Annotated in this window: 213 protein-coding genes and 1 riboswitch (2 of these 214 cut by a window edge); of the genes, 43 read left to right on the top strand and 170 right to left on the bottom strand. The window is 42.9% G+C overall.

Annotation, left to right across the window (positions count from 1 at the left end; genetic code table 11):
- From gndA to LC036_RS08880, 9 genes are all read right to left on the bottom strand, one after another.
- Nucleotides 1-283, bottom strand: the beginning of a protein-coding gene (gene gndA / locus LC036_RS08840) for an NADP-dependent phosphogluconate dehydrogenase (protein WP_226581179.1). Its footprint begins 1,130 nt before the window's first position; the window shows 283 of its 1,413 coding nt (coding positions 1-283); its start codon is at nucleotides 281-283; its stop codon lies off the left edge, out of view.
- A 35-nt stretch (nucleotides 284-318) separates the two neighbouring features.
- Nucleotides 319-1,767: a glucose-6-phosphate dehydrogenase gene (zwf, locus tag LC036_RS08845; protein WP_226582484.1), complete on the bottom strand. Its 1,449-nt coding sequence runs from the start codon at nucleotides 1,765-1,767 to the stop codon at nucleotides 319-321.
- 407 nt (nucleotides 1,768-2,174) lie between these two features.
- Complete coding sequence (locus LC036_RS08850) at nucleotides 2,175-3,263, bottom strand: glycosyltransferase (protein WP_226581182.1); 1,089 nt, start codon at nucleotides 3,261-3,263, stop codon at nucleotides 2,175-2,177.
- Nucleotides 3,264-3,278: 15 nt separating this feature from the next.
- The gene (locus tag LC036_RS08855) at nucleotides 3,279-4,721 is read right to left on the bottom strand and encodes an O-antigen ligase family protein (protein WP_226581185.1); all 1,443 of its coding nucleotides are present in this window, start codon (nucleotides 4,719-4,721) and stop codon (nucleotides 3,279-3,281) included.
- Between the two features lie 16 nt (nucleotides 4,722-4,737).
- Nucleotides 4,738-5,643 (bottom strand): PIG-L deacetylase family protein, encoded by a 906-nt coding sequence (locus LC036_RS08860; protein WP_226581188.1) that lies wholly within the window; start codon nucleotides 5,641-5,643, stop codon nucleotides 4,738-4,740.
- Complete coding sequence (gene murJ, locus LC036_RS08865; protein ID WP_226581190.1) at nucleotides 5,640-7,166, bottom strand: murein biosynthesis integral membrane protein MurJ; 1,527 nt, start codon at nucleotides 7,164-7,166, stop codon at nucleotides 5,640-5,642. Before murJ ends, LC036_RS08860 begins: the two co-directional genes overlap by 4 nt.
- A 769-nt stretch (nucleotides 7,167-7,935) precedes the next feature.
- Nucleotides 7,936-10,326 carry a cell wall-binding repeat-containing protein gene (locus LC036_RS08870; RefSeq protein WP_226581193.1) on the bottom strand — a complete coding sequence of 797 codons (2,391 nt, stop codon included), beginning with the start codon at nucleotides 10,324-10,326 and terminating at the stop codon, nucleotides 7,936-7,938.
- Nucleotides 10,327-10,345: 19 nt separating this feature from the next.
- Nucleotides 10,346-11,185, bottom strand: a complete 840-nt coding sequence (locus LC036_RS08875) for a hypothetical protein (RefSeq protein WP_226581195.1) — start codon at nucleotides 11,183-11,185, stop codon at nucleotides 10,346-10,348.
- A 36-nt stretch (nucleotides 11,186-11,221) separates the two neighbouring features.
- Entirely contained in the window at nucleotides 11,222-13,441 is a 2,220-nt protein-coding gene (locus LC036_RS08880) for a cell wall-binding repeat-containing protein (RefSeq protein ID WP_226581198.1), read from the bottom strand.
- A gap of 965 nt (nucleotides 13,442-14,406) precedes the next feature.
- Here LC036_RS08880 and LC036_RS08885 point away from each other — a divergent pair.
- A complete protein-coding gene (locus LC036_RS08885; protein ID WP_226581201.1) occupies nucleotides 14,407-14,592 on the top strand; it encodes a hypothetical protein in 186 nt (61 codons plus the stop codon).
- 164 nt (nucleotides 14,593-14,756) lie between these two features.
- Here LC036_RS08885 and LC036_RS08890 read toward each other — a convergent pair whose 3' ends face one another.
- Complete coding sequence (locus LC036_RS08890) at nucleotides 14,757-15,467, bottom strand: WecB/TagA/CpsF family glycosyltransferase (RefSeq protein ID WP_226581204.1); 711 nt, start codon at nucleotides 15,465-15,467, stop codon at nucleotides 14,757-14,759.
- Between the two features lie 15 nt (nucleotides 15,468-15,482).
- Entirely contained in the window at nucleotides 15,483-16,760 is a 1,278-nt protein-coding gene (locus LC036_RS08895; RefSeq protein WP_226581207.1) for a nucleotide sugar dehydrogenase, read from the bottom strand.
- 423 nt (nucleotides 16,761-17,183) lie between these two features.
- On the opposite strand from LC036_RS08895, the gene LC036_RS08900 reads away from it, so the two are divergent.
- A complete protein-coding gene (locus tag LC036_RS08900) occupies nucleotides 17,184-18,200 on the top strand; it encodes a GNAT family N-acetyltransferase (protein WP_226581209.1) in 1,017 nt (338 codons plus the stop codon).
- 350 nt (nucleotides 18,201-18,550) lie between these two features.
- On the opposite strand, the gene LC036_RS08905 is transcribed toward LC036_RS08900, so the two are convergent.
- The 8 genes from LC036_RS08905 to LC036_RS08940 all read right to left on the bottom strand — a co-directional run bounded on the left by LC036_RS08905 (nucleotide 18,551) and on the right by LC036_RS08940 (nucleotide 26,241).
- Nucleotides 18,551-19,636, bottom strand: coding sequence for a glycosyltransferase family 4 protein (locus LC036_RS08905; protein ID WP_226581211.1), 1,086 nt, complete (start codon nucleotides 19,634-19,636; stop codon nucleotides 18,551-18,553).
- Between the two features lie 841 nt (nucleotides 19,637-20,477).
- Nucleotides 20,478-20,618: an anti-repressor SinI family protein gene (locus LC036_RS08910; RefSeq protein WP_226581214.1), complete on the bottom strand. Its 141-nt coding sequence runs from the start codon at nucleotides 20,616-20,618 to the stop codon at nucleotides 20,478-20,480.
- Between the two features lie 27 nt (nucleotides 20,619-20,645).
- Nucleotides 20,646-20,885, bottom strand: coding sequence for a helix-turn-helix domain-containing protein (locus tag LC036_RS08915; RefSeq protein ID WP_226581217.1), 240 nt, complete (start codon nucleotides 20,883-20,885; stop codon nucleotides 20,646-20,648).
- A gap of 472 nt (nucleotides 20,886-21,357) precedes the next feature.
- Complete coding sequence (locus tag LC036_RS08920) at nucleotides 21,358-22,551, bottom strand: AraC family transcriptional regulator (RefSeq protein ID WP_226581220.1); 1,194 nt, start codon at nucleotides 22,549-22,551, stop codon at nucleotides 21,358-21,360.
- Between the two features lie 87 nt (nucleotides 22,552-22,638).
- A complete protein-coding gene (locus tag LC036_RS08925; protein ID WP_226581222.1) occupies nucleotides 22,639-22,779 on the bottom strand; it encodes an anti-repressor SinI family protein in 141 nt (46 codons plus the stop codon).
- A gap of 315 nt (nucleotides 22,780-23,094) precedes the next feature.
- Nucleotides 23,095-23,550: an IDEAL domain-containing protein gene (locus LC036_RS08930; RefSeq protein WP_226581227.1), complete on the bottom strand. Its 456-nt coding sequence runs from the start codon at nucleotides 23,548-23,550 to the stop codon at nucleotides 23,095-23,097.
- 183 nt (nucleotides 23,551-23,733) lie between these two features.
- A complete protein-coding gene (locus LC036_RS08935) occupies nucleotides 23,734-25,440 on the bottom strand; it encodes a phospho-sugar mutase (protein ID WP_226581230.1) in 1,707 nt (568 codons plus the stop codon).
- A 573-nt stretch (nucleotides 25,441-26,013) separates the two neighbouring features.
- Entirely contained in the window at nucleotides 26,014-26,241 is a 228-nt protein-coding gene (locus tag LC036_RS08940; protein WP_226581234.1) for a hypothetical protein, read from the bottom strand.
- 504 nt (nucleotides 26,242-26,745) lie between these two features.
- Here LC036_RS08940 and LC036_RS08945 point away from each other — a divergent pair.
- Genes LC036_RS08945 through thrB form a run of 3 tightly spaced genes read left to right on the top strand, consistent with a single transcriptional unit; the run spans nucleotide 26,746 to nucleotide 30,012 of the window.
- The gene (locus tag LC036_RS08945) at nucleotides 26,746-28,038 is read left to right on the top strand and encodes a homoserine dehydrogenase (protein ID WP_226581236.1); all 1,293 of its coding nucleotides are present in this window, start codon (nucleotides 26,746-26,748) and stop codon (nucleotides 28,036-28,038) included.
- A gap of 1 nt (nucleotide 28,039) precedes the next feature.
- Nucleotides 28,040-29,095 carry a threonine synthase gene (thrC, locus tag LC036_RS08950; protein ID WP_226581238.1) on the top strand — a complete coding sequence of 352 codons (1,056 nt, stop codon included), beginning with the start codon at nucleotides 28,040-28,042 and terminating at the stop codon, nucleotides 29,093-29,095.
- Nucleotides 29,092-30,012 (top strand): homoserine kinase, encoded by a 921-nt coding sequence (thrB, locus tag LC036_RS08955; RefSeq protein ID WP_226581240.1) that lies wholly within the window; start codon nucleotides 29,092-29,094, stop codon nucleotides 30,010-30,012. The genes thrC and thrB overlap by 4 nt, the downstream gene beginning before the upstream one ends.
- A 75-nt stretch (nucleotides 30,013-30,087) precedes the next feature.
- Here the strand turns inward: thrB and LC036_RS08960 are convergent, their stop codons facing one another.
- Nucleotides 30,088-30,570: a VanZ family protein gene (locus LC036_RS08960; RefSeq protein WP_226581242.1), complete on the bottom strand. Its 483-nt coding sequence runs from the start codon at nucleotides 30,568-30,570 to the stop codon at nucleotides 30,088-30,090.
- A gap of 159 nt (nucleotides 30,571-30,729) precedes the next feature.
- Between LC036_RS08960 and LC036_RS08965 the strand changes: the two genes are divergently transcribed.
- Nucleotides 30,730-31,104 (top strand): hypothetical protein, encoded by a 375-nt coding sequence (locus LC036_RS08965; protein WP_226581244.1) that lies wholly within the window; start codon nucleotides 30,730-30,732, stop codon nucleotides 31,102-31,104.
- A 45-nt stretch (nucleotides 31,105-31,149) separates the two neighbouring features.
- Here LC036_RS08965 and LC036_RS08970 read toward each other — a convergent pair whose 3' ends face one another.
- Complete coding sequence (locus LC036_RS08970) at nucleotides 31,150-31,644, bottom strand: sigma-70 family RNA polymerase sigma factor (protein ID WP_226581247.1); 495 nt, start codon at nucleotides 31,642-31,644, stop codon at nucleotides 31,150-31,152.
- A 168-nt stretch (nucleotides 31,645-31,812) separates the two neighbouring features.
- Between LC036_RS08970 and LC036_RS08975 the strand changes: the two genes are divergently transcribed.
- Both LC036_RS08975 and LC036_RS08980 read left to right on the top strand, forming a co-directional pair.
- On the top strand, nucleotides 31,813-32,283 hold the full coding sequence (locus tag LC036_RS08975; protein WP_226581249.1) for a LuxR family transcriptional regulator: 471 nt from the start codon (nucleotides 31,813-31,815) through the stop codon (nucleotides 32,281-32,283).
- 40 nt (nucleotides 32,284-32,323) lie between these two features.
- The gene (locus LC036_RS08980) at nucleotides 32,324-32,608 is read left to right on the top strand and encodes a hypothetical protein (protein WP_226581251.1); all 285 of its coding nucleotides are present in this window, start codon (nucleotides 32,324-32,326) and stop codon (nucleotides 32,606-32,608) included.
- Between the two features lie 255 nt (nucleotides 32,609-32,863).
- On the opposite strand, the gene LC036_RS08985 is transcribed toward LC036_RS08980, so the two are convergent.
- The 6 genes from LC036_RS08985 to LC036_RS09010 form a co-directional block, all read right to left on the bottom strand.
- Nucleotides 32,864-33,760: an AEC family transporter gene (locus tag LC036_RS08985; RefSeq protein ID WP_226581253.1), complete on the bottom strand. Its 897-nt coding sequence runs from the start codon at nucleotides 33,758-33,760 to the stop codon at nucleotides 32,864-32,866.
- 332 nt (nucleotides 33,761-34,092) lie between these two features.
- Nucleotides 34,093-35,751: a sodium:solute symporter family protein gene (locus LC036_RS08990; protein WP_226581255.1), complete on the bottom strand. Its 1,659-nt coding sequence runs from the start codon at nucleotides 35,749-35,751 to the stop codon at nucleotides 34,093-34,095.
- A gap of 15 nt (nucleotides 35,752-35,766) precedes the next feature.
- Entirely contained in the window at nucleotides 35,767-36,057 is a 291-nt protein-coding gene (locus tag LC036_RS08995) for a sodium/substrate symporter small subunit (protein ID WP_264188263.1), read from the bottom strand.
- A gap of 29 nt (nucleotides 36,058-36,086) precedes the next feature.
- The gene (locus LC036_RS09000) at nucleotides 36,087-36,272 is read right to left on the bottom strand and encodes a hypothetical protein (RefSeq protein ID WP_226581260.1); all 186 of its coding nucleotides are present in this window, start codon (nucleotides 36,270-36,272) and stop codon (nucleotides 36,087-36,089) included.
- Nucleotides 36,273-36,460: 188 nt separating this feature from the next.
- On the bottom strand, nucleotides 36,461-37,297 hold the full coding sequence (locus tag LC036_RS09005; protein ID WP_226581263.1) for a peptidoglycan-binding protein: 837 nt from the start codon (nucleotides 37,295-37,297) through the stop codon (nucleotides 36,461-36,463).
- A 57-nt stretch (nucleotides 37,298-37,354) separates the two neighbouring features.
- The gene (locus LC036_RS09010) at nucleotides 37,355-37,726 is read right to left on the bottom strand and encodes a cbb3-type cytochrome c oxidase subunit I (protein ID WP_226581265.1); all 372 of its coding nucleotides are present in this window, start codon (nucleotides 37,724-37,726) and stop codon (nucleotides 37,355-37,357) included.
- A gap of 118 nt (nucleotides 37,727-37,844) precedes the next feature.
- Here LC036_RS09010 and LC036_RS09015 point away from each other — a divergent pair, with 118 nt between their 5' ends.
- Complete coding sequence (locus LC036_RS09015) at nucleotides 37,845-38,564, top strand: DsbA family protein (protein WP_226581269.1); 720 nt, start codon at nucleotides 37,845-37,847, stop codon at nucleotides 38,562-38,564.
- A gap of 91 nt (nucleotides 38,565-38,655) precedes the next feature.
- Here the strand turns inward: LC036_RS09015 and LC036_RS09020 are convergent, their stop codons facing one another.
- A complete protein-coding gene (locus LC036_RS09020; protein ID WP_226581271.1) occupies nucleotides 38,656-39,108 on the bottom strand; it encodes a lysine exporter LysO family protein in 453 nt (150 codons plus the stop codon).
- Between the two features lie 3 nt (nucleotides 39,109-39,111).
- Nucleotides 39,112-39,927 carry a DUF3100 domain-containing protein gene (locus LC036_RS09025; RefSeq protein ID WP_226581272.1) on the bottom strand — a complete coding sequence of 272 codons (816 nt, stop codon included), beginning with the start codon at nucleotides 39,925-39,927 and terminating at the stop codon, nucleotides 39,112-39,114.
- A 469-nt stretch (nucleotides 39,928-40,396) separates the two neighbouring features.
- On the opposite strand from LC036_RS09025, the gene LC036_RS09030 reads away from it, so the two are divergent.
- Complete coding sequence (locus tag LC036_RS09030) at nucleotides 40,397-42,136, top strand: M4 family metallopeptidase (RefSeq protein WP_226581273.1); 1,740 nt, start codon at nucleotides 40,397-40,399, stop codon at nucleotides 42,134-42,136.
- Between the two features lie 80 nt (nucleotides 42,137-42,216).
- Here the strand turns inward: LC036_RS09030 and LC036_RS09035 are convergent, their stop codons facing one another.
- From LC036_RS09035 to LC036_RS09055, 5 genes are all read right to left on the bottom strand, one after another.
- Nucleotides 42,217-44,169: a beta-galactosidase gene (locus tag LC036_RS09035; RefSeq protein WP_226581274.1), complete on the bottom strand. Its 1,953-nt coding sequence runs from the start codon at nucleotides 44,167-44,169 to the stop codon at nucleotides 42,217-42,219.
- A gap of 96 nt (nucleotides 44,170-44,265) precedes the next feature.
- Nucleotides 44,266-45,777: a UDP-glucose--hexose-1-phosphate uridylyltransferase gene (galT, locus tag LC036_RS09040; protein WP_226581275.1), complete on the bottom strand. Its 1,512-nt coding sequence runs from the start codon at nucleotides 45,775-45,777 to the stop codon at nucleotides 44,266-44,268.
- A gap of 21 nt (nucleotides 45,778-45,798) precedes the next feature.
- Nucleotides 45,799-46,788 (bottom strand): UDP-glucose 4-epimerase GalE, encoded by a 990-nt coding sequence (gene galE / locus LC036_RS09045; protein WP_226581276.1) that lies wholly within the window; start codon nucleotides 46,786-46,788, stop codon nucleotides 45,799-45,801.
- A 3-nt stretch (nucleotides 46,789-46,791) separates the two neighbouring features.
- Nucleotides 46,792-47,958: a galactokinase gene (locus LC036_RS09050; protein ID WP_226581279.1), complete on the bottom strand. Its 1,167-nt coding sequence runs from the start codon at nucleotides 47,956-47,958 to the stop codon at nucleotides 46,792-46,794.
- Between the two features lie 22 nt (nucleotides 47,959-47,980).
- Entirely contained in the window at nucleotides 47,981-50,218 is a 2,238-nt protein-coding gene (locus LC036_RS09055; RefSeq protein ID WP_226581282.1) for an alpha-galactosidase, read from the bottom strand.
- Between the two features lie 226 nt (nucleotides 50,219-50,444).
- Here LC036_RS09055 and LC036_RS09060 point away from each other — a divergent pair, with 226 nt between their 5' ends.
- A complete protein-coding gene (locus LC036_RS09060; RefSeq protein WP_226581285.1) occupies nucleotides 50,445-51,314 on the top strand; it encodes a helix-turn-helix domain-containing protein in 870 nt (289 codons plus the stop codon).
- Nucleotides 51,315-51,346: 32 nt separating this feature from the next.
- Here the strand turns inward: LC036_RS09060 and LC036_RS09065 are convergent, their stop codons facing one another.
- The 5 genes from LC036_RS09065 to LC036_RS09085 form a co-directional block, all read right to left on the bottom strand.
- Nucleotides 51,347-51,601 (bottom strand): hypothetical protein, encoded by a 255-nt coding sequence (locus tag LC036_RS09065; RefSeq protein WP_226581287.1) that lies wholly within the window; start codon nucleotides 51,599-51,601, stop codon nucleotides 51,347-51,349.
- Between the two features lie 71 nt (nucleotides 51,602-51,672).
- The gene (locus LC036_RS09070) at nucleotides 51,673-53,259 is read right to left on the bottom strand and encodes a solute:sodium symporter family transporter (protein ID WP_226581289.1); all 1,587 of its coding nucleotides are present in this window, start codon (nucleotides 53,257-53,259) and stop codon (nucleotides 51,673-51,675) included.
- 442 nt (nucleotides 53,260-53,701) lie between these two features.
- Nucleotides 53,702-54,739 carry a DUF5107 domain-containing protein gene (locus tag LC036_RS09075; protein ID WP_226581291.1) on the bottom strand — a complete coding sequence of 346 codons (1,038 nt, stop codon included), beginning with the start codon at nucleotides 54,737-54,739 and terminating at the stop codon, nucleotides 53,702-53,704.
- Nucleotides 54,740-55,643: 904 nt separating this feature from the next.
- Nucleotides 55,644-56,528: an aminoglycoside 6-adenylyltransferase gene (locus LC036_RS09080; RefSeq protein ID WP_226581294.1), complete on the bottom strand. Its 885-nt coding sequence runs from the start codon at nucleotides 56,526-56,528 to the stop codon at nucleotides 55,644-55,646.
- A gap of 254 nt (nucleotides 56,529-56,782) precedes the next feature.
- The gene (locus tag LC036_RS09085) at nucleotides 56,783-57,151 is read right to left on the bottom strand and encodes a hypothetical protein (RefSeq protein ID WP_226581296.1); all 369 of its coding nucleotides are present in this window, start codon (nucleotides 57,149-57,151) and stop codon (nucleotides 56,783-56,785) included.
- Between the two features lie 221 nt (nucleotides 57,152-57,372).
- Here LC036_RS09085 and LC036_RS09090 point away from each other — a divergent pair, with 221 nt between their 5' ends.
- Nucleotides 57,373-58,311, top strand: coding sequence for an LCP family protein (locus LC036_RS09090; RefSeq protein WP_226581297.1), 939 nt, complete (start codon nucleotides 57,373-57,375; stop codon nucleotides 58,309-58,311).
- A 91-nt stretch (nucleotides 58,312-58,402) separates the two neighbouring features.
- On the opposite strand, the gene LC036_RS09095 is transcribed toward LC036_RS09090, so the two are convergent.
- Nucleotides 58,403-58,813, bottom strand: coding sequence for a hypothetical protein (locus LC036_RS09095; protein ID WP_226581298.1), 411 nt, complete (start codon nucleotides 58,811-58,813; stop codon nucleotides 58,403-58,405).
- Nucleotides 58,814-59,002: 189 nt separating this feature from the next.
- Between LC036_RS09095 and LC036_RS09100 the strand changes: the two genes are divergently transcribed.
- Nucleotides 59,003-60,370, top strand: a complete 1,368-nt coding sequence (locus LC036_RS09100) for a TrkH family potassium uptake protein (RefSeq protein WP_226581300.1) — start codon at nucleotides 59,003-59,005, stop codon at nucleotides 60,368-60,370.
- Nucleotides 60,371-60,415: 45 nt separating this feature from the next.
- Here LC036_RS09100 and LC036_RS09105 read toward each other — a convergent pair whose 3' ends face one another.
- The 6 genes from LC036_RS09105 to hutP form a co-directional block, all read right to left on the bottom strand.
- On the bottom strand, nucleotides 60,416-61,084 hold the full coding sequence (locus LC036_RS09105; protein WP_226581302.1) for a hypothetical protein: 669 nt from the start codon (nucleotides 61,082-61,084) through the stop codon (nucleotides 60,416-60,418).
- 202 nt (nucleotides 61,085-61,286) lie between these two features.
- Nucleotides 61,287-62,225: a formimidoylglutamase gene (gene hutG, locus LC036_RS09110; RefSeq protein WP_226581305.1), complete on the bottom strand. Its 939-nt coding sequence runs from the start codon at nucleotides 62,223-62,225 to the stop codon at nucleotides 61,287-61,289.
- On the bottom strand, nucleotides 62,215-63,462 hold the full coding sequence (hutI, locus tag LC036_RS09115; protein WP_226582486.1) for an imidazolonepropionase: 1,248 nt from the start codon (nucleotides 63,460-63,462) through the stop codon (nucleotides 62,215-62,217). Before hutI ends, hutG begins: the two co-directional genes overlap by 11 nt.
- Nucleotides 63,462-65,147: a urocanate hydratase gene (hutU, locus tag LC036_RS09120; protein WP_413229880.1), complete on the bottom strand. Its 1,686-nt coding sequence runs from the start codon at nucleotides 65,145-65,147 to the stop codon at nucleotides 63,462-63,464. Before hutU ends, hutI begins: the two co-directional genes overlap by 1 nt.
- On the bottom strand, nucleotides 65,113-66,654 hold the full coding sequence (gene hutH / locus LC036_RS09125) for a histidine ammonia-lyase (RefSeq protein ID WP_226581311.1): 1,542 nt from the start codon (nucleotides 66,652-66,654) through the stop codon (nucleotides 65,113-65,115). The genes hutU and hutH overlap by 35 nt, the downstream gene beginning before the upstream one ends.
- 160 nt (nucleotides 66,655-66,814) lie before the next feature.
- A complete protein-coding gene (gene hutP / locus LC036_RS09130; RefSeq protein ID WP_226581314.1) occupies nucleotides 66,815-67,252 on the bottom strand; it encodes a hut operon transcriptional regulator HutP in 438 nt (145 codons plus the stop codon).
- Between the two features lie 150 nt (nucleotides 67,253-67,402).
- Between hutP and LC036_RS09135 the strand changes: the two genes are divergently transcribed.
- Nucleotides 67,403-68,869, top strand: a complete 1,467-nt coding sequence (locus tag LC036_RS09135) for a flavin monoamine oxidase family protein (RefSeq protein ID WP_226581318.1) — start codon at nucleotides 67,403-67,405, stop codon at nucleotides 68,867-68,869.
- A 64-nt stretch (nucleotides 68,870-68,933) separates the two neighbouring features.
- Here LC036_RS09135 and LC036_RS09140 read toward each other — a convergent pair whose 3' ends face one another.
- From LC036_RS09140 to LC036_RS09180, 9 genes are all read right to left on the bottom strand, one after another.
- A complete protein-coding gene (locus LC036_RS09140; protein WP_226581321.1) occupies nucleotides 68,934-69,626 on the bottom strand; it encodes a YesL family protein in 693 nt (230 codons plus the stop codon).
- Nucleotides 69,627-69,683: 57 nt separating this feature from the next.
- Nucleotides 69,684-70,652, bottom strand: coding sequence for a sugar phosphate isomerase/epimerase family protein (locus LC036_RS09145; RefSeq protein ID WP_226581324.1), 969 nt, complete (start codon nucleotides 70,650-70,652; stop codon nucleotides 69,684-69,686).
- A gap of 20 nt (nucleotides 70,653-70,672) precedes the next feature.
- Entirely contained in the window at nucleotides 70,673-71,713 is a 1,041-nt protein-coding gene (locus LC036_RS09150; protein ID WP_226581327.1) for a Gfo/Idh/MocA family protein, read from the bottom strand.
- The gene (locus LC036_RS09155) at nucleotides 71,710-72,750 is read right to left on the bottom strand and encodes a Gfo/Idh/MocA family protein (RefSeq protein WP_226581330.1); all 1,041 of its coding nucleotides are present in this window, start codon (nucleotides 72,748-72,750) and stop codon (nucleotides 71,710-71,712) included. The genes LC036_RS09150 and LC036_RS09155 overlap by 4 nt, the downstream gene beginning before the upstream one ends.
- A 13-nt stretch (nucleotides 72,751-72,763) precedes the next feature.
- Nucleotides 72,764-73,486, bottom strand: coding sequence for a ThuA domain-containing protein (locus LC036_RS09160; protein WP_226581332.1), 723 nt, complete (start codon nucleotides 73,484-73,486; stop codon nucleotides 72,764-72,766).
- Nucleotides 73,487-73,539: 53 nt separating this feature from the next.
- Nucleotides 73,540-74,580 (bottom strand): LacI family DNA-binding transcriptional regulator, encoded by a 1,041-nt coding sequence (locus tag LC036_RS09165; protein ID WP_226581334.1) that lies wholly within the window; start codon nucleotides 74,578-74,580, stop codon nucleotides 73,540-73,542.
- 21 nt (nucleotides 74,581-74,601) lie between these two features.
- Nucleotides 74,602-75,420 (bottom strand): carbohydrate ABC transporter permease, encoded by an 819-nt coding sequence (locus tag LC036_RS09170; RefSeq protein WP_226581336.1) that lies wholly within the window; start codon nucleotides 75,418-75,420, stop codon nucleotides 74,602-74,604.
- Nucleotides 75,420-76,280 carry a carbohydrate ABC transporter permease gene (locus LC036_RS09175; RefSeq protein WP_226581340.1) on the bottom strand — a complete coding sequence of 287 codons (861 nt, stop codon included), beginning with the start codon at nucleotides 76,278-76,280 and terminating at the stop codon, nucleotides 75,420-75,422. Before LC036_RS09175 ends, LC036_RS09170 begins: the two co-directional genes overlap by 1 nt.
- A 185-nt stretch (nucleotides 76,281-76,465) precedes the next feature.
- Nucleotides 76,466-77,773: an ABC transporter substrate-binding protein gene (locus LC036_RS09180; protein ID WP_226581343.1), complete on the bottom strand. Its 1,308-nt coding sequence runs from the start codon at nucleotides 77,771-77,773 to the stop codon at nucleotides 76,466-76,468.
- Between the two features lie 364 nt (nucleotides 77,774-78,137).
- Between LC036_RS09180 and LC036_RS09185 the strand changes: the two genes are divergently transcribed.
- The gene (locus LC036_RS09185) at nucleotides 78,138-78,572 is read left to right on the top strand and encodes an Hsp20/alpha crystallin family protein (protein WP_226581346.1); all 435 of its coding nucleotides are present in this window, start codon (nucleotides 78,138-78,140) and stop codon (nucleotides 78,570-78,572) included.
- Between the two features lie 358 nt (nucleotides 78,573-78,930).
- Here LC036_RS09185 and LC036_RS09190 read toward each other — a convergent pair whose 3' ends face one another.
- The gene (locus LC036_RS09190; protein ID WP_226581349.1) at nucleotides 78,931-79,089 is read right to left on the bottom strand and encodes a hypothetical protein; all 159 of its coding nucleotides are present in this window, start codon (nucleotides 79,087-79,089) and stop codon (nucleotides 78,931-78,933) included.
- Nucleotides 79,090-79,597: 508 nt separating this feature from the next.
- On the opposite strand from LC036_RS09190, the gene LC036_RS09195 reads away from it, so the two are divergent.
- Both LC036_RS09195 and LC036_RS09200 read left to right on the top strand, forming a co-directional pair.
- Nucleotides 79,598-80,359 (top strand): sugar phosphate isomerase/epimerase family protein, encoded by a 762-nt coding sequence (locus tag LC036_RS09195; RefSeq protein ID WP_226581352.1) that lies wholly within the window; start codon nucleotides 79,598-79,600, stop codon nucleotides 80,357-80,359.
- A gap of 54 nt (nucleotides 80,360-80,413) precedes the next feature.
- On the top strand, nucleotides 80,414-80,944 hold the full coding sequence (locus LC036_RS09200; RefSeq protein WP_226581355.1) for a phosphatase PAP2 family protein: 531 nt from the start codon (nucleotides 80,414-80,416) through the stop codon (nucleotides 80,942-80,944).
- A 203-nt stretch (nucleotides 80,945-81,147) separates the two neighbouring features.
- Here the strand turns inward: LC036_RS09200 and LC036_RS09205 are convergent, their stop codons facing one another.
- Nucleotides 81,148-81,477 (bottom strand): helix-turn-helix domain-containing protein, encoded by a 330-nt coding sequence (locus tag LC036_RS09205; protein WP_226581358.1) that lies wholly within the window; start codon nucleotides 81,475-81,477, stop codon nucleotides 81,148-81,150.
- A gap of 339 nt (nucleotides 81,478-81,816) precedes the next feature.
- Between LC036_RS09205 and LC036_RS09210 the strand changes: the two genes are divergently transcribed.
- On the top strand, nucleotides 81,817-82,539 hold the full coding sequence (locus LC036_RS09210) for an HPP family protein (RefSeq protein ID WP_226581359.1): 723 nt from the start codon (nucleotides 81,817-81,819) through the stop codon (nucleotides 82,537-82,539).
- Nucleotides 82,540-82,693: 154 nt separating this feature from the next.
- Nucleotides 82,694-83,065 (top strand): PilZ domain-containing protein, encoded by a 372-nt coding sequence (locus LC036_RS09215; protein WP_226581360.1) that lies wholly within the window; start codon nucleotides 82,694-82,696, stop codon nucleotides 83,063-83,065.
- A 108-nt stretch (nucleotides 83,066-83,173) separates the two neighbouring features.
- Here the strand turns inward: LC036_RS09215 and LC036_RS09220 are convergent, their stop codons facing one another.
- From LC036_RS09220 to rpoE, 51 genes are all read right to left on the bottom strand, one after another.
- The gene (locus LC036_RS09220; protein WP_226581361.1) at nucleotides 83,174-86,251 is read right to left on the bottom strand and encodes an efflux RND transporter permease subunit; all 3,078 of its coding nucleotides are present in this window, start codon (nucleotides 86,249-86,251) and stop codon (nucleotides 83,174-83,176) included.
- Nucleotides 86,238-87,584 carry an efflux RND transporter periplasmic adaptor subunit gene (locus LC036_RS09225; RefSeq protein ID WP_226581362.1) on the bottom strand — a complete coding sequence of 449 codons (1,347 nt, stop codon included), beginning with the start codon at nucleotides 87,582-87,584 and terminating at the stop codon, nucleotides 86,238-86,240. Before LC036_RS09225 ends, LC036_RS09220 begins: the two co-directional genes overlap by 14 nt.
- 283 nt (nucleotides 87,585-87,867) lie before the next feature.
- Entirely contained in the window at nucleotides 87,868-88,488 is a 621-nt protein-coding gene (locus LC036_RS09230) for a hypothetical protein (RefSeq protein WP_226581364.1), read from the bottom strand.
- A gap of 277 nt (nucleotides 88,489-88,765) precedes the next feature.
- On the bottom strand, nucleotides 88,766-89,080 hold the full coding sequence (locus tag LC036_RS09235) for a hypothetical protein (protein WP_226581366.1): 315 nt from the start codon (nucleotides 89,078-89,080) through the stop codon (nucleotides 88,766-88,768).
- Between the two features lie 249 nt (nucleotides 89,081-89,329).
- Entirely contained in the window at nucleotides 89,330-89,752 is a 423-nt protein-coding gene (gene fabZ, locus LC036_RS09240) for a 3-hydroxyacyl-ACP dehydratase FabZ (RefSeq protein ID WP_226581369.1), read from the bottom strand.
- A gap of 152 nt (nucleotides 89,753-89,904) precedes the next feature.
- On the bottom strand, nucleotides 89,905-90,984 hold the full coding sequence (locus tag LC036_RS09245) for a class I SAM-dependent methyltransferase (RefSeq protein ID WP_226581372.1): 1,080 nt from the start codon (nucleotides 90,982-90,984) through the stop codon (nucleotides 89,905-89,907).
- A 19-nt stretch (nucleotides 90,985-91,003) separates the two neighbouring features.
- On the bottom strand, nucleotides 91,004-92,320 hold the full coding sequence (locus tag LC036_RS09250) for an FAD-dependent oxidoreductase (RefSeq protein ID WP_226581374.1): 1,317 nt from the start codon (nucleotides 92,318-92,320) through the stop codon (nucleotides 91,004-91,006).
- Between the two features lie 216 nt (nucleotides 92,321-92,536).
- The gene (locus tag LC036_RS09255) at nucleotides 92,537-92,866 is read right to left on the bottom strand and encodes a DNA-directed RNA polymerase subunit beta (RefSeq protein WP_226581377.1); all 330 of its coding nucleotides are present in this window, start codon (nucleotides 92,864-92,866) and stop codon (nucleotides 92,537-92,539) included.
- Between the two features lie 20 nt (nucleotides 92,867-92,886).
- Nucleotides 92,887-93,708 carry a flagellar hook-basal body protein gene (locus LC036_RS09260; protein WP_226581380.1) on the bottom strand — a complete coding sequence of 274 codons (822 nt, stop codon included), beginning with the start codon at nucleotides 93,706-93,708 and terminating at the stop codon, nucleotides 92,887-92,889.
- Between the two features lie 14 nt (nucleotides 93,709-93,722).
- Complete coding sequence (locus tag LC036_RS09265; RefSeq protein WP_226581382.1) at nucleotides 93,723-94,547, bottom strand: flagellar hook-basal body protein; 825 nt, start codon at nucleotides 94,545-94,547, stop codon at nucleotides 93,723-93,725.
- 33 nt (nucleotides 94,548-94,580) lie between these two features.
- Nucleotides 94,581-95,579 carry a rod shape-determining protein gene (locus tag LC036_RS09270; RefSeq protein WP_226581384.1) on the bottom strand — a complete coding sequence of 333 codons (999 nt, stop codon included), beginning with the start codon at nucleotides 95,577-95,579 and terminating at the stop codon, nucleotides 94,581-94,583.
- Between the two features lie 265 nt (nucleotides 95,580-95,844).
- Entirely contained in the window at nucleotides 95,845-96,129 is a 285-nt protein-coding gene (gene spoIIID, locus LC036_RS09275; RefSeq protein WP_226581386.1) for a sporulation transcriptional regulator SpoIIID, read from the bottom strand.
- Nucleotides 96,130-96,476: 347 nt separating this feature from the next.
- Complete coding sequence (locus LC036_RS09280) at nucleotides 96,477-97,349, bottom strand: peptidoglycan DD-metalloendopeptidase family protein (protein ID WP_226581389.1); 873 nt, start codon at nucleotides 97,347-97,349, stop codon at nucleotides 96,477-96,479.
- A 249-nt stretch (nucleotides 97,350-97,598) separates the two neighbouring features.
- A complete protein-coding gene (spoIID, locus tag LC036_RS09285) occupies nucleotides 97,599-98,624 on the bottom strand; it encodes a stage II sporulation protein D (protein ID WP_226581391.1) in 1,026 nt (341 codons plus the stop codon).
- Between the two features lie 126 nt (nucleotides 98,625-98,750).
- Nucleotides 98,751-100,061, bottom strand: a complete 1,311-nt coding sequence (gene murA / locus LC036_RS09290) for a UDP-N-acetylglucosamine 1-carboxyvinyltransferase (protein WP_226581393.1) — start codon at nucleotides 100,059-100,061, stop codon at nucleotides 98,751-98,753.
- Between the two features lie 34 nt (nucleotides 100,062-100,095).
- Nucleotides 100,096-100,806 (bottom strand): YwmB family TATA-box binding protein, encoded by a 711-nt coding sequence (locus tag LC036_RS09295; protein ID WP_226581397.1) that lies wholly within the window; start codon nucleotides 100,804-100,806, stop codon nucleotides 100,096-100,098.
- A gap of 100 nt (nucleotides 100,807-100,906) precedes the next feature.
- Complete coding sequence (locus LC036_RS09300; RefSeq protein ID WP_226581400.1) at nucleotides 100,907-101,140, bottom strand: DUF1146 family protein; 234 nt, start codon at nucleotides 101,138-101,140, stop codon at nucleotides 100,907-100,909.
- A 236-nt stretch (nucleotides 101,141-101,376) separates the two neighbouring features.
- On the bottom strand, nucleotides 101,377-101,781 hold the full coding sequence (locus LC036_RS09305) for a F0F1 ATP synthase subunit epsilon (protein ID WP_226581402.1): 405 nt from the start codon (nucleotides 101,779-101,781) through the stop codon (nucleotides 101,377-101,379).
- 72 nt (nucleotides 101,782-101,853) lie between these two features.
- Nucleotides 101,854-103,266: a F0F1 ATP synthase subunit beta gene (gene atpD / locus LC036_RS09310; RefSeq protein ID WP_226581405.1), complete on the bottom strand. Its 1,413-nt coding sequence runs from the start codon at nucleotides 103,264-103,266 to the stop codon at nucleotides 101,854-101,856.
- A gap of 41 nt (nucleotides 103,267-103,307) precedes the next feature.
- Nucleotides 103,308-104,171 carry a F0F1 ATP synthase subunit gamma gene (locus LC036_RS09315; RefSeq protein WP_226581407.1) on the bottom strand — a complete coding sequence of 288 codons (864 nt, stop codon included), beginning with the start codon at nucleotides 104,169-104,171 and terminating at the stop codon, nucleotides 103,308-103,310.
- Nucleotides 104,172-104,204: 33 nt separating this feature from the next.
- Complete coding sequence (gene atpA, locus LC036_RS09320; protein WP_226581409.1) at nucleotides 104,205-105,713, bottom strand: F0F1 ATP synthase subunit alpha; 1,509 nt, start codon at nucleotides 105,711-105,713, stop codon at nucleotides 104,205-104,207.
- 15 nt (nucleotides 105,714-105,728) lie between these two features.
- Entirely contained in the window at nucleotides 105,729-106,274 is a 546-nt protein-coding gene (locus tag LC036_RS09325; RefSeq protein WP_226581410.1) for a F0F1 ATP synthase subunit delta, read from the bottom strand.
- Nucleotides 106,271-106,795 (bottom strand): F0F1 ATP synthase subunit B, encoded by a 525-nt coding sequence (locus LC036_RS09330; protein ID WP_226581411.1) that lies wholly within the window; start codon nucleotides 106,793-106,795, stop codon nucleotides 106,271-106,273. The genes LC036_RS09325 and LC036_RS09330 overlap by 4 nt, the downstream gene beginning before the upstream one ends.
- A 164-nt stretch (nucleotides 106,796-106,959) precedes the next feature.
- On the bottom strand, nucleotides 106,960-107,172 hold the full coding sequence (gene atpE, locus LC036_RS09335; RefSeq protein ID WP_226581412.1) for a F0F1 ATP synthase subunit C: 213 nt from the start codon (nucleotides 107,170-107,172) through the stop codon (nucleotides 106,960-106,962).
- Nucleotides 107,173-107,211: 39 nt separating this feature from the next.
- Nucleotides 107,212-107,934: a F0F1 ATP synthase subunit A gene (gene atpB, locus LC036_RS09340; RefSeq protein WP_226581414.1), complete on the bottom strand. Its 723-nt coding sequence runs from the start codon at nucleotides 107,932-107,934 to the stop codon at nucleotides 107,212-107,214.
- A gap of 24 nt (nucleotides 107,935-107,958) precedes the next feature.
- Nucleotides 107,959-108,339: an ATP synthase subunit I gene (locus LC036_RS09345; protein ID WP_226581416.1), complete on the bottom strand. Its 381-nt coding sequence runs from the start codon at nucleotides 108,337-108,339 to the stop codon at nucleotides 107,959-107,961.
- A gap of 1 nt (nucleotide 108,340) precedes the next feature.
- Nucleotides 108,341-108,559, bottom strand: a complete 219-nt coding sequence (locus LC036_RS09350; protein ID WP_226581419.1) for an AtpZ/AtpI family protein — start codon at nucleotides 108,557-108,559, stop codon at nucleotides 108,341-108,343.
- A 259-nt stretch (nucleotides 108,560-108,818) separates the two neighbouring features.
- A complete protein-coding gene (locus LC036_RS09355) occupies nucleotides 108,819-110,969 on the bottom strand; it encodes a S8 family serine peptidase (RefSeq protein ID WP_319004451.1) in 2,151 nt (716 codons plus the stop codon).
- A 155-nt stretch (nucleotides 110,970-111,124) separates the two neighbouring features.
- Nucleotides 111,125-112,273: a non-hydrolyzing UDP-N-acetylglucosamine 2-epimerase gene (wecB, locus tag LC036_RS09360; RefSeq protein WP_226581422.1), complete on the bottom strand. Its 1,149-nt coding sequence runs from the start codon at nucleotides 112,271-112,273 to the stop codon at nucleotides 111,125-111,127.
- Nucleotides 112,274-112,311: 38 nt separating this feature from the next.
- Complete coding sequence (gene upp / locus LC036_RS09365) at nucleotides 112,312-112,944, bottom strand: uracil phosphoribosyltransferase (protein ID WP_226581424.1); 633 nt, start codon at nucleotides 112,942-112,944, stop codon at nucleotides 112,312-112,314.
- 296 nt (nucleotides 112,945-113,240) lie between these two features.
- Complete coding sequence (glyA, locus tag LC036_RS09370; protein WP_226581425.1) at nucleotides 113,241-114,497, bottom strand: serine hydroxymethyltransferase; 1,257 nt, start codon at nucleotides 114,495-114,497, stop codon at nucleotides 113,241-113,243.
- A 23-nt stretch (nucleotides 114,498-114,520) separates the two neighbouring features.
- Complete coding sequence (locus tag LC036_RS09375; protein WP_413229881.1) at nucleotides 114,521-115,081, bottom strand: TIGR01440 family protein; 561 nt, start codon at nucleotides 115,079-115,081, stop codon at nucleotides 114,521-114,523.
- Nucleotides 115,082-115,258: 177 nt separating this feature from the next.
- Nucleotides 115,259-115,699: a ribose 5-phosphate isomerase B gene (rpiB, locus tag LC036_RS09380; RefSeq protein WP_226581427.1), complete on the bottom strand. Its 441-nt coding sequence runs from the start codon at nucleotides 115,697-115,699 to the stop codon at nucleotides 115,259-115,261.
- Nucleotides 115,700-115,851: 152 nt separating this feature from the next.
- Nucleotides 115,852-116,463, bottom strand: coding sequence for a low molecular weight protein arginine phosphatase (locus LC036_RS09385; RefSeq protein ID WP_319004452.1), 612 nt, complete (start codon nucleotides 116,461-116,463; stop codon nucleotides 115,852-115,854).
- A 73-nt stretch (nucleotides 116,464-116,536) separates the two neighbouring features.
- The gene (locus LC036_RS09390) at nucleotides 116,537-117,064 is read right to left on the bottom strand and encodes a manganese efflux pump MntP family protein (protein ID WP_226582492.1); all 528 of its coding nucleotides are present in this window, start codon (nucleotides 117,062-117,064) and stop codon (nucleotides 116,537-116,539) included.
- Between the two features lie 72 nt (nucleotides 117,065-117,136).
- Complete coding sequence (locus LC036_RS09395) at nucleotides 117,137-118,171, bottom strand: L-threonylcarbamoyladenylate synthase (RefSeq protein WP_226582495.1); 1,035 nt, start codon at nucleotides 118,169-118,171, stop codon at nucleotides 117,137-117,139.
- A 228-nt stretch (nucleotides 118,172-118,399) separates the two neighbouring features.
- Entirely contained in the window at nucleotides 118,400-118,711 is a 312-nt protein-coding gene (locus LC036_RS09400) for a hypothetical protein (RefSeq protein WP_226581429.1), read from the bottom strand.
- 55 nt (nucleotides 118,712-118,766) lie between these two features.
- Nucleotides 118,767-119,375, bottom strand: a complete 609-nt coding sequence (gene spoIIR, locus LC036_RS09405) for a stage II sporulation protein R (protein ID WP_226581430.1) — start codon at nucleotides 119,373-119,375, stop codon at nucleotides 118,767-118,769.
- Between the two features lie 131 nt (nucleotides 119,376-119,506).
- A complete protein-coding gene (prmC, locus tag LC036_RS09410; protein WP_226581433.1) occupies nucleotides 119,507-120,367 on the bottom strand; it encodes a peptide chain release factor N(5)-glutamine methyltransferase in 861 nt (286 codons plus the stop codon).
- Between the two features lies 1 nt (nucleotide 120,368).
- Nucleotides 120,369-121,439 carry a peptide chain release factor 1 gene (gene prfA, locus LC036_RS09415; protein WP_226581435.1) on the bottom strand — a complete coding sequence of 357 codons (1,071 nt, stop codon included), beginning with the start codon at nucleotides 121,437-121,439 and terminating at the stop codon, nucleotides 120,369-120,371.
- Between the two features lie 125 nt (nucleotides 121,440-121,564).
- Nucleotides 121,565-121,966 carry a YhcN/YlaJ family sporulation lipoprotein gene (locus tag LC036_RS09420; RefSeq protein ID WP_226581437.1) on the bottom strand — a complete coding sequence of 134 codons (402 nt, stop codon included), beginning with the start codon at nucleotides 121,964-121,966 and terminating at the stop codon, nucleotides 121,565-121,567.
- A 157-nt stretch (nucleotides 121,967-122,123) separates the two neighbouring features.
- On the bottom strand, nucleotides 122,124-122,408 hold the full coding sequence (locus tag LC036_RS09425; protein ID WP_226581439.1) for a hypothetical protein: 285 nt from the start codon (nucleotides 122,406-122,408) through the stop codon (nucleotides 122,124-122,126).
- Between the two features lie 231 nt (nucleotides 122,409-122,639).
- Nucleotides 122,640-123,269 carry a thymidine kinase gene (locus LC036_RS09430; protein WP_226581441.1) on the bottom strand — a complete coding sequence of 210 codons (630 nt, stop codon included), beginning with the start codon at nucleotides 123,267-123,269 and terminating at the stop codon, nucleotides 122,640-122,642.
- A 301-nt stretch (nucleotides 123,270-123,570) separates the two neighbouring features.
- Entirely contained in the window at nucleotides 123,571-123,816 is a 246-nt protein-coding gene (locus LC036_RS09435; protein WP_226581443.1) for a type B 50S ribosomal protein L31, read from the bottom strand.
- 262 nt (nucleotides 123,817-124,078) lie between these two features.
- A complete protein-coding gene (rho, locus tag LC036_RS09440; RefSeq protein WP_226581445.1) occupies nucleotides 124,079-125,386 on the bottom strand; it encodes a transcription termination factor Rho in 1,308 nt (435 codons plus the stop codon).
- A gap of 514 nt (nucleotides 125,387-125,900) precedes the next feature.
- Complete coding sequence (locus LC036_RS09445) at nucleotides 125,901-127,187, bottom strand: UDP-N-acetylglucosamine 1-carboxyvinyltransferase (protein WP_226581447.1); 1,287 nt, start codon at nucleotides 127,185-127,187, stop codon at nucleotides 125,901-125,903.
- Nucleotides 127,188-127,255: 68 nt separating this feature from the next.
- On the bottom strand, nucleotides 127,256-127,897 hold the full coding sequence (gene fsa / locus LC036_RS09450; protein WP_226581449.1) for a fructose-6-phosphate aldolase: 642 nt from the start codon (nucleotides 127,895-127,897) through the stop codon (nucleotides 127,256-127,258).
- A 118-nt stretch (nucleotides 127,898-128,015) separates the two neighbouring features.
- A complete protein-coding gene (gene fba / locus LC036_RS09455; RefSeq protein WP_226581451.1) occupies nucleotides 128,016-128,879 on the bottom strand; it encodes a class II fructose-1,6-bisphosphate aldolase in 864 nt (287 codons plus the stop codon).
- Nucleotides 128,880-129,038: 159 nt separating this feature from the next.
- On the bottom strand, nucleotides 129,039-129,410 hold the full coding sequence (locus LC036_RS09460; RefSeq protein ID WP_226581453.1) for a response regulator: 372 nt from the start codon (nucleotides 129,408-129,410) through the stop codon (nucleotides 129,039-129,041).
- A gap of 306 nt (nucleotides 129,411-129,716) precedes the next feature.
- A complete protein-coding gene (locus LC036_RS09465; protein WP_226581455.1) occupies nucleotides 129,717-131,321 on the bottom strand; it encodes a CTP synthase in 1,605 nt (534 codons plus the stop codon).
- Between the two features lie 262 nt (nucleotides 131,322-131,583).
- The gene (gene rpoE, locus LC036_RS09470; protein ID WP_226581456.1) at nucleotides 131,584-132,132 is read right to left on the bottom strand and encodes a DNA-directed RNA polymerase subunit delta; all 549 of its coding nucleotides are present in this window, start codon (nucleotides 132,130-132,132) and stop codon (nucleotides 131,584-131,586) included.
- A gap of 262 nt (nucleotides 132,133-132,394) precedes the next feature.
- On the opposite strand from rpoE, the gene LC036_RS09475 reads away from it, so the two are divergent.
- Nucleotides 132,395-132,712 (top strand): hypothetical protein, encoded by a 318-nt coding sequence (locus LC036_RS09475; protein ID WP_226581459.1) that lies wholly within the window; start codon nucleotides 132,395-132,397, stop codon nucleotides 132,710-132,712.
- A gap of 352 nt (nucleotides 132,713-133,064) precedes the next feature.
- On the opposite strand, the gene icmF is transcribed toward LC036_RS09475, so the two are convergent.
- The 8 genes from icmF to LC036_RS09515 form a co-directional block, all read right to left on the bottom strand.
- A complete protein-coding gene (gene icmF, locus LC036_RS09480) occupies nucleotides 133,065-136,310 on the bottom strand; it encodes a fused isobutyryl-CoA mutase/GTPase IcmF (RefSeq protein WP_226581461.1) in 3,246 nt (1,081 codons plus the stop codon).
- 50 nt (nucleotides 136,311-136,360) lie between these two features.
- Nucleotides 136,361-136,984: a TetR/AcrR family transcriptional regulator gene (locus LC036_RS09485; protein ID WP_226581463.1), complete on the bottom strand. Its 624-nt coding sequence runs from the start codon at nucleotides 136,982-136,984 to the stop codon at nucleotides 136,361-136,363.
- The gene (meaB, locus tag LC036_RS09490; RefSeq protein ID WP_226581465.1) at nucleotides 136,984-137,925 is read right to left on the bottom strand and encodes a methylmalonyl Co-A mutase-associated GTPase MeaB; all 942 of its coding nucleotides are present in this window, start codon (nucleotides 137,923-137,925) and stop codon (nucleotides 136,984-136,986) included. Before meaB ends, LC036_RS09485 begins: the two co-directional genes overlap by 1 nt.
- Before the next feature lie 27 nt (nucleotides 137,926-137,952).
- Nucleotides 137,953-139,092 carry an acyl-CoA dehydrogenase gene (locus tag LC036_RS09495; RefSeq protein WP_226581468.1) on the bottom strand — a complete coding sequence of 380 codons (1,140 nt, stop codon included), beginning with the start codon at nucleotides 139,090-139,092 and terminating at the stop codon, nucleotides 137,953-137,955.
- 12 nt (nucleotides 139,093-139,104) lie between these two features.
- Entirely contained in the window at nucleotides 139,105-140,250 is a 1,146-nt protein-coding gene (locus tag LC036_RS09500; RefSeq protein ID WP_226581471.1) for an acyl-CoA dehydrogenase, read from the bottom strand.
- 21 nt (nucleotides 140,251-140,271) lie between these two features.
- A complete protein-coding gene (locus tag LC036_RS09505) occupies nucleotides 140,272-141,123 on the bottom strand; it encodes a 3-hydroxybutyryl-CoA dehydrogenase (RefSeq protein ID WP_226581473.1) in 852 nt (283 codons plus the stop codon).
- A 15-nt stretch (nucleotides 141,124-141,138) separates the two neighbouring features.
- On the bottom strand, nucleotides 141,139-142,326 hold the full coding sequence (locus LC036_RS09510; RefSeq protein WP_226581476.1) for an acetyl-CoA C-acetyltransferase: 1,188 nt from the start codon (nucleotides 142,324-142,326) through the stop codon (nucleotides 141,139-141,141).
- Between the two features lie 173 nt (nucleotides 142,327-142,499).
- Nucleotides 142,500-144,632, bottom strand: coding sequence for a heterodisulfide reductase-related iron-sulfur binding cluster (locus LC036_RS09515; protein ID WP_226581479.1), 2,133 nt, complete (start codon nucleotides 144,630-144,632; stop codon nucleotides 142,500-142,502).
- Between the two features lie 193 nt (nucleotides 144,633-144,825).
- On the opposite strand from LC036_RS09515, the gene cls (LC036_RS09520) reads away from it, so the two are divergent.
- Nucleotides 144,826-146,013, top strand: coding sequence for a cardiolipin synthase (gene cls / locus LC036_RS09520; RefSeq protein ID WP_226581482.1), 1,188 nt, complete (start codon nucleotides 144,826-144,828; stop codon nucleotides 146,011-146,013).
- Nucleotides 146,014-146,015: 2 nt separating this feature from the next.
- On the opposite strand, the gene LC036_RS09525 is transcribed toward cls (LC036_RS09520), so the two are convergent.
- The 6 genes from LC036_RS09525 to speE form a co-directional block, all read right to left on the bottom strand.
- Nucleotides 146,016-146,198, bottom strand: coding sequence for a XapX domain-containing protein (locus LC036_RS09525; RefSeq protein WP_226581485.1), 183 nt, complete (start codon nucleotides 146,196-146,198; stop codon nucleotides 146,016-146,018).
- A 345-nt stretch (nucleotides 146,199-146,543) separates the two neighbouring features.
- Complete coding sequence (gene argS / locus LC036_RS09530) at nucleotides 146,544-148,211, bottom strand: arginine--tRNA ligase (RefSeq protein WP_226581488.1); 1,668 nt, start codon at nucleotides 148,209-148,211, stop codon at nucleotides 146,544-146,546.
- Nucleotides 148,208-148,648 carry a DUF1934 domain-containing protein gene (locus LC036_RS09535; protein ID WP_226581491.1) on the bottom strand — a complete coding sequence of 147 codons (441 nt, stop codon included), beginning with the start codon at nucleotides 148,646-148,648 and terminating at the stop codon, nucleotides 148,208-148,210. Before LC036_RS09535 ends, argS begins: the two co-directional genes overlap by 4 nt.
- Nucleotides 148,649-148,740: 92 nt before the next feature.
- Nucleotides 148,741-149,187, bottom strand: a complete 447-nt coding sequence (locus tag LC036_RS09540) for a hypothetical protein (protein WP_226581494.1) — start codon at nucleotides 149,185-149,187, stop codon at nucleotides 148,741-148,743.
- 131 nt (nucleotides 149,188-149,318) lie between these two features.
- Nucleotides 149,319-150,191: an agmatinase gene (gene speB, locus LC036_RS09545; RefSeq protein ID WP_226581497.1), complete on the bottom strand. Its 873-nt coding sequence runs from the start codon at nucleotides 150,189-150,191 to the stop codon at nucleotides 149,319-149,321.
- A 5-nt stretch (nucleotides 150,192-150,196) separates the two neighbouring features.
- Entirely contained in the window at nucleotides 150,197-151,027 is an 831-nt protein-coding gene (speE, locus tag LC036_RS09550; protein WP_226581500.1) for a spermidine synthase, read from the bottom strand.
- 243 nt (nucleotides 151,028-151,270) lie between these two features.
- Here speE and LC036_RS09555 point away from each other — a divergent pair, with 243 nt between their 5' ends.
- Nucleotides 151,271-153,322, top strand: coding sequence for a transglycosylase domain-containing protein (locus LC036_RS09555; protein WP_226581503.1), 2,052 nt, complete (start codon nucleotides 151,271-151,273; stop codon nucleotides 153,320-153,322).
- A 272-nt stretch (nucleotides 153,323-153,594) separates the two neighbouring features.
- Here LC036_RS09555 and LC036_RS09560 read toward each other — a convergent pair whose 3' ends face one another.
- The 5 genes from LC036_RS09560 to LC036_RS09580 form a co-directional block, all read right to left on the bottom strand.
- Nucleotides 153,595-153,936, bottom strand: coding sequence for a YolD-like family protein (locus LC036_RS09560; RefSeq protein WP_226581505.1), 342 nt, complete (start codon nucleotides 153,934-153,936; stop codon nucleotides 153,595-153,597).
- 220 nt (nucleotides 153,937-154,156) lie between these two features.
- The gene (locus LC036_RS09565; RefSeq protein WP_226581507.1) at nucleotides 154,157-154,699 is read right to left on the bottom strand and encodes a YwhD family protein; all 543 of its coding nucleotides are present in this window, start codon (nucleotides 154,697-154,699) and stop codon (nucleotides 154,157-154,159) included.
- A 239-nt stretch (nucleotides 154,700-154,938) separates the two neighbouring features.
- On the bottom strand, nucleotides 154,939-156,924 hold the full coding sequence (locus LC036_RS09570) for an ABC transporter permease (protein WP_226581509.1): 1,986 nt from the start codon (nucleotides 156,922-156,924) through the stop codon (nucleotides 154,939-154,941).
- 684 nt (nucleotides 156,925-157,608) lie between these two features.
- Nucleotides 157,609-158,109, bottom strand: a complete 501-nt coding sequence (locus tag LC036_RS09575; RefSeq protein ID WP_226581511.1) for a YwgA family protein — start codon at nucleotides 158,107-158,109, stop codon at nucleotides 157,609-157,611.
- A 13-nt stretch (nucleotides 158,110-158,122) separates the two neighbouring features.
- On the bottom strand, nucleotides 158,123-159,418 hold the full coding sequence (locus LC036_RS09580; protein WP_226582498.1) for an HD domain-containing protein: 1,296 nt from the start codon (nucleotides 159,416-159,418) through the stop codon (nucleotides 158,123-158,125).
- 230 nt (nucleotides 159,419-159,648) lie between these two features.
- Between LC036_RS09580 and LC036_RS09585 the strand changes: the two genes are divergently transcribed.
- Nucleotides 159,649-160,491: a biotin/lipoate A/B protein ligase family protein gene (locus LC036_RS09585; protein ID WP_226581513.1), complete on the top strand. Its 843-nt coding sequence runs from the start codon at nucleotides 159,649-159,651 to the stop codon at nucleotides 160,489-160,491.
- A gap of 76 nt (nucleotides 160,492-160,567) precedes the next feature.
- On the opposite strand, the gene pta is transcribed toward LC036_RS09585, so the two are convergent.
- Complete coding sequence (gene pta / locus LC036_RS09590; RefSeq protein ID WP_226581514.1) at nucleotides 160,568-161,539, bottom strand: phosphate acetyltransferase; 972 nt, start codon at nucleotides 161,537-161,539, stop codon at nucleotides 160,568-160,570.
- 323 nt (nucleotides 161,540-161,862) lie between these two features.
- On the opposite strand from pta, the gene hemQ reads away from it, so the two are divergent.
- From hemQ to LC036_RS09610, 4 genes are all read left to right on the top strand, one after another.
- Nucleotides 161,863-162,600, top strand: a complete 738-nt coding sequence (gene hemQ / locus LC036_RS09595) for a hydrogen peroxide-dependent heme synthase (RefSeq protein ID WP_226581516.1) — start codon at nucleotides 161,863-161,865, stop codon at nucleotides 162,598-162,600.
- A 188-nt stretch (nucleotides 162,601-162,788) separates the two neighbouring features.
- On the top strand, nucleotides 162,789-163,211 hold the full coding sequence (locus LC036_RS09600; RefSeq protein ID WP_226582501.1) for a cell wall hydrolase: 423 nt from the start codon (nucleotides 162,789-162,791) through the stop codon (nucleotides 163,209-163,211).
- Between the two features lie 64 nt (nucleotides 163,212-163,275).
- Entirely contained in the window at nucleotides 163,276-163,740 is a 465-nt protein-coding gene (gene gerQ, locus LC036_RS09605; RefSeq protein WP_413229882.1) for a spore coat protein GerQ, read from the top strand.
- 58 nt (nucleotides 163,741-163,798) lie between these two features.
- Entirely contained in the window at nucleotides 163,799-164,047 is a 249-nt protein-coding gene (locus LC036_RS09610; protein ID WP_226581520.1) for a hypothetical protein, read from the top strand.
- Nucleotides 164,048-164,273: 226 nt separating this feature from the next.
- Here LC036_RS09610 and LC036_RS09615 read toward each other — a convergent pair whose 3' ends face one another.
- The 3 genes from LC036_RS09615 to LC036_RS09625 form a co-directional block, all read right to left on the bottom strand.
- A complete protein-coding gene (locus LC036_RS09615; RefSeq protein ID WP_226581522.1) occupies nucleotides 164,274-164,642 on the bottom strand; it encodes a DUF423 domain-containing protein in 369 nt (122 codons plus the stop codon).
- A gap of 17 nt (nucleotides 164,643-164,659) precedes the next feature.
- A complete protein-coding gene (locus LC036_RS09620) occupies nucleotides 164,660-164,956 on the bottom strand; it encodes a YwdI family protein (RefSeq protein WP_226581524.1) in 297 nt (98 codons plus the stop codon).
- Nucleotides 164,957-165,086: 130 nt separating this feature from the next.
- Nucleotides 165,087-166,424, bottom strand: coding sequence for a sodium-dependent transporter (locus LC036_RS09625; RefSeq protein ID WP_226581526.1), 1,338 nt, complete (start codon nucleotides 166,422-166,424; stop codon nucleotides 165,087-165,089).
- Between the two features lie 418 nt (nucleotides 166,425-166,842).
- Here LC036_RS09625 and LC036_RS09635 point away from each other — a divergent pair, with 418 nt between their 5' ends.
- Nucleotides 166,843-167,574, top strand: coding sequence for a TIGR02206 family membrane protein (locus LC036_RS09635; RefSeq protein WP_226581531.1), 732 nt, complete (start codon nucleotides 166,843-166,845; stop codon nucleotides 167,572-167,574).
- Nucleotides 167,575-167,596: 22 nt separating this feature from the next.
- On the opposite strand, the gene LC036_RS09640 is transcribed toward LC036_RS09635, so the two are convergent.
- From LC036_RS09640 to LC036_RS09660, 5 genes are all read right to left on the bottom strand, one after another.
- Nucleotides 167,597-168,169 carry a heme-copper oxidase subunit III gene (locus LC036_RS09640; protein WP_226581533.1) on the bottom strand — a complete coding sequence of 191 codons (573 nt, stop codon included), beginning with the start codon at nucleotides 168,167-168,169 and terminating at the stop codon, nucleotides 167,597-167,599.
- Nucleotides 168,166-170,073, bottom strand: coding sequence for a cytochrome c oxidase subunit I (gene ctaD, locus LC036_RS09645; protein ID WP_226581535.1), 1,908 nt, complete (start codon nucleotides 170,071-170,073; stop codon nucleotides 168,166-168,168). Before ctaD ends, LC036_RS09640 begins: the two co-directional genes overlap by 4 nt.
- A gap of 24 nt (nucleotides 170,074-170,097) precedes the next feature.
- Complete coding sequence (gene coxB / locus LC036_RS09650; RefSeq protein WP_226581536.1) at nucleotides 170,098-170,793, bottom strand: cytochrome c oxidase subunit II; 696 nt, start codon at nucleotides 170,791-170,793, stop codon at nucleotides 170,098-170,100.
- A 155-nt stretch (nucleotides 170,794-170,948) separates the two neighbouring features.
- Nucleotides 170,949-171,257, bottom strand: a complete 309-nt coding sequence (locus tag LC036_RS09655; RefSeq protein WP_226581538.1) for a phasin family protein — start codon at nucleotides 171,255-171,257, stop codon at nucleotides 170,949-170,951.
- Complete coding sequence (locus tag LC036_RS09660; RefSeq protein WP_226581540.1) at nucleotides 171,254-172,918, bottom strand: ABC1 kinase family protein; 1,665 nt, start codon at nucleotides 172,916-172,918, stop codon at nucleotides 171,254-171,256. The genes LC036_RS09655 and LC036_RS09660 overlap by 4 nt, the downstream gene beginning before the upstream one ends.
- A gap of 465 nt (nucleotides 172,919-173,383) precedes the next feature.
- Between LC036_RS09660 and LC036_RS09665 the strand changes: the two genes are divergently transcribed.
- Both LC036_RS09665 and LC036_RS09670 read left to right on the top strand, forming a co-directional pair.
- Nucleotides 173,384-174,280, top strand: coding sequence for a GNAT family N-acetyltransferase (locus LC036_RS09665; RefSeq protein WP_226581542.1), 897 nt, complete (start codon nucleotides 173,384-173,386; stop codon nucleotides 174,278-174,280).
- Between the two features lie 20 nt (nucleotides 174,281-174,300).
- On the top strand, nucleotides 174,301-175,167 hold the full coding sequence (locus LC036_RS09670) for a fructosamine kinase family protein (RefSeq protein ID WP_226581544.1): 867 nt from the start codon (nucleotides 174,301-174,303) through the stop codon (nucleotides 175,165-175,167).
- A 3-nt stretch (nucleotides 175,168-175,170) separates the two neighbouring features.
- On the opposite strand, the gene LC036_RS09675 is transcribed toward LC036_RS09670, so the two are convergent.
- Nucleotides 175,171-176,139, bottom strand: a complete 969-nt coding sequence (locus tag LC036_RS09675; protein ID WP_226581546.1) for a YbgA family protein — start codon at nucleotides 176,137-176,139, stop codon at nucleotides 175,171-175,173.
- Between the two features lie 196 nt (nucleotides 176,140-176,335).
- Between LC036_RS09675 and LC036_RS09680 the strand changes: the two genes are divergently transcribed.
- Nucleotides 176,336-177,688: a YjiH family protein gene (locus tag LC036_RS09680; protein WP_226581548.1), complete on the top strand. Its 1,353-nt coding sequence runs from the start codon at nucleotides 176,336-176,338 to the stop codon at nucleotides 177,686-177,688.
- A gap of 25 nt (nucleotides 177,689-177,713) precedes the next feature.
- Here LC036_RS09680 and LC036_RS09685 read toward each other — a convergent pair whose 3' ends face one another.
- From LC036_RS09685 to ribD, 8 genes are all read right to left on the bottom strand, one after another.
- Nucleotides 177,714-178,379: a type 1 glutamine amidotransferase domain-containing protein gene (locus LC036_RS09685; protein WP_226581550.1), complete on the bottom strand. Its 666-nt coding sequence runs from the start codon at nucleotides 178,377-178,379 to the stop codon at nucleotides 177,714-177,716.
- Between the two features lie 72 nt (nucleotides 178,380-178,451).
- Nucleotides 178,452-179,468, bottom strand: coding sequence for an acyltransferase family protein (locus LC036_RS09690; RefSeq protein WP_226581552.1), 1,017 nt, complete (start codon nucleotides 179,466-179,468; stop codon nucleotides 178,452-178,454).
- Nucleotides 179,469-179,659: 191 nt separating this feature from the next.
- Complete coding sequence (locus LC036_RS09695) at nucleotides 179,660-180,904, bottom strand: aminopeptidase (RefSeq protein ID WP_226581554.1); 1,245 nt, start codon at nucleotides 180,902-180,904, stop codon at nucleotides 179,660-179,662.
- 138 nt (nucleotides 180,905-181,042) lie between these two features.
- On the bottom strand, nucleotides 181,043-182,467 hold the full coding sequence (locus tag LC036_RS09700) for a cryptochrome/photolyase family protein (protein ID WP_226581556.1): 1,425 nt from the start codon (nucleotides 182,465-182,467) through the stop codon (nucleotides 181,043-181,045).
- A 220-nt stretch (nucleotides 182,468-182,687) separates the two neighbouring features.
- Nucleotides 182,688-183,155 (bottom strand): 6,7-dimethyl-8-ribityllumazine synthase, encoded by a 468-nt coding sequence (gene ribE / locus LC036_RS09705; protein WP_226581559.1) that lies wholly within the window; start codon nucleotides 183,153-183,155, stop codon nucleotides 182,688-182,690.
- 16 nt (nucleotides 183,156-183,171) lie between these two features.
- Nucleotides 183,172-184,365 carry a bifunctional 3,4-dihydroxy-2-butanone-4-phosphate synthase/GTP cyclohydrolase II gene (locus tag LC036_RS09710; RefSeq protein ID WP_226581561.1) on the bottom strand — a complete coding sequence of 398 codons (1,194 nt, stop codon included), beginning with the start codon at nucleotides 184,363-184,365 and terminating at the stop codon, nucleotides 183,172-183,174.
- Between the two features lie 11 nt (nucleotides 184,366-184,376).
- Entirely contained in the window at nucleotides 184,377-185,027 is a 651-nt protein-coding gene (gene ribE, locus LC036_RS09715; protein ID WP_226581564.1) for a riboflavin synthase, read from the bottom strand.
- 2 nt (nucleotides 185,028-185,029) lie between these two features.
- The gene (gene ribD / locus LC036_RS09720; RefSeq protein ID WP_226581566.1) at nucleotides 185,030-186,124 is read right to left on the bottom strand and encodes a bifunctional diaminohydroxyphosphoribosylaminopyrimidine deaminase/5-amino-6-(5-phosphoribosylamino)uracil reductase RibD; all 1,095 of its coding nucleotides are present in this window, start codon (nucleotides 186,122-186,124) and stop codon (nucleotides 185,030-185,032) included.
- A gap of 129 nt (nucleotides 186,125-186,253) precedes the next feature.
- Nucleotides 186,254-186,403: riboswitch (FMN riboswitch) on the bottom strand.
- 423 nt (nucleotides 186,404-186,826) lie between these two features.
- Here ribD and LC036_RS09725 point away from each other — a divergent pair.
- Nucleotides 186,827-188,488, top strand: coding sequence for a glycoside hydrolase family 13 protein (locus LC036_RS09725; protein ID WP_226581569.1), 1,662 nt, complete (start codon nucleotides 186,827-186,829; stop codon nucleotides 188,486-188,488).
- Nucleotides 188,489-188,594: 106 nt separating this feature from the next.
- Here the strand turns inward: LC036_RS09725 and LC036_RS09730 are convergent, their stop codons facing one another.
- The 5 genes from LC036_RS09730 to pepT form a co-directional block, all read right to left on the bottom strand.
- Nucleotides 188,595-189,044: an OsmC family protein gene (locus tag LC036_RS09730; protein ID WP_226581571.1), complete on the bottom strand. Its 450-nt coding sequence runs from the start codon at nucleotides 189,042-189,044 to the stop codon at nucleotides 188,595-188,597.
- Nucleotides 189,041-189,238 (bottom strand): hypothetical protein, encoded by a 198-nt coding sequence (locus LC036_RS09735; RefSeq protein WP_226582538.1) that lies wholly within the window; start codon nucleotides 189,236-189,238, stop codon nucleotides 189,041-189,043. Before LC036_RS09735 ends, LC036_RS09730 begins: the two co-directional genes overlap by 4 nt.
- Nucleotides 189,235-189,432 carry an SE1561 family protein gene (locus LC036_RS09740; RefSeq protein ID WP_226581573.1) on the bottom strand — a complete coding sequence of 66 codons (198 nt, stop codon included), beginning with the start codon at nucleotides 189,430-189,432 and terminating at the stop codon, nucleotides 189,235-189,237. The genes LC036_RS09735 and LC036_RS09740 overlap by 4 nt, the downstream gene beginning before the upstream one ends.
- A gap of 239 nt (nucleotides 189,433-189,671) precedes the next feature.
- A complete protein-coding gene (locus tag LC036_RS09745) occupies nucleotides 189,672-190,448 on the bottom strand; it encodes a TerC family protein (protein WP_226581575.1) in 777 nt (258 codons plus the stop codon).
- A gap of 316 nt (nucleotides 190,449-190,764) precedes the next feature.
- Entirely contained in the window at nucleotides 190,765-191,997 is a 1,233-nt protein-coding gene (pepT, locus tag LC036_RS09750) for a peptidase T (RefSeq protein ID WP_226581578.1), read from the bottom strand.
- Nucleotides 191,998-192,178: 181 nt separating this feature from the next.
- On the opposite strand from pepT, the gene LC036_RS09755 reads away from it, so the two are divergent.
- Complete coding sequence (locus LC036_RS09755; protein ID WP_226581580.1) at nucleotides 192,179-193,246, top strand: AI-2E family transporter; 1,068 nt, start codon at nucleotides 192,179-192,181, stop codon at nucleotides 193,244-193,246.
- A 94-nt stretch (nucleotides 193,247-193,340) separates the two neighbouring features.
- Entirely contained in the window at nucleotides 193,341-194,525 is a 1,185-nt protein-coding gene (locus LC036_RS09760; protein ID WP_226581582.1) for an MFS transporter, read from the top strand.
- A gap of 83 nt (nucleotides 194,526-194,608) precedes the next feature.
- On the opposite strand, the gene LC036_RS09765 is transcribed toward LC036_RS09760, so the two are convergent.
- Complete coding sequence (locus tag LC036_RS09765; RefSeq protein WP_226581584.1) at nucleotides 194,609-195,448, bottom strand: GNAT family N-acetyltransferase; 840 nt, start codon at nucleotides 195,446-195,448, stop codon at nucleotides 194,609-194,611.
- 116 nt (nucleotides 195,449-195,564) lie between these two features.
- On the opposite strand from LC036_RS09765, the gene LC036_RS09770 reads away from it, so the two are divergent.
- Entirely contained in the window at nucleotides 195,565-195,750 is a 186-nt protein-coding gene (locus LC036_RS09770) for an SE1832 family protein (protein ID WP_226581587.1), read from the top strand.
- A 42-nt stretch (nucleotides 195,751-195,792) separates the two neighbouring features.
- Here the strand turns inward: LC036_RS09770 and LC036_RS09775 are convergent, their stop codons facing one another.
- Complete coding sequence (locus LC036_RS09775; RefSeq protein ID WP_226581589.1) at nucleotides 195,793-197,643, bottom strand: cation:proton antiporter; 1,851 nt, start codon at nucleotides 197,641-197,643, stop codon at nucleotides 195,793-195,795.
- Nucleotides 197,644-197,987: 344 nt separating this feature from the next.
- On the opposite strand from LC036_RS09775, the gene brnQ reads away from it, so the two are divergent.
- Nucleotides 197,988-199,304: a branched-chain amino acid transport system II carrier protein gene (brnQ, locus tag LC036_RS09780; RefSeq protein ID WP_226581591.1), complete on the top strand. Its 1,317-nt coding sequence runs from the start codon at nucleotides 197,988-197,990 to the stop codon at nucleotides 199,302-199,304.
- 55 nt (nucleotides 199,305-199,359) lie between these two features.
- Here the strand turns inward: brnQ and LC036_RS09785 are convergent, their stop codons facing one another.
- The 4 genes from LC036_RS09785 to LC036_RS09800 form a co-directional block, all read right to left on the bottom strand.
- Nucleotides 199,360-200,211, bottom strand: coding sequence for a transglutaminase family protein (locus tag LC036_RS09785; RefSeq protein WP_226581593.1), 852 nt, complete (start codon nucleotides 200,209-200,211; stop codon nucleotides 199,360-199,362).
- Nucleotides 200,212-200,236: 25 nt separating this feature from the next.
- Complete coding sequence (locus tag LC036_RS09790; protein WP_226581596.1) at nucleotides 200,237-201,205, bottom strand: alpha-E domain-containing protein; 969 nt, start codon at nucleotides 201,203-201,205, stop codon at nucleotides 200,237-200,239.
- Nucleotides 201,198-202,658: a circularly permuted type 2 ATP-grasp protein gene (locus tag LC036_RS09795; protein WP_226581598.1), complete on the bottom strand. Its 1,461-nt coding sequence runs from the start codon at nucleotides 202,656-202,658 to the stop codon at nucleotides 201,198-201,200. The genes LC036_RS09790 and LC036_RS09795 overlap by 8 nt, the downstream gene beginning before the upstream one ends.
- Nucleotides 202,659-202,869: 211 nt before the next feature.
- Nucleotides 202,870-203,805, bottom strand: a complete 936-nt coding sequence (locus LC036_RS09800) for an NADP-dependent oxidoreductase (RefSeq protein ID WP_226581600.1) — start codon at nucleotides 203,803-203,805, stop codon at nucleotides 202,870-202,872.
- A 114-nt stretch (nucleotides 203,806-203,919) separates the two neighbouring features.
- On the opposite strand from LC036_RS09800, the gene recQ reads away from it, so the two are divergent.
- From recQ to kynB, 3 genes are all read left to right on the top strand, one after another.
- The gene (recQ, locus tag LC036_RS09805) at nucleotides 203,920-206,061 is read left to right on the top strand and encodes a DNA helicase RecQ (RefSeq protein ID WP_226581602.1); all 2,142 of its coding nucleotides are present in this window, start codon (nucleotides 203,920-203,922) and stop codon (nucleotides 206,059-206,061) included.
- A gap of 121 nt (nucleotides 206,062-206,182) precedes the next feature.
- Entirely contained in the window at nucleotides 206,183-207,463 is a 1,281-nt protein-coding gene (gene kynU / locus LC036_RS09810; RefSeq protein ID WP_226581604.1) for a kynureninase, read from the top strand.
- 12 nt (nucleotides 207,464-207,475) lie between these two features.
- Nucleotides 207,476-208,096 (top strand): arylformamidase, encoded by a 621-nt coding sequence (gene kynB, locus LC036_RS09815; RefSeq protein WP_226581606.1) that lies wholly within the window; start codon nucleotides 207,476-207,478, stop codon nucleotides 208,094-208,096.
- Nucleotides 208,097-208,143: 47 nt separating this feature from the next.
- Here kynB and LC036_RS09820 read toward each other — a convergent pair whose 3' ends face one another.
- From LC036_RS09820 to LC036_RS09830, 3 genes are all read right to left on the bottom strand, one after another.
- On the bottom strand, nucleotides 208,144-209,670 hold the full coding sequence (locus LC036_RS09820; RefSeq protein WP_226581608.1) for a BCCT family transporter: 1,527 nt from the start codon (nucleotides 209,668-209,670) through the stop codon (nucleotides 208,144-208,146).
- Between the two features lie 146 nt (nucleotides 209,671-209,816).
- Nucleotides 209,817-209,987: a hypothetical protein gene (locus tag LC036_RS09825; RefSeq protein ID WP_226581610.1), complete on the bottom strand. Its 171-nt coding sequence runs from the start codon at nucleotides 209,985-209,987 to the stop codon at nucleotides 209,817-209,819.
- Between the two features lie 58 nt (nucleotides 209,988-210,045).
- Nucleotides 210,046-211,524: a phytoene desaturase family protein gene (locus tag LC036_RS09830; protein WP_226581612.1), complete on the bottom strand. Its 1,479-nt coding sequence runs from the start codon at nucleotides 211,522-211,524 to the stop codon at nucleotides 210,046-210,048.
- 118 nt (nucleotides 211,525-211,642) lie between these two features.
- Here LC036_RS09830 and LC036_RS09835 point away from each other — a divergent pair, with 118 nt between their 5' ends.
- The 3 genes from LC036_RS09835 (at nucleotide 211,643) to asnB (ending at nucleotide 215,270) form a co-directional block, all read left to right on the top strand.
- Nucleotides 211,643-212,191 carry a sigma-70 family RNA polymerase sigma factor gene (locus LC036_RS09835; RefSeq protein WP_226581614.1) on the top strand — a complete coding sequence of 183 codons (549 nt, stop codon included), beginning with the start codon at nucleotides 211,643-211,645 and terminating at the stop codon, nucleotides 212,189-212,191.
- Nucleotides 212,173-213,318 (top strand): hypothetical protein, encoded by a 1,146-nt coding sequence (locus tag LC036_RS09840; protein WP_226581616.1) that lies wholly within the window; start codon nucleotides 212,173-212,175, stop codon nucleotides 213,316-213,318. The genes LC036_RS09835 and LC036_RS09840 overlap by 19 nt, the downstream gene beginning before the upstream one ends.
- Before the next feature lie 62 nt (nucleotides 213,319-213,380).
- Nucleotides 213,381-215,270 (top strand): asparagine synthase (glutamine-hydrolyzing), encoded by a 1,890-nt coding sequence (gene asnB / locus LC036_RS09845; RefSeq protein ID WP_226581618.1) that lies wholly within the window; start codon nucleotides 213,381-213,383, stop codon nucleotides 215,268-215,270.
- Between the two features lie 120 nt (nucleotides 215,271-215,390).
- On the opposite strand, the gene LC036_RS09850 is transcribed toward asnB, so the two are convergent.
- The 6 genes from LC036_RS09850 to LC036_RS09875 form a co-directional block, all read right to left on the bottom strand.
- Nucleotides 215,391-216,632 carry an aminopeptidase gene (locus LC036_RS09850; RefSeq protein ID WP_413229883.1) on the bottom strand — a complete coding sequence of 414 codons (1,242 nt, stop codon included), beginning with the start codon at nucleotides 216,630-216,632 and terminating at the stop codon, nucleotides 215,391-215,393.
- Between the two features lie 104 nt (nucleotides 216,633-216,736).
- Nucleotides 216,737-218,635 carry an ABC-F family ATP-binding cassette domain-containing protein gene (locus tag LC036_RS09855; RefSeq protein WP_226581622.1) on the bottom strand — a complete coding sequence of 633 codons (1,899 nt, stop codon included), beginning with the start codon at nucleotides 218,633-218,635 and terminating at the stop codon, nucleotides 216,737-216,739.
- A 238-nt stretch (nucleotides 218,636-218,873) separates the two neighbouring features.
- Nucleotides 218,874-220,292, bottom strand: coding sequence for an alanine/glycine:cation symporter family protein (locus LC036_RS09860; RefSeq protein ID WP_226581624.1), 1,419 nt, complete (start codon nucleotides 220,290-220,292; stop codon nucleotides 218,874-218,876).
- A 393-nt stretch (nucleotides 220,293-220,685) separates the two neighbouring features.
- On the bottom strand, nucleotides 220,686-221,207 hold the full coding sequence (locus tag LC036_RS09865; protein WP_226581626.1) for an acyl-CoA thioesterase: 522 nt from the start codon (nucleotides 221,205-221,207) through the stop codon (nucleotides 220,686-220,688).
- 66 nt (nucleotides 221,208-221,273) lie between these two features.
- The gene (locus LC036_RS09870; RefSeq protein WP_226581628.1) at nucleotides 221,274-222,605 is read right to left on the bottom strand and encodes a sensor histidine kinase; all 1,332 of its coding nucleotides are present in this window, start codon (nucleotides 222,603-222,605) and stop codon (nucleotides 221,274-221,276) included.
- A complete protein-coding gene (locus LC036_RS09875) occupies nucleotides 222,602-223,291 on the bottom strand; it encodes a response regulator transcription factor (RefSeq protein ID WP_226581631.1) in 690 nt (229 codons plus the stop codon). Before LC036_RS09875 ends, LC036_RS09870 begins: the two co-directional genes overlap by 4 nt.
- 186 nt (nucleotides 223,292-223,477) lie before the next feature.
- On the opposite strand from LC036_RS09875, the gene LC036_RS09880 reads away from it, so the two are divergent.
- Nucleotides 223,478-224,626, top strand: a complete 1,149-nt coding sequence (locus LC036_RS09880; RefSeq protein ID WP_226581633.1) for a S1C family serine protease — start codon at nucleotides 223,478-223,480, stop codon at nucleotides 224,624-224,626.
- A gap of 257 nt (nucleotides 224,627-224,883) precedes the next feature.
- On the opposite strand, the gene cls (LC036_RS09885) is transcribed toward LC036_RS09880, so the two are convergent.
- The 5 genes from cls (LC036_RS09885) to megL all read right to left on the bottom strand — a co-directional run.
- Nucleotides 224,884-226,326 carry a cardiolipin synthase gene (cls, locus tag LC036_RS09885; protein ID WP_226582505.1) on the bottom strand — a complete coding sequence of 481 codons (1,443 nt, stop codon included), beginning with the start codon at nucleotides 226,324-226,326 and terminating at the stop codon, nucleotides 224,884-224,886.
- A 144-nt stretch (nucleotides 226,327-226,470) separates the two neighbouring features.
- The gene (locus LC036_RS09890; protein WP_226581635.1) at nucleotides 226,471-227,019 is read right to left on the bottom strand and encodes a transcription repressor NadR; all 549 of its coding nucleotides are present in this window, start codon (nucleotides 227,017-227,019) and stop codon (nucleotides 226,471-226,473) included.
- A gap of 57 nt (nucleotides 227,020-227,076) precedes the next feature.
- On the bottom strand, nucleotides 227,077-228,555 hold the full coding sequence (locus LC036_RS09895; RefSeq protein WP_226581636.1) for a glycoside hydrolase family 32 protein: 1,479 nt from the start codon (nucleotides 228,553-228,555) through the stop codon (nucleotides 227,077-227,079).
- A 192-nt stretch (nucleotides 228,556-228,747) separates the two neighbouring features.
- On the bottom strand, nucleotides 228,748-229,242 hold the full coding sequence (locus LC036_RS09900) for a PTS glucose transporter subunit IIA (protein ID WP_226581638.1): 495 nt from the start codon (nucleotides 229,240-229,242) through the stop codon (nucleotides 228,748-228,750).
- 266 nt (nucleotides 229,243-229,508) lie between these two features.
- On the bottom strand, nucleotides 229,509-230,686 hold the 3' portion of the coding sequence (gene megL / locus LC036_RS09905) for a methionine gamma-lyase (protein ID WP_226581642.1). 4 nt of this gene lie beyond the right edge of the window; the window shows 1,178 of its 1,182 coding nt (coding positions 5-1,182); the start codon falls outside the window, past its right edge; its stop codon occupies nucleotides 229,509-229,511.

A 230,686-nucleotide genomic window follows, 5' to 3' on the forward strand; every position in this document is an offset into this window, starting at 1 on the left:
CTTTATCCAGGTGAGGAACAAGGCTTTCGATCACTTTATCTGTCGTTTCGCCTGCTTTGACCATCATAAGAATCTTGCGCGGTTTTTCTAAAGAAGCAACGAATTCTTCAGCACTGTACGCGCCGGAAATATTGCCGGTATTTTCTTCATTGTTGACCATTTCATCTACACGGTCTGTCCAATAGTCATAAACCGATACTTTATAGCCGTTGTCTTGTATGTTAAGAGCAAGGTTTGCCCCCATAACTCCTAAACCGATCACACCGATGTTTTGTTTCTCCATGTTTTAATCAGTCCCTTTCTGTTCTATGTGTTTATTTAAACTTCCCACCATGTAAAGCCGTCTTCGTTTAAAAGCTTTTCAGCTGCTTCCGGACCACGTGATCCCGCGTTATAGCCGTGCAGTGGAAGTTCATCTGCTTCAAATGCTTCTAAGATAGGCTGAATCCATTTCCAGGAAAGTTCTACTTCATTCCAGTGAGCGAAGTACGTAGAATTTCCAGCCATCGCATCGTTCAGCAGGTTCTCATACGCTTCAGGCTGCTGGTCCAGGTTTTTAGAGAAGTTGATATAGGCCGGTTCGAACTTCTCATTGCCATCGTCTTTAAGATTAATGCGAAGCCCGACACTTTCATTCGGGTTGATCTCAATAATCAACAGGTTGGACATAGCGCCTTGACTATCCGCTTCCTGCACTTCGTTTTTAAATTCGATAATGATACGGGTCGATTTCTTCTCCATTCGTTTTCCTGTACGGATATAGAACGGAATGCCTTTCCAGTACTCATTATCAATATAAAGACGGGCAGCAAAATAAGTATCATTGTTGGACGTTTCTTCCACGTCTTTTTCATCTTTGTAGCCGACGACCGCCTGCGCGTCCATTTCGCCTGCTTCATACTGTCCGCGGACGACATGGGTGGCGACGTCATCTTTATCAATCGGGCGCAGCGCTTCCATAATCTTCGTCTTCTTCTCTTCAATTTGTTTAGCAGACAGTTTTTCCGGATGATGCAGGGCTGTCATCATGACTAATTGCAGCAGGTGGTTCTGCACCATATCGCGGATCGCGCCGGATTTATCATAGTAGCCAGCCCGCGTGCCGACGCCGACTGTTTCACTGGCTGTAATTTGTACGCTTGCGATCTGTTCATGGTTCCAAAGCGACTTCAGAATCGGGTTGGGACGAATCAATGATTCAAGGTTCTGTACCATTGGTTTTCCTAAGTAATGGTCAATACGGAAGATTTCCTCCTCATCGAACACTTTTGTCAGTTCTTGATTTAAGTGACGGGCGGAGTGCAGATCACTGCCGAATGGTTTCTCAACAATGAGTTTCTTCCATCCATCAAGTTCTGTCATGCCGCTCTTATGAAGCGATTCTGTAATCGGTTCAACCAGACTTGGAGCAACAGAAAGATAGAAAAGACGATTTTCAGGGATCGACTTCTCTGCCTCGCGTTCTTCAATGAAAGCTTTCAGATCCTGATAGGACTGCGGTTCCATTGCATCAAAAATAAAGTAGCGGAAGCTTTCCAGAAACTCATCGAGATGAGAAGAATCCACGTCTCTTCTTGAGAAGGACTCCAGTGACTCTTTAATGATGGAATGAAAATCTTCCTGTGAATACTTCCGGCGTCCTAAGCCAACGACAGATAGAGAGGATGGCATTTTCCCCTCGATAAATAAATTATACAAAGCCGGGTAGATCTTACGCTTCGCCAAATCCCCGCTGGCCCCAAATAATACAAATGTCATATCGTCCATCGTTTCAACGGAATCGATTCCATCAATAGTGTTGTGTTCGTCTTTACGATCCATTTCTAGTTTACCTCCTGTTTCCTGTGCCTTACACCATTTTTTAGTATAAAGCAAGATATGGAATTATGTAAGTAATCCACCTTGATTTTTGTCAGATTTGATCGAATATTCGAACTAAAGCGTTTGCATACACAATGTAGAAACAAGGTTAATCTTAGAGAAGTATACACCTTACAACCGCCACTGTTAAGTAGCAAAACTTTGTTTGAAATCGTAAGTTCCTTCGAAGCATACTAAGACAACTTGCGCTGTTTAGATGAGCACTTTCATTCCTTACAAAAGAAAACAGGCACCGGGGTTCCCAGGCGCCTGTTCCCTCCTCTTATCGTTCATCTAGAAAGAGAAACTATGCATCACTTCTGATAGAGCTTGATGATTTCTTTTAGCAGACGTTCAGTATCATTTTCGCGGGCGGTCTGTTCACCCTTTTCAACCATGCTGTGTCTAAGCGCTGGATCGTCCATCACGTTCTCGATACCCTGCTTCAAGGACCAGGCATCTTTTGGCTGGACGAGCACACCGGCACCATCACTTAAAAGGTAGGACAGCCCGCCGACATCAGAACCGACAACAGGTGTATGGCACGACATCGCTTCCAGCGCAACAAGGCCGAATCCTTCAATATACGAAGGAAGGACAAATAGATCGGCGGCAGCCATCCATTTGGCTAACGTCTGCTGATCTTTCGGCCCATGGAAATGAACGACTTGCTTATTTTCTTTATGAACGCTTTGCTTCAGTTCCTCAAGGTAGCTTTCATCTTTCACGCTGCCGACGAAGTGAAGCTCTGCGTTTTTTCGTTCGTTCCTGATTTCTTGGAAGGCTTCCAGCAGTTCACTTAAGCCCTTTGCTTTAATATGGTTGCCGACATACAGGATATGAAAGCGATCTGGGGAGAGCTTCAGCTCCTGCTTCATTTCTTTTGCATCAGCGGGAGCAAATACGCTCCGGTCTACACCCATATTAATGAGGGAAACCTTCTCACTGTCTATGCCGAACTTCTCTGTCACTTCTGTTTTTAACGCCTCTCCTACAACGATGACTTCATCCGCTTCCTGCAGAATCCGTTTCGTTAAAGAAGCAATCGTTTTATTCTTATTCGCCATCTGATCAAGGTCCCCGCCGTGCGAGGTGACGACAAGCTTTGCGCCAAACACTTTTTTAAAAAGCAGAGCCGGAAGTCCGCTCGGAAAAATGTAGTGCGCATGGACGACATCATACTGGCGTCCTTTTGTAATAAAAGCAAGCAGAATTTTAACGAGCCAGTTCAGGTATTTCCTAATGACGTTGACTTTACCGCCACGGTTGTCGCGGTTTACGGCTGTATCGATCGTCAGACCTTTTTCTTTCAAGGCTTCAACCTGATTTTTTACGAAGATGCCGTAGGTCGGATGTTTCCGGCTTGGATACATATTGCTGATGACGAGTACACGTTGACTCATAGTCGTCCTCCTTTATTAGAGGTCAAACTCATGCTCTGATCTCATGTTAAGCAGATATCCAAGCATGGCGAAATAGAAGATCGTAAAGGCATCGCCTTCCCAGATGTTATAGACCATTCCTGCTGCATAAGCAGCAAGCAGGATTGCCACAAGCACCGGGCCAAGCATCGTTTCTTTGCGCTTTCTCCAAATATGATAGAGCATATTTAATAGGAAGACGGCAAAGAGGATGACTCCGACCGCTCCGGTCTGCGTAATGACCTGGATATACTGGTTGTCTGAGAAGAATTCACGTTCAATGCCGTATTCCTCATAAATTGGGGATCCGTAGCTTAACGTCGCCCCGTCACCAAAGGTCGCAAATCCGGTACCAATCACCGGGTGGTCAAGGTAGATTTCAAACCCTTTATTCACAATCCAGAGACGGCCCGACTGGCTGCTCTGTTCGCGTGTTTCTTTATCAAAGGTCGACCCGAGGCGATCTTTAAAGCTTCCTTCACTTTCATCGTACTGGGACTGCTTCTCTTTTTTCTCTTTCCCGAAGTCGGTATTTTCAACAATGGATGTTCCGATACTGACCGGTACGGCAATAAGAAGAATACCGGCTGCGAGAGACAGCAGTAATGGCTTTAAGAAGTTCCATTTTTTCGCAACGATCACGTAAATCACTAAAGCAAGGGCGTAGGCAATCCATGTTCCTCGGGAATACGTTAAACTCCATACTCCAAACAGACAGGCAAGGGAAATATACGTCAGCCACAGCCATTTGCCTGTGAAACGATTTCTGAAATACATAATGATTAACGCAGAAAACGACAAGTAGTAGGCGAGTACGTTTGGATTGCCGGTCATGCCATAAATCCGAATCCGGTTTTTAGCCGATAGCGGCATGTTCTCCCAGCTCTCAGGCAGGAACAAGCCTCGGAGCGACAGCTTTTCGATCATGCCGTGTACGCAGATAATAAACGTCATAATGATCGTTGTCATAATGAACTTGTTGATGTCTTCCTTGGTGATGTGCAGTCTTCTTACAATATAAAACACAAGGTAGAAGAGAAGGAAACCACGGATCTGGAAGATGATTGCCGTCAGTGACACTCCTGTGAGATAAGCGGATACCGCACCGACGATAAGAAAACCGAAGAACGCATATTCAAACCAATAAAACTGGAACAGCTTCTTCAAGTCTTTCCGGTACATAAGAAGGATACGGAATAATAGCGCAAAGATAATGATGTCACCGATTCCTTTTAACGCCGGGTTAAACTCCAATAAAAACGGCCGGATCGGGAAATACATAAATAAAATAAGCAATGAGTTCTTCGGCTGCGCTAACGCATATCCTGCAAAAAAGAGCATGATGATAAGGTCGATGATGGTATGATCAAGCGCCGCGCCAATAAATAAAACGGCAAGCGCTAAAGGTACAAAGTAGAGTTTCTTAAATTCAATGGGCATCGCTGGCACCTCTTTTCTAAGATGATTGGTTGGTGTTGTTCATTGTTTTCCGGTATAGATCTTTCTTCATGGCGTAGTTTTTGAACAGCGCCCATAACAGGGTGTCCGTCCGGTTCACCTGTTTAAATTTCTCCGCAAAATTATATTCCATTTGAGTCAGAGCTTCGCAATGTTCAACAAAGGATTTCTTATTCCATTCAATGAACCCTTCCGCTGTCTTTACATCAGGGGAAGCGAGCTGACCTTTATAATGGTTTAATTCCAAAAAGCCATCGAACGCAATCGCCTGCGATTCAAATACTTTTGTCGCCTCCACCTTCTTCTCATGCTGCTCGGTTGTATCGACAAGGCAGTTAATCGCATCAGGCGGAAAGGCACAGTTAATTTCGTAAAGGCGCACTTTCACCTTCACGTCTTCCATCCGCTTTAACGTATCGCTCAGAAGTCTAGCTGTTGCGGTATGATCTCTATGCGCATCGATGAACGGTGTCGTGTAAATGATTTCCGGATCAATCTCGAGGATCTTCTTTTTCAAATACTGAATGTTCTCAGGATTGCTGTTGACCCCGCCATCCGGCTGATTCATATAGGAAACGCTGGACAAACCGAGGATACCTGTTACACGGTCTATTTCTTCTTTACGCTTCGCTTTTAATTCATCGATGCTCATTTCGCTGACACTGCTTGCGCCGTCTGTAATGAACAAACAGTGGATTTCTGCACCTTGATCGGCATGCTGGCGGAGCGTCCCGCCGGGCCCGATCGTTTCATCATCCATATGGGGAGCAAGAACGAGTACGCGTTTCACCGGCTCGTTGACGACCGGTTTCATATCCCCTTGATAATGACGTCCAAGAATAAATTTCGTTACAGGTGCGTTGACAGGACGGACAGCATTCATGACGAGCTCTTTTCTACTCATGACGCGTCTCCTTTCTTTTTCCGTTTCGTTACATTATTTAATAAGAACATAAAGGCGTGGGTTTTCATGACAAAAGCAGCTCCCGCAAAGACGATCGCGCCGACAATGGCGACAATGATAATCTGAACGATGTTCGGGAGGCTTGTGATCAGCTGCTGCACGCCAAGAACGGCAGCACTCATCAGCGCGGTGGCAATCGTAATTTTCAAGTAGTCCACGAGGATATACTTGAAGTCCAGTCCTCCGACAAGCTTGACGAAAACGATCAGGCAGGCGCCTGTATAGAATAACGCCATAAGAGATGCCGCAAGCGGAATCCCAAGATAACCGAGCCATTCTGCAAAGATAAAGTTGAAAACGACATTGAGCAGAATCGACCCAAGACTGATGATTAAGATCAAGTGACCTTTTTTCAATGTATAAAAGCCTTTATTAATAATGTTATTTAAGCTGAAGAACAAGACCGAGCCAAAATAGAAGTAGGCGACCTGAGTCGTTGCCATCGTGGCCTGATCGTTAAACGCTCCGCGCTCATAAAACAGTTCGATCAAGTTCGGCATCAGAAGCATCATCCCGATGATCGCCGGCATAAGAACGAGATACATGGTCGTCAGACCTTTTTCAATCCCTTTCTTAAACTGCCCCGTATCGTTCGTTGTGATCGCTTTAGATAAAATTGGAAAAATAATCGTGGCAATGGTCACACCAAAAATCCCCTGCGGCATGTGCACAAGGTTTTTCGCGTAGTTAATATACGTTACGGCCCCTTCGCCCTGATAACTGGCGAAAATCGAACCGACCATTAAGTTGACCTGACCGACCGCGACCGTTAATCCAACGGGGAGGAAGATCCAATAGAACGCCTTCACTTCCTGCCAGTCAATTTTCTGTTTCAGGTCCATCGATTTCTGCGGTACGACGATGAACGACTTAAAGATGAGCGACAAAATCGTACCCGCTAAATACCCGTAAGCGAGGGAGTAGGATCCAATTTGATTTGCAAACAGGAACGCTCCTGTAATCGAGCTTAGAATGACGATGATCTGTGACACAATGGATAATGAGAACTTATTTTCCGCATCAAAAAACGCTTCGAGCACGGAGTTCATGCCGACAAAAGCGATACAGGAAAAGAAGATGACCGTCACCCATGTGGCGATTTCTGTTGCCTGCGGGCTGAAGTCTGGATACAAGAGTGGAATGATGACGGGTGCAAGTGCCATGCCGGCAATCGATAAGACGAGTGCTAATCCGGCGGTTCCTTTAAAGACTTGTCCTAAGTATGATTTTCCGCGTTTTTCTTCGGCGGCTTCGATATAGCTTGGGACGAGAGCGTTCTTCATTCCGTTCTGCATGAACAAGATGAGCATGTTTGGAATGATGAAGGCGGCTAAGTACGCATCGGCTACGTAGCTGTCCCCGAAATAGTAGGCAATGACCATGTCCCGGATGAGTCCGGAGACTTTAAGGAGCAGGGTGGCTCCGATAAATAAAATACTCGCTAAGCCTAATTTTGATTTCACAATAATACCTCTCTTACTGCTTCGCTAATTCTACAAAATCTGCTATGTATAACTATAGTTCATACTTTCTGATTTTACCATATCCTTAATACAATCGTAATCGATCAGTCATATCTTTTCCATAAATGGGTAATGCGCATGATATGTTTTTTTATCAGTCTCCTGATCCAGAAAAACTAGTTTCGAGACGATGGCAGCGAATATGGTGTTGGGAGAACGACTCTCTTTCCGTGGGCATGCGCTGAGCCTCCTCAGACTTTTAGTCTTCCGGGGTCTCACCTCACATGTTCATCCCACAGGAGTATCGCCGTTATCCCAACACCACGTGTTTATAAAATTCTCGAAACCGTGCTCCATCGTAAAGCGAGTTCCCTCCCCTCTGCGCCTTAAACTCACCAAAATTCTTTATAGTCAATTCTTTATGTATCCCGTCCCATCCTTTAGTGCCCCTTATGAAAAAAGAAAAGAATAAGGAGTACACAAATTCATGTATACAAAGTTGTTCACTTTCTTCATAACAAGAACAATCCAATTGCACGACACTCAGCTGGGAAGGAAGGGAAAACAGGTAGACTCCTGCGGGAATAGCAGAGCAGTCGAGACCCCACAGGGCGGAGCCCGAGGAGACTCGGCCCCTGCCCGCGGAAAGCGGACTGTTTTCCCTTCCTTCCCTCTCCTGTTTCCAGACTTATCGCTATACCCTTGTGTACATTACATTAAACCTAAAAAAAGAACGACCTTCGTTTGGAAGGTCGTTCTTTTGGTTTGATTAATTGCGGATGCTTTCAAGATCGTTTTCTGTTTTCTCTGAGATTGCTGCGTTTCCGCCCAGGTAGTAGTGCTGCGGGCTGATGGACAGGCGATCGATATAGTTTCTGACACTTGATGGGACTTGGTCCGTTTCTGTCAGGATGATCGGTGATTCCAGCGATGCCGCTAGTGGTGAACCGGACAGGGCATCGACAACTTCGTGTCCTCTTGCAAAGAAGACGTCTTCAACCCGCTGGGAGATGAAGTATTTTTCTGCAATTTCGACACTTGTGCTGTAACGGTCAGATCCGGATACACGTTCAACGGTATCAACTTCCCGCTTCAGCTGCTCTTCTACTTTATTATGGACGGCGTTTGATCCGCCAATGATGGTTGCTTTTTCTACGTTGTTTTCACGAATGAACTGAATGATGTTCTCCTCGAGCTTATACGGCAGTGTCAGCATAATCGGTGTATGCTCCTGTCCCGCATAAGAGGCAATGGACAAGGCATCTGGTGATGTTTCATCAGAAGTTGTGATGAAGATTTCATCGACAGCTACTTCCTCTGCAACTTCATCCGCTACTTCATAGGCTGTTTCAAAACGTGTTGCACCAGATAGGCGAACGACGTTGCTCGCGCCAAATTGATTGTTCAACTGCTCTTCGACAGAAGAACCTACAGCCGCTTCACTTCCTAATAGATAAATGGTATCAGGGTTCATGCGGTTCAGTTCTGTCTGAACAGATGCAGGAAGCGTATCGGTCTGCGTTAACAGAAGCGGTGAATCATAAAAAGATGCCAGTACGCTTCCTGTCAGGGAATCAATCGGCAGATCCCCGCGGCCGATTACCGCAACGCTTGGGTCGTTCCAGTGCCAGCCATAGTTTGAAAGGGCTGTACTTGTTTCATAGCGGTTCACCCCTGCAAGGCGGTAGCTGTGTGGCTGCTTTTCTTTGGATAAGAAACTGGAAGCGACATATCCTTTTGTTCCGTTGGACGTTTTAACTGGATACCAGGACCAATGCTGGGTGTTGCTGTCTGATCCTACAGGCACATCGGTAATCGTCAGTGCGTCCCCGCGCTCAAGACCTGTGATAACTGAACCATTTGGAGCAACACGCATATTCAAACTTCCTGCTGTGACGTACACTCTCTCCCCAGGCTGGAAGTTATTCTTTGTCGTATGAACAGGTCCTGTTGTTTCTACGTTATCGACACCAAACGTTAGAATGCCATCGACTTCAGGCGTGAGTGTATGCGTCGGGAATGGTGTAACATCAAGAAGTCCATAGACACGCAGACGCTGATATATTTTCTCTTGATAAGCGGTATAAGCATGAGCTAACGGATCGTTACGCTCAGATAAACCGTTGTAGGCTAAAATAGCGAAATACCAGTTCTCGATAATTCCTTTATCTCCATTATTTACGGAAGGGATTAAATCGTAATCGGCATAGTTCCATTTCGTCTGAAGGATTTTTAAACCTTCACGAATGTTGTAGCGCATATCTGTTGCGAGTTTTGTAATTTCTTCTTCACGCTCTTCATCATTTTCGATGAAACGGTAGTCGGACACCTGCATAATTCCAATTCCGATACAGTCATAGCCAAGTTTCAGGTTGGTTCCGTCCCAGGCCATGCCCCGTGTTTTCTCTTCTGTACAATAGTTTTCGTAGTGATCAACTGGTGTACGGTCAGGATCCCAGTACTGCTGCCAGCCACTTTCCTGATAAGCGATCGCTTTTACGATTTCAGCTGGAATACCGAAGTTATCCGCTTCTTCTGTAAGCATACGGTTAATTTCGGCATAGCTTGGATTCTCATACTTCTCATTGACTTCTGTACCTGTACTTTGTGCCGTGACATTGTTCTGCAGAGAAACTTTCTCTTGCTGCTTCTTCTCTACCACGTCGCCGGATTCAACAATGAACGAGTCAGACGCCATGCCTTCAGGTTCTGTTCCGACACCCTTCTCTCCGATAATCGGATATTGAATGTTGATTTCATTTTCGTTCCACTCAAATGTTGCACGGTCATACGCATCGGATTCATACACGACATCCGCGCTGCCTTCATTCAATTGATAGACATCAAAAAACAGACTCTGTGCTGAACCGTCTGCACGGTAGACGACAACCAATTGAGGCGTGCTGCCTTCAACCAAATATACATCCGTGATCTTGCTCAGTTTCGTTGTTTGTTCAAGAATCTCCGCGCCTTGCTGCTTAACGACAACGGATGTTTCAAATTCATTGTTCTGGATGTCTGCTGTTGTCTCGTCGTTTAATTGTATCGTTTCACTTTTCTTCTCAATAACCCACGATTGAGTCGTCTCTGCGCTCACCCATGAAGGTGCAAGTACACAAGCAAGTAAAAGCGTCAAAACAGATAATAGGTGTTTGTTCACTTTAAAACCGCCCTTCTTTTTATTTTTCAATGTTTGTTAATTCTGAGTTCATGGTGTAGCCGTTCTCTCCCTTGTCTTCCACTTTCTCTTTGATCAGACCATAATCAGGAGCATAGAAAGAAATCGATTTTACATTTTCACCTGATGCACGTTGAACGACAAATACGTCTTCGAACTGTTGATAAGGTGTCTGGGTGGACTGCTTCTCATCTAAAATCTGCCAGTCACTGCCTTGTTTCGTAACATCAACCAGGACATCAATCGTTTCATAGGACTCAAAAGAATCGAGCTGGCTGGATGTATCTTCCGGATTGGATTCCTGATAGACGAGGGAAATCGTTCCTTCTTTCCATTCAAGAATCTGAAGAGTGACCATATCACCAAACGTGATGACTTGCTGCACATAACGGTCATTCACATCAATGATTTCATGTGTTGCTTCTAATTCGCCGTTCTGGATAAACGTTTTTGTCATGGGTCCTTCCGGCATATAGGCTTTCAGACCGACAGCAGAACTTGTACTTTCTTCCTGCTCTTCAGTGGATGCAGAAGTGACGGATTCCTCTTCATCATCTGCCGCCTCTTCTGCAGGTTCTTCCGTTGCTGTTTCTTTTTCCTCTTTCTGATCTTCCATTTCTTCGTCTTCTGTTGAAGCATCCTCGGTTGTTGTATCCTCCGTTGTTTCTGCTTCTTCAGAAGCCTCTTCGCTGGTAACGGCTTCTTCTGTTGACTCGTCTTCTTTCGGTTGTTCTTCCGTTGCTGCTGATTCTTCTAATTCATCTGCCTTATCTACATCTGCTTCTCCACAGGCACTTAATAGAAGGACGAACAACAACGTGAACAGTGATAGCTTTTTCATCATTAAACTCTCCTTTGTTCGTTCTAAGCTGCTCGCTTAATTCAAGTGATTCACCATTTCATTGCGGCTGTTTTTATCGATGACAGCTCCGATGACCTGTAGCTCATCGACAACATTTTCGCTGCCATATTCACTTAACTGCTTTTCAATCGTTGGATTTAATTCATCCCCTACTAAAATTAGAGGAGCGTTCGTTCTTGCTGAAATCGCAGAAGCTGTTAGAGCATCCGGGTAATTTTGACCTGTCGCAGCAAGTACAGTGCTTGAGCGCATGTCGTCCTCGAAATAGTCAAGCGCTGCTGCTACGGTTTCATAACGGTTCGCACCGGATAACCTCGTTACCTGGTCGCCGCCGTTTGATTCAATCAGCGTTTCTTCCACTTCTTCCGAAACGACAGCCGTCCCGCCAAGAATCGCGACTTCTCTGCCGTTTAAGTAGTTCAGGCTTTCCTGTGAGATTTCGTCTTTGTCTGTCAAAACGATCGCCCATCCATGTGCAGCTGCAATGGATGATGCTTCAAGCGCATCCGGGAAGCTTCTGCTTGATGCAACGAAAACGCCCTCTACATTGGACAAGCCTTTATTGATCTCTAAGTTGGAGGCAATCCGGTCTTTACCAGCCAGACGCTCCACTACGAAATGCTGCTTAAGATCATTTTCGACTTGAGCAGACAACGCATTTTCCCCACCTAAAATGACAACTTTCTCGGTATTTAAGCGCGATAGTTCTTTCAACACATCTGCACTTAGTTCATCTTTTCTATTTAAAAGAATCGGTGCATTATCAAGCTGAGCTGCAAGAGGTCCGGCAGAAAGAGCATCAGCAAATTCAAAGGCCGTTGCAAGGACAACTGTTTTCTCACCATCTAAACCATTTGGATAAAGCTGTTTGGAAACTTCGATCGCTGTTTGAATACGATCTTCACCAGCAAGCGTAGTCGTCTTAAACGAATAGTTGTACTCCGGTGTATCGTTACTCCAAACGACTTTATTGCTCTCTGTATGAGTTACTTTCGTGCTCTCCCAATTCTCTGCATAAGCAATTGCTTCTTTTTCACGATAAAAGGTCTTCATAAGTCCTTTTTCTGTATGAGAAACAGCAAAATCCTCATCTAAGTAATTGCTCCACACCACTTGATCTTTGTTTCGATCAATAACGCTCGTATTCTTCCATTTCTTTGCATAGTTGAAAGCTGATTCAAAGTCATACGCTTCATAGATGACCCCTTGGCTGGAGTGCTCTACTTCGTAATCTTTTTCAAGATAATCCGACCAGACGACGCGGCCAAGTTCGTTGTCAACGACTCTCACATTCTCAAAATCTTCCGCATAGGCAATGGCTTCGTCTTTGGTAAAAAACGTTTCATTTACGGAACGATCGCTGGAATGGTAGACTCCGTAGCGCTTCACAGCCCCGTCATAGATTTTCTCCTGATTGAATTTATCAAAGACATACGCACTCTCCATAGACTTGGCGTAGTCGATGGCCTGCTCTTTATTTTCAAATACTTTCACACGATTTCCATCGTATTCATAGACTTCGAATACACTGAAAAACTCATCGACCCCTTTTAATACAGAAGCCGCTGCCTTCTCCTGGAACGAAGACGTTTTAATCAGGGCTTCTTCCGTTGGGTTGGACATATATCCAAACTCTAAAAGTACCGCAGGCATGTGTGCGTTTCGTGTGACATATAAATCGCTCGGGATAATTCCGCGCCCTTCCCATAAAGGCGTGCCTGCCAGAATGTTCTGGTGCATCGTATGGGCCAGACGTTTACTCTCCGGGGAGTATTCAATCTGAACCGGATCCGGTGGGTATGTTTCATTAATCCCTTCATCGATATCGAAGTAATAGGTTTCGTACCCTCTCATGTAAGGGTTGGATGGAAGGGAATTTGAATGTACAGATATGTAGATTGATTGATCGTTCTTTCCTTCAATCGCTTCATGAGCCAAATCTAATCTTGCCTGCAGATCAGCGTGCAGACTCCCCGCAAGCTTACTGTCATCTGTTCGTGTCATATGTACGTTGTAGCCATTTTTCTCTAAGATCTCTCTTAACCCTTCAGCCATTTCCAAGTTAAAATCTTTCTCATAATATCCTGTGGAAGCACCGGAATAGCCTGTGGTACCAGAGGAGCTGCCCCCGTGACCAGGATCAATCACTACATTTTTTTCTGCGTGCGCCTGAAGTGGATAAAGAACAAAAAGTGCAAAAACGATTAAGAAACCAGCAATATGTAACTTCTTCATGTTTTCCTCCTAAAATCATCTCGTTAGTTCTCCAAGGTCTTCCTTCGGCTGTCAATTTGTTATAAATGAATGGCTGCTATTCTTTCACCTCTTTCTATTTGTTTGAATGCTGCGAGATTGGTAGATTGATAGATTGTTGTAGTGGCGGATGTTTAGTCTATAGATTCAGCGGGTAAATTGTAGATAGAATGGGTAAGGAAGTGGCTTTTGTCGAATAATGGTCTTTCGTTCACAAATAAATAGATAATGGAAAGTGTCCATTATCTTCTTTATCGGCATATTTCGTTCATCTATTAACAAATGATGACAAATCATCCTATAGTCCCACATTATGTAATAAATATTGCCAAAATAACCCTAAACCTATGTAACATACCAATTATATAAGACGATTCGTCAACAAACAACACGACTCGCTATAAATTAACACAATTTCAAACTTTCCGTACAAAAGTATTACATGGTATATAGAAGAATAGTACTAATTGAAAAGAAGATCGTTTGCGCTTAGCAGAGCAAACGATCGTCTTTTTTAATTGTTACTTTTCGGCCCTGCCCATAATCGTTACTATTAGGTAAGGCCTTATCCATAAGACTCACTCACGAGGTAGTCGGCATCTCACAGCACCCCGCTTTTTAAGGAGGACTATGGAAGGCGGCTTCTGCGCCGGGTCAGAATGGATGAATGTTCTTTGACGAAGTCATCATATATATGAATGATGAGCGCGCGTGGAGCCCGAGCTTTAACGAATGGGTGGATGATCATCCATGGTTTCAAATAGAAGAGGTCCCCCATCATAAATGAAACAAAGTCACAAGCAATGATCGGTTAATACAGAAAGAAAAAACCGGAAAATCATGGTTTAGGGAGCTCAGTTCACGATCAACAGTCCTGTGTTATGTTGTAACGTAGTCTTACACGCTCCTTACAAAAAAGCAGTATTTAAATCGGGGAGGAAATCATTATGGGGTTATTCTTCTATATTACGATTGTTATTGGTTTATCTCTTATGTATTATGCGTACGTAAAAAAACTGGATCATTCAATAAAAGAGAAGGAACTTGAGTTGGAAGAAAAAAAGGTAGAGTTAGAAATAAAAAAGTTAGACAACACTAATGAACGGCAGGATCAAGAGACTGAAAAGCAGTAACATACTGACATTCGATGGATAAGGCTTCTAAAAGCAGCTTTTCATGTGATCAAGTGCGTTAAACAGGATCACCAAACAACTGCCATCTGTAAAACTTCTAATTATTAACTACAAACCTTAACAGAGCAAAAAAGAGCCGCTGCGTTTTTAACAGCGGCTTTTTTCTATTTGTCCTTCCATACTTTCAGAAGGAATAAAGGTAATCTAATTTGACGCTTGATCCGCCATGGTTCGGATATTAAGCGGTAGAGCCATTCCAATCCGAATCGCTGAAAAATAGCCGGAGCTCTTTTCACGCGGCCGGAGATGACGTCGAACGACCCGCCAACGCCTTGGAATATGTTTACGTTTAAGTCTTTCATGTGGTCGACAATCCAGTACTCCTGCCGTGGACTGCCAAGAGCCACGAATAAGATATCCGCCTCTGATTCATTAATGGTCCGAATCACTTTGGCTTCATCTTTTTCATAACCGTCCAGAACACCTGCAACTTTAAGGTTCGGGTATTTTTCCTTCAGGCGGTCTTTCGCTTCTTCCGCAATACCCGGCTTTGCTCCGTACAAGAATACCGATTTGCCATGCTCCGAAGCCTGCTCGCATAAAGTCAGCAGCATATCAATGCCTGTGACGCGCTCTTTTATGTTTCCTTTGTTCACTCGGGAAGCTAAAAGAACACCAACACCGTCCGGGATTTGATACGTCGCTTTATTTAACAGCTCCTTGAGGTTTTGATCCTCCTGAGCTTTTAAAATCTTTTCTGGATTAATGGCTACGATAAATGACTGCCTTTTTTGATTGATATCTTCTAAGACGCTGCGCTTCAATTGTTCATATGAATGACTGCTGACATCTACACCTAAGAACTGTTCCTTCATGTGTTCACCTTATCTTTATCCGTTTTTAGAATCGCCTAGACGTTTCGCAACAAAGCCTGAGGCCTTCCACTCATCCAGGTTCAAGGCATTTTTCGTATCAAAAACGACACGGTTGTTCATCTTGCTCTTCAAATATTCAGGATCCAGCGCTTTGAACTCGTCGTGATCCGTCAAAATAACAACGATATCAGCTCCGTCTAACGCTTCATCCATGTCCTGTGTCTGATTTGAAACGACGTTTTCTTTAATGTGGGGATCATAGCTTGTGAAGCTGATTCCTTTTTCCACCAGTTCCAAAATAACCTTCAGCGACGGACTTTCACGCTGGTCATCAATATTGGCTTTGAACGAAAGACCAAATAAAGCAACCTTCGGATCCTGAATGAACTGATCCTTCATCAGCTTCTCGATCTGCTGGGCCGTGTAGACCGGCATGTTGTCATTGGTGTTGCGTGACAACTGGATGATCTTAGAAAGCTCAGGCTCAATCTCAGCTAAGAACCAAGGATCGACAGCGATACAGTGACCGCCTACACCAGGACCAGGTGTATGAATATTGACACGTGGGTGATAGTTCGCTAACTGAATCGCTTCCCAGGAGTTGACGCCGATTTTATCACTGATCAGGGCTAATTCGTTCGCAAACGCAATATTCACGTCACGGTAGGTGTTCTCAATAACTTTAGCCATTTCAGCTGTTGTTGCATCCGTCAGATGGATGTTTCCTTTTACAAAGGACTCATACAGCTCTTTCGTCATAATTGAGGACTCTTCGTTGATTCCTCCGACGATGCGGTCATTGTCCACAAGTTCCTGAAAGACTTTCCCAGGAATGACGCGCTCTGGTGAGTGGGACACAAAGAGTTCGGTGCCTATTTCAAGACCTGTTTTCTCAAGAACCGGGAGCATCACATCTTCAACCGTACGCGGTGGTACAGTAGACTCTAAAATAACCAGATTTCCTTTCTTCACAAAAGGAGCAATGGATTCGGTTGCTTTACGTACATAATCCAGATTGGCTGTTTTATCTTCTCTGATCGGTGAAGGCACCGCAATAACAAAGACATCCGCTTCAACCGGCTCCAGGGATGCTTTGAAGTTACCTGCATCAACGGCTTCTTCCAGACGTTCCTGCAGACCGTTTTCTTCTATATGAAGCTGCTTTGCGTTAATCATATCGACAGCTTTCTGATTGACATCAACGCCATGCACGTTGTGACCGTGAATGGCAAACATAACGGATGTAGGAAGTCCAATGTATCCTAACCCGACAACACACAGTGACTTTTTCATACAACAATACTCCCTTTCTCTTCCCGTACAAATTCGTAAATCTTTTCTATATAGTCATGTTAGTTTCATGTATAACTGTTATATCTTTGGTTTGTCCTGCTCCTTATATCATTCGACAACAATCAAACTTTATGACGTTTGCTGTCTATTTCAGAGCTCCGGATCCTTATCAGACCCATTTGTTATAGGGCAGACACCTTACGTTTCCCTTCCTTCGTACCCCGTCAAACCTATTATTTATTTAACTTTTTCATTATATCTGATTTATATCAAGAGTTCTATTCATCGGAGAAAATATGACTATTCTCCAAGGAAATTTAATGGAATAGTCACGAACTTGTAACAGTCTGCTCATGCGCACCAAACCTTTTCTCTGATATACTTTGGAGAAGTATTTTCTTTTATTGAAAGGAACGAAACGCTATGACAGTCAGACGCTATCAACAAGGGGACGAACCACAAATTCAAGCCTTGTTTCAAAAAACATTCCATCAGGAACGCCCGCTTCAGGCCTGGGAGTGGAAGTTCAAGAACAACCCGAAACACGAAAATCCTTTCATCCTCGTTTTTGAAGAAGAAGGAACGATTCTCGGTCATATCAGTCTATGGCTGATGGACGCCTATATGAAAGGACAAAAAGCGAAAGTAGGGGTCCGTGTCGATACGATGGTCGACCCGGAAGCACGTGGCAAAGGTATCTATAAAAAGTTAAATGATGCGCTTGTTGAAGAAGCAGCAAAAGACGGGATTACTTACCTCTATGGATTCCCGGCACCTAAAGCGAAGGAGCTCTTTCTCCGCTATACCGGCGCCAGTCATCTTACCGACATGCCCCGGTGGATGTATGTTCAAAAGCCGGTCAGTCTGCTCGCGGCCAAGTTTGCCCCGCTTAAAGCGCTCAAATCCTTCGATCGCCTCTACGCAAAAATCAGAGGCACTAAAACGCGGGAGCATGACTATAAAGTGAAAGAAATCACCCAGTGTGATGAAGACTTCGACCGTCTGGCGGAGAAAACCAAGCATACCGCGGACGGCTTGGTTGTGCGTGATGCGGAATACTTAAACTGGCGGTATTTCCAGCACCCGGCGCACACGTATAAAATGACTGCCCTCTATAAAAACAATGAGTTAGCGGGCTACGTCGTGACAAACCAGAAAGCAGGCACGTTTATTAACGGAATGATCGTCGATTGGCTTGCAGTCGATGATTCAACAGGTGCTGTGCTGCTTGATGAAGCCCTGCAGGTACTCTCCGATGCTGATGTCGTTCAGTCGTGGGCGCTTCCTCATACGTGGGCGGCACAGACGATGAAGGCGAAAGGATTTGTCCATAAAGACAGCCCGATGCCTCTGGTAGGAAAAGAGATTGACCCGGAGCAGACCGACATGAACGACCCTGCCAAATGGTTCATCACACCTGGAGATGTCGACTCCTATTAAACGGTTATTATACTTTATTAAAGAGGAATGCTTGTTAAAATATGAAACTGAAAATGATTAGTAACATCATGGTGATATGTGGTGTAATCCTTTTAATTCTTTCACTGCTTCTTCCACTTAAGGAGTTGAACGAACATTTTAATTTAACGTTAAATGTGGGATTATGGCTTTTTGTTTTAGGAAGTATAATCAAATTCACTCTTAAAAGGGAAAAAGAAAAGAATTAAAATAACGCTGCACACAAAATGGATGCTGTAGTTGAACATGTGATTACTGCATACCAATATAAAAAGGGAGCCTGGATATCCAGGCTCCTTTTTTGATATACTTCACGGTCATTCTTTTGTTCTTTACGATTTTTCCTTATTCCTTTCTCGTTCCCTCTTTGAAAACAACCCAATAACCGGGCGCTTCCCACGATAGACGACACCTGTCATTTCAGCAAAGAGATGCAGCAGGATGAGAATAATAAACGTGATAAGAAGCGAGATTCCGAATGATGTCAAAGAGAATAGAAGAGCAAGAAGCCCAAAAAGGGCACTGAAAGCATAAATGATTAAGACCGTAGCCCGGTGGCTGAATCCAGCAGCCAGAATTTGATAGTGAATGTGCTTATTGTCAGGCATCATGATCTTCTGTTTATTGATAAAACGGCGCAGAATCGAAAACAATGTATCAAAGACCGGGACAGCCAGCACAATAATTGGAATCACAAAGCTGAATAAAGTTACGTTCTTAAACAATCCAACCATGGAGATGACGGCCATAGAATAGCCAAGGAATAGAGAGCCCGTATCTCCCATATAAATAGAGGCCGGATGGAAGTTATGAAAAAGAAAACCGATGTTGCTTCCGATCAGAACAACACATAAGTAGACAATCGCTACCTGTGGTTCGATCGCCAGCGCCATGACAGCGATACTGATAAGAGAAATGGTAGAGACACCAGCAGCAAGACCATCCAGCCCATCGATCAAGTTGATGGCATTGGTAATACCGATGATCCAAAGAAAAGTAAAGATGATACTGATAGGATCATTTAACGAAACCATTCCGATAAAAGGGATACTCAGAACGTCAATTTTCAATCCTGAAAATATGAGAACCCCGGCAGCAGCAACCTGCCCGCCAAGTTTGAGTATCGGCTTGATTTGATAACGGTCATCCATCAAACCAGTTAAGACGATAATGAAGGCACCGATACAGATCGGCAGGAGATAAGGCATTTCCGGACGGATATAGAGCATTCCTGCAACAGCTCCGCCGAATATAGCCAGCCCACCCATTCGGGGTGTAATTTCTTTATGGATTTTTCTCATCTCTGGATAATCCATCATCTTCCATTTCACAGCCAGCTTCATTACCGGAAACACTAACACATAGCTTACAGCCATAGACAAAAGTATTGCTATTATGATATCTACATAAAAGTTCATAAAAATCCTCGCTTACTTCTAAAGTTTACTCTGTGCGGTTGGTTTATTATAGCATAGGGATGCGAAGATTCAGCAGGTGCTGATCTCATTTCGTAGTAATAGCTATGTATGTAATAAACAACGAAAAACACCGCTCTACTAATCCCCAGCGATGTTTTTACTCTATTCATTATTTCAACTGTTCGATCAGTTGGTCAATCACTTCTTGAGATGATAGCAATTCTGAGTTTTCTGTTCTCTGAATAATGTTCTGTAAAACTTCTTGTAAATTATCCATGATACCCACCTTTTCAAAATTGTATTCTATAAATCTCTTATTTACTTAAACGTTCGTTTCTAAACGACTTTTTATGACGGCATCCTATGTATCTATCCCATTAGACGTCTCTTCGTACAGATAAGTTTCACTATTTCATATATTTCCGAGGAAATATGTCAAAATTTTTCAAACAACTTTCTATATCATAAGCTATTTTGATGAATAAGAAAAGAAAATATCGACACTCTTAGTATATGTTTTTTCGACAAAGCCGTGAGAAAAACAAGGAAACAGCCTAGAAGAGTAAAATGAATGCTAGGCTATTTCCTTATTTTCCTAAATATAGACGAAGGAGCGTCTGTGATTGGTGTCGTTTCAATGGGCCAGTCCTCATAAGGTGTGTCCAGATACTGGGACAGGGGAAATTGTGCCGGGGCGAACTGTCCCCCGTCCCGAATGTATGAGTTTATGTGCACCTAAGTATAATGAGCTCTCACAAGACTGTAGAGTGGATGACCGATGGCAGGGAAGTCTTCTACAGACAGCTTGTCTCATGAAGTACGCTTCATAACTCCTCTTTCCTTATTCTTTAACCCCCTGCAGTTCCTGAACTTTATTCTCTTGAAAAAAACGCCTGATGTCTTGAATGCTGAGACCCAGATGCCTGGCTTCTCTCAATAAAGCTTCCCATTCTTTATCCACAGCCTGATTCTGTTTCTCCATCAAAGCTCTCCCCTTTTAATCAGCCATTCAATTGATATCCTTTTTTTCCTCATTTGCGTATTTATGAGTCAGCAGTTCTTCTAAAGGTACACCTAATGTTTTGGCTAGTTTACCCATGACAATAAGGGACGGATTCTTTTGAACGCCTCGCTCGATATTACTAATATAAGACTTAGAAACTCCAGACCGCTTCGCAAATTCATTAACCGAGTAGCCTTTTCCTGTTCGTAACACCCGGATTTTCTCTCCGATTGATGCCACTCTCATCTAACTCACCTCCACAACGCCAAAGATACGGCAGAAAACATTCCTGCTTTTGTTCTTTATTAAGAATATTATAAACGTTAAACTATTGGAAATAAACTATTTTTTCACTATAAAGAACAAATGGGTCTTATTTCTCCCTTAAAATCTACTTTTTCTTCTATTATTTTCGTTTTTTGAATGTTGGATATGGATTAGTGATTCCGCCAGAATGTATAAGCGTTCAATGTTTTGGAACAAAAATACTAGTATCGCAGCGTACATGCACTGTTCTTCATTTATAAACGGTATTTAGAACGGCTTTTTCAGCAAGGTCTGAAGGGGAATGGGGAGACTCCTGCGGGATGAGCATGACAGGTGAGACCCCGGAAGACCTTAACCACCTCAAAAAACTCGTAATCCAGTCTCCCCCCTTCAATAACCGTGAGTAATTTTCTTGAGAACCATAAAAAATAAACCAGCTCCCCTCGCTGGTTTATCCTTCTTTGACGCTGTATTTTTGTCTGAATTCCTTGGGTCCGATCCCTTCGATACTTTTAAATACCCGGGTGAAATAACTCTGACTGTTGTAGCCAAGGAGTAAGCTGATATCCATTAACGAATGGTGAGAGATACTTAGAAGCTCCTTCGCCTCTTTAATGCGCTGCTGATTAATAAATTGAGTAATGGATACGCCCATTTCTTTTGTGAAAACACCGGAAAGATAATTGGGATTCACATTAAGAGAGTCTGCAATTTTTTTCAGCGTCAGATCACTGGTCAAGTTTTGAAAGATGTACCTTTGTGATCTGTCTACAAGAGGGGAGTGAAGCTGCTGCTTTATACTCCTCACTCGATCTAGAAACGACTTAATAACGATTGATTCCAGCGAATGCAGCTCTTCAATGGTCGTTTTCGTCTCTAGAAAATGGATGTAGAAATCACCCAGCGAGTACACTTCACCTCTTGTGGCCCCATTGTCTACACAGAGATAGCTGATCTCTGACACTAGACGGATAATATGGTTTTTATATTTTCTTATATCCTCTTTTATATGAGAAGCGTATTTCTCCATGTGAAGGTGATAAGCTTCGAGACATTGTTCATCCCCTTTTTCAAATAACTCAATAATTCTCTGCCTGGAATCTGTAACATCCGGATAGGAGTGCAGGGAGGTCGTGTACTCTTGATACTGCCTCCGCAGCTTTCTATCCATCTCCTCTTGCTTTTCCTTAGATTCATCCCTCGGCAGGATTCTTTTCAACATACTCTCTATAGCACTGATCTGCACTTGATTGATTACCGGGAGCTGTTCAAAGTAATCGACAAGCTCCTCTTCCCAGTCTGTAGATAAACCATTTCGAATTAAATTGAAGTGGATGTGTTTTCGTTCGACTTCCTGTTGAAGAAAAGGTCCCGCCCCGATGACTAATTGATCTCCTTGTTCATTGGTCACTGGGTACAAAAGCATATGTGCTTCATATGGATCTTTCATAAGCTGGAGGGTATAAGGGAACTTTCTGCTCTCTTCTATGTATGTGTTGTGAAGATCCCGTAAAACTTCCGGAGGCTTTCTAAACGTATCAGGGAAATGATCCATAATTTTGTTTTCATTATTGATCAATAATATAGGAATTCTCAGTGCAACCGAACAATCCTTTAACAAATTGATCAGTTCAAAATTTGTCATAGTGCCTGCTCCTTTTTTCACATTCTCTATCCATTCATTATAATAGGTTCAAACAAAAAACACACCCTTTTAGTAGAAAGGGTGTGTTTATACGGTTTTACAAGTTCTTAATCCGGTTCTTAAAAAATTTTTGACCTCTTCTTTACTTAACCCTATATCCTTAGCTTCTTTCAGCAAATGCACCCATTCATCATCTATCCGTTCGTCTTTAGGTACAATGTTCTTCACATTCAAGCCCCCCAGTGTTCGGTCGAGTTTATAACCCGGAATTTCAAGAACTTGTAAATCTATATCCATTATAATGGATTATTAAGGAAGTTTTTTTAACAATTTTCAGATTAGTTTTAAAATATTCAGTTACTTTTTCTTAAATAAAATAAAGATATTGTAATTTTATGTAGAATTCAAATTTTGATAATGCTAGAGAACCATTCAGGCACAAACTCTTATCATAGTTCCTCAAATGGCATTCGTGAAGGCCATATAAATAGTCAGCGTTTACAAATAAAAAACCAGGTATGAAGGCTTCACACCTGGACCACCTCATGTATACATGCTCTTCCATTTCTCAGTGAGCAGGCGGAAAGCCTCTTCGTCCTTTTGATCAATCGCCTGGTCGATGAGGCGTCGAAGATTATCTTTTTCTAATTCACGGATGATTTCTTTCACTTCTTTTGATGATTGCTGGCTAATTTCGATCCCCTCTTCGTAATACGGCGACACAATCGAGTGGAGGTGCGTCAAAAATTCTGGAAGTTGAAGCAGGTCTGTGACAGAAACGTACACCATCTTCTTTCCGCGTTGGAAAACAAAGATATCAAATACATTGTGCACCTTCTGACGATTGCGGTCGATAATGATTTCCCTTGATTCCATAGGAATGAATTGATAAAGCTCTTGATCAATGAGTAAAGAAAAGTACTGGTAGGCTAAAACAACGCGTATAAAACGTTTATCTTCTTTAACATAGTATGGTTTAAGCATCTTTATGTTCAACATAGGCCCACCCCTTTTTAAATTAAATCTGAATTTTCAGTATTTTATTCTATTATGGAGTATTTGTCAACAAAATGAAAGCCTTTTCTTTGAGTGTGGGCGTGCGTTAAAGGTGCTTTTTATAAGGAGAAAAACTAACATCACACAGCAAAACACCCCGTCTCCAAAGGAAACGGGGTGTTCTCATTAAATCAAGGCATGAAGCCGGTCATTCACAGTCGCTTTCACAGAAGCGAGCAGTTCTTCACTGTCTTTTCTGGATTCTGTTTTCACACCATAGTAAAACTTAATCTTCGGCTCTGTTCCTGAAGGACGCAGACAGAACCAGCAGTCATCTTCAAGGATAAACTTCAGTACGTTGGATGTTGGAAGATCAATTTCTTCTTCTGTGCCTTCCTGTACCAAATGACGGATTGTAGTGGAATAGTCTTCCACTGCTGTGACTTTTTTACCGCCGGCTTCTTTAATATCCGCATCACGGAAGTCATTCATGATGGTCTGGATCGTATCCGCTCCTTCTTTCCCTTCCAACTTAACGGATTGAAGGTCTTCAAGGAAGTATCCATGTTTCTCATACAACTCATCAAGGGCTTCCAACAATGTCTTTCCTTGGTTCTTCCAATGAGCTCCCACTTCCGCTGCAAGAACAGCCGCCTGCACAGCATCCTTATCGCGTGCAAAATCCTTCACGAGGTAGCCATAGCTTTCTTCATAACCGAATAAGAAAGAGTATTCACCGGTACGTTCATATTCACGGATTTTTTCTCCGATAAATTTAAAGCCGGTTAACGTATCGAGTGAGCCCGCTCCATAGGAGTGAGCGATGACACGGCCGAACTCAGACGTTACGATTGTTTTAATAAGAAGACTGTTGTCCGGAAGGTCTTCACTTTGACCAAGGATGTAGTCGAGCATAAGCGCTCCTGTCTGGTTTCCAGTAAGAACTGTGTATTCCCCGTCCTTATTCGGTACCGCAATACCTAAACGGTCAGCATCGGGATCGGTCGCCATCAGCAGGTCAGCCCCAATGGACTTCCCTTGCTCAATCGCCATCTCAAACGCCTGATGCTCCTCAGGATTTGGAGAGGCGACTGTTGAGAACTCAGGGTCCGGTTTGGCTTGTTCCTCAACGATATGAACAGAGGAAAAGCCGCTTTGATGTAAGCCCTTCTCCACTAAGTGACGTGCCGTTCCATGTAAAGGAGTGAAGACAACAGACAGATCTTTCGCGATATCCGGCTGTACGGTCACTGTTTTTAAAGCTTCTAAGTAGGCGGCATCGACCTCTTCATCCACCCAGCGAAGCAGGCCGGAATCTTCTATTTCTTTTTGATCCGCTACATCCACTTTCAATTCGTTCTCTACTTTATTGACAAAATCAATCATGATTTCAGCCTGTTCAGGCGGCAGCTGCCCGCCGTCTTCGTTATAGGCTTTAAACCCATTATACTCTGGAGGATTGTGGCTTGCTGTTACAACTACACCAGCCGCTGCGTTCAAATGACGAACCGCAAAAGATAGTTCCGGAGTTGGCCGAAGAGAAGTAAAGACGTAAGAAGGAATGCCGTGATGCCCTAATACACGTGCGGTTTCAACAGCAAATTCTTTCGACATATACCGGGAATCATAAGCAATCGCCACCCCTCGATTGGAAAGTCCCTGATCGTTGACATAAGCGGCTAAACCTTCGGCTGCTTTTCGAATCGTATAAATGTTCATTCGGTTCGTTCCAGGTCCTATTTTCCCGCGCATGCCGCCTGTTCCAAATTCGAGATTCTTATAGAAAGCATCTTCTAAAGACTGCTCATCCTCTGTCAGTTCTTCCAACTTGGCTGCAAGATCCGCATCCAATTCGGTAAACTCTTTCCATCTGTTGTATTCATTTTTCCACATAGCCAACACTCCTTTGTTCTCTTTTATAAGGGGAAACGTTCCTGAGAAGTTTCCTTATCCATCTACTGTTTTAAAAGGAGGAAGAACCAACATCTTCTCCTATCGTCTAACAATCTATGATTCTTAGACATCAATCGATCACTGGGATCTTTTTCTGCACTCTTCTTCGTAATTCGCCATCATACGGGAGAATTCCTGTATAGGGGAATGAGTTCTTGAAAAGAGAACCTTTTTACTTATGTATCCTGTAAGTAAGCCTTTACATTTTAAAAATCAGTGCCTGTTTTTTGATCAGTGATTTTACAAGTATTGTACCATAATGGAAAGCAGCAGAATAGAAAACGGGCCGAGTTTTATATGGAATCCGGCCCGCTTTTTTTCTCTATAAGACTTTCTCCATCCCCCATATGAAAATGATTCCAGTTTCTATATGTCTCTGTCCTTTGAAGATAAGCTTGATGAAGAGATTTTTTGTCGTGGGAAGAGTAATCGGGGGGAAAGTTTAGATTGTTCTCTCGTAAACTCTTAATTTTATCTTTACTAATCGGGGATGCCGTTTAAACCTTTTCCATTCTATAAAAAAGTAAGTAAATGGGTTTTGATACTTTTATATACCATCAGTTCTTTAGCCACATCATCACGGATGTTCTGCAGTTCTTCCTGAACTCGATAAACTGCAATCTTGCCCTCACGGATAAATTCATCCGCTTTCCCGTATACGCCCAGCTCCCATACAATATCCGTAATCATTTTTTCATATTTACGAAGTGGACATGGCAGCGGCCCGCCCCCTATATACATAGCTTTCACCTCCTAGTACTTTTATCACATTTATTTATATACCACCTTCCAAATTTCGTCAAGTTTACCTTTATTTCCAGAAAAAGTGCTTTTTTACAGGTTTCAAGGCACCTTCACTCTTTTTCATTTATGAACTGTGATGAAAATGAACAAAAGCCCCTTTAAAAAGGTTTTTTCATAGAATAGAAAGGATTACCTTTCTATGGTAGAGAAGACTGTTGTAATAGATTTGTTTCCCACATCACTTCTATGCCTTACGAGTCACTTGAACGATAGAATAATAAGGAAAGAGAACATGAAAACGATAGAAAATTATTCCTTATTCCCTGTCGATCGGCATCACACGCTTCCTTTTTTACCGAACACACCAGGGTCGGGCATTTATACGCCTTCTTTTGTGTAGAATAGTCGGATAATTCGCTCTTGTACTTCAATTTCCTTTCCGTTACAATGTCCTTTATATAAAGAATAATGTTTATTTCTAGTAGACAAGGAGTGTGAACGATGAAAAATACCATTACCGTAGGATTGCTGGGACTGGGAACAGTCGGAAGCGGCGTCATTGAGATTCTGCGTGATCATAAGGAACGCATTGAACATAAAACCGGGTGTGATGTCACCATTAAGTCCGTGCTTGTCCATGACCTATCCAAACAGCGCGAGCTTCCTGCTGAGACCCAATTAACTGATCAATACGAAGACATTACGAGGGATCCCGAGATTGATGTCATCGTAGAGGTGATGGGTGGTATCGAACACACATTAACCATATTGTTAGAAGCGATTGAACACGGCAAGCATATCGTAACAGCCAACAAAGACTTAGTCGCCCAGCACGGCGAACAGTTATTTGAAGCGTGCCAGAAACATAACTGCGACCTTTATTATGAAGCGAGTGTCGCTGGTGGTATTCCTATTATCCGCTCCATTATGGATGGATTGTCCTCCGACCGCATCCGCAAAATGATGGGCATTGTTAACGGCACGACGAATTACATTATGACGAAAATGGATCAGGACGGCGTTGATTTTGATACGGTCCTAAAAGAAGCTCAGGATTTAGGCTTTGCTGAGGCAGACCCTACAGCTGATGTGGATGGACTGGATGCAGCGAGAAAAATGACAATTCTGTCCATTCTTGGTTTTTCTATGCCGTATAACTTAGATGATGTGGATGTCAAAGGAATCCGCGGCATTTCGATTGATGATATTGATTATGCCAAAGAAATGGGCTATCGAATCAAACTGATCGGTATCGCTGAAAATGATGCCAACGGAGTATCCGTCAGCGTCGAACCGACCTTCCTGCCGGCGGAACATCCGCTATCTTCTGTCCATGATGAATATAACGCGGTCTATGTATATGGCGATGCCGTAGGAGAAACGATGTTCTACGGACCAGGAGCCGGTAAACTGCCGACAGCAACAGCCGTTGTTGCAGACTTAATTGCGGTGTTGAAAAATATCCGCCTTGGAACAACAGGCACAGCTTACGTACAGCCTCAGTTCCCTAAGCAGTTGAAAGAGAAGCACGAAAAACTGACGAAGAAATACCTGCGTCTCCATGTGGATGATCAGGCAGGTATGTTAAGAGATATGACCAACATTTTCGCTGAATACGGCATTTCCTTCGATCAGTTCACACAGCGCGCAACAGAAGAAGAAGGCGAACGTGAATTGATGATGGTTACCCACAAAGTAAGTGAAGAAGATTTCGAAAAAGCAAGACAGGATCTCGAAGGTCTTGAATCTGTAAGACGGATCGACAGCATTTTCCGTGTAGAAGGGGAGGATTGACATGTGGCGAGGGTTGATTCATGAATATGGAGAGTTTCTACCAGTAACCGAAAAGACACCAAAGTTGACTTTGCATGAAGGAAATACGCCGCTTCTTCCCATTCCAGCCATTTCCCAGGATCTTGGGATAGAAGGATATGTGAAGATTGAAGGTGCCAATCCAACCGGCTCATTTAAAGACCGCGGCATGGTTATGGCTATGGCGAAAGCGATCGAAGAAGGATCAGAGGCTGTGATTTGTGCGTCCACAGGTAACACATCCGCTTCCGCTGCCGCCTTTGCTGCACGCGCCGGCCTGCGCTGCATTGTTGTGATTCCAGATGGCAAAATTGCAGAAGGAAAGCTGGCTCAGGCAGTGATGTACGGAGCTGAGATCTTTGCGATTAAAGGGAATTTCGATGATGCGCTCAGAATGGTTCAAAAGCTGGCGGAAACCGAACCTGTCACCCTTGTAAATTCAGTGAACCCGTACCGGATTGAAGGCCAGAAAACAGGGGCCTTTGAAGTGTGCGACGCTTTAGGAACAGCACCTGACATCTTAAGTATCCCTGTCGGTAACGCTGGTAATATTACAGCCTACTGGAAAGGGTTTAAAGAATACAATGAACGCAGCGGTTTTGGACTACCTAAGATGATGGGCTTTGAAGCGAGCGGCTCTGCAGCTATCGTCCGTAATCAGGTGATTGAGGATCCGGAAACATTGGCAACAGCCATCCGTATCGGTAATCCAGCAAGCTGGGATAAAGCATTGAAAGCCCGTGATGAATCAAACGGTCTCATTGATGAAGTGACAGATGAAGAGATTGTCCAAGCCTACCAGCTGCTGGCTGAAAAAGAAGGGGTCTTTGCAGAACCGGCTTCCTGCGCATCACTTGCAGGCACGATTAAAAAAGTGAAAGACGGCACCATCCCGCAAGGTTCAAAAATTGTCCACGTTCTGACCGGCAATGGTCTGAAGGACCCGACGACTGCCATTGAGAAAAGCCCTGTCAAACCAGCGCGCATCGAGAATGATTTCAACATTTTCGCATCCGCGGTCACAGGAGTTCAATCATGAACCGATTTCAAATACAGGTTCCCGCCACTTCAGCGAACTTAGGACCTGGATTTGATTCGGTCGGCATCGCCCTTTCTAAGTTCGTGACCCTGGATTGTGAACCAGCAGAGGATTGGCATTTTTCCGTCCCTGTCGAAGATCAGCCTTATATCCCTTCAGGAAAAAGCAACCTGATTTATAAAACAGCGCTCTATACAGCAGAAACGATGGGCTATGACACCTTACCGGCCACGCATGTCACTTTGACGAATCAAGTGCCGATTGCCCGCGGCCTGGGAAGCTCCTCAACAGCGGTTGTCGGAGGCATTGAACTGGCTGATCATTTACTACAACTTGGATTGAGCCGATACGAAAAATTTAAGATCGCCTGCGAAATTGAAGGCCACCCGGATAATGTCGGACCGGCCATTTACGGAGGAGTCATGGTCTCTAATTACGACGGCACAAATCTCGACTATGTTCATTTTGTTGATGGATTGGAGAAGCTGACCTGGCTTACGATTGTGCCTGATTATCATTTAGAAACAGAAAAAGCGCGCGGATTACTCCCTGTAGAGATCGATTACAAACAGGCGGTCAATAACAGCGGAAGCGCCAACGTTCTTGTCGCGGCCCTGGCTGCACAAAACTGGCCGCTTGCCGGTAAAATGATGAAACGGGATCAGTGGCATCAACCTTACCGCAAAGTATTGATCCCGGGGTTCGCTTCTGTTACAGAAACGCTTGAGCAGGAAGGGGCTCTCGGTTATTATATCAGCGGGGCAGGACCGACCATGGTCGCATTATTTGACCAATGGGAGGACAATAAAGAGGACCGCCTTCAAACGGCTCTCTCTTCCTATCACGTCGAAGCCCTTCAAGTCGACTTTAAGGGAGTCCGCACGGAAACAATCACGCAGGTATCTGCTTCAGAGTAACGGATAACACAAAGAACCAGTGGTGGCCTCCACTGGTTCTTTTTCTTTTTTCCTCTATTAAATATGGATGCCTTTTTAACGAAATCTTCTATGAAAGAGTAAGAGAATGATGATTCCTACAAGAGCTCCCACACTGTCTAATCCAACATCACCTATGTAGGGAGTACGATTCGGGGTAAGCGACTGGTGAAATTCATCGAAGCACGCATAGAGAACCGTCACAGCAAATCCTGTCATCAGTTTTATGGAACGTTTCCAACCTGTATTTACATCTAAAGCAAGAAACATCGTCACCATAAGAAGACAATAGATCGTGAGATGTGCCCCTTTTCTAATGAAAAATTCGATTAAACCATCCACTCCATGCGTCGCTACGCTGACAGGTTCCCCGTGATAGCTGAAAGAGATCGGCTCTACGATTGGACGCAATAGTTCCAGTGGGAGATATAGATTCATGGTTGGTCGTAAGTTTTGTTCTTCGTACGGTTGTGAGGAGAAATAGAAAAGAAGACCCATTACCCCCACTGGTAATAAACCAAAGATTAATCTTTTATACAAAAATATTCACACTTTCCATTATAATTTGTTATTTTACATACAAATAGTCTACAACAAGTTCTCTTATACTAAAAGATTTCATAAATTTATATTACCTACTATTAAAATGAACGAATCTTGTATACAATTATACTTGAACAGATAAAGGGGGATTCGTAAGTGGCAAAGAAGAGTAAACAATATGATTACGACTTAAGCGAAGTCAAGCGGCTTATCGGTGAAACAGATAAAAACTACCGGGAAATCGCTGCAGAGACAGGGTGTCCCTATGCCAGCGTCGTTTACCATGGCCGTAAAATTCGTGGACGCGTCAATCGTATGCGCCAGGAAGAGATCAGTATGGAACAACCACCATCACTTCTATCATTAAGTGAAGAGTCAAACGAGGAATCTAAAATGTTGTCTGGCGGGACGACGTTAAGTATTTCGAGAAATCAAGTCCATATCCAGGATGCGGAGCAGGAAGCAATTAAAATGATTAAAGCTGCACGCGCCTTGGGATTAAGTAAAATTAACATAACCATAGAAAAATAAGAAAGCGGAAAAAGTCCTGGAGCTATTCATTATCCGGGGCTTTTTTTACAGGATGTGTTTCAAGTCCTTCAACTTGTTTCTCGCATGCCTCCCCCAGTTCTTGACAGCATCTGTCGTCACATTTTCTAAACAGGCAATTTGAGAAATGGAGCGGTCCATAATAATAAAGTGATAGACCCACTTCCACTGATTCTTTGATAACAGGGCACGCACTTCCTCCCATAAGTAATGATCGGCTGTTTCATCTTCAAAAAGGTAATGTTCCTCTTGCTGCAGCCGCTGTTTATATTCTTCCTCCACCTCTATTTTCCGGCTGTCTCTGCGAATCAAATCAATGAGTGCATTTCGTATCTTCCAGTTGATATACGAATGAAAAGAACCCGCCGCTTCATCATATGTACGATAAGCTTCCCATAGAGCAACCAGCCCCTCAGCAAAGAAATCTCCGTTACGGTCATCAATATGCAGACGCTTGATGTGATAATAAATCAGACGTTCACTTTCAGCTGCAATTCTTTCAAAGGTTTCATCCTTCATCATAAATCAACACCATCCTCTAAATTGATCCTTCATAACTATAATCGTTTGAAAAGGAGGTTTTGGTGTCATTAATTTTCCAACTTTTTTATTTTATCCCAGTAAAAATGAATTTTCTCTTCTCCTTTCATGGGAAATATAGGATAATAGTATTATAGAAAGGAGTGTCTTATGAAAGAAGAAATCCCTGTATTCCATGATTGTGAAGGTCTGATTTATTACACCTTAAAACGCCTCGAGGTGCCGGAACCCTACGAAGATTACTATCAGGAAAGCTATCTAGTCTATCATCGCATTGTATCTTCCTATAACCCCTCACGCAGTAAATTCACCACCTATTACGGCCACGCCCTTTATTACCACTTTCAAACCCTCATCCGCCATGAACAGCGCAGGCAGGAAGCTGTTCATTCTCTTTCCATGAACAGCTTTTTTTGTGCGTCAGACCCCCTCACAGTGAATCTTTCTCTCATCGATATCCACCGTGTGCTCTCCTCCTTTGAACATTCCGTCCTTCGATTGACCTCTATGGGATATACCACAGAAGAAATAGCTGACCGGTTAAACAGGAGTAATTCTACCATCAAGCGTGCCCGCAGGCGTTCGAGACAGAAGCTCACCCGTTTATTCGTGACAAAATAAGGGAAATAGTTTTATATCCCAATGCAACGGAGGAATCGATTTGGTAGAGACGTCCCGTTCCTTGTTTCCTCTTGCCAACATCTGGTTAGATGGTACGCCCACAACGTATACACACGCCTTCCTCGAACGCCTGGCCTATGAATGGATGATTGAAATTGTTAACCCTTTTCCTATTCCTATTATGGAAGACAAAGAATACGTTCTTTATATCTCCATCGAATTAACCGATGGGACAACCTACTCAAGCATCCCTATTGAGTCTTACAGCATAGAAGTAGGAACTGAATTTACGATTTATCGTTTTCATATGTATCCCCCGGCATGACCTTTCATGGAATGTTATAATGGTTCCGACGTTTTATGGAAAGGAAGAGCGTATGTTATATCTAGGATTTGCTGGTTTTTTTCTCATCTATTTAATTCTGGGATGGTTCACGGATGTCGTTGAAATGTCCCCATTCAGTGCCGTCTTTAGTGTAGCTTTCTTTTTCGGTAACCTTTATCTTTACTGGAAAGAGAAAAGGAAAAGCTCCCAATCATAAGAAATGGTCCACCGTTTATTTTCGGTGGACCATTTTCATTAGGTGAGAATATTTAAAGTGATTGGAATCGTCACCACGCTGATCAACGTCGTAATTAAGGTAATACTGGAGACAAGCTCAGGTTTCGAGTTGAATTGTACTGCATACATTGTCGTTGTCGCTGCCGATGGCATAGCCGCTGATATAATCAGCACATTCGCCATCATGTCATTCATCGGGAGAACGACCGTCAGCGCCCAGGCGATGAGCGGAGAGCCCAGCAGCCTAAGTGTTGCAGCATAAGAAATCTTATCCCAGGCAAGATTTTTCACCGTAATATTCGCAAGCTGCATACCAAGAAGAATCATGACACTTGGTATAGTCGCATCGCCCACGAGCTGAATACTGGAGCGGATATTTTCTGGAATAGGAATCGACATATATTTAAAGAGCAGCGCCATCCATACCGCATGGGTCGGCGGCATTTTTAATACGGTCTTTATTGCCATACTGATGCCGGCGGCTCCTTTGGCAGCGTAATAGACCCCGAAGAAATTCATTACAATCTGCTGAAGCACCATAAACGATACCGAGTACACAAATCCTTCTTCACCAAAAGCAAACAGAACGATTGGAGCACCGTAATTTCCCGCATTCATAAAGGCCGTCGATAAAATCAGGCCGCTTTCCGTCGGCGTTTCGTACTTCAGCAGTCTGGCCGCAATTTTATTGATGAGTAGAATACTGAATAACAACAGAATAGAAAAAGCAATCATCATGAAATAATCCTGATCAAACGTAGCTCCGTAAAAAGTGTCAAAAACGAGACAGGGAAGCATGATATATAAAGTGACCGTCGAAATGGATTTAATCTCGAGATGAAGGATTTTCTGAAGGGCATATCCTGCAAAAAAGACGAGAATGACGGGTAGTACTACTTGGAAGAAGATCGACATTCCTTCTCCCTCCTTTTCTCATTGATCCGTTTATAACTCTACCAGTCTATCAGAAATGGAAACGCCTGTCTCCTTCAAGAACTCTCCCATGCGCGGGAATTCTAACGAAAGAAACCTACCACCGTCCTAGTGGAACCACGCTTAATCTCATCAACGTATCGGGACCTGGAAACTGCGAGACTCCTTCGGAAAGAGAGTGGTTTCCAGACCCCCATTGGCACACGTCAGGATACGGGTTTCCAGAACTTTAGCATCATCATAATTAAATCAACAAGCCTCTATAAACTTCATAAAAAAAGAGCCCCCCTCATCCGGGGAGCCTCCCATTTCGGTTATTTCACTTTCTTCAGCCAGTATTCTCCGTTTTTGTACTCAATTTGTTCCGGGTACCTTAAATCTGTGACTTCGTCCTGTGTCTGCTGAGATGGTGGTGCTGTCAGCAACGACACGATGACGTTCGCTAAAATGGCAGCCGATGCTCCGAACACACCCGCCCCTGTATCGATAATTCCAAGAATCGTAAATCCTCCAAATTTGGAGGCAAAGATATAACTGAGCGTGACCGTTAATCCGACGATCATCCCTGCAATAACCCCGGGACCATTGGCGCGCTTCCACCACACTCCCAGCAGCAAGGCAGGAAAGAACGATCCAGAGGCAAGCGCAAAGGCCCATGCGACTATCTGCGTAATCGCTCCGGGTGGATTCAGTGCGACCAAGCCGGCTACTACTGTTGCGAGCACTATGGACCAGCGCCCGACAGATAAGCGTTTCTTCTCACTAGCATTCGGATTAATCGAGCGGAAATAAATGTCATGGGACAAGGCTGCTGAAATAGCAATCATCAATCCGCCTGCGGTTGAAAGCGCAGCGGCCATCGCTCCCGCAGCCATTAAACCGATGATGAATATGCCGAGGTTGGCTATTTCAGGTGTAGCCATGACGACGATGTCATTACTAATCACAAGTTCAGTCCATTGCAGGACTCCGTCGCCGTTGCCGTCAGCAAGAGAAAGTTTTCCAGTATCCACCCAGGCTTCAGTCCAGGCAGGGAGATTCCCGAGGGAAGACCCCGCTACTTGTGTCATGAGAATAAAACGGGAAAACGCTGCGTAGGCAGGAGCTGATAAATAAAGCAGACCAATAAATAATAGAGCCCAGGCCCCGCTCCAGCGTGCGGCTTTCATTGTTTTTACTGTATAAAAGCGTACAATAACGTGCGGCAGTCCAGCGGTTCCTGCCATCAGTGTAAACATTAAGGCGATAAACTGCCATTTCGATCCTTCTGTAAATGGAACAATATATTCAGAAATACCAAGCTCCTGATCAAGGACCCGCATTTCTGAAATAACTTCCCCATAAGACAGCCACGGCACCGGATTTTGTGTTAACTGAAGGGACATGAAGATCACTGGAATTAAATAAGCAATGATGAGTACCAAATACTGGGCTACCTGCGTCCACGTAATCCCCTTCATCCCTCCCATAGCTGAATAAAAAGCGATGAGTACAACACCAATCAGCGTTCCAATCATGGTATCGACTTCAAGTAAGCGCCCGATGACAACCCCGGATCCAGACAGCTGTCCGACTGAGTACGTAAAGCTGATTATGATGGTAGCGACCGCTGCAATCAGGCGTGCAGTGTTGCTCCGGTAGCGGTCACCGATGAACTCCGGCACTGTATACCGCCCGTATTTTCTTAACTGAGGTGCTAAAAGGAAGGTAAGCAGCAAATAGCCGCCGGTCCATCCCATAATATAAGCAAGACCATCATATCCAAGAATCATAACCGTTCCAGCAAGCCCGATGAATGAAGCTGCACTCATCCAATCGGCGCCAATAGCCATTCCATTAAATACAGGTGGTACCCCACGACCGGCAACGTAAAAATCTGATGTAGCCCTTGCTTTATTGTAAACAGCAATCCCTATGTAAAGGCCAAAAGTTGCGACAATTAAAGCAAGGGAGACAGTAAACTGTGCGTCCATACTTCTCCCCCTATCTTATTGGTTCACGGCTTGATCCTTCTCTTCCGGATCGTCTTTAGGTACAAGTCCAAATTTCTTATCCACGGCATCGCTGATGATAGCATTAAAAAATAACAAAACGATAAAGGTTACAATGGCTCCTTGTGATCCCATATAATAAGGCAGAGGAATGCCCATCACTGTAAAGGACGAAAGGTTCTCGGCAAAAAGTACAACTACAAATGAAACGAGGACACCGATTCCGAGGTAAATACAGATCAGCGTTGTCCTCAACCGGAAATAGGCTTTGGCTCTTTCAGGATTCATTTTCTTCACGTTTCTCACCTCCCTTCACGTTATCCCCTTAGATTAAAGATGAATTGAACGGTGTCCCAAAATGGCATAGGAACCATAGCGATCTTCACCAGGCCCACAATGAATAAAGCAGCTATCGGCATAACGAGAAAGAATGGCTTCTTTTTTCTGAGGGCGAATACAACAGACAAAACGGTAACCACTGCGAGAAAGACTGGAATCAACAAAAACTCACCACCTTTTTTGAAAGCGCATACAAAATTTCGCAGGATAAAATTGTTAGAATTAACAGAATATTGTATTCTGTATTATTCTAAAGTTCTCAAATTTTGTCAATAGGTCAGAAAAAAGGAATGTTTATTCATTCGGGATAGCAACAAAAAAGCAGCATCTACATAGATGCTGCTTACACGATTTATAAACCAAACATGGCACGCCACGTCTTTGGACCTACAATGCCATCCACCAGCAAATGATACGTATCCTGATACAACCGCACGAAACGTTCGGTCTGTTTCCCATATAGACCGTCGACTTCCGCCCCTGCTGTTTTTTGGATTTCCTTGACCTGGTCTCCCTGTGAACCAATGCGGAATGGAATTCCCGGATAGGTCCGGTCATACAGCCGTTTTAAAGTAATGGGACCAACGATGCCATCCGCTTCCAGCCTTTCTTTCTCTTGAAAAGTCTTCACGCTCTTATCTGTCATAGGGCCGAAGCGGCCGTCTATAGGTCCTGGTGAATAACCAAGATCCCTGAGCATCATCTGAATATCCTCAACGCCCCTTCCACTGCTTCCTTCTTTCCATATGGAGATTCCAGGATGAAAGTCAAGGTGGGCATAATCTTTAAACTTTCTCCAGTCCCCTCCCCACGAGAATCCCATAGACTTGGCTATGCCTGCCACTTTCCGCCACTGATCATCAACCGTCCAAACAGCTGTTTTCCCATCAGGTGTCACAAGAAAAAAGTCGACCGCACGGCCGGTATGATGATTGCTTTGTCCCGGCTTTGCATAGGTAACAATACTGCCTGGTTTTCCGTATTTTTTGTCGTTCCAGTAATAGTCCGGACGGCCCTGTCCATATAATTCTGCCTGCTCGTGAAGGGTCCGGTGACCAGATGAGATTTGAACATATATTCCCTTCTTATAGGCTTGTTCAATCAGTTCCTCAACCTTTTCCTTTACATCTTTTCGGACAGCACCAATATTTGCTCTGCTCCGTTCTTTTAAAATCTCGACTGAAATCATGTTTATCCCCTCCTACTTTAATAATCGAAGGAGGAGAAGATTTGGTGTCAAAATAAATCAGGATGCTTTTAAGTTTTTGAAAATATTAAATACAAACGTCAATACACCGAGCGAGGTGATCGTGGCACCTGCAGCAACCACGGGGATGACAGCTTCATTTTCCCGGGCTACAACAAAAAACAAGCCAATCATCATGACCGGCAGTCCGATGTTATGAAGCCAAAAGTGGATTTTTCCTGATAATGAATTCGCAAGGGCCGGAAATAAATGATATAAAATCCCCGCCAGCGTAAGAGCCGTCCAGCCGAGTAAGTTGATGTGCACATGGACAGGCGTAAGCACGTAGCTGTGCACGATGGACATATAATAGCCAATCGCGATTCCAACCGCAAAATACAGACTCGAAATCTTAATCAATGTAATCCCCATTTTGTTTCCCTCCTTTTTTTATGATACATACGCACTATCCTGTAAAAACAGAATGATGGATTATTGAAAGGAAGCGTCGTAAAATGAAGAAGAATCCCATTAAAGAGGTGAAGGACCTATGAAAATAGAAGTATGGTCAGATTTTGTCTGTCCTTTCTGCTATATCGGTAAACGAAGATTAGAAGAAGCACTTGCCCAATTCCCGGATCAAACGGTAAATGTTGAATATAAAAGCTTTGAACTGGATCCAAATGCCGAACGTAACACAGGCCGAAACATGCATGAAAAATTAGCAGCTAAATATGGCCGTTCCATTGACGAAGCTCGTGAAATGACGAGAAATATGACGGAGCAGGCGAAGATGTCCGGACTGGATTTTCATTTTGAATCCATGATTCCGACGAACACATTCGATGCACACCGCGTTGCCCAGCTTGCCAATGAAAAAGGGCTTGGCAAAGAAACCGCTGAACGGTTCTTTAAAGCCGTACTGACTGACTCTAAGGATATCGGTGATCCTGAGACAATCGCGGATATGGCCGTCGAAGCAGGTCTTGACCGCGATGAAGTTGTGAAGGTGCTGGAAAGCTCTGATTATGCAGAAGCGGTTCGAAAAGAAGAGATGGAAGCCCAGCAGATCGGTGTTCAGGGTGTGCCTTTCTTCGTAATCAATCGTAAGTATGCCATTTCTGGCGCACAGCCGACAGAAGCGTTTGTTCAAGGTTTGGAGAAAGCTTTTGCGGAAGAAGCTAAACAACCAGCTTTTGAAGATTTATCGACAGACAATGGAGCAGCCTGCAATGAAGATGGCTGCGAAGTTCCCGGTCAGGGAAAGTAAGTAAATCAAAAAAAGCCACGGACTGCTCCGTGGCTTTTTTATATACTTACATCAAAACAGACTGTCTTATATATAATTCGTATCAACTACTTTATATAATCCCCTGGAACCGGAGGACGATTTCTGCGATGACAGCAGATCCGAGGAAGGTCCCGACCATCACACACATCGCTACCACAATACTGCGCCACCCAAGCTTTACGAAATCCGTCCAGGAACGGCCGATGGCAATGCCCGCATAAGCAAGAATCGGCGTTGTCAGTGCAAGTAGATTGACTTCGCTTGTTGTTTCAACGAAAAAAGATGAACCAGGCAGCCAGGGCATCGAGACAAGAATTCCTATCAATGCGACATATGCGACACTCGGAATCTCCCCCGGCATAATCTTTCCAACCCACAGTCCTGCGAGGCAGATACCAATTAAGACAAGCATTCCAGGAAGCGCGTCCCATACGACGGTATCATAACCGATCCAGTTTCCAATTAATCCAACCGCTCCTAAAATAGCTAAAAGTACAATCCATTCCTGTATATTTTTTAACATCATTTATGCCCCCTTTTCCTCTTTTGTTTTCTGCGCCTCTTTACTCCTGGTCATGAAGCTGTACAGTTTCTCCGTCAGCGGCAGACCGATAAAAATACTCATATAAAGGCCTGTCGACAAGGATAAAAGGTTACTGGCACCGGCAAATGCGAGGATTTGGTTTTCCATTGCCGGGAAAGCAGCCACAAGCGATCCGCTGGCAGCCGCCATCATACTCCCGCTTCCAATACCTGAGGCCATAGCGAAAGATAACGGATCAAGAGGCGTCCATGTAGCAAGAAAACCAGATATCAGCCCCATAAATACAGCGCCGAAGACGGTTCCGAATATATAAATCGCCATAACTCCTCTTCCTTCCGGCGAATTGAAACCGTATTTATCCATAATCAATCCAACGTTCGGTTCCCGTGCAACGGAGTGCGTCATTCCAATGCTTTCCCGCTTCAAACCAAGCAGAACAGCGACAGGGAGAGCAATAAGGATGGTTCCGAGGTTTCCGAATTCCTGCAGGAGTAAAGCCGGTCCTGCTTCAATGATTTCCGGCAGGGCAGGTCCGATGATTACCCCGATTTTCGCGATGAGCAGCAGTACGCCTAAAATAATCAGCGGCTCGGCATTCTTAGACTGCTTCTCTTTGATCAGGGGCGTGAAAAATAAACTAAGACCTATAATGGTGGCATAAAGCATGGGTAATAAAAGAACGACCCCGGGACCGATCGTAAATGAATGCGTCCCAATCCACTCCGTCAGTAAGACGATGGCAAGGACAATGGTATGCAGGCGCCAATCCTTCCAGATGTTCGTGAGCTGTTGTTTCAATGAAATCCCTCCTATGATGTATGTTTCCTTTGCTCCTGTTCCAACAAATCACTCTCATTAAATAGAACTTTAACGGGGCAAAGTTCTTAATAATACTAATTATTATAAAGTTCTGACATCTATAATCAAGGTCAAATTTTGACAATATTCCTTTTGAACGAAAAGGGTCTTGATCAAACCCCTTTTCGTTCACTCACTGATGAGCCATCACGCCTGTTCTAAAGATTGATCTGCAATCTATCATTATTAAACTAGTCTTATTGAATGATTTAATTATCTAAATCTAACTACGATCATTCCAAAAGGACCAGAAAACCAGACCTCAAATACCACGAATGAACTAGATAATTCAGAAGTTTACCCCCTAAGGTTTTAACCATTTAATAGACAAGCCCCAAATGACTCACTGACAACTTTAGAATATTCTGATAATATTGAAAAATAAAATAATTTCAGCAGGAGGTCATTTATGAAGAACAAAAAGAAGATCATCTCTGCAGCAGCCCTGACTTTTGGATTATTAACCGGGACAGGCTTAGGGGCCATGAATGTTGAAGCAACGGCTAATATATCCGCGAAAGTGCAGGAAGCGAAACAATCTACCGGTCAGTTGACAGCCCCATCCAACTCAAAAGCAGCTGACATCGTCAAAAAAGCGGTCAAAGGAGAAATTGCCAGTCAGCTCTCTGAACAACAGAAAAACGCTGAGCCTTATGTGGACTACAAAGTGATTGAGGACAGCGTGGACTACAATGGACAGAATCTAGTAAAAGTTCAGCAGACGTATAAAGGCTATGACGTTTTTGATAAAATCCTTGTCACTCAAATCGATGATCAAGGAGTTATTAAAAACACGCTTGGGGATATAGCGAAGAATTTAAATGGCAAGAAAGGATTAAAAGATAAGCAGAAGGTTTCTAAAGAAGAGGCGGCCAGCTATGTGACGAATACATATGGCTCAGAAGTAGAAACTCTCAAGGATACAGAAGTTGAAAAAATCGTTTATGTGAATGAGAAAGATAAGGCGGCATGGGCATGGAAGGTAGATTTCTCTGTAGCTTCCCCATCCTTTGCTGAAGGTTTTGTCCTAATTGGCACTCATAAAGGAGATGTCCTGTTAAACGCAGTCAAGGAATTGGATGGATCTTTATCTGAAGATGCTGTTCAATACGCTAAAGGCGGGGGTGGAAAGCCTGGAAACGGAGGCGGTGGTAAACCTGGTTCCGGCGCAACTGTCGTTGGTCCTGTACAAGCCTCTGGTGTGGATAAGAACGGAAATGCGAGAACGTTTACCGCAAGTGAAATGTCAGATGGCACGTACCAGCTGTCTGATTATACAAGAGGGCAGGGGATCCTTACCTATGATGCCGATTATGCCGATTTAAACCGTGAATATCGTCTATACCCTGGTGAACTATTAAGCAGTACATCTACGACTTTCTCCGATGATGAAGGAGTCAGCGCTCATTATCTGGCAACATCTGTCTATGAATATTACAAAAATGAGTACAACCGAAACAGCTTTGATAATAATGGACAGCAGGTGAAATCCGTTGTTCACGCATGGGATTCCAGTTCAACGAATGATCCTGAAAACTGGTTCAATGCTGCAAGCGTAAATGATGGGGCCATGCTTATTTATGGCGATCCTCTAGCTGGTGCTTACGATGTAGCAGGGCATGAATTTACTCATGCTGTGACTTCAAGTGAATCAGACTTGATTTACAGTGGACAATCTGGAGCTTTGAATGAAGCGATTTCTGATATCTTTGGTGTCGCGATTGAGAAGAACGTGAATGGAGGAACCTTTAACTGGACCATCGGCGAGCAGTCGGGACAGATTTTCCGCAGCATGTCTGACCCTTCTTCCATCCAATTCTCATCCACCCTTGTCTATCCTGATGACTATAATGATTATCAAGAACTTTCATATGACAATGGCGGGGTGCACTTCAACTCAAGTATCATCAATAAAGCCGCTTACCTGATGGCTGAAGGTGGAAGTCATAACGGCGTAAATGTCAGCGGCATCGGTGAAGAGAAGACATTTGATCTCTTCTACTATGCAAACGTAGACCTTCTAACGTCCGGCGCTACATTCGCTGATCTGAGAAACGCTGTCGAAACCGTAGCAACAGACCTTTACGGTTCAGGTTCCGCTGAGTATCAGGCCGTAACAGCAGCATTTGATGCCACACTGATTCCATAAGAAAACAGAAAAAAACGTGCAGGAGCAAATCCTGCACGTTCTTTTTATTCTAAAGTTTTAAGTTAAGAGTCTATCAGATCTTATTCTTTTATAATCTTACTCTCATAAGGCTTCAGATCAACCGATTGGAAAGCTTTCTCTTGATCACTATGGTTCATAAGGAATAAATAAGAGGTATCTCCTACACGACGACGGTAGGCCTCAACATCCTGCACAGATTCAATGAAATCAATGTCGTGTCGTTGAACGACATCCTGCGCAATTTTATCGAGGGCAGATTCACTCAAGCCGCCACCGACATAATAGACCTCACCTTCACCAAAGGTATTCTGCGTAACAGCTGCGTAATCCTTATAAAAGTAATCCTGATAACGATACAGAACCTCCGCTTCTTCAGCGACAAGCAAATCTCTCCAGACAGAAACCTGAGCCGGTATATCACTGAATCCGCCTTCTCCTTGTAGGCTAAGATTGTGGTCACTGGTCAGCGATTCAATCTCTTCCACTCTTGCTCCGACCATGTCACGGACAAGCCCCGGAAGTACTTCTCCAAGTCTAAGATTGTTATCTTTTCCTTTCAATCCGGTACGGAAGGAGAAAATAACGGTTCCACCCTGATTCGCGAAGGAACGCAGGCGATCCGCGAACGCTTCATCCATCACCTGCATGACAGGTACAACGACCACTTTGTAAGTGTCCAGGTCACGGTCAGCTGGAATGACATCGATGTTCGTATTCAACTGATAGAATGGACGGTAGAGGCGAAGCAGTTCTTCATTAAAATCAAAGTCCTTGCTTTGAATTTGTGAGCGCCAGGACCAAATGTTGTCATAGTCGTACAACACCGCGATATCTGAAGTGATTTCAGAATTTAAAAGCTCGGTATGATTCTTCATTTCACCGAACAGGGATTGAACTTCCTTATACTTTCTTCCATAGACATTGTCATGATCAACGACACCGTAACAGAATTGCTCGGCCCCTTTGGTCATTCCTCTCCAACGGAAGTAAAGCATGTTGGAACACCCATGGGCAAACGCCTGATAAGACCACATTTTCGCCTGTTCCGGGCGGGGAAGATAGCCGATTACATCATGACCCTGTGCCCCCATCAGTTCTTCGACGATCCAGTAATTCTTGTTTAACAGACCACGGTTGAAGTCATGCGTCATCGCAATCGCTTCTGGAGGAATCGGCTTCTCAAGACCTCCCCAGACAGGATAGTTGTCATAAGAAACGAAATCCATCGGTCTCAGGTTTTCTGCATGGTCAAACCATTTATCAAACACACCGCCGGATACGTTCGTTGTAACCGTCTGGTGACCGCCTTTGATCTCTTTGACAATGTTTGTCATTTCATGGGCAAATCCATTAAGAGAATCGGAACGGAAACGGCTCCATTCCAGTTTCAACGATGGGTTGTGCGTAGTAATGGTCGGTTTAGGGATCGGGATCTCAGAGAAATCGTTGTACGTCTGTCCCCAGAAAATCGTACCCCACTCTTCATTCAATGTTTGAATATCGGTATATTTCTCAGCCAAATATCCTTGGAACTTATGATGGCACTGATCGCAGTAACACATATCACTGCCCTCATGACCGAACTCATTATCGATCTGCCAGGAGACGATTGCTTCTTCATCTTTATAGTGTTCGACTAACTTTCTCGTAATTCTTGCTGCGTATTTCCGGTAAGCATCTGAATTGAAGCAGTACTGGCGGCGGCCGCCAAATACACGTGGGTGATTATGTTCATCTTCGGATAAGATGCCGGGCTCTTTATGTGCAAGCCATGCCGGGAATGTAGCTGTCGGCGTACCGAACATCACATCCAGTCCTCGTTCTTTCAGCTTAGCAATCACCTTATCAAAATAAGAGAAGTCAAAAGAACCCTCTTCTGATTCCATCAGATGCCAGGCAAATTCTCCAATACGGACAATGTTTGCACCTAATTCGATAATTCCGTTGATATCCTCATCTATCATTTCTTCCGGCCAATGTTCCGGATAATAATCTACTCCTAAGTACGTCATGTTGTATCCTCCTTGTGTAAGGGTTTATATTGGTTTATTTTTTTAGCGAGAGGAAAGGGAAGCAAGTCCACCCTGCTCCCCCGAGCTCTGCCACGCTTATTTCACTTGATCAATGAAACGGCGGAAAGCTTCCTGCCCTTCTTCATTGCGTTTGAACACACCGGCATGCTCAAGGACTGTGGAGAAACGTTTCCCGATCTCTTTCTGCATCTGTTCCCAAACCGCATTTTCAGAGGAAACGTCCCAGTTCACCTGCTTGGCCCAAGGGATGTGTTTGGATGTTTTCTCATCCTCAACCCCTTTATCATCAAGCTGATCTTTCATAATATAGGTCGTTAACTGTTCCATTTCTTCAATTAACCGGCCAGGTAGAACGGCAAGTCCCATCACTTCGATTAACCCGATGTTTTCTTTCTTAATATGGTGGACCTCTTCATGAGGGTGGAAGATGCCCATCGGGTACTGCTCACTTGTGCGGTTGTTTCTCAACACAAGATCGAGTTCGAATTGTCCATCACGATAACGGGCAATCGGAGTAACGGTATTATGCGGCTCACCAGCCGTTTCCGCATAGACATCCACCGTTTCATCTGTGTAGGAACGCCATGTAGTTAAAATCTTCTCACCCAGTTCAGATACACGCTTCCGGTCCGTTCCTCTTAAGCGGAGAACGGACATCGGCCAGCGTACAATGCCTGCCTGCACATCCTTGAAGTGAGGAATAGAGAATTCCTGATCCACGGGTGCCTTCGCCATTGGAAAGTCATGCTGTCCCCCCTGAAAATGGTCGTGGCTCAAAATAGAACCACCGACGATCGGAAGGTCCGCATTTGATCCGACAAAATAATGAGGCAGCTGGTCTGTAAAATCAAGCAGACGGTCGAAACCTTCTTTGGTGATTTCCATCGGACGGTGTTCCCGGGATAGGATGATCGCATGCTCGTTGTAATAAACGTATGGAGAGTATTGAAGGAACCAGTGCTCCCCTTCAAGATCAACAGGAATAATCCGGTGGTTGTCACGGGCCGGATGATCCAGACGGCCGGCATACCCGACGTTTTCCTTACACAATAAACAATCCGGGTATTTGGTATCTTTCTGCGCTTTTGCTGCCGCGATCGCCTTTGGATCTTTTTCCGGCTTAGACAAGTTGATGGTAATCTCTAAATCACCATATTCTGTCTCACTGTACCAGTGTTTATTTTTTGCGATTCGATCGGTGCGGATATAGTGCGCATCTTTAGATAATTGATAAAATTCTTTGGTCGCCGCTTCCGGTCCTTTCTTCTCAAAGGCATGATAGAAATCACGAATGACTTCAGATGGACGAGGAACGAGGCAGTTCATAATTTTCGGATCGAACAAATCCCGCTCCGTTGTCGTATTCTCTTCAATCAAGCCTTGGTCGACTGCATAATCCAGCATGCTTTCAAGGATGTTGACAGGTGTCTCGAAAGATTCTTCTTCCTTAGAAATCTCCGTTTTTTCACCTTCCAATTGAAACAGGTGAAACAAGCGATTGCGGACGTAATCGATGTCCCATACTGAAATCATTTCTTTCTGTAAACCATATTGGATCAACCGTTCGATATCTTGATAGATTGCCATCCTATTCACCAGCCTTTTTAATTAATTGTTGTATCCTTCCGGGTGGTTTTGGAACCAGTCCCAGGCAGTCTGAATCATCGTATCTAAATCAGCATATTTAGGTGACCAGCCAAGCTCCTCCATCGCTTTTTCAGAAGAGGCCACAAGCTGGGCAGGGTCTCCTGCACGGCGTGGCGCCACTTCAGCAGGAATCGCATGTCCTGTTACGCGGCGGGCTGTATCAATGACTTGTTTCACACTGAAGCCCTGGCCATTTCCGAGGTTATAGATGCCGCTCTGCTGGTCTCTCTTCAATTTCTCAATGGCAAGCAGGTGAGCATCTACTAAATCATTCACATGAATATAGTCGCGGATACACGTGCCATCCTCTGTCGGGTAGTCATCACCGAAGATCATGATTTTTTCACGCTTTTCCTGAGCTACTTGCAGAACAATTGGGATTAAATGTGTTTCAGGACGGTGATCCTCGCCAATTCTTCCATCCGGGTCGGCCCCTGCGACATTGAAGTAACGCAGAACAACGTGCTTGATTCCGTGCGCCTGCTCAGCCCACTTGAGCATTTTTTCAATGGCTAACTTTGTTTCTCCATATGGGTTCGTCGGGAATGTGCGGTCATCTTCCTGAATCGGTACCTGATCCGGCTCGCCGTAAACCGCTGCTGTTGAAGAAAAGACAATTCGTTTCACCTCGTGTTTTGCCATCGATTTAAGAAGGCAGACCGCACCATATACGTTGTTGTCGTAATACTTCAACGGATCTTCTACACTTTCACCTACAAGAGAATCCGCTGCAAAATGAATCACGGATTGGATCTCATTTTCTTCGAAGACACGATCCATAAACGCTTCGTCTCTCAAGTCTCCGTTATATACTTTCGCTCCTTCTAAAACGGCTTCTTCGTGACCTTTCTGCAAGTTATCAACGACAACAACTTCTTCATTACGGTCCAGCAGCTGAGCTACCGCATGACTTCCGATATAGCCCGCTCCACCACAAACTAATACTGACATCTGTTATTCCTCCTCTAGTTTCTTTGCGCCGTCACCGATTTCTACGACATAAAAATCAGCTTCCAGCCCTGTTTCCTGATAATATTTTTCTCCGACTTTTTCTTTGAAGCGATCGGTATCTTCCCGCTTTACAATGCTGATGGTACAGCCGCCAAAACCGGCACCGGTCATTCTTGAGCCGACAGCCCCTTCTTCCCAGGCAGCTTCTACAAGTGCATCTAATTCTTTCCCTGTCACTTCATAATCGTCACGAAGCGAACGATGCGACTCATTCATCAGTTTTCCAAAGCCTTCGATATCCCCCTGGTTGAGTTTCTCTACCGCTTCAATTGTCCGGCAATTTTCAAATATAGCATGTTTCGCACGTTTGCGCGCCTCCGGATCTTGAATAAGGTGTTTATTTTCTTCAAATTCCTGTTTTGAAACATCCCCGAGTGATTGAATATCAAGGGTTTGCTGCAGATCCTTAAGTGCTTCTTCACATTGTACACGACGCTCATTGTATTTTGAGTCCGCCAGTCCTCTGCGTTTATTGGTGTTGGCGATAATCAGTGTTTCTGAATCTAAATTAATCGGGGTGTAGCGATAATCCAGTGTTTGACAATCTAACAACAGGGCATGATCTTTTTTGCCCATCCCGATCGCGAATTGGTCCATGATGCCGCAGTTTACGCCGACAAATTCATTCTCCGCCCGCTGTGATAAGCGGACCATTTCCACACGATCGATAGAAAGAGAAAATAATTCTTTTAACACCACAGATGTGACTAACTCAATGGAAGCAGAAGAAGAAAGCCCCGCTCCATTCGGAATATTTCCGTAGAAAACCAGGTCGACTCCAGATGGAACGTCATAGCCTTCTTTCGTAAACATCTCCACGACACCTTTAGGGTAATTGGCCCAATCATCCTGGTCTTCGTATTTCAGATCATCGATATCTGCTTCAATAATGCCAAGCTCAGGAAAGTTCATCGAATACATCCGAAGCTTCTGATCTTCTCGTTTTCGAGCGGCTGCATAAGTGCCGACACTCAGCGCACAAGGAAACACATGACCACCGTTATAGTCGGTATGCTCTCCTATTAGATTTACCCTGCCTGGAGCAAAAAACGGCTGGGGTTCTCCATTTCCACCAAATTGTTCCTTAAACGTTCTGATTATTTCCTTCATTGCTTCCACCTCACTAAAATATTTAAGATTCGTTTACACTCGTCAGGACAAACAGCTGGGATGAGAAATCTCCGGACTCATCAATTCCTCCGGTTTGAGAGCCATCATACCCACCTTCAAGCTGGATTCCTGCATGCATCAGTTCATCACCGAAATACGTTCTCTCAAAACCTTCCATTCGATATTCTTTATCTGGATCAAGTCCGCTTAGTTTCACACGGTTGAATCCAGGGTTCACTCTTGCCAGCACTTGATAATAGCCCACGACCGCCTTGTTCTGGTCTTTAGAAACAGCCATCCAGCTCGTTTCATTGCCGTCTCCTTCAAAAGGACTGATCAAACGATGGAACGTCCCGTACTGCAGGAGATGACGGTGTTCTTTATACCAGGCAACCTGCTTTTTCACCTGTTCTTTTTCCTCGTCATCCATCTCCGTGACATCGAGTTCATAACCAAACGCGCCGAAGTAGGCGACATCGCCTCTTGTTTTTAAGCTTGTTACCCGCTTCACCTGATGGTTCGGAACCGCTGAAATATGAGCACCCATTCCGCTTAACGGATAAACCATCGATGTTCCGTACTGGATACTCAAACGCTCAATGGCGTCCGTGTCATCGCTTGTCCACCCTTGAGGGGCGTAGTAAAGCATTCCCGGATCAAAACGGGCACCCCCGCTTGCACATGATTCAAATAAAACATGCGGGAAGGCATTCACCAGTTTTTCATACAAATGGTAAACCCCTAACATATAGCGGTGCGGAACCTCCATCTGCTGATCCGATGCCAGGCGTGCAGATCCGATTTCTGTCATATACCGGTTCATATCCCATTTCACATATTCAATATTCGATTCTGATAATACAGCGGCCATCTGCTCATAAATGTACTCGACTACGTCAGGATTTGAAAAATCAAGGACAAGCTGATGTCTCCCTGTCGATGGTTTACGCCCTGGAACATGGATGATCCATTCCGGGTGCTCTTTATACAATTGGCTTTCTTTTGAGACCATCTCCGGTTCAAACCACAGTCCAAAAGACATCCCTAAGTCATTGACTTGATCGACGAGCGGTTTCAAACCATTAGGCAGCTTGGCTTCATCTACAAACCAGTCCCCTAAAGAAGTGGTGTCATCATTTCGTCTGCCAAACCATCCATCATCAAGGACGAAAAGTTCTATGCCAAGCTTCTGGGATTGTTCTGCAATCGACAGCAGCTTTTCTTCATTGAAATCAAAATACGTGGCTTCCCAATTATTGATTAAAACCGGCCGTTCACGGTCTCTCCACTTTCCTCTCGCTAGTCTTCCCTGGTAAAGATCGTGATACGTCTGGCTTAAATCATTCAGTCCTGCCCTTGAATATCCCATCACGACTTCCGGCGTTTGGAAAGACTCTCCGGGATTCAGTTTCCAACTAAAGTCAAAAGGACTGATTCCCATACTCACCCTGGAAATATCATATTGATCGACTTCGACCTGAGCGAGAAAATTACCGCTGTAGACCAAGCTGAAGCCGTATACTTCCCCTTCTATCTCGGTTGTCTCAGGACGTTTCAGACCGATGTAGGGATTATGCTGGCTGCTGCTTGTTCCACGTGTGCTCTGAATTCGTTGTATCCCCGGATGCAGACGCTGTTTATGGATGTGGCGTTCCCTTGACCAGGATCCCGCCAGCTGCAGCCATTCAAAGTTTGAGTCAGGCAGATCAATCGAGGCACTTAACGCACGATCAAGCACATGCTCTTCTACTCCCTTATTTATAAAGTTCACCGAACGGACGATGACGTTCCGATTATGGTAAACGGTATACATCAGGTTCAGCTCCACCTCAGTGACCTCATCAAATAAACGAAGGACCAACGTTTCAGCCTCTGTTTCATCCTCCACATACGTAGCAGGAAGACCTTTAAGTCCCGGTTTTCCTTTTACCACCTGATGAGACTGGTACGTAAAATTTGAAATTCGTGAGCCATCCGGCTGAATGATATGAAATGCAGGCTCTCTATAATCTGAAGTTCCATAGCTCGGATAGTCCTGCTTCACTGTATCCAATGAAAAAGATGGATCTTCTTCATATAGATAGGAAGAAGTTACCCGGAACTCTTCTTTAGACAGATGACTGAAATCGTCTCTATGACGAAGCTTTTGGCCAAAATACAACTGCCCAATCTGACCATTCCTCATCACTTGAAAAATGTAGCTGACTTCTTTTCCCTGCAAATGAAATTGTGAATTTTCCTGATTGATATGAATCGTCACGTTTATCCCTCCAACTACCTCGCAAACGCTTCCAAAGTTTATAATTCTATTGTAGAAATGAAAGAAGCTGTTATCAATGGTAAATAAAACGTTTACAAGTGCACATTTTTGCTTCCTTCGTTTTCTCTTGTTTTGTAAACTGTTATGATAGAAGAAGTGTTTATGACTTAATTAACAAGAAGTATCGTTAAATTTTGCTTCATATAGATAGAAAGGATGAGAAGCTATGGTTCAATCCTCGCTTACATTCGGATCCTATGGGTTTCGATTTTCTGATCCGAAACTGCAAAAGCTGGCTCAAATCTGGTCGCTCGGTTGGGATGAACAAACCTCTACCCTTTATGACTGGGATGGAACAAATCGAAGAGACCGGGGAAAGTTTATTTTTCAATATACCATTTCAGGGAAAGGCGAAATTGAAATTAACGGCGAGCGGCATGAATTAGCTCCCGGTCACGCTTTTATCGTCAATATCCCGGGACGATACCGCTACTACCTTCCTGAAGACAGCGAGAAATGGGAATTTATATATTTGACTCTCTATGGAGATGTGGTGGAAACCTATTGGAATGAAATCCAAAAAGATATCGGTCCCATTCTGCACCTGCCTCCCGATGCACCTCCGGTTGAATATCTGCATCAACTATTGGAAGCAGCCTCCAACAGGGAAATATCCAACGCCCATCAGGCTTCTGGTTTTGCCTATCAATTTACGATGGAGCTTTTCCATTACTGCTCCACACTTGAACGAGGACTCGCCAAGTGGCCGGAACCTATTATTGAAGCATCGATGTATGCCAAGAACCATTACAGCGAGGATATCAGCCCGGATGATATGGCAGAAGCATCTGGAATGTCACGCTATCACTTTACCCGGCAGTTTAAGTCCTCTACGGGACAGACACCGATTCAGTATTTAACTTCAATCCGGATCAATAAGGCGAAAGAGCTTTTACAAAACACAAAGTACTCCGCTGAGGATATCGCGATCTTAAGCGGCTACAAAAACGCCAATTACTTTAATAAAGTCTTTAAAAAGAACGTCGGCATCACACCCGGGAAGTACAGGGAGAGCCAGAAACCAATGTCAACTTAAACAAAAAGGACCGTGTATATACACGGTCCTTTTTATAATTTGGACACTTCAATCGTGACCGATCTTTTATCATAATTGATGGTCATACTCTTCCCATCATCGACAAAGTTTTCTAATACGTCTTTCGACAGCTGCAGTGCAAACTCTGTTCTTTCCAGCTTCTCATAATCCACCGGATCTTCTTCTGCCATCGAATTTTTCATATCGATCGCTTCTTCGTGCAAAGCATCCATAGCTTCATATACTTTATGGTAAAAAGACTCAATCGGCTGACTTGCTTTCCCCATCGTCTATCACGCCTTTCACTCATTTTGGCAATACTTCTAGTATACCAAAAGATGTGCGGTGTGATCAGCTTCTATAGAATTCCAATCGGGGAAAGAAGCGTATAAATCACAATCATTGCTATAGTCGCTGCCAATCCTACTGGATAAACAAGTTTCCAAGGCGTCATATCGACTTTTGCTTTTTGCTCTAATACGAAGTCGGTTTCTCTTGGACGTAACTTTCCGATCAACAGCATCAGCGCTGTACAGAAAACAAAGAGAATTCCTAAGATGTGCAGGAAGTGAACCCCTGTATCCCATACCAGCTGAGTTGTTGCATAAATGGAAATGAATACAAACAAGGAAATTTTTGCTGCAATCGATGGAACACGCTTCGTAAGGTACCCGACAATTAAAATAGTAAAGATCGGAACGTTATAAAAACCGTTGACAATCTGCAGGTACTGGAAAAATCCCTGTGGTACTTTATCGATCAATGGTGCAATACACATCGCAAACAAGGCGAGAATGATTCCTACATACTTCCCTTTTCTAACGATATCTCGATCCGGTGCGTCCGGATTAAAGTAAGGCTTATAAATGTTCAATGCAATTAGTGTCACAGATGAGTTCAGTGCTGAGTTGAAAGAAGAAAGGATCGCACCGAACAAAACAGCGGCAAAGAAACCAACCAACGGTGTAGGCAGTACTTCAGAAACTAGTCTAGGATAAGCATCTGTCGGCTCTAATCCCGGACCGAACATATTGAAGGCAATAATCCCCGGCAAAATTAAGAAAACAGGACCTAGCAACTTCAGGAATGCAGCAATAAGAACACCTTTCTGCCCTTCCTTCAAGTTCTTAGCTGCAATGGCACGCTGCATAATGTGCTGGGCTGTTCCCCAATAGAATAAGTTTACAAGGAGCATACCGGTAAACATCGTTCCAAATGGGACGGGACTGTCTTCTCCACCAATGGAATTTAATTTCTCAGGCGAATTTTCAACAATCGTTTGGAATCCATTTGTGAATGATCCATCCCCTAAAACAAAAAGTCCAAGGACAGGAATCATCAAACCACCAATAAGTAACCCTACGCCATTAATCGTATCGGAAACGGCTACGGCTTTCAGGCCGCCGAATACAGCATAAATAGATCCGACAATCCCAATAGCAAATACGGTAATCCAAAGACCTGCTGTCCGGCTTACGCCTAATGCTTCAGGAATATCAAACAATCCATTGATGGCGACAGCACCTGAATAAAGAATAGGCGGCAGTAGGTTAAATACATAACCGAATAAAAAGAGGATGGTAACAATTTGCTTTGTCCCAAAATCATATCGATCTTCAAGGAAATCAGGAATCGTCGTGATTCCGCCTTTCATATAACGTGGAAGCAGGAAGAAAGCCACCACTACCAGCGCAATCGCTGATCCAACTTCCCATCCCATGACGGCAATCGTGTCTGAATACCCTTGTGCATTCAGTCCGATTAACTGCTCTGTTGATAGATTTGTCAGCATTAAGGATCCTGCAATAACCCAGGCACCCAGGTTACGCCCTCCTAGGAAATACCCATCCTGCGTGTCCAGATTCTCTTTTCTCGTAAACCACCAGGCAACGGTGGCAACTAAACCTGTAAAAAATAGAAATGATAGAACGGTAAATAGATTCATTGTTGCCTCTCCTTTTTTGAAAGCGGAATCAAAATTAATCATATTAAAATGTATGCGCTTTTTTATGTACACCTAATAATATCCCCCGCTGTGTAAGCGTTTCAATGGTAAAAAAATTGACGAAGCTTGTTTTTTTTTGCTTTATCACCAGCGGTTTACAAGAAAAGGAAAGGGGCTGTTACCGGCACTATATCAATCTACTGTACATTTTATTTATACCTCTACACTTTTTTTGCTTGATGATCTTCATAAAAGATCAATCCGTGTTCAGGAAGGATAGTGATAGCCTCTGCCTCCCGCCCAGCTCCTTTTCTGTTCTCTTCCACCCTATTTTTAAGGTTATCGGGCCCGTAATATGAGACGTAAAATAGATAGAAAGCATTTAGAAATATAAAAAAGGCCCCGGATTCATTTCCGGGACCTTTTCTCGTATATAGTTAACCTACAATTGTTCACTTGAGATATGCAGTTTCCAAGAATACGATCCTTCAGCAGGAATCGAAGAAGCTTTGCCTATCTTTTCAGCGAGATAGACATCATCGTACACTCCGGTGCAAGGTTCCAATGCGACGTTATGTTCACCTCTGTATCCACCGCGGGTCTTCCATACCCCGAGGTAAGGAACTTTCTCTTTAGGAAAACGGTAAGTAAGCCTGCGTTGAACATCCGCCTGAACGAGAGAGCACCATCCTTCACTCAATGGCTCAGTAAAATAAAACTTTTCGGCCGTTCCCTCTTCCACCGGCTCTAAATGAGAAAGGTTTATTCTTTCTCCTGTCTTTAGTGAAGCGGTTTCAGGATATGTGTGATTTGTCCCCCAGCCACCAAGATGCTCAGAGCCGCCCTCGACACTCATGACCTGGTTCATGCCGGCCGGGACCTCTATCTCTGTACTTTCATTCATATTCAGTAAAGCATGCGGTGTCCATATAAACGGGAATGGCTTCGAGGACTTATTAGTCGCTTCGTAATGTATTTCTACAGTATTTCCATGTAAGCGCATTCTTTTTTTCAAAACATAAGGAAACTTCGGACTTTTAACCGAAAGCTCTACTCCATCAACAGTTGGTCTGCATGCCCACGGGAGTGCCCATACTTCTCCATGATCCGGTATTTCCTCTCCGTTGGGATGAGGGCCCTGGTCAATTCCCGGGAACATTTCATCGAAACCACTGGAATCATATTCCGAAAAATCTGCACCATAAGGAGGGATCGTCAATGATTCATTTTTTGCCTGATACAACCATTCATATCCAATACTCTTATCAAAAAAACTGACCATTTTTCCTCCATAATCAGGAAGAATCACAGAGCGTATGGATTCATTTTCTAAGACTATTGCTTTTAATCCTCTACATTCGGTCTTTTGATACGTCGATACGTCGATCATCGGCTGCTCCTCCTTACTAATTGTTTCCATTTTTTCATTGGTAAGGGTTGTCTTTCCGACTCTGGATCGTTCTAACCCATTTCCAATCAAAATTCATTATTATCTTTAAGATTGTTCTCACCATTATAACGCTTTCATGGGTCTTAAATGAATAGTTTTTATGAATTTTATTACAAATTTCTGTATACTTTCATTCCCCAGCCTCAGTAAATTTAGGTCCGCTTCTTTAGTGGGAGCAGGGATGTATAGGAAATAACTCGCTTTCCTGCGGGGGAACCGGCAAGCCTCCTCGGTCGTTAGCACTCCCTGTGGGGTCTTGCCTGGCTCCTTCTCCCGCGGGAGTCTCGTCATTTCCTATCCCCCCTCTTTATGTCAACTTAACGGACCTATTCATAAAAAGGTGACGACTGGTACTAAACGCTTATAAAGCTGGCTTTGCAGGCCGGCTGGACGAGGATTTAACAGAGCCTCTTTCAAAATTCTCTGCTGTTAATCATATAAACACGCTTATCTTGAATCGGATTTCGAGATGTACTGAAAGGATGATAGTTGTTGGGAATATGAATTGCTTTCCGCCTCTGCATGATGGAGGGTCGTTCGATATTGGTACAGGTTAATCGAACTTCTCACTGATTTATTTAGGTGCTTCAGGCTTGGGATGCCGTCCATCTCCCAGGAGTGTCAACGTTTCTCAGCCTCTTAGATATTTGAAACTCTCGGAAACAGCCACTTAAAGTTAGATGTGCAGGAGCTGAGCCATCGTGGCCATTCTTTCAATATTATGTATCGGCTGTCATATGGGATTTCGTGCCTCCTATACGGCAAGGGACAGGGGGAAGGGTGAGACTCCCGCGGGAGAAGGGAGTAGACGAGATCCCGCAGGGCGAAGCCGAGGAAGCTCAGCAGTTCCCCCGCAGGAAAGCGAATCCTTTCCCATGTCCCCTCATTACAACCTGGTTCTCGAAATCAACACCTATAAAACATGGGGAATTGATTATTCATAAATTGCTTCAGCTGTTGAGGGCAGAGATCTTACTTGTTTCAGATAGGCGGTCATATTTTCATCTTCCGTTGTTGAATAATGGAATGAAAGGTCTTCTGCTACATCTTTCGCTAACGTCCTGAACAACTCACCGGCAATAAATAAGGAATCCCACACATTCTCATAATCCCCATTAGAATAAGTCGCTTTGTACTGATTCCAGTAGGACTCAGGAAGCTGTTTTTTAAAGTAGTTTCCGACTTTACCAGTAGATACCTGGAAATTCGTCTGTGTCCCAATCCACCATTCCACCATCTTGTTTAATTCCATCCTCACCACAGAGTCCATCATGAACTTTGCATAAGGCAATTCATCACGCCAGATACTTTTAGCAATATTCTGCTGGCACCACCAAAAGTTATTGCAGCAGCTTAGATACGTAGGCTCCGTCGGCTTTTTCACGTGATAATCTGTATCAGCAGGGGCTGGAATTGCCGGCAGACAGTCATCCTTATCCAGTAAAGGGACCGTTAATTTATCATGAAGGAAATGAAATTTCATATGTTCTTTTGTTTCAACATGAAGGTCAATCCGATTCCCGTCTTTAAATAATAGTAAGTATCCATAGGATTGCGCAAAATCCGCCTCCATCCCAGAGTTCAGGATGTTTTTGTCAGGCTCCTGATACATAAGGATCTCTCCGAAACGGTGGATCCACTCTTTATCTTCTATAAAAGGCTGGGTTTCCTGCACGACATAAACGATATCATAATCTTGAAATATATCTTTTTCTACGTTTGGATTGGTTCTTGATCCGTTCATATAAACAGCTCGTATTCTTTCATCTTCTTTGGCTGTATCCATAATCAGGCTCATCATTGCTTGTTCACTTCTCATTATTGCTCCCTCCAATAGGTCCGTTTTATAAGCAGCTTTTTCATTCAACACATCGAGGGACTGTGAATATATAATAGGTTCTTTTGATTCCAGTTAGAACACGGTTTTCCCCTCATTTTCCCCCATCTTGTAAATTCCTTTGTTTAATCATCATATCGATAAGTCCTCATCTAGAAAAGCTCTTACTACTAAAGACCGTTTTATGTAGAAAAGAAAAAACCCCTGAACCATCCGGTAAAGGATAGCTCAAGGGATTATTGATTGGCTATTTGAAGAATCATACCTTCCAGCACGTGAATGTTCCTGGCGTTAAAGCGGATGCCCTTATAGTCAAAAACAAGAATCTGCTGATCTTTCACACCTAGAATCTCTTCATAATTTTTATCCTCATGAATCTTTTGATAACTGATAGTGGCGATGATGTTCTTTCTTGCTAAATACACTTTCATCCCCGTCAGCTGCGACTTTAACTGTTCCTTTGGTGGTTGATCATCATAAAAGTAAACAAAATGAAGTTCGTTTTCCATGGAGGACGTAAACTGTTGGATTGTCTTTTGCGTGGCATTATCCACACACCCAGCTAATAAAATCACCAGAAGCCATAGTCCCATCCATTTTCTCACTTTCACATTCCTCCAAAAAGTATAACTTAAATTACTATATGCAGGAGGGACAAAAATAACACCCTGCGAAGGGACGGGCATGAGAAGAAAAGATCTCTAAAAAACATACTCCATGAACTATGCTTTGTTTGTACCTTAGTGAGATCCTGGAGGTTTTTTTTACAAGTTTCTACAATAAACGTATAATAGAAGAAAAAGTATGTTTGGAAAGAGGTGGGGGTATGAGCCGTAGCGAACGGAAGAGAGTAAAGCGGAGAAAGAGAAGACGTTGGAAATTCCTCCTCTTTGCTATAGCGCTTGTCCTATTGGCTGGAGGCGTTTATTTTTATATGATTTTTCAAGACGTCAGAACCACCGTCAACCAGGACTTACATGAAAGTGTAACTTCAATTAATACGGAAGAAACAAAAGAAAAAGTTGAGAATAAAGAACCACTGAACATTCTGCTTCTTGGTGTAGATGAGCGGGAAAATGATGTCGGACGTTCTGATACGATGATCGTCATGACGCTTGATCCAAACAACAACCAGATGCAGATGGTCAGCATTCCGCGTGATACGCGTGTGGAAATTGCCGGCGACGGCCGTGTAACAAGAATTAATCACGCTTACGCTTACGGCGGAAGCGATATGGCCGTTGATACAGTAGAAAACTTCCTTGATATCGACTTGGATTATTATATTCGTGTCAATATGGAGGGACTCTCACAAGTCGTTGATGCTGTCGGCGGTGTCACTGTTCAAAACGATATGGCGTTCACTTCAGGAAACTTCACTTTTAAAGAGGGTGAAATCGAACTGGATGGTGATGAAGCTTTAGGGTTCGTACGGATGAGAAAAAATGATCCAAATGGAGACCTTGGGCGGAACGAGCGTCAACGTGAAGTAATCCAGGGCATTATCAGCAAAGGTGCCCGGCTTGATGCGGTTAATAAAATCGGAAACATCATGGATGTGTTAGGCGATAACGTCAGCACCAACATGCAGTTTGATGATATGAGAAGACTCGTCACAAATTATCGAAGTGCCCGCAAAAATACATCGACTTACCAGATGTCCGGAGATGGACAGATGGTCAATGGGATGTACCTGATTTTTATGCCGGAGCAGGAGATACAAGAGACTCATGATAAAATTGTCGATTTCGGATCAAAATCCTAAGAAAAACCCCTTTCTCTTCATTGAGAAGGGGGTTTTTAAGATAGGATTTCGTGGTATTCCCCTATCTGGGAATATTTAAAAAACCGCCGTTCTAAGCGGCGGTTTGGTCTTCCTTATTCTTTAGATATTTTTGAATGCCTTTGCTGATCAGGCGGATAATGAAATAAATGCTGCAAAAGAAGAAGAATCCCAGCATACTTACGAAAGCATCTGCAAATTCCATGTTGCCGCTGCCTGTAATCTTCTGCTGAATCTCGACCGCGAACACGAATACAAGCACCATCGCAAAGGTGAACAAAAAGGAAATGGCGGAGATGCTCCATTTGGCTAAAGCATGGAAAAGGATATCTACAAATAGAAGTCCTATGATTCCAAGAATACCGATCACCCAGAAATGGAGGTCTTTATCAGACAAATCCCAGCCCATCATATGGGAAAATTTCAAAATGACATCATGCCATACATTGACAACGTCAGCTAAAAGCAGAATAATTTCTTTCATTAGATATATTTTCGCTCTCCTATCTTAAAGCTAAATCATCATGATCACTCTTTACACTATACCATATTGAATAATTTCCAGTAAATCTGCCTTTGCATCTCCCTGCAGGTGACCATTGCTATCTCACGTAAATACCTATAAAATCCATGATATAGAAAACAAGCAGTCAGACAAAAAGGAGGTCTTCCCATGTGGAGCGGGTATCGATCAAGATTTTCCCGGTATATTGACCGAATGTCTCCCTTCCAAATTATCGTGCTCTTCTATTTATCAGCAGCAGCCATCTCCACCCTTTTAATAAGTCTGCCTTTTTTACATAAGGAAGGCGTCTCGATCAGCTTCATTGACAGTTTATTTACAGCGGTGAGTGCAATCAGCGTCACTGGATTAGGCGTCATATCGACTCCAGACACATTTAATACAGGTGGATATTTTGTGTTGATGTTCATCCTCCAATTCGGCGGGATCGGAGTAATGACACTCGGGACCTTTGTGTGGCTGTTGTTAGGACAAAAGATCGGATTAAAGCGCAGGCAGTTAATTAAAACTGACCAGAACCGCTCCAACTTCTCAGGAATTGTAAGACTGATTCGGCAGATATTAATGATTATCCTGCTTATTGAACTCATCGGCGCCATTATTTTAGGCACCTATTACATCCAATATTTCCCTACCATTCATGAGGCGTTCATTCAAGGAGCTTTTGCTTCTGTCAGTGCAACAACCAACGCGGGGTTTGACATTACTGGATCCTCTTTGGTTATGTTTCAGAATGATTATTTTGTCCAGTTCGTCAATATGATTCTTCTTACTTTAGGTGCCATCGGATTTCCTGTGTTAATTGAAGTGAAAGATTATTTATCTAAAAGAGAGAATGATTTCTTTCATTTCTCCTTGTTTACAAAACTGACCTCTGTCACTTTTGCAGCCTTAATCGTCGTTGGCGCCTTCCTTATCTATTGGTTTGACCGCCATCATTTCTTTCAGGGCCGTTCCTGGCACGAATCATTTTTCTATGCCCTCTTTCAGTCTGTTACAACAAGAAACGGTGGCCTTGCCACGATGGATGTGAGCGAATTTACAACGCCGACGTTATTGATTATCTGCGCACTCATGTTTATCGGCGCTTCTCCCAGCAGTGTAGGAGGCGGCATTCGTACCACGACCTTCGCTATAATGGTATTAAGCATCTTTTCTTATGCCAGAGGAAAATCACACGTCAGTGTCTTCCGGCGTGAAATTCATGAAGATGATATCTTTCGTTCGTTTATTGTCATCTGTACAGCGATGTCCATCGTCGGTCTGGCAATCGTCTTACTCAAATACAATGAACCACAGTTTACATTGATGGAAATCATCTTTGAATCCTGCTCAGCATTCGGTACGACAGGACTGTCTATGGGAATCACTCCAGACCTTCACACCGGGGGCAAACTGGTCATTATCGGTTTGATGTTTATCGGCCGCATCGGTATTTTCGCTTTCTTATTTATTTTAAGAAGAAACAGCACCAAAGAGACCTATCATTATCCAAAAGAAAGTATGATTATCGGGTAAATAAAAAACCTTGCAAAGAAAAAGTTTTCTATGCAAGGTTTTCTCTTAATTAAATTCTATATTACGCAGGATCCCGAGAGCCAGTTCATCATTTTTGTGAAACTTTTTGTTCCAGAATTCTATGTTTACATGATATCTCTTTCCATCATGCATCCGTAGACCACTGTACATTCTCTGATCAAAATAGTCTCCCGACACCACATAATCATACTTCTCATCCAAAGCGTTTTCCTTTAAATTAAACTCATTTAAAACCTGTTCATCACCAGCTAAGTTAGAGGTTATGTAAACTTCAAAGAGTTCTTTTTCTTTCATTGGTTCATTGGTATACCTTCGATCGTAAGCAACCATACTTACCATGAATTCAATCCATTCATCTTTACCAGCAGCTGTGAACGCCCCGTTCTCATTATAGGTAACTTCAAAACCTTCAGGAATAAAGATACGTTTTCCTAATTCCTCATTCAATTGATGCTCTTCCAATACGATTTCTTCACTTTCATCTCCAATATTAAAAGCGAACTCTCGAACAACCTCTTCCTCTTGCGCTTCTACTGTTCCTGATATATCTTCTTCATGTATATCCGAGCCTGTCTTCTCTTTTTGTTCCTCTCCTTTTACTTCTGCTGCCTTTCCTTCTTTTGTTTCCTCGCCGCAAGCAGCTACTATAGGAAGCAGCAGAAGCAGTGATAAACTTAAAAACATTTTCTTCATCTCATAATCTCCCAACTATTATTTCTTTTTTTATGTTTTATGGGCGACAGCATCTCCTCTCACTAAAAAGCGATATGGGTCTATCTGCTTATCAATGTTACATAATCCCCCTTTAAAAACAAGATTTTCATTATAGCATGAGAAATATCCCCCACAAAACGGTAAAAGCGAAAAAGGCCACCCCCACTGGTGACCTTCATCATTACGTATACATAAACCTCAGTATTACATGAGCGGCCAGACGGCTGGTCATGTCACGGAAATCCTTGGACGGATCAACCTCGACAATATCCATGGCTTTAACGAGAGGATCCCTGGCCGCTGATGCCACACTGCTTAACAGCTCACGTCCGGTGAGTCCGCCTGGTCCGATTGCCGGGCAGCCCGGCGCGTACGCTTGATCAACCGCATCCATATCCACAGACAGATAGATTATATCTACGTGTTCTTTTAATCTCTTAAGTTCTGCTGCTACAATGGGTAAGATTCCGCGTCCTTCCACATCCCCCATAGTATAAACATGAACCCCTTGCTGCCTTGCATAATCGGCGTAAGCTTTCGCGTTGGCATAGTCACGAATCCCGATTTGAACCAGATCTTCTCCTCTAACGATCTCTGCTTCCAGCAGGCTTCTAAAAGGGGTGCCGTTTGTCCTTCCACCATCATTCAGATTCCGCAGGTCATGATGGGCATCCCATTGAATCACACCGACTCTGCCGAACTGTTTTTGAAAAGCCGAGATCGAAGGAAAGCTGACTCCATGATCTCCGCCAAGCATAATATACCGCTCGCAGGTCTTTGACTCGATCATCTCCCGTACGCTTGTTTCCATGCGTACGAGGTTTTCCCTACCATCAGTCGGATGGGCGGGAACATCCCCGAAATCCAATACAGGAACATCCGCAAAGTCCCTGTCCCTTTCTCCGGAATAGGTAGTGACAGACCCAAGTGCCCTCCTTATTGATGCGGGCGCATCTGAAGCAAGCGAAGCAGAGATCGATGACTTGGAAAAAGGAAGGCCGACGATCCCGACCTCACCCTTATCACCTGTTTCGTATCGTTTTATCTGTTCGTTTACCTTTGTCGTAAATCGATCTTTAAACACCGGGGCCTTTTTCGGATTGAGATATTTAAAAGACATCCGCGTCCATCCTTTCATACACTTTCCTGCCGTTTTTCCAGACCATTTTCGCGTGATTGGCAGCATAGTGATAAGGGATGTACTGATAATTCGGCACGTCCCATAAAACGAAATCGGCCGGTTTTCCTTTTACAATCCTACCTGCTTTCTGTCCGATGGCATGAGAAGCATTGACCGTCACAGCATTCCAAATTTCTTCGGGTGTCATCTTCATTTTTAACGCAGCTAAGGACATAATCATCTGCAGGTTGTGCGTTACGCAGCTGCCCGGATTAAAATCAGTCGCTAAAGCGACAGCTGCCCCCTGATCAATCATGGACCTGGCATCGGCATACGTGTCCTTACCTAAGTAAAAGGTCGTACCTGGAAGGAGAACAGCTGTTGTTTCCCCTTCAGCGAGTTGCTTAATCCCTTGTTTTGATGCGGCGACTAAATGATCAGCCGAAACAGCCCCTAAACCAGCCGCCAATTCTGTTCCGCCTAAAGAGTCAATTTCATCCGCATGGATTTTCGTTTGAAACCCAAGTTGGTGAGAAGCTTCCATAAAATGTTTAGACTGTTCAATTGTAAACACGCCTGTTTCACAAAAAATATCAGTAAAGACAGCGAGATTTTGTTTTTTGATTTCTGGAAGCATCGCAATCATTTCTTCTAAAAACGCATCGGACTTTCCTTTATATTCAAGAGGAATCGCATGCGGCCCAAGAAACGTCGAAACAATATCAATGTCTCCCTGCTCATTCAGATGCTTCACAACCTTCAGCTGCTTCCATTCTGTTTCTCTGTCCAACCCATATCCGCTTTTCGCTTCAAGCGTCGTCACTCCGTGAGCCGCCATCTGTCGGACATGTTTTTTAGCTTTATCAAACAGCTCCGCTTCTGTTTCTTCTCTTGTTGATTTAACGGTTGAAAGAATGCCTCCGCCCTGTTTTAAGATATCCAGGTAGGGAACTCCTGCCTGTTTTAAAACCATTTCCCCCTCCCGTGAGCCTCCGAATACGAGGTGGGTATGAGGATCAACAAGGCCGGGGGAGACGACCTTCCCTTCCGCATCTACTTTTTCACGGGCCGGTAAAGAGGCGCCTTCTTCGTGTGATCCGATCCATGCAAAACGACCATCCTTTATTCCAAGTGCCCTTTGTTTTTCTACAGCCAGCTGTTTCATCGCTCCGCCTTTCAAAGGTCCCTGATCCGGCAGCAGCAATTGACCGATGTTGGTAATGACGAGGTCATAGATCATTGCTTCTTCCTCCTCTGCATCGGGATATCGAGATGATGTTTCTCCGCTTGTTTTACCGCCTCTTCATACCCAGCATCCGCATGACGGAGAATCCCCATCCCGGGATCTGTTGTAAGTACGCGGCTTAAACGTTCGTCAGCAAGATCTGTTCCATCGGCGACCGCTACCATTCCGGCGTGGAGGGAATACCCCATCCCAACACCTCCACCATGATGAAAAGAGATCCATGATCCACCGGATGCCGTATTAATTAAAGCATTTAACACCGCCCAGTCTCCTACCGCATCACTTCCATCCTTCATCGCTTCGGTTTCCCGGTTCGGAGAGGCGACAGAACCACAATCCAAATGATCGCGGCCGATCACGACGGGGGCTTTTAACTCGCCTTTTTTCACGAGCTCGTTAATCGCAAGACCCATTTTCGCTCTCTGCCCGTATCCCAGCCAGCAGATGCGGGAAGGCAGCCCTTGAAATTGAACTTTTTTCTGAGCCATATCAATCCATCGAATCAGCTTTTCATCATCTGGGAACAGCTCTTTGATCAGCTGATCCGTCCGGTAAATATCTTCCGGGTCACCGGATAACGCCGCCCACCGAAACGGCCCTTTTCCTTCACAGAAAAGCGGGCGGATGTAGGCAGGTACAAAGCCTGGGAAATCGAAAGCATCTACAACACCATTTTCTAATGCGACCTGCCTGATATTATTGCCGTAATCAAACACCACACTTCCCCGCTTTTGAAAAGCAAGCATCGCTTTGACGTGTTCAGCCATTGAGGCTGAGGCCAGTTTTGTATAATGAGCCGCATCTTTTCTTCGTAACTTTTCGGCTTCTGCAATGGAATAACCGGATGGAAGATAACCATTCAGCGGATCGTGAGCAGACGTCTGATCGGTTACAATATCGATTTGAAAACCTTTTTGTAAGATGGCATGGTGCACATCCACTGCATTACCTAAAAGAGCAATAGATAAAGCTTCTCCCTTCCGCTTTGCCTCCTCAGCCCATGACAAGGCTTCCTCTAAGGAAGCAGTTTTTTTATCGCAGTAACCGGATTGGATTCGTTTTGAGATTCGGTCATCATCAACTTCGACGGTAATTACCACACCGCCATTCATCGTTACGGCGAGGGGCTGGGCACCACCCATGCCGCCAAGTCCAGCGGTGAGTGTAATTGTCCCGCTCAGCGAACCGTCAAAATGCTTTTCTGCTAACGAGGCAAACGTTTCATACGTGCCCTGCAGGATCCCTTGAGAGCCGATGTAAATCCAGCTTCCCGCTGTCATTTGTCCATACATCATTAATCCTTTGCGATCGAGTTCATGGAAATGCTGCCAGTCCGCCCATTTTGGGACTAGAACGGAGTTGGACAACAGCACTCTCGGGGCTCTTTCATGAGTACGGAATACGCCCACCGGTTTGCCTGACTGAACCAGCATAGTCTCATCACTTTCCAGCTGCTTTATAGTCGCTATAATCGCATCAAACGCTTCCCAGTTCCGCGCTGCTTTCCCAATCCCTCCGTATACAATAAGCTCTTCCGGTTTCTCCGCTACGTCCGGATCAAGATTGTTGCACAGCATTCGTAAGACCGCTTCCTGCTCCCACCCCTTACATTCCAGCGTCATCCCTGTTTTTGCTTTGATTTTACGCGAAGTCGACATAAGAACCTCCTCCTTCATGAATAGACCGCCATTTATTCCAATCGTACGACCCGGATGTAAGCCAATGGGCCATGCGCTCAATATCTTTCGCAAACACTCGATCCTCCCCTATACTCGGCACCACTTTCCTTGCTTCTTTCCATAGCCCGGCAATAAGCGGAGAAGCCCGCTCCACGCCTCTAAGTTCCAGCGCCTGTAAACTGCAGATCAGTTCAATCGCTAATACATTTCCCGCATTTTCAATAACTTCAGCTGCATGACGTGCCCCAATTGTCCCCATACTGACGTGATCTTCCTGATTGGCGGAAGATGGGATGGAATCGACACTCGCCGGGTGGGCAAGAGTTTTATTTTCGGATACTAAAGAGGCAGCTACATATTGTAGAATCATTGCTCCTGACTGAAGACCGGGATCGGCACTTAAAAAGGGCGGAAAATCATTGAGCTGCGGATTAACAAGCCGCTCTACCCGGCGCTCGGAGATACTGGCAAGTTCACTGACAGCAATTTTCAAAAAATCCATAGCAAGAGCGATTGGCTGCCCGTGGAAATTCCCCCCTGAGACGACTACTTTCCCATCGTCCAAAATCAGCGGATTATCGGTCGCCGCATTCATTTCAATCGTCAGTTTTTCCCTCACATAGGCAAGCGTCTGCCACGTCGCGCCATGAACCTGCGGGATGCACCTCAGGGAATAAGCATCCTGCACCCGCTTCTCCCCTTGAAATGTCATCAACTGACTGCCATGAATTAAATGCCGGATCCGCTCTGCTACGGCCATTTGTTCTGGATATCCCCTTGCCTTGTGAATGCTTGGGTGAAAAGCATCACGAATCCCTTCCAGTGCCTGCAGAGTCATGCTTGCTGTCCAGTCACATTGGACAGCCAATCGTTCCGCTTCTATATAATTGATCACCCCGACCGCTGTCATCGCCTGTGTTCCATTTATGAGTGCGAGTCCTTCTTTCGCTTTTAAAACTAGGGGCTCAATCAAAAGCTGCTTGTATACTTCGGAGGTGGATTGGTGCTTCCCCTCATACACCACCTCCCCTTCTCCCATAAGGACCAAGGCTAAATGGGCCAGCGGCGCGAGATCACCTGATGCGCCGAGCGATCCTTGTGAAGGTATAACAGGATGTATCTTTTTATTAATCAAGAGCTGCAGGCGTTTCACTACCCCTTCTCTCACTCCAGAAAGACCTTTTAAGAGTGCATTTAAACGCAGGACCATCATTGCCCGGCTGACGATTTCAGGAAAAGGTTTCCCTACGCCGCATGCATGAGAACGGATTAAGTGCTGCTGCAGGGCATCGACATCTTGTATATCAATGCGGACATCACTCAGTTTTCCAAAACCCGTGTTGATGCCGTAAACCGTATGATTTTTACGTACGATTTCTTCAACAGTCTCCCGGCTTGCCCGAACATGAATCAAGCTGCTCTCTGACAACTGGACAGGCTCAAGGTCGTAACATATCGATCTCATCTGTTCGATCGTCAATCCATGTCCATGTAATTCGATCATCCATATCCCCCTTTCCTAACGATCTCAGATGCATCCTCCCATTGAGTCCGTGGGAGAATAACTGCACTCATCTGGTGGATAGGCTAAAAAAAGAGACGACAATGGCAGAAATATCCCATTGTCGCCTCCTCATATCTCATGACTATAGGCCACCTATTCTTTATATATGATTGATGCCGAGTCCAAATGTCTCATGTTCTAAACCTTTTACCGGTGCGCCGATCGTTCCATAAAAAGCAACAGCCACCCATTCTCCTTCTTCCTCTTTTTCATAAGGTCTGCCACGTACAACAGAAAAACGCAGTCCGACTGTCCGCATCATATTCCCCACTCCAATTTGTCCGCGGGTTACCCCTTGAAGTGCCTCCAAAATGGCATGGTATAACGCATGCGTTTCCCTGTACACTTCTTGAGATATGATATGATTCCGTTTTGCCGCCGTTTCAACAGCAGCAATTACTTTTTGAACGTCCATCGACCCAGCCTTTCCCTGACAGTACTGAACCTCCTCAAGCGATGGATGAAAAGTCTCCAGCTCTTCAGAGGAAAGAGAAGCAAGCAGCATGGCCAGCTTTCCTATTTTCACTTTTTGTGTCATCGGCTTCCCCACATTTCTATTCGCTAATAACTAACTAAATTGTAACCGCTTTCTTCCTGGTGTGCAAGATGCCATGATGAAAAACGCGGATTTGGAAACCTTTCAGTCATTTCCAATTTACTCAGTCATATTCTTTAAGATAAGCAGGGGGTGGTATGGATTAACCGTGTAGATGTTCATAGTTATGGAGATTTAACCTATCCGGAAGATATGCAGTCTATTATCCAGGAAGGACTGCCGGCATCAAACGGAGTTTCTAAAAATATCCTTATTGTCGGGGCAGGAATGGCTGGGTTAGTCGCTGGTTCTTTACTAAAAAAAGCAGGACACAGCGTTAAAATCATTGAGGGAAATGATCGCGTTGGTGGAAGAGTATATACATTAAGAGAACCGTTTACAAAAGGACAATACCTTGACGTAGGGGCGATGCGCTTTCCTGATACACATAACCTAACCTTCGAATATATCCGAAAGTTTAACTTACCCACAAATAAATTCAACAACACCAATGATGTGTTTTTTGTAAATGGAGTGCAGACCACCTATTCCATGTACACGCAAAACCCCAATGTGCTTGGATTCCCCCTGCTTCCAGATGAACAAGGAAAAACAGCCAAAGAACTCCTTGCACTCGCTGTAAAACCCTATTTGGACTTATATGAGAATGCATCTCCAAAAGAACAGGAACGTTTAAGGCAGAAATTTGATAACTATTCTTTTGAAGATTTTTTAAGAAATAATCCTATTGGCGTTTCATTGTCACAGGGGGCAATTCGAAAAGTAAAAGTATTGCTGGGTATTGAAGGATTTCCTGAGCTTTCATTTGTAGATATTTTGTTAGATATTGTAAGGACTGTTTTTAATGAGGATTTAACCTTTTATGAAATTGCCGGCGGAAACGATTTACTACCACAGGCTTTTCTACCTGGACTCCAATCCAACATTCTCTTTAAAAGGAAAGTCCAGCAGATTATCCAGCAGAATGAAAGCATATCTGTCGTTGCTTTCAACCGAACAAGCAGAGAGTTTGAAACATTTAAAGGAGATTATGTGATTCTCACAGTCCCTTACTCTGTTATGCAGTTCATCGATATCTTTCCATACAAGTCTGTATCCTTTGAGAAATGGAGGGCGATAAAAGAATTAAACTACGTATCTTCTGTGAAGATAGGATTGGAATTCAAATCGCGGTTTTGGGAAAAAGTTAAAATTGGAAATATACTAACCGATATCCCCCTGAGGTATACCTACACTCCAAATCCTGGTCGTAGAGTGATGCTTGGAAGTTACAGCTGGGGGGCAAACGCGAACTTGTGGAATAGTTTACCGGAGAACGAAAGAATTAATGAAGCGCTGTATGGATTATCAAAAATATTTGGCAGACAAGTCTACGAGGAGTTTGACCGGGGTGCCTCTTACAGCTGGAGTCAAAATGAATTCTCAGCTGGATGCTTTACACTGTTTGCACCGAATCAAGCTTCTGATTTTGCCGATGACCTCTATTTACCAGAGGGGCGCCTGCATTTTGCTGGTGAACATACATCCACCTTTCATGGCTGGGTGGAAGGTGCCATTGAATCAGCTGTCCGGGCAGCCAATGAAGTGAACAAAAGATGATTCAGTCTCCAATAGTCTATGGTTACAAGAACTAAAGAAAGAAGAGTAACAGGTGGAATTCCGGTTACTCTTCTTCTTTCTGGTTCCACTTTAAATACAGTCGATAAAAAGCGGAGAACGATAGAAACGCTATGATGGATCCTGTGAAGATTGGAAGGATTAAAGGAAAGATATACAAACTGACAGCCAGAATGAACCCTGCGCTGATTGCGACCGTCAGGAACAGCACCGGACTGACAAATGTTGTAGTAAGCGCCTGCTTCAACAATGACTTCACTTTCATATCGAAGTGCACCATGACAGAGAAGCAGTTGATCGTATACACAAAAAGCAGTATACCAAGGATAAAGAAAACGTTCATAAAGAGCGAATTCGTACGGGAGAAATAATAAAGATCCGCAGCCAGTAGCACCCAGAAAGTTGTGAGAATGATTCCAGTTACAAGACTAGCTTTATAATTCTCTTTATAATAGCTGAGGTACGTGCGGTCCGGTGTTTCCTGGTGATCCTTCCTCACCCACTCCCGCGCCTTGGCGAAAAGAGCTGTCGTTGCAGGGAAAAAGACCAAAGGCAGAAGGACGACCAAAGGCGGGAGCAGATACCAAAGCTCCTTGTTATCACTGCTGTTTAATAGACTTAGTAAAATAAGCGCAACGGGCAGATTAAACAAAGCCCACTGTAAATTAGCCAGTGAAAATTTTGCAATCCATTCGCTTACAGCATAAAGTCCGCCTCTAATTCCTGATGTCTGACTCATAATCTTCCCCTTCCTTTTTGAAGAAAACCCCTCAGGACGAGGGGTCTTCCTTGTATCTTAGGCCCACCACATCTCTGTAGCCGGCTCTTCAATTATTACTGTTTTCAGGTTCTTAACTGCGGCGTTAAAGCCCTCATTGATCGACATAATCGGGTCCTCATGTTCAATGCTGACCACATAATCGTAGCCATACGTCCGCAGAGCACTGATAATATTGGACCATTCCTGTGTCCCATGGCCATACCCGACAGAACGGAAGCTCCAGGCTCTTGTCTGCACAGCTGCGTAATTCTGCATATCCGTTAAGCCGTACATATTCACATTGTCCTGATCAATGTACGTGTCTTTAGCGTGGAAATGGTGAATGGCATTTTCTTTTCCTAGAATCTTAATCGCCGCTACCGGATCAATTCCCTGCCACCACAAATGACTTGGATCAAGATTGGCACCGATCGCCTCACTTGTCGCTTCACGAAGTTTCAGCATCGTGTAAGGGGTGTGAACAAGAAAACCTGCGTGCAGCTCAAGGCCGATTTTGACATTATGCTCTTCAGCAAACTTTCCTTGTTCTTTCCAGTACGGGATAAGTTTCGTGTTCCACTGCCATTCTAACACATCGGAATATTCCGGCGGCCATGGGGTAACCGGCCAGTTTGGTGCGGTGTCATTCTCAGAACCTCCAGGAGTACCAGAGAATGTATTGACTACCGGAACCCCCATAAGACCAGCTAATCGTACCGTCTTCACAAAAGTTTCGTGTGATTCCTCAGCAAATGCCCGGTCAGGTGAAATCGGGTTTCCGTGACAGCTGAAGGCACTGATGGTTAATCCACGTTCATGCACCTTATCTAAATACTCCTTGCGCTTTTCTTCACTTTCAAGAAGTTCATCCAGGTTACAATGGGCACTGCCGGGATAGCCTCCTGTCCCAATTTCTACTGCCTGCAGTCCAGACGCTTTGGCGTGATCCAGCATTTCTTCAAAGGATTGATCAGAAAATAGTACGGTAAATACACCTAATTTCATATAACATTCTCCTCCACTCTTTACTTTAATTTCACACTCGTTCCTGTTTCACTGCTTTCATAGATGGCTTCCATCAGCTTCGTTACTTTCAATGCCTGCTCTGGCTGAACGATGAGTTCTTCATTGCCAAGGCAGCTGTTAACAAAATTCTCAGCCTGCTTTAGGCCTGCTTGGGATTCTTCTTCATTCATTTTGGCCGTGCTGTCAAAAAGAGTGCCATATTTCGCCTGATACAATTCAAAAGGATATACACTGATTCCTCCATCAACACCGGAGATGGTCAGCGTCGTATGGTCTTCTTTAATGTTTGCCGCCCAGGAGCATTCGAACTGGAGAGACTCTCCATTTTCAAATGTAATATAGCTTGTCACATGATCATCTACGTTAAAGGTATCATGATCAAATGTTCCCCAATCGTTCACCTGACCTGGTGTTTTACTGAGACGGTCGTATGTCCGTCCCATAACCTCCACAGGTTTTGGATCATCGAGGAGCCATAGAGCAAGATCAAGCAGGTGACAACCGAAATCAATTAAACTCCCGCCACCCTGCAGATCTTTATTTGTGAAGACACCCCATCCAGGTACTTTACGCCTTCGCATAGCCTGTACCCGCGTAACAAGAGGGTCACCAATTTCGTTGTTAAAGATAGCCTTTTTCGCCAACTGTGCTTCCGGTGTGTACCGGTAGTGATAGGCAATAGAAAGAAGCCGGTCATTTTTCTCAGCTGCTTCCATCATCGCTTCACACTCTTCTGTCGTAATCGCCATCGGTTTTTCACACAACACATGAACACCTGCATTCAAAGCAGCAATTGAAATTTCTGCATGAAACTTATTTGGAGTGCAGATTGTCACGGCATCCACACGTTCAAACATTTCGTTGTAATCTTCGAATACGTAAGGAATGTCATGCGTTTTAGCCACTTCTTCCGCTCGTTCTAAATTGAGGTCCTGAACAGCTGTCAATACGACCTTTTCTTTTAATTTAAGGAAAGAGGGAATATGCCTCCCCTGGGCAATTCCCCCTGCTCCAATCACTCCCATTTTCAGACGAGTCATTTCGTTACTTTCTCCAGGCTGCTGATCTCTCTCGTTTCGCCTGAGCGGATGGCACCGAGGATGACTTCCAGCGATTTCATACCTTCTTCTCCTGTAATAAGCGGCTCTGTATCATTCAGGATACTGTCGACAAAATGATCAATGACTTTGGAATCACTTTGACCACCATCATCGTTCGATTGAATCTTCCCGAGCTGATAATTGACGACATCCCCATTTGTATATTGAGCGACAAGGGAGTATTCTGGATCATCTTCCAAGCGAAGCATCCCTTTCTCTCCATAAATGACTGTGGAGTTGTCTTCATTCGGATTATAAGCCCAGCTTGCTGCCATCGTACCTACGATCCCTGACTGCGAACGCAGGATACATACCGCATTGTCATCAACCGTGATATCTTCTTTTGCATTGTTTTCAACAAATCCAGCCACATCGACAAACTCTTCATTAAGGATGTAACGGAGCAGATCTGCTTTATGTACTCCTAAATCACCCATAGCACCGATAAAAGCCTGATCTTTTTTGAAAAACCAGCTGTCTTCTCCTTCTGCACTCCAGCCCTCTGGACCACCATGACCAAAGGCTGTGCGGAAGCTGTACACTTTTCCAATAGCGCCGGATTCAATCAATTCCTTCGCTTTCACATGAGAAGGAACGAAGCGCTGATTATGAGCAATCATCAATTTCTTCCCGTTTTGTTCTGCAGTTTGAATCATGTCTTCTGCTTCTTCCTTGGATGTCGCCATCGGTTTCTCACAAAGAACGTGACAACCCGCGTTGAGCGCGTCGATGGAAACTGGAGCATGCAGGTAGTTCGGGAGACATACACTAACCGCGTCTATATCTTCGTTTTCCAGAAGTTCTTTATAGTCGGTATAAAGAGTCGCTCCGTATAACTGTCCGATTTTACGCGCACGCTCTTCCACGATGTCACAAACAGCAGCGATCTCTACATTTGTGTTAGCTTCGTATTCGAGCAGGTGGCGGTGTTGCGCGATACTTCCGCATCCGATTACAGCAATTTTAAGTTTCGTCATAGTAAAAGCTCCTTTATGATTTAATCGTAATATTCTCTAAAGGTTGAGCGTTCCCGTACACTGGTGTCGGCGTTTCCGCATTGTTAACCCATTTCACACCGTTACGAATGACTTTTTGCACTTCTTTGTTGTAGTAGGTCGGATATGTTTCATGACCTGGACGGAAATAAAAGACTTTTCCTCTTCCACGACGGAATGTAGCTCCGCTTCGGAACACTTCGCCGCCTTCAAACCAGCTGACAAAAATTAATTCTTCAGGTGTCGGGATATCAAAATGTTCCCCGTACATTTCCTCTTTTTCAATTTCAATAAATTCACCAATTCCTTCTGTGATCGGGTGACTTGGATCTACCACCCATAGACGCTCTTTTTCATCAGCTTCGCGCCACTTCAAGTCACAGGATGTTCCCATTAATTTCTTGAACGGTTTCGAGAAATGGGCGGAGTGCAGAACAACAAGCCCCATGCCGTCAAGTACACGCTGTTTCACTTTCTCAGCAATTTCATCTTTCACTTCATCATGAGCTTTATGGCCCCACCAGACAAGCACATCGGTTTCAGCAAGCACTTCATCTGTCAGTCCGTGTTCTTCTTCATCCAGGGTTGCAGTTTTAACATTTGCGTGATCTTCCCCAAGGAAATCAGCAATAGCGCTGTGGATTCCTTCTGGATATACATCAGCTACAACTTGACTTTCTTTTTCGTGACGGTTTTCATTCCATACTAATACATTCATGTTCATTCCCCTTTTCTTTATTAATAAGCGTTCTTTTTCCTATTTCATAAACGTCATGGCTGAGAGTTCTCAGCTTTCCTTTGCTTGCAGGATTCTCTTTCTACGATGACTGTAGGGATAATGACGCTTTTTTTAATGGTATCCGGGTATTTGAGTAACTCGATTAAATTTCTCGCTGATTCATGACCGAGCTGGATAGACTGTGTGTCCACCGTTGTCAACGGGGGAGCAGAAAGCCTTGAGATCATCGTATTATTAAACCCTACGACACTCATTTCTTCTGGAAGCTTCACCCCTCTTGCCGCTAGAGCCCTCATCACTGTTGATGCATTATACTCATCTGTAAACACAAGAGCCGTCGGTGGGTCAGGCAGACTTAACAACTCTTCAGCCACCTGTTCTGGATCCGGTTTATCTGTTTGAATATTCTTCAACAATTCGTCTTTGATTTCTATCCCATTTTCCTTCATGGCCCGGCGGAATCCTTCTAATCGGTCTCTCGCCACTTCATATTGGGAGTTGCCTCCAATGTAACCAATCCGCTCATGTCCGAGAGTAATTAAATAATCGGTTATATCTTTACTGGCCTGGACGTTATCATTGTCGACATACATCGTCTCGCCAAATTTTTCAACAGGCTTACCAAGCATGACAAAAGGAAACTCACATTCCCTTAAATAAGGGACAACTTTGTCACCTTCTCTGGAGTAAAGGACAATGACACCATCCACTCTCTTCCCTTGAACCATCTTGACCACTTCCTGGTAAATCGCTTCTTCCGTGTTGCCGGTAGTCAAATAAATGCTGTAATCATTTTCATGACATGCATCACTTATTCCCCTTAACATCTCGGAGAAAAACGGATTTTCGAATGAATGGTCAGACGAGACCTTTGTAACAATCCCAATCGTCTGTGTAGACTGACTGACAAGGACCCGCCCGTTATAGTTGATGTGATAGCCTAACTCATCCATCACTTTCCTTACTTTTCGCTTTGTTTTTTCACTGATTCTCGGACTGTCTGAAAGGACACGGGATACAGTAGATGGTGCTACATTTGCCTTTTTGGCGACATCTTTAATTGTTACCGACACTTTCATCTACTCCCCTCGTTGTTATTTAACGGCTCCCTCAGACACACCATTGATGATTTGTTTCTGTGCAAAGAAGTAGCCCACAATGACCGGCAGAATCGCAATGGTTAATCCAGCGAGAGCCAGGTGCCACTGTTTCGTATACTGGCCAAAGAAATAGAACATTTTCAATGGAATGGTAGCGTTCGATTCACTTAATACAAGTGATGGAAGCAGGTAGTCATTCCAAATCCAAATAACGTTCAATATAGCAACTGTTACAGATATCGGTTTAAGCAGCGGGAAAATGATATACCAGAACGTTTGGAAACGATTGGCTCCATCAATGATAGCTGCTTCGTCCATCGATCTTGAAATACCAGTCATAGCTCCGTGGTATAGGAAGATCGATAAACTACATCCAAAGCCAAGGTACATAAAAATCAAGCCGCCGGCGTTTAACATATCCGCTTGTCCAAAGATGGATACGAGCGGGATCATAACGGATTGGAAAGGAATCAACATAGCTGCGACAAAGACGAAGAAAATGACACCACTCAGCTTACTTTTATTTCTGGCAAGCGCATATCCCGCCATGGAAGAAAACAGAATGATAATCGCGATGCTTAACCCAGTGATTAAGACAGAATTGAACAGCGACTTAAGAAACTCAAGATCGATAAACGCTTCGACAAAGTTTTCAAATACAGGTTCTTCTGGGAATCCAAGAACCCCGCTGAAAATGTCACGCTTTGTTTTAAAGGCATTTACAATCATTAAGTAAAAAGGAGCAATCCAGATCAATCCGAGCAGGAGGCCGAGAACTTCAATGGAAAATAAATTTCTTTTTTCGTTCTTCATTACATCTCAACCTCCCGTTTCTTGTTGTAATACACTTGAGTCATTGCGATAACTGCAACAATCAAGAAGAAAATAACGGCTTTTGCCTGCGCGTAAGCCATCTGGTTATCGGAGAAGGCCGTACGTACAATTTCCATAGCGACCATCTGCGTAGAGTTGAAGGGTCCGCCATTGGTTAAGGATAAGTTTTGATCATAAATCTTGAACGCCATTGATAGAGTAAGGAACATACTTACGGTAAAAGCAGGTGCAACGAGTGGGAATGTGATGTTCTTGAATCGTTGGAAGCTGCTTGCTCCATCAATTTTCGCTGCTTCAATCAACTCTTTAGGAATATTCTCCAAATAAGCAATGTAGATAATCATGATATAACCGGCCATCTGCCATGCGGTTAAGATTACCAATCCCCAAAAACCGGTGTTTGTTGTGGACAACCAGCCATTCAAGCTCTCAATGCCTGTGATTCCCGCAATATCTCCAAACACACTGATGAAAATAAACTGCCAGATAAAACCTAAAATCAGGCCACCAATTAAGTTAGGCATAAAGAAAACGGTACGCAGCAAGCTGCTTGATTTAATGTTACGCGTCACAAGTAAAGCAAGGCCAAGACCCATAATGTTTAATAAGATGACGGTAACGACAGCAAATTTAACCGTGAACCAAATGGAATCCATGAATTCGCTTTCTTGAAATAGATTAATATAATTTTCAAACCCGATAAATGCATTGGCAGTGATTCCGTTCCAGTCTGTAAACGAGTAGAAAAGGCCATAGAAGAATGGAATGACAACAACAATTCCTAAACCAAGAATAACAGGTGTCAAAAACAGCCAGAAGGCTAAGCTTCGATTCTGCATGCACAACTCCTCCAATGATTTTTGCGGATGGATCCGCTTATGGTATCGTTCTCATAATAATATGGATTAAAGCATCCCATCTATTAACATACTTACCTATGTAAATATTCTAATAGAGGGGAGCTTTGATATTATCCCGGTAAGGATTCGCATCCGAATCCTTACCGGTTTTGTTTCATTAAGAATTACTGACGTGCATCTTCCCAAGCCTTCGTTGCTCTCTCTTCGACTTCTTCCCAAGTAATGTCACCTGCGATATATTCCTGCATAGCTACACCAAGCGCGTCTTCTGTCCAGCCAGTCGGTGCACCAAGGAAGACCCAGCCAAGAGTGTTGCCTTCTTTAGCATAGTCATAGATTTCTTGAGAAATTGGATCAGCGATTTCTAGATCTTCATATCCTTCGTAAGCCGGGATGAACTTAAATTCTTCTGTTACGAATTTCTTACCAGCGTCAGATGTATACATCCAATCCAGGAAGTCTTTACTTGCCTGTACCACTTCATCTTTTGATTCTTTGTTTACTACCCAGTAGTTTGGTACCCCTACTGGAATACTTCCTTCATAACCTTCTACAGGAATTGGAAGCATGCCTACATTGTTTGCAGCAAATTCAGGATCCATGGATTCGATCGTGTTGTACACCCAGTTTCCCTGTTGAATCAAAGCAACTTTCCCTAGGGAGAAGTTCTCTTCAACCTGCTGAGAGTAATCCAGGCTCAACGTTGGCTGCACAGAGTATTCGTTTTGCAAGTCTGTCATACGCTTCATTTGATCGCCCATAGCGAATTCCACTGTATCCGCTTCATACGCTTCCATGACATCGTGGTTAAACTCATCAGCAAGGTAAGCGTTAGCCAGGTGATTTCCCATTACCCATTTTTCTTTCGCAGGGAAAGCAAATGGTGCGTCAATTCCAAGCTCGTCTTTCTTAGAATCCAGTGTCTGCACTGCTTCTTCCAGCGCTTCAAATGTTGTAATTTCATCAGGATTGATGCCTGCTTCTTCAAATACTTTCTTATTATAAAGAAGACCGTATCCTTCCTGGTTAAACGGAAGTCCAAGAACTTGATCGTTACGAGAAACTCCTGTTAATGTTCCTTCAAGTGCTGCATCGGCAGCTGCTGTATCTGAAAGGTCAGCTAAATATTTTTCGTATTCATCTACATCCGTAGGTCCACCAACATTAAAGATGTCAGGCTCTTCACCGGAAGAAAAGGATGTTTTCAAGGACGCCCCGTAATCATTTCCGCCGCCAACTGTCTTCACATTAATATTGACGTCTGGGTTTTCTTCTTCATACAAGGAAACAAGTTCTTCAAACTGGTCTTTAAATTCTACTTTAAATTGGAAGACATCAACCGTTACCGCATCTTCCGAAGAACTGCTCGCTTCAGAATCACCACTGTCAGAACCGAACGAACATCCAGTTAGTGCAACTGTTGAAGCCAATAAAGCGGTAGCTATACCTGAGTAAAATTTGTTTCTTTTCATCTCATCCACCCCTATTTTCTATTAATCATTGAATCCGCTTTCATATCACATGTAAAAAAAGGCGATTCAGAAATCGCTTTTGCAACAAGTGCGCGCATACGTTTGCACAAATGACATTTTAAAAAACTCATAAGCTTGTACAAAATGAGTTTAATGTAATAGAGATTCATGTGAATACGTTTGCATAAAATTCATGATTAACTAAGTTGACTAAATCATAACATGACGATGTCGCAAAAACAACACGTTTTTTTCAAATAATTCTATAAAAAGACAACGCTTTCAATAAAGTCGGCAGGTACGTATGAATGGAACGTATGAAAATACCTTACTTTTCATATATTTAATCAGTGAGGTGATTGGGATGAAGAAGAAAAATGGGCACATCGACTGGAATACTTTTTCTGATAATGTCGAAAAAGTATTGGGAGAGGACTTTTGGAATGAGATGCATCACGTCATTCCAAAACGGGGTCCTTCTTACGATTTCTATGAAAACCAGGATCAAGGCGTTGTCGTCGTTGAACTCCCGGGCCTAAAAAAAGATGACCCTCTTCATTTGACTCAAAAAGGGACACACATGATTCTTCAAGGGAAAATCACACCTCGTTATTCTGTTCCCGTTGAAGAATTACTACACGATGAAAGATTGAAAGGGACTTTTAAACGGATCATTCCCATTCCATTTCATTTCTCTATTGATGATGTCGTCACATCGTATGAAGACGGATTATTAACGATCACCATATTTAAACGACACAAGAATAATAAACTGTCGATTCATCTGAATGATCGATAGTGTAGGAAATTTACTTTTTCATCCAACTATTTCTTATACAGACGAACTTCAATCAACCCTTCTTTTTAATGGGCGTATATGTTTCTGCGGCTTATATCAGACGGCAGTTGGTTGGTAAGCCTTTCTTCCTGAATACCTTCCACAAAACCTTCCCGCTTCCAATACCCAACCGAATCAATTCAGCCTGCTCCCAAACTACAACCATACCCAACACTTTAATCATTTTTCATACGTAAGGGATGATGAACTTTCTAAATGACGCAGATAAATTCACATACAAAAGAGAATGGAAAAAGGTCTTGGCGTTCAATATTTCCGTTCTCTTTTTTCTTTCCCTATTCTTGTGGTGTTCGTAGATTTAATCAAAATCACGGACATAACAGTCAAAACAAAGATGGATGGTTACATACGAATCTTTCACCCTCATAACTTCATCTTCTTTCAGTTCCCTTTTACATTCCCAGCATATGGAGTGGAATGTACTCCACTCTTTTAGTGTCTCTTCAATTCCAGGCATGTTCTCCCTCCTTTATATCCAGGCTCTGTTAAAGTTTGGTGATGATTTTTGATTTGTTCCCCAGGATCCTGGTTATATGGAGTTGAAGCTGAAACATTTCCATATCAAGGTGCCCTTACGTTTGTTGAACGGAGGGGTGCCTGGATAACGATCCGCTTTCCACGGGCTAGGTCTCGAGCATCCCCCCTCCCTTCGTCTTGTACAAACCTAATGTAAGGTAACAACACGAAGCTTTAACAGAGCCTATATCTAATACCAGTGTACATATGCGAACGACTATGCACGAACGAGCAAGATTCAAATCTTACGTTATAGGGAACTGTCGAATAATTGATTCTTCTACACCAATTTGTAATCTTAGAAGGAATTTTGACGTTAAAAAGCTAATCTTATTACTTGGAAGTGTTCTATTAATGGAATGATCTTTCTTCCCATGAGCTGTATTTAGGAAAATAAGTCTTTTGAAAACCAAACATTACACATCTACAAAGGAAAGGGGTATAAAAACATGAGTACGATACCATTTGCTGTTCAATTGTATACATTAAGAAATGAGACGGCTGAGGATTTTCCCGGAACATTAAAGAAAGTAGCTGAACTGGGGTTTGATGCCGTAGAGTTTGCTGGATTTGGCGGTTTAGAAGCGAAGGAAGTCAAACGTTTGCTAGATGAATTAGGATTAAAAGCCGCTTCCAGTCACGTCCCATTAGATGAACTGAAGAACAATCTCGATAAGGTCATCCAAGACCAGAAAACCATCGGGAGTGAGTACATCGTCTGCCCATTCATTGAAGATCGCAGCGAAGAAGATTACAAACAGTTGATTCAGGATTTGAAGACCATTGGAGATTCCTGTAAAAAAGAAGGACTCACCCTCTGCTATCACAATCACGACTTCGAATTGGAACCATTTAATGATGGACGACTTCCTCTTGATGTCATTCTTGAAGAAACAGAAGGTCAGGTTGAAGCAGAATTTGATATTTATTGGCTGAAAAAAGCTGGAGAACAGCCTTCCACCTGGATGGATCGGTATAAAGGCAGAACCCCTCTCATTCACTTAAAAGATATGACCGTTGATGATGAGCAGTTTTTCGCGGAATTAGGTACCGGTGGCGTCGATTTAGATACCGTTCTATCTCTTGGAGAAAAATCCGGTGTGAAGTGGTGGATTGTAGAGCAGGATGAAAGTCGCAGAAATCCTATTGAAAGCCTCGAGATCAGCATGTATTATTTAAAAGAGAAATTCCCACATTTAATAAATGAATAATTGGAAAGAAAGCGTGACATGCTCACGCTTTTTTTATGTAAGGAGACTTTGCTTTTGGAAGAACTTTTCGTAAGAATGATTTATGATTTCTCAAGTTACAGATGGATCGATGCGTTTATGGGGCTTTTATCTAGGTGGGGATACAAGTTAATGATTGTCTCATTCTTGATATGTCTCGTGTCAAAAAAGACAAGACGCACTGGTCTTTCAGCAATTTTTGCTGTTCTTGGCGGCTTAGGAGTGACCCGCCTCGTCCGTTGGCTCTATCCAAGAGAACGTCCGTTTATTGTTTATGAGGATATTACTCCATTAATCGCTAAAGAGGCCACTTCTTCTTTTCCAAGTGAACAGGCCTTAATTACAGGAGTGTTTATCGTATTTCTTTGGACAATGAAGGGAAGGCTCAAATGGATCTTTTTGACCCTGAGTTTAATCACGGCCCTGTCCCGCGTCTATGTGGGGCATCACTACCTTAGTGATGTCATTGTTGGTCTGGCCTTAGGAGCAGGATTGTTTATCTCTTTCCAACACCTTTCTCCTTTTCAAATCCGGCCATTTCAAATGAAACGAAAAGGCTCTGTATAACAGTACTACCTGGTGAAACTTTTAGCAGTAACCTATTGGAATAGAATGAACGAAATAGCGAACACTCGCAGCGGGTTTCAGGTTTGAAACAAGGATCTTAAACCATTATAAGCATTACATAGGAAAACAGAGCGCTTTCCCGGCTGCCATACCAGGAGCTCTAAATAAAAGAAACCTAACTCTTCACACGAGTTAGGTTTCTTTTATTTATTTTGATGGATTTTCCATTTATTAAACTCTAAATATTCTCGGAACTGTTCTTTGGAAATCCCTGAGTTCATCGCTTCTTGAACAAGATTCATCCAATCCTTATCCAGCGTTTCATCTTTGGGTTCAGATTCTCCATGCAGCAAATAGTTAATAGAAACGTCTAATTCCTGGGAGATCTTCGTCAAAAATTGAATGGAAGGATTCGTTTGGATGTTTCTTTCGATGGAACTTAAATAAGACTTAGCCACCCCAGCTCTTTCAGCTAGTTCTGACAGCGACATATGTCGGTCTTTACGTATTTTTTGAATCCGCTCGCCGATCATACTTCCACCTTCTTTCTATGTAATTTGAGTATAGCATATTCACTTTTTCCGTTCTATTTAAAGCACAAAAATCAATATCGAGACCTAGATCACTGTACAAATATTCCTGTACATACATCTTCTTTCCCACTAATATGTATCGGTCAAAAATATCATATCTTTAATATTTTAGTGCTTTAATACAACACTTGTCCATCAGTACCCGGATGATTATACAAAAACGGAATTTAGACTCCATTTGATACAAAGATATAGGACTGATTCATAAAGTCTAATAAAAATGATTGAGAAAACATAGATCAGACATACTAAGAACAAATACTAAAAAAGGTGAGCGTCATGAGTGAAAGTGTGGAACAGTTCGAAATTACATTTAACCAAATACATCAACACCTTAAAGAATTGAACGGCTTTCCGAAGAATGATAACTTTGTTGAGCTTCTTCAGCGTTCAAAACTAAAACACAGCGTGATTCGTGTTCACTTTGATCAATTGAAGCAGTTCGCTAAGTTAAGGAATGCCATCGTTCATGAGCGGATCAGTGGAGACTTTTATATTGCCACTCCTCATGAGGGAGTCGTTGAGAAATTAAAACAGATTAAACAAACGCTTGATCAACCACCAGAAGCTTTGCAGTTTGCCACCCGTCCTGTCCTTTATTTCAAGGAAGAGACGGACTTGACTCATATTGTAGAAGCCTTTGATCAACATGGGATCTCCCAATTTCCTATTTACAATAATGACCGTACCTTTCTCGGTCTCCTCACCAATGATGGGATTGTCCGCTGGCTGTCGCAAAAGATGGTAGAAGGCAGGGTGAATTTAAAACAGACGGTGGCAAAAGATGTGTTACCTAGTGAAAAACACGCCAATGTTGAATTTTTATCTTCAAATGCCACGGTTTTTGAACTAGAGGAGCGCTTTGAAACAAGCCTTGATGAAAATCGCAAATTAAAAGCGGTCATTTTAACCGAGTCCGGTAATCCAGACGACTTACCTATGGGGATTGTAACGACGTGGGATCTCATTAAAGTTGATCGTAGGGATGGAGATGACTCCTGATGGTCCATGTCCCGCTTTTCGCCAGCCTTTTCTACCATACATGAGGCTTTCATTCTGTATGTTTGTTATCTACCTTTAGTAAATGTTTGAAATAAATCACAGTTGGAGTATATGATTGAACCATCCCTGTTATTAGGAAGAGAGGTGGACGATCATGCACGAACGCAGACAAGAACCTTTTCGATACTCATTCCAAACACCATTGCCGGGTTTTTATAACAAAAAGTTAAACAGACATGTATCCGGATTAATTGAAGTTAAGGATATTAGTATGAATGGTCTGCGTTTTTCCTGTGACTCTCACCCAGGTTTATCTACGAAGGACGAAATTTTCATCTCATTTATGTATGAAAAGGAAACCTTCACAACTGAAGGTAGAATCATATGGTTAAAAACGGAACATGAAAGTATGACATGTGGAGTTCATGTCTTTGACTATCCTATCCGATTAAAAGAAATCTTGCAGGAGCTGGGAGAGTCTCTAAATAAGAAAGACCAGGAACGCTGCGGGAGCCATCATTCATAAAAAAGACTGATCTCCCGCCCCCGCTTCGTTTAGGTTTAGTGCACATATACGTAAAAAGGCCTTCCCGCCATTGCAGTACTACAATGGTGGGAAGGCCTTCGTTATAGGTTACTCTTTCTCTGCTTTTCTCCGAAAAAAACCAGTCACTTTGTTTGATAGATCATCGAAATACGTGTAAACAACGGGAATAAGCAGGAGAGTGAAGAAGCTTGAAATTGTTAAGCCAAAAATGATGGTCACAGCAAGAGGCTGCTGGGCTTCTGCCCCTCTTCCAATTCCAATCGCCAACGGGACCATACCAAGAACGGTCGTTAGTGTTGTCATGAGAATTGGACGTAAGCGACTTGGACCAGCTTCTATAATCGCCTCATACCGGTCGTATGATTTTCTTCTTAGAATGTTAATGTAATCGACTAAAACGATTGCATTGTTGACCACAATCCCTGCAAGCATAATAATACCTACAAAAGCCGGTAAACTGAATGGCAGACCGGTAATGAACAAACCGCCGGTAATCCCTATAATTGTAGCAGGAAGAGAGAACATGATAATAAACGGGAACAAGAAGTTCTCAAATTGGATCGCCATCACAGCATAGACAAGGAAGATTGAAAATAGTAAGGCAAGCGATAAATCACCGAATGCCTCCTGCATATCTTGAGCTTGTCCACCGATGCTGTAGGAATAGGCATCAGGGAAATTCAGACGTTCCAGTTCCGCACGTACTTTCTCCGTGGCTGTTCCTAAGTCAATATCGGAAATTTCCGCTTCCACATTTACCTGTGGCTGCTGATTCTGCCTGAGGAGCGAAACAGGTCCCTGAACCTGATTTAATTCAGCAATAGTCGCCAATGGAACAAGAGCCCCGCTGGGTGTTTGAATCGACATTCCTTCTAAATCACTGATGGTTTGTCGTTCCTCTTCCGGAAGAATAAAACGGACATCCACCTCATCTGTACCATTTCGGTACCGCGTGGCGATTTGACCATTAAACCCTAACTGCACCTGACCAATCACCTGTTGTTCTGTCAATCCATATTGAGCTATTTTACTCTGATTGACTTCAATCTGCATTTCAGGCCGGCCTTCATCTGTTGAAGAGGTGGCATTTTCTACGCCTTCAATATCGTTCATGAGATAGGCGACTTGTCCTGCCAGCTCATCCAACACTTCATAATCGTCTCCATTAAGCTGAACCTGGAGAGGGGCTCCTGTCCCTAATCCAGCATCGAGTTCACTTACTTCAATTTCCGCACCGGGAATATCAGCAAGTGCCCGGTCAATCTCTTTCATGACTGCTTGAGTTGTTCTATCTCTATTATCAGGTTCTACAAGCTGGATGGTATATGTGGCCATATCAGAAGATCCATTGCCAATGCTGCCCATACCGCCCCCGCCAATAGATAAATAGCTGACTTTAATAATATCGTCAAAGCTTTCGATCTTCTCGTCTATCTGCTCCGTAAGTGCTTCGGTTTCATCTAAAGAAGTTCCTGCCGGCATATTCACCCGCACCTCGACCTGCCCCTGATCTGAAGGAGGGATAAACTCGGTTCCAATCAGTGGGATTAGAGCGATGCTTCCAGCAATAAGGGCAGCCGTTACAGCCATTGTCGTTTTCCTGAATTTCAACACCCAGCGCAGCATCGAGCGGTAGCCGTCATTTACTCGATCTAAGAAGCGGTCAAACCAATATCTCCGCCCTTCTTCCTTCAATGACTTAGTTAACAGCTTGGAAGAAAGCATAGGAATTAACGTAACAGATACAGCCAGCGATGCAATGAGCGCAAACATGATGGTCAATGCAAGCGGAGTAAACAGTTCGGATGCAATCCCCTCTACGAAGATAATAGGCAGGAAGACAACTAATGTCGTTGTAGCTGAAGCTACTACAGCTGGAGCCAGTTCAGATGCCCCCTGTTTAGCAGATTCAACCATCGAATATCCCTGCTGTCGGTAACTGACAATATTCTCTAAGATGACAATCGAACTGTCGACCATCATCCCTATTCCAAGAGCAAGGCCTCCCATTGTTAAAACATTTAACGTTTCACCCGTAAAGTACATTAAAGTGAATGTTGAAATAATCGCAATAGGAATAGAAAGTCCGATGACAAGAGTTGCCCGGATACTCTTCAGGAAAAGAAGAAGGACCAGAACAGAAAAGATCCCTCCTAGAATGATGTTCAAGACAACACTATTGATTGAGATTTTAATGAATTCAGATGTATCAAGCACGATACTTGTTCCTACGCCTTCAGGCAGATCGCCCTTTTTCTCATCTAATGCCTCCCGCACAGTATCAGCTGTTTCCACTGTATTGGCATCCGTTTTTTTCAAGATGGATAAAACAACAGAAGAAGATCCGTTGACCTTACTGATAGTACTGGAGTTTGTAAGCGTCTCTTTCACTTCTGCTATTTGATCAAGGGTGACCCGCGCACCTGATTGAGATTGAATCACCGTTTCTTTTACATCATCTATGGACTCAAACTCACCGTCCACACGGATTTGCAGGTCCTTCTGTCCTTTTTCTATGGCACCGGCGGATGCCGACTGATTCGCAGCGTTCAGGGCCTGGATAACCGTCTGGGAATTGAGCCCGTATTGAGCCATTTGAGCGCGGTCAACGAGCACTTGTACCTCACTGACCTTTCCTCCCTCAACGCTTACAGAAGCAACCCCCGCCTGTCTTTCTAAGAAAGGCACAAGTCTATTTTCAGCTATCTGCTGTAGTTCCTCTGGAGTATCCCCGGATAAGCCAACCGTCATGATTGGGAGCTGCTGTGGATCGAAGCGGAGCACGCTGGGGTCAGAAGCTCCTTCCGGCAGTAAACCAGTGACCTGATCTACATTCTCTCTTACCTGAAGTAATGTGCTGTCTAAGTCTACTCCCGTATTGAATTGCATTAAAACAAGAGAAGCTCCAGCCTGAGATTGAGACTGAAGCACCTCTAAACCTTCGATACTGCTGACTGAAGATTCGACAGGACGGCTGACGAGCTTCTCTACTTCCTGAGGAGCCGCACCTTCATAAGACGTCGAAACAACAGCGATGGGCAGATCAATTTCAGGATAAAGATCGATCGTCAAACTCCTTAGAGAAACAAAGCCGAGGGCCAGGATCGCCGCAACCACCATAATGACTCCAACAGGCCGCTTTACAGATACATTAACGAGCTTCATCAGAATCCTCCTTCATAATGGTGACTTGGTCCCCATCTGAAAGTGTCAGCTGACCTGTGGTGATCACTTGTGCATCCGTAGAGAGATCTGCTGAAATGGCTGTGAAGTCTGTTTGTGTCTCAACGACCGAAACGTCTACTCGTACCGCTTTGCTATCAGTCACTTGATAAACGTATGTTTCATCATTCTGTTCAACAAGACTGTCCGTCGGGATAATCAATGTATCTTCCACAACATTTTCAGGCAGTAGAAAAGAAGCCATCATCCCGGGCTTGATCTTCTCTTCCCCATTATCGACCGTCGCTTCTACAGGATACAGACCGGTTTCGTCCGGAACAGAAGATACATAGTCTATCGTGGAAGTTACTTTTTCTTCCAAGGCGGAAAGATCGACCTGCAGTTCTTCCCCTTTTTCGAACAAAGATAGTTGTTCTGCTGTTACAGAAGCCGTAATGGTCATCGGATTTAAGCTGACCACAGTGGCAAAAGGCTGCTGGTTTGAGACAAAATCTCCTTCTTTGGCGTTTAAAGTTGAAATTTCCCCGGAAGTTGGTGCTGTAACTGCTTCATTGGATGCTTGATCCTGAACTTGACTTAACTGAACGTTTGCTTGTTCGACTTGAAGTTCTGCTTGTTCGACCGCAACACGTGCCTGCTCAAGCTGCTGGTTGGCCTGATCTACTTGAGCCTCAGCCTGAGCAACAGCAGACGATGACTGTGGCTGTTGACTCTTCAACTGCTGATACTGGGCATGGGCCTGTTCCGCTCTATTTTGAGCCTGCTGATAGAGAGCATCAGGAATGGTTCCCTCATCCGCTAATTTTTTTGTTTCATCTGCAATGTTCTGAGCCTGTTCATATTGCTTCTCAGCGGCTGAAACAGCTTGGGCGGTCTGACTTGCCTCAGATTGTGAAGCTTTCTTTGCAATCTCTACTTGATCTTTAGCATTCTCAACTCCAAGCTGAGCTTGATCCTTTGAAATCATCGCATTCTCCAACTGTTTTTCTGCCTGGCGTACAGCCAGCTGTTGAAGTTCTACCTGCTCTTCAGCTGTTCCACTTGGACTTACGACCGCTAGAGTTTCTCCCTTTTCCACACGATCTCCCTTACCGACATTTAAGGTTACTAAGTCTCCTGGAGTCTTAGCAAGAACCGGTGATGAATCCGGTGAAGCAGCCCTTCCGACAATCTTCCTTTCAACAACAAAATCATCTTTTTTTACCGTCTCAACCTTTACTGGAGTCATCCGCTCTTCCGTTTCTTCTTGTGTCTCTTCCTGTGAACAAGCGGTTACAAAGATGATCACCATGAGTAATATGGACAACCGTTTCATTCAAGACTTCCTCTCCATTATAAACTCCCCAAAACCAGTCGTTCATCTCTTCTCTATTCTGGTACTATTTTCTCCTGTACCATCCAAGACCATACTTTCTCTATTCGTTTAACCGACAAATGACCATGTAGTCATAATTACGGTTAATGTTACTAAACTGCGTTTTGTATTGCAACTTGTAGTGTTCAGGGGAAAATGACAATATTGTGAATCTTTCGCGTAATCTCTCATCACCCATGAAAAATAAAAAAACTGAACCAAAAGTATGGTTCAGCTTTTCGACTTATTGAAGGTTATTTCCAAACTGGGAAACAATTAAGTCCAACTTTTTAATTTTAGGTAGGTCATACCCTGGGAAGCGTTCGTCAAAATGATTAAATACCGGCTCTAATGCTTCTTCCTGTAACAATTCTTCATACGTTTTGAACGTATGCTGGTATTGTTCGATATACCGCTTCATTTTCTTATCAAACCCTGACAAATGGTAAGTAGAAGAGAAATCAAACGCTTTTACGATATCGCCATCGTACGTCGGGAAACTCGGATTTACCGTATGCAGCATCGATGTAGCCAGCGGGAACTGCATCGTTGGATTCCCTTTATGGTTCTTTATTTCGTAAAGACTCTTCGTGATTTGAACGATATTCGGTCGATCATATCCCCTTTGTTCCTCCATAAGTTTGAAGTAATATTCTTCAAACTCCTTTGTCAAACTTGGGTTGTCGAGACGAAAGAAGTGGCGGAAAATGAACTGATAGAGCGTATCATCAGGAACATAGGTGTCTTGAAAGACGGTATGAAGGTATAGATACACGTCCAATTTTTCCAGTGGAATCCGGTTCACCACTTTTTCATAGTCTTCCAATAATAAATCTTTCAAGTCATTCGCCGTTCTGTACTTCATCAATAATCACCTCAATTCGCTTATTCCACACATCTCAAACCAGGAAACTACTATTTGTAAAGATTGTATGAATATTTCTACTTCTATTTTACATAAGAGAATTGCATTTTCCAAAGGATTTCAGATATATGGTCAAATGAATATTAAATGAGGCGTCTTAGTTACACATATATTCAGGGTTTTATACTATATAAAGCAGGTCTCTTGGATCGCACTAATGGTTCTATTTCTATGTGCACCCTCATAAGAAAAAGCCGCTTAAGTCAGCGGCTTTTTCTTATTCGTTATTTTCCTCATCTTCTGCAGCATCGTCATCAGTCATACCATCTTGTGAGTCATCTGTGTTTCCGTCTGTTTTATCTTCTTGTTCCTTATCTTCCATCTCTTTATTTTCTTCATTTGTACCTTCATCCATATCCTCTTCCATGTCCTCATCCATGTCTTCTTCCATGTTTCCTTCATCATTGTTCTCTTCTTCCATATTTTCTTCCGTGTTGTTCTCTTCTTCTGTCGGTTCTTCCTCTGAGGCACAGGCACCAAGTAAAGAAATAGCGAAAAGGACGGCCAATAATTTAAGTGACAAATTCTTCATTCTTCTTCCTCCTTTTATTGGTGATTCGAACACTAGTATGTCCATGTACTGGAAAATCATCCACTAAAAAAAGGGACTGAAAATAAAAAGTTTGTTACACGCTGGCGTTGAATTTTCATAAGAAAGGAAACTAGTTATATAGTTATTATCTGGATGGATGCACGGGGATCTTATATGAAAGTAACGTACAGTTTTTTCACAAAGCCCACAATAAAAAAAGACCCGGAAGTTTCCGGATCTCTTTTCCTCTTATTTTAGGGCGAACATGATTTCTGCTTCACAGGCTACTTCCCCGTCTACAGATGCTGTTGCCTTCCCTTTCCCAATAGGTCCTTTCAAACGAACGATCTCCACCTCTAACTTAAGGCGGTCACCCGGCTTCACTTGACGTTTGAAGCGGCATTTATCAATACCAGTGAAGAAAGCTAATTTGCCTTGATTTTCTTCTTTTTTCAACATCGCGACCGCTCCCATTTGAGCGAGTGCTTCTGTAATCAAGACACCTGGCATTACAGGGTAATCTGGAAAGTGACCCTGGAAGAAAGGTTCATTTACTGTAACATTTTTGTATCCTACTGCCCGCTCGCCTTCGACCAATTCCTCTACCTGATCAATCAGTAAAAAAGGGTAACGGTGAGGGATAATTTCTTTAATCTGCTGGATGTCTAACATTTGTAAGCTCCTTTCAAACTATATGTACTCCTCCTATTATAATGGCTGGGTCCCTTAGGGACAAAGTTTTTCCCATTTTAGATAGACTGCCCTAATAAATCAAAGAAATCCTCCACGAAAATGATCGTAGAGGATTGTGAAGATATAGGATGTTAATTTACTTTAACCATAGACTCTGAAGACAGCGTCTGTTCGGAGCTCCCAGCTGTCTGAGTATGCCTCATTTCCCTCACTGGGCTCGAAGGACTTAACCAGAAGGTGTACCATGACCCTTCCTTAACAATTGGATCCAGATCAAACAGATCGTATCGACATTGTTTGGATATATCCGTTAATTCTTTCTTGTCAGGCAGGGCAAATAGATTAGAGTGGGCGATAAAGAAACTGTTAAACGCTGATGAAAAGGCTTCTCCCTGCTCCGTTTCATCAATAGGTGTGATGACAGAAATGAGACCATTCGGTTGTACATATTGATGAAGGTGACTAAGCAGCTGATGACGGTCTTCTGGGTGGATGTAGTGAAAGATATTGTGCAGAAGGACGACATCCACTTTTTCCCCGTCGCTGGGTTTCCAGCTATTGATATCACCAACTTGGAAATGGATATTAGGAAAGTCTTCAGACAAAGCCCTTGCCCGGTCCACAACCTTCTGATTAATGTCCACTCCAATCATCTCGACATCCGGAAATTCAGCCGCTAACTTCCGTAAATATCCCCCATGTCCACAACCAAGGTCGACTACGGACTGTACTTTCTTATCTCTGATCATCTTTTTAATCTTCTTAATAGCAAAGTGTTCCAGCAGCGCTGAAGTTTCAGCCACAATCCCTCCGTGGCGTTCATGATCAAACTCTGCACGTTCTTGAGACTTCATGATTGAAGGATATTTCAACATAGTCGGGATGTGCAGCTCCATCATCTCTTTTAATAATGCTTTGACTCCCGCGGATTGATCTTCCCCCATCAAACTTCCACACCTTTTTTTAGATGTACGATACCTTTGATTGGGCCTCTTCTTTAGATGTTTAACCGCCACCCCTACTTTGACCCATGAAGCCAGAAGGTCATATGGATAACCCGTCTTTTCACTAATCGTTTCAATCGTGCGGGCGGTTTTAAATTCATCAAACAATTTAAGCTCAGAACCTACATAAGCATGCCAGATTGGCAGAAACGATTCGTTTTTCTTCATCCATTTTCTGGCCTGCATGGCTGTAACCCATTCATTCATATGAATCTCCCTTTCCTGCTCATTTCCAAGGATAATCTTCCGCTTCAGAGAAAAGGTATTGATGCTGTTTTTGATCGGATACCTTTTTACGTCTCGGCGGCAGCATACTTCCTTGAATTGCTCGATCAATTAAAGTGAAATCCCATTTCCCAAGCCCTGATATATTAAGCATTTGCTTCACATGCAGGTAATCATCGTCGTAAATTCTTTGAACAGCACGCATTCGAAACTGCCGCCACCACTCATATTGGAAGGAATAAACGAGAGCCGATAAATGACTTAGCGTAAGTAAAAATTCGACCCTTGGTCTCCTGACATCTTCATAATAATGAAGGTATTGATCATAGGGGCGGTTTTCCTCTTTACACCAGGCCAGCAGTTCACCGAGTACATCTGCATCCTGAATGGCAAGGTTCATTCCTTCGCCGGCCATTGGATGCACTGTATGGGCAGCATCTCCAATAATGGCTAAATTTCCTGAGTAATAGCGATCCACATGGTACGTATATGGAATCATCAACTGGACGGTTTTCCAATCCTTGATACTCCTGACCCCTTCAGAAAGTTCAGGTTCAAGTTCACTATACGCCTGATAAAGATGTTCAAGACCCTTCTCTTGAATTCTTTTATACTCTCCGGCTTTAATAAGAAAAACTGTCCTGACTTCATTATCTGGGAGAGGGAATAAACCGAGAAAGCAGCTGGATGTTGTAATGACTTTTCCTTTTGTAAACGTTTCGGGCCGGGGAATTGTAACAGTAAGAAAGTGATGATTGTAGTCTTTACGGTTTACTTTTACATTCATAGCATCACGTGTAGGCGAGCTTCTTCCTTCTGCTCCTATGTACACGTCGGCCTGTATATAAGAAATATCTTTCTTATTCTTCACCTTCGCCATGCCGTTTTCAAAACCTAAGAATCTCGTCGCTGGAAGGTAATGAAAAAACTCTCCATATGATTTGGCCCTGCTTCTAAGAATCTCCTTTGTTTTTTCATGCGGGACCATGAGAGCATGATCATACACACTGGCCACACGCCCGTAATCCAATTCTGTAAGGTTCACTTCCTCCGGCGGTGATCCAGGGTTACGATGAACCTCCTGAAAACGCAGCTGATCGAGTACATGACCGTTTGCTTCCACCTCATCCAGAACTCCCAGCCTTTCCAAAATAGCCAGAGTCTTAGGCTGAAGAAGCTCCCCTTTATAAATGGGGGATTCTCTCTTTAACTGTTCCGCGAGAACCACGTGGACACCACGGCTGGCAAGCTTTGCGGCCAGAGCCAGTCCACCCACGCCGCCTCCGGCAATAAACACATCCGTCTGCAAGCTCTCCACCTCCCTTACTGGACAAAGTCTTTGTATGGTTTTATTTCCCTAATTACTCGTTTAAAAACATTTGGTCGTGTATTAAAGGTGCAGTTCATAAGTCGTTTTAATCCCCCTCTTACAGAAAGCTTTCCATATACAATTGGGCATTAAAAAACACGAGCCGTCAGCTCGTGTTTCGCATACAAAGGAAGGAACCACATATAATGTAGTAATTCCTTTTCTTTATGATTCTGTTTTGGTGACAATATTCCAAATGTGTTTCCACGTATCAAGATTCAGTGCATCCGTCGGATTACCGTCTCCGAGGACGCCATAACCGACCATCAACCCTATTAATAAGGCGATAGCACTGAAGAGAAGTACGAGGATAATACGAAGCCAGATCGGCAGGATACGACGACGCCCTTTCTTAGAAACGTTCTCTTTTCTTTCTGGTTTCTTGGACGACTTATCGTTGTTCACTGATTTCTGCTTTTCACGCGTATTCCCTTTCGCCTTTCCTTCCTGCTCTTTATTCAATTTCTTGCCTTTAGATTTAGGATCTGTCGCCATGGTCGTCAAACTCCTTACATTTATGATCTCAGCTGGTTCACAAGGCCCATCATCTGATCACCTGTAGTAATGGATTTAGCATTGAACTGATAGGCTCGCTGCGCCATCATTAATTCTGTCATTTGGTGAGCAGTGTCTACATTCGATTCTTCTAATGTTCCACTTTGCATTGTAACATTTTCAGCCTGGACTTCCTCTATCAAATTTGCAGGGTCGCTGCCATTGGGAATGCGGAAACGATTTTCCCCAACAAATGAAAGTAAGTGAGGACGGGTCGCTTCTATTACATTTAATCGACCTTCAACTACCTGCTGGTCTCCCCGTTCCACAACAACAGCACCATTTTCACGAATTGTGATCTCATTGAAATCGTCTTCGAATTCAATGTTCCCGCCATCTTCACCTGCTACCGGGTATCCATTAGCATCTGTCAGCATGACTTGTCCGCCATTTATAGGATTAAGGTAAAAGTTACCCGCACGCGTGTAGTGAGATTCAATCCCTTCGACTGTAGGAACGTTTAGTTCGAACAAATGGTTTTTGTTCAACAATGCAACGTCCAGTTCTCTCCCTGTACCTTTCAAACTTCCTTCACTTAAATCGACTTTCGTACTGCCAAGTTTCGCCCCTGCACCTACACGGATTCCAGCCGGGGTAGACCGTCCGACTTCTAAAGCCTCGTTTGTCTGATTGTCGATCTGCTGAGACAACAAGGATGAAAAATCAGCATTCCGGGTTTTATAACCAGTCGTCTGGCTGTTGGACAAGTTGTTTCCTATTAAGTCCATTTTCGTTTGAAGCTGCCCCATCGTTACCGCCGACTGGATCATTGAACGATTCATCATGCATGCCCCCTTTACCTCAATCTCCCTATTTCAGTCACTGCCTTCTGCATACTTTGATCGTATGCTTTTAATACTCGCTGGTTCATTTCAAATGACCGGTATGTATTCATCATTTCCGTCATCGTTCTATTCACATCGACGTTTGAATCCTCTAAGTAATTTTGACGGATGGTATACTCTATATTTTCATTGTCTCTAGCATTCACCATAGGCTCGGCATCCTCTTCAAGAACGAAAGCATCGTTTCCTTCCTTAGAAAGAACTGCTGTATTAGGAGAATAGGAAAGTCCCAGCGCTGTCGTTTGTCCATCGACAGTCAAGACCCCCTGGGAGGAAACGTTGAAATCCATTCCTTCTGTATTAATCGGGCTGCCAGCTTCATCAAGGACATTATACCCTTGATTGGTTGTTAAAAACCCTTCATCATCTACAGTGAAATTTCCGTTTCTTGAATATCTAACTTCACCAGACTCATTTTGCACATTAAAAAATACGGCTCCTGCATCGTCGGGGACTGTCCCCTGCACAAGAGCTAAATCTGTCTGCACACCTGTTTCCTTCATATTCCCTTGAGAGAAATTGGGGATCGATTCCTGCATGTATACACCTGTGTTAAGGGATCCTACATAGCTTCTAGTAGGTAATTTGGTTCCATTTACAATTGGAAGGGACTTACTTCCCATCTGCTCTACCAACATTTCAGGAAAAGCACGCATCGTCCCCTGCGCTTCCTTATACCCTGGTGTATAGGCATTTGCCATATTATTTGATAAGGTTTCCTGCATACGCTGATTCGCCATCATTCCTGCAGCAGCTGTGTAAAATCCTCTTAACATGGTGTATTCACTCCTTCCCAGACATCTCTGAAATTAAAACTTTGTAGAAATACGTTTGTCGATATTTTCAAGCATAATTCCCGTTCCCGTAGCTACACAATCCATAGGGGACTCAGCAACAAGAACCGGTACCTTCAACTCTTCAGCAAGCAGTTGATCGATTCCATGTAACAACGCTCCACCACCTGTCATAATGACACCACGATCGATGATGTCGGCAGACAATTCCGGCGGCGTCCGTTCCAATACTTGTTTAGCAGCCTGAATAATAACCTGGACAGACTCACGCAGGGACTTTTCAATTTCAGTAGAATTCACAGAAATGGTACGTGGCAGTCCCGAAACCATATCACGCCCCCGAATTTCTATTTCCTCATTTCTTGATCCAGGGAAAACGGTAGCGACACTGATTTTAATATTTTCAGCGGTACGCTCACCAATTAAAAGCTTATATTCTTTCTTAATATATTGGAGAATCTCATGATCAAACTTGTCACCGGCCATTTTAATAGAAGAAGCTGTGACGATATCTCCCATAGAAAGCACAGCAACATCGGTCGTACCCCCACCGATATCGACAACCATATTACCGCTTGGCTGGAAAATATCCATCCCCGCACCAATCGCAGCAACTTTAGGTTCCTCTTCTAAATATACCTTTTTACCTCCGGACTTCTCAGCCGCTTCTTTGATTGCTTTTTGCTCCACTTTTGTAATGTTTGTCGGGCAACAGATCAGCATGCGCGGTTTAGATAAGAAACCTCTCACGTTCGTTTTTTGAATAAAATGCTTGAGCATGGCTTCTGTAACATCGAAGTCAGCAATGACACCATCTTTCAATGGACGTATAGCTTCAATGTTTCCAGGTGTACGTCCTACCATTCTGCGAGCTTCTTCACCGACTTCAAGTACTTTACCTGTATTACGGTCCATGGCAACCACAGACGGTTCATTCAAAACTATTCCTTTACCTTTCACATGGATAAGCACGTTAGCTGTACCAAGGTCAATTCCTATATCTCTCGCAAACATGTCCTGTAGATCCTCCCTATTGTAAAAAACGTTATAGCCTCACCAAAAGACATAACGGACCATCGTAATCCGTTATGTTAAGAGGCAAGGGCACTCGAACTCTAAACTCAATAACTTATGTTTCCCAATTTTCATCCGTATATTTTCATTTATAGCATGACACATCTAATTCTATATTCTATCACAAAATTACGACATTCGTCTCATGGGAAATGAAAAAAGTTACCAAGTATTGAGGGAATTTAACAAAGGGAGGAGGACACCTTTATATAAGAGGCTGGACAGGTTGTTGATCATCCAGAAGTTGTGACTTGTACTTTCTTCTTGTCGCTTCTCCACCACGCAAGTGACGAATTTCCTTATGGTGGTCAAGGATCTTCTTCACTTCTTTCGCAAGTTCCGGATTCACCTCTGGTAGCCTTTCTGTTAAATCTTTATGCACCGTACTTTTAGAAACGCCAAACTCTTTGGCGATCACTCTTACCGTTTTTTTCGTTTCAATAATGTGCTCTCCAATCTTGATGGTCCTCTCTTTGATGTAATCATGCACTCCACTCGCCTCCTGTGATTGACTATCCAAGGGGGTGGGCTTAATAGGAAAGCGCTTCTAATAGAACATGTGGGTGGTTTACTCTGGATGTCTTCTCATGTGGGTTCACCCTGGATGTGACCGAGTGCTCGGTTATCCTCATTGTATTAATAAAAGTGCTAAGATATGTCATACGATGCATAAGGAACTGTAATTTCTTCCATACTATGTACATCATTTTTCTAATCTTCACTGAAGTGCACTTACATGCTGTGAAAATATTCGGTTCCTATGGTATGTCTTCACTTATCTATTGTTCAGTAAATCTGCTTGAACCACAAAAAAAATGAGGGCATGGCCCTCATTTTTTAAGCTTGAGTATTAGAGATGGATGAAGCACTTTCCTCATCTGGAGTCTGCTCTTCATCTTCAGACTCTGGAGCATCTTCATCGCTGTTCATTTCATCTTCTTCTGCAGGTTGATCTGCATCTTCTTTAGGCTCTTCTGATGGTGTCTGTACATCTTCCTGAGCTTCATCTGATGCAGCCTCTTCCTTAGCTTGTTCAATAATCTTGCTCATTGGTTGACCGAAGAAATCTTCCGGGTTGACCGGCTGACCGTCACTGCGCACTTCAAAGTGTACATGAACGCCGCTTGCTTGTCCGAAAGAATTCCGGCCCGCTGAACCAAGAACATCACCTTGAGCAACATCAGATCCTGCTAAAACTTCGACATCTTCTAAACTAGCATACACAGTCGAAACATTTTCATCATGTGTGATTTCTATTACATTGCCGTATAGCGGATCTTCTTTTACTTCAGTGACTGTTCCTGACAGAGCAGCTGTAACTTCAAAAGCTTCTCCATCTTCTCTAGTAATATCTACGCCTTCACTTTGGTAGTATTTATTGTTGTATAGGACCAGTGCACTTTCTTGATCTTGCTCAGAAGCGTTATAATCATAGAATTTAGTGACAATGGAAGCTGCTTTTTCGTCAGCTACTGGCATTTGAATATTTTCTTGATGATCCATAACAGGGACAGAATCTTTCTCATTGTCCGTTGTCAAAAATTCATCTTGAACCTTTGAATCAGGTTGTTCAGCGATTTGATCTTCTAAATCACTGGCTCCCTGTTGATACCAGAATACTCCCACAAGCACGAGTGCTGCCACCGACAAATACAAAGCTGGATACAACCATTTCTTGCGCATCAAGCGTTTAAACTTTAATTTAGTCACGCTTTTTTTACCTTCCTCTTTCATGTTCATCACCTCAAAAACCATTCTGAACACATATTGGATAATCTATACATAAAGAGGAAAAAATTATTAAACAAAAATGAAAACTTTCTCATAATCAAGCGAATTCCTATTCTAACCTGTCGCTTAAGGCCTCACGTAAAGAGTTTCAGCTTTGCAGGGATATTAATTTCTATAGAAAAAAGGATGCCGGGGGATCCCGGCATCCTTTTTTCTGATGGACAGTTCTTAATTAACTGGTTTATTTTCACCTGGAGATAAAGCTGCTGTTTGAGTGCTTAATGGAGATATTTCTGTATTTTGATAATAATGAGCAATGATGTCTTTGTATCCTTTTCCTGTCTTCGCCATTCCATTAGCCCCATACTGACTCATCCCCACACCATGACCATAGCCTTTAGTTGTGAAAATTACGTGGTCCCCTTTTTGTTGAATAGAGAAATCACTGGAAGATAATCCAAACTTTTCACGGATTTCCCTGCCTGTAAATGTGTGGTCAGCAATATGAACCTCATCTACACGGTTCCCCTCTGTCTTCGTCATGGTGGTGTCTTCAATCATACTTCCAAGGGAAATCCCCAAGGTTTGTTCCACCTCTGCAACAGTGACAATCTTTTGATCTGCAAACTTCGGTGACTCCTGATCCCATGGACTTTCTACACTTTTCAAATAAGGAATATCCTGTCCCCAGTAGTCCCCTGCATTTTCTGTATAACCGTTGCTTGTTGAAAAGAAAGAAGCTGTGATGGGTTTATGATCATACGTGATAATTTCTCCTTTGGTAGCCGTCACAGCTTCATTGATTTTTGCCATATTTTCCGTAAAATTCTCTTTCCAAAGGCTCCTCAATTCATTCTCATCTTTATATACCTGATGAGTGACTGTGTCTGTTACATCCGCTTCTCCTGAAACCTTTTCCCCCTGTACAATATGCTGGGTGATATAAGTCCTTGCAGCAAGTGCTTGTGCTTTTAAAGCTTCAACCTCAAAATTTACAGGCATCTCTGAAGCAACAACCCTTGCTACATAAGTTTCCAAAGGTACGTCTTCCACTTGTTCAGAACTGCTTCTCCATACTTTCACAGAAAAAGGGGCGTCTTCCAGGGTGGTCACTTGTTCTTTGTGTGCCGTTTCTTCCACTCTTTCCATACTGCCGGAATTCGTAAAAGGAACGACGATCAATGTTGGTAGTACGAGTATTGTAACAAGTAAGCCGCTTACAGCCAGTATTCCGATCCCATTGTTTTTTTTCATCCGCATCCTCCTGGTCACATAGTAGATCCCTCTACTAAAATGTATCCAAAAATGGAAGATGATAGAACAAAAAATGCCTGCCTATTTCAAAAATATTGAAACAGGCAGGCTATTATGATGTATATATTATAATGTCGATACAGATTCGCTCGGTTCATGGTCTTCGTTGTATACATCTTCTTCTTTTACGCGTTCGATGTCTGCGCCAAGCTGAGCCAGCTTTTCAGTAAAGTTCACATAGCCACGGTCCAAGTGCTTAAGTTCGGTCACTCTTGTGTAGCCATCAGCAACTAATCCAGCCAGGATCAATGCTGCACCTGCTCTTAAATCAGTAGCAGCGACTTCAGCTCCCTGCAGGGAAGATGGACCATCAATAATAACACTGCGTCCCTCAATTTTAAGCTTCGCGTTCATGCGGCGAAATTCTTCCACGTGCATAAAGCGGTTCTCAAAAACCGTTTCCGTAATGACACTCGTTCCTGCTGCATTCAGCATAAGTGACATCATCTGGGACTGCATATCTGTCGGAAAGCCTGGATGTGGCATGGTTTTAATATCTGTAGCTTTCAAAATATCAGGTCCAATGACACGAAGACCTTCTCCTTCTTCCTTAATAACTACGCCCATCTCTTCCATTTTAGAAACAAGAGGACGTAAGTGTTCATGCATGGCACCTTTAACAAGGACATTGCCTCCCGTAATAGCTGCAGCTACCATAAACGTACCTGCTTCAATACGGTCAGGAATAATTGTGTGCTCCGCCCCTGTCAGCTTTTCAGCACCTACGATTCTGATTGTCTCTGTTCCAGCTCCGACGATGTCTGCGCCCATCTTATTCAAATAGTTCGCAAGATCAACAATCTCCGGCTCTTTTGCACAGTTCTCAAGAATCGTCGTACCATCGGCAAGCGCCGCAGCCATCATGACGTTTTCTGTAGCTCCTACACTAGGAACATCAAAGTAGATCTTGGCCCCTTTAAGACGACCTTTAACTTCAGCTTCGATATAGCCATTGCCTACAGTCACGTGTGCGCCCATAGCTTCGAAACCTTTTAAGTGCTGGTCAATTGGACGTGAACCAATAGCACATCCGCCTGGTAAGGCAACCTTAGCATGGCCATACCGGGCCAAAAGTGGTCCCAGTACAAGAACAGAGGCACGCATTTTCCTCACATACTCTATAGGGGCTTCTGTTGTTAATTTATCAGAAGCGTCAACAGTAACGGTATTTCCCACCATATTGACATCTGCGTTCATATGTCGGATTACTTCATTAATCGTATATACATCAGCTAAAGCAGGTACTTCGTGTAGTATACTTTTTCCTTCACTTGCAATAATACTTGCTGCGATGACAGGCAGTACGGCATTCTTGGCACCTTCTGCTTTCACGGTACCGTTCAGCTGCCTCCCACCACGGACGATGATTTTTTCCAAGGTTCATTCTCCTCCGCGTCCATATTCACTATTATTAATATTCAGCAGTTATAATGGGTGTGCCAATAGTGATGGTTGTCTCTCCGCCCAAAGTTCTGGTGGAGAATTGGACATTCATTAATTGTTCACCTAAAGGTATTGACTGTCCCCACTCTTTTGTTATGCCGGATCTGCTGGTCCAGCCTTTTTCGTCGACTTCATCTATAGTTGCTACGTTGTATGCTTCTTTGAATTTTTTATACACTAAAACATCGTCTATCATACCATTTTTACTTGCCTTTAGACAAGTGAAAATGGTAACAGATTCACCGAAGAGTCGACTTTTAACGTCATTTAACTGCAAGGACAGCTCCTTTGCTAATGGTGGTGTTCCCTGTCCTTTAATGGTGTAAACCATTTCTATCTTACTTTTACTATTTTTGGGTGAAACCATGGTATAAGTTTCGACGATTTCTTCATTTTTCTGACGGTCCGTTACAATATACTTGTCTGCCTGCATTGATTGATCTGTTTCAATCACTGGATTGACAAATGAAGATAAAATTCTCCGTTTCTTCTCCTCTGCCTCACTCCAGGATATTTTTTGTTTCATTGTAATCGTCCACTCATTTACTGTTAGCTGCTTATCCACAGCAAATGACGCGAATTTCATTAACGGCTCAACATCCCCTGTCATTTCCTGTGGATAAGCACCTGCACTTAAAATTAATAAAGCAATAATTCCAGCAAAAATACTCTTAACCATAACCATGCCTCCCCAAGCATTGACTTACTATAAGTTTGACCTGAGAAGAACATAATCATACGAAACAATTCCTAACAACATTAGACAAATAACCATCCACTCAGAATAGGTAAATAAGACTATTTGACCACGAAAGAAAGTCTAAGAAGAAATTGCTCACTGTTGTTCCTAAAGCAATGGTAATCATAATCAGCAAAGCTCGCGCTTCAAACACTCGATTCTTTCTCAAAAAGGCATCAAAATTGACAGACTGAAGCACCCTCCAGGTAATTATGATGAAAATCAAGTGAGAGGTCATACTTAAAACAGCCTCTTCTGCGAAATATTGTTCCAAGATGTTCCCTCCTTTTCGTTGGGATCATGGGTGTTGTCGATTTTTGAATTTCAACCACTCTATAAAAGCAGGTGACGACAAAAGAGTAAGCATACCTCTTTATTTCCCGGGGAATATTCAGGATAACACTTCTTTTTGACATTGTATCCTATCAAAAAATGTCAACAGAAGCTCCGGAATCAACACTTTAGCATTCAATCTTTTCACAAAAAAACTGCTCTCAAGAAGAAAGCAGCTTAGAAGTTGTTCTCATAAACATCCAAACGATTAATGGCTCGTTTAAGGGCCAATTCAGCCCGTTGGAAATCAATGTCGTCTTGCTTGTCCTGCATGCGGCGCTCGGCACGTTCTTTTGCCATACGGGCACGATCGATATCGATATCCGCAGGCTTTTCCGCTGATTGAGCAAGGATCGTCACTTTGTCTGGACGAACTTCCAAAAAGCCGCCACTAACTGCGATACGATCTGATTTGCCTTCCCCTTTAAGACGAATAGCGCTGATTGTCAGAGGGGCAACCATCGGAATGTGACCTGGAAGAATTCCAAGTTCACCGCTTTCCGCCTTACAGCTGACCATTTCAAATGCATCTTCCAACACCGGGCCATCAGGAGTGACTACACTCACCGTCAGTGTGCTCATACGTATTCCTCCTTGGCTGATCATGAAGAGGAAGAGGAACTCTGTTCAAGCCCCTCTCTCCTTCAGACCTGTTTATTGCATTTGTTTTGATTTTTCAACGACTTCTTCGATTCGTCCAACTAGACGGAACGCATCCTCAGGAAGATCGTCATATTTGCCGTCAAGGATTTCCTTGAAGCCTTTCACTGTTTCTGAAACAGGCACATAAGAACCAGGCTGGCCTGTGAACTGTTCAGCAACGTGGAAGTTCTGAGATAGGAAGAATTGAACACGACGTGCACGGGACACCGTCAATTTATCCTCATCAGACAGCTCATCCATACCTAGAATCGCAATGATATCTTGAAGTTCTTTATATCTCTGAAGCGTACGCTGAACCTCACGTGCAACTTCATAGTGCTCATTCCCTACAATTTCAGGGTCTAAAGCGCGGGAAGTTGAAGCGAGTGGATCCACGGCTGGGTAAATCCCCTGTTCAGAAAGCTTACGCTCAAGGTTGGTCGTTGCATCCAAGTGTGCGAAAGTAGTCGCAGGCGCGGGGTCCGTATAGTCATCGGCAGGGACATAAATCGCCTGGATGGAAGTAACGGAACCTTTGTCTGTTGACGTGATTCGCTCCTGAAGCTGACCCATCTCTGTTGCCAGCGTCGGCTGGTAACCAACAGCTGATGGCATACGGCCAAGAAGGGCAGATACTTCAAGACCACCCTGTGTGAAACGGAAAATGTTATCGATAAAGAATAGTACATCCTGACCTTCTTCATCACGGAAGTACTCCGCCATCGTCAGACCAGATAGCGCAACACGCATACGGGCACCAGGCGGCTCGTTCATTTGACCAAATACCATGGCCGTTTTCTTAATTACACCAGAATCTGTCATTTCATAGTAAAGGTCGTTTCCTTCACGTGTACGCTCACCAACACCTGCGAATACGGAAATACCTCCGTGTTCCTGCGCGATGTTATTGATTAATTCCTGGATCAGTACGGTTTTACCTACACCGGCACCACCGAACAAACCGATCTTACCACCTTTTACATACGGGGCAAGAAGGTCTACGACTTTAATTCCTGTTTCAAGAATTTCTGTCTCTGTAGCCAGGTTTTCAAATACAGGCGCCGCACGGTGAATCGGGTCACGACGTACGTCATTACCTAGTGGCTCATCAAGGTCGATGGTTTCACCTTCTACGTTAAATACACGTCCCAGAGTCACATCCCCTACAGGTACAGAAATGGGTTTACCTGTATCCGTAACTCCAGTACCACGCATGACACCATCGGTAGATGACATGGCAACGGTACGAACGGTATTGTCACCCAGGTGCAGGGCAACTTCTAGCGTAAGATCGACGCTTTTTTCGTTTTCATTTTTCGCTTCGTAACTTACGTGCAATGCGTTATTAAGATCAGGGAGCTGTCCATCGTCGAACGTTACGTCCACAACGGGTCCCATGATTTGGGTCACGCGTCCATTACTCATCGATTTCCCTCCTAACTTACTGTTCAAAAATCTGAGAGTTCCTATTCGAGGGCAGCTGCACCGCCGACAATTTCAGTAATCTCCTGGGTAATAGCAGCTTGACGGGCACGGTTATAAGAAAGAGTTAAGTCTCCGATCAAATCATCAGCATTATCGGTCGCACTCTTCATCGCCGTCATACGTGCTGCATGCTCACTTGCTTTACTATCGAGTAAAGCGCCATAGATTAAGCTCTCAGCGTATTGAGGAAGCAAGACTTCTAAGATCTCTTCTTGGCTCGGTTCATACTCGTACGAGCTTCGACTTGCTTTCCCCTCTTTATTCAAGTCCGTCAGTGGAAGAATCTTCTTCTCCGTCACTTCTTGAGTGATGGCACTGACATAATGGTTGTAATAAATATAGAGCTGATCAATTTTTTCATCTGTGTACAGTTGTACAGTATTTGAAGCGATATCTTTGATGTCAGAGAAGTCCGGTTGATCAGACACTCCCGTAATGTCCATATCCACAGGCATGTTGCGTTTACGGAAGAAGTCACGCCCGATTCGTCCGATTGTAATCAAGGAGTATTCATCCGCGGACGTATGCTGGCTTCGGATCTGCTGATACACCTTACGAAGAACACTGCTGTTAAACGCTCCTGCAAGTCCACGGTCTGATGTAATGATTAAATAACCCGTCTTCTTGACATCACGCGCTTCAAGCATTGGGTGTCTTGCATCACCGCCGCCCTGGGCAATACTTCCTACAACTTCCTGGATTTTTTCACTGTAGGGAACAAACCTTTTTGCGTTTTGTTCCGCACGGTTCAACTTGGAAGCTGAAACCATTTCCATCGCTTTTGTAATCTGTTTCGTCTTTTTCGTTGACGTAATCCGACCTTTAATGTCTCTAAGGGATGCCACGCTGTTTCACCACCCTTTCTAGCTATGATTCATTTATTCAGAAACAACAAATGTTTTCTTGAATTCTTTCACAGCACCACTCATATCTTCGTCATCAGCAAGTTTACCTGTTTCACGAATTTGAGATAGAAGTTCTTTACGGTTGTTATCCAACCAGTTGTGGAACTCTGACTCGAAACGAGTGACATCTTCTACTGGAACATCATCTAAGAAACCTTTTGTCAGTGCATAAATGATCATGACTTGTTTTTCGACCGCTAATGGTTGGTGAAGGCCCTGTTTAAGTACCTCAACCGTACGCGCACCACGGTTCAGCTTGGCTTGTGTTGATTTGTCCAGATCAGATCCGAACTGAGCAAAAGCTTCAAGTTCACGATAAGATGCTAAGTCAAGACGCAAAGTACCGGCTACTTTCTTCATTGCTTTAATCTGTGCAGAACCACCAACACGTGATACAGATAGTCCGGCGTTAATCGCTGGACGTACCCCTGAGAAGAACAAGTCGGACTGCAGGAATATTTGACCATCTGTGATGGAAATTACGTTGGTAGGGATATAAGCAGAGATATCACCTGCTTGAGTTTCTACGAAAGGAAGGGCAGTTAAAGACCCTCCGCCTTTAGCATCACTTAGTTTAGCCGCACGCTCTAGTAAACGGGAGTGCAGATAGAATACATCCCCTGGGAATGCCTCACGACCTGGAGGACGACGCAGCAGCAAGGAAAGCTCACGATAGGCAGCCGCCTGCTTAGAAAGGTCATCATATACAACAAGTACATGTTTACCGTTGTACATGAAGTCTTCACCTAGAGATACGCCCGCATATGGAGCAAGGTAAAGAAGTGGTGCCGGCTGAGAAGCACTGGCAGTAACTACGATTGTGTAGTCTAGTGCGCCATGACGACGTAATGTTTCTACTGTTCCACGAACGGTAGATTCTTTTTGTCCAATAGCAACATAGATGCAAATCATATCCTGGTCGTGCTGGTTCAAGATAGCATCGATCGCAACTGATGTTTTACCAGTCTGACGGTCACCGATGATTAATTCACGCTGTCCACGGCCAATTGGAACAAGAGCGTCGATCGCTTTGATTCCAGTTTGAAGTGGCTCATCAACGGATTTACGATCCATAACACCTGGGGCAGGTGACTCAATTGGACGCGTTCTTGTCGTTTCGATTGGTCCGCGGCCATCGACCGGTTGTCCAAGCGGGTTAACGACTCTTCCTAACATTTCTTCCCCTACAGGAACCTGCATGATGCGTCCTGTACGACGAACCTCGTCGCCTTCTTTAATATCTGTGTATGGTCCAAGGATGACAAGACCTACGTTATTTTCCTCAAGGTTTTGTGCAAGACCCATAACACCATTTGAAAATTCAACAAGCTCTCCAGCCATGACATTGTCAAGACCATGAGCACGTGCGATACCGTCACCTACTTCGATAACTGTACCAACATCTTTGACTTCTATTTCAGTCTCATAGTTTTCAATTTGCTGTTTAATCAGCGCACTGATTTCTTCAGCTTTGATGCTCATGCTATTTCACCCCTATCATCTTTTATTCGATACTAGTTCACGTTCCATACGGCTTAACTTGCCGCTTACTGAACCATCGAAAATTCGATTCCCAATTCTGACGCGAATGCCGCCAAGCAAAGAAGAATCAATTATATTTGTAATGTTCAAGGATTGCTTTTCTACTTTTGGAGCAAATGTTTTAGAAATTTGCTGCTTTTCCTCATCGGAAAGTTCCCGTACAGAGTAAACGGTAGCTTCAGCTATACCTTTTTGATCAGCGATCTTAGTTAAGTATTCACTAATGATATCTAAGATCAAATCTTCTCTATGACGGTCTACGAGGAGGTTCAACGTGTTCAACACTTCAGTTGTCATGCCCTGAAATGATTTCGAAAATACACGTTTTTTATCTTCCGTCGTAATCTTCGGATGCTTTAAAAATGTGTATACGGAAGAGTTCCCACGGAGAACTTGTCTTACTGTTTTTAACTCTTCTCCGATTTGATCGACTTTCTTTCGTTCCTGAGCAAGTTGAAAAAGGGCTTGTGCATAGCGCTTCGCAACGACTGTGCCACTCATCGTTCTTCTCCCGCTTCACTGATGTATTGCTGGATCAGATGATCTTGATCCTCTTTCGAAAGCTCTTTTTCAATAACTTTGGACGCAATCATCACAGACATAGAAGCAACCTGATCTTTAAGCGACTGGATTGCCTTTTCCTTCTCTTGAACAATCTCTTGTTTCGCATTTTCTTTCATTCGGTCTGCTTCCGTACGAGCAGATTGAATGATGGATTGCTCCTGTTGAGTAGCTGTTTTTCGTGCATCCTCTATAATCTTTTGCGCATCCTGCCTTGTCTTTTTCAACTCTTCTGAAGCTTCACGCTGCATTCTTTGAGCTTCTTCACGACTCTTTTCAGCCGTGTCTATTTCGTTCGAGATATAATCTTCTCGTTCTTTCATCATATTCATGAAAGGTCCCCAGGCGAATTTCTTAAGTAACGCTAATAGAACGATGAAAAGAACCAATTGCACGATCATATCACCGAGGTTAAGTCCGCCTTCAGCACCGAGAACTAACATATTAGTAAAAGTCTGCACCTTGCTCACTCCTTTCAACACCCCTAAGGGGCTCTACATAACAAAAACCCGGCTTAAAGGTTTAAGTCGAAGTTTTAATTCTCAAGAAATGGGTAAATAGAGTTTGGCTGATGTATAGAAGATGGCGAAGAAATTTTTCGCTTCGCCATCACTCTCACATGTCTTTATTGACCCAATACGATAAATGCAATTACGACACCAATGATTGGAAGTGCCTCTACTAGGGCTACACCAATAAACATTGTTGTTTGAAGAGTACCTCGTAATTCCGGTTGACGTGCAATACCTTCTACTGTTCTACCTACGATTAAACCGTTACCAATACCTGCACCTACTGCTGCAAGACCTACTGCAATTGCCGCTGCAATCAGACCCATGTTAAATTCCTCCTCGAATGTATTTGAATTTGTTATTTATTAATGGTCAGAACTCACTTTGTGAGACATATAAACCATTGTCAACATTGTAAAAATGAATGCTTGGATAAAGCCTACGAATGTACTGAAGGCCTGCCACGCTAACATAGGAATAACTCCTCCTAAGAATCCCAGGATACCAGCTGAAGTAATACCTGCTAATAATCCCAGCAGGATTTCACCTGCATAAATATTCCCGTAAAGTCGAAGTCCAAGCGTCAACGTGTTAGAAAACTCCTCAATGATCTTAAATGGGAGCAAGAAAGGAAGCGGACGCATGAAGTCTTTACCTACTTCATTCGCACCTCTCATCTTCACACCATAATAATTAGTGAGAACGACAACCATAACGGCAAGGGTTAAGGTAATGCCGGGATCGGATGTCGGTGATTTCCACCAAAGAACATGATGTGGTGCAAAAATTGTAACTACCCCTAGCATGTTAGAGACAAAGATATACGTGAAGAGAGTTAATCCTAATGGTAGAAATAGTCTCCCTACATTCCAGTCCATGTTTGAACTAATGATACCTTTTACAAAGTCAATGAGCCATTCCATAAAGTTTTGAAAACCCTTTGGACGCCGTTCCAAACTTCGTGTTGCAGCTACAGCAACAATAAAAACGATGACTGAAGCAATCAGCATCATTAAGACGTTGGAAAGGTTGAAGTCCAGCCATTCAAGACCCAGCGCATTCTCCAACATTGGTGCTTCGTGATTCATTCTGTTCACCTCTCTTCCATCGTGCTATTCTGTTTCATGTTTCAACAGGTAGTCTATTAAAATGACAAAGTAGGCTGTCATTAGGCCCAATACTACTGAGATAATGTGGAAATGTTCTTCGAATTGAAGTGCAATTACGGCTGCTAAAGCGCCTGTGGCTAATCGTGTGAACGTACCAATATTTGGTTTTCGTTGCTTAGAGTTTGATGTATCCGTGGAATGTTCACCTAGTCTGGATATCTTTCGCTGCATAGTCCATAGGTTGTAAAAGCTTAAAGTGGTTCCTAATAAAAGGCCTGAGAAAACCGGTTTCCAAGGTGTAAGCCCCCATCCTAAAACGAGAAATGCTAATAGGTAGAACATCCATTTTCGTTGACGGGATATCATTTGTTGATAGTCTTCCATGTTAATCGTCTCCCGAGTACGTGCGTACTAAATGAATGGTCCCATATGTACCTGCCCCTAAACCGAGGAAAAGTCCAATAATCAGGAATGTAGGTGCGGTGGATAGGAGGTCATCGATCCATTTCCCAATAAAAACACCAGCTAAAGGACCGCCGGCTAAATGAGAAACGATAGCGCTGGTGAGCGCCATAGCATGAAATGATGACTTAGATCGTTTCATTTTTTTACACTCTCCCTTTTAGGTTAGGAGAAGTTGTAATCCTGGAAGTTAACCTTCTATGAAAACCTTATCATTCTATCCTATGTAAGAATACAATAGGGGTCGGTTCATGTCAATGAGTATGTGATTAAAAATACAAATGTTTGACACCATTCGATCACATTTCCGTCACATTTCAGTTGCATTCCTGATCGAAAAAGAGAACTTGTCTTTTTATATAGAAAAAACCACCATAAAAAAAGAAAATATGGTGGTTTTTTCATTTTCCTTCTATATAAATAGGAAATGTGTAACTGTCTTCCCCTTCACTTGTCTGGATACTCACAACAGCTACATATGTTCCTGCAAGATCAAGTTTCTTCAAACTTATGTCTCCCTCAATCATACCGGACTTCAGATCTTCCAACTTCACCAAATTCCCAACTCTTAACATGGTACCGGCCCTGTATAAATCAATGCTCACTTCGGAAGCATCATCAGCAAGATGCATCCGATAAGATGCTTCATCCTCATTCCGCCACTTTTGAGAAAGCTCAAAACCTGACACTTTATCATAATTTGAATGATCTTTCACATACATGTAAGGAATATCATAGTCCTCTGTGTCAGTTTTTATCGATAAAAACCCTTCATGAACCCCGTCCTCAAGTAAAGCAGAAGATAACCTAAGCTCTACAGCCAAATCTTTTTTACTCTTCGGTGGGATTTCCACAGGCATTGGAACTGTCCACCATTCTCCTTTTTTCATACTTGGTCTTTCCATTTGCAGCTTAATCGGCTGTTCGGTCAAGTTTTTCACCGTTAAAGGAAGACGTTTACGGAAAAACTTCTCTTCAATCTTTCCAATGCTGTACCCTCCCTGACTAATTAACAGAGGTGGATCAAGAGCCTGCTTAACATCAATGAAACCAGCCCCCTGCTCTGTCGGCAGAAAAGGATTTTTCTTGTTATAAATTAAATCAGCTGTCGTTGTGAGTGCGTGTTTTATTTCTTCAGGCGTCCATTCAGGGTGGGCTTCCTTTAACAAGGCAGCGACACCAGCAACGTGAGGGGAAGCCATGCTTGTCCCCTGCAGAGAACCGTATCCTCCCGGGACAGTACTCAGGATATCTACACCTGGTGCCAGAATATCCGGCTTGATCTCCCAGTTAGTCGTTACAGGCCCCCGGGAACTGAAAGAGGCGACCTGTTCGTCAGACGGTACTTGATTAGATTCTATCCATTGATGCTGATCAACAGCTTTTTGTTTCAGCCATTCTCCTGCCTGCTTTGATAATGAAGCAACTGGAATAGGCAGCTTTATCCGATCAAGTCCTCCATGGAACCCCCCGCTTTCATTGTTATAAATCAAAACGGCTGCGGCCCCTGCTTGATAAGCTTTTAAAGCTTTAAGACTGAAAGGAATCCCCCCTCTTTCAACGAGGGCTATCTTCCCTGTCAGGTTTGGAATATCCTTGTCTTTCGCACCTATCCCTACATGCACGATTGGATACTTCTTTTCCAACTCCCATTTGACCGAACCTGACATGATCTGGACAGGAATCTGCTTCTCTTCCCCAGCCACTCTTAGAAAAGGGGCTTTCGAAGCTAGAGCTGATGCCCCCACCGTAATGGCGGCTGAAGAGGTAGCTGGTGAACCAATCGTCCAAGCTCCAGGTCCTGCGTTCCCAGCCGCAACGACAACGACCGTTCCAAGCTCTATGACTTTGTTTACGGCGTGGGTAGTCGGCCAATCCGGTCCATTCACAGCATTTCCAAGCGAGAGATTAATAACATCCATTCCATCGTTCACTGCCTCTTCCAAAGCTGCAATAACCTGCACTGAAGAACCCATCCCCCCAGGACCAAGTGCCCGGTAGGCATATAAATCTGCATCAGGAGCAATCCCCTGCATTTCTCCATCCGCTGCTATAACTCCTGATACATGAGTGCCGTGCAGCGTAGCTCCTTCCTCTTTTGTTTCCATAGGATCTTCATCAAAATCCACCGTATCATATCCACCCTTATAATTCTTTATTAAATCCGGGTGTGTGTAATCCACGCCAGTATCAATAACTCCTACTTTTACCCCCTTTCCTGTATAAGGGGTTTGGATTCGTTCACGTATTGTTTCTGTAGAGAATTGAAGTTTTTCCTCTCCTAATGCTTGGTAGGTTTGTACTGGGTATTGGTTGGTAACCTCTTTCATACGCGAAATTTTCTCTAATTCTTCTTCAGTACCCCGAATCGCTAACCCATTGAAAATCGTATCGTACTTCGTAATGATCTCAAGTCTCGGATACCTTCGTTCTATCTCTGAAGCAAAGGATCCCGGGTTATGATCCAGCTCGATGATAATCGTCACTTTCTCTTCCGGCTGAGGAGCACTAAAACCTGATAACAATAAAAAAATGACGATAAGGCTTGCCATATAACGCATAGGAAGCGCTCCTTTTTTCATTAGCCTGTGCCAGAGTAGGCGGATTATACAAGGGGACGGAGGAAGATAAAAATAGAGATGCAGGAAGAATAGGAACAAAAAAATCATCCTGTTAAGAGGGATCTCAACAGGATGATTCTTTGGTTTTATTCAATTTCAAAAGGGGCCGGCTTATCTTCACGATGTTGGAAGAAGTATCGAATCGCTTCAGCAATACGTGCAGAAGCCTTGCCATCTCCATATGGATTGGAAGCTTTCGACATGGCTTCATGTTTCTCGTTATCGGATAACAATTCATGAGCCAGATGGAAAATATGATCTTCTTCTGTACCAGCAAGCTTCAATGTTCCCGCTTCAATCCCCTCCGGACGTTCTGTTGTATCACGGAGCACAAGCACTGGAACACCAAGAGATGGAGCTTCTTCCTGGACACCACCTGAATCGGTTAAGATCAGATGAGCGCGTGATGCAAAGTTATGGAAGTCAATCACATCCAGTGGATCGATTAATTTAATACGCTCGTCATCACCTAAAATCTCATCCGCTGTTTCCTTGACTACCGGATTCAAGTGAACAGGATAGATAACCTGAATATCCTCATGTTCTTGAACCAGACGTTTAATTGCCCGGAACATCTGTTTCATATTGTTCCCAAGATTCTCCCTGCGGTGTGCTGTCATCAAAACAAGGCGCTTGTCTCCGACTTCATCCAGGACCTGTGAAGAATAGTCGTCCGCGACAGTTGTCTGAAGTGCATCAATGGCGGTATTACCCGTAACAAAGATATGATCTTCCGGTTTGTTCTCAGAAAGAAGATTATCCCGCGACTTATTTGTTGGTGCAAAATGCAGGTCAGCCATGACGCCGGTTAGTTGACGGTTCATTTCTTCCGGGAATGGTGAATACTTATTCCAAGTTCGTAAACCGGCTTCCACATGACCAACCGGAATCTGGTTGTAGTACGCAGCAAGTGAAGCAGCAAAAGTTGTTGTCGTGTCTCCATGAACCAGCACAACATCAGGTTTCGTTTCTTTCATCACTTCATCCAGACCTTCCAGGGCCCGTGTCGTGATTTGAGCGAGAGACTGCCTGGATTTCATAATATCCAAATCAAAATCTGGTTCAATTCCAAAAATAGATAGTACCTGATCAAGCATTTCCCTGTGTTGGGCGGTTACAGTAACAATGGGTTCAAATTGTTCGGTACGCTTTTTCAACTCCAATACAAGAGGTGCCATTTTTATAGCCTCCGGTCTTGTACCGAATATCGTCATCACTTTAATACGATCTGCCATTTCTGCCCCTCCTTTAATGAATAATTTCGAACTGGATCTTACTTCGTTCCATACAGACGGTCGCCTGCATCACCGAGACCAGGAACGATATATCCTTTTTCATTTAATTTTTCATCAAGAGCTGCAAGGTAAATGTCAACATCAGGATGCTCTGCTTGTACTGCTTCAACGCCTTCTGGTGCAGCTACCAGACACATTAGACGAATTTGACGTGCTCCACGTTTCTTCAAGGAGTGGATAGCTTCGTTGGCAGATCCGCCTGTCGCAAGCATCGGATCGATGACAATCAGTTCACGTTCTTCGATATCGCTGGGAAGCTTAACGTAGTATTCTACCGGCTGTAGTGTTTCCGGATCACGATAAAGTCCTACGTGACCGATTTTCGCAGCAGGGATCAACTGGACAATCCCATCCACCATACCTAAGCCAGCACGTAAAATAGGAACAAGTCCGATTTTCTTACCTGTCAGTACTTTTGCTTTTGCATCCTCAACTACAGGTGTGTCGATCTCTACTTCCTCCAAAGGAAGGTCACGGGTAATTTCAAAAGCCATAAGTGCCGCTACTTCATCGACTAATTCACGGAAGTCTTTTGTACCTGTTTCTTTTTTACGTATGTACGTCAACTTATGTTGAATCAAGGGATGATCCAATACATAAACGTTTGCCATTGCCTATCACTCCTTCTCAAAATTTACATCCTTTAAATTGTACTGAAAAAGAGATGTGACTGCAACCATAAATATAAAAAAAGGTTTTTAAAGGTGTTCTGTTAAAATTTGTTGTTGATCTTAATTATCTGAATCCGAGTAATCTACTATCGGAAGAGTGAGTGGATTAAGCGCAATATAAAAAGAGGACCTCCAATAAAATTTGGATGTTTCTCTTCTGTTGCTGCTCATACCAACACTAAACTTTAACAGAGCCTAAAAAAGAGCCGCTTGATGATCAAGCGGCTCTTTCCTAATTATAATGAAGAATAATTTAATGTCTGATACATAGGGAAGCGGGAAGTTAGTGCCCGCACGCGCTCTTCTGCTTCTTTCATCTTTGCCTCATCTTCGAAGTGTTCAAGAGTGAATGCAATTAAATCAGCGATTTCTTCCATTTCAGCTTCCTTAAATCCACGACTGGTAACAGCTGCCGTACCGATGCGGACGCCACTTGTAACAAAAGGACTTTCAGGGTCAAAAGGAATTGCATTTTTGTTTGTTGTTATTCCAATTTCATCTAAAGCTTTCTCGACAACTTTTCCAGTCAAACCTTTACTGCGCAGATCTAATAAAAGAAGGTGGTTATCGGTTCCACCAGAAACAAGGTCGACCCCTTTTTCTGTAAGAGATTCACCCAAATGTTTAGCGTTGGCAATAATCTGGCGGGAGTACTGTTTAAATCCTGGTTCTAATGCTTCCTTGAAGGAGACCGCTTTTGCTGCAATGATATGCATTAAAGGACCACCCTGCATTCCAGGGAACACATTTTTGTCGATCTTCTTGGCAAACTCTTCTTCACAAAGAATCATTCCTCCACGTGGTCCACGCAGCGTCTTGTGAGTCGTAGTCGTTACAAAATGGGAATGGGGAACAGGGTTTGGATGTAACCCAGTGGCGACCAGCCCAGCAATATGAGCCATGTCTACCATAAGGTATGCTCCTACTTCATCAGCGATTTCTCTGAATTTAGCAAAATCGATTTCTCTTGGATAAGCACTGGCACCAGCAACAATTAGTTTAGGCTGAACTTCCTTGGCTTTGGCTAATACAGCGTCATAATTAATCTTCTGATCGTTTTCTTCAACGCCGTACTCCTCAAAATTATAAAGTTTACCACTGAAATTAACCGGGCTGCCATGAGTTAAGTGACCACCATGATTCAAATTCATTCCCAGAACCGTATCTCCATGCTCGAGAACGGTGAAGTAAACCGCCATATTAGCCTGAGCTCCAGAATGGGGTTGAACATTTACATGATCGGCTCCAAACAACTGCTTAGCACGATCACGAGCTAAGTCTTCAACAACATCCACATGTTCACAGCCACCATAATAACGGCGGCCTGGATAACCTTCTGCATATTTATTGGTTAAAACAGAACCCATCGTTTCCATAACCGCTTCAGAAACGAAGTTCTCCGAAGCTATTAACTCAATATTATCCTGTTGGCGCTTTTTCTCATCTTGGATTGCTGCAAAAATTTCTGCATCTGCTGATTTCACATGGTTCATGGTATTTTCCCCTTTCCATTCTCTTAATCACAAGAAATATCTTCAGAACGACTTTCATAAACAGCCCGCGCTCCACCGATTAGAGGGGGGCGTGTATTGGCGGCAGTGATATGGGCTTGACCAATTGATTTCTGATGAATCCTAACCGGAACGGCTACCCGCTTCAAGTGCATCCCAATCAAAGTATCACCAATATCAAGTCCACTTGAAGCCTCAATTGTCTCCACTAAGACAGGGTCTTCCAAATGTTGATAAGCATAGGACGCCATCGATCCACCCGCTTTCGGCACAGGGACAGCAGAAACTTCGGTCAGCCGGCTGCGCTCTAAAACTGAGCGTTCAACAACTATGGAACGATTCAGGTGCTCACAGCATTGAAAGGCTAAATCTACACCACGAATATCCGCGAGTCTCTTCAGTTCATTGAATAGAACTTCTGCAATTGATTCGCTTCCCGAAGTACCAATCCGCTCACCAGCAACTTCACTTGTTGAACAGCCGATGACAAACAAACCGGGTTTAACCACTTCATCGCTCAGCAATTGGTCAACAACCATGCGCACATCATTCTCAATTCCATTGATATCCACCACTTTACAACCCCCTCAAAAAGGTCTGCACACAAAACAAACCACTTGTACTTTGTTACTTACAGATCTTCCACAAACGGTTTGATTATAAAAAAGGAGAAGCTTTATCGCTCCTCCTTCAGTTGTCCGCTTCAGCTTATGTAGGCATCCGCTTCTCTATATTCCATTGTATTACTTATTTTCGTATTCGGCAATCTTACTTACACGAGTTTTATGACGTCCGGCTTCAAATTCTGTAGTCACCCAGGTTCTCGCTATTTCCCTTGCTAAACCAGGGCCAATCACACGCTCTCCCATACACAATACGTTCGAATTATTGTGCTCACGTGTCGCTTTTGCTGTGAATAAATCATGAACGAGCGCAGCACGAATTCCTTTCACTTTGTTCGCAGAAATCGACATCCCGATCCCTGTACCACAAATTAGAATCGCCTTATCAAATTCACCATTGGCTACACGCTCAGCAGCAGGAAAAGCATAGTCAGGGTAATCTACAGAATCCTCACAATCACACCCGATGTCTTCATAATCCACTCCAAGCTGATAGAGGACGTCTGCTACTTCTTTACGTAAGTTTACACCGCCATGGTCGGAGGCAAGAATGATTTTCATTAACCGACACTCCCATCTTCTTCTATTCCCCTTATCGTGACAGTTTACAAATATACTGTCAATCAGTCAGAAGAAGGAACCATTCATACTAAACCATTGTTATGTACCGGGGGGATAGTGACCTCAAGCGTGTTAAAGATCTGCTTCTATCCCTATTCGTCTTCAGCCTCAATTTTCATGACCAGCATATCAATGTACTTTTCCAGTTCCTCACGTGTCTTTCTGTAAACAGTCAGACTCCCTCCAAAAGGGTCAGAAACATTTACATCCGGCATGGTTTGTTCCAGACGCTCGATCTCTCGAATTTCCTCTGACAATTCCTGTCTGAGTTTACTCTCTAATTCCTGATCACTCAAAACATTCTGGTATTCTCTCACCAAAGCCGTACGCTTTTCTTCAAATTTACTATAAAATTCTTTCAGTTTCTGCCATTCACCCTCATCGATAAGAACAAATTCCTTTAAAGTATAATACTTTTCCTGATAATCAGGATACTGAATGGCTAATGTCTGCTTATGACGGTCGGTCATTGTCAGGATAAGATCTGCCCAAGCCAGCATCTCCTCATCCACAGGACTCGTTTGGTGATTCAGGGTCAAATCAATTTCTTTAAGGACAAGGTCGGAGTTTTCAGCTATCGATTCACCTTTTCCAGCAAAGATACCTGCAGACCGGACCTTACCTTTCTTGTATTTTGACTTTAAAATGGCCTCTGCCATCGGGCTTCGACATGTGTTACCCGTACACACAAATAAAATATTCATGACCAATCTTCTCCTCATCCATAGTAGTCCATTTTCTCCATAATATCACAGAGGACGGTCTCACTGAAACATGTCAGAATATGGCATTCAAGCCTAACGCACAAAGAATGCTGCCTCCCAGCAGCTCACTATATCTCCCAAGCATCGCGCCTGCATGACGACCAATGATAAAGCCAGTCCACGTAAGCAGCATACTAAACAATCCAAAAGATACCACCGAGATGATTACATCCGCATCGCTTAATCCTAAACTGAACCCTACCGGAAAGCTGTCAATGCTTACGCTCAGCGCAAACAGCCAAAACCCAATACCTGATAAACGATAGGAAAAGGAATGTTTTTCAGCAAATGAAGCAAAAACCGCATAAGCACCTAAACCAAACAGCATCGCCCCACCAGCAAGAGTTGCCCAATCACTGGCACTTTCCGAGAACCACTGTCCCAGAAGCATTCCAAAACCAGGCATAATAATATGAAAGGCTCCTATAGCTACGCCTGTTAAAAATACATATTTCAACCTTACCGCCTGCATTCCCATTCCTAACGATACAGAAAATGCATCCAAACCTAAGGCAAGCGACAGCAAAATTAATGAGGTCATATGTTCCAATTAAAAATCCCCCTCCACTTAGGACATGCTGTACCATCGTATGCATAGGAAGGGGGATGTATGTTAGTATGCCGTTACCTTTTTCACGGCAGCTTTATTTAAGCGATTCATTACTGCTGCACCAACGCCGGTTTCTGGGAAAGCTTCACATAAAATAACGTCAACGTCAGATTCCTTAAACTCTCGTAAAGCTCCATAAAGACGCTCAGCTACCTGCTCCAGGTTCTCCCTTGAACCGCAGCTGATGATTCGGTTGTGATCAAGTTTATTCAATAATTCCTCACTCGCAATAATGCCAATTCTAAAGTTTTCCTCTTTCAATTTTTCTACTTGATTTTCAAAGAATTCATCATCTCCATCAATCAGCCATAGAGGAGCTTCCGGAGCATAATGAGTATACTTCATACCAGGCGACTTTGGCCGGTGCTGCTCATTAATCATAGCAGGGTCCATCATGACCGTGGGAAGGATCGTTTCCAAGTCCTCTTTAGTCACCCCGCCCGGACGAAGAATAACAGGGATTTCTGACGTACAATCAAGGACAGTTGACTCAACCCCGACCCCTGTAGGTCCCCCATCTAAGATTCCTGCAATCCTTCCATCCAGATCCTGATATACATGTTCAGCCGTTGTCGGACTAGGTCTTCCAGAACGATTAGCACTCGGAGCCGCTAAAGGTGTTTCAGAAGCCCGCAATAATGCGAGAGCCAACGGATGATCAGGCATACGAATAGCGATCGTTGTCAAACCAGCAGTAACATTCCCGGCCGCTGAGCCATTGCTCTTCATAATTAATGTCAGTGGTCCCGGCCAGAAAGTTTCCATCAATTTTCGAGCCATTGTTGGAATTTCGTCTACTAATTGCTCAACCTGCTTTCTATCTGCAACATGAACAATTAATGGATTGTCTGACGGCCTGCCCTTCGCTTCAAAAATACGTTGAACAGCCGATGGGTTGGAAGCATCCGCCCCTAAGCCATAAACTGTTTCTGTAGGGAAAGCTACTACCTGCTCCTGATGCAGAAGTTCAGCCGCTTCCCTGATTGCTTCTTTCATTTCTTCCGTATTATCCGATTTCTTCCACACCTTTGTCTGCATGCTCATCAAAAGTACTCCTTTTTACTAATAAATATCCACTTCTATTATGATGAATTCAACAAATAATCGCAAATTTAGACATTATTCACAAGATGTCCTCAAGTTATCCACAAAATTGCCCACATATCCAAAGAATCCGTTAGTAACTTTACGTGACAAAAGCAATTCATCAACAAGTTATTCACATATGTTAACCTTTTTGTGAATAACTTACCGTTTTATGCACAATTACTTGTGGGCAACTTTATATACCCACAACTTTTTTTCGACATCTTTTAAATCAAACTGTTGATGCCGCAGCAAAAAGTCAAGCGTATCTGAGTGACTTTCTACATGGAGCTCACGAAAGTTCTCTTGTTCTACATAGACTTGAATCACTTCAAATATTTCCAGGATCCTTCCAGGTGAGAGATCATCCTTTACATGGAGCTGTTCTAATTTCCCTATCCCCTGAGAGTATTGAAGGATTTTAAAGGTTCCAATAACCTGTCCTTCTTTATTCAATTGATAGAGCTCTTCTTCTACTTTTTTAATATACATAATAGAATCCACACTCCTTTGGTATAAACCTATGAAAAGGAGTGTGGATTCTATGCTAGGAAAAAAGACTTTCCCACAATTGAACAACGAAAAATTTAACTTCTTTTTCCTCTTTACCTTCGTCTTTTATGTCTTCGTCTTCTGTAGAGACTTCCTCTGCTTCTGCGACACTTGTTCCATTAGAGAAGTCAAGGAAGCATAGAGGCGGAAATAGAACACACCACCAATTATCCCCCTCACCTTCCCCCAAAGTGATTAAAATCGCTTCATACTCTCCAGCAGGATAAATGTACGATCCATACAGTTTGGTAGGAAACTGCACATTGGTTCCATATTCTACGGAATAGGAATATGTGAGCCCCTGGTCTTTCAAGGAATCTTCAACAATGGCTTCCAATTCCGGCAGACGACTTTGAATTAATTCTCTAGCCGCTTCAACAGAAGTGAGTTCTTCCACCCACTTTGTTATCTCAGCATTTACGTCGTCACGAACGTTACGCTTCACAGACTGATCCTCAGCAGCATTACTGTCAGCCAATATACGAAGACGAATGGCTTCGTCAGGAATGACTTGGTATTGTTGTACAGCTGTACTTTTCTGCCCCCAAGGAAGGACCATTAAAATAATAGATAAAGATAATAATAACAGTAAACCGTTTTTCATTTTCTCTTCCTCCCTGTCGTTCTACTAGTCGCTAGTATGGACAGAGAAAAGAGCCGCTAAACAGAAAATCTATGAATCTTTTAAAAGTCCAGCTTAATGAATCAAAATGCAACGGCCGTTAAAATTGGGAATTAGCCTAAGAAGCTGAAAACCATCCGATCTTTTCCGTTTATGTCCTGTCGTACATCTGTTTTGTATTCGGGTAGAATCAAATGAATAAGACGCTCCACAGCATCCCCCTGTTTATGACCAATTTCAAATGCAATGCACCATGGCTTTTTATCCACTGTGGATATCTGCTCCAATATCGTTCGATAAGCAGCCAGTCCCTCCTCTTCAGCAAAGAGAGCGAGCTCAGGATCAAAATTAAGAACCGTATCATTCATTTCGGTCTTTTCAAGAGCAGAAATATATGGAGGGTTTGAAACGACCACATCAAACTCCTCTCCCACTACCGGAGCGAGAAAATCCCCTTGTTTAAAACGAACATCAGCTTGAAGTAAAGTGGCATTATCTATGGCAACCCTTAAAGCTTCATCAGAGATATCCACCGCTGTTACTTGACTATCGGCCAGTTCCAGAGCAGCTGTAATGGCAATAACTCCACTGCCTGTTCCGAGATCTACAATCCTCGGACGCTCTACACCTCTTAATCGGATCGCTTCGACCAGCCCAAGTACGAGCTCTTCTGTTTCCGGTCTTGGAATCAGTACATCTGAACTCACTTTAAACTCCCGTCCATAAAAGTGAGCATATCCTGTAAGATGCTGAATGGGAACACCCATTTCCACATGCCTGTGAACGGCTTCTATAAATGAATCCTTCACTCCATCAGGCAGGGGGTCTGTCTCATAAGCCAATATTTTTGAAAAAGGCCAGTCAAGGAAATATTCCAACAACAAATCGGCCATCCGTGCTTCTCTTTCATGTTCCAGTAAAAAAAGAGAAGCCCATCGGCGGGCTCCTCGAATCGTCGTAAAAGAAGGCTGCATATTATTCACCGATCTGCTCTAATTTCTTCGTCTGCTCTTCAATTAGCAATGCATCAATGATCTCATCCATGTTTCCTTGTAGAATCTGATCAAGCTTCTGCAGAGTCAGCCCGATACGGTGATCCGTTACCCGCGTTTGAGGGAAGTTGTAGGTACGGATGCGTTCCGAACGATCTCCTGTCCCTACAGCAGATTTACGGCTTTCGTCATATTCCGCCTGCGCTTCCTGCTGGTACTTATCATAAATACGGGCACGAAGAACTTTCATAGCTTTTTCCTTATTCTTAATCTGTGACTTCTCATCTTGACAGGACACAACAATTCCTGTTGGCACGTGCGTCAGACGAACGGCAGACATCGTTGTATTTACACTCTGACCACCCGGGCCACTCGATGCAAAGGTATCCACGCGGATATCTTTATCATGAACTTCTACTTCAACTTCTTCTGCTTCCGGCATAACGACAACGGTTGCTGTCGAAGTATGAATACGACCACCAGATTCCGTTTCAGGTACACGCTGCACACGGTGGGCTCCATTTTCGAATTTCAGTTTAGAAAAAGCCATATCGCCATTTACCATAAAGATAATTTCTTTATATCCACCAACGTCGTTTGCATTCGCTTCAATGACTTCAGTCTTCCATCCCTGCATTTCAGCATAACGGGCGTACATACGGTAAAGGTCTCCAGCAAATAAGGAAGCTTCATCTCCGCCAGCTGCTCCCCGTACTTCCATAATAACGTTTTTGTCATCATTGGGATCTTTTGGCAGCATAAGGACTTTCAAGCGTTCTTCAAGGTCCTGTTTGCTTGTGGATAATTCATTGATTTCCTCTTTGACCATCGCTGTCATTTCATCATCAAGATTATCTTCAAGCATCGCTTTCGCATCGCTCAATTGTTCTGTAACTTCTTTATACTCACGGTAAGCATCAACGGTCTCCTGCAAACCTGATTGTTCTTTAGAATATTCACGGAGTTTATTTGTGTCAGAAATAACCTCAGGATCACTTAGTAATTCATTCAGTTTTTCATAACGGTCTTCTAATGTTTGTAAACGTTCGATCAATGGTATGCACCTCTTTCTCCATAACAGTCTAATTATATTATAGAGAGATCACGGATACAACCGCACACCTGTCCCTGTCGTTAAAAAAACAGGGCAGCCAGAATTAAAGACCGGCCGCGTCAGCATTATTTAATTCTTACAGCGATATCATAGCGCGGGACAGCCTGGTAGACTGCTTCTTTAATTTGAGATTTCCATTCGTCCAATTCTTCTTTAGACATGTCCTTTTCCCCTTCTACATCAACGGTGACCCAGACTTTGTTCGCTTCAATAATAACACGCTTTACTTCGACACCTTCCAGTTTCTGCGCTGCTTCTTTAATCATCTGCCGATCCTGCTTTAACCCCCATGTCTTCCCAACTTTGTTCATGGACCTCGGGTTTTCATTTTCTCTGGTCACGTCATTGTTCATGCCCATATTTTCCACATCATCACGACTCGTTTGACCTTGATACTTTTCTGTTTGTAAACCGCAGGCCGTTAAAACTGCCAGAGACAATAACATCGTAAGAATAGATCGAATCATCCAACTCACCTCTTCTATTTTTATCGTTATTGTCTCCGAAAGGAAAAAACCTATGTAAAAAATTAAAGTCCAGCCAAGTCAAACTTTTCGAAAGGATAAAGGAGAAACAAAAAAAGGCCCATGACAGGACCCTCAGATTCATCAGTGAAAGTTAAGTCTAAACCGATTTTCTCAGTGCTCTTTCATCCACTTTACTTTCATACTGCTTCAATTGTTCACAAAGGTTCGAGTAGTCCATGCACATTTGGTACACTTTATCTTCTTTTGTACCCCCAAGTTCCAGACATTCTCTTGCACAGGTCCGACACACATCCGCACAGGAGTCACATAATTCAAACATTAGTTTACTTTCTTTTTGAACCACTTCAACGGCATATTTATAGGCGTTCATACACTCTTCAAGTAAGCTCGACATCTTAAGCAAATCTGCCTTTCTCTCCATACGCACTGCCCCCCTTATCAAATGTAAGTATCCATTCAATTTCAAGATCACTCACTTTTGTTTACCTTCCTTTAGGGTACCACGTTCAAAAAGCTAATAAACGGTTCAGAGCACATCGAGCACACATTAACAACATAGATGGGAAAACGTTTTTTAAGGTACACCTCATAGGGGGAGGGACAGAAACACCACACAAAAAAAGACAGCTGTTAAACAGCTGTCTTTCTCCATTTATTCACTCATTATTTTTCCAGCGTATGCCGCTTTTACTTGCTGCTGCCTGGGTTTGTTCGGTACTTCATGATGATGGCGGCATCGCGGCTCATAAGATTCAGATGCCCCAACTAAAATGACAGGGTCATCATACGATGCTGGAGATCCATCTATTAACCGCTGGGTACGACTAGCTGGCGAACCGCAAACAGGACAGATGGCGTTCAGTTTTGTTACGCTCTCACTCAAAGCCATCATGTCAGGCATTTTACCGAAAGGTTCCCCTCTAAAATCAGTATCAAGGCCAGCGACGATGACGCGCATGCCTTTATCCGCTAAGCACTCAACTACTTCTACAATATGTTCGTCAAAAAACTGCATTTCATCAATTCCTACGACATCTACTTCGTCCGTAACGTGATGGAGGATATCCAAAGAACTTTTTACAGGTCGAGCCATCACTGAAGTGCCATTATGAGAGACTACAGCATCTTCTTTATAACGGTCATCAATCGCAGGTTTATATACACGGACGGTCAAATTACCGAAGGTTGCACGTCTGACACGACGAATCAGTTCTTCTGATTTGCCGCTGAACATGCTTCCACAAATTAGTTCGACCCATCCGCTTTGCTTCATTACATACACGTCTACTGTCGCTCCCTTCTCACTCGATCAAGCTTCAAAAGTGCAGGACCACCTGCAACCTTACATCATTACCGGCATTACCAATAAAAAAGAGCTCCCTTGATTACCCCCGATGCACCGGAGGCTAAAATCACCAAGGACAGCTCCCTTATTTATTCATACGTCCAGGGCAGGTAGGAAACTCATGCACCAAGCTTCCCACACCCTTATTTTTTGACAAAAAAACAGGCAAACCTCTGAGACCATTTGCCTGTTTTTGCTCAAAATGATGAATTCTCCTTCAAAAGAAGAAGGATCATTATTATGAAAGGTTATATTTCTTCTTGAAGCGATCAACACGGCCGCCAGCTTTGTCAGCTTTTTGCTTACCTGTGTAGAACGGGTGAGACGCAGAACTAATCTCAACGCGGATCAATGGATAAGTGTTTCCATCTTCCCACTCAATTGTTTCTTCAGAAGTCTGAGTAGACCCTGTTAGAAACTTGAAATTAGAAGTTGTGTCTAAGAATACAACTTTTTGGTATTCTGGATGAATTCCTGTTTTCATGTTCTTCCACTCCTTTTTGCCCTGAGTCCTTAAGAAACAGAGTTATTGTAAGAGCCGTCGAAGGTTCGTATTAACACCTTGTACTGAAACTCACATAGAATGATTATAACAGGGGCAATCCCTTGATGCAACATCCAGTTTTTATTAAATCCTTTTAGATAGAAGGTTCAAAGGGAACAGGCAGCCCTTCACTATACGAACGCTTGAGGGATTGGCCTGATCGTATGCCGCCTGTTTAAAACATCTTTACTTCCTCATCCACTTAACCTTCGTTCCTAGTCGATGAACGACGGGTTGAAGTGGCTTTCCCTTTCATGTCTTTATCCATTAAATCAAAGAATTCATCGTTATTTTTTGAAGCTCTCAAACGACGCAGGAATCGATCTGCGAAATCATGGGAATCAGACATGGTCTTCCTAATCGCCCATATTTTATCAAGATGTGTCTGTGGAAGTAACAATTCTTCCTTCCTCGTTCCAGAACGAACAATATCAATGGCAGGGAAAATACGACGCTCAGCAAGGCTGCGATCCAGATGAAGTTCCATATTACCTGTCCCTTTAAACTCTTCATAGATGACATCATCCATTCGAGATCCGGTATCAACAAGGGCCGTTGCCAAAATAGTCAGGCTTCCCCCTTCTTCAATATTACGCGCAGCACCAAAGAATCTCTTCGGACGGTGGAAAGCCGCCGGGTCAATTCCTCCAGACAGTGTACGTCCACTTGGTGGAATGACAAGATTGTAGGCTCTGGCAAGCCTTGTAATACTATCCATTAAAACGATAACGTCCCGCTTATGTTCTACCAGGCGCATCGCTCGTTCCAGAACAAGCTCAGACACTTTAATGTGGTTTTCGGGAACTTCATCAAAGGTTGAACTGACAACATCCACATCAGCAGCAACGGAACGTTCAATATCCGTAACTTCCTCCGGTCGCTCATCCACAAGAAGAATAATTAACTTAGCATCTGGATGGTTGGTTGAAATGCTGTTTGCCATTTGTTTTAACAGCATTGTCTTCCCGGCTTTAGGTGGAGCTACAATTAAACCACGCTGTCCGTAACCAACAGGAGACATCAAGTCCATAATACGTGTAGAAAGCTTCTTCGTTTCTGTTTCCAATTTCATCTGACGATCTGGATATAAAGGAGTCAACGCAGGGAAGTGGACCCTTTCCTTAGCCGAATCCGGATCCTCCCCATTTACAGCATCCACGTGGAGAAGGCCGTAATACCGTTCATTTTCTTTTGGCGGCCGCACCTTCCCTGACACCTTATCTCCATTTCTTAAGTCAAAACGGCGGATCTGCGAGGCGGATATATAAATATCCTCTGCACTTGGTGAATAGTTGATCGGGCGTAAAAAGCCGAACCCTTCTGATGGAATAATTTCCAGGATCCCGTCCATAAATAAGAATCCATCTTTTTCAGCCTGTGCTTTTAAAATAGCGAAAATCAGTTCCCGCTTCGTTAATTTTGCATAGTAAGACACTTTATACTGTCTTGCTTTGGCATAAAGTCCTTTCAATGTCATTGTTTCTAAATTGGAGATTGTTAAATCTGCCACAAAATCACCACTCTTTTTATATTTCGTTTTCTAATTGAAATGAAGGATGCATTATCTGAGAACACCCTTTTAAAATTTTGGAATGATCTGCTTAACATAAAGATCCGCAAACAGAATCCGATTGTTTTCATCTGAACTAAACCTGATCATGGACTGCTCTGGTCCAATCCATTCTTGTGTATTTAAAGTAGTCGCCTTCTCTTAAGTGAATAGTGAATTAGAAGAAAAAGGAGAAGTTATGTGAAGTTAGAAAAATAGAAGCCTGCAGAGGTTGAACAATGTCAATCACTTCTATCATTAACAAACATCCTTTATTGTACTCCTGTCCATAAGTAGTTTCAATGTTAATTTGAGAAATGTTCCGGGAGGATATCTTGTAGAAAAAGAGAGGAAGTCATATAAAGACGACCCCCTCTCTATATAGTGAAGAATTGGTGGCTAACTATAATCCTTACGTTCAGTGTTCATTAAATTCTGTGCCCATTTAGTGGAAAGGAGGGCGACCCCCAGGTTTTTACGAATTTTGAAATTGTTCAACTTCCTCATCTGACATCTCTTCATACCAGACGTTTGCACCTAAATCTATCAGTTTATTCGTGATGTTCTCATATCCTCTTTCAATATGATCAACTCCGGTGATTTCAGTAATCCCTTCAGCCATTAAACCAGCGATTACAAGCGCTGCCCCTGCTCGTAAATCGGAGGCTTTGACTTTTGCTCCCTGGAGTTTCGAAGGTCCGGAGACAATAGCTGATCCCCCTTCTACTTTAATAGAAGCGTTCATCCGTCTAAGTTCATCCACATGTTTAAACCTTGCCTGATAAATCGTATCAGTGACAACCCCCGTACCCTGGGTTTGTGTCAGCAGTGAAGTGAAGGGTTGTTGTAAATCAGTAGGAAAACCAGGGTAGACAAGCGTTTTAATATCTACGCTCCGCAGCTTTTCTCCTGGACGGACGTATAATTGTTCATCATTCTCTTCAATAATAACGCCCATCTCCCTGAGTTTTGCCAGTAGAGACTCCAAATGCTGAGGAATGACATTGTCAATAATCATGCCATCTCCTTTTGCAGCTGCCATAATCGTGTACGTTCCCGCTTCAATCCGATCAGGGATAATGGTATGAAGGCAGCCTTGAAGCTTCTCTACACCTTCAATACGAATGACATCCGTACCTGCCCCTTTGATCTTCGCCCCCATACTTGTCAGTAACGTAGCTACGTCTATGATCTCTGGTTCTTTGGCAGCATTTTCAATCACTGTTTTCCCTTTAGCACGAACGGCCGCAAGCATGATATTTATCGTTGCACCGACACTCACGACATCCAGGTAAATCCTGGCGCCGCGAAGCTCTTTCGCCCGCAGGTAAATGGCGCCTTGTTCATTCGTAACTTCCGCCCCCAAGGCTTCGAAGCCTTTAATGTGCTGATCTATTGGACGCGGACCTAAATGGCAGCCACCAGGCAGTCCGATAACTGCTTTGTTAAAACGCCCCAGCATGGCTCCCATAAAATAATAGGAGGCTCTTAACTTTTTCACTTTTCCGTTGGGAAGCGGCATGTCGACCATGTTAGAAGGATCAATATGTACGGTTCGCCCTTCTTTATGAACCGACCCACCAATCTCTTCCAATAAATCAGACAAAATCCCAACATCTGAAATGTCCGGAAGACCCTCGATGGTGACAGGTGATTCGGCTAAAATAGCTGCCGGTAATAAAGCAACTGCACTGTTTTTAGCTCCACTTACCCGTACCTGTCCACGTAAAGGCTTTCCACCTTCTACTAATAGTTTATGCATGTATAACTCCTCGCTTTAAGGTGAAGATTATGATTTTAGTATGTGCAATTTTTTCCATTACACACCTATTATTTTTGCTTATTCCAGTCATTGAGAAACTTTTCAATCCCCTGATCGGTCAAAGGATGCTTAACAATTTGATAAAGTACTTTGAACGGGACTGTCGCTATATGCGCGCCATGAGAAGCTGCTTCGGTTACATGAATCGGATGACGGATAGAGGCAGCAATGATTTCAGTCTTAATAGCATGGAGATCAAATATCTCAGAAATTTGATCGATTAGTTCAACACCATTATGACCAATGTCATCAAGGCGCCCTAAGAATGGAGAAACATAAGAAGCCCCTGCGCGGGCAGCGAGTAAGGCCTGATTAGCTGAGAAGACCAAAGTCACATTTGTCTTAATGTTCAAGTCGCTGAATGCCTTCACAGCTTTCAGACCTTCCATCGTCATGGGAACCTTAACAGTAATGTTCGGAGCGATAGCTGCCAATTCCTTACCTTCACGAATCATACCCTCAGCATCCTCCGATATCACTTCCGCACTAACCGAACCCTTCACTTCATCGGTAATTTCTTTCAAGCGCTCATGAAATGAAACCCCTTCTTTTGCTACGAGACTCGGATTTGTCGTAACTCCCGCAAGAATCCCCAGTGCGTTAGCTTGACGAATATCCTCAATGTTGGCTGTATCGATGAAAAACTTCATTTCCCCACTCCTCTTCCCTTCAGAAATAACTCGAAACCATGAAATTGTCGAATGATGGCGTTTTCATTAATACTTAAAAGGAAACCGCTACATTGTAGCGGCTTCCTTGTTACTATACTTACGCTTTTTGAGAAGAACCGAATTCACGCATCTTACCAATAACGGTTTCTTTGATTGCGTCGCGTCCAGGTCCTAGGTATTTACGTGGGTCATACTGTTCCGGCTGTTCAGCAAGAACTTCACGCACGGCTTTACCTTGAGCGATTTGGTTTTCAGTGTTTACGTTAATCTTAGCAGTACCGAAAGAAATAGCTTTCTTGATATCTGCAGTAGGGATTCCTGTACCACCGTGAAGAACAAGAGGCTTGTCTACAAGTCCCATAATTTCTTCCATGCGGTCAAAGCCAAGGTTAGGCTCGCCTTTGTAAGGGCCGTGTACAGAACCAAGTGCAGGTGCAAATACGTCAACGTTTGTTTCGTCAACCAGCTGTTTACACTCAGATGGAATTGCATATGCAGCTTCTGCATCGTCAACGATCAAGTCGTCTTCTTGTCCACCAACACGGCCAAGTTCTGCTTCTACAGAAACACCATGGATGTGAGCAAGCTCAACAACTTTTTTCGTTACAGCGATGTTTTCTTCCAATGGATCATGAGAAGCATCGATCATTACAGACGTGAAACCTGCGTGGATCGCTTCCGCACATTTTTGGAAGCTGGAACCGTGGTCCAGGTGAATCGCTACTGGTACTGTTGTACCGTAAGATTTCATAAGTGCTTTAACCATGTCTACGACAACGTTGAAACCACCCATGTAACGTCCAGCACCTTCAGATACACCAAGGATTACCGGGGATTGCTCTTCTTCAGCAGCCTGAAGAATGGCTTGAGCATATTCTAAGTTATTAAGGTTGAACTGTCCTACACCGTAGCGTTCTTCCTTAGCTTTTTCTAGCATTTCTTTCATTGATACTAATGGCATGAAAGATATCCTCCTTTAGGTAAACGATCTATTCCTATTTACAAGCATGTTTCCATAAGAAAACACACCATGTATTTTGGTCACAGTAATAGAATACCAATACCCTTCTTATGGTGCAACATCAGGAGAATTATATAACGCTTACATTAAAAAAAAAAGTCATGAACTGCTATGAACGAGTGTCCCAACAACCAAATCTTTCAAATTTTGGATGTCAAATGGTTTAGTTATGATATCTGTTACAAAAGGAAAGTCAACTTCTTGCTGAATCGATTCTTTCGATTCCCCTGTAATAATAATCACAGGTGAATGGAAGTCGATATTCTCTAAGTACAATAATACATCTTTCCCGTGCATGACCGGCAGATTGTAATCCATTATAATCAGGTCCGGACTAAGTTCCTCAACCAGGTCGCAAGCTTCTCTTCCGGTTTTAGCACAAATGGTTTCGCAGCCTTCCATTTTGAGTATCTCTTCTAATAGAAGGCGGATTCCTGGCTGATCATCCACAATTAGGATCCTATTCGTCATGATTTCTCCCTGCCTTTCCTTATTTTAATCCTGATTCCCTCTTTCATCTTCTATAGCTACTTTCTAGAGCTTCCGCTTCTTTTCCTGCGCACGTACGTTCTGTTTGTCAAAATATCTGTACTTTCTTATTCGGGCCATGCTCTTATGTATGTTCTATAAACGGCATTCCTTCATTATAGGGATTAAACATATCTTTGTTAGAGCATCGTGTTGATGACATTCTGATTATCATATAAAGTCAGGCATGGACGCCAGCCAGACAAAAAAAGGCGATGTCCATCATGCACGACATCGCCTCTTTCTCCTTTATTGTTTTGTTTTCATAGCTGCTCCAACAAAGCCATAGAACAACTCCTGCGGACGAGTTGGACGTGACTTAAATTCAGGATGGAACTGGCTTGCTACAAACCAAGGGTGATCTTCGACTTCAATAATTTCTACAAGGCGGCCATCCGGACTTGTACCAGAGAACTTAAACCCGGCCGCTTCCATCTGTTCACGGTAATGATTGTTGAACTCAAAACGGTGGCGGTGACGCTCATAAATAACTTCTTCTCCATAAGCTTCTAATGCTTTCGTACCTTCTTGCAGACGGGAAGGATAAATTCCAAGGCGCAGCGTTCCACCAAGATCAGAAACTTCTTTTTGTTCAGGAAGAAGGTCAATGATCGGATGTTCGGTTGCCGGGTCAATTTCTGCGGAGTGTGCCCCTTTCAACCCAAGAACGTTACGGGCGAATTCAACCGTTGCAAGCTGCATACCCAGGCAGATACCTAAGAACGGCACATGGTTTTCACGGGCATAACGAATGGCATCAATTTTCCCTTCAATCCCACGGTCTCCAAAACCACCTGGAACAAGAATACCATCAACATCCTGCAGTTTTTCTGCAATATTAGAGGAAGTTAGTTCTTCAGAGTTGACCCACTTGACATCAACATCTGAATCATAGCTGTACCCGGCATGCTTCAGTGCTTCTACGACAGAAATGTAAGCATCAGGCAGCTCTACATATTTACCAACTAAAGCAATGGTTGTTTTGTGTTTCAGGTTCTTAACACGATCGATGAGCTTGTTCCACTCTGTCATATCCGCAGGTGGACAATCAAGGCCGAAGTGATCGCAGGTAATTTGGTCAAGCTTCTGTTCCTGTAGTGTAATCGGTACATTATACAATGTATCTGCATCACGTGCTTCAATAACAGAATCCTTTTTAATATCACAGAAAAGGGCAATCTTCTCTTTCATATCTTCTGAAATTGCCATCTCCGTACGTAAAACAATGACATCCGGCTGAATTCCAAGGGAACGCAGTTCTTTTACACTGTGCTGGGTTGGTTTTGTTTTCATTTCTCCTGCAGCATTCAAGTAAGGAACAAGTGTGCAGTGGAGATACATTACATGCTCACGGCCAATATCACTCTTGATTTGACGAATCGCCTCAAGGAATGGAAGAGATTCAATATCTCCTACTGTACCGCCGATCTCCGTAATAACAACATCAGCATTCGTCTCGTGACCCGCACGGAAAACACGGTCCTTAATTTCATTGGTGATGTGAGGAATAACCTGAACCGTACCTCCTAAATAATCACCGCGGCGTTCTTTCTTAATTACATTGGAGTACACTTTTCCTGTCGTTACGTTACTGAACTTGTTTAAGTTAATATCAATAAAACGCTCATAGTGCCCTAAATCCAAGTCTGTTTCGGCCCCATCATCGGTTACAAAAACCTCACCATGCTGGTAAGGACTCATCGTCCCCGGGTCCACATTAATGTAAGGGTCAAATTTTTGAATCGTTACTTTTAGTCCTCTGTTCTTCAATAGTCGTCCTAATGATGCTGCCGTAATTCCTTTTCCTAAAGATGATACGACACCACCAGTTACAAAGATGTATTTTGTTGCCACGCTGAATCCCTCTTTCTCTATTTGTCTTCATTAGTTATTTACTAAAGAATTAATTTGATAAGGGGTTATAAAAACAAAAGTGCAAGCGGCATGGATGCTGAACTTACAACATAAAGTCACTGTTCAGTCACACACTCCGCTTGGCACGTTTCGTAAAAAACAAAAAACGCTCCCCGTGTACGGGGAGCGTTTGGAATTCCGTTCAAGGAAATTAAAGAGCCCAAATAAAATTCTACTTATATGACTTTTAAAAGTCAACACATTATTTTTCTTCTTCTTCGTCATCTCCGATAAAGCTGATGTCATCCTCGACGATTTCCTCTTCTTCCTCATCCAGGTCATCATCTTCATAATCCCCTTCAAAGTCATCATCATCGTCGTCATCAAGATCAAGATCTTCATCTGTCAATTCAAGATCTTCTTCAAGGTCTTCTTCTTCATCATCATATTCTGAAATACCCAATTCATCTTCAAGAAGCTTGGAAGGTTTTTTCTTCTTCTTCTTCTTTTTCTTTTTACGCTTTTGTGGAAGATTAGCGATTTCTTCTTCCATCTGTTCTACTGGATACCAGCGCTTCAATCCCCAGCGGTTTGTACCGATTGTCATAAATTGACCATCAATATTCATATCTGTGTAGAATTGTGCGATATACTGTTCTTTTTGTGCTTCAGTAAAACCTTTCATGGCAGCAATGCGGTTAAAGATTTCATTGAAGTCGATCGCTTCACGCTCTTCTTCTAATATAATAGTAGCCAGTTCAATCATGGAAATTTCTTCGATTTGTTGTTTGCTGAGTTCTTTTAAGCTCACGGTCCAGCACTCCTTTATATAGACAAAATAGAATTAATGACCTCATGGGCATACGAATCACATTTAATCATACCATCCATTATATGAGTTGACTGATCAAAAATCAAATAGAGTCTGGCCCTTCTTTCATTATCTTTTTATCCAAACCTACATGAAAATAAACGTTCGATATAAAATAAGAGATACAGGTTAATCTTTGTGTTATTGACATTTTACTTTAAAATAATAATTAGAAAAGCTTGAGATTAAAAGGAGGCGCATGATGGAAAACCGGCCGTTCAACTGGGTTGCTACAATCATTGCAGCAATTGCGGTAATCATCTGGCTGTACTCCAGCTATGGGATGATTCATTCCAAACATATGGAGGAAGCTGAGATTACCACCAAAACACATAATGATGATGGATACTTTATCACAGTCGAGGACCAAAAAGTACACGTGAAAGACACCAGCACCTGGATGCTCCTGAAAGAGGGAGAGAAATACAACATTACGTACGAATGGTATGGAATGAAGAAGCCATACGTTACGAATGTAAACCAGTCCCACGATGAAGACCAGATCGGTGGAGGTCACTAATTTAAATCCCCCTGCTATTACAGCAGGGGGATTTTGTTGATCGTTAAGGACACCTGTCATTCTTATGCTTGTCGTGTCTTTCAGGGTGTTACGCACTTCTTTCTTTGTCCAGTTCCTGCGCCTAGCCCCTCGAGGTCTTAAGTCCGGCAGGTTCGTGAAAAAAAGCGCTTCACGTTCCTGCCGTTCTTAAGCTTGTCGGGGCTGAGCAAGGCGCATACACATTTCTTTCTTGTCCAGCTTCAACACCCAGACACTCGAGTCATAAGCCGCTGACATTCGTAAGGAAGACCACCTTACTGCTGTCTTCGACTTATGCTTGTCGTGTCTTTCAGGGTGTTTACGCACTTCTTTCCTACATATTCCTTCTATATTGTCCTCCGACTTGATAGAGGGCGTTTGTGATTTGGCCGAGGCTTGCGACTTTTACGGTTTCCATAAGTTCCGCAAAAATATTGCCTCCGCCTGCGGCTGTTTTCTTTAAGCGGTCAAGCGCTTGTTCAACTTCACTCTCGTGAGTGTTCTGGAATTTACGCAATTCGGTAATTTGATGTTCTTTTTCTTCTTTAGACGCACGTGCAAGCTCCATGGAGTCAATATCCTCTTCCGATGGCGGATTAGGATTCAAATACGTATTCACACCGATAATTGGCAGATCTCCGGAATGCTTCTTCCCTTCATAATACAACGATTCTTCCTGGATTTTGCCACGCTGGTACTGCCTCTCCATTGCGCCCAGTACTCCGCCGCGGTCGTTGATCCGTTCAAACTCTTGAAGCACAGCTTCTTCCACAAGATCTGTAAGTTCTCGAATAATATAGGAACCCTGCAGGGAATTTTCGTTTTTAGTTAAACCAAATTCCTTACTGATGATCATCTGGATTGCCATAGCGCGCCGCACGGATTCTTCTGTAGGCGTTGTAATGGCTTCATCATAGGAGTTTGTATGAAGAGAATTACAATTATCCTGAATAGCGATTAAGGCTTGAAGCGTTGTGCGTATATCGTTAAAGTCAATTTCCTGAGCGTGAAGAGAACGCCCGGATGTTTGAATATGGTATTTCAACTTTTGACTCCGCTCACCTGCACCATACTTATCACGCATAACAATTGCCCAGATTCGTCTGGCTACACGGCCGAGTACCGTGTATTCCGCATCAAGTCCATTAGAGAAGAAGAAAGATAGATTAGGCGCGAATTTATCAATATCCATCCCTCTGCTCAAGTAGTACTCTACATACGTAAAACCATTGGCAAGTGTAAAAGCAAGCTGAGTAATAGGGTTAGCGCCTGCCTCAGCGATATGGTAGCCGGAGATGGAGACAGAATAATAATTACGAACTTCGTGATCAATGAAGTATTGTTGAATATCCCCCATCATTCTCAACGCAAATTCTGTAGAAAAGATGCAGGTGTTCTGTCCTTGGTCTTCTTTTAGAATATCCGCCTGAACAGTACCACGAACAACATGGATCGTATCTTCTTTAATTTTAGCTGCTTCTTCATTATTCGGTTCACGACCATTTTCTTCTTTGAACTTTTCTATCTGCTGATCAACAGCCGTATTAAAGAACATAGCAAGAATAATTGGTGCCGGGCCATTAATGGTCATCGATACGGAAGTCGTTGGATCGACGAGGTCAAATCCTTCATACAATTTCTTCATATCCTGGAGGGTGCAGATATTTACGCCGCTCTCGCCCACTTTCCCGTAAATATCCGGACGTTCATCCGGATCTTCACCATATAATGTCACTGAGTCAAAAGCCGTACTCAGACGTTTCGCATCATCACCTTCGGATAAGTAATGAAAACGCCTATTTGTCCGCTCTGGAGTCCCTTCTCCCGCAAATTGTCTTTTCGGATCTTCTCCCTTTCGTTTAAAAGGAAATACCCCTGCTGTGAATGGAAAAGCACCCGGAACATTTTCGCGGCGCAGCCATGATAATCGATCCCCCCAATCCGTGTAATCCGGGAGGGCAACCTTTGGAATCTTTGTGCCGCTTAAACTCTCTACCGTTAAGTCCATTGTAATTTCTTTGTCTCTTACTTTATACGTGTAGGTATCCCCGCTGTATCTTTCGTGAAGGTCTTCCCAATCGTCGAGCTTCGCTTTATTGTCGCGATCTAAAGTAAGCTCAAAATCCTGAATCCGCTGGAGAAGCTCTTCTTTTGTGTCCTTCTCCTCTAATAAATCAACCGTACCTTTTAATTGGTACAATTTCCGGGCTTTGTCCGATTGATCGTTTGTATCTTTGTGATAGTCCCTCACGGATTTTGCAATATCTCGAAGATACTGTTTCCGTTCATTAGGTATAATCACATTTTGTTTTTCCACTTTATCCTCAACAGAAAAAGATGTCTCTTCTTCCCAATCAAATTTTTGATTCAATGTATTGATAAGAGCCGCAAAAAGAGTATTCATCCCAGGATCATTGAATTGACTCGCAATCGTCCCATAAACAGGGAACTTACGATCATCCTCATGAAAAAGCATATGACTCCGCTGATACTGTTTTTTCACTTGATTTAATGCATCTTCTGACCCTTTCTGCTCAAATTTATTTATGACAATAAAATCAGCAAAATCAATCATATCAATTTTCTCAAGTTGTGAAGGGGCTCCAAATTCAGCCGTCATTACATACATAGAGAGATCCGTTACGTCTGTAATTGCTGCGTCTCCCTGCCCGATCCCACTTGTCTCTACTATAATAAGGTCCACACCGGCCGCTTTCACAACCTGAATGGATTCTTCTAAAGCTGTCGACAATTCCGAGCGTGCTTCTCTGGTAGCTAAGGACCGCATATAAACCCTCGGATTAAAGATTGCATTCATCCGAATACGATCACCCAGTAAAGCTCCACCTGTTTTCTTTTTTGTAGGATCCACAGAAAGAATGGCTACCTTTTTATCAGGGACTTCATTGATAAAGCGACGAATCAGCTCATCTGTCAAAGAACTTTTTCCGGCGCCTCCCGTACCGGTAATTCCAAGTACAGGGATCTCTTTCTCCAGACTTTTTTCAACTGCGGTTTCAAAAGCAGCAACAGCTTCTCTTTCCTGTTTCGGCGTATTCTCCACATACGTAATGAACCTCGCCATTGCTTGATGACTGCCATCTGCCAGGTCCTTTACTCCTTGTTCTACATTCAGCGGGGGAAGAAAATCACATTCCTCTATCATGGAATTAATCATGCCCTGCAGGCCGAGGGACCGTCCATCTTCAGGAGAGAATACACGAGCAACTCCATATTCGTGAAGTTCTTTAATCTCTCTTGGTATGATGACACCTCCGCCCCCTCCATAGACTCGGATGTGTCCGGCTCCCCTTTGATTCAACAGGTCTACCATGTATTTGAAGTATTCAACATGGCCTCCTTGATAGGAAGATATAGCGATCCCCTGAACATCCTCCTGAATAGCTGCATTTACAACCTCTTCAACAGAACGATTATGTCCCAGGTGAATAACCTCTGCTCCTGTTGATTGTAGTATCCGTCTCATAATATTAATAGAAGCATCATGTCCGTCAAAAAGACTGGAAGCCGTTACGAATCGGACAGGGTTTTTAGGCTTATAGATTGTCGGTTGTTCCATCCCCAACCATCCTTTCCACTCTTGGTAGCGTTTACATAAAAATGAAATGTTTATACTTGGGTTTTATTATTAAGTCCGTTCATCAACAATAGAATCTGGGTATCTGCATACGTATCAATTGTAAAGGAGCGGTGGAGAATCCAGCGGCGGAAGCCCCACATCTGCCCTTGAACGAAGATATTGTTCGCAATCAGTTTTACTTCTGCCTCTGACCTTTTCTCAGGCAGACTATTCATAATGACCTGCTCAAGCATGGAAACCATCTCCCGCTCCTTCTGCAGGACATACTCCTGAGCATCACGAGAGAGGGATTTGACCTCCTGATACATGACCAATACCTCATTCTGCATGTCATCCATCAATTGAAAATAAGACCGGATGGCATCAATCAAACTGTCTATACTCGTTTGATTAGGATCAATGGAATCTTCCATCCTTACTTTCACTCGTTGATAAATGGAATCACATACAAGAAAGAGGACATCTTCTTTTTTCCGAATATACTCATAAAGCGTCCCGATACTAAATCCGGATGCTTTTGCTATCTCACGAGTTGTGGTTTTGTGGAATCCTTTTTCCATAAAGAGGGTAACGGCCCCTTTAACCATTTGATTTCTCCGCTTAGATACGAGTGCTTCATCTTTGATCGTTGAGGGTACCTGCCTGTCGCTCATCATCCCCCACCCTTTCTCATCCACTCTTGAAACCAAGAATGAGCCAGCTGATAAGGATCAGCATCTGGATTACGGAAGACCTCCAACTTTTGGTCGTCCTCTTCGATCTTGGTTTTAACCTCCCGCCAAATTTCCTCGCGGATCAAATCATAAACTTCTAACTTTAATTGCTGTTTCCTCTTCTCTACCCCTTGGTCTGTGCGGTATAAAAAAGATTGGTGTTCCTCCATTTTCGCCCAAAGATCGCTCATTCCTTTGGATTCTGTCGATACAGTTTGAACAATCGGAGGCTCCCATCCTTTGGGCTGCACAATCATCATGAATTCTTCCAGGGTGGACTTCAATTTACCTACCCCGGGCAGATCGGCTTTGTTAATAATGAAAAGGTCAGCAATTTCCATAATACCGGCCTTAAAGATCTGCAGAACATCTCCACTGTTTGGAGTCAGCACAAGCCCAGTCGTATCCACCACTTTCATGATGTCCAGTTCCGACTGTCCGACACCGACCGTTTCGACGAGAACGACATCAAAACCATACGCATCACATACGCGGATGCTGTCCTTTGTTGCCCGGGCAAGTCCCCCGAGACTTCCTCTTGTCGCCATGCTTCTAATGAAGATTCCAGGGTCAAGGAAATGTTGATTCATTCTGGTCCGGTCTCCTAATAAGGCGCCTCCGCTGAACGGACTTGTGGGGTCAACAGCAATGACGGCTACCGTCAGATCCTGCTGTCTTAAATAAGTCAACAGTCTGTTGATCAACGAACTTTTCCCCGCTCCGGGTGATCCCGTAATCCCTATATAATGGGCTTGTTTCTGGATGGAAAAAATATCACTCATCAGTGAAAGTTTTGCATCATCCTCGTTCTCAATCAGTGTGATGGCCCGGGCGAGCGCACGCATATCCTGTTTTTGAATTCTTTCAGCGAGTGGATGCATCCTTTTGTCACCTTTCCATCCTATCTTTTACTTTGTCACCATCCGTCCGATGACGAGCCTCTGAATCTCCTGTGTTCCTTCGTAAATCTGTGTAATTTTAGCATCACGCATATACCGTTCTACTGGGTAATCCTTTGTATATCCATAACCACCATGGACCTGGACCGCCTCAGTCGTTACCTTCATAGCTGTATCACCCGCAAATAACTTAGCCATTGCAGAAGCTTTAGAGTAAGGGAGCCCCTCTGACTCCAGGTAAGCAGCTTGATAGGTCAGCAGCCTTGAGGCTTCAATTTCTGTAGCCATGTCCGCTATTTTGAATGAGATTCCTTGAAGGTTGGCAATCGGTTTTCCAAATTGCTCCCGCTCTTTTGCGTAGGAGGTCGCTTCATCCAAGGCACCTTGTGCAATTCCTACAGCTTGAGCAGCAATCCCATTACGCCCCCCGTCCAAGGTCATCATAGCAACCTTAAAGCCTTTCCCTTCTTCTCCAAGCAGGTTTTCTTTAGGGATTTTACAGTCTTCAAAAATTAATTCTGTTGTTGGAGAAGATCTTATTCCGAGCTTCTTCTCTTTTTTCCCTGTTGAGAATCCAGGTGTATCTTTTTCAACGATGAAAGCGCTGATCCCGCGGTTCCCCTGGTCAGGGTCGGTTTTAGCAAATACCACATATATGTCAGCGACGCCGCCGTTCGTAATCCACACTTTATTTCCATTTAGCACATAATGGTCACCCTGTAGTTTTGCCTGTGTTCTCATAGACGAGACGTCACTTCCTGCCCCCGGTTCAGACAAGGCATAGGCGCCCAGTTTTTCTCCTGAAGCTAACTGAGTGAGGTATTTTTTCTTTTGTTCTTCTGTTCCAAATTTATAAATCGGCCAGCTGGCTAAAGATATATGAGCCGATAAGGTGACACCTGTTGAAGCACACACACGTGAAAGCTCTTCGACAGCAATAACATAGCTGACAAAATCAGAGCCGATTCCTCCATACTCCTCCGGCCAGGGAATCCCTGTCAGCCCCAGTTCTGCCATCTTGTCAAAGATCGCACGGTCAAAACGCTCTTCCTCATCCCGCTCTGCAGCTGTTGGTTCTACTTCATTTTTAGCAAAATCGCGGACCATTCTCCTCAACATTTCCTGTTCTTCTGTTAATGTAAAATTCATACGCGCATCCTCCTAGTCTCTGAGCAGATGGTTCCCTATAACCACCCTCTGAATCTCGCTTGTGCCTTCATATATTTCACATACCTTTGCGTCTCTGAAAAACCGCTCGACTGCATAATCTTCTGTAAACCCGTAACCTCCATGAACCTGAACGGCTTCAATGGCCGTTTTCACAGCTGTCCTGGACGCCATCAGCTTAGCCATTGAGACCTCTTTGCCACATTTCCTCCCAGCTGCCTGTAGAAAAGCGGCATGATAAACCAATAGTTTAGAAGCTTCTACTTCTGTTGCCATATCTGCAAGTTTGAAGGATACTCCTTGAAGATGAGCGATCGGTTTTCCGAACTGTTCGCGTTCTTTCGCATAGGCTGCGGCATGTTCAAGTGCAGCTTCTGCAATGCCAAGCGACTGAGCAGCGATTCCGATTCTACCAATATTCAAATTGGACAAAGCAATTTTGTAGCCTTCCCCTTCTTCTCCAAGCAGCTGAGAAGCGGGTACTTTACACTGATCAAAATTTAAAGAGACCGTACTTGATCCATGAAGGCCCATTTTCTTCTCCGCTTTACCGATAGAAAATCCTTCAGTATTGCGTTCTACAATAAAAGCGCTGAGTCCCTTCCCCGTCTTCACATCTGGATTCGTACGAGCGAATACGATAAAGGTGTCGGCATTACCGCCGTTCGTAATAAACACCTTGGAACCATTTAACACATAATGATCCCCTTTTTTCTCTGCTCTTGTCTTAAGACTCCCAGCGTCACTGCCGGCGTTTGGTTCTGTCAGGGCGAATGCACCCAGATACTCCCCGGAGGCGAGCTTTGGAATGTACTTGTTTTTCTGCTCTTCACTTCCAAAATACAAGATTGGATTGGTCCCTACAGAAGTGTGGACTGATAAGATCACTCCAAGTGTTGCACTTACTTTTGAAATTTCGTGGATAGCGATGATATACGAGATATAATCCATTTCCGCTCCACCATACTTCTCAGGAATCGGTACACCCATCAGCCCAAGTTCTCCCATTTTAGGAAGCAGCTCAGAAGGAAATCGATCTTCTCTTTCCATGCGTTCGACAGCCGGTGCTACCTCTTTTTCTGCAAAGTCACGGACCATTCTCCTCATCATGATCTGTTCATCTGTAAAATGTAAATCCATCGGCCTTCTCCCCTTTATCTGTTAATCGTAGATGTAAAAACCCCGTCCTGACTTCTTACCAAGCCAGCCTGCTTTAACATATTTACGGAGAAGCGGGCACGGGCGGTATTTGCTGTCACCGAAGCCTTCATGCAGGACTTCCATAATCGATAAACAGGTATCTAAACCTATAAAGTCAGCCAGGGTAAGAGGACCCATCGGATGATTCATTCCAAGTTTCATAACAGCGTCTATATCTTCTACAGAGGCGACCCCTTCATGGACAGTATAAATCGCTTCATTAATCATCGGCATCAAAATGCGATTGGAAACAAAGCCTGGGAAATCTTCAACTTCCACAGGGGTTTTATTTAATTTCACCGTCATATCCTCAATAGCTTCATACGTTTGATCACTCGTCTGGATAGCACGGATAATCTCTACGAGTTTCATAACAGGGACAGGGTTCATAAAGTGCATGCCAATCACCTGTGAAGGACGTTTAGTCGCTGCTGCAATTTCTGTAATTGGTAAAGACGATGTATTCGTAGCCAGAATGGCATGTGGTGGTGTTATTTCATCAAGCTGTTGAAATACGTTGACTTTCACATCCATATTTTCTATAACAGCTTCAACAACAAGATCACAGTCGGACGCTTCCTTCAAATCAGTGGTAGAGGACAGGCGGTTCAGAATATCCGTACGTGCTTCTTCTCTAAGCTTCCCTTTCCCTACAGCACGGGAGAGACGTTGTTCTATGCCGGAAACCCCCTGCTCCAGAGAATCCTTACTCATGTCGTTTAATTTCACTTCCAGACCTGCCTGGGCAAACACCTGAGCAATACCTGCTCCCATCTGTCCGGCACCAATAACCATTACACGATTAATTGTCATTCTTTTTCTCCCCCTTTACTGCTTTGGAACCTCGATTAGTACAGCATCTCCCTGACCACCGCCGGAACAGATAGCCGCAATTCCCAGTCCGCCTCCACGACGCTTTAATTCATATGCAAGTGTCAAAATGATACGCGCACCGCTTGCACCGATAGGGTGACCAAGAGCCACAGCTCCTCCATTTACATTCACTTTATCATGATCCAGACCGGCGATTTGACCGCTTGCAAGAGAGACAGCAGCAAAAGCTTCGTTCACCTCAAATAGATCGATATCATCTATGTCTTTGCCGACTTTTTTCAGGAGTTTATTAATGACGAGCCCAGGTGTCTGCGGGAAATCCTGAGCTTCTACAGCAATTTCATCATGTGCAAGAACAGTTGCTAATGGTTCTGTTCCAAGCTCGGCTGCTTTCTCATCAGACATTAAGACCATCGCACAGGCCCCATCATTGACACCTGGAGCATTTCCAGCCGTAATCGTTCCTGTCTGATCAAAAACCGGACGCAGCTTAGCCAGCGCTTCTACTGTTGTATCTTTTCGAGGCGCTTCATCCGTATCAACTACCTTAGGCTCTCCTTTACGCTGCGGGATCTCTGCTGCTGTAATCTCCTCGCCAAGTTTACCGCTTTCAATGGCCTGCACTGCTCTTTGATGACTCTGATACGCCCATTCATCCTGCGCTTCTCTTGTCAGTTCAAACTGCTCTGCCGTCCGATTTCCGTAATTGCCCATGTGTACATTCTCAAACGAACACGTCAATCCATCATGAACCATCATATCTTTGACAGCTGCATCTCCCATGCGCAGTCCCCAACGGGCTTTCGGCATCATATAAGGAGCGTTACTCATACTCTCCATGCCTCCCGCTACGATCACTTCTTCTTCACCCAGACGAATGAATTGATCGGCCATCGTCACACTTCGCATACCGGAAGCGCAGACTTTATTAATGGTCTCTGTCTTTACGTCCCAAGGAATACCAGCTTCTCTTGATGCCTGACGAGAAGGCAGCTGTCCCTGCCCGCCTTGTAAAACGGTCCCCATAATCACTTCATTCACATCTTCTGCTTTTACATTTGCTCTTTCCAGGGCACCTTTTATAGCTATTCCACCTAGTTGAACAGCTGTTAGAGGGGCAAGAGATCCTCCAAATTTCCCAAAAGGTGTACGGGCACCGGCAACAATAACAGTTTTACGCATATTGTGTTCCTCCTCTTTTTGTTAACGCTTACATTTATAATGATTGAACGCTCGCTCGACATGTCCTCATAAGGAAAGTGTACATAAAAATCTGTACACTTTCCACAATTTTCGAACTATTCTTTTCTTTCTACATACCCTTCGACAGCTCTCAATCTTGGTCAAACGTTTGATTAAGCTGTCTTTTCGTCAGTCTTATCAAACATAGACTTAGCTAGGATTTCAGCAATGTCCATGGTGCTGACTTCCTCTTCTACTTCTTTTGCTTTCGTACCATCAGAAAGCATCGTCAGACAGAAAGGACAGCCGCTTGAGATCATCGTCGGCTCTACTTCCAACGCCTGTTCGGTACGTGCAACGTTCACCCTGTTTCCAGATTTCTCTTCCATCCACATCATTCCGCCCCCGGCACCACAGCACATTCCGTTGGAACGGTTACGCTTCATTTCTACAACCTCAACACCCGGTATCATTTCTAATACTTCACGTGGTGGCTGGTACACTTCATTGTAGCGGCCGAGGTAGCAGCTATCGTGGTAAGTGATTTTCTCATTTACTACACCCTCCGGCTTCAGACGGCCTTCTTTCAACCACTCGGCAAGCATTTCTGTATGGTGGTAGACTTCTGCCTCCAAACCGAAATCAGGGTATTCGTTTTTGAATATGTTATACGCGTGAGGATCAATGGTTATGATCTTCTTCACATCATGCTTTTCAAATTCCTTCATATTCTTTTCAGCAAGTTCCTGGAATAGAAATTCGTTCCCCATCCGCCTTGCTGTATCACCAGAGTTTTGTTCCTTATTGCCGAGAATCGCAAATTTGATATCTGCTGCATTCATCAGTTTAGCAAAAGCCATGGCGATTTTTTGGCTGCGGTTATCGTAAGACCCCATGGAGCTGACCCAGAATAAGTATTCAAATTCTTCTCCTGATTTTTTCAACTCTTTTACGGTTGGAATGTGAACATCCTCTTCCAGCTGTCTCCAGTCTTCCCGTTCTTTCTTGGAAAGCCCCCACGGATTACCCTGGCGTTCAATGTTCATCATAGCCCGTTGACCATCTGCATCCATTCTTCCTTCTGTCAGTACCAGGTAGCGGCGAAGGTCAATGATTTTATCCACATGCTCGTTCATAACCGGACAGGCATCTTCACAGTTACGGCAGGTCGTACAAGCCCAAAGTTCCTCTTCTGTAATGACATCTCCAATCAAGCTCTTATTGTTTACAGCGTCAAGCGTAGCAGCCGCTTCATCTGTTCCTTGAGACCGCGCCATCTGCGCAAGTGTGTTACCTTCTGTCCCTGAAAATGCGTAGGCAGGTACCCAGGGAGACTTTCCAGTAACCGCAGCCCCCTTCTCCGTCAAATGGTCCCGCAGCTTAACAATGAGATCCATCGGGGAGAGCATTTTACCTGAACCAGAGGCCGGACAGACATTTGTACAGCGGCCGCATTCCACACAAGCATACATGTCAATCATCTGAAGCTGATTGAAATCCTCAATCTTACCAACTCCGAAAGAGACGTCTTCTTCATCGGCATCTTCGTCCATTTCAAAATCAATCGGTTTAAGCTTTCCTGGTGGCTCCTCACGACTTAGAAATACATTCACTGGTGCTGCAAGTAAATGGGCGTGTTTTGATTGTGGTACGTAAATAAGGAATGTAAGTAAGCATAAGAGGTGAATCCACCACATAATAAAAAACACGGTAGCGGCAGCGGTTGCCGGCATCCACGAGAAAGCGCTTGCAACAAAGGACCCAATGGGCTCTGTCCATGCTCCTTCATGACCATGCCAGATCAGCCCCATTCCATTCCCGATAAGTACCGTAACCATTAATGTACCAATGAATATAAGAACAAGACCTGCTTTAAATCCACGCTTCAGGCGGACAAGCTTTTCAATATAACGGCGGTAAAAAGCCCAGATGACAGCTACAAGAATCGTTAAAGTAACCAGTTCCTGAAAGAATGTAAACCCAGGATAAAAAGGACCTAATGGTAAATGCGAGTCTGGAGCCAGCCCTTTCCAAATGAAATCAATGGCCCCGAACTGAACAAGGATAAAACCATAGAACATCATTACGTGAATAGTTCCTGATTTCTTATCTTTCAATAACTTCTTTTGTCCAAATACATAAATCCATATTTTTTGTAAACGTCTTTTCAACTGCCCGTCATACTCGAATTTTTTTCCTAATTTAATGTAGGCGATACGAGTCTGAACGACACGAACGAATAAATAGAGTCCGTAGACAAGCACTCCTACAAACAAAACCCAGTTTGCAGCCAACAGTGGATTCATTTATTTTCCCCCTCTTTGTAGTCACCGCACTCAGCGATTCTATTCCCGATCAGAAACTTTAAATTTTCTGAATCTTATAGCTTTACTATAAATTATGAATGAGCATTCAGTCAACATATTTTCACGTTTTTCCTTTTGAAACTCCTTAATTCGGGAAAACTAAGCGGAATAACCTAGGAAGGAGGTGGGATAAATGACAGCTTTGATCATTGTCCTGATTATTCTTATTGTATTTCTATTCTTTTTAGATTTTAAGCTGGGAAAGTCCAGACACCTAAGAAATCCTCGTACAATCCCCCTGCAGGAAACGAGCGGGGATTACCATCTCTATAAAAACGGATCAGCCCTTTACGAGGACTTATTTCAAGATATAGTAAATGCCAGGCATCAGGTCCATATTCTCTTCTTTTTAGTAGACAATGATTATATTAGTGAAAATTTTTTAGATATTCTAAAGAGCAAAGCCAAAGAAGGCGTCTCTGTTCGTCTAATTTTAGATCGGATTGGAGGGTATAAATTCAATAAAAAAGTAAGAATGGATTTAAAAAAGGCGGGTGTCGATTTTCAATTCGCGGAAAAACCCGGTTTCCCTTACTTTTTTTATCGTTTACAAAGAAGAAACCATCGTAAAATTACTGTCATTGATGGAGAGATCGGGTATGTGGGCGGATTTAATATTGGGAAGAATTATATCGGAGAAACGGCGAAGTTCGGAAACTGGCGTGACTATCATTTACGGTTAAGAGGTCCCGTGGTCTCTCAGCTGCATACTATATTCCTCGATGACTGGTACTTAGCTACCGGCCAAAAGGATGAAGCATCTATATCTAACCAGGAGGAAGGAACACATAAGATACGAATTGTACCTACAGACGGTGTAGAATTAGAAGATGAGTTTGACCGAATGATTCAGTCAGCTGAGCATGAAATTTTGATTGGCACCCCTTACTTCATTCCCACCCAAAGAATTCAACTTGCATTATTAAACGCATTAGATCGAGACGTTTCCCTGCACATTATGATACCGATGAAGGCGGATCATCCCTTTGTGAAGGAGGCCGCCATTCCGTACTTAAAAGAAATGCATGCCAGTGGTGCCCAGGTTCATTTTTATGATGCGGGCTTTTATCATTCTAAGACAATCATCATTGATGGTAATTTTGCAGATATCGGAACAGCTAATTTTGACCGCAGGAGCCTGTTTCTTAATAAAGAAGTGAACACTTATGTGTATGATCCATCATTTATCAGCGATTTAAAGAGCATGTATTTTGACGACGCTGCCGATGCTGTCCCGTTTGATGAACACTGGCTGAAACGTCGTTCGCCGGCTACGCGCATCAATCAAATCATAGCTGTGCTCCTCCGTCCCTTTTTATAGTCTTATCTGAATATCTCTGGAAGTACAGTTCCGATCCATCCCATGACCTTAAAGCCTAAGTAAATCCCTACAATTCCAGCGACTCCAGCGAAAGCAGGTGGTGCTGGAATGGGGAGTTTAAAAGCAGCAAAAAGGATACCGACAATAAAACCTGTAAGTAAAGCTAATATAACTTCTTTAACCATAAACCTCCACAGCCTTTCTATCTATTCGTAGGTGTATTATCTGCCAGCCCTGATGATGTCATGCAGCCCCTCTATATCTTACGGAAGAAGGGTAAAAAAAAGAAGAAAGGACCTCCTAAAAGGCCCTCTCTTCTTTCTATAACAGGATAGCATATACCCAGGAGAACGAGTTGGACCCGCAGCCCTCGATTCTCAACAAGCGTAATGGAGTCTTACGCAACCTTCCCCTTTTCTTCCACAAACGAAAATAAAATAACAACACGAAGTTTTAACAGAGCCGCCTTTTCCAAAAAAAAGAACGCCCCTGCTCCTATAGCAAAGACGCCCTTTTCATACTATATGCCCTTACATTTGATTTGGTGCAGAAACACCGATTAATCGTAATGCATTATTCAATGTTGTCCGAACGGCTTTCATTAAGGCCACTCGTGCTGCCGTACGTTCTGGGTTTGCTTCATCCAGGACTTTTTCTGCATTGTAGAAGCTGTGAAGATTAGAAGCTAAATCAAAAGCATACTGTGTTATGCGGTGTGGTGTACGCTTTTCTGCTGCATCGGCAACGATTTGTGGGAATTCTCCCAGTCGTTTCAGCAGGTCCTCTTCTTTTTCAGCTGTAAGATGAGTCCCATCATAGGATTCTTTCATCAACCCTTTTTCTTCTGCCTGCTTAAGCATCGTGCAGATGCGGGCATGAGCATATTGAACATAATACACAGGGTTCTCATTAGATTCTGAACGGGCAAGATCCATATCAAAGTCCAGGTGAGAGTCACTGGAGCGCATAGAGAAGAAGTAGCGCATCGCATCAATTCCGACCTCTTCCATCAGTTCACGGAGCGTAACAGCTTTTCCTGTCCGTTTACTCATTTTCACTTTTTCCCCGTCTTGGAATAAGTTCACCATCTGAATGATTTCAACTTCCAGTGTATCTTTCTCATAACCAAGCGCCTGGATAGCCGCTTTCATACGTGGGATATATCCGTGGTGGTCGGCTCCCCATATATTAATCAACGTATCAAAGCCGCGATCTAATTTATTTTTGTGATACGCAATATCCGGTGTCAAATATGTGTAGGTGCCGTCATTCTTGATGAGTACACGATCTTTATCGTCATCGAATTTCGTTGTTTCAAACCAGGTCGCATCATCTTTTTCAAATACATACCCTTTATCTTTTAGGACTTGCAGGGCATCTGTAATCTGATCGTCCTGATAAAGTGAAGTTTCTGAAAACCACTCATCGAACGGCACACGAAATTCTTCAAGATCGGTTTTAATTTTATCCAGTAGGAATTTTAAGCCATATTCACGGAAGAATTGCAGACGCTCTTCTTCTGCAACGTCCACCCATTTCTCTCCATCTTCACTGACCAGCTTTTCAGCAAGACCTACGATATCCTGTCCGTGATAACCGTCTTCAGGCATGTCCCATTCCTTTTCGAGGGTCTGCATATAACGAGCCTCAAGGGAAAGAGCCAGGTTGGCCATCTGATTACCAGCATCATTAATATAATATTCCCGTGACACATCATAACCGGCAGCATCTAAAACATTACATAGAGAATCCCCTACAGCGGCACCGCGGGCATGTCCTAAATGAAGGGTACCTGTCGGGTTAGCTGAAACAAACTCGACCTGGATTTTATGACCTTCTCCACTGTTTGTACGACCATACTGGTCACCAGCGTTTAAAATAGTCGGCACAAGTTCCGTCAAATACTGATTGTTCATATAAAAATTGATAAAGCCAGGGCCGGCAATTTCAATCTTCTCAATGGATGCCTTGGAATGATCGAACTGTTCCACAAGCTCTGTTGCAATAGCACGAGGATTTTTCTTTGCTACACGAGCAAGCTGCATCGCCATGTTGGTTGCATAGTCTCCGTGTGCTTTATCTTTGGGCTGTTCCAAAACGACCTCTGGAAGCTCTTCCTCTGCAGCCAATCCAGCAGCCAGGACAGAGCGGACAATTTCATCTTTCAACTTCTGTTCCATTTGTTCAACGATATTCATGAATTGCTCTCCTCCTCAAACGTTAACGTCAACCGGTGGGCCTGGGTCACATCGTGATTTAACGTCATTTTATAACTCAAATCCAGTCGTCCCTCTGTGGACTCTTCGAGTGAAGTAAAATCCACTTTTTCTGTATACGTCTTCATATGAAAATCACCGTAAGTATGGTGATAAAGATTCTCTGTTTCCACTGACTCCTGGAAGACCTGGCGCATATCCACGCCCCCGCTGCGTTTAATGCTGACATGTTCAGGCTTGATTGTCACCATCGTACTGACTGGATCGCCGTCTTCTGGGTGCTCGGTAAAGGTGAGCACTTGGGTATCGCCGCGCGTGAAAAATTGCCCAGGCTCCTGGATCTCCATTGTTTCTTTACGATCCTTATCCTGAATTTCCGTTACGATTTGTACCTGGACGTCTTTTGCGTTACTTGGCATCTCTACTCCACCTTTTCTATCGCCATTTTACGTACAAGATATAACTTATATATTATAAGAAGTCAAAAAGAAAAACGCAAGCATCCGATCATTTATTCTACCAGAATGCGGACATACTCATGAACATTCTCAATCTGTGTAAGATGATTGGGTATGGAATATGCCATGTATAAAACTAGGATAGCCAAAACCACTGTCATGTACCACTTAAAAGAAAGATATTTTTTTAACGGTCTCTGCTGAGGGATAAAAAGAAAAGCCAAAAGAGGCAGCATCAGACCGATCATTCCCACATCTAATCTCCACAGCTGTCTTTCTTCTGATAAAGCTACTTGAAAAAGCAGAATATTATTAATGTGCTCATCGATATCCACGGCTTCTACTTTTTCTGAAAACAAACCTTTTTCGATGACCACGGTGTCCTCATTCATTGTATAACTGTAGTTGGAAGGGTTCCACTGCCCACCAAAAGTAGCAATAAACAAACCAACCATAACCAGTGCATAAACCGAGATTAAACTGATTCTTTTTTTATCCAAACTAAACGCTCCTTCGATCGTTGTTTACAAAAGCAAAGCTCTTATCCATTTAAGACGGCTTGCGTCTAAGGAGAGCCAAATAGAAAAGCCACTATGATGACCTCTCACAGTGGCTGGTTCTATTCTATCATTTATTTAACAAAGCCTAAAAGCATTTCACGTACAAATTTACTTGCCGCAATCTGTGTTTTCTCAGATGTATCATAGGCAGGGGAAACTTCTACAAGATCAGCACCTACAATATTCATATCACTTTCTGCCATGGCATGAATACTTGCTAAAAGTTCCTTCGAGGATATTCCACCTGCTTCTGCCGTCCCGGTCCCGGGTGCATAAGCGGGGTCAAGAACATCAATATCAATTGTCACGTACACAGGACGCCCGGAAAGTTCCGGTAGGACTTTTTCCAGAGGAGCCTGCACATCAAACTTGAACATATGCATTCCAGACTGCTCAGCATATTCGAATTCTTCCCTCATACCAGAGCGAATGCCAAAAGAGTAGACATTCTCAGCCCCAATCAGCCCGCAGGTTTTCCGAATGGGAGTTGAGTGGGATAGAACTTCTCCTTCATATTCCTCACGCAGATCAGCGTGAGCATCAATATGGATGACAGCAAGGTCTGGGTAAGATTTGTACACCGACTGGATGACCGGCCATGTAACCAGGTGTTCCCCTCCAAGACCTAGAGGGAATTTTCCTTGTTTCATCAAATCGTCCATGTACCCCTCAATAATTTCAAGGCTGCGCGCGGCGTTTCCAAATGGCAGCAGCAGATCACCGGCATCATGATAGCGCACTTCTTCCAGGTGTCTATTTAAATATGGGCTGTATTCTTCCAGTCCGATGGATGCTTCACGAATCCGGCTGGGTCCGAAGCGGGAGCCTGGACGGAAGCTGACCGTCCAATCCATCGGCATCCCATAAATGACGGCATCAGCCTCCTGCTCTGTAGCACGGCTCATGATAAATACTTTACCTGAGTAAGCTTCATCAAAGCGCATAGTCGTCACTCCTTCGTCAGATCCTTAACGAACTTTGGCAGTGCAAAAGAAGCCGTATGAATCTCGTCTGTATAATACTTCGTATCTAATTCAGTAAATTGTTCTTCAGATACTTGTAAAGGATCATAGACTTTACTCCCCATCGTAAACGTCCAAAGTCCACTTGGATAGGTTGGTATATTTGCAGTGTAAACTTTGGTAATCGGAAATGTCTCTTTCACATCACGATAAACCTGACGAATCAAGTCCGCTTTAAACCATGGATTGTCAGTTTGGGCGACGAAAATACCGTCTTCTTTTAATGCTTTAGCAATTCCTTCGTAAAAACCTTTAGAAAAGAGATTCACAGCTGGTCCGACGGGTTCTGTCGAATCTACCATGATGACATCGTACTCGTTCTCACTTTTTGCAATGTGCATAAACCCGTCATCCACTTTCACTTCGACGCGGGGATCTTCAAGCGCACCAGCTATGGAAGGGAGATACTTCTTCGAGTATTCAATGACTTTTCCATCAATTTCAACAAGCGTTGCTTTTTCCACACTTTCATGCTTTAACACTTCACGAATGACCCCTCCGTCTCCTCCTCCAACAACAAGCACATTTTTGGGGTTGGAATGAGTGAACAAAGGCACATGAGCTACCATTTCGTGATAAACAAATTCATCCTTTTCCGTCGTCATAACCATATCATCAAGAACGAGCATATTTCCCCATTCTTCTGTTTCAAGCATCTCCAGCTCCTGAAAATCTGTTTTCTCTTTGTGAAGGGATTGATTAACCTTCGCTGTAATTCCAAAATGCTCGGTTTGTTTCTCGGTAAACCATGTACCCATGCTGCATTCTCCTTTTTTCGCTTGCGACCTTTCTCCATCCTGCTCATCCTTATGATGAGTAAAACGGAAAAAACCGCAGTTCATGAATTTATAAACAAAGGCCGGACCTTTGTTTTCTATGAATGTTTCTTTACTAGAAAAACTAACAAGAAGTTTATTTTACTACGAATTCTCACATAATAATAGCAGTCTTTATATTAGTACCAGAAAAGCAATTACTTTAACAGTTGGGAGTATATAGACATGCTATCCTTTATTAAAACTTCTTATAAATGGTTAAAACGCGGGGTGAAACTGACATTAATCAGCGCGGTCCTTTTTGCGATCGGAACAATAGGTGTTCTTGCCTATGCCATAGCCCAGGGACCTCCATCTCTCATGACAGAGCAGAACACACTCTTTTATGGGAGTGATGGAAAGGTGATTGGTGAAGACCGTGGTGCCGAAGAAAGGTATTGGATCAATATTGAAGAAATGCCGGAATCTATTAAAGACGCCACACTCGCTATTGAAGACAGGCGTTTTTATGATCATTTTGGCTTCGACTTAAAAAGAATTGCTGCTGCTATCCTTACTGATTTAAAGCAGATGAGAATGGCAGAAGGTGCAAGTACGATTACACAGCAGTATGCCAGGAACCTCTACCTATCTCACGATAAAACATGGACAAGAAAAATTCAGGAAGCGTTGTATGCTCTGCGTTTAGAAATCTTTTACAGCAAAGATGAAATACTGGAGGGGTATTTGAACACGATTTACTACGGTCATGGGGCTTATGGAGTCGAAGCAGCCAGCAGGCATTATTTCAGCAAGCACGCCAACGAGCTAACCCTTACCGAATCCTCCATGCTCGCCGGCATTCCCAAGGGTCCCAGCTACTATTCTCCTCTTAATGATGAGGAAAGAGCTGTAACGAGGCAGCAGCAGATCTTAGCGGAAATGGAGAGAAACGGATACATTACCTCTTCTGAAAAGCAGAAGGCTGTTGAAGCAAGTATTGTCTATTCAACGCCAAAGGAAGATACACAGGAAGAAATGGCTCCTTACTTTCAGGATGAAGTGACTGCTGAAGCGGCCAAGCTGTTAGGTATAGACAGAGAAGGTGTTCAGACGGGTGGGTATCATATTTATACTACTTTGAATGCAGAACACCAGAAGACTTTAGAGAAAAAGGTGAAAGGCAATATCCCTTCTGGTGAAGAGATTCAAGTTGCAGCTGCTGTTATGGACAGTCATACAGGAGCCATTACCGCTCTTATAGGCGGGAAAGATTATAAAGAGAGCCCGTTTAACCGGGCGACACAAGCGAAAAGGCCTGTAGGATCGACCATTAAACCTTTCCTCTATTACGCAGCTCTGGGAGAAGGTTATTCTCCAGTTACCATGAAGGAGAGTAAACCGGTTGAATTCAAGGTAGATGGCCAGTCAGAACCTTACGTACCATCAAATTTTAACGATGAATATTCCGATAAACCGATTACAATGGCTCAAGCACTTGCCGTTTCCGATAATATTTACGCAGTGTCTACACACATGGATATTGGTCCTGAGAAGCTTGTGAAGACTCTCCAGACATTTGGCATTAAAGAGTCATTTAAACCTCATCCCTCCCTTGCTCTGGGCTATTCATCCATTTCTCTTTTCGATATGGTAAGTGCCTATGGGAAGATGATAAAAGGATCAGAATCTTTAAATGGACACACTATTGAAAAGATTACGGATCGTCACAAGAACGTTCTTTATGAGTATAAGCCGACTTATAATGAAGATGATGCTATCGATAAAACCCGGGCCTTTACGATTACTCATATGATGACGGGAATGTTTGATTCTGTCCTTGATGCTTCCTACGCTTCTGTTACAGGAGCGCCTATACAAGGAAAATTAACCCGTATGTATGGCGGAAAGTCAGGGACTACAGATACAGACAGCTGGATGATCGGTTTCAGCCCTCAATATGTTTCCGGCGTATGGATTGGTTATGATGAAGGTGGACGTCAACTAGAGAACTTCAATGATCACAGATACGCAAAAAACATCTGGGCGGATACAATGGAGGAAATCCACACATCTCTGCCTACCGCTGCATTCATCCCTCCTCCTGGAGTAAAGGGCGTGTATGTAGACCCGGAAACCGGATACCTCTCAGGTCCAAACTGCCCGCAGGAACGATTAGTGTACATGGAGAAATCGGCGATTCCTGAAGAAATCTGCGGTGGGGACGACAGCAGGGACTTAGACGATGAATTTAAAGATGACCCTTGGTATAAAGATGTAGTGGATTGGTTTTTCTAAACCTTCATAAGGCTTGTGAATCTCATCAGGGACTTTTCTGTCGCAGGGATTCAGCTATGTATGAATATGACATCAACCTTCTAAAAGGTTGAATCATGAAGGAAAAAAGACAGAAAAAACGACCAGCAAAAGCCGGTCGTTTTTTCTGTCCTAGTAAACATGAATAACCCATGTGGTACTAAATATATTACCAGGGAACAGGTTCGTCAAGGTCAGCCGTCTGAATTCAATGAATTTTTCATAAATTTTTTTGTGACCTTTGTAATTTTTCTCTAGATGATAGTCAAATCTGAAATATTATCAAGAGAAACCCGGACCTGTTCTTTTGTTTTCCAATCTACCCCGTGGACCACTTTTTCCAATCGATTCACCCGTTTCACTTTCATAAGCTGATCTTCATAGTCAAAGCCATTATAGAACCTGACTTTAACCGTCAGATCATCTGTCATCGCCCTTTGTAGTAAGAAATCAATTTCCACAGCCTTTTGCTCATCAATGATTCCTTTTTCTACGCGTTGATCCTCTTTCCAAAGCTTCTTCACCATTTCTACATGTTCCGGCAGCATCAGCGAGGTCCATTTAATCGTCCCGCGGTCACGATTTTGATTATCCATCGTTACCCCTCCTCCATTACGAACGTTTGTTCTTATCTTATCATAAAAGTGACGTTCGTAAACTGGAATTTACAGGTTCCTTTCCTTTTTCTTTTCTCTCCTTTCCCATTTAGAAAAACTTTTCATGATACTACAATTAAAATCAAGCATCATTTAGAGGGTCTATGACTATGTTTAACAAACATTAAAAAAGCACTTCCGCTACGGAAGTGCTTTTTCATTAGGAGACGTTTAGAGAATCCTTTAATTCCTGGGATGTGTTTTCCCAGAGTTCTGGTTTAAATTCACGCAGGTAATCCCCAAGAATTCGCTTCGATTTATCATCTAAATGGTCCACTACAAAGCGGCCCTTCAAGGATTTATCCATATGATTCACATGTTCAGGCATCGATTTGTAGCCACGCTTGATTGAACGGTCCACTACGATTTCACTGGCAGCTACCCCGTGATAACAAGGTCTCCCCTCCTGATAATCCACCGTTACCCATGCGATCCAATATTGAAGACCATTCGCTACGACTTCCCGATCCGTGATGAACTTTATCCGTTTTTCTACTTTACTACGAGCATGCAGAGCACCCATGTCTACATAGGCTTCCTCTTCATTTGGATCTACGATTACCGGCGTCATATTCTCAAGGCTGATCGAGCCGACACCATAACCGCCATGACCATCTGTAGAGTCATCTTTAATAATGGTGAACTGGTTTTTCTTTTTATCGCTGCCTTCACCTTTGTTTTTAAATTGATCGAATTCTTTCATAATCAAGCGATCCTCCTTCTTTGCACCTATTATTTTGTCCTATTTTAACATAGAAACAGCCATTGGGTGGAAAGGAAGGTCCTGGTTACTGTGCACAACAAATGATTGATCAAACGTTTGTTTAATTATTTAAGTTCTGCCGTGGCCCTTTATGTTCACATGTAAGTTCCCTTATTCCACCCTTTCATTGATATTAAGGACTTAATAATATCCGTCTCGTGATTGTTGTCATAAATGATTCAGCCATGTTTCCTTTTCGTGTGTGTAAATTCAAAGTCTTCCATATGGACCTGTCTTGTTTCACGCTTTGCTGAGGGGCGTCTGCGCAGGAGCCTCTTCAGCCATGTATTTTGGTCAACCGGTACTCCTACCCGTCTCTGCTGAACTTCTTTCATTCCCTGAATGACGAGCTGCATAGATAAAATGATCACCATAAAACAAACAAGAACGGGGATAATTAACCACCAGCGACCGGTCATAAGAGAATTCTTTGCTGCACCAATTAGTCCGGACCATTCATAGGTTGTACTAATCGGCGGGTCCGGCCAATTCGGATCGTAACTGACTTTCGTTCCGCCAAAAAATATATCAAACACGCCTAAATGGATAAAGATCAGCAGTGTTTGAATAAACTGCTGTCCAAAAACAACTCCCATTCGAGCACTTAGATGTGGCAGCAGGTGTCTCCATAACAGGTGAACTGAACTGCCCCCCAACACTTTTGTGCTGGTGACAAACTCTTCTTTCATAACCAGTTTCATTTCGTTACCGAGTAAGGTAACAAGTAACGGGACCGCAAGAAGAGTTAAGATGATGCCTTGATACAGAATTCTTTCCCCCTCCGTAGTTGAAAAGCCATCAGGGGGCATCCACAGGACCGGGTATAATAATATATATGCAATAATTGTCATAGGCAGAAAGTGCATACCATCCACAATTTTTTCCAATACCCGTTGTACTTTAACCGGGAGAAAGAAAGCATATGGAATGGCCAGTAAAAAGCCAAAGATAAGCCTAAAAAAAGCAATGGCAAGGGCAAAGATAATGGTGTATTTTGCCCCTATAACCAATTGGTCAAGTACACTGAACCCAAACTCATCCGTCCCAAGGAACACATATTCAGGTGTATGAGGAGATGTGCTTACAAGCTTGTCATCTTCATAGATATGACGGTACTGGTCAATAAGAGGATCTGCTGTGGATGAGTAGATGATACTGATGGCAACTGTCCCAAAAATAACGAGGAAACCTAAGAGAAACTTTGGATTTTTAAAGTGAGCTAAAACCTCTTCGAGAACATATTTCATCCATGTCCCTCCCCGTTTAAAAGAAGGAGCACTAATAAAGCGGTTCATTTGAGTGTCCGCTTCTTCTACAGCTCTGCGATCCTTAAAGATAAACAATTCTGTCCCTTGATAGATAACAAAAAATGGAGTAAATAGCAGGAAGAGAATTACGGAAGAAACGATCGGACGGAAATCATCCAAAAAAGCGGTTGTAATACCGTTCATATTGAAAATATATTCAATAATTAAAAGACTCGACAAAGAACCCCAGATAATAATCTTCGAATGATAAAAAGCGCTTTTGATGATATTCCTTAAAATATGTACCGACAAGATAAAATACTTCTCCAACCCCTTCCCTTTCGCCATTTGAACATAAGATGCCGTCCATTCTTCTTCTATCAGCATTAAAAGTACCCTGTACATCATCACCATAGGTAAAGCAGCAATAGCAAGAATAGGCAGAGCATAAACTTTCTCCTGGCCGAGAGCTACAAAAGGTATAAGTAAAATTTCTGTTTTTCGATACAACCAAACGATAAACAACTGGAAAGAAAACGCCAGCAATAAATCAGGAATCGACTCAAGAACGCCTAACAGTCTGGAGACGGCCGACTGTATCCATTTTGGTAAGAATACTGTTAGAAAAGCACCTGCAAATGCGAGAAGGAAACCAAGAAATATGCCTCCAAAAAACACAGTCATGGAATAAGTATAAGGCTCCCACAAGTGTTCCAGAAGCGGTACAGGACTGCCTTTGAAAAGGTATGTCCACTCTGATGGTTTTAAAATAGATGAAAAGAGCATCTGCAGCTCATTTATGTAATTAGATATGCTTAAAAATTCACGCTGCCTAAATAAAGCAGGTGCTGTACTGATCAGCAGGATACCCATTAACCCCAATAAATAATATCCAAAAAACTTTAGAACCTTTCCCACGAATCCCTCCCCTTTCTTCTTTAAAACCAGCTTAATTTTTGGCTCTGTTAATGTTTAGTGTTGATTTCGTTCCATATAAGCCCCCTTATATGGAAGGCTCGAAGTTGAGAGAATGCTCCGCTTTCCCAAATTGAGAATAAGGTGGTTCGGGAAATCACTCGCTTTCCGCGGCGAGCTGGGAAGCCTCCTCGTTCGCTACACTCTCTGTGGGGTCTCCCCTAGGCTCCTACTGCCGCAGGAGTCTCGCAATTTCCCGAACCACCTCTGCCATATTATGAGGGTGCGGAAGCATGCCACATATGAGAGGCCAGATTGTTGAAGCCCCGCCACGTTCGAGCTAAGGGGACGTTATACGACTTCTGATAAGGGGTGTCTGGGGAACGGGGAGACTCCTGCGGGATAAAGAGGCAGACGAGACCCCGCAGGGTGGGTTTCCTGAGGAGGCTCGACAGCTCGCCCGCGGAAAGCGAGTCGTTCCCCAGACACCCTTCCACTCAATAAACATAACGTCCCCACTCACAATAAAGTGTCTCAGGTTGGAGTCTTCAACACTCCTGCCCTATTCTTAAACAAACTTAATATAAAGAATAACAACATTAAACTTTAATAGATTACAATTTTTAAAATTCTGACAACGCAACCTAAATAAAAAGGTGCACGACTTTAGTACACCCTTTACTTATTCTAATGAATAGAACGGAGGCTTTCAATAAATTTCCATCCATCTTCTATATCTTTATCTGTATAGTTCTGAGCACTTTTTACAGTGAACACCTTCTCCGAAATTTCTTCTTTCGGAAGATCTTCAAAGAAGAGCATTGTTGATACAAGTTCCAAGAAGCGTGAACTGCGTCCATTCATTTCCTCTATGTGACGGGTTAACGGTGGAAGATTCATTTCATAATGTTTGAGAAATTCTCGTCCACTTTCTGTTAATTGGTACCTGTATTGGTAGTAATTCTTTTTCTCTTCTCTCGTTTCGTTAATAAAACCAAGATTACACATTTCTTCAACTCTTAAAGTCAATTCTTCTGAATACGGACCATAAAAGTGAAATTGGTACTTTTCTTCAAAAGGGATTTCACACTTCTTTAGAATATAGATCATTTTCTGCAGCTTTTTTCGACCCACGATTTCTTCCGTACTTGAGAAAAACTGCATCAGTTTCGCATGCTTCTCCAACATGGAGGTTCACTCCTTATCCAAACAATATTTCCATAATTCGTTTCTTTGTTTTACTCCGATTCGACATGTCCTCAAGGAGATCCAGAGGAATATACAGTTTATGATCCGTTCGTTTTTTGCCCGAAATGGACTCTACAATATCCGAGAGACGGGAAAGCTCCTTCAATTCTCCATTTGGCTGCAGCAAATGAATTGGAAGACGTTCGCCTTCCTCCCCAGGACGATAGAAATCATATGGAAGATCAGAACTTGAATCAACCACAAGATAGTAATCAGGGTTCAAGCCAGCTTTGGTAAACAGTTTATACAATTCCATCCATTCATTCATCTGCGCATTTGGGTTAAACTCAATGTATTTAAATAGACGGCGATTCACAAAGCGCTGACATAAGTCACTTAAAACTCCATCGTCTTCTTCCATCCATGTTTGGAAATAATAAAGCACAACAGCTTCATCAAGAGCTAAATACTCTTTGAGTGTCGGCTGACCGCGGAAAAAAGACATAAAGTGGACCGGATCGAGTTTGAATGTGTACCCTTCTTCATAAAGTTCTTTTGCACGGTGAAGGATCTTCGTTAAAATCACTTCCGCACTTCTTGTCACGGGATGGAAATACACCTGCCAGTACATCTGATAACGGCTCATAATGTAGTCTTCAACGGCATGCATGCCGCTCTCTTTGACCACAACCTGATCTTCCATCGGCCGCATGACACGAAGGATACGCTCCATATCAAAGTGACCATAACTTACACCTGTAAAATAAGCATCCCTTTGCAAGTAATCCATCCGATCAGCATCAATCTGACTGGAAATAACACTCACGACCAGCTTGTTTTCATAAGTCTTGTTAATAACATCTGCAACCTTTTTGGGAAAGCCTTTTTCCACACGATTGAGAATGCGGTTCACTTCCGTATCCCCAAGAAGAATGGCCTGAGTAAAATCCTCATGGTCAAGTTTGAAGACTTTTTCGAACGAGTGGGAGAAAGGTCCATGCCCAAGGTCATGTAAAAGAGCAGCACAAAGACTAAGGAGCCTTTCCTCAGCGTTCCAATGTGGGCGGTCCTGGAAATTTTCAATGATTCTCCTGACAATCTCATAAACACCTAAAGAGTGGTTGAAACGACTGTGCTCTGCACCATGGAACGTTAAATACGAAGTGCCAAGCTGCTTAATTCTTCGCAGCCTTTGAAATTCTGCTGTACCAATTAAATCCCAGATTACCCGATCGCGCACATGGACATAACGGTGAACGGGATCCTTAAAAACCTTCTCTTCACTTAATTTTTCATCACGATAGGCCATCATTCTGTCCTTTCTACACGACATTTTCATCTATTATATACCTTAATTTACGACAAAAAAACATCTTGACAGACAAATAATGACAGGCGACTGAGTGCGTCACCTGTCTCTATGCTTTATTTTTTTCTACTTTTTATCCAACGGAGATTTTACATCCCTTCCCTTATTCATGCAATAGCAGACTTTTGATATAATGAGGATTGCTATTGTAAAAAAGGAGATCGAATTCTATGAGTACTCTACATTCATTGTTGAAACCTAAAACGTATCGCTTTATTGACCAAAGCAATCTGGGTCCTTCTTTTTCAGCGCTTCAGTCCTTTGCTACAGACGATGCGCTATCTATATCTGTCGGGGAGCGGATGAGCCCGACAACAGCCCGTCTCTGGGTCCATCATAACACCGTCGTATTAGGAATTCCTGATGCCCGCCTTCCTTATATCCAGGAAGGGATCAATTACTTGAAATCACAGGGATATCAAGTAGTCGTAAGAAATTCCGGTGGACTTGCTGTTGTTTTGGATGAGGGTGTTATGAACCTTTCCCTCATTTTCCCTGACTCCAAACAAGTAAACATTCACGAAGGATACGAAGCTATGGTTTCTTTCATTCAATACCTGTTCTCGGACTTTACGGATCAAATTGAAGCTTATGAGATCACACAGTCCTATTGTCCTGGCACCTACGACCTGAGTATTAATGGTAAAAAATTCGCCGGTATTTCTCAAAGGCGGGTCAAGAACGGTTCCGCTGTCCAAATCTATTTAGATGTCAGCGGCAGTGGTTCAGAAAGAGCTGCTTTACTAAAACACTTTTATGAAATAGGCAGAAAAAATGAGGAAACACGATTTACCTATCCGCACATCAACCCCTCCGTGATGGGTTCATTAAATGAGCTGCTTGATTTAAATCTAAGTGTGGCAGACATCCGTGACCGTATTCTGATTAAGATTCACGAACTTTCAGGTGACATTGTCACTACCCCCTTAGAAGGACAGGAGATTGAATGGTTCCATAAACGTTTCGAACAGATGATTAAACGAAATGAAAAAGCGCTCGAAAACCTTACGTAGGCTTTCAAGCGATTCTTTCACTTTTTAAGCTGAAAAAAGCTCGCAGGACACTGTCCTGCGAGCTTTTTGTTACTTATTATAGAGATTGTGCAGCCGTGATAATCGCAAGTTTATATACATCATCCGAGTTACAACCACGTGAAAGGTCATTCACCGGCTGATTTAATCCCTGCAAGACAGGACCGACAGCATCGAAATTACCTAGACGCTGAGCAATTTTGTATCCGATATTACCCGCTTCAAGACTTGGGAAGACAAATGTGTTGGCTTGTCCTTTTAAAGGAGAATCCGGAGCTTTCTTCTCAGCCACAGATGGAACGAACGCGGCATCGAATTGGAATTCACCATCAATTACAAGGTCTGGATTTTTCTCTTTCGCAATCTCAAGTGCGCCTGAGACTTTTTCTGTTTCCGGAGATTGTGCAGATCCCTTAGTAGAAAAGCTGAGCATAGCTACTTTCGGATCCACATCGAACAAGCTTGCCGTCTCAGCGCTGGCCAACGCGATTTCAGCTAAGTCCTGACTGTCTGGATTAATATTAATTGCGCAATCAGCAAATAGATATTTCTCTTCATCACGAACCATAATGAAGACGCCGGATGTCTTTTTGATACCAGGTTTTGTTTTAATAATCTGAAGGGCCGGGCGTACAGTGTCTGCCGTAGAATGCACCGCACCACTTACAAGGCCATCTGCTTTGCCCATATAAACAAGCATCGTACCAAAATAGTTTCCGCCTTGAAGAATTTCACGAGCCTTTTCTTCTGTGGCTTTTCCTTTTCGACGTTCTACAAAGCTTGCAACCATTTCATCAAACTCAGCATAATCAGCAGGATCCAAGATCTCAGATCCAGAAATATCCACGCCAATATCCGATGCTTTCTGTTCTACTTTTTCTTTATTACCGACTAGTACAGGTGTTAACATACCCTCGGCACCTAATTGACTTACAGCTGTAAGAATTCGCTCATCCATAGCTTCTGGGAATACGACTTTCTTAGCTTTTCCTTCAATTTTAGCTTTCAATGTATCAAATAGGTTACTCATGTTTAACCCTCCATTTTTCATTTCTGTTATATATGATAAGGTCTTTTGTGTTTAATTGAAAGTGGTTCGTATTAAAAAATCTTCTTGAAGCGATTTCATTCTATAACTTTTCCCTGTTTTGGTATAGATCATACTTATTTAAGATGACCCTTTACTTGAGGCTGTCTTATTTACTGGAATGCTCCTGACTGAATGCAAACCTATAAGAAGGTGAACGAGGCTCTCCCTTCCTGCGCTTCATTATCGCCGGGAAACTATATGTGTTATATTTAGAATGGTTATTTTCTATTTAACATTTCAATGCTAAAGGAGCGATCAATCCCATGCCAGAAGCAGTAGTTACAATGGACGGATGGTATTGTTTACATGATTTCCGTTCTATTGATTGGACATCTTGGAAATATGCCTCTACCGAAGACCGTGAACAAGCGATCCATGAATTCCATGAGTTGATTGGAAAATGGGAGGCAGCCGAACAAAACAAAGAAGGCAGCCACGCCTTATACACCATTGTCGGACAAAAAGCGGATTTTATGATGATGATCCTGCGTCCTACTATGGAAGAATTAAATGAGATTGAAACAGCATTCAATAAAACAAAATTAGCTGAGTTTACAAAGCCGGCTTATTCTTATGTCTCTGTAGTTGAACTTTCCAACTATATGGGGAGTGCCAATGAAGAAGATCCTGAAATTCAAGCGCGTCTGCGCCCCACTCTCCCTAAGTGGAACCATATCTGTTTCTATCCAATGGACAAGCGCAGGCAGGGTAACGACAACTGGTATGTGCTCGAAAAAGATGAGCGTGCCAAGCTTATGTATGCCCACGGCATGACAGGACGCCAATATGCAGGTAAAATCCGTCAGATTATCACCGGCTCTATCGGCCTGGATGATTGGGAATGGGGCGTGACTTTATTTGCTCATGATGTCCTTCAGTTTAAAAAGCTGGTATATGAGATGCGTTTTGACGAAGTAACTTCCCGTTACGGGGATTTTGGTTCCTTCTACATTGGAAACATTCTTAAACCAGAAGCCGTTGAACAATTTTTGCAGGTATAAGACCAGGCAGCAGCTGGGCAGTTATCAGCCGCTTCATCACATAGTAGTAAAACAAAGCGACCTCCTTTAGTAAAGGAGGTCGTTTTTCATAAACTCCTTGTATAGATTTTTAATCATATCTTCCAAGGGTCCGTACATATAGTGTTAGAGAACATGCAATCATGCCTTTATTAAAGCGAGGTGGAAGCATGGCTGTTATTCCCTTCACACAGGCAGATGTAAAATTATTAGCAAGACTAATGAGGGCGGAAGCTGAGGGGGAAGGTAAGTTAGGCATGCTTATGGTCGGCAATACAGGCGTAAATCGTGTCCGCGGGGATTGTATTGATTTTACAGATATTAATACAATTCGCGACATGGTTTATCAGAGTCCAGGGGGGTTTGAAGCCACACAAAAAGGCTATTTTTATCAACGTGCACGAGAAAAGGACATGAGATTAGCAAGGAAGACCATTAACGGAAAGCGGTATCACCCCGCTACAAATTCCCTCTGGTTCTTCAAACCTTCGGGAGATTGTCCAGCCCAGTGGTTTGGGCAGTGGAATACAGGTAGATTCAAGTCTCACTGTTTCTATTCCCCTACTCGTTCTGACTGTCCGAGCGTTTATTAAATACCCATAAGGAGTGATTCAGTTGGCACAAAAGAAACCACAAACGGGAGGCCAAAACCAGCCAATGTATGGTCAATCTTCTTCTCCATATTATGGACAGAATCCGTATATGTATTACTATCCAAATGCCCCCTATTCAAATCAGGGCATGCAGCCACCTCAAGGGCAGCAGCAAGGAGGAATGCAGGTACCGCAGATGCCGCAGGGTCAGGGCAAGGGCGGTGTGAACCCTCCGAACATGCTCCCTTCAGAGGAATCATATATAGAGAATATACTCAGGTTAAACTCAGGCAAACCTGCCACGGTTTATATGACGTTTGAGAACAATGACCAATGGAATGCCAAGGTATTTAAAGGAATCGTAGAAGCTGCCGGCAGGGATCACATTATACTAAGCGACCCTCAAACCGGAAAAAGATACTTATTGCTCATGGTTTACCTGGATTACATTACTTTTGATGAGGAAATCAATTACAACTATCCATATGGCACGAACCAAGGTATGGCCAATTATCAGTCCCGTCCATAAGAAAAAACTCGCTATTTCGGTAGCGAGTTTTTCACTATGAATAGAAAAGAGTGAGCAGATGCGACCTCCCTATGAGAATTATCAGAAAGGCCAGCTCGTAACACTGCTGTTAGCTATTGTTCTGGCTGTTGTTGGATTGTTTCAATTGGACCATCAATGGATTATCCTTTTAATGTTTTATATGTTAGCTGCAAGTTTCGTTTTGGAAGGCCTTCTGGAAATGAAAAAACATCAGCAGATCAATGGAGTCATTCAACTGCTGAGAGCCATTATCGTTTTGTTTTTTACAACCATTCTCTACTTTTAATGGTTTCTAAACCCAATACATCCATCTTCCCAAGGCATACCTTCTTCACCAACACCTGCCTTTCATCCCGGATGGTTCCAGCAGGAACATACGCACCATAAAAGCAGAAAGGATCTTTGTCATGGATAACTACACATGACAAAGATCCTTCAACCCATGGGTACAGCAATATTCATTTGCTGGGATATAAATAATGAAAAGCGGAACAACGAACAAGTTAATAATATTAAATATGCTTAATTACAGCATATCCAAGAAGAACCCAGCCAATTAGAAATGACAATCCACCTATTGGTGTGATCATAGCAAATGTCTTAATTCCGGTTGGAGCATATATATAAAGGCTCCCGGAAAACAAAAGAATCCCAGCCAGGAAGAACCAGCCCGCTCCCGTCATTAAGCCCGTCTGTACCTTATCCATAAGAAGGGCGGTTACAAAGAGGGCAGCCGTATGGAACATTTGATAATCAACTGCTTTCCCCCACTGTTCCAGTCCTTTTTGTGAAACTTTTCCTTCAAGCCCGTGAGCACCAAAGGCTCCTAATGCTACAGACAAAAAACCATTTAGTACAGCTAGAATTAAAAATATTTTCATTTACATTCCCCTTCTCTTTAAAAATCGAAGATGGAAGAACCATTGGCTTCTTCATGATCAATTTTTGTTTGTGGCTGACTCTGTTTAGGCGGCTGCTTATCCGCACCCATCATTTTACGTATTTCATCTACCGTGGGCTCTTGAACAGAAGACTCAGGCTGATGGTTCCCTGTCCCCTCATCCAATAGGAGATCTGCTAAAAGTTTAACTGAACGCACATGTTCCCGGACTTTTTGTTCATTCCCGTGTTGAAGCATGGCCTCCTGTATCTCACTCGACATTTTCTTTAGGACCGTTTGATTTGTGATCGCCATGATCTCTAAACTCCTTTTTCTTAAAATGGTACTCTGTCGTAGTTTAACATGCCCGCCATCGTTCTGTCCTTCGCTTAGAGACAGTTCCAAAGAATGTTAAAAAACCCCCGGCTGCTGCCGGAGGTCGCATTTAAATAACACCGATTTTATTTAAGAAGATTAATACGATCAAAAACGGAGCTAAATATTTAACAATGGGATACCATATTTGACCAATAAAGGAACCAGTTAAATCGGTCGCTTCCAGAGCTTCTGATTTTTTAAAGTACCAGCCTACTAACAAGGCCATCGAAAGGCCGCCAAGGGGGAGAAGAATATTCGATGCAATATAGTCCATCGAATCGAGAATATTAAGATCTCCAATTGGAGTTACGCCGGACCAGATTCCAAAACCTAAGGAAACACTGATGCCCATGACGAACATAATGCTCCCCATGATTACACTAGTTGCAAAGCGTGACCAGCCCAGCACCCTCATGAAATAAGCGGTCGGCACTTCAAGAATAGATACAGAAGAAGATAAGGAAGCCAACACTAAGGCAAAGAAGAACACCAGACCAACAATGCCTCCAAAAGGCATTTGCTCAAATATACTTGGAAGTGTAATAAAAACAAGCGGCGGACCAGAACTTGGATCTATACCAAAAGCAAAGACAGCCGGGAAGATAACAAGCCCTGAGATGACAGCAAAAAATGTGTCCATCAGCCCAATCCCCAGCGTCGCACTAGGCAGCTTGTTTTCTTTCTTTAAATAGCTTCCATATGTCAGCATAGCTCCCATTCCAAGACTTAAGGAGAAGAAAGCCTGTCCTAATGCCGCAATATAAATAGACGGATCACTTAAGGCTGTCCAATCCGGGCGGAATAAGAATTTAACTCCTTCTGATGCACCTTCTAAAGAAAGACTGAAAAAGGCCAGACCGATTAAAATGACAGCCAGTAACGGCATGAAGATTTTGTTCGCACCCTCAATTCCTTTTTTCACTCCACTTAACACAATAACAATCGTTAGAATCATAAATAGCGCTGTCCACGCAATCGGATGCCACGTATGTGTAATAAATTGACCAAAGGCCCCTTCATACCCAGATGCAGGCGATGTAAAGAATGATCCATTTAAATAATTCCAGAAATAAAAGATCGCCCATCCGGCTACGACAGCATAAAAACTTAAAATTAAGAATGCACTTCCTATTCCGAAGAATCCAGTTAGATACCAAGGGGTTTTAGGCGCTAACTTCTGGAAAGATCCAATGACATCACTTTCCGCTTTTCTACCTATACTGACTTCTGCCAATAATAAAGGTACACCGATTAATAGAACAAAAAGCAGATACAAAAGTAAAAAGGCTCCTCCACCATTGTTCCCTGCAACAAAAGAGAATCTCCATATATTACCCAGGCCGACAGCAGAACCCATAGCGGCCAGCATAAAGCCTAATTTTGTACCCCATTTTTCTCTTGCCATCCTACACTCAACTCCTCTCACTCATGTAATTATTGAACCGACTCTTCTTTTTGGTTCAATGAAATATTCATCAGCATACCATAGAATGAGCAGGTGTCCATACATAATCTGAAATTTCATTTAATTTACAATCGATAATCAATATTGGAAGTGTTTACAGGAGATGAAATCCTTTTTCCCCTCTTCTTTTCCTTAAACTGCATACATTCTGATCCTGAAGATTTCAAAACGTATGATGAAGGGAGTTCTTTCGTTTTAAAGCCATAAGCGTCACACGCTCTTGGGAAAGCCGGATTCCAAGTGGTACGAAAATGCTGGCAGCGAAAACAGTTGACTTTGTTCATGACCATCCTCTACCTTCATAAAATAGTATGGTAGAATCATAGCATAGTTGACCCACTGTCTCGAGGAGGACCTTATGGATACATGGTTTAGTGCACGTATTGATGAATCGTTTACCACCTTTGGCGCAAGCCACCTTGTCATGCTCGCCATTTATGTCATTGTTTCAGTGTTTATTCTCTCTACCCCGGCTGTTAGAAAGAGGTCCACCCGCTTCCATACCCTGTTACGCGTGATTTTCCTCAGCCTGCTTATTTTGTCAGAAGTCAGCTATCAAGTGTGGACAATCCTGCACGGATACTGGATGGAAGGCAGTCATTTACCTCTTCATTTATGCGGCATAGCTTCCTTAGTAGGCGTCTTCGCGCTGCTCACCTATCATCCAAAGCTTATTAAGATCACCTATTTCATTGGTATACTGCCGGCCGCCATTGCTCTTATCACACCGGACATCCCTCATGATTTCCAGCATTTCCGATTTTGGAAATTCTTTGTTCACCATATGGCGATCTCATGGACGGGTCTGTTTTTAATTGTCTCAACGACGGTGAAAATTAAATGGCGTGACTTCCTTGAAACATTTCTGTACCTGGGGATTTATAGTATTCTTATCCATTTATTCAATCAGTATACGGGAACGAATTACTTATATCTTGAAGGCCCCCCCATTCCCGGCACACCGTTGGATTGGATGGGAAATGGCATCGCGTATACCGCTACTCTGGTTATGACCGCGTTTTCCCTTTTTGCTGTCATGGTTATATTCTATAAGCTCGCTGGAACCAAGAAGAGGACAGTCAACGAATAGACTGTCCTCTTTCTTATAAAGCTTAAAATAAATAGGGGGCATAAACGATACATATAATCAGCACCCATATAACATCAACAAAATGCCAATAATAGTTAAAGATCTTATGTTTCTCTATAAACAAAGCTCTAGGAAGCTGCTTTGTAAACTGAAACATAAGCAGGATCATCCACGCCAGACCAAAAGCCACATGCGATGCATGAAGACCTACCAACACATAAAAAGAAGACAGGAAATTGTTCATCGAAAGAGTGTATCCTTCACTCCAATATTTATAGAATTCATGGACTTCCAATACCATAAACGCGCCCCCAAGAAGGAAAGTCGCACCAAGGCCAATCCATATTTTCATCCGGCTCCAATTTTTCAGTCCCCGCTCTGCAATGAGAAGCGTCCCGCTGCTTGAAAGAAGGAAGATGGAAGTCAGAACGACTGTACGCAGCTCATAAACTTCCGAAGGGTCCGCACCTCTTGAAGCTGGTGTGTAAATGATATACGTAGCAAACAGTGTAGCAAACATAATCGCCTCTACAACTAAATATAAAAAGAACCCCAGTCGTTTATCTTCAAACAGATAAGCTGTGTTCTCCTTCATGATTCCTCCTCCTCCCGATAGGTTTTTTCCCTCTCATCCGTAAGGGATCTGAGAATGAAGAAACCTAAGGCTAAAGATCCGCCAATCACCTGCATCCAAACCCACTGATAAATAAAACCTATACTCATAAATATGAGGATGCCGGCTAATACCAAAGGTTGAATGGTCTTAACCGGTATAGGCGAAGGCCTTATCTCTTCGGAAGAAGGCAAAGGTTTCTTATCTAATTTGCTATACCAATACGCATCAATGGAATCTACTTTCGGAATTGGATGGAAAGGGTGCTCGGAGGGTGGAGAATCCACCGTCCATTCAAGCGTCCTTCCGTCCCATGGGTCAGGTCCCACTTTATCTGTATATCGATGAGTCTTATATAAATTCCAAGCGACAAACAGCATACTTGCCCCCATTAAAAATGCTCCAATTGTACTTACGAAATTCAACAGGAATAATCCATCTTCCCACGTATACGTATACACCCGACGAGGCATACCATTTAAACCGGCAAAATGCTGAGGCATAAATGTGAGGTGAAAGCCAATAATAAAGAGCCAAAAATGCCATTTCCCCAACTTCTCATCCAGCATTTTCCCGGTCATTTTCGGATACCAATAATATATTCCTGCAAAAGCTCCCAAAATGGTACCGCCGATCATTGTGTAATGAAAGTGAGCGACAACAAAATAAGAATCGTGGTATTGATAGTCAGCAGCTGCTACGGCTAACATAACGCCGGTAACTCCGCCGATAACGAAGGTTGGAATGAACCCAAGTGAAAACAACATGGGCGTAGTAATCCGTACTACTCCTCTTCGCATTGTAAATAGCCAGTTAAATATCTTTATACCCGTGGGCACAGCAATCAGCATAGTGGTTATAGCAAAAATCGCATTAGCCAGAGCCCCGAGGCCAACCGTAAACATATGGTGCGCCCAGACCATAAAGCCTAGAAGACCAATGAGGCATATGGCGATAACCATGGAAGTATACCCATATACTCTTTTCTTGGAGAAAGTAGAAATAATGTCGGAAAAGATACCAAAAGCCGGTAAAATAAGAATGTAAACCTCAGGATGACCAAAAATCCAAAACAAATGCTGCCAGTATACAGGATTTCCATACTCCCCAAGAAAAAAGGACGTCCCATACAGGCGGTCAAACGTCAGTAAGAGGAGCGAAATGGTTAAGACTGGGAAAGCAATTAATATAAGGATAGATGTAATTAAGGTGGCCCATGAGAATAAAGGCATTCGTGTCATTTTCATTCCAGGCGCACGCAGTCTGACAATCGTCACAATCATATTGATCGCTGTAAATATAGTCCCAAGCCCTGATATCTGCAAACCAAATATGTAGTAATTGTTATTCGGGCCCGTTGTATAGGTGTCTGTTGCCAAAGGAGCATAGGAAGTCCAGCCTGCATTCGGAGCAGCATTAAAAAAGAAGGCCATGTTGAAAATAACCCCGCCCGCAACAAACAGCCAGAAACTAATCGAATTTAAATAAGGAAAAGCAAGATCATTGGCTCCCAGCTGAAGCGGGACCGCTATGTTCATTAAACCTATCAGGAGCGGCATCGCAACAAAAAAGATCATAACTGTCCCATGTGTTGTAAATACTTCATTGTATTTTTGAGACTGAAAAACCCAGAACTCATTTTCTGGAACAGCTAACTGCGTGCGGATAAACATAGCATCCATACCCCCACGGATAAAGAAAACCATAGCAAGCAAAATATACATGGTTCCAATTTTACGATTATCTGTTGTTGTCACATACTCTCCCACGAGAGGCCACTTTCTTCTGGAAGTCATCCACCACATAATAAAAATACCTAATAAAACTGTGACAATCCAGGATACAACAATATCTGAAGGTACTTCCCCTATAAAAGGTACATTCATTTCCCTCCCTCCTTCTTTACTCTTTTATTCTTTTTTAAGCCAATCATCAAAAGCGCTTTGTTCAACTACTTTCGTTTCAAATCTCATTAGTGTATGTTTTGCACCACAAAATTCTGCACACTTCCCTTGATAAACACCTGTTTCTCCCGGTTTAAATGAAAGTCTGGTTTCTTCACCAGGAAGCACGTCAATTTTCCCCGATAAGTTTGGTACCCAGAACGAATGAATGACATCATTCGAAGTGAGTCGAAACTGTACTTCCTGGTCAACGGGCAGGATCAGTTCATCAAACGATTCTTTTCCATTCTCATAAACAAACTTCCAATTATACTGCTGTGCTTCAACATTCACGACCATGACATCACCTTGAGTTTCCTCAACGTTCCCTGACACTTTGGCTGTCAATTCATATGTAGCTTTAACGGTTGGGACGGCAAGGATTGCAAGTAAGATGAACGGGAGAACTGTCCATGTAATTTCCAGCCATTTACTTTCCTTCTCATTAGCAGGAATTGTTCCTCTAGTTTCCGGTGTTTCACGAAATTTTGATAAGAAACGAAAGAATAAAATGAAGACAACGATCAGCACGAGCATCATTAAGCCAAAACTTAAATAAATTAAATCGGTTAAAGTTTCAGCTGTATCACTTTTAGGATCCAGCACCCTCATCTGGCAGCCGCTTAAGAAAATTATCCCTAAGACCATAACTATCTTTCTCAACCCATCACCTCCCGTTTGAAAAAATGTTTTTTCAGAATAATATCTCAGCCTAGTAATTTCTTATTACCTCATTCCATAAAAATGAAACGTCTTCAACATTATTGAAAAACACACAAATAACCCCGGCCCCATAAAACAGGGGCCGGGGTTATTTGTCATTTTCCGTGCAGGTTTTCTAACCTTTTAATTCGTGCTTCCAATATTTCATATTCTTCTTTTGATACAAAGCCAAGCTCTTTCATCTGGTCCTGAAATTTTGCCTTCGCCTGCTCATTCCATTCCTTGTCTTTGCTTTCTCCTTTTGTTATCCAATTGTTCATCCTGTTGTTTATCATCGATTTGGCTTGAGATGGGCTGATCTCCCCTCTTTTCACCATTTCCTCCACCATTTTTTCAAACTTCTCCTTACCGCTCAGAGCTGCACCCAATCCTAAGTGAAACCCTTTTTTCAATAAATCACTCATCCTTCATTCCTCCTATTATGATGAATTCGTTTGAGCATTCTTACGTGACTGATAGAGCAAATGAAAAAACCAAACAGTCCAACTACCGCCAGGCTGCTGCCTATCCACAAACTTGGCAGGACAGGGACAATCATTGTGTAAAATAGTGCCCCTCCCCCCGATGCCAGCACTAAGAGAGAGAGAAACGTGTAAAAAAGGTAGTACTGATGAAACAACTGATTCTTTTGGTGGTAACTCTTCCATTCCCTCTCCTTGTCGCCGTCCTCAAGAAACTCAATGAGAGCACGTGGCAAAGACAGAAGAGGTCTTGCCGTTTCTTTAATTACATCTTTATACAAAGAGTAATTGGAATCATTACCCGAAACCCACTCTCTAATGACCGGCCGCCCCCATTGAATTAAATCAATCTGTGGATATACACTGCTCAGGACTCCGACGATGATGGAAGTTGCACGTCCCAGAAAAGCGTAATCCGCAGGGAGCTGTATCGGTTGTTCTTTGACAAACTGCTGCACATCTTCAAGCATATCATTCATCATATGTGCATCCAGCTTGTCAAAGTTCCCTTCTAAGTACATATCAGTGGTCTGCTTTAACAATTTTTTCACTTTTTCCGTATCAGCATCAGGTAAAAGAAAGTCCATTTCCTGCAAAGCTTCTATTACACGGTCATAATCATCGAGAATAAACCCTTGAATCATCGTCCGTATCGAATTTGCATCTTCATTCTTTATTTCACCGACCATGCCAAAGTCAATCATAACGATCGTTCCATCTTCCTTTAACATGATGTTTCCTGGGTGAGGGTCGGAATGAAACATACCTGCATATAAAAACTGCTCCACACACAAATCGAACAATCTATGGGCTGTTTTTTCACGATCAATGCCGTTCTTCTTTATAAATGATATGTCTGTTATTTTAGCTCCTTCGATCCATTCCATAACAAGGACACGCTTCGTCGATAAATCAGAATAGTACTCTGGAATATAAACGTCCGGGAAGTCTTTAAACCTTTTTTTGAAATGGATTCCATTATCTAATTCCATTGTAAAATCAAGCTCATTACTAATTACACGGACTACTTCTTGATACAAAGCTGGTAAATCTGCTTTTTTTCCGTAGATTGTAAAGCGATCAACCACCCAGAACACAATTTTCAGTGCTTTAAAGTCCATACGAAAGGAATCTCTCACCCTATACCTCTGGACCTTGACAGCAACCGGTGTCCCATCTTTTAATTGTGCCTTGTAAACTTCACCAATTGAAGCAGAAGCGACAGCAGCCTCGTCTATAGAGGACAAATATTCTTCCATAGGAGCATTCCAATCCTGCTCCATTATCTTCTTTGAGTAAGAGAAAGGGATCGGTTCGACCCGGTCTACGAGCCCTTCCAATTCTTTAATAAAAGATTTCGGAAGAAGGTCGCCTCGCGAGCTGAGAAACTGACCGAACTTAATGAGCAGCCCCCCAAGCGAAACCGCTTTTTTACGATATTCCTCTGCCTGCTCAGCCAGCATGTCTTCCCATTTTTTCTTCGTATCTTGATTCCATATTTTATGTCTTTTCCCAAACCAATAGATCTGCACTAAGAATTTCAGAGACATCCAGACAATTACGGTAATTCTGTATATGGATATGTACTTCAATCTCTGCCCCATCCTTCGTCCTCCTTCCGCCTGCTATTTCTTACTTTTCCCCTTCGGAAAGCTCATCAATCATCCTATATAGACACTCGAGGTCATAAGCCGCTGTCTTTCGTGAGGGAAATGCGCCTCACATAAGCCTTCGTCTTATGCTTGTCGTGTCTATCAGAACGGTTGCACTTTTATTTTTATCCAGTTCCACCGTTCAGACACTCGAGGTCATAAGCCGCTGTCTTTCGTGAGGGAAATGCGCCTCACGTAAGCCTTCGTCTTATGCTTGTCGTGTCTACCAGAACGGTTGCACTTTTAATATTATCCAGTTCCACCGTTCAGACACTCGAGGTCATAAGCCGCTGTCTTTCGTGAGGGAAATGCGCCTCACGTAAGTCTTCGTCTTATGCTTGTCGTGTCTACCAGAACGGTTGCACTTTTAATATTAACTATGTAAGAATTTGTTTATAAAGAAAGGGTGGTTACATGATGCAGATTCGTGAGTTGGAAGTTAGGGAATTACATAAAGTAGCAGAATGGCTGTTTCAAATGAATGAACAGGATCATCATTACGTAGCTTGGCTTGCCTCAGATCAAAATGAGATCTTTGAACAAATTTGGACGTTGACGCAATTTAAAGAACCTCTGGCTTACGTTGCCTGGGAAGGAAATGAGATTATCGGCTTTATGGGACTTCTACCTTTCTTCGAACAAAAGCTGTGCCGTCTTCTCGGCCCTTTCGCTCTGGAGAATCAAGAGGAAGTCATTGAACGCTTGTGGGAGAAAGCTTCGTTAACAGCTCAACTTCATTTTGATGTTGTCAAAGTGGCCTGCTTCGCAAAGAATGAAGCTCTTGTTACTTTTGCCCAACATCATGATTTTGAATTATATAATGTAGAAAAAACGCTGGCTGTCCACCACACATCCTATACACCTACGAAGGATAAGGGTCAAAAGGTTGTGGATCTTCACCTGGAAGATTACTCCAACCTCCACCGTCTTCATCCAACGGCAGCTTATTATACAACAGACGAAATGCTTCATTTGGCACAGAAAGAAGGAAATCATATATGGGGGTATATGGAAGATGGGGAACTAATTGGGTACCTCTATCTTGAGACCATCTCTCCTGATGAGGAAGGGGAAATTTGCTTTGTAAATGTTCTTCCATCTAAAAGAAGTGCTGGTGTTGGAACGACACTCATGAATCACGCATTACAATACGCGTTTTTCGCCCTCCATTTAGATGTCGTCACCATCTCCGTCCGCACTCAAAATAAACAGGCAGAGGAACTTTATAAGCAACTGGGCTTTACAGAATCTCACACCATTTATGCATTTCAAAAATCCTGGAAACCCGTGTCATCCTCTTCCCACCTTCACTGATATAAAAAAGGAGGCTTCATATGGAAAACCATATTCGTGATGCTTTAACTAAAGTGAAAGATTCGAGCTCTCTCAAGAAGTTCAATTCTATCCAAGGGGGAGACATTAATCAGGCATTCTATGTCGAAACAGAAAAGCAGTCGTACTTCATTAAGGTAAACGAAGGCGTCCCTTCTCACTTTTTCCAGGTAGAAGCTGATGGGTTGGAAGCTATTCGCGAAACACGTACCATCCGGGTGCCGGATGTGTACTATTATGACATCCCCCGTAGTAAGGAGACAGCAGCCCTCGTCATGGAATGGATTGAGCCCGGATCTTCTGATTCACCTGAAAAACTGGGCAGGCAGCTTGCACAGCTGCATCAAAACTGCGCCTCTCAATATGGTTACGGCGCAAAAACCTTCGTTGGGAAATTGGATCAGCCAAATGAATGGGAACGTTCCTGGGTTGACTATTATCGCAATCACAGGCTGGGGAGACAGTTGGAAGCTGGAATTACAAAAGGAACCATAAATAAAAAACGGCGCACCGGCCTTGAACAAGTGATAGAGAAGCTAGATCACTATCTGCCCGCTGATCCCAAGCCCTCTTTGCTGCATGGAGATCTCTGGGGTGGAAACTGGATGACAGATATGCAGGGCAGTCCTGTACTCATTGATCCATCTATTTTATATGGAGATCACGCTTTTGAGTTAGCTTTCACAGAGCTTTTTGGAGGATTCCCCCAATCATTTTACGATGCGTATCAGGAAAACTTTCCACTGCCCGACAGCTATGAAGAAACCAAACCTTTATACCAGCTGTTTTATCTGCTGGTCCATTTAAACATGTTCGGAGAAATGTATGGTCCCCCTGTGGACCGCATTATCAATCATTTCAGTGATTAATGCTCAGGAATAGGCTCTCCCTTTTCCTGAGTCTGATATTTCCAAAAGATCTGAAGGGTACGGGTTAAAGTATGTCTGTTTAATCAGATAGCTGCTTTGAAACCGTGCAGACCAACAGTTCAATACACTAATCACTGCACTCAGTGGTACTTTTTCGTCCCGATACTGATCAAGCAGGTCGGAGAAACTTTCCTTCTCCGCTTTCGTCAACTCTTTCTTGAAATACCCGGCAATATGCTGACAGACATTTATATGAGCACTTGCCTTTGCCGGCTTTTGCATTAAAGCATGAAGAAGATGTTCGTAATAACGGATTACTTCCTCGAAATTATTATGGTTGTGATTAGCGACGACCTGTCCCATTTTCTTCAATGTGCCGGGATGGTAGGCCATAAATAAGTACTTATTATCTGCATGAAACTGCTGAAGGGCGTGCGTGGTATTCTTTCTCTTAACTTCCCGGAATCCTGCTAATGTAAATAGTTTGGTCAGAAAGTGGTGTCTCAGCGTGAAATTCTTCAGTCTTCCTTCTTCTTCTATGGCCAGTCCGCCATGACGGCTGATGATTTCTTTTGCAAAGAAGCCGGCAGTCTTTCCTACAACTTGAGAATTCCCCTCACTTTGATATACCTTTACATCCTGCACCCCACATGTTGGGGAACGATTCTTCATCAAGAAGCCATCCACATCAGGGAGATGATCAAAAAAGTCTACAGAGAACTCACTCATTTTCTCTGTTAAATCTTCTCCCGTTTTAGGCTGGACCAACCGTTCTTCTTCGCCACGGACAACTCGAATCACATCTCTAGGTACGCCTAACCCAATTTCCACCTCCGGGCAAACCGGAATAAACTCTACATGGTTCTGCATACGCTGCACAGCTTTATCTGGGATCACCGCTCCGTTATAACGTACTTCTTCAAATTCCAGACACCGGCTGACGACAACCTTAGGTGTAGGAAAGTTCTCCATACCAATCATCTCCGTTCTCACAAAAATTCTAGTATTTTAAAGTTTCCCGGCAGGTACAAAGAGGTAAACATATACAACCCATTTCTCTACAAATTTCCTATTGGTTTTTGTCGGAAAACATAATAGAATAGGTAATGTTGTATATTTATTCTTTAATGTTTATAAATAAAACAAACAATGTCAGGAGAGATTTTGGATGAAAGCTACAGATTTCAAAGCATCATCGCATTTACGTTTCATCATTCCATCCTTGATCGGAATATTCTTGTTCATGTTTCCGATTTCAGGGGAAGATGGAGCCATTACCATACCGATTGCCATTTTAGCTGGATGGTTAGAAACATGGCTTGCTGGATACTTATCCCTGATCATGACGATTATTATATCAATTACAGCTGTTGGTACAGTCCTCGCTAAAATTGGTGGTCCTAATGCTTTAAGGAATTATCCTTTTTTCCATTCTTTATTTAATGTTCCACCTGTCTGGGTGGTTACTCGAATTTTAGGTATGATCTTTGCTATAATGGTTTATTTTCAAATTGGACCTGAAGCAATCACATCCGGAAACACGGGCGGGTTACTGCTTGATTCCTTACTTCATGTCTTGTTTGCTGTCTTCTTATTTGCGGGGTTATTTCTGCCGCTTCTTTTAAATTATGGACTGCTGGAGATGTTTGGCGTTATATTAACAAAAATTATGCGCCCGCTTTTCCGTTTACCGGGTCGGTCTTCTATCGACTCTCTTGCATCATGGTTAGGAGACGGAACGATTGGTGTCCTTCTTACTAGTAAGCAATATGAAGAAGGGTATTACACCAAACGGGAAGCTGCTGTCATCGGGACAACCTTCTCTGTTGTTTCTATTACCTTCAGTCTTGTGGTTATTAAGGAAGTAGGACTTGGAGATATGTTTATTCCTTTCTACCTCACCGTTGCATTTGCAGGCTTCATCGCTGCTTTAATTATGCCAAGAATCCCGCCTCTATCCAGAAAAGCGGATACGTATGTTACTGAGGAAGCCGCTGATGAAAATGAAGAAATACCAGAGCATCATAACGTGTTTTCTTATGGCTATGCTAAAGCTGTAGAAAGAGGGAGTAAATCTACAGGGCCGGTAGAATTTATAAAACAAGGAATGCAGAATATCCTTGATATGTGGATGGGCGTTGCCCCTATTGTAATGGCTTTAGGTACGATTGCCTTAGTGATTGCTGAATTCACACCGTTTTTCACTTGGATCGGCATGCCTTTTATTCCACTGTTGGAACTTATGCAGGTCCCCTATGCCCAGGAAGCTTCAGAAACAATTCTTGTAGGATTTGCGGATATGTTCCTGCCAGCTATTATCGGTGCCTCCATTGAAAGTGAAATGACGCGCTTTATTATAGCGTCTCTATCAGTCACTCAGCTTATTTATATGTCTGAAGTTGGTGGATTGTTATTGGGCTCTAAAGTACCAGTGAACATGAAAGACCTGTTCATCATTTTCCTTGAGCGTACGATTATTACATTGCCAATTATCACACTTATTGCTCATTTCTTATTCTAAAAATAAAAACGCTAAGCCTCGAGGCTTAGCGTTTTTTTAATTCCTCTATCACTTTTTGTGCCGTACTTAAACTTGATTGTGGATTTTGTCCTGTAACAAAGGGAGCATCTACAACCACATAGTCTTCATAAGGATTATCTTTCTTATAGTCCGCCCCTGCTTCTTTCAGACGATCCTCTAGAGAGAACGGGACAACGGATGTTAATCCCGTCTCTTCCTCTTCTTCATTTGTGAAACCTGTAATTTTCTTTCCTTCAATGAGCTGTTGACCATTATGATCTTTCACACCAATAAACCCTGCCGGTCCATGGCAGACAGAAGCAATCACTTTCTGCTCTGTCAAGAAATGCCGAAGAAGTTCCTCCAGCTGTTCATTTTCCGGAAAATCATACATCGTTCCGTGACCGCCACAAAGAAAAATACCCGCAAATTCTGTTGGATCTACATCCGCCAGAGTCATCGTGTGATCAATCGGTTTCATCACGCCGTCCCATACTTTAGGGAGCCGGTTACTGTAGCTGTTCGGATCAATGGGAGGCCGACCCCCGTTAGGACTGGCAGCTACCACGTCATATCCTGCTTCCTGAAATTCTGTAGCAGGTTCTACAAACTCAGATAACCATAACCCCGTTTTATGTTCTCCGTCCATTTGGTCGACGTTCGTCACAATCATAAGAATTTTTTCTGCCATGCCAACCAACCTCCTTATAAATATCTTTCCTATTATTCACAAGGAGGTCTGATTCCATCCATAAAGAAAAACTCACGACGAGAAAAACGTATCTTTCTGCGTAGAACGATGCCACCAAGCTTTTAAGAGCTGAACGCGTCCTTCAATCATAGGTTGTGTAACTGTACGAATGAAACTGCTTGAAAGCAGATAAACAATACCGGCAGCAACAATCGCAAGCCCTATTACATCCATCATATGATTAACACTGAACCAGCCCGCCTGGCGGAAAAATTGAATAAAGAAACCATGGAGCAGATACACATATAAGGTTTTTCCACCAAGATAAGTGAAACGATAGTGTTTGTTAGGAATCCAAGCCATCACGCTGACCACCATAACTGCCGCAAGGAAATAAACACCTAATCGGATAAGTCCCCCCATTTCTGGACTATCCAGCACAGCATACGACTTCGAACCGAGCAGCCATCCTGAGGTGAATGTTGGGGACATCGCAATGAAAGCAGCAACCCCCGTCATTACTACAAGACTTATCTCCTTAATTCGACGCGTTCTCCATTTATAGACATGGTCTTTCGTCAACCAATACCCAGCTAAGAAGAACGGAAAAAAGACAAAGGTGCGCGAGAGACTGAAATGGTGACCAACATCAGTGAAGTACCCAACTAATATTCCAATTTGAACCGCAATTGAAACTCCCAGTATTGGTGGAACTTTTTTAAACCAATACAGAAGAATATGCCAGCAAAAAAGGCTGAATAGAAACCATAGAGACCAATGGGGATAGAAGATTCCATCAAAACCATCCCCCTTGCCGATGAAAAAGTAATACCCTGTATAGACGAGTTGAAAGATGAGATAAGGCAGAATCAGTTTTTTAGCAAGCTGTATTATATAATCCTTTTCTCCTGACCCCTTTGCAAAAAAACCAGCAAGAAAAATAAAGGCCGGCATGTGGAATGTATAAATCCATGTATAAAGCGTGTACATGGGTTTTGAGCCATCTGTAAATGGTTGAATCATGTGTCCGAAGACAACCAGAAAAATCAGGACTACCTTTGCATTATCAAACAAAGCATCACGCTTCATGCTGTCTCACCCTTCTTTTTTTAATTAACACTTAGAATACCTTACTTATTATTTATCACATTAAGAAGTCATTGTAGACAAGTTTATGGAGATTTAAAAGCATTGTAACAGTAATGTTATCTTCCGATATGTACTGTAATGAACGAAAACAATAGCAGAGACATCCGTTTTCGAATGTCTCTGCCGCTGTTTCAGGACTCAAAGTCAATGGCCCAGCTCCCTTTACGAAAAATGGGCTCGAATTCCCCTTCCTTGGTTTCACCATCAATATCTAATTCTTCAGATCCCATCATAAAATCTTCATGCACGAGACTATCGTTGACCCCGTGCGCTTCCATTTGTTCTTTGTTAAAAGAGGATCCGCCTCTTACATTTGTCGGATAAGCTTTCCCCAGCGCTAAATGGCAGGAAGCATTTTCATCATAAAGGGTGTTATAGAAAATATGACCAGCCTGAGAAATCGGTGACTCATTAGGGACGAGCGCTACTTCCCCCAGACGTTTAGCTCCATCATCGGTTTCTAACAAATGCTTCAGTGTGTCTTCACCAGATTCTGCTGAGTAATCAACCACCTGGCCATTTTCAAACGTCAACGTAAAGTTTTCGATGAGGTTGCCTCCATAATTCAAAGGTTTTGTACTTGTCACTTTCCCTTGAACACCGGTTTTATGTGGCATAGTAAATACTTCTTCTGTTGGTATGTTTGGATTGAATTCTGTTCCATTCACGGATTTTGTTGACCCACCGTGCCACACATGGCTGGGTACCAGTTCAATAGAAAGCTCTGTTCCCGGTGCTTTATAGTGAAGTTTCTTATATTGCTTCTGATTAAGATACTCTCGGGCCTGACGCAGACGCTCATTATGTTCTTCCCACGCTTGAATAGGATCGTCCTGATCAATTCTCGTAATTTGAAAGATCTGCTCCCATAGTTTGTCCTGGGCTTTTTCAGGAGGTGTTTCCGGAAATACCTTTTCAGCCCATGCCTGCTGTGGGTAGGCAATAATAGACCACGTGGTTTTGTCATTCATAATATAGTCCCGATAGGAAGACAAAGCTTCTGCACTTGCTTTGTTCGCTTTTGCCACCCTTTCTGGATCTACATTCTTAAACAAATCAGGGTTGGGACCGTAAACAGATAGTAAGGCATATCCGTCAGCGACCATTTCTTCCAATCCATCTGCTTTCCATTTTGGAAAGGACTCCAAAATCTCCATTGGAGCATTTTTCATCTTCATGTAACTCAGCATCTCATCATTCCACTCCACATGGACGTTTTTAGCCCCGCGCCCGTATGCTTTAGCTGAGATAATTCGTACAAGATCAGCAGCCTCAATGGGTGCATTAATAATTAAGCCTTGACCTCTTTGCAGGTTGACACCTTTCTTTAAAGCTAGATCCGCATATTTTTCTAATTGTTTCTTTTGATTATTCAATAGTAACCCCTCCAGCTGCTTGGTCTGTTTTTATATTTTTGGCGCTGTTAAAGTTCAACGTTTTTATTTTTTATTAGGTTTGTTAAGGACTTGAGTTGAGATAATTTTCATATTAAGTGTGCTCATCTAAAACGCGCATTATGTTTGTTCCTTAAACATTTCAATCGCTCGTACTCTCATTGTTTTATGATCCACAACAGGCTTAGGATAATCCTCCCCGATTATACATCCAGCTTCTTCTTGTTCATCTTTGGACATCTTACCTGGTTCATGAATGTATTTTTCTTTTACTTCTTTTAATTCCGGCATCCATTCTTTAATAAAACGGCCATGTGGATCGAATCGCTCTGACTGCCTCGTAGGATTGAACACACGAAAATAAGGAACTGGATCCGTTCCTGTAGAGGCTGCCCACTGCCACCCTCCTATGTTGGAAGCCGGATCGTAATCGATTAGTCTTTCAGAGAAATAACGCTCTCCTTCTCTCCAATCCATCAGTAAATCCTTAGTCAGAAAAGAAGCAACGGCCATTCTGAGTCTGTTGTGCATCCACCCTGTCTCATTGAGCTGCCTCATCGCCGCATCTATTAGAGGAAAACCCGTCTGTCCCTCCTGCCACTTGATTAGTAAATCATCATCATTGTTCCATGGAAGCCCGCGGTATTTTTCTACCACCTCTTTATTCTTGGATTCAGGATGATGATGGTAAATCATATTGTAGAAATCGCGCCAGGCTAATTCCGATATATACGCATCCACACCAGATGTGTTCTTCCGGAAGTCTACCCTGTCCTCAATGGTATGGTAAACGGTTCTTATGGAGACTGCCCCCGTCCGGAGATAACGTGACATAAGACTTGTTCCATCTACAGACGGATAATCTCTCCGTTCATCATAATCATAAATATCTGCGTCCAAAAACTGATCCAGTCTCTCTAGAGCATCTGCCTCACCAACACCAGGGAAATTACCACTCAACCGATTTATTAGCTGTTGATAAGCTTTTTCTCCTTTATTAAAAGAAGACTTCTTATCAATAGCAGCTGTTGAGAGCTTCTCATGATTAACCTTCTGGACCGCTGGTTTTTGCAGCTCTTTCCAGCTTTTTAAGTAAGGAGAGAATACTTTATAGAATCCCCCATCTTTCTTCCTCACTTCATCTGCTCCATGAATATGATGATCTACGTAGTGGTAAGCTTCAACATTCATAGAATCAAAAAAATCCAGCATATGATCATCACGTTTTTTTCCAAAACCAGTCTCATCACGATTGAAATAAATCATGTCCGCATCTGTTTTTTCCACAAGATCTGTGAACGCTTCCTCAATTTCACCTTCAAGAAAATGTACGGGGGCACCTGTTCCCTCTGCTTGATCTACAAAGGATTTCAAGGTTTGAAAAAAGTAGTCATGTCTTGGAGTAAACGTTTCATTTAATACAGGATGTATATGAAAAACAAGGACTATGTGATCGCCGTCCTTTGTATGTTCTATAGCTTTGGCCAGCGCGGTTTGATCGTTTAATCGTAAATCTCTACGAAACCATACAGCTCTTACAGTCATACCCCATCCTCCCTCTCTCTTTATCCTTCCTTTTTCCCTGTGGATATAAACTCAAATCATCATCCACTTATTCACATGTGGATATCTTCATTAAAGGAAGTACTTCCAGACTCTATACCATACAGGATCGTTTCGTTCCCAACGCCCTTACCCTGGAACCATCACAGAGTCAAACCATAAAAAAACTGCCCGAGCATAAACTCAGGCAGTTCGTCAGCTTTTATTCAAAGTTTTTCATCAGCGTAGCCATTTCAATAGCGGCTGTTGCAGCTTCCCAGCCTTTATTTCCAGCTTTTGTTCCTGCTCGTTCGATCGCCTGCTCAATCGTATCCGTTGTAATGACTCCAAAAATAACAGGAATCCCACTTTGCATCGATGCCTGGGAGACACCTTTAGCTGCCTCATTACAAACGTAATCGAAATGTGGAGTAGATCCGCGGATAACAGCTCCCAAAGTCACGACTGCATCGTACTTCCCGGAGTTTGCCATTTTGTTTGCAACCAAGGGAATTTCAAAAGCTCCCGGGACATGAGCGACTTCTACATCATTGACTTCCACGCCATGGCGTTTGAAAGCATCTACTGCTCCCTCATATAATTTTCCTGTGATAAAATCATTAAATCGCCCAACGACGATCCCAACTTTTAACCCTGTTCCTACAAGATTACCTTCTATTGTTTTTACCATACGTACAACTCCCTTTCTAGTAGTGGAATAAATGCCCCATTTTAGACTGTTTTGTTTTCAAGTATCGTTCATTTTCTTTTCTGGAATCCATTTGAATTGGAACCCGTTCAACGACTTCTAAGCCGAAGCCCCCGAGCCCTGATATCTTTTTGGGATTGTTCGTAAGAAGACGCAGTTTTGTGATTCCTAAGTCCTTCAATATTTGGGCGCCTACTCCATAGTCCCTAAGGTCTGGACCAAATCCAAGCTTTTCATTTGCTTCGACAGTATCGTACCCTTCTTCTTGAAGCTTATAGGCCTGAAGTTTATTCATCAGCCCGATCCCACGGCCCTCCTGGCGCATATAAAGCAGTACACCACTGCCGTTTTCGGATATCTGCCTTAAAGCATTATGAAGCTGCGGGCCGCAGTCACAGCGGTAGGACCCAAAGACATCTCCTGTCAGACACTCAGAGTGGACACGAACAAGCGTCGGCTCATCAGGGTTGATGTCGCCCTTAACAAGAGCGATATGATCTTTATAATCGATATCATTAGAAAAGCCGACCGCTTTAAAGTCTCCATACTCCGTCGGCATGTTTACTGTTACTTCACGTTTCACATGTTTTTCTTTTTCATGACGATACTGGATAAGGTCGGCAATTGTGATCATAGGGATATCGAATTCATCCGCCATTTTCCTAAGATCAGGTACGCGCGCCATTGTTCCGTCATCATTAATAATTTCACAAATGACTCCTGCCGGTCTCGCCCCAGCTAAACGGGCCAGGTCAACGGAAGCTTCTGTATGGCCGGCCCTCCGAAGAACTCCGCCTTCTTTTGCAATCAGCGGAAAAATATGACCGGGTTTTTGAAAATCAGATGCTGTCGTTTCACGATTAAGCATTTCTCTAATGGTTAATGCACGTTCTTCAGCAGAAATGCCTGTTGTCGTATCTTTATGGTCAATACTGACAGTAAAGGCGGTCTGGTTCGGATCTGAATTGTTATCCACCATAGGCATCAGTTCTAAATCCTCAGCCAGCTCATCCGTAATCGGTGCGCAGACAAGGCCTCTTCCGTATTTGATCATAAAATTAATCATTTCCGGCGTTGCATATTCAGCAACACCGACAAGATCCCCTTCATTTTCACGGTCCTCATCGTCACATACTATGACAAGCTTCCCCTGCTTCAAATCATCTATTGCTTTCTCAATTGAATCAAACATACTCTCACCTCTTATGCAAAGCCGTTATCAGCTAAAAACTGCTTAGACATCGCTGATTTCGGATGCTCATTTTGTTGTCCACTCAGGAAGTGAGCGACGTATTTCCCTATCATATCGCATTCAATATTTACGCGGTCACCAGGTCCTTTCCCTCCAAGAACTGTATGTTCCATCGTATGAGGGATTAATGAAATCGTAACCTTATCCTCTTCCACCCCAAAAACCGTTAATGACGTCCCATCTACTGCAATAGATCCTTTATAAACAAAGTAATGAATGAGTTCTTCAGGCAGCTGTACTTCATAATAGACAGCATTGGATTCTGGTTTTTTCGAAACGATCTTTCCGGTTCCATCAATATGACCGGAAACAAGATGCCCCCCAAAGCGCCCCCCTGCTGCCATCGCTCGTTCTAAATTTATCGGGTCGCCTTGCTTTAGTTCATGAATATTGGTAGCGCGGTAAGTTTCAGGCATGACATCAAAAGAAATGGTGCCATCAGTCAAATCTGTAACGGTCAGGCATACTCCGTTAACAGATATACTATCACCCAGCTTCGCATCCTTCAGCACGACATCTGCTGACACCTTCACTTCCAGCGCTTCTGTTTTGTTTTTCACAGATTTAAGTGTACCTATCTCCTCTACAATTCCTGTAAACATAATCATTCTCCTCTTTTCAAAGAAACGATTTTAATATCTTCTCCCACTAACTCATTAGAAACAATTTCAAAGGATCTCACATCTTTTAACTGGTGAATGCCTTTACCAGCCACCGGGGTCAATGCTTCTTTTCCACCAATCAACTTGGGGGCAATGTAAGTAATTGTTTCATTTATTTTACCTGCCCGAACAAAAGAATCAGCGATTGTGGCTCCTCCTTCTACGAGAAGGGAAGTGACTTTCTGTTCTCCTAGATAACGAAGAACTTCCTCCACCGGAATCTGTTCAAAGTCGAAAGGTACCACACTTACGTGTGGTATTTGTTCGAAGTGCCTCTGTTTTTCATTCTCTGTATGACGACCGGTGAAAATCCAGGTCGGCGCTTCGTTATTTTCTATAAGCTGTGATGTAACAGGCGTCTGTAAATGGGTGTCAAGAATGATACGGATGGGATTGCGTCCCTTTCCCTCTATCCTTGTCGTTAATTTAGGATCATCCATAAGGACCGTGTTAATTCCTACAAGAATTGCATCTGACCGATGTCTGTACGAATGACCGTCCTGCCGCGCTTCTTCCCCTGTAATCCATTGACTTTCTCCAGACGAGGTAGCGATCTTCCCATCCAGACTCATCGCCGACTTCAAACGGACATAAGGTTCTTTCATTTTTATATAATGAAAGAAGGCACGGTTCAGTTCATCCGCTTCTTTTTTCATAACACCCGTCTTTACTTCTAATCCATGTTCCCTCATTTTTTGGATACCTCTGCCGGCTACTTTGGGATTAGGATCAGATGAAGCAATGACAGCACGCTGGATACCCGCTTTCACTACAGCCTCTGCACATGGAGGAGTCTTTCCATAATGACTGCAGGGCTCAAGTGTCACATAAATCTCTGCCCCCCGCGCCTTCTCACCAGCCATTCTAAGTGCGTGGACTTCCGCATGAGCCTCCCCCGCTTTCACATGGACACCTAAACCAACGACTTGATTATCCTTGACTACTATGGCAGCCACGGATGGGTTTGGACTTGTCTGCCCGATTGTCTCTTTTGCCATCTCGATAGCCATGCCCATGAATCTCTCGTCTCGACCCATTTTCTTCACCTGCGCTTTAATAAAAAAATAGACCCTGAAGAAGTTATACTTCCCCAGGGTCTTTGACGTAAAATTTGCGTACACAAAATAAAGGGTACACGTTTCGTTAATCTGTACCTTTTACGTTTCCTTAACCTTCTCCCATCCAGACTCTCACTGTCGGCTTTGGAATTTCACCAAATCAGGAAGAACCGTGCTTCACACTGATTCTTCGTCGCGGGCTCGGAGCTGCTGCTCATTACCGCCGGCTGGGATTTTCACCCGACCCCGAAGGTTCTCTTATGCGTTTGTGATCCTATATATTAAATATATAGGAAAAACAAAAACCACGCAATTCTAATGAACTCTAATTTTATAATTTTTATAAAGTGTTGAAACAAACCTGTCTTAAGATCGAGCAGGTCCTTCTGCATAAAAAACGATTGAATGTTTTCTACCTTTTCATCTCCCGCTTTGTTCCTGTCCTCTCTTTAGAACCGAACTATAAAATCGTATTCTTTCTATTGTAAAAATTCTAGAAATCAGCTAGTATTAAAACCACTAGGAAAACGTTTGCACAAACAGTATTTTAAAGCTGTGAAAGTATTTGAAATAAGTCTTAAATATAAGTATATAGAAATGAATCCCAAAGTTTAAAGCACAAATGAAAACGTTTGCATTGGATTGGGTTAAGATATACTAATAAGAAATGAGGGGAACTTTATGGAACGTGTTTGGTGGAAAGAAGCTGTTGGCTATCAGGTGTATCCTCGCAGTTTTCAAGATTCAAATGGGGATGGAATTGGCGATCTTCAGGGTATGATCGGCCGTCTGGATTACCTGAAAGAAATGGGAATTGATTTTATTTGGATCTGCCCTATGTATAAATCCCCAAAAGATGACAATGGCTATGATATTTCAGATTATCAGGATATCCTGGATGAATTTGGAACGATGGAGGACTTTGATCAACTGCTGGAAGAAGTGCATAAACGGGATATGAAGCTGATTATTGATCTTGTCCTAAATCACACAAGTGATGAGCACCCATGGTTTATCGAATCAAGAAAATCTAAAGACAACCCTAAACGGGACTGGTACATTTGGCGGGACGGCAAGAAAGGGAAAGAACCAAATAACTGGGAAAGTATCTTTGAAGGTTCTGCCTGGGAATATGATAAGAAAACTGATCAGTATTATCTTCATGTTTTTTCTACGAAGCAGCCTGATTTGAACTGGGAAAACAGTGAAGTGCGGGAGGTCTTGTACGATACGGTCAATTGGTGGCTGGATAAAGGCATTGATGGTTTCCGCATTGATGCAATCAGTCATATTAAGAAACGACCAGGGTTACCCGATATGCCAAACCCTAAAAAAGAAACCTATGTCTCTTCTTTTGACATGCATATGAACCAGAAAGGAATTCACAAATTTTTGCAGGAATTCAAGGATCGCACTTATGCCAACTATGATGTTATGACTGTTGGAGAAGCAAATGGCGTCGATGCAGATGAAGCGGATTTATGGGTTGGAGATAACGGAAAGATGGATATGATCTTTCAATTTGAACACCTTGACTTATGGGATCAGGATGCAGAACAACAGCTTGATATTCCCGGGCTGAAAAAAGTTCTTACACGCTGGCAGAAGGCTCTTGAAGGTGATGGATGGAACGCTTTGTTTGTTGAAAACCATGACAAAGCCAGGGTTGTATCTACATGGGGGGATGATCGCGTATACTGGCGGGAAAGTGCTACTTCGATCGGGACTATGTATTTCTTCATGCAGGGGACCCCTTTTATATACCAAGGGCAGGAAATTGGTATGACGAACGTCGCCTTCCCTTCCATTGAAGACTACGACGATGTAGCCGCCAGAAATTTATACAAAACAAAGAAAGAAAAAGGGATGAAACATGAGGAAATCATGGAGATTCTATGGAATACGTCCCGGGACAACAGCCGAACCCCTATGCAATGGAGCAATGAACCACAGGCAGGGTTTACAACCGGAACCCCTTGGATAAAAATTAATTCCAATTATAAGAGCATCAATGTTGCCGATCAGCAGAAGGATCCGCATTCCATTCTCAGTTATTATAAGAAAATGATTCACCTAAAGAAAAAACACGATCTATTCACTTATGGAACTTACGATCTTATCCTCAAAGAGGATACCAGGATTTATGCTTATACACGCACACTTGGTGACAAGACTGCGCTCGTGATTTCTAATTTAACAGATCAAACCGCTGCCTTTGAGTCCACTTTTTCATTAAGTTCTGAGAACTTGATTTTGGCTAATCTTATCGTTGATGCACATAAGGACCTCACAGCCTTTACCTTGAAACCATTCGAAGCGAGAGTTTACTTGTTTCAATCCTAATGTTTAGAAAATACCTATATGCTATTCAGCAAGGGGCATTTAATCAAGTCCCTTGCTTTTTCATATGCATAAATAAAGGCAGCCACTCTACAGCGGCTGCCTTTATTTATGCATCTATTCTGGTATCAGCTTCTAATGTAAGTTCGACGTTTCCTTCAATCGCTCTGGAAATCATACAACTCTTTTCTGCTTTTTCTACCAGTCGATTTAATTTGGATAACTCCTGACTGCCTGCTTCTGAACTTAATACAACACGCGGTCTGTGGATAATCTGCTTATAAGTGAACACACCGTTCGTAACATCCACAATTCCCTCTGAGTTCATGTCCATTTCTTTTAGCGGCAGACCAGCACGCTCAATCATAGCAGCCAGGCTGATGATGTAACAGGTAGCGGCAGCGCCGAGTAGCATTTCGTCTGGATTCGTACCAACATCCGGGCCGTCCATACTTTTAGGAATGGATATTTCAGTCTTTAACTTGTCTGATTCAATAAAGCCGACTTCGTTTCTTCCCCCCGGCCAATCTGCTTTCAGATGAAAATGATGCAGCGTCATATTTTTCTCTCCTTTACACGGACTATTTTATTCTCCATGGCTGTAAATTCATAGCGGCCTCCATTGGTCGCTTGTATAAATGAGTGCTTTTTAACAAAGCCTGCTTTCTCATATAATTGTATCGCACGCTTATTGAATGAGGCGACAGCTTCTGCTTCATCCTGTAACATTTCCTTGAATCGCAGAGTACTCATCTTTCCCTCTGCTCCCAATCTTTCTTAAATCGATTCATTTTGATCTGCAGCTGTTCAATCATATTCAGGACACGTACGAAATCGTCCATATCCACTTCTTCAGGATCCATCGTTGTGACGACCTGATTCAACATTTGTATACGATTTTTTATATAATGAAACTGTTGTTGGGGATGCTCCGCTGCTTTTCCCATCCCACCCCTCCTTTACAAAGAACACATACCTTTATCTTAACTGCTCACCAAAAAGATGAAAAGAAAATGCATAGTGTTGAATTCCCTTTTTAGAAGAACACCCTTCTCTTAGAGATAATACTTAAGGTTTGTTCCCCCTCCAAGTCATCCTTATCCCAGGTTCGCCACTTCCAAGTGACTGCTGTAAAAAACTTCAAAAAAACAAGCGGGAATAGGTTCCACCGCTTGTCTTTCCTCCCTTATTCTTCATCCGTTTCTTTTTTACTCGATAAAAACCAGCCCAGAGCTGCAATGATGACAAGAACAGAATAGAAAATCACTTTCCACACGGTTGAATGGGCAAAGTGTTCATCTAAGATCTGGATATTTGGGTGAGCAAGCGTAGAAACAACCAGCTTGATTCCTACCCATCCAACGATGACAAAAGCGGCAATCTCTAAACCAGGTCTTGATTTAAGCAGTTTCACAAAGACGTTCGCCGCAAAACGCATAATGATAATCCCTATCATGCCGCCTGCAAGGATTACTGCGAATTGAGCCCCGTCCAAACTTCCGATAGAAGGCAGGTCTGTCTCTGGAAGAGCCACAGCCAGAGCTACGGCCGCAAGGATTGAATCGACCGCAAATGCAAGGTCTGCTAACTCTACTTTAAGTACAGTCATCCAGAAGCCTTTCCCCCGTTCTCCTTCCGCCTCTTCCCTTTCCTCTTCTTCCTCGTGACTGCTGCCATTTTTCACTTTTTCAATGAGGTGTTTCGCAGAGATGAATAGTAAATAAGCGGCACCTAAGGCTTGTACCTGCCAAACGTCTACAAGGAAAGAAATAATGAATAAGGAACCAAACCTAAGGATAAAAGCACCTACCAAACCATAGAACAATGCTTTTTTTCGTTTGTCTTCCGGCAGGTGTTTTACCATAATTGCCAGTACGAGGGCATTATCCGCAGCAAGGATTCCTTCCAATCCTACGAGAACTATCAAAACCCATCCGTACTCAATTAGTAATTGGACATCCACTTTTCCACTCTCCTTTTCATCCTATAAAAATGGTCCCAACCTGTATGGTAAGGACCAAATAAATAGACCTTTACCACGGCGGGTAAAGGTCTCGCTAACAACGTTCGTTGCCAATAAAGCCGGGGTACATTCCCGAAATGACGGCTTTATTGTACCAGCTACTCCCCTTCAGGAATACTACTATTTCATTCATCATAGCACGCACCCTTATTTTGTCAACGAATTCTACCCGCTTTATAGAGTACAATTAGTATGAGAGTCAGACTGTTTCCTTATACAATGATAAACAAACGTTTGATTAAATAGACAGGCTTTATCAATGTTCACTTTCCGCTCCGAACAACCTGGCTATTTCGACAATGACTTTTGATGATTTTTCCATATTATCTAAAGAGATGTATTCGTATTTGCCATGGAAATTCTCTCCACCTGTAAAAAGGTTCGGCGTCGGCAGTCCCATATAGGAGAGCTGTGAACCATCCGTCCCTCCCCTTATGGGCTGCACAATCGGATCAATTCCCTCCGTTACCATGGCTTTATGGGCAATATCTACAATATGCTGAACCGGCTTAATTTTATCCCCCATATTATAATATTGATCCTCGACCGTAAGGGAGACCCTCTCTTTCCCATATTTATTTTTGAGTTCATCAGCCATAGATTCCAGGCGTTCTTTTTTCTTTGCAAATTCACCTTTGTCGTGGTCCCTGACAAGATAAACCAGTTCAGCCTTTTCGACGTCACCTTCAAACGAATGTAGATGATAAAAGCCTTCATATTGTTCTGTATGCTCAGGTGCTTCCTTTTTTGGAAGACCTTCCTGAAACTCAATCGCTAGCTTTGCAGCATTCACCATCTTATTTTTAGCTGTGCCGGGATGGACACTATGACCATAAAAGGTTACTCTGGCTGTCGCGGCATTAAAACTTTCATATTGAAGTTCACCAAGAGGTCCTCCGTCAACAGTGTACGCATAAGAAGCTCCAAATCGCGCAACATCAAATTTGTGTGGTCCTCTGCCAATCTCTTCATCAGGTGTGAATGCCACCCGGATAGGACCATGTTTAATACCAGGATGTTGAATGAGATAATTCATTGCTGTCATGATTTCTGCAATGCCCGCTTTGTTATCCGCTCCTAATAGAGTTGTCCCATCTGTTGTAATAAGTGTATGCCCTTTATATGCAGACAGTTCAGGAAAGTCAGATGGATTCATGTGAACTTCTTCGTTTAATAGAAGCGTTCCCCCGTCATAATCCTCCACTACTTGAGGGTTTACCCCTTTTCCTGTGAAATCCGTCGCGGTGTCAATATGAGCTAAAAAGCCGATTGTCGGTACTTCTGCATCTGTATTTGAAGGCAGGGTAGCCATCACATAAGCATGTTCATCAATGGTAACATCACTCATGCCAATCTCTTTTAATTCTTCCACCAGTTTATGAGCAAGATCCCATTGCCCTTTCGTTGAAGGAGTGTGATCACTGTTTTCATCAGATTGTGTATCCATTTTTACATAACTTGTAAAACGGTTAAGTAATTCGCTTTTCATTTCCCTTCCTCCTCAAGTCCTGCTTCTATTTTCAGTTTATTCGTCCTCTGATTAAAAGTAAATGTATTGCTTCCCAACCGATATTTGGTATTCTTAAAATAGTCCATACATAAATACCGTTGACCATGCTCCTCACCCTCAATGACGGAGCATAATCTCACATAAAAAGGTGTGTCTATTGTTGATTCATAAAAAATGGTTCCAAGCTATCGTAACAGCTATCCTGCTGTCGCTGCTTATTCTTCTGCTTAACCAAATTCATTTCTTCTTTGAACCGGTCCTTATTTATTTAGGAGCGATCGCTGTTCCCTTGATCGGAGGCGGCATCCTTTTTTACATCTCGCGCCCGCTTTTAATCACATTGGAGAAATACCGCATCCACAGAATACCGGGAATTTTGATTATCTTCCTTTTGTTTCTATTTCTGGGCTTCTTAATAACGCAGTTTATCGCACCGATTGCGCAGGAACAATTTACTAAACTGGTTAATAACATTCCTGATATGGCCGATATGCTCGTAGACACTGTAACCTATTGGCAGCAAAATCAAGACATCATCCCAAGTCAATTCAATGGGACCATTGAAAATGTCGCCAATAACTTAGAAGGTTATTTACAGGATGCTTCTAAAGTCATTATTAATGTAATCAGTCAGCTGATTGGTTTTGTATTTGCCCTTGTCCTTATTCCATTCTTCCTTTTCTTTATGTTAAAAGATGGAGATAAGTTGATCCCGTTTCTTAAACAGTTCTTGAATGACCGGGCAGCAAAGAGTTTCGAAAAGTTAGCCCGTTCCATTGACCATACTCTGCATGCATTTATCCTTGGACAGATGACTGTCAGTATAGTTGTAGGGTTATTGTTATTAGTCGGCTATTTAATCATCGACCTGAATTACGCGCTGACCTTGGCCTTATTTGCCATGATTATGAACGTCATCCCATTTGTGGGTCCATTTCTTGCCGTCATTCCAGCCATTCTTGTAGGTCTTTTTCAAAATCCGATTCTCGCTGTGTGGGTAGCTGTTATTACAGTAATTGCCCAACAATTGGAAGGAAACTTTGTATCACCAAATGTCATGGGTAAAGCTCTTAATATCCACCCTTTGACAATTATTACACTGATCCTTGCTGCAGGAAGTCTGGCAGGCTTTCTCGGTCTTCTTTTTGCAATACCTACCTATGCTGTTGTTAAGACAATCGTCAGCCATTTTTATAACCAGTGGCTGGATAGAAAAACAGCAGAATAATAGGATGGCAGAATGCTTCAAACCACCCGCTATTTTTATAATAGTGGGTTTGTTTTTTGATTTTCTTATCTGTTAGAAAGTGAGTGATACCAGTATGCCACAGCCTAAGCTATGGACTTGGCCGTTTATATTTTTGATTTTAGCCAATCTGTTTACTTTTATGAGTTTTCAAATGTTGCTCCCAAACCTCCCGCCTTATATTGAATCGATCGGAGGAAGCAGTCTCCAGATAGGTCTGATTACAACAACATTTGCTTTTGGAGCGATTATCATTCGTCCAATGATCGGCCACCTCCTATTGACGAGGCCAAGAAAAGTGCTCGTCCTGAGCGGGGCCTCTGCTTTGCTCATCATGACCATTCTTTACCCCATTACACAGGTGGTCGTGATTTTATTGATCATCCGATTTATACATGGACTCGCATGGGGCTGGTCAACAACAGCTAATGGTACAGCAGCGGTGGACCTTGTTCCAAGAAAGAGAGTCGGAGAAGGGATGGGCTACTTCGGTTTATCTGTTACTGTGGGAATGATTATGGCTCCAAGCCTCGGAATCTACCTTTACCAGAATTATTCTTTTAACCTGCTTGTTTGGATCTCTGCAGCTCTTGGCATCGTAGCCATTCTGCTGTTCACCATTACGCGCTTTGTTACTCCACCACAAGTGTATAAGAGTCAGGAAGACCCTCCCGTCTTTTCATATACCGGTTCACTTATTGAAAAGAATAGCTGGTATCCCGCTCTTGTAACGATACTGACCACCTTTGGATATGGGGCAGTGGTTACCTATATCGTGATATTTGGGAATGAACAAGGACTTTCTGGAACTTTCCTATTCTACTTTTCCAACGCTTTGACAGCTACGATCTCACGTCCAATTACAGGACGGTACTTTGATAAAAAAGGTCCTTGGAAACTCATCATCTTTTGCTCTTTTATCTCTTTCACAGCCATGTGGGTACTGGCTACAGCAAGTTCTAACCTTCACTTAGTGATTGCTGGTGCTTTATTTGGTGCTGGATATGGTTCCATGATGCCTGCCCTTCAAGCGTGGGTTATTTCAAGAACAACCATCGAGCGCAGCGGCATTGCCAATGGCATGTATTATTCGTCCATTGATTTAGGGATCGGATCAAGTGCTCTTGTCCTGGGCTTTATCTATCAGTTTGTTAACACAGCCGCATTATTCAAAATTTCAAGTTTCTTATTCATTGCCGTTATGGTTTTAACGATAGTAGATATGTACAAGCAGCAAGAACCATGGCAGTCACCTCAATAAATAAACAAACGCACCCTGCAGGATGGGTGCGTTTGTTTTCCTTCTAAAGTAAGATGTTCTGAATTTAACCTCTGTCGTATAGATCATCCGTAATGATACACAACCGATTCTCCTATTTGTTGATAGCCAATTTTTTTATAGATAGAATTGGATGTTGGATTTGCTAAATCTGTATAGAGAGAACAAAAGTTAAACCCTTCTTCTAATAATAGAGCGGACAAATGCCAGACGGCTTGAGAAGCATAGCCATTCCTCTTGTATTGGTCAGGCGTGTAAACCGCGTTAATGGTTGCCCCGTTTTTTGTTGTTCTTGCCCTGCTCACCATAGAAACCGGAGTATCATCGACAACCCATAAGTATATGCGGCCATCCTTAATCAAACCTTCTGTTATCTGTACCGCTTGTTTACACACCATTCCCTCTTCTGTCTCTATTCCATACTGGTACATCCAACCTTTTAACAAGGAAGCGTGACGAACATCAGCTTTAACCAATTCTCCTCTTTGTTTTTTTATCGGCTGCAGCTGATCTAAACGGTGTATCCCCTGTTCCATTTGTAAAACAGCTGTTTTCTTCGTTAACGCTTCCCACTCACTTAAGAACCACCCTACTACATTCGTTTCCCCTAAAATGCCGGGAACCTCATACTGATGGTTCCGTAAGTACATAGCGAACTCTTTTATATGTTTCTTCGCAGCAGTCGACATAGACGGCAGGATCCACAAGTGAGGAGGTGTCCTCATCGACATGAATAAAGGTTGATTATTCTCCGTTATATGGATAAGGTGGCATTCTTCACTGTTTGACTCCTGCATACGTTCCAATATTCCAAGAGGCAGGTTATTTTCTGCTTCTCTCTCTAAAAGTAATGCCTCGACTTCTTTTTTAAAAGCACCGGCGTCTGTTCCATATACGATTGTCATACGATCCCCCTCCTTTTTATTCATGCTCATTTTTGATAAAATTCTGAATATGGAATAGTTTCCTATATTATACGTTCCCTCATATCAGGGGACAAGATAAGAAAGGAAGGAAAAAAATGAGCAAAAAAGATATCCAGGACCAGATCACCTTCTTAAAAGCAGATTACATTCGAATTCAGGGTGATTTAGATAAGTTAGAAGCGGCTGGAGGCAACATTCAAAACGCCGAAAAACAGCTGGCACGAATGGAAGAAGAGTTAAAAGATTTGAATAAACAGCTTGCGTCAGCTGAAAAAGAATAGAAATTAGAAAGCGGAGGCGCCTTAAGGTGCCTCCGCTTTTATTTACTCTTTCTTTTCTTGATTTCTCCTCTGCCCCTCCAGCTTCTCCTGTATCTTTTCAAACTCTTTACTTGGGGGCATTAAAGAAACAATCACATCCCCATTTTCAGCGCGGAAATCAACTTCAGGGGTAAAGAACTCAACCTTTCCTGATGATCTCTTAGCAAAAAGAAGCATCGCATGTTCATCACTATTTTCCATATAATCCTCAAACGTATACTGTTCTGTCAGATTCGTTTTACGGAATACATAGCCGTTCTCAACGCGCGCATTTAACTCTTCCCATGAAGCACCTTCCTCAAAGAGAATGCGGCCTCCAATCGTATGAACCAAGTCCTCAAGGTTATCCCCTTCCTTGTTACTTAGACTCAGTTGAAAAGAATTGTTCCTTCCGAATTCAGGAACAAACGTCGTACACACAAGGGCGTTATATGAGTCCAGTTCAGTAGCAGCGATTAAATACTCATAGGGAGTCATATCCAGATAATATTCTGTCTGCTCAGATAAGATTTCACCATGATAAGACTCAATCCCCCGCGAGCGCGCCCGCGAAAGCCTCTGCCAGGACGAATCTGTCAGAAGTACAGGAATATTCAAATCTTCCAGCGTTTTCGCAAGTCCTGTACTGAACGCACTTCCACCTGCGATGAGTACCCCCGGAGGTCCTTCCATAGATAACCCAAGCTTTTTAGCAAGCCAGCCAATTGAAAAGCCATGGGCGACTACCGTTGTAAATACTAGTGCAAAAGTAAGTGATATTAAGATTGACGCATCCTCGTAGCCATCTTCTAATAAGATGCTTGCAAAATAACTTGCAACAGTTAAAGCTACAATTCCTCTTGGAGCAATCCATCCAACCAGCAGCTTTTCCGATTTAGATAAATCTGTCCCTATTGTAGATAGAAATATCGACAACGGTCGAACAATAAAAAGCATTAAGATAACAAAGCCGATAATTTGAATATTAAAAATTTCTACAAGCGTTTCAACCGTTAGAGAAGCAGTCAGCATAACAAAAATTGTTGATATTAATAATAAAGAGATATTTTCCTTGAAATGTCTCATATCTGCTATAGAGGAGATGTGCATGTTGGCGATAGTCATTCCCATCGCTGTGACAGACAGCAATCCTGTTTCATGCATAATTTCATCCGCTACGGTAAAGCACGCTATGACCACAGCAAAGACCACAGGCGATTTCAGAAATTCAGGGACGTACCCTGTTTCAAACATCCACCCAATCCCTTTCCCGCAAACCCAGCCAAGAAATACAGCAAAAGCTGAAGCAAGAAAGAACATTAGGAGTGCAGACGGATCATTAACTGTTAGAAAAAGGATAATTTCAAAAGCAAAAACAGCCAGCAATGCACCAATGGGGTCAACAATAATCCCTTCCCACTTTAAAATCTTAGCCGGCCTCGGTTTTAACTTAGCCTGACGTAATAAAGGAAGAATTACAGTAGGTCCCGTAACAATGAATAACCCTCCGATGGTAAAGGCAACGGCCCAGGATAATCCCGCTACATAATGAGCTGCAAAGGAACCCAAAATCCAGCTTAGGAAAGCGCCGATCGTAACAATACGGAAGACCGGTCTCCCTAATCCTTTGACTTCTTTGAAATCCAAATTCAAGCTTCCTTCAAATAAGATAACAGCCACCGCCAGCGATATAATCGGTTTGTACAAATCACCGAAATCCTGTTCTGGGTTCATCAGACCAAAGACCGGGCCCGCAAGCAGTCCGGCAATGGACATGACAACAATTGCAGGCAGACGGAAACGCCAGGCAACCCATTGAGAGCCGACTCCTAGAAATCCAATAAGCATGAGCTGTAACAAGAGCGAATCAATCATGATCATTTCTCCTCGTCTTCAAAATATATGTAAGGAATTCACACATGCATAGACATATTCTATTCCCCGCTTTCCCTCTTGTAAACAAACTTAATTACCCTCTGACACATTTTAAAACCATAATCTTACGTCTTCTACATGGAAAACATAACCTTTTTAAATTTTCTGAGAAAGGATTGACATCATTATTTCACACTGATAGTATTACTGCGGTGCGTATAGAAAATTCAAAATATAAATGATAAAAATTAATCCTGATCGCTTCCGGAAAGGTTGCTTCCCTTCTGGATAAGAGCGATTTTTTTTACGCAGAATAAAAAGACATCTAAGAGGAGGAGCACGTTATGAAAGCCAGAGATACCCTGTTTGTTGGTTTCACTTTATTTGCATTATTCTTTGGTGCTGGAAACTTAATTTACCCTGTCTCCTTAGGAATAGAGTCAGGTACTTCTTATATACCCGCTATTATAGGATTCGTAATCACTGGAGTAGGTATACCGATTATTACTGTAGCTGCTGTCTCCCTATTTCAAAATGGCGCGGTTCAATTAGCCGGCCGGGTCCATCCTAAGTTTGGCCTTTGGTTCACGGCCATGGTCTACCTGGTAATCGGTCCTTTTTTTGCCATTCCCAGGGCTGCGAACGTAGCTTTTGAAACAGGTGTGGCTCCATTCATTGGCAAAGGGTCCATGACTCTGTTTCTGTTTACCGTTTTATTTTTTATCATTGTCTATTGGTTGAGTCGAAACCCTTCTAAATTGGTTGATCGTATCGGCCAGTTTTTAACACCTGCTCTTTTCCTTGCCATCGTAGCACTGGTGGTTGGAAGTTTCTTTATGCTCAACGGTCCCATTCAACCGGCTGGAGAAAAATACGAATCCCAGCCTTTCTTTACAGGTTTTATTGAAGGATATTTGACGATGGATGCTATTGCTTCACTTGCGTTCGGTACAATTGTCGTCACTTCTTTCCGTGATCGCGGAGTTACAGGTACAAAGCAATTAACAATAAGCACGTTGAAAGCTGGACTAGTTACAGCTCTAGGCTTGGCAGGTGTGTATGTTTCGATCGGATGGATCGGAGCAAAAATGGCAACAGAAGGTTCTTATGACAACGGAAGCGCCATCCTTTCTAGTGCCTCTCAAATCATGTATGGTGATGTCGGTACTATCTTACTGGGGGGCATTGTAGGGTTAGCCTGTCTAACGACTTGTGTAGGATTAACGGTTGCCTGCGGCCAATTCTTTTCCACACGGGTATCCGGGTTATCTTACCAAACCGTTATCTTAATTGTTACCGTGCTTAGTTTTGGAATCTCTAATGTAGGATTGAACCAAATTATTTCTTATTCTGTTCCTGTCCTTGTCTTCTTCTATCCAATTACAATTGTACTCGTTGCATTAACATTTATAAGCCGATTCTTTAATCATTCCCCCTATGTTTATAGAGGAGCTATTTCTCTCACAGCGATTATTGGTCTATATGACGGAATGGCAGCGTTCGGGACTGACGTTTCTTCTCTTACACCTATGATTAGTCAGCTGCCATTATATGAGCTGAATCTGAGCTGGGTGGTTCCTGCTTTAATTGGCGGCCTCATCGGCTGGCTGATTCAATTCGTTAAAGGACATCCGAAAGCATCAGAAAGCTATCAAAATTAACGGCATGTTTATTAAAAACCCTCTTCTTAAAGAAGAGGGTTTTTCATTTATTTCACTATTTTTCCAGGAGAGTCACACTTACTTTCACATCTAAATTTTGTCCTCCGCCTCTGTACACTCCTTGAAGGGGACTGACATCAGCGTAATCCCTTCCCGTACCAATTCGTATATGCTGCTCCAAAGCTTCCACATTATTCGTAGGATCAAGCCCTATCCAGCCTATACCAGGGACCATAACTTCCACCCATGCATGAGTTGCTGCATCCCCAATAAGTGCGGAGTCTTCTCCGACATAGAGGTAACCACTGACATAACGTGCGGGTATACCCTGTGATCTTAATACTCCGATCATTATATGGGCGTAATCTTGACAGACCCCTGATCGTAACGGCCAGGACTCACAAGCTTTCGTGTTGACTTGAGTGGTGGTGGTATCATAGATAAAGGATTGATTGATGTACTCCATCAGCTGTAATGAAAAACGCACGGGATCCTGAGCCTCACCAATAATATCCCTTATTTCTTCAATCTGCTCTTTATATAAGAAAGTATAAGGCGTTTCATTCAAATAAGCTAAATAGTGACGACGGAACAACTCCGAGTGGAAAATCGACTGCATTTCATCTGAACATGGGATCATTCGAATGAAAGGACTTTTCTGAATGCTGACGGTTGAAATGGTTTTTAAGGTCAAATGCTGGTGCTTCTCAGGTATGAAGAAGGTTTCCACATGATTTCCCCATAGATCTATATGTTCCTTTGTCATTGATCCCGGGGTTATTTCTGTACGATAAGCCAACAGACGTTGACATTCATCTGTCCTCGGTTTCAAGCGGATGTGATTCATGCTTTGATCCACAAAATTCTCATAAAAAAAGGTATTGGTGTGTTCAATTTGGTATTTCACAAGGTATTCCTCCTGTATTTCTCCCCTAATTCACGCGGACCGGCTCAATAAGGTAGTACGTTTCAGAGAACATACGGCTGAGTGTCATGCAGCGATCCTGGAAATGATCTAAAAACTCCATCAGACTTTCCATTTCCATCTCCTCAATATTCGTTCTGGAAATTTCATCTTCTATTAATTCAAGCATTTGGAAGAGGTCTTCTGAATAATGAGAGACTTTTCCTCCTTCGAGTTTATGAACTGCCTCTAATACGTGTTCCATACAATAGCGGATAGATCTTGGGAATCTTCCTTCCTTAATTAAGAAGCTGAGCACTTTTTCAGACTCCATTGTCGGAGGGTGCTCTTTAATATAGGCATCATATCCATTTAGAAACTGAAGAGCTGTCAACCAATAATAATATTGGTTCGTAGAAGTTGAAGCACTGGCCTCTTTTTTATATTTTTCACATGTGACGTTAAGGATCCGGGCGGTTTTCTCTGCCCTTTCCAGCCACTTCCCAATCTTAATCATAGTATACGGCGTTCCACGGCTCATACTTGATTCAATGACGCCTTGTGACGTCATCGAAGTCTTGATGACTTTGTCTAAGTAGGCCTGTGTATGCTCTCTGGTATTAGGGAGCTCCTGCCAGTCTTTCTGGTCCAGGTGAAATTCATTCAATACTTCCCAAAGTCCTTCTGGTAAAATCTCTCTGGTTGACCGTGCGTTTTCGCGGGTATAATTCATACAGTTCATCAATGAATTCGTATTAAACGGACTAATGGTTAAGTATTGAATTAAAGTTTCTCGATCCAGCCGCTCATACAAGTTGTAATAGTCAGATGCTGACGCACATACTTCCAGAATCTCTTCCCAATCACGGTCTGCTACTTCCTGACTGGACGTCTCAAGCATATGGATGAGCTGAACCCTGAGTACTCTCGCATTGTTTTCAGCTCTTTCAATGTTACGGGACATCCAATATAAAGAATCCGCTACACGACTAAGCATGAAAATCACCACCTTCTGAAAGTATCCATGTATCTTTCCCTCCTCCACCCTGAGAGGAGTTGACGACTAATGATCCTTCCTTAAGAGCTACACGGGATAACCCGCCAGGTAGAACATTGGTTGTTTCTCCGTTCATAACGAAGACACGCAGATCTACGTGACACGGATAGAACCTGCCCTCCTGGTAAGCGGGCGCTCTGGATAGTTTAATGGTTGGCTGCGCAATATACTGGCTGGGCTTCTCTATAATCTTCCGCTTAAATTCCTCGCGCTCACTTTCTTCTGATTGTGGTCCAATCAGCATATCGTACCCCCCGGAAGCACCGACATTTTTGATTACCAGTTTGTCAATGTTCTCCAACACGTAGTCCAGTTTTTCTGGATCACTCAAGAAGTAAGTTTCAACATTCGGGATAATCGGTTCTTCATCCAGATAGAAGCGGATCATATCAGGAACATAGACATACATTGCCTTATCATCTGCCACCCCGTTACCAATTCCATTCAGTATCGATACATTCCCCTTTTTGTACGCCCTCAATAAACCGGACACGCCAAGCGCCGAATCAGGACGGAAAGCTTCGGGATCAAGAAAGTCATCGTCAATTCGACGATAGATGATGTCTACCCGTTTCAGCCCGCGGATGGTTTTCATATAGACAACATCATCCTTCACCGTTAAGTCCCTGCCCTCAACGAGTTCTATTCCCATCTGCTGTGCTAAAAACACATGATCATAATAAGCGGAATTGTAAATTCCAGGCGTCAGCAATACGGCCGTAGGGGACGATGTCACATCAGCATTTTCTGGTAAATGGCTGATGACAGAACGGTGCAGTTCGGATATTTGATGTTCCAGAGTCTCAATCGAGTGCTGGAAGAATAATTCCGGGTATACCTGTCTCATGACATATCGATTTTGGAAGACATAAGACATCCCGGATGGGTTTCTTAAATTATCTTCAAGAACACGGTAATCCCCATTCTCATCGCGGATTAAGTCTACACCTGCAAGAAAGATGTGATTATTTAAAGGTACCTTTAATCCACTGACCTGCTTCTTATAGTAATAAGGGTTGTTTTCAATAAGATCCCTTGGGATTATACCCGCTTCAACAATTCTCTGTTCATCATAAACATCATCTAAGAAGTGATTAAGTGCTGTCATCCGCTGTTTCATACCTTTTTCAATCTTCTCCCAATCATGCCTTGGAATAATAATAGGTACGAAATCAAAAGGCATCGTCCTCTCTGTTCCACCTGTATGGTTATAAACAGTAAAGGTAATCCCTTGACGAAGGAAGTTCAGTTGAGCTGTTTCATGCTTATTCATTAAATCTCTCTCAGAAAACTGATTAACCAATTGATAAAACCATTGATAATGCCTTTTGGGCTGACCGTCTTGTTTCATCATCTCATCAAAGAAAGTGCCGGTTTGATAATTAGTTAACAAAATCTCTCCTCCATTCCAAACATACTATTAATCTTCTACCCTTAGTTTACTCCAGCTACGCATAAATTGTAAGAAAATTAAAAAATCAAACGAAAGTCTCCTTTATCTACCCATGCTTTTTTCATTATGTATGTAAGTTATTACCGGGATCTGCAGGATAATAAAAAACTCAGGTCTCTCTAAAATAGAGACCCGAGTTTACCTCTTTTTTCTATTTTATTTTAATTACAATTTTCCCTTTTGCATGGTGGGTTTCGCTCAAATCATGTGCATCCTGCAGTCCTTCTGCAGAGAAATTAAACTGATGCCCGATCACAGACACTAAATTTCCTTCTTCCATCATTTGAGCCAGTTTCGTTAATTTCTCTCCATCCGGCTCCAACCAGACAAAACCTGCGTTCACCCCATGTTCATCAGCTAGCTTATCTTCTGGAGGCTGGACAATGGACGGAAGGCTCCCCCCTTTTTTGAGGATCCCAAAACTTTTTTCCTGAATCTCTCCACCAAGTGTATCAAGAACGATATCATAATTGCTCAATTCATCAGCAAAGTCTTTCTCTTTGTAATTGATAAACTCATCAACCCCAAGTTTTTCAACCCATTCTTTATTCTTTCCACTTGCAGTTGTTGCGACGTAGGCTCCCATGTTCTTCGCTATTTGAATAGCATAATGGCCAACACCCCCGGATCCGGCATGAATCAATACTTTATCGCCTTCTTTTATGTCAGAGAAGTCAACAAGACACTGCCAGGCCGTTAAACCTGCAAGTGGTACAGCAGCCGCCTCTTCAAAGGAAACATTCTCAGGGATATGAGCAAGAAGATGTTCATCAACCGCTGTATACTGCGCATAGGTTCCCAAGCGGGTTGTATCTGGACGAGCAAACACACGGTCGCCAGCTTTGAAGTTTGTCACCTTATTTCCTACATCCGTTATCACTCCTGCTGCATCCCAGCCTAAAATGATGGGGAAATCAAAGTCGAGCATTTCCTTCAAGTATCCTTCCCTTACCTTCCAATCTATAGGGTTAATGGAAGTGGCATGTAATTCTACAACCACTTGATGATCACCCGGGACTGGGCGGGGCATTTCTTTTTCAATTAATTGATTTTTATCACCATATTGTTCAATGACAATTGCTTTCATGATGCGAACGTCTCCTTTCTTTACTTACAGACAAGATTAGTTTTCCCCTCTATTTTCACGTGAAACATGATAAGATGTGAAAAGAAGAATGACTACGCAAAAAGGATGATCACGATGATAGAAAAGGCAGAAAAAATTCTGCAGCAATACTATGGCTATTCCTCTTTCCGGCCAGGACAAGAAGAAGCCATCCTCCATGTGTTAGAAGGGAGAAACACCTTAGCCGTCATGCCGACAGGGGGAGGCAAATCGCTTTGTTATCAGATTCCCGGTCTCTCTCTCGATGGAACAGCGGTGATTATATCCCCTCTTATTTCCCTTATGAAGGATCAGGTGGACGCGCTGCTTTCCTATGGAATTGCTGCCACTTATATCAACAGCTCCCTTTCTGCTGAGGAGCAGCATCAGCGTCTGCGCGATATGAAAAGTGGCCGTTACTCATTTGTCTATGTTGCTCCTGAACGCTTTGATTCGCCGAATTTCCTTTCTGCGTTGAATAGTATACCGCTTTCTTTAATTGCTTTTGATGAAGCTCATTGTATCTCTCAATGGGGTCATGATTTCCGCCCAAGCTACCGCTCCATCGTCCCTACATTGAAGAAGGTTTCCAACCTGCCTGTGCTGATGGCTTTGACAGCCACAGCTACACAAGAGGTCATTAAGGATATAAAACAGCTCATTGACGTATCGGAAGAAGATGTAGTCAATACAGGGTTTGCACGTGAGAATCTCTCCTTCCGAATCATTAAAGGACGGGATAAACGTGAATTTATCGACGAATATCTAACTAAAATCCCAAACGAATCGGGGATTATATATACAGCAACGAGAAAAGATGCCGATCAACTCCATTACCTTTTGACTAAAAAAGGGTTTTCTGCCGGCAAATATCATGCCGGGATGACCGAACACCAGCGTAAACAATCACAAATGGACTTTGTGCAGGATGAAATCAAAACCATGATTGCCACCAATGCTTTTGGAATGGGAATCGATAAGTCAAATGTCCGTTATGTGATTCACTATGCCATGCCGATGAATATTGAATCCTATTATCAAGAAGCAGGACGTGCAGGACGAGACGGTGAACCAGGAGACTGCGTTTTACTATTTTCAAGCCAGGATATTAACCTTCAACGCTTTTTAATCGACCAGTCTCCTTCTGAAGAGAAGAAGAAAGATGAATATGTAAAACTGCAGGCTATGGTGAATTACTGTCATACGCACACCTGCCTGCAACAGTTCATCCTTGATTATTTCGATGATCCTACTGCTCCTGAACCTTGCGGAAAATGCTCCAACTGTACTCATGAGGGTGAAGAGCAGGATATGACAAAAGAAGCGCAGATGGTGCTTTCCTGTATTAAAAGAATGGGCGAGCATTTTGGGGCGGGTTTAACCGCTAAAGTTCTTAAAGGATCTAAAGATCAAAAGGTAAAACAGTTTCGATTTGACACGTTATCTACTTACGGAATCATGAAAGGCTACACGGAGAAACAATTGACCCGTTTTATTCATTTCCTGACAGCCGAAGGCTACATTTCTACAGGACAAGGAAAGTATCCTGCTTTACAGCTTACAAAAGAAGCTGTTTCTGTAATCAAGGGAGATCAGCCTGTCATTATGCTTGTTGAAACCACTACGGCCAGACAGGAGCTTAATTATAATGAACAGTATTTTGAAGAGCTTCGTCAGTTAAGGAAAAGAATGGCTGATGAAGTCGGACTTCCCCCTTACGTTATTTTTTCTGACGCTACATTAAAGGAACTAACGGTATACCTGCCAGAAACAAAGCAGGAAATGCTGCAGATAAAAGGGGTCGGAGAACAGAAGTGGGAGCAATACGGAGAAACCTTCCTCCAATTCATCCGCCCATGGGCAGAAAATGCAGACAGTAAACCAAAACCTGTTCGGCCTTCGGATGCTTCCATGGCATCAAAAAAAGACCCATGGGAAGACCGTCCAAGCTACATGATTACGTATGAGCTTTGGGATGAGAAATCCATGTCCATCCAAGAAATCGCTGAAGAAAGAAACATGAGCCCTCAAACCATAGAGAATCATCTCTTCCGAAGCGCCAAAGAAGGAAAAGATATTCATTGGCCCCGGTGGTTTAATGAAGAACAGGAAGTACAAGTGCTGCAGGTCTACGAACAGTCCGAAGATCGAAAGTTGAAAACTATAAAAGAACAGTTACCTGAAGATTATACGTATTCATTGATTAAAGCCGTCCTGGCCAGGCATCATTTAAAATAATCCTGCTCAGAACCAAAGATGGGCCTTCCATCTAAGAATGTTTTGGAATATCGCCCTGCTGTGCAATGTTAGAAAGTCATTCCAGAGGTAAACACGAGCCTTTATGTAAGGAGGAATTTTGATGAAACGGCATTTTTGGACCAGAGAAAAAGTTCAGCAGTTAGATAAAGAAGATCCTCTGCACGCATATAAGAGTGAATTCCACCTTAAAGATGGGCAGTATTATATGGACGGAAATTCACTGGGTCTTCTCTCCCGCAGAGCGGAAAACTATCTATATACAGCATTGGAAGATTGGAAAACACAAGGCATCGGAGGATGGACAGAAGGGCAGGAACCTTGGTTCTACATGTCTGAAAAAATCGGAGAGATGACCTCTCCTTTACTTGGTGCTGAGCCGGAAGAAGTGATAAATACTGGATCTATCACGACAAATCTCCATCAATTATTAGCGACTTTTTATAAACCGGAAGGAACGCGGACAAAGATTATTGCGGATGAGCTGAATTTCCCTTCAGATATTTATGCCTTGCAAAGTCAAATCCTTTTACACGGACTTGATCCTGAGGAACATCTCATTCGTGTGCAAAGCAAGGATGGCTACACATTAGATGAGGCTGAAATAATCAGGCATATGGATGAGGATACGGCACTGGTCCTTCTCCCTTCCGTACTTTATAGAAGCGGACAGCTGCTTGATATTCCCCGCATTACAGAAGCAGCACACAAAAAAGGGATTCTGGCAGGGTTTGATTTAGCCCACTCTATAGGTGCTGTACCCCATACCTTAGACAAATGGGGTGTGGATTTTGCTGTCTGGTGTACATATAAGTATCTCAACAGCGGGCCCGGAGGTGTAGGGGGGCTTTATGTCAATCAGAAACATCTTGGCAGAAAACCAGGCTTAGCCGGTTGGTTTAGTTCCAATAAGGAGCAGCAGTTCGATATGAGCCACCAATTATCCCCCTCTTCTACAGCAGGCGCTTTCCAGATTGGCACGCCGCACATTTTAAGCTCTGCTCCTCTGCTTGGTTCACTGGAAATGTTCAATGAAGTTGGAATTTCAGAGGTAAGGAAAAAATCTTTAAAGCTTACAAGGCTGATGATGGAAATGATTGAACAGGAACTCTCCTCTTTTCATTTTCAAATCATGAACCCTTCCGAAGACGACCACAGGGGCGGGCATGTTTGTTTAGTCCATAAGGAAGCAGCAAGCATCTGCAAAGCATTGAAACAAGAATCGGTTATACCGGATTTCAGGTCCCCAAATGTTATCCGCCTTGCACCCATTGCCTTTTATACTTCCTTTGAAGACGTGTTTCATGTAATTCATGTATTAAAAGATATCATGATAAATGAAAAGCATAAGGCGTTTAAAAATGAACGCGATATTATCGCTTAAGGAGGAATGTACATGAAATGGATTGATATTAGTATGCCCTTAAACAATGCAACTCCCCCCTGGCCGGGTGATGAGCCATTTCACTACAGCCTGACGTATTCCATGGATGAAACTGGTTCTGTGAATATAGGTCAATTCAGAGCCAGCAACCACATCGGAACACATGTGGATGCCCCCTTCCACTATGACTCAGAAGGAAAGAAAATAGCCGATCTTCCTGTTGAACGGTTTACAGGGAAAGCTCTTGTCCTTGCGATGGAAAACCAACCAACAATTACAAGAGAAGATTTACAGCACATCAATTTTCAGTCTGTAAGCAAAGTCTTATTTAAGACGAACAGTTGGAACGACCGGACGTCTTTTCCTGATCATTACACAGTAATTGGAGAAGGAGCCGCCTCTTATCTTTCAAGCCAAGGAATCAATATGATCGGAATGGACACGCCATCTGTTGATCCTGAAACCAGCAAAGACCTACCTGGTCATCATTCATTATATAAACACGACATTCTCATCCTGGAAGGTATTCAGCTCAGTCACGTATCCCCGGGTACTTATGAGTTGATGGCGTTTCCTTTAAAGATGGAACAAGCCGACGGAAGTCCTGTCCGGGCTGTTCTTCGGGAAATTTAACACAAAAAAACCGGCGCAGTAAAAAGCGCCGGTTTTTATATTTGTCATTATTTTTTTGTAATTCGTTGATCAATCGCCATTTTTTTAGCTACTTTTGGAGCAAGCCAAATCATAGGCAGCAGTAACAGCGAAACGGGTACAGCTGTAACGACGATAAAGTTTTGAAGCTGAGTAATTCCGCTATCTCCTGTGATTAATAAGATAATCGCAATAGATCCCATTAAGACAGCCCAGAAAACTCGAAGCCAGCTTTGCGGATTCCCTTCACCAGTAACAGCCATAGCAATAGTGTAAGACATAGAATCACTGGTAGTTACGACAAACAGAATCGTCAAAATCAAGAACAATGGAGAAACGATTTCTGCGAGTGGGAACTGCCCGGTAATCGCAAACATGGCTGCCGGGTTACCTGCTTCATTTAACGCATCAGACACAGACCCTGGGTTGTTCAGTTCGAAGAAAATTCCCGAACCGCCGAGAACTGTGAACCAGAACGTCGAGATAACAGGTGCAAAGATTGAAATGGCTACAATAATTTCACGGATCGTCCGCCCTCTGGAGATTCTACTGACAAGAATAGCCATCATTGGACCATATCCAATAAACCATCCCCAGAAGAATACTGTCCAAAGGGATAACCAGCCTTCATCCCCACGATACGTGCTCATTGGAATAAACTGATCTACATAGTAACCAAAGCCCGAAAGGAAATGATCAATGATAAATCCACCAGGACCAAAGACGACAATAAACGCCATTAAAATAATCGCAAGACGAACGTTAAAACTACTCAACATTTGAATGCCTTTGTATAAACCAGATACAGCAGAAATGGTTGAAATAAGTACAACAGCTAAAATAATTGTGAATTGAGTGCTGAATTCATTCGGTATACCGAAGATTTCCTGCAATCCATAACTCGCCTGAAGACCCAAAAATCCAATTGGACCAATCGTTCCTGCCGCTACAGCAATAACAGAGAAGGCATCAATCAGCGTTCCTAACCAGCTGTTTCTCAACTTCTCTCCAAAAATAGGATAGAGCAGTGTGCGTGGTTTCATCGGCATACCTTTATGGTAGTGGCCATACATCATAACAATAGCACTGATCGTTCCAAGAATAGCCCAGGCAAGGAAGCCCCAGTGCATAAAGCTTTGAGCAAGTGCTGGATTAATCGCTGCTTCGGTTCCTGCTTCAATACCTGACTGATGCGGAGGAACGGTTAAGAAATGCCACATGGGTTCCGCCGCAGCCCAAAATACGCCGCCGCCAGCGAGAAGGGTTGCCATGATAATGGACAGCCACTTATAAAGACCAATTTCAGGCTTATCCATATCCCCCATTCTAATCTTTCCATATTTAGAGAAAGCGAGCCAAAGTCCAACGAAAAATGTAGCCAGCATAAGAATCTGCCAGAAGGCTCCAAAATATTTCGCTGACCAGGCGAAGCTTTTACTCACCAATGTTTCAATTAAGTTAATATCAATAAGTGCTACAACGACGAAGAGAACTAATAAACCTCCGCTAATTGCAAATACCGGCCAGTCAATCCGGCCTGATGTTTTGTTATCCATGTTTGTCTCCTTTAAGTTCATACTTTGTTGTTAGGCATGTTTGAATGCACAATAAATGACTCTAACACTAATCTTATTATGGTGTAAAGACAAATGGTTTATGCTGTTGAATGACTCATAAAAGAAGGCCACCATACGTGACCCTCTTAATCGTCGATTTTTTCGACTTTATGATCTTCCTGTCTCCGTTGGCATTCTTTACACAAATTCAATTCCTCTTCCACTTTTGTCGCAAGGGGCTTTCCGCATCTGGAACATTCATCATAGCTGTTGGGATTTGCCTGATACCCATTGGTGTCAAAGCCTTGTCCGTACATTGAAATTCACTCCTTTCTACATCCTTAAACTTCTTATTCCCTAAACTCTTCGTACTAATCACCGCGATATTTCTTTGGATACCATTAAACCAGATAAAGTTACCCCGAGCGTTCCTGCACCTGGAAAAACTGTATCCCCGCACTGGTAAATACCAGAAATCCCCGTTCGGATAGAATAACTGTCTGCCCAGCTGTACTTTCCTGTAGGTGTATACCCCCCTACTTTCCCTTCTTTTCTGCGCAGCCATTTGTTAAACGTTACCGGTGTGCCGGGAAGCACAAGATCCAGGTTGTCTTTAAACGACGGGAAATAATGATGGATGGTATGAAGAAGTTTTTCTTTCATTTGTTCTTTGTCTGCTTCGTACTGTTTTGAATTCCACCACGGTTTTACAGATGTATGTGTCGAAATCGTAAAGGACCTTTTTCCTTGAGGAGCCATCGTTGAATCACCCGGGTGTGATAATGAAAGAAGAAACTGCCCGCCATCATGGAGGTCATCCGGGTGGTCCGGGTCAATAAATTGATGATACAAAACATCCGTATCTTCAAATACTGTGTGGTTGACCCCCCCATGAATAATATACGCTCCCCATGCTTCCTTTTCTTTTTCATCAGAGGAACGAATATAGGACTGTTTACCTAGTTCTTCAGATAACGTATCATGTAGATTATGGACAGAATTATTCAGCACCACTTTTTTTGCTTGAAATTCTTTGCTTCTTTTTGATTTCAGTGTGAAAAGAGATCCCTTTCTTTCAACTGAGTGGATTGGATGGCGCAGGAAAATTTCACCTCCGTCAGCCCGCGTATAGTCAGCTAATCGTTCGGCGATACTCGCAAGCCCCCCTTTTACCGCAAAGGCACCTTTATGGAACGTCTGTAAGGCTGCACATCCCAGGAAAGCAGGACAATACTCAACACTCGTTTGAACACTATCCATCAGTTCTCCATTTAAAAAGATCCGAAAAAGCCGATGGTCTTCTAAGCCATATCTTTTTAATCGGTCTTCGACTGTCTGAGTCATAAAAGGAAGAAGCTTCACTGAAGACTTATTAATAAGTGGGAGTAATCGAACCATATCTTTCATTGTTCTTGGAGGAAAAACAGGTAAACGGTGGGTCAATTCATCTACAGCAGCCCCTACCCTGAAAACTTCTTGATAAAATTCTTGAATAGAAGAGGCTCTTGTTCCAAAAACCCTTTCGATTTCCCGATACCATTTTTCAGGTTTACGGTAATAATGAATGGTCCGATCCGGCATATGGATATCCATAATCGTATCCAACAGGTGCATCTCTGGTTTAGGTAATTCTAAACGCTGAAATAAACGATCAAAGACACCACCTTCTTCAAATCCCATACCCACCGTCGCACCTGATTGAAACCGGTACCCTTCTCGTTCAAACTTTCCTGCACTTCCTCCTAATTCATTAGAAGCTTCGAACACAGCGACACGGTGACCGTTTTTTGTAAGATCTGCAGCAGCCGCCAATCCTCCAAAGCCTGCCCCTACAATTGCAACATCATAAACCATCGGTTCACCTCCTCTTTTCTTTTCCCCCAAACAAAAAATTTTAAATAAATTTCTGCCGATTGCAGACCCTGGATACTTTCCAAACGTCTAATTATATGAGAAAGGAGAGATGTAGACGGTGACCGGGAACCCAAACGATACCTTCACACGTGATGAAGCTGTTGAGTTCATTATGAACCAATACGGTGAGTCGCTTAAACGAACCATCTATACATATGTGAAAAACTACCATACAACGGACGACATCTTTCAAAACGTTCTTATCCAGATTTACCGGAAGTGGGATCAATTTAACGGTCAATCCCATATAAAAACATGGTCGGTACGTATTGCTATTAATCAATGCAAAGACTACCTCCGCTCTCCCCTTCACCGTATTAAATTGGTCAGAAACAAATGGCTGGATCAAAAAGACCCCCACCAGATTGAGCATACAGTCATGCAAAAAGAACAGTGGAACGAAATTGCAAACGCTATTTTACAACTACCTATTAAATACAGAGAAGTCATGATTTTGACATTTCAACAAGATATGACTCAAAAAGAGATTGCTGAAGTGACAAACACAAATGTGTCTACAGTAAAAACTCGTATGCAGCGCGCCAGGCAGCTGGTGAAAGAACAAGTAGATGAGGGGGTGCTGGATCCTTGGATCATCAACGAGTAAAAAAAGCCCTTGACCGGCAAATCAGTGAGCGCCCCTTATTTACTAATAAGGATAAAGAGCGCTTTTATAAAAAGAAGACACACCCCGACCGACATTCCTTTTTTCACTTACCGAAGCTGATAACGGCTTTATTTGCTCTATGTATCGCAGGGGCATCAATTTACGTCTTCCATTCCGATCACCCATTTCAGAAATCAGAGCCAGTCAATGTAGAGGAAACTCCTTCTCCCTCTCCTAATGAGGTTGAAGATATATCCCTTATTGAAAAAATTGATGAATTGAAACACTTACTTTTGAATGTGCCCGCACAGGAAGACGCAGCTGCGCTCATTGAGCGCTATAACGGTATAGAAGTGATGGCGGATTCAACAACCAGGATTGAAGATGGAAATGAGCTTAATCTTTTGAAGCAATCCTATGCCTTTACAGAAAATACAATTGACCCTTTATCCTTTCAGTCAGACTGGCCTCCCTCCATTCAAAGTTTTCAAAGGGAGGATTTAGATCTTGCGCTGAATTTAGAATGGATTGATCAGGAGGATCAACCGCTTCACCTTGCTAAAGCTGAACTCTTCTACCTAGCGGAGAATGGCGAAGAAATAGTAAAGGAACTGTTCAGTTTATATTCTATGAAGCACGATTTCAAGAAAGTGTCCGGTGTCAATCAACCTGTTATTTTGGATGATTTAATCTTATCCTCGATTGGTCGTTCTCTTAATAAAGATCCAGATTCTCTTACGAAGGGCGACCTTTTAGAACTTGAGAAACTTACGATTAATGGGAGCCATTTAAACGGCATCTATGATGTCAAAGGAGATTTGGAGTATTTTGAAGCAATGAAATCACTGAGAGTTTTGAAATTAAATCAAGCCATTATGAAAGACACCGTATTCAAAAAGATCCCCAGTTTAGAACAGCTGACTTTCATAGGGCCGACAGTCCTTGATCTAAGTAGTGTACAGGAAGGCTTACAAAACCTAAGGTACCTTAACATCATGAATTCTTCTTTTAATGGTACAGCTGAAGATATTCTTAAATTAGAATCTCTTAATATTGTAACGCTCGATCCAACCGTTGTTCCTGAATATGAGAAGCTGCAGTTTGAAGGAATTGATGTACGCTGGTAATTCATAGAAGAAGCCTGAAAGATAACAGGCTTCTTCTTATTAATCAATAGGAGGCTATACATATGTGTGGAATTGTAGGATATGTTCATTCAAAAGAAAGCTATGAATCAGCTGTTATCGAAAGTATGATGGAAAGAATCCATCATCGTGGTCCTGATCATGGAGAGTCCTACACAGATGCATCTATTAGTTTAGGGTTCCGCCGTTTAAGCATCATTGATCGTACGTCGAATGCCAACCAGCCCATGTTCTGTGAAAACAATCGGTTTATTTTGGTATTTAACGGTGAAATTTATAATTTTCACCATTTGAAAGAGCAGCTGACTGCCGATGGTCATGAGTTCAAAAGTCACACAGATAGTGAAGTTATGCTCCATGGTTATGAACAATATGGTTTTGATGTTTTACAAAGGGTACGCGGGATGTTTGCGGTCGCTATCTGGGATAAAGAGAAAGAAGAATTGTTTTTAGCACGTGACCCTTTTGGAATCAAGCCTCTCTACTATACAGAAAACACTGAAGACGGCTCTTTTGTATTCGGATCTGAGATTAAGTCTTTCTTGTCCTACCCACCCTTTAAAAAAGAATTCAATGATGAAGCTTTACAGCCTTATCTCACCTTCCAATATTCAGCAATGGAAGAAACTTTCTTTAAGGGGGTTTACAAGCTTAAACCAGGCCATTATATGGTTTACAAATCTGGAGAGTTGAAAACCTACGCTTACTGGGATGCTTCTTACTCTGAGGAGACTACATCTCTTGAGACAGCTGTAGAAGATATTAAAAACTCAATGAAAGACTCTGTAAATTACCATAAAATCAGCGATGTTCCTGTTGGTTCTTTTTTGTCAGGCGGCATTGATTCAAGCTATGTGACCACACTGCTTAAGCCTCAAAAAACATTTTCTGTCGGGTTTGAAGAATATGAGGGAATGTTTAACGAAACTAACCTTGCAGAGGACTTGTCACAAAAATTAAACGTCGATAATCATAAAAAGATGATATCTGGAGAAGAGTTTTTCGAAAAGATTCCATTGATTCAATATCACATGGATGAACCTCATGCGAACCTTTCTTCCATTCCGCTATATTTCTTAGCAGAACTGGCAAGTAAGCATGTGACCGTCGTCCTTTCCGGTGAAGGAGCAGATGAATTGTTTGGAGGCTATGACTGGTACAGAGTAAGTCCAAAACAAAAAGCCTATCAAAAAGTTCCCTTCGTGTTACGTCGGGCTACATCAAAAATCAGTCAGGGATTACCGGATAACCGTCTGACAAACTTTTTATCTTCAGGAGGCCAAAAGGTCGAAGAAAAATTCATTGGGCAGGCAAAAATTTTCAGCCGGACGGAATCAACAAAAGTTCTAAAACCATCTTATCTCAGTGATCATACATCAGACAGCATACTTGCTTCTACTTATGAAAAGGTATTGAAAGAAAATGATTATACAAAAATGCAGTACGCAGATATCCGCCATTGGTTACCAGGTGACATTTTACAAAAGGCAGATAAAATGAGCTCCGCGCATTCTCTTGAACTTCGTGTCCCTTTCCTGGATTACAAAGTTATGGAATCTGCAAGTAAACTCACTCCTGAATTAAGGGCTGGTCGGAAAGATACAAAATATGCTTTAAGGCAGGCGGCGAAGTCTGTCCTTCCTGACGAATGGGCAAACCGCCCTAAAGTCGGCTTTCCAGTCCCTATTCGTCACTGGCTCCGTGAAGAAAAATACTATAATCATATGAAGAGCGTTTTATCTTCTGAGACGGCATCCAAATTCTTTTACACAGAAGAACTAATACAGTACTTGGATGACCATTATGAGAATCGCGGAAATTATCAACGTTATATTTGGACGGTTTATGTATTTCTAATCTGGTATGGTGTTTATTTCTCCGCCGAAAACTCGAAAATTGAAGAGATCTCAGAACGAGAACTGGTACTTACTTAAAGGTCATTATGCGGATGAAGGGACAGAGAGAATCGGGGGGTGTGCTCTTCCCTCTTGAAGAACTTAAGTGATCCTCCACTAAAAAACGGCAGCGAACAACGCTGCCGTTTTTTCTGATGATTATTCAAATGTAATAGCCCAGCTTCCTTTACGCATCACAGCTTCCGTTGTGCCATCTTCCAGCACGCCATCAATATCAAGGTCTGCTGATCCCATCATAAAATCAACATGAGAAAGGCTGTGGTTTACACCGTTCTGGTCGAGCTCTTCTTCACTCATATCAGAACCACCTTCCACATTATTTGGGTAAGCTTTCCCAAGAGCAAGGTGACAGGAGGCATTTTCATCATAAAGAGTGTTATAGAAAATGAGTCCTGACTGAGAAATCGGTGACTCGTGTGGAACAAGAGCAAGCTCTCCGAGACGGCGGGAGCCTTCATCAGTTTCAAGAAGGTGCTGTAGTGTTTCGCTGCCTTCTTCAGCTGTAAAATCGACCACTTTCCCTTCCTTGAACGTTAATGTGAAGTTATCGATGACATTTCCACCGTAATTCAATGGCTTTGTACTTGCCACAGTACCATCTACACCATATTTATGAGGAGCGGTGAACACTTCTTCGGTAGGCATGTTCGGGTTGAATTGCACACCACCTTCAACAGTCTTAGCCGGTCCTCCCTTCCAGACGTGACCCTTAGGTAAGGATACTTCCAAATCAGTACCTGGAGCTTTATAAATTAACTTTTGATACTGCTTTTTATTTAAGTATTCGCGCGCCGTAATTAAGTTTTGATTGTGCTCTTCCCATGCGGCTACAGGATCTTCACGGTCTACACGAACAATGCTGAAGATCTGCTTCCATAGTTTTTCTACAGCGGTCTCTTCCGTTTCATTTGGAAAAATCTTTTGAGCCCAGGCAGGGACCGGAATACTCACAATGGACCATTGAATACGATCATTCATCGTGTAGTTACGGAATGTTGCCATCGCTTCAGAACGAGCCTTATTAGAGGCCGCTACTTTTCCTGCATCGATGCCTTTCAATAGGTCTGGATCTGTGGATCGAATAGACAGGATAGCTGCACCGTTCTCAGCAAAATATGTGAACTTCTGCTGCTGCCACTCCGGTACTTCCGATAGTGTCTCTTGATCAGCATACTCATACTTCATGCGTGTCAGCTCATCATCACTCCAGTTGATATGTACGTCTTTCGCCCCCATTTCAAAGGCTTTACGTGCTACAATGCGGGTGAATTCAGCCCCTACTATCGTTGAATTGATCATAAGCAGTTGATTTTTTTGCAGATTGACTCCTGTACTTAACGCCAATTCTGCGTACTTTTCTAAGCTTTCATGACTCGGCATTTTCATCATTATTCCTCCTATTTACCTTTGTATCCGTATTCATTATTCCATAAATCCTGGTGCAGTACAAAAGATGGCAGCCTGACATGCTGTCAGGCTGCCGCTTATTCCTTCTCCATTTCTTCAACTATAAGAGAAAGTTCTTCCCACCGTTCCATCTTCGCTTCTAACTCCGCCTCAAGCTTTTGTTGTTCCTGCGAAAGCTCTTGGACTTTATCATAATTAGAAGCCTCTTCCGCAAGCTTTTCATTGATATCCTCTATATCCGCTTCCAGTGCAGCAATGTCATCTTCAATCGTTTCCCACTCTTGTTTCTCCCGGTAAGACAGCTTCCGTTTTCGGTTTGAGCGCCGGGTGTCTTCCTGGACAGATGGCTTCTTAGTCGTTACATGAGCAGCTTTTTGTTCTTCTTTTTTTGCGTCCAGGTACTCAGTGTAATTGCCGTAGAATCTTCGTATCTCTCCCCCTGTTTCAAAGGCAAGCAGCCGATCTACAACGCGGTCCAGGAAATAACGGTCGTGTGAGACGGTGACGACAACTCCAGGGAATTGTTCTAAATAATCCTCCAGGATACTCAACGTCTCCGTATCTAAATCATTGGTTGGTTCATCAAGAAATAAAACATTTGGTTCTTTCATTAATACCCTTAACAGATATAAACGTCTTCGCTCTCCTCCTGATAAACGCTTGATATACGTCCACTGTTGAGGTCTGGGGAATAAGAAACGTTCGAGCATTTGTTCAGCCGTAATTTCATCGCCTTCTGAGGTTGTAATGACTTCCGCTACCTCTTTGATGTACTCGATCACCTTCAAGCTCTCATCCAGTTCGCCATGATCCTGTGTATAATAGCCGATTTTTACAGTAGCCCCCGTGTGAACCTCACCATCATCAGGCTTCAGGCGTTCTGCCATAATATTGAGAAGGGTTGTCTTCCCTGACCCATTAGGTCCAATAATACCGAGACGCTCTCCAGGAACAACTAAATAATTGAACTTTTCAATAAGAGTTTGAGAACCAAATGAGTGAGAGATCTCTTTCAACTCAATGACTTGATTGCCAAGCCTGGTGGAACCGATTGCCATTTCAACGTTCTCTTTATTTTTAACATAACTCTCTTCCTTCATCGCCTCCACCCGCTGCTTACGGGCTTTTTGTTTTGTCGTCCTTGCTTTAACACCTGCTTTAAGCCAGGCCAGTTCTCTGCGCAGCGTATTTTGATGTTTCTGCTCTGCCTGCCGTTCCCATTCTTCTCGTTCTGCTTTTTTCTCAAGGAACGTTTCGTAATTTCCTTCATAGATAAATAACCGGCTTTGATCCAGTTCATAAATCAAATTCGTTACGCGATTTAAAAAGTAGCGGTCGTGCGTGACAACTACAAGAGAACCTTTGTAACCAGCCAGGTACTCTTCCATCCATTCAATTGTTTCATTATCCAGATGGTTGGTCGGCTCGTCTAACAAGAGCAGATCGGCTGGCTGAATGAGGGCTTTAGCAATGGCAACGCGCTTCTTTTGTCCACCGGAGAGATCTTTCACCTTTTTATCAAAAAAAGTGATTCCTAATTTAGATAAGACAGTTTTAGCTATTGTGCTTGCTTCCCATGCGTCTTTCTCATCCATTTTCTGCTGAAGCTCCAGCATCTCTTCCTGCACACCTGTATCTTCAGGATTCTTTGCAAGTTCCAGCAGAACCTTCTCATATTTACGCATAAGAACCATGACTTCAGCATCTCCATCGTATATTTGTTCTAATACGCTTTTTTCCTCATCCAGGTCAGGGTCTTGAGGGAGATATTCTACTGAAAAATCTTTAGCATGGTCCATGCTGCCTTTATCAGCACTTTCTATTCCTGCAAGTATTTTCAGCAGCGTTGATTTCCCCGTTCCATTCACACCGATGAGACCGATACGCTGCTGGTTTGATATAGTAAAAGATAGTTCATTGAATAAGTCCTTATCTCCATAACTCTTACTCAATTCATTGACGGATAGTAAACTCATAACGATCATTCCTTTAAAGAGAATCTTTTTTAATCATATCACATCAGGGTGATCTTTCGTTCCAAAGACGGCGCTGACTGTTGATTGGTCATCTGGAAGCTGTAAGGATAGGAAAGCTCGTGGTTTCCTGTCCTTACACGCATCTAAAGCTTTTGTAGACTTAAGTTCGAGAGAATGTCTCCGTTACGGACTATTAAAAAACTGCCCTGAACCGGTAGGTTCTAGGGCAGTAAGTAGTTTAGACCTGTTCTTTTTGAGAGGACTGATCCCTTCTCCAGTATTCCATTCCATCTACTCCCGGCAGATGATCCTGGTAAAAGACAGGGTCCTTCCCAGCTTTTCTTTGTTTCACATAGTCGTTCAACGCTGCATAGGCAACAGAAGACAAACGGAAGATTGCATACAAGTTGATTAGTGCCATAATCCCCATCGTCAAATCAGCCAGGGACCAGACAAGATCAAATTCAGCCACTGCCCCGAACATAACCATACCTAGAACAGCAAGACGATAAATAAAGATATTACTTTTGCTGGTCTTAATAAACTCGATATTGGTTTCCCCATAATAATAATTACCAATAATGGAACTGAATGCGAAGAGAAGGATGGCAATAGCAATGAATATAGCCGCCCATGGTCCTAATTGCGATTCGAATGCTTCTTGTGTCAATTGAATTCCATCAAGCGTCGTTCCTTCGTACTCCCCTGCAAAAAGAATGATAACAGCTGTAGCACTACAGATAAGAAGAGTATCCGTGAAAACGCCCAGCGTTTGAATCAGCCCCTGTTTTACCGGGTGGGTAACTTCAGAAGTTGCCGCAGCATTAGGCGCGCTTCCCATACCAGCTTCGTTCGAAAACAGACCACGTTTAATTCCAATTAAAATCATACCCCCGAATGTTCCGCCGGCAATCTCACGAAAACCAAACGCCCCGGCAAATATTTGACTGAACATTACAGGTACCTGCCCAAGATTGGAAAACAGAACATAACCAGCCAAAATAATATAAAAGATAGCCATTACAGGGATAATGTACTGAGTCACTTGGGCAATTCGTTTTAAACCGCCGAAGATAATAAGAGCTACGACGAACGTAAGCAAAGCTCCCATGAGCCATTTATCGATATTGAAGGAGTTCTCAAAAGCCAGACGAATTGTGTTGGACTGTACAGAGCTGAAAACAAGTCCATAAGTGAAGGTGATCGTAATCGCAAACACAATACCCAGGGTTCTATTCTTAAGTCCCTTTTCAATATAATAAGCGGGACCACCCCGATATTGGTTTTTATCAGGAACTTTATATACCTGTGCCAGTGTACTCTCAATGAAACTGGATGCCCCGCCTAAAACAGCTACAATCCACATCCAAAACACGGCACCAGGACCACCGACTGTAATTGCCGCGGCCACCCCGGCCAAATTACCCGTGCCTACACGGGAGGCCGTACTAATTGCGAACGCCTGAAATGGAGACGTTCCTTTCTTTCCCTCCGCTGAAATTGAGCGTTTATCAAACAGAACACGAAACATTTCAGGTATGTAACGGAACTGAGCAAATTTAAGTCTAATAGAGAACCATAATCCTAACCCCAGAAGAGTGGCGACCAGAACAGTCCCCCACATCCAGTCATTTAGAAAAGATAATACCTCTTGCATGTTAATCACTCCTCCATTTATTTATCTGGTAATCAAACAGTTCCCTCTATTTAAATGGTAAAAACTACAAATAGAAAAATATCTCCGCTCTTACTGCTGTTACTTAAACTTTCACATCTCTTCGCGAGACATTTTACTACAATACAGCATAAAAGGAACTATGCAATTTTACCACACTCAACCTTTCCAGTTCTATTAAAATCTAATTGAAAAAATTTCTTAATACACAATTGGCTTCCAGCTCTACGTCAACTTTTTTTATAATCAATCTCAGCATGTTTAAAGGACCAATAATCATTTTTTTCGCTATGAAATAGAGCGGCATAAATCAGAACTAATGTGCTTAACATTAAAAAAGCAGGAGGTCCTGGTGAGGGGTCTCCTGCTTTTTTATCATCGATTTCGCTTCCATGGAAAACTTGTTCCGAACTTCTCTGCAAGCTCTTTCGATTCTTTTCTTCTGTTTTTTCGATATTCATGACGGCGCTGTGCATGATCATGAAGCCATTTCTCCTCTTCAGATTCCGGATATACTCCCGGGACTGGAGAAGGTTCATTATTTTCATCAACGGCTACCATAGAAAGAAAAGCTGTTGTGCAGACTTTCCGTTCTCCTGTAAGTAAGTTTTCAGTCGTTGCTTTGACGAAAACCTCCATGGATGTATTATGCGTCCATGTAACAAAGGCCTCTAAACAAATCGTATCGCCTTCAAACACAGGTTGGAGAAAATCAACCGAATCCGTAGAAGCTGTGACGACAGCTTTCCTGCAATGTCTAACGGCAGCAATAGCTGCTACGTCATCAATGTGAGCCATCAATTTCCCGCCAAATAGTGTTCCATGGCTGTTTGTATCAGGTGGTAAAACATGAGAGCTTTTTACTGTTAGTGAATCTATACAAGGTTTAGTTTCCATTTACTGTTTCCTCACCTTTCATATGGAATCGTTCCCTGAAGTTTATTATATCATGTTCCGCTTTTCTCACTCTTTTTTATGAAAAATGATCTCAAAAACCGCTCCATCACCCTGCTCTTTATTATAAGCTGAGATGATTCCTCCGCTACGCTCAATGATCGCCCTGGAAATAGCCAGCCCAAGTCCAGTTTCCCCCTGTTTCCCCTTAATAAAACGTTCAAATAATTGGGGAAGAAGGTCTTCAGGAATACCAGCCCCGTCATCTGATACTCTTACTTTCATTTGGTCCTCTTCTATCTCCGTAGTAATGATAACCATCCGATCCGCGTGTCTGACGGCATTGCTTAAAATGTTAATCATAGCTTGCAGGACATGCTCGTGATCAATATTTGTATAAAACGGAGAACTCTCCTCGAGTTTAATTTCAATATTTTTATCATTAGCCAAAGGATAGAGACGGTCTTTCGCCTGGGTAACAATCATTGATAAGTCCGACTGCTCAGGATTATACACATCTTCACTGCTGTCCAGCTTGGCGAGTAGAATCATTTCGTTTACGATTTTCTTTAAACGTTCCGTTTCACTGACCATTACCGTCAGTCCTTTTTCCGCTGCTTCCCCCTTAAAAATCCCATCACGAATACCTTCAGCGTAGCCTTGGATCGACATCAAGGGGGTTTTTAATTCATGGGAAGCGTTTTGGAAAAACTGCTTTTGAGAATGGATATAACGCGAAAGTTCAGCAGCCATGTGTCTGACACTCTGCTCCACTTCTTTGATTTCTCCAGAAGCCTGAACTTTCTCGACATCCCCAAAGCGGCGCTTTTCTATTTTCTTCACTTCCTGTTTCAGCTTGGTCAGGGGGGTTACTAGTCTCCAAGTGAGAACATAACTCACAAGAATTGCCAATAATAATCCGATGAGAAACACAACGATCATCCGAACAGCAAACTCTGATTGGACATCCTGCAAATCATTAAGAGGTGTGGCCATAATTAAAATCTGATCACTATCTGAGTTCACAGGAAAATCATAAACCACATACTTTTCGTTATTACTTTCCCATACCTCCTGTCCCTCCAGCTCCTCATCATAACGTTCAATCCAAGAGAAAGCGATAGAGGAAGGCATGGTGCGGAAAAGAATCTCTCCACGTTCTTTATCAAATAACAATATCGGATAATTTCGATCCTGAATCAGTTGGGAAAGCTCAGGACTGCGCTCAGGATCCTGGTCATTAATCAGATCAATTAAAAGCTCTGCCCTTCCTTTTAACTGCCGTTGTTCATCTTGAATTAACATATCCATTAACAGCGAATAAATAAAGAAAGCAGTAATTGACATTATGATAATAATTAAAGCAGCAAAGGCTGCATTCAGCTGGTAGAGGAGCTTCATGTCGTCTTATCCCTCAACCTGTAACCGTGCCCCCAAACTGTTTCAATCGGCAGATCTTTCATCTTTTTACGCAGGCGCTTAATAAGGTCATCAACCGCCCTGTCACTTCCAAAATAATCTTCTCCCCACACTTTAATAAGCAGTTCTTCTCTTGAGAATGCCCGATTTTCCTGTGACCCTAAGATTTTCAGCATTTCAAACTCTTTTGTTGTCACTTCCACTTCCTCGCCCTTAAAATAAACTCGACGCTCCGCTTCATTTAAAACCAGCTCTCCACTTTTAATCGTTTCCGGCACTTCTGTCGATGCAGGTTTCATAACTTCCCACCTTTTCAAATGCCTTTTAACGCGCGCAACAAGCTCTCTTGGACTGAAAGGTTTCGTTAAGTAATCATCCCCGCCAAGCTCGAGACCTAATATTTTATCTACCTCTTCATCTTTTGCAGAGATAATCAAGATAGGGACTTCCGAAGTCTGACGAATCTTCTTACAAAATTCATACCCGTCCATACCAGGCAGCATAATATCGAGAACCCATAAATCCGGCGATTCCTGCTCAAAAATCCCCCATGCTTCTTCCGCTGTTTCCACCGCTCTCACATAGTAACCTTCTTTATTTAAATAGCCTTCTACAATATCTCTTATATTTGGATCATCTTCGACAACTCCAATGACTGCCTGACTCATAGTTAAAACCTCCCACCAAAGTTTTTTCTTCATTCTCTCATATTTTCAAAGAACACTCTTCTATTCCACACTTTTTCCACATTTTCACCAAAGTCATTCCATATAAGCCGGGTAGAATAAGAATTGTCAGAGGGAAACAACAAGATTAGACTTCGAATCTTTCAAGAAAGGGGACGTCGTTTCTCTATGTATGATGAAGAAAAACAAACACATAAGAAACAATATAAACGTTCAGGTATAGCTTTTAGTGTTTTAGGTGCTATTATTGCTGTATTTCTAGTAACAACCGTGTTCCAATGGAAGGGTGTTTCTATCGAAGTTAATACAGAACAGCCGACAGCCCAAGCCGATGAATTGCATTTAGGTCAAAATCAAGAAGCTGTCACACAAGCTATAGATGAGGCTTCTCCTGCAGTTGTAGGTGTAAGTAACATTCAGAATACACCTCAAGGTGCTCAAAAAGCCGGTACAGGATCAGGGGTCATTTATAAACAAGACGGAGACCAAGCTTTTGTGGTTACCAACCATCACGTCATTGATAAAGCTTCACAATTGGAAGTTATCTTGAGCGATGGTACTAAAGTTCAAGCCGAATTGAAAGGCAGTGACCCATTGACAGACCTGGCCGTTTTACAAATAGATAGCGGACATGTTGAAAAAGTTGCTGAACTGGGCAATGCCAGTGACGTAGAGGTCGGGCAGACAGCCATTGCCATCGGGAACCCACTAGGCATGGAATTCGCAGGTTCTGCTACTAAGGGAATTGTCAGCGGCCTTAACCGCAACATCCCTGTTGATATCAATGGAGATAATCAGGTCGATTGGCAGACAGAAGTAATTCAGACCGATGCAGCCATTAACCCAGGTAACAGCGGAGGAGCGCTAATTAACCTGCAGGGTGAAGTAATCGGCATTAACTCTATGAAAATTGCAAAGGCAGAGGTAGAAGGAATTGGGTTCTCCATTCCTATGAACGTCGCTGCACCAGTCATTAATGATTTAGAGAAAAACGGCGAAGTCCAACGCCCTTATATGGGAGTTTCCCTGCAAGATGTAAGTCAAATCCCAGCCTCTGTATTGCAAACCGAACTAGGTCTGCCGAAAGAGATTGACCACGGCGTCATTGTCCAAGGCGTTGAAAAAGGGTCTCCAGCTCAGGAAGCAGGTCTGGAACGTTACGATGTCATCACCGCCATCGACGGACAGAAAGTAGAATCACTCATGAGTTTACGGGAATATCTCTACAACCAAGCGAACGATGGAGATGCAGCCGAACTCGAAATTTATCGCGACGGACAGCCAACTACTGTCCAAATCACGCTAACCTCTCAGTGATATTTTGAACAGATAACTAAATGATTATGAAAAAATCGAAAACGCCTTAGAGACTCTAGGCTACCCAGCAGGTTTTACCCCCCTCCACACCTGCAGGATAGTCACTGGTCTCAGATGCCTTTTCGTCAACCATGCAAGTAAAACCAAATCAACCTCTCTCAAAAAACGCCCAGCGGATGAGCCGCCGGGCGTTTTTACCTTTAAGAAGGTCGCATTCTTATAAACTTTTCTTTTATCTATAAGACCAAGGGTGGAAACTATAAGATTGGAGACAACAGCCGGGAAATGGCTTCTTTAAACCGAATCCATTTAGACCTGGATTGATACAATTTAAACGTTAATTCCGTTGAGTCTACAATGTCTTCATGAAAACGGTCAGCCAGGAGCTGGGCAACATCCGGATGATACAAGAAGGCATTCACTTCAAAGTTAAGACGGAAACTCCGCACATCGATATTTGCTGTTCCAACTGACGCGATTTTCCCATCTACTACTATCGTCTTTGCATGCAGGAATCCTTTCTGATAAACATAGATTGTCGCACCTGCTTTAAGCATATCTCCAATATTTGAAAACGTAGCCCAATAGACAAACGGGTGATCCGGCTTGTTCGGTATCATAATCCTTACATCCACACCAGACAGCACAGCCACTCTTAGTGCGTCTAATAAGCTGTCATCCGGTATAAAGTATGGGGTTTGTATATATACGTACTCTTTCGCAGATAAGATCATTTTTAAGTATCCATGCTTAATCTGCTCCCACTCGGAGTCCGGGCCGCTTGAAACAATCTGCATACCTACATCTCCTGTAGGTTCAGCTTGATAGTAACGTTCTTCATAAACGATGTCCCCACTTGAAGCATGATTCCAATCAAGGATAAACCTTGTCTGCATATTGTTCACTGCTTCTCCAGCTACTCTGAGATGAGTATCTCTCCAGTACCCGAACTTCTTATTAAAACCTAAGTATTCATCTCCAATGTTGAAGCCGCCGATGTAACCAATCTTTCCATCAATGATGGCTAATTTCCGGTGGTTCCTATAATTGATTTTGAGATTCACTTTAGGAATTAAGGATGGAAAGAAAGACTCTACCTGAATCCCCGCATCCTCAAGCTTTCTCTTAAAGCTGCGCTTAATCAGTCGTGAGCCCATGTCATCATATAGAAGCTTTACTTTCACACCTTCGTTCGCTTTTTTTATTAATACATCAGCTAAACGATTTCCTAGATTGTCGTCTCTAATAATATAATAAAGCAGATGGATATGATCCCGGGCATTCTCAATATCTTCTAATAGTGCATGGAACTTTTTCTGCCCATCTGTAAAGACTTCCACCTCATTATTCTGGGAAAGGAGAGCGTCATTATTTTTCAAATGCATATAAATCAAATCTTCATATGGAATGATATCCTTATGCTGTACATCTAAACGATCTTCTTTAATCGCTTTCAGTTGTTCTTGAACAGCTGTCAATAAACCTAACCGGCTTTTCTTATCCCAAGTGAATATTTCCTTATCACTTAAGCGCCGTCCAAATATCAAGTATAGAACGAAACCGGCAATCGGTATAAAAAGCAAGACCATCAGCCATGCCCATGTTGCACTGGCATCTCTTCTTTCCAAGAAGATGATAGCTAAAGCGAGCAATACATTTAACCCCAGGATAATGCTCAAAAAAATGGGAAAGATGTTCAACGTGGTCACCTGCCTTTACCTTACAAAAGATTACTCTTTCAATATACCATATTCTTCTTCTGAGCTTTTTAAGCAGAAGCTCATTCAATTTTGAGAACAAAAAAGAGACAGGCTTCCTATGCATACGCCTATCTCTTCCTCTTCTTAACCGTTACTTCTCATGAGAATTCCCGCATCTTTTAAAGCCATTTCCGCCTCATCTAACGCTTCCTCATTTTCTGCTGCAATCGTGTGGGTATGAATTCCACCTGTTAGTTCTAAAAGAAACGGTGCATTGGTAGAACGGACTTTTTCAATGAATTTCTTTACATCACGCCGGTTGGAGATCCTAAGTCTTGCCACCAGATCACCATAAACCGGATGCTCAACAACAACATCCTGCACATGAACCCCGTGATCAACCAAAATATTCAACTCTTCCTCTGTGTCTTTTCCTTCATGTTGGCAAACAATAGTGCGCTGATAAGACAAGTCTTCTTTTGCGTCAGACATATACATATATCCTTGACTGGTCGCGACAATCGGCTCATTTTTAGCTTTTAATAATGAAACATCCCCAACGATTACCTGTCTGGTTACGTTCATTTCTTCTGCTAAAGAACTTCCTGTAATCGGGGCCCCTCTATGCTTCAGCAAAGAGAGAATGTATTCCCTTCGTTCGCTGGCTTTCATTTTTTTAGAAGATTGACTCATAAACATGACTCCTTCGTGCAATTTACATAACGTTATTTTACCACAGGACAAGTGAAATCAGGAAGAGGATAGGAATTTATTCTCATACGTATAACCGTTCAACTTCCACTGTTCAATGGAAAAGGATGTTTTCCCTAAGGATGTAAAAAGGATATCCTCCGCTTCGTGCTGAGGGAAAATCCTGGATGTAAAGACCTCTTCTCCTCCATTCACAAATATCTCTAGAGTTGAGTGATCAATAAATATGTGCAGACGATGAAGCCCCTGGTTGATTTCCGCCCTTCGAAATTCAGTTTTTGATTTATCCTCAAAGTGCGGCCTGGATAAAGTTAGAATACCTTTTTTATAACTTAAAGAAGCGTATTGAAAGAATTCAATAGCGAATTGGTCCTCCAGCTCTTCAAACTCAATATTCAGTTCAATGGCTCTCCCCTGAATACCCCGGATAGCATTTTGATCATTCTCAATCGTTATGGAAGAGTGAAGAAGAACAGGACCTCTCATCTCCTTTAACTCCTCTACCGGTGTTTGTATAATTTGTTCTCCATTCCATGACAGCTCCCGAGGAATGGTCATACAATGAATCCAATGGTTTTCTATTGTTGGATGCGCTTGTTCATACTGATCAGGCACCCCCATCCATCCAATAAGGAGCCGTCTTCCTTTCTCATCCTCCATTGTTTGTGGGGCATAAAATTCAAAACCGCGGTCCAGCTCCTTAAAACCATCGTGAGAGAATGTTGGTGTGTTAACATCTAACTTCCCTGCAAAGTATCCACTTTGATAGGTGTTCGCATAGTGCATTCCCTCAGCCTCTACGCCCTGCGGAGATACAACAAGAATATCCTTGTTGTTTATTTTAAAGACATCCGGGCATTCCCACATATAACCGAAGACTCCCATTTCCCCTTCTAAACTTCCAGCAATCGGACCCAGATACTCCCAATTTGTAAGGTCATGCGACCTGAAAAGTACAACTTTACCCTGCATATCTACACTTTGGGCACCTACAACTAAATACCAATAGTCGTCCTCTCTCCAAACTTTTGGATCTCTGAAATTAGCTGTGTACCCTTCCGGCCGTTCAATAACCACTCCCTTTTTTTCAAAGGTTACTGCATCATTGGAAACAGCTGCGCACTGGTACTCTTCCTCGGCGCCATTTTCACCGTCAATGTTACCTGTGTAAAACAGATAGAGCTGGTCATTATGTACCACCGCACTTCCAGAAAATACACCATCACGGTCAAACCAGTCCGAGGGTGTTAAAGCCGCGTCTTCTTCCTTCCAATGAATAAGGTCGCTCGAAGATAAATGTCCCCAAAATTTAGCACCATGATCGGTATTGAAAGGCATCCATTGATAAAACAAATGATAGGTTCCCTTCCATTGAATCCACCCGTTAGGATCATTCATAAGGCCTACGGGAGGCATATGATGATAAGTTAAGCGATATGGATCGCTTTCTACTTTACTCTTGTGTTTTTTCACTTCCTCAGATGCTGATTTACGTAATTCCACATCATTCGCTGACATAATGAACACCTCTAATTCAAGATTTTTTGTCGTCCTATCCAGGTTATAAAAACTTTACTAATTTTTCTATGTAATCTTAGCGGAAAGGGTACAGGTCCCCTGAACGTGTACCTCTATCTCGTACCTATTCTTCCCTTTCTTATAAAAAGATACCTAAGATGCAGATCTCCCGCATCTTAGGCATCGTGTTGTTTATTTCGTCTGCAGTGTGACAATCGTAGACTGTCCAGCATCAGCTCCATCACTATAAGAAGGCGTGAAGGAATCTACAATATCGTCGAAGTTCGTAATCACAACGGGAGTGATTGTACTCTTCGCTTTTTCTTTCACCAAGTTCATGTCGAAAGTTATAAGTTCGTCCCCTGCCTGTACTTTGTCTCCCGTTTTCACATGACCTTCAAATCCTTCCCCTTCCATAGAGACCGTTTCCAATCCAATATGAACGAGTACTTCTACACCTGATTTTGTTTTAATGCCTACGGCGTGATTTGTCGGGAACAGCTGAACAATTTCACCAGAAACCGGACTTACAACTTTGCCATCCGTAGGCTCAACTGCTACTCCATCCCCCATCATACGTTGACTGAACACTGGGTCGTCTACTTCATCCAGCGAAACGACCTTCCCATTTACAGGTGCAACGATTTGTTCCTCTTCACTCTTTTTTCCAAATAATTTTTTCAGCATTAGCCACCGTCCCCTTTTTTTATTTTTCGAATGAACCGTTAGTTCCTGAACATCGTGTAGCTATTTTACTTTTCCCTGCATGGAAATGGATAAACACGCCAAACTCAAAAATTACCATTTGGTCTGAAAAGCAGCTGAAATAATCGGTTATCAACGAAATCCAACAGTAGAAATCAACGCGATTTCTTGGAATACCAAAAACAGTGTCTGTATAAAATTCAAAACTAAAAAAAGCAGGTGTCAAACCCTGCTTTTTCATCATATAATTACTTCTCTAAAGCTTGATTTAGATCCTCCCAGAGGTCTTCAACTGCTTCCAAGCCTGCGGACAAGCGGACGAGACGATTGCTGATGCCCATTTCTCTACGTTTATCTTCCGGGACAACGGCATGGGTCATCGTTGCAGGATGTTGAATGAGTGTCTCTGCATCGCCAAGGCTGACGGCTATTTTTATGAGTTTTAACTGATCCATAAACTTCTGGGCATCTTTTTGGTCCCCGTCAAGTTCAAAAGCGATAACCCCTCCGCTGTCTTTCATCTGCCTTTGTACGATAGAACAGTGTTCATGTTGTGGCAGCCCCGGATAGAATACTTGACGTATTCGCGGGTGGTTATTCAGTCGTTCTGCAATTTCCTGTGCATTTGAACTATGACGATCCATACGAACATGCAAGGTCTTCATCCCTCTTAATAACAGCCAGGCATCAAATGGGGAGAGCACTCCCCCTATATCCTTCTGCTGCGATAAAGCGAGAGCACTGATGAACTCATCCGACCCTGCTACGAGACCAGCGATGACATCTCCGTGGCCTCCAATATATTTAGTAGCACTATGAATGACAATATCACAGCCTAAATCCAAAGGTTTCTGGAGATATGGTGTACAGAAGGTGTTATCGACGACAACCGGAATCCCATACCCTTCAGCCACCTTGGCGACCATCGTTAAATCAATCACTTTCATAGTGGGATTGATGGGTGTTTCAACAAAAATGCAGGACGTTTCCGGGGTGATTTTTTCATGAATTTCCTGCTCTGTCTGCATATAACTAAAATCGTGAGTGACCCTGTATTTCTCTTCCAACATTTGCAGCAATCCATACGTACAACCATATAATCCGTTTGAACATAAAACATGATCGCCGGATTTGGTCAGGGCTATCAATACAGCTGACACAGCAGCCATCCCGGAAGCAAAAGCCAGCCCTTTATCCGCCCCTTCCAGGACAGCGATACGTTCTTCCAATGCTCTTACAGTAGGATTTCCCAGACGTGTGTATATATAGCCCTCTTCTTCTCCCGCAAATCTCCGTGCTCCTTCAGCAGCTGAACCGAAAGAGAACGTAGAAGTTTGGAAGATTGGAAAGCTTAAACTCCCTTTATTTTCACCTGTCTGATATTCATTATGAATCATGTCAGTTTCTATACTTCTCTTTTTCCTTT

Source organism: Halobacillus litoralis (assembly GCF_020524025.1).
In the GTDB taxonomy this organism is placed as follows: Bacteria; Bacillota; Bacilli; order Bacillales; family Halobacillaceae; genus Halobacillus; species Halobacillus litoralis_D.

Coding starts and splice junctions, on each gene's coding strand:
- argS (WP_226581488.1), bottom strand. CDS start 148,211: ATGAATATCGTTGAACAAATGGAACAGAAGTTGAAAGATGAAATTGTC.
- LC036_RS09195 (WP_226581352.1), top strand. CDS start 79,598: ATGAGTACGATACCATTTGCTGTTCAATTGTATACATTAAGAAATGAG.
- LC036_RS09725 (WP_226581569.1), top strand. CDS start 186,827: ATGGAACGTGTTTGGTGGAAAGAAGCTGTTGGCTATCAGGTGTATCCT.
- LC036_RS09030 (WP_226581273.1), top strand. CDS start 40,397: ATGAAGAACAAAAAGAAGATCATCTCTGCAGCAGCCCTGACTTTTGGA.
- fabZ (WP_226581369.1), bottom strand. CDS start 89,752: ATGTTAGACATCCAGCAGATTAAAGAAATTATCCCTCACCGTTACCCT.
- LC036_RS08860 (WP_226581188.1), bottom strand. CDS start 5,643: ATGAGTAGAAAAGAGCTCGTCATGAATGCTGTCCGTCCTGTCAACGCA.
- LC036_RS09010 (WP_226581265.1), bottom strand. CDS start 37,726: ATGGGGATTACATTGATTAAGATTTCGAGTCTGTATTTTGCGGTTGGA.
- LC036_RS09865 (WP_226581626.1), bottom strand. CDS start 221,207: ATGGAAACTAAACCTTGTATAGATTCACTAACAGTAAAAAGCTCTCAT.
- LC036_RS09080 (WP_226581294.1), bottom strand. CDS start 56,528: ATGAGAAGTGAACAAGCAATGATGAGCCTGATTATGGATACAGCCAAA.
- LC036_RS09890 (WP_226581635.1), bottom strand. CDS start 227,019: ATGAGTCAATCTTCTAAAAAAATGAAAGCCAGCGAACGAAGGGAATAC.
- LC036_RS09870 (WP_226581628.1), bottom strand. CDS start 222,605: ATGAAGCTCCTCTACCAGCTGAATGCAGCCTTTGCTGCTTTAATTATT.
- atpA (WP_226581409.1), bottom strand. CDS start 105,713: ATGAGCATCAAAGCTGAAGAAATCAGTGCGCTGATTAAACAGCAAATT.
- LC036_RS09690 (WP_226581552.1), bottom strand. CDS start 179,468: ATGAAGCGTGATGCTTTGTTTGATAATGCAAAGGTAGTCCTGATTTTT.
- LC036_RS09660 (WP_226581540.1), bottom strand. CDS start 172,918: ATGGGGCAGAGATTGAAGTACATATCCATATACAGAATTACCGTAATT.
- LC036_RS09210 (WP_226581359.1), top strand. CDS start 81,817: ATGAGTGAAAGTGTGGAACAGTTCGAAATTACATTTAACCAAATACAT.
- LC036_RS09420 (WP_226581437.1), bottom strand. CDS start 121,966: ATGATTCGATCTATTCTTACGATGTTATTGTCTCTGGCAGTTTTAACG.
- ribD (WP_226581566.1), bottom strand. CDS start 186,124: ATGGGTCGAGACGAGAGATTCATGGGCATGGCTATCGAGATGGCAAAA.
- LC036_RS09765 (WP_226581584.1), bottom strand. CDS start 195,448: ATGACAATCGTATATGGAACAGACGCCGGTGCTTTTAAAAAAGAAGTC.
- LC036_RS09680 (WP_226581548.1), top strand. CDS start 176,336: ATGAAAGCTACAGATTTCAAAGCATCATCGCATTTACGTTTCATCATT.
- prmC (WP_226581433.1), bottom strand. CDS start 120,367: ATGCAGCCTTCTTTTACGACGATTCGAGGAGCCCGCCGATGGGCTTCT.
- galE (WP_226581276.1), bottom strand. CDS start 46,788: ATGTCAGTATTAGTTTGTGGTGGAGCGGGCTATATCGGAAGTCATGCG.
- LC036_RS09260 (WP_226581380.1), bottom strand. CDS start 93,708: ATGAATCGTTCAATGATCCAGTCGGCGGTAACGATGGGGCAGCTTCAA.
- LC036_RS09855 (WP_226581622.1), bottom strand. CDS start 218,635: ATGAGTTTACTATCCGTCAATGAATTGAGTAAGAGTTATGGAGATAAG.
- LC036_RS08920 (WP_226581220.1), bottom strand. CDS start 22,551: ATGACAAATTTTGAACTGATCAATTTGTTAAAGGATTGTTCGGTTGCA.
- LC036_RS09270 (WP_226581384.1), bottom strand. CDS start 95,579: ATGTTTGCGAGAGATATAGGAATTGACCTTGGTACAGCTAACGTGCTT.
- LC036_RS09900 (WP_226581638.1), bottom strand. CDS start 229,242: ATGCTGAAAAAATTATTTGGAAAAAAGAGTGAAGAGGAACAAATCGTT.
- LC036_RS08855 (WP_226581185.1), bottom strand. CDS start 4,721: ATGCCCATTGAATTTAAGAAACTCTACTTTGTACCTTTAGCGCTTGCC.
- LC036_RS08885 (WP_226581201.1), top strand. CDS start 14,407: ATGGGGTTATTCTTCTATATTACGATTGTTATTGGTTTATCTCTTATG.
- LC036_RS09155 (WP_226581330.1), bottom strand. CDS start 72,750: ATGACGAAACTTAAAATTGCTGTAATCGGATGCGGAAGTATCGCGCAA.
- LC036_RS08915 (WP_226581217.1), bottom strand. CDS start 20,885: ATGAGAGTGGCATCAATCGGAGAGAAAATCCGGGTGTTACGAACAGGA.
- LC036_RS08910 (WP_226581214.1), bottom strand. CDS start 20,618: ATGGAGAAACAGAATCAGGCTGTGGATAAAGAATGGGAAGCTTTATTG.
- brnQ (WP_226581591.1), top strand. CDS start 197,988: ATGAAAGCCAGAGATACCCTGTTTGTTGGTTTCACTTTATTTGCATTA.
- thrB (WP_226581240.1), top strand. CDS start 29,092: ATGAACCGATTTCAAATACAGGTTCCCGCCACTTCAGCGAACTTAGGA.
- LC036_RS09350 (WP_226581419.1), bottom strand. CDS start 108,559: ATGAAACGATCTAAGTCATCATTTCATGCTATGGCGCTCACCAGCGCT.
- LC036_RS08930 (WP_226581227.1), bottom strand. CDS start 23,550: ATGTTGAACATAAAGATGCTTAAACCATACTATGTTAAAGAAGATAAA.
- LC036_RS09790 (WP_226581596.1), bottom strand. CDS start 201,205: ATGCTTAGTCGTGTAGCGGATTCTTTATATTGGATGTCCCGTAACATT.
- LC036_RS09515 (WP_226581479.1), bottom strand. CDS start 144,632: ATGAATCCACTGTTGGCTGCAAACTGGGTTTTGTTTGTAGGAGTGCTT.
- LC036_RS09050 (WP_226581279.1), bottom strand. CDS start 47,958: ATGAAGGAAATAATCAGAACGTTTAAGGAACAATTTGGTGGAAATGGA.
- kynB (WP_226581606.1), top strand. CDS start 207,476: ATGAAATGGATTGATATTAGTATGCCCTTAAACAATGCAACTCCCCCC.
- LC036_RS08880 (WP_226581198.1), bottom strand. CDS start 13,441: ATGAAGAAGTTACATATTGCTGGTTTCTTAATCGTTTTTGCACTTTTT.
- LC036_RS09560 (WP_226581505.1), bottom strand. CDS start 153,936: ATGGATAATCAAAATCGTGACCGCGGGACGATTAAATGGACCTCGCTG.
- LC036_RS09160 (WP_226581332.1), bottom strand. CDS start 73,486: ATGAATGTATTAGTATGGAATGAAAACCGTCACGAAAAAGAAAGTCAA.
- hemQ (WP_226581516.1), top strand. CDS start 161,863: ATGCCAGAAGCAGTAGTTACAATGGACGGATGGTATTGTTTACATGAT.
- LC036_RS09145 (WP_226581324.1), bottom strand. CDS start 70,652: ATGAAATTAGGTGTATTTACCGTACTATTTTCTGATCAATCCTTTGAA.
- LC036_RS09485 (WP_226581463.1), bottom strand. CDS start 136,984: ATGAGCGACAGGCAGGTACCCTCAACGATCAAAGATGAAGCACTCGTA.
- LC036_RS09895 (WP_226581636.1), bottom strand. CDS start 228,555: ATGTCAGCGAATGATGTGGAATTACGTAAATCAGCATCTGAGGAAGTG.
- ribE (WP_226581559.1), bottom strand. CDS start 183,155: ATGGTAAAAACAATAGAAGGTAATCTTGTAGGAACAGGGTTAAAAGTT.
- LC036_RS09090 (WP_226581297.1), top strand. CDS start 57,373: ATGAGCCGTAGCGAACGGAAGAGAGTAAAGCGGAGAAAGAGAAGACGT.
- atpD (WP_226581405.1), bottom strand. CDS start 103,266: ATGAGTAATGGACGCGTGACCCAAATCATGGGACCCGTTGTGGACGTA.
- recQ (WP_226581602.1), top strand. CDS start 203,920: ATGATAGAAAAGGCAGAAAAAATTCTGCAGCAATACTATGGCTATTCC.
- LC036_RS09445 (WP_226581447.1), bottom strand. CDS start 127,187: ATGCATAAACTATTAGTAGAAGGTGGAAAGCCTTTACGTGGACAGGTA.
- LC036_RS09505 (WP_226581473.1), bottom strand. CDS start 141,123: ATGACAATTAATCGTGTAATGGTTATTGGTGCCGGACAGATGGGAGCA.
- LC036_RS08990 (WP_226581255.1), bottom strand. CDS start 35,751: ATGGACGCACAGTTTACTGTCTCCCTTGCTTTAATTGTCGCAACTTTT.
- LC036_RS09760 (WP_226581582.1), top strand. CDS start 193,341: ATGCCACAGCCTAAGCTATGGACTTGGCCGTTTATATTTTTGATTTTA.
- LC036_RS08895 (WP_226581207.1), bottom strand. CDS start 16,760: ATGAAAAAGTCACTGTGTGTTGTCGGGTTAGGATACATTGGACTTCCT.
- LC036_RS09295 (WP_226581397.1), bottom strand. CDS start 100,806: ATGGTTAAGAGTATTTTTGCTGGAATTATTGCTTTATTAATTTTAAGT.
- LC036_RS09580 (WP_226582498.1), bottom strand. CDS start 159,418: ATGGCCTATCGTGATGAAAAATTAAGTGAAGAGAAGGTTTTTAAGGAT.
- LC036_RS09850 (WP_413229883.1), bottom strand. CDS start 216,632: ATGCCGAGTCATGAAAGCTTAGAAAAGTACGCAGAATTGGCGTTAAGT.
- LC036_RS09675 (WP_226581546.1), bottom strand. CDS start 176,139: ATGGAGAACTTTCCTACACCTAAGGTTGTCGTCAGCCGGTGTCTGGAA.
- LC036_RS08940 (WP_226581234.1), bottom strand. CDS start 26,241: ATGTATATAGGGGGCGGGCCGCTGCCATGTCCACTTCGTAAATATGAA.
- LC036_RS09390 (WP_226582492.1), bottom strand. CDS start 117,064: ATGACCTCATTAATTTTGCTGTCGCTTGCCTTAGGTTTGGATGCATTT.
- cls (WP_226581482.1), top strand. CDS start 144,826: ATGACAGCTTTGATCATTGTCCTGATTATTCTTATTGTATTTCTATTC.
- LC036_RS09065 (WP_226581287.1), bottom strand. CDS start 51,601: ATGGGGAAAGCAAGTCAGCCGATTGAGTCTTTTTACCATAAAGTATAT.
- LC036_RS09060 (WP_226581285.1), top strand. CDS start 50,445: ATGGTTCAATCCTCGCTTACATTCGGATCCTATGGGTTTCGATTTTCT.
- LC036_RS09205 (WP_226581358.1), bottom strand. CDS start 81,477: ATGATCGGCGAGCGGATTCAAAAAATACGTAAAGACCGACATATGTCG.
- LC036_RS09770 (WP_226581587.1), top strand. CDS start 195,565: ATGAGCAAAAAAGATATCCAGGACCAGATCACCTTCTTAAAAGCAGAT.
- LC036_RS09235 (WP_226581366.1), bottom strand. CDS start 89,080: ATGAAGAATTTGTCACTTAAATTATTGGCCGTCCTTTTCGCTATTTCT.
- LC036_RS09610 (WP_226581520.1), top strand. CDS start 163,799: ATGCGACCTCCCTATGAGAATTATCAGAAAGGCCAGCTCGTAACACTG.
- LC036_RS09305 (WP_226581402.1), bottom strand. CDS start 101,781: ATGAGCACACTGACGGTGAGTGTAGTCACTCCTGATGGCCCGGTGTTG.
- LC036_RS09105 (WP_226581302.1), bottom strand. CDS start 61,084: ATGAAGAAAATGTTTTTAAGTTTATCACTGCTTCTGCTGCTTCCTATA.
- spoIIR (WP_226581430.1), bottom strand. CDS start 119,375: ATGAAAAACGGTTTACTGTTATTATTATCTTTATCTATTATTTTAATG.
- LC036_RS09460 (WP_226581453.1), bottom strand. CDS start 129,410: ATGACGAATAGGATCCTAATTGTGGATGATCAGCCAGGAATCCGCCTT.
- LC036_RS09265 (WP_226581382.1), bottom strand. CDS start 94,547: ATGTTAAGAGGATTTTACACAGCTGCTGCAGGAATGATGGCGAATCAG.
- LC036_RS09585 (WP_226581513.1), top strand. CDS start 159,649: ATGAGTACTCTACATTCATTGTTGAAACCTAAAACGTATCGCTTTATT.
- ribE (WP_226581564.1), bottom strand. CDS start 185,027: ATGTTTACAGGAATTGTAGAGGAGATAGGTACACTTAAATCTGTGAAA.
- speB (WP_226581497.1), bottom strand. CDS start 150,191: ATGCGCTTTGATGAAGCTTACTCAGGTAAAGTATTTATCATGAGCCGT.
- LC036_RS09355 (WP_319004451.1), bottom strand. CDS start 110,969: ATGGCAAGCCTTATCGTCATTTTTTTATTGTTATCAGGTTTTAGTGCT.
- LC036_RS09100 (WP_226581300.1), top strand. CDS start 59,003: ATGTGGAGCGGGTATCGATCAAGATTTTCCCGGTATATTGACCGAATG.
- thrC (WP_226581238.1), top strand. CDS start 28,040: ATGTGGCGAGGGTTGATTCATGAATATGGAGAGTTTCTACCAGTAACC.
- LC036_RS09230 (WP_226581364.1), bottom strand. CDS start 88,488: ATGAAGTACAGAACGGCGAATGACTTGAAAGATTTATTATTGGAAGAC.
- LC036_RS09035 (WP_226581274.1), bottom strand. CDS start 44,169: ATGACGTACTTAGGAGTAGATTATTATCCGGAACATTGGCCGGAAGAA.
- pepT (WP_226581578.1), bottom strand. CDS start 191,997: ATGAAAAGCGAATTACTTAACCGTTTTACAAGTTATGTAAAAATGGAT.
- rpiB (WP_226581427.1), bottom strand. CDS start 115,699: ATGAAAATCATTCTTGCCTCCGACCATGGCGGTGTAAACTTACGTAAA.
- atpB (WP_226581414.1), bottom strand. CDS start 107,934: ATGAATCACGAAGCACCAATGTTGGAGAATGCGCTGGGTCTTGAATGG.
- LC036_RS09640 (WP_226581533.1), bottom strand. CDS start 168,169: ATGAAGGAGAACACAGCTTATCTGTTTGAAGATAAACGACTGGGGTTC.
- LC036_RS09555 (WP_226581503.1), top strand. CDS start 151,271: ATGCTATCCTTTATTAAAACTTCTTATAAATGGTTAAAACGCGGGGTG.
- LC036_RS08975 (WP_226581249.1), top strand. CDS start 31,813: ATGAAAGAAGAAATCCCTGTATTCCATGATTGTGAAGGTCTGATTTAT.
- LC036_RS09655 (WP_226581538.1), bottom strand. CDS start 171,257: ATGAGTGATTTATTGAAAAAAGGGTTTCACTTAGGATTGGGTGCAGCT.
- LC036_RS08935 (WP_226581230.1), bottom strand. CDS start 25,440: ATGTGGAAAAATGAATACAACAGATGGAAAGAGTTTACCGAATTGGAT.
- LC036_RS09185 (WP_226581346.1), top strand. CDS start 78,138: ATGAAGAAGAAAAATGGGCACATCGACTGGAATACTTTTTCTGATAAT.
- hutG (WP_226581305.1), bottom strand. CDS start 62,225: ATGTCTTTTAAATATCTCAATCCGAAAAAGGCCCCGGTGTTTAAAGAT.
- LC036_RS09475 (WP_226581459.1), top strand. CDS start 132,395: ATGGAAAACCGGCCGTTCAACTGGGTTGCTACAATCATTGCAGCAATT.
- LC036_RS09500 (WP_226581471.1), bottom strand. CDS start 140,250: ATGGATTTACATTTTACAGATGAACAGATCATGATGAGGAGAATGGTC.
- LC036_RS09510 (WP_226581476.1), bottom strand. CDS start 142,326: ATGCGTAAAACTGTTATTGTTGCCGGTGCCCGTACACCTTTTGGGAAA.
- LC036_RS08945 (WP_226581236.1), top strand. CDS start 26,746: ATGAAAAATACCATTACCGTAGGATTGCTGGGACTGGGAACAGTCGGA.
- upp (WP_226581424.1), bottom strand. CDS start 112,944: ATGGCAAACGTTTATGTATTGGATCATCCCTTGATTCAACATAAGTTG.
- LC036_RS09020 (WP_226581271.1), bottom strand. CDS start 39,108: ATGTTAAAAAATATACAGGAATGGATTGTACTTTTAGCTATTTTAGGA.
- LC036_RS08890 (WP_226581204.1), bottom strand. CDS start 15,467: ATGAAGGAACAGTTCTTAGGTGTAGATGTCAGCAGTCATTCATATGAA.
- LC036_RS08850 (WP_226581182.1), bottom strand. CDS start 3,263: ATGAGTCAACGTGTACTCGTCATCAGCAATATGTATCCAAGCCGGAAA.
- LC036_RS09525 (WP_226581485.1), bottom strand. CDS start 146,198: ATGGTTAAAGAAGTTATATTAGCTTTACTTACAGGTTTTATTGTCGGT.
- LC036_RS09775 (WP_226581589.1), bottom strand. CDS start 197,643: ATGATTGATTCGCTCTTGTTACAGCTCATGCTTATTGGATTTCTAGGA.
- zwf (WP_226582484.1), bottom strand. CDS start 1,767: ATGGACGATATGACATTTGTATTATTTGGGGCCAGCGGGGATTTGGCG.
- meaB (WP_226581465.1), bottom strand. CDS start 137,925: ATGCATCCACTCGCTGAAAGAATTCAAAAACAGGATATGCGTGCGCTC.
- LC036_RS09385 (WP_319004452.1), bottom strand. CDS start 116,463: ATGAATATTTTATTTGTGTGTACGGGTAACACATGTCGAAGCCCGATG.
- LC036_RS09255 (WP_226581377.1), bottom strand. CDS start 92,866: ATGGCGACAGATCCTAAATCTAAAGGCAAGAAATTGAATAAAGAGCAG.
- LC036_RS09325 (WP_226581410.1), bottom strand. CDS start 106,274: ATGAGTGGCACAGTCGTTGCGAAGCGCTATGCACAAGCCCTTTTTCAA.
- LC036_RS09225 (WP_226581362.1), bottom strand. CDS start 87,584: ATGAAACGGTTGTCCATATTACTCATGGTGATCATCTTTGTAACCGCT.
- LC036_RS09620 (WP_226581524.1), bottom strand. CDS start 164,956: ATGGCGATCACAAATCAAACGGTCCTAAAGAAAATGTCGAGTGAGATA.
- LC036_RS09400 (WP_226581429.1), bottom strand. CDS start 118,711: ATGTATATTAAAAAAGTAGAAGAAGAGCTCTATCAATTGAATAAAGAA.
- hutU (WP_413229880.1), bottom strand. CDS start 65,147: ATGAAGGAGGAGGTTCTTATGTCGACTTCGCGTAAAATCAAAGCAAAA.
- LC036_RS08900 (WP_226581209.1), top strand. CDS start 17,184: ATGACAGTCAGACGCTATCAACAAGGGGACGAACCACAAATTCAAGCC.
- wecB (WP_226581422.1), bottom strand. CDS start 112,273: ATGGCAGATCGTATTAAAGTGATGACGATATTCGGTACAAGACCGGAG.
- LC036_RS09395 (WP_226582495.1), bottom strand. CDS start 118,171: ATGCAGACAAAGGTGTGGAAGAAATCGGATAATACGGAAGAAATGAAA.
- LC036_RS09070 (WP_226581289.1), bottom strand. CDS start 53,259: ATGAATCTATTTACCGTTCTATCATTTCTATTTTTTACAGGTTTAGTT.
- LC036_RS09095 (WP_226581298.1), bottom strand. CDS start 58,813: ATGAAAGAAATTATTCTGCTTTTAGCTGACGTTGTCAATGTATGGCAT.
- LC036_RS09245 (WP_226581372.1), bottom strand. CDS start 90,984: ATGAATGAATGGGTTACAGCCATGCAGGCCAGAAAATGGATGAAGAAA.
- gerQ (WP_413229882.1), top strand. CDS start 163,276: ATGTATGGTCAATCTTCTTCTCCATATTATGGACAGAATCCGTATATG.
- LC036_RS09730 (WP_226581571.1), bottom strand. CDS start 189,044: ATGACGCTGCATCATTTTCATCTGAAAGCAGATTGGCCGGGGGGAAGA.
- LC036_RS09600 (WP_226582501.1), top strand. CDS start 162,789: ATGGCTGTTATTCCCTTCACACAGGCAGATGTAAAATTATTAGCAAGA.
- LC036_RS09535 (WP_226581491.1), bottom strand. CDS start 148,648: ATGCCAAGTAACGCAAAAGACGTCCAGGTACAAATCGTAACGGAAATT.
- fsa (WP_226581449.1), bottom strand. CDS start 127,897: ATGAAGTTTTTCATCGATACAGCCAACATTGAGGATATTCGTCAAGCT.
- LC036_RS08875 (WP_226581195.1), bottom strand. CDS start 11,185: ATGAAAAAGCTATCACTGTTCACGTTGTTGTTCGTCCTTCTATTAAGT.
- LC036_RS09015 (WP_226581269.1), top strand. CDS start 37,845: ATGAAAATAGAAGTATGGTCAGATTTTGTCTGTCCTTTCTGCTATATC.
- LC036_RS09575 (WP_226581511.1), bottom strand. CDS start 158,109: ATGTTGGAGAAGCATGCGAAACTGATGCAGTTTTTCTCAAGTACGGAA.
- LC036_RS09220 (WP_226581361.1), bottom strand. CDS start 86,251: ATGAAGCTCGTTAATGTATCTGTAAAGCGGCCTGTTGGAGTCATTATG.
- atpE (WP_226581412.1), bottom strand. CDS start 107,172: ATGGGTCTGATTGCAGCGGCAATTGCAGTAGGTCTTGCAGCAGTAGGT.
- LC036_RS09880 (WP_226581633.1), top strand. CDS start 223,478: ATGTATGATGAAGAAAAACAAACACATAAGAAACAATATAAACGTTCA.
- LC036_RS08970 (WP_226581247.1), bottom strand. CDS start 31,644: ATGATGAAGGATGAAACCTTTGAAAGAATTGCAGCTGAAAGTGAACGT.
- LC036_RS09625 (WP_226581526.1), bottom strand. CDS start 166,424: ATGGCAAGAGAAAAATGGGGTACAAAATTAGGCTTTATGCTGGCCGCT.
- LC036_RS09005 (WP_226581263.1), bottom strand. CDS start 37,297: ATGATTTCAGTCGAGATTTTAAAAGAACGGAGCAGAGCAAATATTGGT.
- LC036_RS09190 (WP_226581349.1), bottom strand. CDS start 79,089: ATGCCTGGAATTGAAGAGACACTAAAAGAGTGGAGTACATTCCACTCC.
- fba (WP_226581451.1), bottom strand. CDS start 128,879: ATGCCATTAGTATCAATGAAAGAAATGCTAGAAAAAGCTAAGGAAGAA.
- LC036_RS09685 (WP_226581550.1), bottom strand. CDS start 178,379: ATGGCAGAAAAAATTCTTATGATTGTGACGAACGTCGACCAAATGGAC.
- LC036_RS09670 (WP_226581544.1), top strand. CDS start 174,301: ATGGAAAACCATATTCGTGATGCTTTAACTAAAGTGAAAGATTCGAGC.
- LC036_RS08905 (WP_226581211.1), bottom strand. CDS start 19,636: ATGAACTTTTATGTAGATATCATAATAGCAATACTTTTGTCTATGGCT.
- pta (WP_226581514.1), bottom strand. CDS start 161,539: ATGAGTAACCTATTTGATACATTGAAAGCTAAAATTGAAGGAAAAGCT.
- LC036_RS09150 (WP_226581327.1), bottom strand. CDS start 71,713: ATGACTCGTCTGAAAATGGGAGTGATTGGAGCAGGGGGAATTGCCCAG.
- asnB (WP_226581618.1), top strand. CDS start 213,381: ATGTGTGGAATTGTAGGATATGTTCATTCAAAAGAAAGCTATGAATCA.
- kynU (WP_226581604.1), top strand. CDS start 206,183: ATGAAACGGCATTTTTGGACCAGAGAAAAAGTTCAGCAGTTAGATAAA.
- LC036_RS09345 (WP_226581416.1), bottom strand. CDS start 108,339: ATGGAAGACTATCAACAAATGATATCCCGTCAACGAAAATGGATGTTC.
- LC036_RS09700 (WP_226581556.1), bottom strand. CDS start 182,467: ATGACTGTAAGAGCTGTATGGTTTCGTAGAGATTTACGATTAAACGAT.
- LC036_RS09180 (WP_226581343.1), bottom strand. CDS start 77,773: ATGAAAAGAAACAAATTTTACTCAGGTATAGCTACCGCTTTATTGGCT.
- LC036_RS09710 (WP_226581561.1), bottom strand. CDS start 184,365: ATGTTTGATTCAATTGAGAAAGCAATAGATGATTTGAAGCAGGGGAAG.
- LC036_RS09740 (WP_226581573.1), bottom strand. CDS start 189,432: ATGGGAAAAGCAGCGGAGCATCCCCAACAACAGTTTCATTATATAAAA.
- spoIID (WP_226581391.1), bottom strand. CDS start 98,624: ATGAAAAAAAACAATGGGATCGGAATACTGGCTGTAAGCGGCTTACTT.
- LC036_RS09140 (WP_226581321.1), bottom strand. CDS start 69,626: ATGAGTCAGACATCAGGAATTAGAGGCGGACTTTATGCTGTAAGCGAA.
- ctaD (WP_226581535.1), bottom strand. CDS start 170,073: ATGAATGTACCTTTTATAGGGGAAGTACCTTCAGATATTGTTGTATCC.
- LC036_RS09565 (WP_226581507.1), bottom strand. CDS start 154,699: ATGAAAGAATTCGATCAATTTAAAAACAAAGGTGAAGGCAGCGATAAA.
- LC036_RS09615 (WP_226581522.1), bottom strand. CDS start 164,642: ATGAAAATATTTTTAATTCTAGCTGTACTAAATGGTTTTTTGTCTGTA.
- LC036_RS09820 (WP_226581608.1), bottom strand. CDS start 209,670: ATGGATAACAAAACATCAGGCCGGATTGACTGGCCGGTATTTGCAATT.
- LC036_RS09825 (WP_226581610.1), bottom strand. CDS start 209,987: ATGTACGGACAAGGCTTTGACACCAATGGGTATCAGGCAAATCCCAAC.
- LC036_RS09860 (WP_226581624.1), bottom strand. CDS start 220,292: ATGCAAGAGGTATTATCTTTTCTAAATGACTGGATGTGGGGGACTGTT.
- LC036_RS08985 (WP_226581253.1), bottom strand. CDS start 33,760: ATGTCGATCTTCTTCCAAGTAGTACTACCCGTCATTCTCGTCTTTTTT.
- LC036_RS09635 (WP_226581531.1), top strand. CDS start 166,843: ATGGATACATGGTTTAGTGCACGTATTGATGAATCGTTTACCACCTTT.
- glyA (WP_226581425.1), bottom strand. CDS start 114,497: ATGAACCATGTGAAATCAGCAGATGCAGAAATTTTTGCAGCAATCCAA.
- hutH (WP_226581311.1), bottom strand. CDS start 66,654: ATGATCGAATTACATGGACATGGATTGACGATCGAACAGATGAGATCG.
- LC036_RS09665 (WP_226581542.1), top strand. CDS start 173,384: ATGCAGATTCGTGAGTTGGAAGTTAGGGAATTACATAAAGTAGCAGAA.
- speE (WP_226581500.1), bottom strand. CDS start 151,027: ATGGGTACATGGTTTACCGAGAAACAAACCGAGCATTTTGGAATTACA.
- LC036_RS09425 (WP_226581439.1), bottom strand. CDS start 122,408: ATGGAGAGAAAGGCAGATTTGCTTAAGATGTCGAGCTTACTTGAAGAG.
- hutP (WP_226581314.1), bottom strand. CDS start 67,252: ATGACACAAAAAGTGAAAATAGGAAAGCTGGCCATGCTGCTTGCTTCT.
- LC036_RS09215 (WP_226581360.1), top strand. CDS start 82,694: ATGCACGAACGCAGACAAGAACCTTTTCGATACTCATTCCAAACACCA.
- LC036_RS08995 (WP_264188263.1), bottom strand. CDS start 36,057: ATGAATCCTGAAAGAGCCAAAGCCTATTTCCGGTTGAGGACAACGCTG.
- LC036_RS09830 (WP_226581612.1), bottom strand. CDS start 211,524: ATGGTTTATGATGTTGCAATTGTAGGGGCAGGCTTTGGAGGATTGGCG.
- LC036_RS09495 (WP_226581468.1), bottom strand. CDS start 139,092: ATGAATTTTACATTAACAGAAGAACAGGAAATGTTGAGGAGAATGGTC.
- LC036_RS09800 (WP_226581600.1), bottom strand. CDS start 203,805: ATGAAAGCAATTGTCATTGAACAATATGGTGATAAAAATCAATTAATT.
- galT (WP_226581275.1), bottom strand. CDS start 45,777: ATGGCAATCTATCAAGATATCGAACGGTTGATCCAATATGGTTTACAG.
- LC036_RS09435 (WP_226581443.1), bottom strand. CDS start 123,816: ATGAAAACAGGAATTCATCCAGAATACCAAAAAGTTGTATTCTTAGAC.
- icmF (WP_226581461.1), bottom strand. CDS start 136,310: ATGGAACAACCGACAATCTATAAGCCTAAAAACCCTGTCCGATTCGTA.
- LC036_RS09735 (WP_226582538.1), bottom strand. CDS start 189,238: ATGAGTACTCTGCGATTCAAGGAAATGTTACAGGATGAAGCAGAAGCT.
- LC036_RS09170 (WP_226581336.1), bottom strand. CDS start 75,420: ATGAAGAACGAAAAAAGAAATTTATTTTCCATTGAAGTTCTCGGCCTC.
- LC036_RS09875 (WP_226581631.1), bottom strand. CDS start 223,291: ATGAGTCAGGCAGTCATTGGAGTTGTCGAAGATGATCCAAATATAAGA.
- LC036_RS09175 (WP_226581340.1), bottom strand. CDS start 76,280: ATGCAGAATCGAAGCTTAGCCTTCTGGCTGTTTTTGACACCTGTTATT.